The organism is Microvirga sp. RSM25, from assembly GCF_044784385.1.
GTDB classification, from domain to species: domain Bacteria; phylum Pseudomonadota; class Alphaproteobacteria; order Rhizobiales; family Beijerinckiaceae; genus Microvirga; species Microvirga tunisiensis.
Map to the genome: position 1 here is coordinate 2091752 of NZ_CP173039.1, position 229057 is coordinate 2320808.

Below are 229057 nucleotides of genomic sequence, written 5' to 3' on the forward strand. Positions count from 1 at the left end.
CAAATTCTCGGGCTGCAGCCCTTTCGTCTTCGCCCGTCTCGAGTCTGGGATAGCTCCGACGTTTGGAGCGCGAGAGACGGCCTCCAATTCATCGACAAACTTGATGTTTTCCGGGTAGTTGTCGCGCGCATACCCAACTCCGACCGCAAGAGCGATGGCTGCGAGGCTTCCGATGACAACCAGCAGGGACCGTGGAGGAAAGCTCCTGTTCGGTGGAATTCCGGCCTCAGCCACGACATACACGCTCGGAGCGACCGTATTGCGTTGCTGCGCTGCCGCTTTCAATCGACCGAGATATTCCTGATAGAGCTGCCGCGTCGTTGCGGCCTCCTGTTGAAGCCGGAAGAGCTGAACGGAGTTGTCGGTTGAGAGATCGGACTCTTGCACGACCTGCTTCAGCTCTTGTCGGAGGGTGGAGACCTGGCTGCCACTTGCCTCCGATTGCCGCCGAAGGTTTTCGACGTGCTTGCTGCTGATGGATCGCAGCTGGGAGTTGGTCAAGTCGATACGCTGCCGCAATCCCGATAGATCCGCTTCATCTTCGCTAGGACGTTGGACCCGCTGCTCGAGCGAGCGACGCTGCTCATCCAGAAGCACGATATCAGGAGCCTCAAGCAGCTTTCCCAGAGCTGCATAGTTTCCAGATGCAAGGAGACTATCAGCGTCTCTAAGTTTTGCCGCCTGAGAGCCGGCCTCGCGAATAGCAGCCGCAATGTTGGCCTGAAGCCGGTCAATGCCACGACGAGGGGCATCATCGCTGGATTGCGATCCTTGCATAAGTGCGAAGGCTTTGATCTGAGATTCCGAGCGGCGCAATTCCTCGCCGAGATCGGCAACGCGCCGCGAAAGCGCAGTTTCCGCATGCCCTGCTGCACCGAGCTTGGCATTGATCTGCTCACTGATATAGGTGTTGGCATAGGCATTCGCCAGCCGAGCGGCGTCCTTGGGATCATTGATAGTGATATCCAACGCGACCACGCTCGTCAGCCCGCGCCTGCGAACGTTTGTAATCTTCTGCAAGGCCACGGCCGCACGGGTAACCGCCGGATCGTCGTCGGCAGAAGTATCCTTTGTCTGCGTGGAACCCGGTGTGGTTGCTTCAGTCTGCTTGACGGACGGATCGCCTGGCGCTGGCATGAACTTTTTCAAATAATCCGAGATCCCGCCTGTCGGCGACGGCGAGGAGGACGGCTTTTCTACAAACCTCGAATCCTCGGTTAGATTAAGCCGCCTTACCACCTGCTGTGCGACTTTCATCGACTGCATGACTTCGACTTCGCCATCGACGTTCAGTGTGTATCCGGAAACACTAGGCCCTGGGGTACGCTCATCGCTCCCATCAACAGCCAGAAGCGCTGTTGCCGTGAACTGCGGCGGGAGCATCAGGACGATACCGACGGTCAGAACAGATAAAAGAACGCTCAGTATGGCGACGAGCCAAATCTGGCGACGAACAGCACCAAGCACCTTACGGATGATTTCAAGATTGCCTTTGGGCTTTTGCCGCTCGGCGGAACTATGCTCTCCGTGAGATTGAATCTCCTGAGCGCCATTTCCAGCACCTTCAGGCTCCAATTTCTCCACTGTCGGCTGAAATGTCTTGAATGCAGTCTGACGCGCTCCCCCGACCACGAACGGCGTCTGATAGGATTGCCCGTCCGTGCCGGCCGCATGCCCTGGAGGGGACGTCGTTGCGCCAAGATCAGGAATGACATTAGTCTCTTGATATTTCATGCCTGTCGGCCTGCCTGATCATGATGAGATTTGAGCGGATCGATGCCTTTAGTTGCTCGGGACCTTTGCCGAAATGCACGGCGATACCTCGCGATCCAAAGCCATGAAGTATTCGTCCAGCAGAGTGGCATCGAGAACGGTTCTCCCGTTCGAAAGCAAGTCGGCCTACATTGCCCCATCGCTGGGACCAATGCCATAATCAGGTTTGCACAACTCGGAGCTACAACGATAGTTAGGTAACGACTGTCCTGGAGTACCCCGAAATATCCGACAACTTATTCCAGACCCGGACAGCTCTTTGTAATCCGCAGATTGGATAGCTTCTGCGGAATTTTCGGCATTGCGTGACCCGGATGCGAGCAAATGTCCCATCGACCGTTTCGGAATGAGGACCGGCTTTCCAGCGCAGCAGCCAGACGATCGACGAAGCGCATTGACGCGGGCGGATTCAGGACGAGCTTCAGCTCCCCTTCAATACCAGTGCCAAAGTTGTCGTATTGCTTCCCCGCTGTGTCTGCCACGGCAATGCGCCCAGAGGCAGAACCTGTATAGCTGGCTTCTCTTTCCGAACTCTCGCGAGAGCACGGAATGGGGCCGCCTATGGCAGAGCCATTTGATCGGACGGGTTTTCCGTCAGGATAGAAATCGTGGAGGAGAATGGTGCCGTCTCTTTGGAGAAGCGGCAGCGCTAGGCTAAGCTCCTCATAGACGGCCCATGCATCATGATCGCCATCCAGGAAGATCAGATCGTAACGCTCCTGCGCCGCCTTCATATAATCCTGGCTCGACCCTCGACGAAACTCGATCTGCTCGGCGAAGCCGAGATCTTTCGCGCATCCTGTGGGACCTGTGGGAAGGCCCACTCGTTGCCAAGCCCCTTGCTTAGGATCATTGACGTCAAAAATGTCTATGGTTGTCAGCTTTCCACCCTGCTGCAGCCGCTTCAGCGCAGCCGCAATGTAAATCGCGGATGTTCCAATATGGGTTCCGATCTCGAGCACCCTTTGGGGACGTAAAGACATTACGAGGGAATAAATGGCGCGTCGGTCACCGGGATTGACGCCCATGTTGAGTTCCCCCTCTCGGTAGAGAGTGGAAATGGCCCTGTGATCTTCGTCCCAGGCCTTGGCGATTTCGGGGTCCGAGAAGCCGCGGGAGAGATCGACGGATGAAAACGATCGCAAGTTCCTCGCATCAAAAGTCCTTACGGGCACTTTCTGCAGACGGATCTTCCCTCTGAGTTCAAAGTACTGGTTCGTGATCGATTTCGGCAGAACCGCCTTGACTGTTTGCTTCAACATTATCTGCGTCCCCGAATTGACAGCTTTTAAATAAGATTTCATCAGCGTCAGGAGATCTCGGCTGAGGCAGGACTTAAGCGCTGCATTTTTTGAGCCTGGAGACCCGACGCTCTCTCGTTGCGTGGGTGTGTCGGAGAAGTGGAGCGGGTGGGACGGTGCTGCCCCGCCGCCGAGCGAGGTGGCTCCTCGTCGTCGCCTGCTTCACCCGCAATAGAGGCAGTTTAGTCGCGCGCCGCTATGGCGCTAGAGTGCTTTCAGGGGTAGCTCCATCGGAAGGGACGCGTTTCGCGCGCCCCATATCCGGTCCAATGCCACAGCTCACCTGATGTTCATGAAGGACATCGCCTCAGGGCTCTCTGCTTGGTCGATACCACGCTGCCGCCCTCTCCTGCACCGACCCCGCACCGACAAGGCCTAGCTCCAGCTCGTTACGGACAAGGTTGTTCAGGAGATCGCCGCGCACGAACGGAGAGACCTTACTCAAGGTAACCGAAACCTGCGTCAACGCCGGATGTTGTAAAGGCGGACCCGGTGTTGTAAAGGCACACTCGCGTCTTAAGTCGCGCGTTCCTCTTAATCTTGGAGCGCCTGCGCGAGGCGCTGGATCGATCCAGGCGACACATCCAGCAGGTCTGAGCGCGATGCCGCCGGATGTGCCAAGTGTTCCTGCCCTCGATCGACAGGTTTCCCGGCCAGAATTCGCATTGATGCGGCCTTAGGCGGGCGCCTCACGGATGTCAGTTTCGATTAGATAAGTGGATGTGGCGATGAATGCTCCCGCGCCGAAAGTCTCGTTCGTATCCCTGGGCTGCCCGAAGGCCCTGGTCGATTCCGAGCGTATCATCACCCAACTTCGCGCCCAAGGTTACCAGCTGACCAAGGAGCATGACGGGGCCGACGTGGTGATCGTCAACACCTGCGGCTTCCTCGACAGCGCCAAGGCCGAGTCCCTTGAGGCCATCGGCGAGGCCATGGCCGAGAACGGCAAGGTCATCGTCACCGGCTGCATGGGCGCCGAGCCCGAGCAGATCCGCGACCAGTTCCCGAACGTTCTGGCGATCACCGGCCCGCAGGCCTACGAATCCGTGGTCTCGGCCGTGCATCAGGCCGTGCCGCCGGCCCATGACCCCTTCGTGGACCTCGTGCCGCCTCAGGGCGTGAAGCTGACGCCGCGCCACTACGCTTACCTGAAGATTTCCGAGGGCTGCAACAACCGCTGCTCCTTCTGCATCATCCCGAAGCTGCGCGGCGATCTCGTCAGCCGTCCCATCGCCGACGTGCTGCGCGAGGCCGAGAAGCTCGCCAAGGCCGGGGTCAAGGAACTCCTGGTGATCTCGCAGGACACCAGCGCCTACGGCCTCGACATCAAGTACCAGCCGAGCCTCTGGAAGGACCGGGAGGTCCGCACCCGCTTCTTCGAGCTCGCCAAGGAGCTGGGCGATCTCGGCATGTGGGTGCGCATGCACTACGTCTACCCCTACCCGCACGTGGACGAGGTCATCCCTCTGATGGCCGAGGGCAAGATCCTTCCCTATCTCGACATTCCCTTCCAGCACGCCTCGCCGCGCGTGCTGAAATCCATGCGCCGCCCGGGCAACCAGGAAAAGACCCTGGAGCGCATCCGCAAGTGGCGCGAGATCTGCCCGGACCTCGCCATCCGCTCGACCTTCATCGTCGGCTTCCCCGGCGAGACGGAGGAGGACGTGGACTTCCTCATGCAGTGGCTGAAGGACGCCAAGATCGATCGCGCCGGCTGCTTCCAGTACGAGCCGGTGCAGGGCGCGCCTGCCAACGACATCGCCGGCGCCGTTACGCCGGAGGAGAAGGAAGAGCGCTGGCACCGCTTCATGCAGACCCAGCAGAAGGTCAGCGCCAGGATCCTCAAGAGCAAAGTCGGCAAGACCCTGCCGGTCATCATCGACGAGCAGGGCGCGACGGTCGCGACCGGCCGCACCAAGTACGACGCCCCCGAAATCGACGGCGTCGTCTATGTGGCCTCGCGCCAGGCGCTCAAGTCCGGCGAGATCGTGAACGTGAAGATCGAGGCTTCAGACGAGTACGACCTGCACGGGACGGTGGTTTAAGCAACCCGCAGGCCCTTTGAGACGCCCTCCCCGTCATCACCGGGCTTGTCCCGGTGATCCCGATGGCGTAAGGCGCTGCGCTCTTCCGATCGGGATGGCCAGCCTCGTGCCGGCCATGACGGCAGTGGGAGCGCTCAGGCGTCTGTGATCTGCGCACTCCTGATCACCCGAACGCCCGCGCCTTCCAGCTCCCGCCGCGCCTTCCCGAGCGACCCGTTCGTATCGATGGCCCTCGCGGCATCCTCGATCAGGTAAGTCTCGAATCCGGCTTCGGCCGCATCGAGCGCGGTCCAGGCGACGCAGAAATCCAGCGCGAGCCCGGCGCAGAAGACGCGGCGGAATCCGCGCTCCTTCAGATAGCCCTCAAGCCCCGTCGAGGTCCGCCGGTCCGCTTCCTTGAAGCCGGAATAGCTGTCGATCCCCGCATTGTAGCCTTTGCGGATGACGAGCTGCGCGTGCGGGATATCGATGTCACGCGAGATCTCGGCGCCTGAGGTTCCCTGCACGCAATGATCCGGCCAGAGCACCTGCGGACCGTAATGCAGGTCGGTCATCTCGAAAGGCTGCTTGGCGGGGTGACTTGAGGCGAAGGAGGCGTGCCCTTCCGGATGCCAGTCCTGCGTCAGCACCACATGGCGGAAGCGTTTGGCGAGCCGGTTGATCGGCGCGATCACCGCATCGCCATCGGGCACGGCCAGCGCGCCGCCCGGCAGGAAGTCGACCTGAACGTCCACGACGATGAGAACGTCGTTCTCACCCGGCTTGATGATCGCCCGCTCGGGCATTCCTGATCCTCTGAAATTCCAACGATGAATATAGAGATCGCAAAGCAAAGGGCAGCCGGTCGCCCGACTGCCCTCGTTTCAGTTCAAGCATATGAGAGCTTATTGCGGGATCTTGTCGTCGATGCCCTTCACGTAGAAGTTCATGCCGAGGACCTGCTCGTCGGAGAGCGCGCCGTTGCCCTTGCACTCGATCTCCTTGCCGTCTTGGCCGATGACCGGGCACTTGAACGGGTTGAGCTGGCCGGACTTGATGGCGGCTTCGGTGTCCTGAGCCATCTTCTTCACGTCGTCGGGCATGTTCTTGTAGGGCGACATCACGACCATGTGGGCGTTGATCCCGCCCCAGGTGTCTTCCGACTTCCAGGTGCCGTCGAGAACCGCCTTGGTGCGGGCGACGTAGTAGTCGGACCAGTTGTCGGTGATGGCGGTCAGCTGGGCCTTCGGGGCGAAGCGCTCCATGTCGGAGGCCTGGCCGAAGCCGAAACGGCCGCGCGCCTCGGCGGCCTGGATCGGCGCCGGGCTGTCGGTGTGCTGGGCCAGGATGTCCACGCCCTGGTCGAGCAGCGCCTTGGCGGCATCGCCTTCCTTTGCGGGATCGTACCAGGAGTTCGCCCAGACGACCTTGATCTTGACGTTCGGGTTCACCGACTGCGCACCCAGGAAGTAGGCGTTGATGCCGGAGATCACTTCCGGGATCGGGAAAGCGCCCACATAGCCGATGACATTGGACTTCGTCATCTTGCCGGCGATCACGCCGGTGACGTAGCGGCCCTCATGGAACTTCGCCGCGTAGGTCGAGAGGTTCGGGGAGCGCTTGAAGCCGGTGGCGTGCTCGAACTTGATGTTCGGGTACTTCTTGGCGACCTTCACGGTCGGCTCCATGAAGCCGAAGGAGGTCGTGAAGATCAGGTCGTGGCCGGTGCGGGCGAGCTGCTCGATGGCGCGCTCGGAATCGGCCTCCGGCACGCTCTCCACGAAGGTGGTCGTCACCTTGCCCGGAAAGGCCTTCTCGATGGCCTGACGGCCCTGATCGTGCTGATAGCTCCAGCCGAAGTCACCAACGGGACCTACATAGATGAAGCCGACCTTGATCTTGTCCTTCGCCTGCGCGAATGCGCCGGTCGCGGACAGAGCCAGGACCGCTGCCCCCGCAACAGCTCCGAAGAGTTTCCCTGAAAACATGCTCGTTCCCTCGAGTTTGGATTTCCAACATTCCGTCGCAGGTCTGAAGGCTTCTGGCAAGAATTCCTCTGCCTACACTTTGGTCAGATTAACACCAGTTTGCTCACCGGTCAGGCACGAACGGCACCCCTAAGGAACCGGGCGCTCCGATGGCCCTGCCACGGCGCAGGGACAGGAGCAGCAGGGCGATGATCGTTGCAAGATACGGCACCGCCGACAGGACCTGGGGCGGCACTCCGAACTGAGCGGCCTGGGCGTGGAGCTGCAGCACGGTCGCCGCCCCGAAGATATAGGCGCCAATCAGCAGCCAACCCGGCCGCCAGGCCGCGAAGACGACGAGCGCCAGGGCGATCCAGCCGCGCCCGGCCGTCATGCCGGGCGACCAGAACCGGGTATAGACGAGGGCGAGATAGGCCCCCGCCAGACCCGAGCAGGCGCCGCCGAAAAGGATGGCCCAGAGGCGCACGCGCCAGACCGGCAGGCCCAGGGCATTGGCCGAGGTGTGGTTCTCGCCGATCGAGCGGAGGGTCAGGCCGGAGCGGCTCCGGGTGAGATAGAGCGCAACCACAATGGTGAGCGCGATGGACGCGTAGACGAAGAGGTCCTGCTCAAAAAACAGGCGGCCGATCACCGGGATGTCGCTCAGGACCGGGATGTCGAGCGGGGCGACGGGATCGCGCCTCGCGCCGACGAAGGGGGCGCCGATCAGACCGGACAGGCCGAGGCCGAAGATCGTCACCGCCAGGCCCGATCCGACCTGGTTCGCGGCAAAGCCCAGCACCACGAGGGCGAACAGGGCCGCCATCAGGATCCCGGCGAGCATTCCGGCGGCGACGCCGAGCAGAGTCGAGTCGAAGGTGACGGCGGCGGCGAAGCTGCAGGCCGCCCCCATCGCCATCATGCCCTCGACACCGAGGTTGAGCACGCCGGAACGCTCCGTCACCAGTTCGCCCAAGGCCGCGATCAGCAGCGGCGTGGACGCCGTCACGATGGTGAGCAGGATGGCCTCGAAAGTAGTCATTTGCCCCCTCCCCGTGTGACGAAACGAATGCGGTAGCTCACCAGCGCATCGGCCGCCAGCACGCAGAGCAGCAGGATGCCCTGGAAGGCCTGCGTGAGATCGAGCGGCAGCTTCAGCATGATCTGCGCACTCTCGCCGCCGATGAAGGTCAGCGCGACGACGAGGGCTGCGACCAGGATGCCGATGGGGTTGAGGCGACCTAAAAAGGCAACCGTGATGGCGGTAAAGCCGTAGCCGGGCGAGATCGAGGGCTGGAGCTGGCCGATCTGGCCCGTGACTTCGGAGATGCCGGCAAGGCCGGCCAGGCCGCCCGAGATGGCAAAGACCGCCATCGTGGTCGCCTTCGAACTGAAGCCCGCAAACCGCGCCGCGCGGGGTGCGTCGCCGGTCAGCTTCAGCCGGTATCCGAACAGCGTCCGCCCGAGGATCACGGCCGTGAGCAGGACCGCAACAGCCGCAAACACGGCTCCGTAGTGGACGCGCCCGCCCTCGAGGATGGGATGAAGCGTCGCCGACGGGTCGAAGGTCACCGATTGCGGGAAGTTGAAGCCCTTCGGATCGCGCCAGGGGCCGCGGACCAGATAGTCGAGAATGAGCTGAGCCACATAGACCAGCATGAGGCTGGTCAGGATCTCGTTGACGCCGAACCGGGTCTTCAGGAAGGCAGGGATCAGCCCGTAGAGCGCGCCGCCGATGATCCCGAGCAGCAGCATGAGCGGCAGCACCCAGAAACCGGCCTCCGTGCCGTGGGTCTTGAGCGCAAGCCAGCTGCCGAGCACGGCGCCGATCACGTATTGGCCTTCCGCGCCAATGTTCCAGAGATTGGCGCGAAAGCAATAGGACAGGCCGATGGCGATGAGCGCCAGCGGCGTCGCCTTGACGAGAAGCTCCTGCAGCGCCCAGGGGTCGCTCAAGGGCTGGAGCACATAGACGTCGAAGGCCGCGATGGGCGAGCGCCCCATCAGCCAGATGACGAAGCCCGCGATGAGGAAGGCGGTGACGAAGGCGGCGACCGGAGCCAGCGCCCGCATGACCGGCGAAACGCTCGCACGAGGCGTCAGCTCAAAGCGCATGAGCGCCCCCTGGGGCTTGTGCAACGCCGAGCATTTCGAGGCCGACGGCTTCCTTGGTCCATTCGCCGACCGGCTTCAGCGGGCTCAAATGCCCCTGATGGATGACGGCCATCCGGTCCGCCACCTCGAACAACTCATCGAGATCCTGGCTGACGACGACGACGGCGCTGCCCGCCCGGGCGAGGTCGACCAGAGCCTGGCGGATCAGGCGCGCCGCGCCCGCATCGACACCCCAGGTCGGCTGGTCGACGATGATCAGCTTGGGCTTGCGGATGATCTCGCGGCCGATGACGAATTTTTGCAGGTTGCCGCCGGAGAGCTTGCGGGCCTGCGGATCGCCCTCGGGCGTGCGCACGTCGAAGCTCTGGACGATGGAGCGGGCGAGCCGCTTGGCGGCGTTGACCAGGATGAAGCCCGAACGGCTCACTTCCGCTGCTGCGTGGGAGATCAGGGTGTTCTCGCTCAGGCGATGACTCGGCGCTGCCGCGTGGCCCAGGCGCTCCTCCGGCACGAAGGCGGCGCCCAGGCGGCGCCTCGCGTCGATGCCGATCGTGCCCGACGGCTTCCCGGCGATGACGACGGCATCCGTCCGGTCCGCCAGCCGCTCGCCCGACAGGGCTGCGAACAATTCGCTCTGCCCGTTGCCCGCAACACCAGCGATGCCGACGACCTCGCCGGCGCGGGCCACGAGATCGATCTCGCGCAGAGCCTGCCCGTGCAGTCCGGCCGCCGGCATGGACAGGCGCGAGACCTTGAGCATCTCGCCTTGGACGTGATGCGGCGCATCGGTGCGAACCTCGCCAATCTCGTTGCCGACCATGAGGGCTGCAATTTCCCTGGCGCTCTTCGCGCGCGGATCAATGGTGGCGACGACGCGCCCGGCCCGCAGAATCGTGGCCCGGCGGCAGAGGCGGCGCACCTCCTCGAGCTTGTGGGAGATGTACAGGATGGAGCAGCCCTCGGCCGAGAGCCGGTCCAGGGTGGTGAAGAGATGTTCGGCTTCCTGCGGCGTGAGGACCGAAGTCGGCTCGTCCAGGATCAGCAGCCTCGGATTCTGAAGCAGGCAGCGGACGATCTCGATGCGCTGGCGCTCGCCGGCGGACAGGGTCCAGACCGCCCGGTCGGCATCCAGCGCCAGACCATAGGTCCGGCTGATCTCGCCAAGCTTGCTGCGAACGGTGGATAGGCTCCAGTCGCCGGACAGCGCCACGGCGATGTTCTCCGCGACCGTCAACTCGTCGAACAGCGAGAAGTGCTGGAACACCATGCCGAGGCCGAGATTGCGCGCCTCAACCGGAGAGCCGATCGAAACGGGCCGGCCCTCCCACCGGATTTCGCCGGCGCTCGGTTCGATGACGCCGTAGAGGATCTTGACCAGCGTCGACTTGCCCGCACCGTTCTCGCCCAGCAGGGCGTGGATCTCGCCCGGCTCGATGGCCAGATCGATTCCGTCATTGGCGAGAAGGTCGCCGTAGCGCTTGCTGATCCCTTGAAGTTCGACGAGGGGTGGCCCCGATGATGATACGTCTGCCTTCACACAAGCGACTCTGACTTAAGGGTTGCAGCCGGGTAGGAATTTGCACATGGATGGCCGCCCGCGCGGCTCTTGGCAAGGGCCGCGCGGGTGTGCGCTTCCGTTGTGGAACGATCATAGGGAAGCGGCGCGCCGGTCGGCAATGCCGAATCCGTGGTTTATTGTGAGTCCGCGAACCGTCCACAACCTAGAGCATTCTTCGGCTAAGCGGATGCGGTTCGCCATTGAAAATGTGGCACAACAAAAGAGAGATGCTTCCGCGCAGGTGGAAACAGATCTCGTGGTGAGAGAGCCCCGTGACCGAGAACACCTATGACATCGCCGTCGTCGGCGCCGGAGCCGTGGGCCTGAGCGCCGCGCTGGCCTTTGCTCGCGACGGCTACAGGACCGTTCTCATCGGTGGCCTGGACGTGCGCCGCGACGGACGAACCGTCGCCCTGCTCAACGGTTCGGTCCGGTTTCTGGAGGCGCTGGGCGTCTGGCCCGCGATCGCTTCCGTTTCCGCGCCGCTCGAAACCATGCGCATCATCGATGACACGGGCAGCCTGTTCCGTCCGCCGCCGGCCGCCTTCCGGGCCGGCGAGATCGGCCTCGACGCCTTCGGCTGGAACATCGAGAACGTGGCTCTCGTCGAGAAGCTCGCCGAGGCAGCCCGTACGTCCGAAAGCCTGACTCTCGTGCCGGATTTCGCGACCGGCTTCGCAACGGACGATGCGGGAGCCTCCATCATGCTGGCCGACGGCACCGCCATCCGGGCCGGTCTCGTGATCGCGGCGGATGGGCGGAATTCCAAGCTGCGCCAGATCGCCGGGATCGGCACCCAAACCTGGTCCTATCCGCAATCGGCCGTAACGGTGATCCTGGCCCATGACCGGGGGCACCGGGAAACCTCGACCGAGTTCCACACCCGCCACGGACCCTTCACCCTGGTGCCCCTGCCCGGCCGCCGCTCGAGTCTCGTCTGGGTCACGGGCAAGGACGACGCGGAGCGCCTGTCGACCCTCGACGACGCGGCCCTGGCTCTTGCCATCGAGCGGCAGGCGCAGTCGCATCTCGGCGCCATGCGCATCGACGGTCCGCGCGGGCTGGTGCCCATGAGCGGCCTGTCGGTCAATCGCTACTGGTCGCGAAACCTCGCGCTCGTCGGAGAAGCGGCACACGTTTTCCCGCCCATTGGAGCCCAAGGCCTCAATCTCGGCTTTCGCGATGTCGCCTACTTGAGAGACGCCGTCGTCGATGGAGGTGACGAGGGTCATCCCCCGGTTCTGACGAGACCCTGACCCGCTATCAGCGCGGCCGGGATCTCGATGTCCGCCTGCGCACGGCGGCGGTCGACGGTCTCAACCGGACGCTTCTCACCGGCATGATCCCGACCGACTTCCTGCGCGGCGCCGGCCTCCTGGCCTTGAGCAACATCGGCCCTCTGCGCCGGATCGTCATGCGCGAAAGCGTGCTCCCCCGCGTCGGCGTGCCCCGACTGATGCAGGGCGTGTCATCGGTCTAGGATTCCCCTTGTGAGCCATGCGGCCGCTGTCTAGACATCTCGCCGACTGCCACCTCGATGACTTTGCGCCAATTGTTGAAGGGCTTCAAAGTCACCACGGATCAGGGCCTCCTTCTTGGCTCGTGACCAGCCTTTGATCTGCCGCTCATATGCAATCGCATCGGTAATTTGATTGAAATGGGCGGAGTATACGAGCGCAACGGGCCGACGGTTGGCTGTGTACCCTCCAAAAGTCCCTTGATCGTGTTGGCTGATACGCGTCTCCAAGTCATCAGAACGGCTCGTTCCGACGTAGTAACTGCCGTCCGCACAACGAAGAATGTAAAACCAACAGCCGGCCATGATCGATGTGCCTCCAAGCTCTCACCGATGATGTCCATTATTATATTGAAATAACGTTGTTCAAAAACCTCTGCCTCGCAGACGCTCCCGATAGCCTCATCCTGAGGAGCGAAGCGTCTCGAAGGACGAGGCGTCTCCAGAGTGCAATGGATCCTCCTTCGAGACGCAGCCTAAGGGCTGCTCCTCAGGATGAGGGTGAACGGGTAGATGTTGCTCTCAACGGCGTCGGCTTGAACCCTCACGGAAACAGATCGTAGGGCAACGCCCCGGTTTTCGTGGTGAGATAGAGAACGCCCGTCAGCGTGAACATCGACACCAGCGTGCCGACGAGGACGCAGGCCGAGGCGCGCTCCACGCCCACATTGTACTGGGTCGAGATGACGAAGATGTTCAGGGCGGGCGGCAGCGCCGCCATGATCATGGCCGCGTAGGTCCAGGACGGGCCGAAATCGCCGATGGCGGAGAGCACCACCCAGACCAGAAGCGGGTGCAGGATCAGCTTGATGAACACCAGCGCTGGCACCTCGCCGGGCATCTTGCGCAGGGGTCTCAAGGCCACGGTCACGCCGAGGATGAACAGGGCGCAGGGCGCGGCGGCCCCAGAGAGCCAGGTGACCATCTGATCGGCGGGCCCCGGCAGCTGCAGATGCAGGTAGCTCGCGGTGATGCCGATGGCCGTGGCGACGTTGAAGGGGTGGGTCACCACGCGCCAGACGATCCGGCGGATCGTCGCCGGCAGGCTGAGCCTGTCCAGACCCGCCATCGACATCAGCAGCGGGACCACGGAGAACAGGAACAGGTTGTCGAAGACGAAGATCAGGACGACCGGGGCGCTGGCCGAAGCGCCAATCGCCGCGAGGATGAGCGGCGGTCCCATGTAGCCGATATTCGAATAGGACCCGGCAACGCCCTGCATGACCGATTGCGGGAGGTCCCTGGTGTAGCGCCAGCCCGTCGCGAACGAGAGAACGAAGGCGCAGAAGGTCGAGAAGGTGGTGGCGGCGATGAACGGCCAGTTCGCCAGTTCATCCAGAGGCTTGTCGGCGATGAGCCTGTAGAACAGGCAGGGCAGCGCCACGTAGATCAGGAAGAACTGCATCCAGGCGAGCCCGGCCTCAGGCTGCTTCACCACCTTGCCGCAGAAGAAGCCGAGCCCGATGAGGCCGAAGAAGGGGGCAAGGAGGTTGAACAGCCCGATCAGGTCGGACATCGGCGGCTCCGAATGGAAGGCAGGTGACAGCGATGGCAGGCCTGAGGTGAGAGCTTCTTCTGGCAAGGTTCCAACCTTGCGACAATCCCACCTTTCGGAAGGCCCGCAGTCCTGGAATGCAGGGCTCCGCCCTCCAAGGGCTGCGCTCTCTCGATTGTGACGAGCCGCCGATTTGGAGAATCCGGCCAGGATCTCTATATGAAGATCAAGGAGTTAAGACCATGAAAGCGAGTTCAGCAAAATTCGCGCTCGGCCAAGTGGTTCGGCACCGGGTCTTCGATTTCAGGGGGCTCATCTTCGACGTCGACCCAGAATTCGACAACACGGAGGACTGGTGGCTGTCGATCCCTGAGGAAGTCCGGCCCCACAAGGACCAGCCCTTCTACCACCTCTTCGCCGAGAACGCGGAAACCGAATACATCGCCTACGTTTCCGAGCAGAACCTCCTGCCCGATCATTCCGATGAGCCTCTGCGCAATCCGATGATTGCCGAGATGTTCACCCGGGATAAGAATGGCAGCTACAAGGCCCATCCGATCCTGGCCAACTGAGATCCTCGTCAAGCCGAACGAAAACGCCGGGCTGTTGAGCCCGGCGTTTTCGTTTGTTCGATGCCTCGAGTCTTACGGCTTGGGAGCAGCCGGAGCCGGAGCGCCCGGAGCGGCGGCAGCGCCCGGAGCAGCAGCACCGCCACTCTGGAGCATGCGCTGACGCATCTCTTCGCTCTTCTTCTGCAACTCTTCCTGGAGCTTCTTCTGCTGCTCTTCGAGCACCTTCGGGTCGATCGGAGGACCGTCGAAGGCCTTGCCGAAGCCTGCCGCCGGAACGGCGAAGGTGATCTCGCGGCCCATCTGGTTCTGGACGCTGACGTTCAGGTTGGCGCCCTTCTTGATGGCGGCGATGAAGTCGTCCTTCACCTGAGCCTCGGCGAAGCAGCCGTTGGGCAGGCACATCACATAGCGGCCGGGGGTCGCCTGACCCTGGTCGACGGCAAAGCGCAGGCCGGGCTGCAGGAGCAGGCCGAGCGGCATCACGAAGCGGACGACCTTCTGCGGCTGCTGGCCCTTCACGTCATAGACGGCGAGAGCGAGAACCGGCTGGCCCTGATCCGACACGAAGTCGCGGGTGGTGTAGCAGATCTCGGTGTTGGTGTTCTGGTCCTTGCCGCAGACCTTGGTCCATTCCGGCTGGGACGGCTCGGCCTTCACGGTCACGACCGTGGGGCCGGCATTCTGCTGCGGCTGGGCGCCTGGAGCCGGCTGCTGGGCCGGAGCGGCGGGACGGGCAGCCGGGGCGGCGGGCCTCGGAGCGGGAGCGGTCTGAGCCAGAACGGGTGCGCTCACCAGAAGGGCCAGAGCTGTTGCCAGGCCACGGGTCCCCCCCAGGCTCGCGAAGCGTGTCGCGAATGACATGTCGTTAGATCCTCTTCAGTCGAAAGATCGGCTTTCGAATAGGCCGTTTATCCGGCGTGTTCTTAACCTGCGATGACGGGGTCCAAATCCTTGCCTAATGTGGCGAAGACAAGACGTGTGGCGCTCCTTTAACCTTTCGTGTGCTAGGTTTCCAGTCACCTGAGGTAAATTTCTGTACAACATTGCCCAGGTAAGTGCCGTCTTGCACCGGGAGAGCCATGGGCCGCTGGCTTATACGGAATCTGCTGCTTGCTGTTGCGTTTCTCCTACCAGGCTTGGGGCTCGCCGCCGCCTCCGAGCAGGGGATGCTGCGTCATGGCATCGCGATGCATGGAGAGCCCGCGCTCGAGCCGGGTTTCGAGCACCTGCCATATGCCAACCCGCAGGCGCCGAGAGGCGGCCGAATCACGCTCGCCCTCCAGGGTACCTTCGACAGCCTCAATCCCCTGATCGTTCTGGGCGTCGCCCCGGACGTGGTGCCGCGCTACGTGCTCCAGAGCCTGATGATGCGCTCGACCGACGAGCCGTTCACGATCTACGGCCTCGTCGCACGCACCGTCGAGATGCCGGAGGACCGGAGCTTCATCACCTTCAACCTCGATCCCCGGGCCCGCTTTTCCGACGGCCATCCTCTGACGGCCGAGGATGTGCGCTTCTCGTTCGAGGCCCTGAAAAAGTACGGCAAACCCTTCCACCGCTCGAGCTTCGGGCAGGTCAGATCGGTCGAGATCCTGGACCCGCACCGCATCCGGTTCGATCTGTCCGGCTCGAACGACCGGGAATTGCCGCTGCTCATCGGCATGACCATGCCGATCTTTCCCGCCCATGCCACCAGGATTGAGACCTTCGACAAGACTTCTCTCACCCCGCCCATCGGCTCCGGCCCTTATGCTCTGACGGAGGTCAGGCCGGGCGAACGGGTCGTCCTGACCCGCCGCAACGATTACTGGGGCGAGGATCTGCCCATCACCCGCGGGCTCTACAACTTCGACGAGATCCGATACGATTTCTATCGCGATGCCAACAGCTTGTTCGAGGCTTTTAAGGCGGGACTTTACGATTTCAGAATCGAGGGCGACCCTGGCCAGTGGGCCACGGGCTACGACATTCCCGCCGTCAGGGAGGGCCGCATCGTCCGGGACACCATGTCGACCCGGCTGCCGAAGGGCATGAACGGCTTCGTCTTCAACACCCGAAAACCCCTGTTCGCCGATGTCAGGGTCCGGGAGGCCATCGGCTACCTGTTCGATTTCGACTGGGTGAACCGCAACCTGTTCTTCGGCCAGCTGACCCGCTCCGACAGCTATTTCTCCGGTTCCGACCTCGCCTCCACCGGCAGGCCCGCCGATGAAAAGGAGCGCGCCCTGCTGGCGGCGTTTCCCGGCGCCGTCCGCGATGACATCCTCGAAGGCCGGTGGGAGCCGCCCGCCGGCGACGGATCAGGCCGGGACCGGGACATGGCGCGGCGCGCCCTCGCCCTCCTGTCCGAGGCGGGCTGGGTTCTCGAGAACGACGTCCTGCGCAAGAAGGGCAGCGGAGAGCCCTTCGCCTTCGAAATGCTGGTCAATTCCCGCTCGCAGGAGCGGCTCGCTCTCAACTTCTCGCAATCCCTGAGCCGTATCGGCATTCAGGCGCGGGTGCGCCTCGTCGACGACGTGCAGTACTGGCGCCGTCTCGCCCGCTTCGACTTCGACATGGTGCAGTGGCTCTGGGCCGGGACGCCCTCCCCGGGCAACGAGCAGCGCAACCGCTGGGGCTCGACTGCGGCCGGGCGGAGCGGCTCGCACAACCACGCCGGGGTCGCCTCGCCTGCGATAGACCACCTCATCGACGCCCTGCTGGAGGCCAGAAGCCGGGAGGATTTCGTCTCCGCCGTTCGCGCCCTCGATCGGACGCTTCTATCAGGCTTCTATGTGGTTCCTCTTTTTTACCTGAAAGATCAATGGCTTGCCTATCGCAGCGACCTGAAACGGCCGGACAGGACGCCGCTCCTGGGGACCAGTATCGATACATGGTGGCGTCAGCTGCACTAACCCGAACGGGCAGTGCATACCCCTATTGTTGAGCTTCCATTCATGTAGATGATGAAACAAATGCTGCGCTTCGACGTTAGTTGAGCACCTCCAGTCTCATCCGTCGCGTCCAACCGCAGGGTATCGTCATGAACGCAATGCCGAAGGTCCTCGTCGTCGACAATGGCGAACGTGCTCCCGACGGCGCCCTGTCCGCAGAGTTGGCCGGCATGGGATATGCGAGCGTCACGACCCCCTTCGAGGCGGCTGACGACGTTCTGGCCCTGATCCCGAGCCCGGCTGCCGTGGTGCTTCAAATGCCGCGCCAGGCCGGATGGGCCGAGCGCCGCCGCTTCATGGAACTCGCCAGCCGCCTGCGCAAGAATCTGGCGGAGAGCGGGACGCCCGTCATCATCACGGGTGGCGTGAACGGGGCCGCCACGATGCTCCAGAACCAGCTCAGCATGCACGCCGTCGCGGCGCCGGATCTCTGACACACGCCCATCCCAATCAGGCTCAGGCGGCTCTCGGAAGCCGCCGCATTCCTCTGCTTGCTTCCTGCAGTTGTGGTCCTGAGAGTCTGGCTCTGGATGGAAATCCACCTCGATCGTCATTACCGGCCTTGTGCCGGTGATCCCGGCTCGAAAAGCGCCGCGCCTCATGGGATCGGGATGGCCAGCACGAGGCCGGCCATGACGGAGGGGTACGGTAAGAGGCAGACGCTCAGGATGGGGACTGAGATTGACGATCCAGCCTCTTATGCCGCCTTCTTCTCCGCGATGCGCACGAGGCTGCGCAGGATCGTGGTCGAGGCCTTGATGCGCTCGTCCGGGGTCTCGACGTCGCGGATGAATACGATCTTCATGTCGGGCCGCACCTTCGCGAACGAAGCCTGCTCGGTGACGTAGGAGATGAGGCCGCTCGGATTGGCGAAGGAATTGTCGCGGAACGAGATGATAATGCCCTTCGGCCCTCCATCCACCTTTTCCACGTTGGCGCGGCGGCAGAGCACCTTGATCGCCATGATCTTGAGAAGCTGGTCGACCTCGGACGGCACCGGGCCGAACCGGTCCACCAGCTCCGCCCGGAAGGCGTCGATTTCCTGATCGGTCTCGAAGGTCGAGAGGCGGCGGTAGAGGCCCAGCCGCAGCTGCAGATCGGCGATGTAGCTCTCGGGGATCATCACCGGCGAGCCGACCGCGATGGTGGGCGACCACTGATCCTCAGCCGGCTCCTCGATGCCGGCCTTGAGCTGCGCCACCGCCTCCTCCAGCATCTGCTGGTAGAGCTCGTAGCCGACCTCCTTGATGTGGCCGGACTGCTCCTCGCCCAAGAGGTTGCCCGCGCCGCGGATGTCGAGATCGTGCGAGGCGAGCTGGAAGCCGGCTCCCAGGGTATCGAGGGTCTGCAGCACCTTCAGGCGCCGCTCCGCCTGAACCGTCAGCGACTTGTTGGCCGGGACGGAGAACAGGGCATAGGCACGGGTCTTGGAGCGCCCGACCCGCCCGCGCAGCTGGTAGAGCTGCGACAGGCCGAACATGTCGGCGCGATGGACGATGAGCGTGTTGGCGGTCGGAATGTCGAGGCCCGATTCCACGATGGTGGTGGAGAGCAGGATGTCGTACTTGCCCTCGTAGAAGGCCGTCATGACGTCCTCCAGCTGACCGGCCGCCATCTGGCCGTGCGCCACCGCCACCTTCGCCTCCGGCACCTCCTTGTCGAGGAAGGCCTTCACGTCGCCGAGATCGTCGAGGCGTGGCACCACGTAGAACGCCTGCCCGCCCCTGTAGCGCTCGCGCAGGAGCGCCTCGCGGATGAGCAGCGGATCGAAGGGCGTGATGAAGGTGCGCACCGCCAGGCGGTCCACCGGCGGCGTCGTGATCAGCGACAGCTCGCGGACCCCCGTGAGAGCGAGCTGCAGGGTGCGCGGGATCGGCGTGGCCGAGAGGGTCAGCACGTGAACCTCGGCGCGCAGCTCCTTCAGGCGCTCCTTGTGCGACACTCCGAAATGCTGCTCCTCGTCGACGATGATGAGGCCGAGGTCCTTGAACTTGATCGTCTTGCCGAGCACGGCATGGGTGCCGATGACGATGTCGACCGATCCGTCGGCCAGCCCCTCCTTGGTCTTCTTCATCTCGGCGGCCGGCACGAAGCGGGACGCCTGGGCCACGTTGAGCGGCAGGCCCCTGAAGCGGTCGCAGAAAGTGCGGTAATGCTGGCGGGAGAGCAGCGTCGTCGGCACCACCACGGCCACCTGCTTGCCGCCCATGGCAGCCACGAAGGCGGCCCGCAGCGCCACCTCGGTCTTGCCGAAGCCGACGTCGCCGCAGACGAGACGATCCATCGGGCGGCCCGAGGCCATGTCGTCGAGCACGGCCTCGATGGCGTTGAGCTGGTCCTCGGTCTCGTCATAGGGGAAGCGGGAAGCGAACTCGTCGTAGAGCCCCTCCGGCGGCGTCAGGCGCGGAGCGTCCTTGAGGATGCGGGCGGCAGCGATCTTCATGAGCGCGCCCGCCATCTCCCGGATGCGCTGCTTCATGCGGGCCTTGCGTGCCTGCCAGGCCCCGCCGCCGAGCTTGTCGAGCTGGACCTCCGTCTCCTCGGAGCCGTAGCGGGTCAGAAGCTCGATGTTCTCCACCGGAAGGAACAGGCGGTCGCCGCCCGCATAATGCAGCTCGAGGCAGTCATGCGGCGCCCCCGCGGCCTCGATGGTCTTCAGCCCCTCGAAGCGCCCGATGCCATGATCCACGTGAACCACGAGATCGCCCGGCGTCAGCGCCGCGACTTCAGTGAGAAAATCCTGCGGCCGCTTGGACTTGCGCTTCTGGCGCACCAGACGATCGCCCAGGATGTCCTGCTCGCTGATGACGACGAGATCGGCCGTCTCGAAGCCCGATTCCAGAGGCCAGACACCGACCGGGATCTCGTTGCGCGGATAGGCCATCGCGTCCGAGAACCGCGCGATGGGCTTCGTCTGGCGCAGGTCGTGATCCTGCAACACGTGGCAGAGGCGCTCACGCGAGCCCTCCGTCCAGGCGCCGAGCATGACGCGCTTCCTGGCGGCCTGCAGGTCGCGGATGTGCTGGATGACGGCCTCGAACACGTTGGCGTTCTCGTCCGCGCGCTCGGCGATGAAGTTGCGGCCCTGGCGTGCCTCGCAGTCGATGACGAGACGACCGGCCGATTCCGGCAGCGCGAACGGCGTGAGCCGCGCGAGGGGAAGTCCCGCGGTGCGCTCGGACCATTCCTCGGGCTTGAAATAGAGCGCATCCGGCGGCAGCGGACGATAGGGCGCGACGCCGGACTGGTTCTGCCCCATGCCCTCGCGCCGTGCGTCGTAATAATCCTTCACCTGGGCCAGGCGCTCGGCGGCGGCATCGTCGGCCAGCGCATCGAACACGACCGGAATGCCCGGCAAATAGTCGAGCAGCGTGTCGAGATGGTCGTGGAACAGCGGCATCCAGTGTTCGAGACCGGGATAGCGCCGCCCCTCGCTGATCGCCTCGTAGAGCCGGTCGTCGCGGGTCGGTGCGCCGAAGGCCGCCACATAGGCCTGCCGGAAGCGCTTGATGCTCTCGGTGGTGAGCTGAACCTCGCTCATGGGCACGAGATCCAGGGAGCGCAGGGTCCCGACCGTGCGCTGCGTCTCCGGATCGAAGGCGCGGATCGATTCGAGCGCATCACCGAAGAAGTCGAGGCGAACCGGGTTGGGCAGCCCTGCCGGAAAGAGATCGATGATGCCGCCGCGCACCGCGTATTCGCCCGTGTCCCGAACGGTGCCCGTGCGCAGGAAGCCGTTGGCCTCGAGCCAGTTGATCAGCTGCGTCGTGTCGACCACGTTGCCGGGCGCCGCCGAGAAGGTCTCGGCCGCGATGCGGGATTTCGGGGGCACGCGCTGGACCAGGGCGTTCACGGTCGTCGAGAGGATGCGCGGCTTGTCCTCGGAGGTCTTGGAGCGGGCGAGCCGCGCGAGCGTCGTCATCCGCTGCGCGGTGATGGCGCTGTTGGGCGACACCCGGTCATAGGGCTGGCAGTCCCAGGCCGGGAACGTCAGGATCTCGATCTCGGGCGCGATGAAGGTGAGGCTGCTTGCGAAGTTCTGCTGCCGCTGCCCGTCGCGGGCGACATGGACCAGAACGGCCGGCCCCTCGACCTGCCCCGATAGGCCGCGCGCGAGATCGGCGACGGCAAGCGCGTCGAAGCCGTCCGGCACGCTGGACAGCGTCAGGCTTTGACCCTTCTTCAGGGCATCGAGGGCACGGGTTAGGGCTGGCTTCATGATGAGGTATCGGGTCTGAGATCAAGAAGAACGCGGGCGATTCCGCCCGGTTCGTCGAATGAGAGAAAAGAGGGATGGTGTAGTCCGACGCCGTGCTTCCTGTCATCCCTGTTGAGGTGTTTTGCTTCCTCTCACCGAGCATCGTCCTCCCACGTCATCACCGGCCTCGTGCCGGTGATCTCGATTGATTGAGGTTCAGCGTTCTTCCAATCGGGATGGCCGGGACAAGCCCGGCCATGACGGGGGAGCCTACATTCAAGTGCTCTTACTCTAAGTATCCAGCAAGGAATGAAGAGCCTTCGCGGGCAGGTCTTCAACTATGAATCGGCGAGGTGTGGGTGTGGAACGCCTTCAGCCGCTTGAACAGGGGCGTGTCGTAGTTCTGCGGGGTTTCGATTTCGCCCGTGATCCAGCCGAGAAGGTCCCGGTCGGTCACCTCGATCAGGCGCTCGAATTCGGCGAGGTCGTCTTCCGAGAGCTCGCCGATCTCCGCATCGGCGAACCGGCCCATGATCAGGTCCATCTCCCGCATGCCGCGGTGCCAGGAGCGATACAGGATCTGCCTGCGGCGGGTGTCGAGGCCGGCGCTGCTGCGTGTCGTTCCGCTCATGGCGTTGCTCCGATCTGATAAGATTGCGTCGCCTAAGGGCGGCTTGGCCGCTATATAACCATCTCCCTCCCCGTTGCCACCCGATTGAATGTCATTGCGTCCTTCCATTCTCGATCCGCTGTTCGCCCCGGCCAACACCCTGCCCGGCGTTGGGCCGAAGATCGCCCCCCTGCTGGACCGCCTCCTCGGCGAACCGGGCAAGCCGACCCGCGTCATGGATCTGCTGTTCCACGTGCCGACCAGCGGCATATCCCGCGAGATGAAGGGCTCGGTGGCCGACGCTCCCATCGGCGAGCCGGTAACGCTCTCCGTCACCGTCGTCGCGCACCGTCCCCCGCCGCCGGGACGCCGGGCGCCCTACCGGATCCTGGTCGAGGACGAGACCGGGGACGTGACGCTGATCTTCTTCAACGGCCAGAAAGCCCGTCTGGAAAAGCTGCTGCCCGTCGGCGAGCGCCGCTACGTCTCCGGCAAGATCGAGCTCTGGGAGGCAAGGCGCCAGATGGTCCACCCGGACCGGATCCTGGACGAGCGCGGCATCGAGAGCCTGCCGGCGGTCGAGGCCGTCTATGGCCTGACCGAGGGCCTCTCCTCCCGGATGGTCGGCCGCTACATCGGCGCCGCCCTCGAGAAGACCCCTCAGTTGCCCGAATGGCAGGATCAAGCCTGGCTCGACCGGAACGCGCTGCCCGATTTCCGGCAGGCGCTCTTGACCCTCCACAGGCCGGACAACGCCGCGCAGCTCTCCGAGGACGCCCTCGCCAAATCCGCCCCGCGCCGGCGCCTCGCCTATGACGAGCTGCTGGCCTCCCAGCTTGCGTTGGCTCTGGTTCGAAGCCGCATGCGGCGGCTGCCCGGCCGGGTGAATGCGGGCGACGGGCATCTGGTCGAGCGGTTGAAAGCCGCCCTGCCCTTCGGTCTCACGGGCTCCCAGGCGCAGGCCATCGAGGACATCCGGCACGATCTCGTGTCCGACAAGAAGATGCTGCGTCTGCTCCAGGGTGACGTCGGGTCCGGCAAGACCGTCGTGGGCCTGCTCACCATGGCGAGCGCCATCGAGGCCGGACGCCAGGCCGCCATGATGGCGCCGACCGAAATTCTCGCCCGCCAGCATTACGAGCGCCTGGCTCCCATGGCCGAACAGGCCGGGCTGACCCTTGCCCTCCTCACCGGACGCGAGAAGGGCGCGGCTCGCAAAGCCATTCTGGCGGGGCTCGCCGATGGCAGCATCCAGATCGCGGTCGGCACCCACGCCCTGTTCCAGGAAGGCGTCGCATTCCAGGATCTCGGCGTCGCCGTCGTGGACGAGCAGCATCGCTTCGGCGTGCACCAGCGCCTGGCGCTCGGCTCCAAGGGCGAAGCCGTCGACATTCTCGTCATGACCGCCACCCCGATCCCGCGCACCCTGGCGCTGACCTATTTCGGCGACATGGACGTGTCCGTGCTCAGCGAGAAGCCGGCGGGCCGCAAGCCGATCGCCACGAAACTGATTGCCATCGACCGACTCGACGAAGTGGTCGGCGGCATCGGGCGCGCCATCGCGAATGGCGATCAGGTCTACTGGGTCTGTCCCCTCGTGGGCGAATCCGAGTCCATCGATCTGGCCGCCGCCGAGGAGCGCTTCGAGATGCTGCAAAGCTTCTTCGGCGATCAGGTCGGCCTCGTTCACGGCAAGATGCCCGGCAAGGACAAGGACGCCGCCATGGAGCGCTTCTCCAGCGGCGAGACCAAGGTCCTCGTGTCCACCACCGTGATCGAGGTCGGCGTCGATGTGCCCAACGCCACGATCATGGTCATCGAGCACGCCGAGCGATTCGGCCTCGCCCAGCTCCACCAGCTGCGCGGACGCATCGGCCGTGGCTCGAAATCCTCCACCTGCCTGCTGGTCTACAAGGGCCCGCTGGGTCAGGTCGCCCAGGCCCGTCTCGAGATGATGCGCCAGACCGAGGACGGTTTCCGCATCGCCGAGGAGGACCTGCGCCTGCGCGGCGAAGGCGAGGTTCTGGGCACCCGCCAGTCCGGCACGCCCGGCTTCAGGCTCGCCCGCCTGGAGGTGGACGGCGACCTGCTCGGCGCCGCCCGGGACGACGCCCGCCTGATCGTCGATCGCGACCCCGATCTCGTCAGCGAGAGGGGGCAGGCTCTGCGGGTGCTGCTCTATCTGTTCGAGCGGGATTCCGCGATCCGGCTGCTGAGGGCCGGCTGATCGAGGCGGATCGCCATGATGCAGCGGCGGGCCGGGTCGTGCCCGGCCGCTGCCTCCTCCCGCAACTTCTCACGGTGCCCTGGACCGGCCTCACCGGGTTCGATCTCGGCGAAGCCCAACCGCGTGTAAAACGGTCCGTTCCATGTCAGGTCGCGGTAGGTCGTCAGCGTCATGGCACCGAATCCCAAGCGTCTCCCATGCTCGATGGCAGCCTCTACCAGTCGGGCACCAATGCCCCGACGCTGATGCGAGCCCCCGACAGACACCTCGGCGATGTAGAAGTGTCCATCCAGCTCATGCGCCGCGAGGAAACCGACCGGCTCGTCCCGCTCATCCACGGCAACCCACAATGTTCCGTCCTGACAAAGGGCCTCCAGGACCACGGGGTCCATCGTCCCGCCGTCAGCCAGCCAGGCCAGACCGACGCTCCTGAAGACCGATGCCGCCGAACGCTCGACGGCACCGAGTTTGCTCAGATCATCCGGCCGAGCGAGACGGATGGAGAACGTGGAAACGCTCACTCCACCGTCACGGATTTCGCGAGATTGCGCGGCTGATCCACGTCTTTGCCCATGAAAACGGCCGTGTGATAGGCGAGCAGCTGGATCGGTACGGCGTTGAGGATCGGGGCCACGATGGGGTGCACGGAGGGCATCACGATGGTCGCCATGGTGTCGATCCCGGCCTCGAGGGCACCGCGCTCATCCGTGATGAGGATGATGCGGCCGCCGCGGGCCGCCACTTCCTGCATGTTCGAGACCGTCTTCTCGAAGATGCTGTCGTGAGGCGCGATCACGATGACCGGCATCGTCTCGTCGATGAGCGCGATCGGACCGTGCTTGAGCTCGCCCGCCGCATAGCCTTCCGCGTGGATATAGGAGATTTCCTTGAGCTTCAGGGCCCCTTCCATGGCGAGCGGATAGGACGTGCCGCGCCCGAGATAGAGAACGTCCTTCGCCTTGGAGAGGTCGCGGGCCAGGATCTCGATCTGGTGCTCACGCTTCATCGCTTCGGTCATCTGGCCGGGAACGGCGACGAGTGCGTTCACCAGCTCCTTCTCCTCCTCCACAGTCAACGTGCCACGCGCCCGGCCGGCCGCGATGGCGAGCGAGAGGAGCACAGTGAGCTGGCAGGTGAAGGCCTTGGTCGAGGCCACGCCCACCTCCACGCCGGCGAGCGTCTGCGCGACGACGTTGCTCTCCCGCGCCATGGTCGAGGTCGGCACGTTCACCACGGACAGCGTGTGCTGCTTTTCGGCGGTGGCGTAACGGAGCGACGCGAGGGTGTCCGCCGTCTCGCCAGACTGGGAGACGAACAGCGCAAGCCCGCCCGGCTCAAGCGGGGCCTCCCGGTAGCGGAACTCGGAGGCCACGTCGATCTCGACCGGGATGCGTGCCAGACGCTCGAACCAGTATTTTGAAATCAACCCGGCGAGATAGGCCGTTCCGCAGGCCGAGATGGAGATACGCGTCAGATCCTTGAAGTCGAACGGTAATTCGATAGGCAGTTCAACCCTTTCTGCGGCGAAATTGACATAGTGGGCAAGCGTGCGGCCCACGACTTCCGCCTGTTCGTGGATCTCCTTCGCCATGAAGTGGCGGTAATTGCCCTTGTCGGCCAGGAAGGATCCGACGGGGATCTTGTGACGGACCCGCTGCACGGGCTTGCCCGTCTCGTCGCGGATGTCGGCCCCCCTGCGGGTCAGGATTGCCCAGTCGCCATCGTCCAGATAGGCCACTTCATCGGTAAACGGTGCCAGCGCCAGCGCGTCGGAGCCGAGATACATCTCACCATCGCCATAACCGATAGCGAGGGGAGCGCCGTGACGGGCACCGATCAGGAGATCCTCCTCGCCCGAGAATAGAAAACCGAGAGCGAAGGCACCGCGCAGGCGCGGCAGGGTCACGGCGACGGCCTCGATGGGCAGGCGGCCCTGGCGGATCTCGTAGGTCACGAGTTGGGCCACCACCTCGGTATCCGTCTCGGTCTCGAACCGGATGCCCTTCGCCTCGAGCCCGGTCTTCAGCTCACGGAAGTTCTCGATGATGCCGTTATGAACCACTGCTAGCTTGTCGGTGGCATGTGGGTGCGCGTTGGTCTCGTTGGGCTTGCCATGGGTCGCCCAGCGGGTATGGCCAATGCCGATCACGCCGGACAGAGGGGCCTGCGACAGCTTGGTCTCCAGGTTGCGCAGCTTGCCCTCGGCGCGCCGGCGGTCCAGCCGTCCCTCCTCCAGCGTTGCGACGCCCGCAGAATCGTAACCCCGATATTCAAGCCGCTTGAGAGCCTCCACGATCTGTGGCGCGACAGGCGTTTTCCCGACGATTCCGACGATTCCGCACATTCCCAGAAACTTCCTTATGCAATTCGACAGCGCTACGCTTGAGGCCTCTCTTTAAAGAGGCCTCGCCTCAGAACGGAATCAACTTGCGTAACCTATTGTGACAAGAGCGCTTATTTTTTAGCGCTTATTTTTCCTGGCGGCCTGGGCCTTATCCCGGAATTCGATGGCCCAGCCTTCCTTTACAATCTGACGTCCACGGCCAAGACCCAATGCGTTATCGGGGATATCGTCCGTAATAACCGAGCCGGAGCCAACGAATGCGCCCTTGCCGATGGTGATGGGAGCCACGAGCGAGGAATTCGACCCGATGAAGGCTCCCTCGCCGATTTCGGTCCGGTACTTGCCGAAACCGTCGTAATTGCACGTGATCGTGCCCGCGCCGATATTCGCCTCGGCACCGATGCTGGCGTCGCCAAGATAGGTCAGGTGGCTCACCTTGGCGCCGGCCCCGAGTTCCGTGTTCTTGATCTCGACGAAATTGCCGACCTTGGCCTTGGGGCCGATCTTAGCGCCGGGGCGTAAGCGCGCGAAGGGCCCGACACCCGCTCCCGATGCGATCCTCGTACCTTCCAGATGACTGAAGCTGTGAACGACCGCACTCTCCTCGACGACGACACCCGGGCCGAAGACCACATGGGGCTCCACCACCACATCCTGACCGAGCTGGGTATCATGGCTGAAGAAGACCGTTTCGGGAGCGATGAGGGTCACGCCGGATGCCATGGCCTCCTCGCGGAGACGGTCCTGGATCATGCGCTCGGCCGCTGCCAGTTGCGCCCGGTCGTTGACGCCGTGCACCTCCTCTTCAGGCACAATGGCGATGGCCGTCCGATGCCCGAGGTCTCGGGCGATCTCGACGATGTCCGTCAAATAATATTCGCCCTTGGCGTTATCGTTCCTGACCCGATCGAGCAGCATTAGCGCAAGGTCGCCGCGGATGGCCATCAGGCCGCCGTTGCAGAGGGTGATCTCCCGTTCGTCAACGCTGGCGTCCTTGTGCTCGCGGATGGCAAGAAGCTCTTCGCGCGACGTGATGAAACGGCCATAACCCGTGGGATCCTTTGCTTCGAAGCCCATGGCGACCACGCCGGCTCCCTGTGCCAACGGCGCCCGCAGCTTGGCGAAGGTCTCAGCCAGGACGAGCGGCGTGTCGCCGAAAGCGACGATCACATCGTCCGCTCCCAGTTCCAGAGCCTCGCGAGCACTCAGGACCGCATGGGCCGTGCCGAGCCGGTCCTTTTGAACGAAGATTCGCGCCTCGGGGAAACCCTTCTGAACCTCTTTAGCAACGTCCTCGCGATCCGGCCCGATGACCACCGCGACGCTCGTGGCGCCAGCCTTCGTGAGGGTCGCAAGCACATGCCCGACCATGGAACGGTTGGCGACCTGATGCAGGACCTTGGGCTTTCCGGATTTCATCCGAGTGCCCTCGCCCGCCGCCAGCACGACGGCGAGACAGCTCCGGGAAGAGGGCGTCTTAAAGGCATCAATCGAGGTCATACAGTTTCAATCCGGTGGCACTTTGCCGTGGAGCTAAATCAGAAGAGGTATTTCGGCAATCATTTCATGAGCAATGAGGTGGTTTCCGCCCCCGGCCTCGTTTACTTCATGCTCACGATTGACGATATGTATAGGGCATTCCAACTGTCTGGCTGAAGAGCCTCGTTCACACAAGAGTATCGCTGTGCCGGTTTCGCCAAGGGGTCCATCCCCTTTTCATCCTCGCCGGCGCGACATGCTGGCCTATATCGGCGTCTCCGTCGCCGGGCTTGCATACGCGCCAACCGCTCGAGCCCAAACACCCCAAGCGACGATTTCGGCAAGGATGGGCGAGAATCAGCGCTTCGATTCTGCGGTTGTGATCGATATTGCGCGACAGCTCTCCAAGAAGCCGTATGTGGCAGCCCCCAACGATCTGCCGGATGTCTTTGCCAACCTGAATCAGGAGCAGTACTCCGCCATCCGATACAACCAGCCGGCAATCTGGAGCACGGAAGCCCGTGGCATTTCCGTGGAGCCGCTCCATCGCGGCTTCGTCTTCAGGGACGCGGTCGATCTGTTCGTCGTGGAGGATGGTGCCGTCCGCCGGATCGGCTTTAGTCCTTCTCAATTCGATTATGGCCGCATCAACCTACCGAACAATATACCGGATATCGGCTATTCCGGCTTCAAGCTGATCGCGCAGCTCGGAAACGGCCGACCATTCGATTTCGCCTTCGTTCAGGGCGGCACCTTCTTTCGCGCTATCGCACGCGGCCAGACTTACGGCGCAATCGCGAGGGCTTTGACCTTGCGTCCGGCCGAATCGCGCGGCGAGGAGTTTCCGGTCTTCCGTGCTTTCTGGCTCGAGCGCCCCGCGGTGGGCAGCAACACCATCAGCGTACATGGCGTGCTCGATTCGGAATCGACCACGGGTGCGGTGCGCATGACGTTCCGCCCGGGCGACATGACCATCGTCGATGTGGAAACGACCCTCTTCCCACGCGTCAATCTGGAGCACGTAGGGCTGGGCGGCATTGCGTCGACTTACCTCTATGGACCGAACGATCTCCTGAACTCGGACGATATCAGACCAGCCGTCTACGAGTCCTCCGGTCTTCAGATGCTGAACGGCTCGGGAGAATGGCTGTGGCGTCCGCTGCACAATCCAGAAACGCTTCAGATCTCGGCTTTCGTCGACAGTTCTCCGCGCGGATTTGGCCTGCTGCAGCGGGAACGTTCCTATGATACATTCCAGGACGACGACCAGCACTTCGAGCGCCGTCCAAGCCTCTGGATCGAGCCTCTGGGCGATTGGGGCCAAGGCAGCGTTCAGCTGCTCGAGATCCCGACCGACGCCGAGATCAACGACAACATTCTCACCTACTGGCGTCCGAAGGCACCAATGACGGCCGGATCCGAGGTTGCCGTTGCGTATCGGCAGTACTGGGGATGGAACTCACCGGAGCGTCCGCCGCTAGCAACCGTATCGGCCACGCGCTCCGGCCGTGGCAGCGGGGGCCGGAGGCGGCGCTTCACAGTCGACTTTTCCGGAGATGCTCTAGGTGACAATTTGCCGGCGGACCTTAAATCGGTTCTAACCGTTGGCCCCGGGACGTTCCAAAACCTCAAACTTTTGCCATATCCGGAGCGAAAAACGGTACGAGTTGCGTTCGAGCTTGACCCGGGCAACGAAAACGCGTGTGAGATGCGCCTGATCCTCGAAGCAGGCGGGAAACCGATTAGCGAGACATGGCTTTATCGTTGGACACCGTAAGTCCCGACTCAAACCCGAATGTAGCCGCCCTGGAGCGGCCCGCATCCGCTATGCCCCCGAAAAGCGCCTCGACATGCCAACCCAGTCGCTTCGGCGCTGGTCGGAATCGGAGGAGCGCAAACCACTTCTGCGGCATCCCAAGCTGGGGACGCGGCTCGCCCGCCTCTTCGTTTTCGGAGGCGGATTGCTGCTGACGGCCTACGGCACCTACGAGATGTATCAGGTCGTGTCGGTGAGCCGTACGACTGCACTCCAGTGGGTGCTCGTTGCGCTGTTCACGGTCAACTTCTCCTGGATTGCGATCGCGTTCACCAGCGCACTTTTGGGCTTCTTCGCCCTGCTGAGGCGCCCCGGACATCGGGGACCTCTGCCTTCCTTGCTGCAGCAGCGCACCGCTATCGTCATGCCGGTCTACAACGAGCAAACGGACCGCACCTATGCCGCCCTGGAAGCGATCTATGAATCGGTTCAGGCGACGGGCCTTGGCGACCAGTTCGACTATTTCATTCTCTCCGATACCACGCACCCGGATGCCTGGGTGGCGGAAGAGCGTGCATTCCTTGCCTTAAGGGAGCGTCTGGGTCCTGGGGCGCGGTTCTATTATCGCCACCGGCAGAAGAACCATCACCGCAAGGCTGGCAACATCGCCGACTTCGTGTCGCGGTGGGGCGGGCATTACGAGCATATGCTCGTGCTCGACGCCGACAGCCTCATGACCGGCGAGTGCATCGTGCGCCTGGCCGCCGCCATGGAAGCAGATCCCGATGCCGGCATCATCCAGTCGCTGCCTCTCATCATCAACCGCAACACGCTCTTTGCCCGCGTCCAGCAATTTGCCGCCCGGGTCACCGGTCCGGTCATTGCCATGGGCCTCGCGGTCTGGATGGGACGCGACGGCAATTATTGGGGCCACAACGCGATCATTCGCACCAAGGCCTTCGCCGCCCATGGCGGCCTGCCCGATCTGAAGGGCAAGCCCCCGTTCGGTGGCCATATCCTGAGCCACGACTTCGTCGAGGCGGCGCTGCTGCGCCGCGCCGGCTGGTCGGTCTATATGCTGGCGGATCTGCAAGGGTCGTACGAGGAGAGCCCTCCCTCCCTCATCGATCTCTCGGCCCGAGACCGGCGCTGGTGCCAGGGCAATCTCCAGCACACGCGGGTCATTTCGGCCAAGGGCCTGAAGCTGCCGACCCGGCAGCACTTCGCCACCGGCATTATGTCCTACCTGGCCTCGCCGTTCTGGCTGTTCCAACTGATCGTCGGTATCGCGCTCGTCCTGCAGACCACTTACATCCGGCCGGAATATTTCGCCCGCGACTTCCGGCTCTACCCGATCTGGCCCCGGTTCGACCCCGAGCGAGCCTTGGCGCTCTTCGCACTGACCATGGGCATCCTGCTGGCACCGAAGGTTTTCGGTCTTCTGCTGATGCTCATTCGCGGCAACGACCGGCGCGCCTCGGGAGGCGGCATCCGGCTGATCATCTCGTCCACGATTGAGATCATCCTCTCTGCGCTCCTGGCGCCAATCCTGATGCTCATCCAGTCGGGCTCCGTGTTCCAGATCCTGCTCGGACGCGATACGGGCTGGCAGCCACAGCGTCGCGACGACGGGTCCATTCCTTTCAGGGACATCGTCCGCCGCCACCGGGCCCATACGGTTCTCGGCGCACTGGCGGGCATCTCCGCCTTCATGATCGCCACATCCCTGTTCCTGTGGATGTCTCCAACGATCATCGGCCTGCTGCTTGCCATTCCTCTCTCATGGCTCAGCGGCCAGCTCGGTGCCGGTCTTGCGCTGAAACGGCTCGGGCTTCTGCGAACCCCTGAGGAGTATCGGCCGCCGGCTATTGCGACACGCGCCAACGAGTTGCAGGCCCGCAACATCACCTTCGGCTTTGACGATGCCGACAGTATCCGGGCCATCTATGCGGATGCGAACCTGAGGGAGCGCCATATCGAAATGCTTCCGTCCGCCCAGCCTCGCAAACGCGGCGTCATCGAGACGGAACGGGCTCTAGCGGAAGCCAAACTCGTCGATGCAGAGACCATCGAGGATGCGGTCAGCTGGCTCCACAACAAGGAACGCATGGTCGTTCTCCACGACCGGGCGCTCATCGATATGCTCGTGCATCTGAAGGCCAAGCCCCCTGAGGCTCAGGCCGCAGAGTAACGATCTCTCAAAACCGGGGCTTCAGGTTCCGGTTTTCGTCTGGGCTGCGGGAAAGGTTCTTTCGCTGTCCCCTGCCACCTCACTCAACACCCAATCCCGGAAGGCCTCGATCTTGGCGGATCGCCTGCGAGCCTTTGGATAAACCAGCCAGTAGCTCCGATCCGTGGTGGCCAGCAGATCGAAAGGTTTCACGAGCCGCCCGGACGCCAAGTCGTCAGGGAAGAAGAAGGGGTTGATGAGCGCCACTCCCTGACCGGCGATGGCCGCCATGCCTTCGAACTGCTGCACCCCGAGCGAGTTGTCCGGACGCCGGGAGAGATCGACGTTCTTCACTCCTGCCGCAGCGAACCAATCCTGCCACCAAGGATCGCTCGGCGAGATGAGCGGAAGTTTGAGAATGTCGATAGGCTCCCGCACTTCGACGCCTTGGAGCAGCTCCGGGCTGCAAACGGGTATGAACTGGTTGGGAAACAGAACACGCGTCTCAAGACCCGGCCAATCGCCCGTGCCGCTCCGGATTCCCATGTCGAACTCGCTTTGAGAAAACTCCACGATCTCGGTCGAGACTGCGATCTGAACCGCAATGTTCGGATGCAGCTGCCGGAACCGTCCCAAACGTGGCACAAGCCAATTGGATGCAAAGGTCGAGAGGGTGGTAATCGACAGAACCGTCTGGACCATCTCCTCGACGCCTTCGAATGCGTTCCGCAAAGCCTCGAAAGCTTCGGTCACAGCCGGGGCGAGTTGGCGCCCTTTCGCCGTCAGCGTCACTTGGCGGGGCAAGCGGATGAAGAGCGGCGCCCCGACCCGATCCTCGAGGATCTTGATCTGGTAGCTCACGGCAGCCTGCGTCATGCCGAGTTCCTCGGCGGCGCGGGTAAAGCTCTGATGGCGTGCTGCCGCCTCGAAGACTCTGACGGCACTCATCGGGGGAAGTTTCGACGGCAGTTTAGACATAGCGACCCATAAGCCTGCCTTATGCCAGCCCATTGGCATTTGCTTTGTCAAGCTCCTCCTGCAGGCGCATCTTCAATCTCATCACCGAGGGCGCTGAAGCCCAGGCAAACAACCACGGTAGGCTGTCATGAGATACGAAGATGCCCGCCGCCTTCGCGGCGTCGAGAGCGCTTGGCTGCATGTGAAGCTCTGGCTCCGGCCCGTTTTCCAGAGAAAAAGGCCGATCATCTCCGACTTGAGCCAACTCTCTGATCATGAGAGACGCGACATCGGCCTCCCTGAACCGATCCGCTACATGGATTGGCGCGCCCTGAAGGACGAGAAATAGCCTGGCGGTCAGGACGTCAGGCGGCTTGGCTTGAGCTCTCCGCTCTGTTCGAGGAGCGAATGTCCGGTCGAGGCGATATGGGCCTCGATGCGTTTGAGATCGCGCACGATATCGAGCTGAAGCACGCTCGTGTCGCCCACCGTCCTGCCGGACCGAAGTTGTTCGAGATGTTTCTGGGCGACCGCGCGCTCAAGATCGCGGAACCGCTCCTTCTCGGATACAAGCCTGCGGGCGGAACCGAGGTCCTGGAACATGAGCACTGAGGCCGCAAGCTGCAGATGCTCCAGAAGCTTCGCATGCATGCTGGTGATGTCTTCCAGGCTGTCCTTCGGCAGGCGCAGGTGGTTCTTGATGCGCTTGGCGGCCAATTCCATCAGGTTCTTGTCGATAATGTCCCCCACATGTTCCAGGTTGATGGCGAAGGCGAGGATGTCGAGAGACGCTTCGCCTCCGTCTCGCTCAGGGACTCATGGTTAATCGAGCTCAGATAGCGGCGAATCGCGCTGAAAAGCCGGTCCAACACGTCGTCCGTGCGGCTCACCTGGTCGACCCGGCTGATATCGTCCTCGCGGAAGAGATCCTGGGAACTCCGTAACATGGATTCCACCGTGTCGACCATGCGCAGGACCTCGCGGGCCGCATTGGAGAGGGCAACGGACGGCGTATCGAGGGCATCCTTGTCGAGGTATTGCGGTGTGCCCGGATCAGAGGCGCGGAGCTTCTCCGGAAAGGCCTTGAGCAACAGCTGCGCGATCCAGGGCAGCGGCAGGATGAATATTGCAGCGACCATGACGTTGAACAGCGTGTGGAAATTCGCCGCCAGCCGGGCCGGGTGCGGGTCGAAAATCGACATTGCCGACAGGATCGGGTCGATCAGCGGCAATGCCACGAGGCAACCGATAACCCGCATGGCGAAATTACCGAATGGCACGCGCAGTTTGACGGGATCGCCACTGGTGCCTTCCAGCAAGGGGTTGAGAGAGCTGCCGAGATTGGCGCCCAGCACCATCACCAGAGCCGAATGAGCATCGATGACGCCGGCGCCTGCGAGCGACATGATGAACAGCAACGCGGCGACGCTGGAATGGGCAAGCCATGCAAAGATTGCTGACAGAAGCACCAGGATCAGCGGATCAGGCGCAATGACGGCCAGGAGGTCCTTGATAACCGTCGACGATTCGATAGGCCTAATCGTTTCACTCAGGAGATGAAGCGACAGCAACATCAGCCCGAGGCCGATGGTCACTCGTCCGAGATCCTTGATCCGGCTTGTTCTTCCTCTCCGGTAAGCCACGAAGCCGCCGAAGATCAGTGCCGGGAAAATCAGGGACACGTCGAACGAGAGCACCTGCACGATAAGCGTCGTGCCCACATTCGCGCCGAGCATCACGGCCAGGGCCGGAATGATGTCGACCGCCCCTCCGGCCGTAAAGGATGCCACCATCAAGGCCGTCGCCGTGCTGCTTTGCAGGACCGTCGTCACACCGACACCGGCGAGAAAGGCTTGCAGGCGCGTCCTCAGCGCCACCCCAAGGATCCAGCGCAGATCGCTGCCGAAAGCGCGTTGAACCCCGCTATTGACCATGTTGATGCCCCAGAGAAGCAGGGCAATCTCACCGAAAAGGTGGATCAAGACCGAGGTTGCAGACATTCAGTCCTCTGGATTCGAGAAATACGGCACAATCCTCTTGCTTACCCACCAATCGGCGCAACCGCAATAAGGTTGCCGGCTAATAATGACCATGTACCGGAGTAATCTCCAGAAAATCGCCTTGAATGCTCCCTCATGAAGATGCTGTAGCCGGGAAAACTCAACCTTGTCGCCATGGACGCCCCCGCATCCTGCCAGGCAGCGCAGCTTAGCCATTAGGGTTTCGGCATAAACTCAAAAACCGCAAAGCCTTAGCCGATACCAATTTGGCTACTCCTAACGCATGCCGTCATCCCCTTAAGGTCGTCTGCTCTTTTCTTCGTATAATCGGTACGCATGGAGTGTCCTACAAAGCTAAGTTCCAAGGCGGTTCGGGCGTTGATTGACGGTATCTCACTGGTTGGTGTGCGAGGGCGCGAGATGGGTTTGGACGATCCATTTCCAATTGAGAAATGCTCCGGACGCGTCCGGGGAGCCATTCTGGCGGAATTTCAAGGACGGTGTCCCACCATCCGCGAAGTTGCCAGCATTTCAGATGCCCAATGGCTGACCGTCCCCAATATCGGCCCGACGACATTGGAAGAGTTGCGCAGCATGACGCACCCTGTCCCCAACGGAGAATCCCGCCCGAATCCAACAGGGATGCCGGACGGAGAGTTGCTCTCGCGACTCAACCGCCTGCAACGGGAGCTGAACATCATCGTCGGAGAGATCCGGGCACGCTTCAGTGCCGGGATCTCTAAGAAAAATCAGCCGCGGTAAGCTTAGAATCCTGCACGTCTGAAAGATCGTGATCGAAGCGATGCCGAGTGCAGCATGGGAAGCAATCGCATGAGAGCCTCGGACCCACTTTTCGGTCCGAGGCTCAATTCCCAAAGTAGCGCATCGATGGCTGCGGAAAACCGGGTCAATTTTTCGCTGACGCGGATCTCTGGTTCCGCACGATGCGCTAGCCTTCCAAAACTGATCTTCGATCAGATTTAACGATCTAGATCGCGAAGGACAGGCTGGCCCGGGTCCCCATGTGGTTCTGATCGAACTCGATGGCCGATTGCAGGTTGGATGCCATGGCTTTCACGATCTTCGTGCCAAGGCCGCTTCCCTGCACCACCCCGGTGCCTTTCCACCCGATCCCGTCATCCTCGACAACAAGCACCGCATGCCCGCCTGCAGAAGACAGGGCAACACGGATATCCCCCGTCCTGCCGGCGGGATAAGCATATTTGAAAGCGTTCGTGACAAGTTCTGTTACGATCACGCCAACGGAGACCGCCTTGTCCGTCGGAATCGAAATCGTCTCAGCCAACAAGGTAATCGTGTGCTCGCGCCCCGCGGCACGCATGGCGCCCTCGAGTTCCTCGACAAGACCTTGCAGGTAGGTATCCATCTCGACGAACCGCACGTCGTTCGAGGTGTAAAGGCGCCGGTGGATCTGCGAGATGGCCGTGATGCGGCTTTGGGTTTCCCGCAACGTGTCTCTCGCGACGGTATCGCTGCCGAGCGCCCGCTGCTGCATGGCGACGAGGGACGCGACCAGCTGCAAACTGTTTGCAACGCGATGATTCACCTCGCGGAGCAGCATCTCTGCCCGCTCCCGCGCCTCGCGCATTTCCCTTTCGGCGGCCTCCTTCCCCTGGCGGAGCCTTTCGGCGGCGAGCGCCTGCTCGGCAGCCGTCCGAAGGAGATCGAGGAAAACCCCGCCGACATCCTTGATGACGTAGTCGGCCGCGCCCGCCTTCAGGGCGGCGACCGCAATCCTCCCCTCATCTGCTCCGGTCACGTAGACGACCGGAGGCGGATTGGAGAGGGTCCGGATTTCGGTGAGAACCTCGAGGCCTTCCTTGCCGGGCATGAAGTGATCGAGCGCGATCACGTCGAAATGCTCGGCGGCAAGATGGTTCAGACCCTCATCGCCGCTGAGGGCATGTCTGACATGAAAGCCGTGGCGTGACAGGGTGCGCTCGACGAGCCGGCCAAGGCCGTGATCGTCATCGATATACAGAAGCCGGATCGGTGGGGTTTCCGAGACGCCCTGGCTCATAGGGCTTCGGGAACCTGAATGACCGAAAGGAAGAGCCCAAGCTGGCGGATGGCCTGCGAGAAGGACTCGTATTCCACCGGCTTGGTGATGTAGACATTGGCACCGAGGTCGTAGCAGCGCTGCACTTCGCGCCGATCATCCGTAGTCGTGAGCACCACCACCGGAGCACGTTTCAGCTTCTCGTCGCTTTTGAGTTTGGCGAGAATGTCGACCCCGTTCATGTCCGGCAGGTTGAGATCGAGCAAAACCAGGAAGGGACCGGCATTGCGCACCGCTTCGCTGAACAGGTGCTCCAGGGCAGCCGTCCCACTGGTGAAGGTGCGAAGTTCGTTGTAGACGCCCGCCCGGCGGATGTTCTTCTCGATCAGGCGGGCATGTCCCTCATCGTCCTCGACCATGATGATGGTGACGGGCTGTTGGAGGGGCATCAGGCGGCTTCCGAACTCATGCTGATATAGCTTGGCAGGACGACGGTGAAGATCGAGCCCTCGCCCAGCCGCGACGATACGGAGATCGTACCGCCGAGCCTTCGCACAAGAGCGCGTACATGTGCAAGCCCGATTCCCTCGCCCTGCTGATCCTGGACTCCGGAGCGCCGGAACAGATCGAAGATCCTCTCGAAATCCTTCGGATCGATGCCCCGCCCGTTATCCTCGATCTCATAGATAACATTCGCCCCGAGATGCCGCCCCCGGACCGCAATCCGGCCAGGGCGGAGGGGTAAAGGTATTTTACCGCATTGTCGATGAGGTTTCCGAAGATCTGCTCGATGGCCAACCGGTCGCTGGTGAGATCGGGAAGGGGCTCGATCAGCAGTACCGCGCTCCGCTCGTGCAGCTGATGCGCAACGCTGTGGCGCTGGGCCTCGAGCAGTTGGGCCATATCGATGGGCTCGGGAGCCAGAACCCGCCTTCCCTCACGGGACAGTTTCAGGATCGCACGGATCAGCTTGTCCATCTTCACGGTCGAGGACCGGATGAATCCGATCGCCTCGGGCAGATCGGATTCGATAGCCGCGCGTATTTCCGGCGAGATCAGGTTGGAATCCGTTTGCCGAACATTCCGGTAGAACCGCTCGATCTCGGCCTGCGCCCCTTCGAGCTCGCTCGTGAAACCCATGACGTTGACGAGCGGAGCCCGCAGATCATGGCTGACGATATAAGCGAAGCGCTGAATCTCTTCGTTCGCGGCATCGAGTTCGGTCACCCGCTCCGCCAGGATCGATGCCAGTCGGCGGGTTTCCTCCTCGGTGCGCAGTGCACGCTCGCGGCTCTCTCGAAGCGCGTCTTGAGCCTGCCTGAGATCATGGATGTCGGTGCAGGTTCCGAACCAGCGTTTGATCCGCCCTTCCTCGTCACGAACCGCCTGGGCCCGTCCGAGCACCCATCGGTACTCACCGGAGCGATGCCGCAACCGGTATTCGATGTGGTACAGCTCGCCCGTCGCAAGGCAATGGCGCCAGACGCCCCACGCCCGCTCCTGATCATCCGGATGGAACATGCCATTCCAGGCCTCGCCATCGGTCGAGCCTTCTGGAACGCCCGTATACTCGTACCAGCGCTGGTTGTAGTAGTCGTGATGCCCGTCCGGCTGCGTCGCCCAGATCAGCTGGTCGATTGAATTGGCAATGGCGCGGAATCTCTCTTCGCTTTCGCGCAGGGCCTCCTCGCTGCGTTTCAGCTCAGTGACATCATGACCCTGCACGAAGATTCCGGACACCTGTCCATCGGGATCGAAGATCGGCTGATAAACGAAATCGAGAAAGCGCTCCTCCCGAACATCCCCGGAGGACTGCCTCAAGTGAACACGGATGCTTCGGCCAACGAAAGGCTGACCGCTGTGATAAACCCGGTCGAGAAGATCAATGAAGCCCTGCCCTACCACCTCCGGCAACGCGTCCCGGACGGGCTTCCCAACAATGTTCTCACGACCGATCAGCTGGAGATAGGCCGCATTGGCCATGGTGAAGACGTGATCGGGCCCGCCGAGGGCGGCCATGAAGCCGGGCGCCTGCTGGAACAATCCTCGCAGGTGCTGTCGCTCCTCACTCAGAGCTTGGTTGGCTTCCTGCACGGCCTGCGCGCGGCGGAACATATCCGTTTCGATCAGCGCGGAGGGACCGGACGGCAGGATTGTGGTTCTCGCCAGGTTCCGCAGCCGATGTAGTTCCGTAACATCGACCGTGTGCTGGAGAATGAAGGTCATCTCGCCGTTGTGGTTGAAGAGCGGCGTATGGGTCGCACTCCAGTAGCGCTCCTCGAATCCCTGGCCGCTCGGCAGCGGAATGGCGTACTCGATCAACGATAGATAATCCGCGGTCTTCTCCCGGACGACTTTCTCAAGGGAACCTCGCAGTTGCCGGTGGCTCGAAGAATCGGGATCGCTCGGAAATGCCTCGAACATGTTGCGTCCGAGCAGGTCCTCCCGCTTGCGCATGGTGACGTGGAGATAGGCGTCGTTCATCCCGACAATGGTGAGCGAGAGGTCCAGCAGCACGTAAGGGTTCGGAGACGCGCTGAAGAGCGCTTCGAAATTGATCGTCTTCAATCACTATGCTGGGCGGCCGCCAGCCCCCTCGTTGTTGCCTGACAGAGTTTGTCCGTATTTAGGCGGCTCACAGCCAAGTGCCATAGGGCGCGACAATCACCCTGTACCTGTGACCAATCCGACACTCAAAAGCCGCAGCGGCCATCCCGAGCGAGTGGCGTGAGTGCCCGCTCAGGGCTCGTATCCGATCTGGACCCGGCTAGCCGCCTGCCGCGCCCGCTCGCGCGCTTCCTCCACCGTACCGCCGGAGGCCAGAGCGACCCCCATGCGGCGGTGCTTGCGGGTGGTCGGCTTGCCGAAGATACGCACCTCCACGTCCGCGTCCGCCGAGCCCAAGACGAGGGCATTGCTCAGCCCTTGAATCGTAAACCGCTCGGCCTCCCGGTTGGCCAGGATCACGGCCGAGGCGGTGGGACCGTGCAGTCGAACCTGTGGGATCGGCAGACCCAGCACGGCGCGGGCATGAAGGTCAAACTCTGACAGGTTCTGGGAAAGAAGTGTCACGAGGCCCGTGTCATGAGGGCGGGGGAGAGCTCGGAGAAAACCACCTCGTCACGGGTCACGAAGAACTCGACGCCGAAGATCCCGTAGCCGCCGAGATTATCGACGACCTTCCGGGCCATTTCCTTGGCGTCGTCGAGCAGCTTCTCGGTCATGGGGGTCGGCTGCCAGGATTCCTGGTAATCGCCTCGCTCCTGCCGATGCCCGATGGGTTCGCAGAACGAGACGCCCTCACGCGAGCGGATCGTCAGCAGGGTGATCTCGTACTCGAAGGCGATGAACTCCTCGACGATCACCTTCTTCCGGTCCCCGCGCATGTTCGCCACGGCATCGTTCCAGGCCAGTTCCAACTGATCGGGCGTTCTCACCGTGCTCTGTCCTTTGCCGGAAGAGGACATAACCGGCTTGATCACACAGGGCAGACCCGTGTGCTCGGCACCTTCCCTCACCTCCTCCAGGCTTTCCGCATAGCGGTACTTTGACGTGCGCAGACCAAGTTCGGTTGCGGCAAGCTCCCGAATCCGGTCCCGGTTCATGGTCAGCGACGCGGCTCGGGCGGAGGGAACGACCGTAAATCCCTTGTCCTCGAAATCCTGCAGCACTTCCGTGCGGATCGCCTCGATCTCCGGAACGATGAAATCGGGCCGATGCTTCTCGATAGCGTTCCTGAGGGCACCCGCATCGAGCATGGAATACACCTCGGACTCGTCCGCCACCTGCATGGCGGGAGCGTTCGCATAGCTGTCACAGGCCACCACGTAGCAGCCATAGCGCTTGGTCGAGATCACGAACTCCTTGCCGAGCTCGCCCGATCCCAGGAGAAGAATCTTGGCTGTGAACACGGTAATGCCTTTCGTTCAGGACTTGGGCCGCTTTGCCTGGGTGACAACGCGCCAGACTTAATTCCCCTGGTACAGAAGAGCCAGCGCTTTGAAGCATCCATGGCTGAGACAGGCCGCAGGGTCGAGTCCCGGTTCTTTCAAACCGGCAACAGACGGTCCTTATTCACATAGGATAATCTCAGTCCTGGTTCCTCTTTGCTGATCCGTCTGAAACCCGCTGCTTTCGGCATTTTAACAGCACACCATGGATCAAGTTTCCCTTGCGTAGCGTTCAACAGCAGCGACAGGGTTTCGGCCTCGCTTGCACTGGATGCAGCCCTGCCGCCTCAATCGCGCATTACGCAATCCCAGGTTCAATGGGTTAAGGGGTCTGCGCAGGAGAAGCCCAATGCCAGCCAAGAAGAAATCATCCGAGAGCCGGAACCGGCGCGTGACCCGGGTCGAACCTCCCGTCCTCGAGGAGGCGGTTGTCGCGGCACAAGGGCTGACGGATAACATCGAAAGCCAGGTCGAGATCGCCGCACAGCTCATGGGACTGCCGGAGGATGAAGTGCGTCCCGTCGTGCTGAAGTCGGTGCCCCAGCCCCGCCGTTCCGAGCGCCTGCCCGAGCGTATGATCATGTCTGAGCGGAGCGAAGGCCCGAAGGTCGTGGTGGTCGAGCGCAAGCGCCCCCGCCTCGTCATGCCGAGATAGTTCCCTTATCCTCTCACCCCGTCCGGACGCGCCTGGCGCAACCGCTCGTCCCTGCGCATCCTCACCGCCGCCGTCCTGCGGGATTGTCCGACCATGGTCAAAGGTATTGTTCTTGCATTTCTTGCCTTTGCCGTCTTCGCCTGGGGCGACGCGTTGGTAAAGGAAATCGGGCACGGCCTCGATCCTTTCGAGGTGACCTTCTTCGGATATCTCATTCCCTTTCTCCTATCGCCTGTCTTCATGAAGCCTGGCGACAGGCTCGTCGATCTGGTGCTGTGGAATAAGCCCTGGCTCATGGGGCTACGGGTTTTCCTGATCGCCATTACGACGCCGCTCAGCGTCATGGCCTTCCGGAGCCTGCCCTTCGCGGAAGCCTTCGCCCTTATGTTCCTCATGCCCAGCCTGGTCACGATCCTCTCCATCTTCGTGCTGAAGGAGCATGTCCGATGGCGCCGTGGCCTTGCCGTCTGCGCGGCCTTCATCGGCGTGCTGATCATCGTGCGTCCGGGCTTCAAGGAGTTTCTGCCGGGCCACCTGGCGGCGCTCGCCACCGCCTTATGCTCGGCAGGCGGTGTCATTACGGGCAGGATGATCGGTCACTCCGAGAAACGTTTCACCTTGATCGGAACCGTCTTCCTGGCAACGACACTTCTGGCCGGAGTTCTGATGATTCCGGGCTTTGCCTGGCCGATGATGCATCAATGGATCCTGCTGCTCGCCTTCGCCGCAACCGCCTTCGTTGCGCAAGCCCTGTTTATCATCGCGACCTTGTACGCTCCGGCCGACCGGCTCGGAGCGGCTCAATACAGCCAGATCCTCTGGGCTCTGGCCATCGGGGCGCTGTTCTTCAACGAATGGCCCGATGCTCTTGCATTGGTCGGCATCTTCATCGTCGTTGCGGCCGGTCTGTTCATCTTCGCGCGGGAACAGACGCTCAAGCGGGGGCAGCCTCAGGGTGCGGCTCCAGCCGAGTCTGCCCAGCCCGAAACGGCGACCGCCCCGATACCCCACTGAAGCTTCTCGGGGTGCGACTTCTGCGTCAGCCTTCGTTTCCTCATCTCCAAGCCGCCCTATCTCCGCCTTTGTAGGGCTCTGATTGCTCGGTGTCCGGGCCAGGGCCAAGGTAGACAGGGTGGTTTCCTTGGCAGGCGCGTATATCAACCGGATCGGCACGGCCGTTCCGCAGCACGATGTCCACCAGACCTTCATCGGCTTCGTGGATCAGTTTCTGTCTGAGCGGAAGGACAAGCTGATCTTCAGGCGGATGGTCCAGCGGTCGGGGATCGAACACCGCTACTCGACCCTACCGCCGAGCGATAACCTTGAGGCAGCCGCTGACCGAGAAGGCTTTTTCCGACCTGGACAGTTTGTCGGGACCGGTGCCCGCATGCAGCGCTTCGAGACCCATGCCGTCGATCTCGCGCAGCAGGCCATCGAGGCTCTCGGCCTGCAAGAGGACCTGACATCCATCACCCACATGGTGGTCGCTTCCTGCACCGGATTTACAGCCCCGGGGCTCGATCAGCAGCTCATGGAGCGTTTAGGGCTCAATCCCTCCATCGAGCGCACCATGGTAGGGTTCATGGGCTGCGCCGCCGCCGTCAACGCTCTGAAGGTTTCTCATCACATCGTCCGGTCCGAGCCAAGCGCCAGGGTCCTGGTGGTCAATCTGGAACTCTGCACGCTCCATCTTCAGGAAACCTCCGACCTCGAGGTCATCCTCAGCGCCCTGCTGTTCGGCGACGGATGCGCGGCGAGCCTCGTCTCGGCCGAACCGAAAGGCATTGCGCTCAAGGATTTCCGCGTCGCGACGATCCGGATACCCGCGATCTCATCACCTGGCGTATCGGCGATGCGGGGTTCGAGATGAGCCTGTCCGGAGAGGTTCCCCAGCAGATTACGAAGGCCCTTCGCCACGAGGCCACCCGCAATGATGATGGCGGTATCCTGCGCGGCCAGCACAAGGACGATTTCGACCTCTGGGCAGTCCACGCCGGCGGGAGAACAATCCTTGATGCGGTCGAACAGGGTCTCGACCTCGGGCCTGAGGCGTTGCGCTGGTCGCGTAATGTGTTGCGAGACTTCGGCAACATGTCGTCCGCCACACTGATGTTCGTTCTCGGCCGGATCATGCAGGATGCCCCTCCGAGTTCAAACGGTTTCGGAATGGCATTCGGCCCGGGATTGGTGGCCGAAACCTTCCGCTTCACCCTTGCCGGATGAAGCCCCATGAGTCGGAGTTTTGCCGAGCGCAGCCCCGAGACGGAATGGATGGATACCGAGGCCGTCAGTCTCGACGACTACCGCTCCTGCCTGAAGGATCTGGCCACGGTCAATGTCGTGACCATGACCCATGGACCGATCCTGAAATGGCTCGACCGCGCCACCCGCCACCTGAACCCACAGGATCGGGTGACGATCCTCGATGTCGGATATGGATACGGTGACCTGCTGCGACGGATCCATGCCTGGAGCCGCCGTCGGAACCGGCCCGCCAGCCTGATCGGCGTCGATCTCAACCCCATGAGCGAGCTGATTGCCCGCGCTGCGACGCCTCCCGGTGTTGGCATCGATTACCGGACCGGCAACGTCTTCGATTTCCAGCCTGAACGCCCCATCGACTTCATCATCTGCTCGCAGACGACGCACCACATGTCGAATGAGGAGCTTGCAGGCTTTGTCCGCTGGATGGAGCGGGTCGCCACGCGCGGCTGGTACATCGCCGATCTCTACCGTCATCCCATCCCGTTCCATTTCTTCCGCGCCTTGTCCTGGGCGGCCGGATGGCATCGCTTCGTGCGGCATGATGGCCCGATCTCGATAGCCCGCAGCTTCCGCCGGAAGGATTGGGAGACAATTCTGGCTTCAGCCGGTCTTGAGCCCGGAACTGCTCAAATCCGCTGGTATCCGTCCTTCCGCCTCTGCGTGAGCCGATTGAAATGAGCGAGGGACGCGCAGAAGAGATCGTGATCGTCGGCGGCGGTCTCGCCGGCGCATCCGCGGCCAGCATTCTCGCCGGTGCCGGACGACCTGCGCTCCTGATCGAACGCGATGCGGAGCCGCGACACAAGGTCTGCGGCGAGTTTCTAAGCATCGAGGCTCAGACCTATTTGGCCCATCTCGGCATCGACCTCGACGCACTTGGAGCAAGCCGCATCTCGCACCTGCGCCTCATCCAGGGGCGGAGTATGACAAAAGTCCGCCTGCCCTTTGTCGCCAGAGGATTATCCCGCAGGATCCTGGACGAGGCTCTGCTGCAGCAGGCCCAATCCCGAGGAGCCCGGATCATCAGAGGCCAGGCTGTCAAGTCCATCTCTGTGGATCCTTCGAAGGTCCGCATCGATGTTGCGTCTAGCGGTCAAATCTCTGCGGCGACTGCTTTCCTGGCAACGGGCAAGCATGACGTCAGAGGGATGAAGCGAGTGCATGCCGGCGCCATGGACGACCTCATCGGCTTCAAGATGCATTATCATTTGGCAGAGGAGCAGCAGCAGGCGCTCGAGGGCGCTGTGGAAGTCACTCTCTTTTCAGGCGGTTATGCCGGGCTCCAGATGGTCGAGCAGTATGTTGCCAATCTCTGCCTCGTCGTTTCTCGGCAATGTTTTGAACAGGTCGGCAGAAGCTGGGATACCCTTCTCGATCGCATCATCGGTGGGTGTCCATATATCGCGGAACGCCTCCAAGGCGCGCGGGCGCTTTTCGAGCGCCCGCTGTCCATCTTCCAAATTCCCTACGGCTTTGTCCACGCGCCGGACCCAAACGAGCCGCAAGGCTTGTTCCGGCTGGGCGATCAGGTCGGCGTCATTCCATCCTTTACCGGCGAGGGCATGTCGATCGCTCTACACAGCGGATGTCTTGCCGCCTCAACTTTTCTTGCGCATGGCAGGGTGAGTTCGATCTACCATGGCCGGATCCGCTCCGATATCCACCGCTCGATCCGGCTCGCATCCATCCTGAACCGCGCCGTGCGACACGCGGCAGGACAGCGAGCGGTCTTTCATCTGTGCCGGATCTGGCCGGCTGCGATGCGGCATGTGACGACGCTGACCCGTGTGCAGGAGGCCTCCATGAGCAGAGCGCTTTCTGCATCATGATCGTCCCCAGAGAGCCTCAGTCATCCGCCGCTGTCGCGGAGCATTATGATGAGCTCGATCCGTTCTATCGCGAGATCTGGGGCGAGCACGTCCATCACGGTCTCTGGACGACGGGCCGGGAAGCACCGGAACAAGCTGTCGAGGCTCTGATCGCACATTTGGCCGACACATTGGCGCTAAGGCCCGGGCAGCAGGTTTGCGACATCGGCTGCGGCTATGGAGCGACGGCCGAATGGCTTGCCGAGCATCACGGTGTCCATGTCATGGGCGTCACCCTCTCATCCGCGCAGCTTCGGCAGGCAGAAAGACGAGCGGCCGGATCGCCCCTTCTCCAGTTCATGCGGCGGGATTGGCTCGCGAACACATTCGAAGATGGCGCCTTCGACCATGTGATCGCGATCGAGAGTTCCGAGCATATGGCGGACAAGCAGCGGTTCTTCGACGAAGCGTATCGAACCCTACGACCAGCTGGACGGCTTGCCATCTATGCTTGGCTCGCGCGCGATAAGGCCCGCCCCTGGGAGGAGCGCCTGCTCCTCGAGCCGATCTGTCGTGAAGGCCGCCTGCCTGGTATGGGCACCGAGGCGGAATACCGCGAATGGGCGGAAACGGCCGGCTTCGTCGTGGATGGATTCGAGGATCTCAGCCTGAAGGTGAGGCGCACCTGGGCTCTTTGCGCCGGACGGGTTGCGAAGAAGCTCCTGACCCATTCGCATTATCGGCGCTACCTGCTCGATGCGCGCTCCCAGAACCGTATCTTTGCCTTGAGCCTTCCGCGCATCTGGCTGGCCTATGCCACCGGATCGATGCGCTACGGACTTCTGACGGCCCATAGACCATCAAGTCCTGCCTGATCTCAGGAATTCGGTGCCGCCCTGGCAAGTTGCTCCGCTGTATCCACGGCGCCCATGGCGCCGGCAAGCGCTTCGGCGGTAAGGCCGCCCGCATCGCGTGCCTGGAGATCCGCTCCTCGCGCGAGAAGGGCCTCGGCGATCTCGGTGCGGTTGAACATGGCTGCGATCATGAGCGGGGTTTTTCCGCCCTCGCTGCGGCCGTTGGCATCCGCTCCACTGTCCAGCAGGCATTGGACCGTTGCCATGTCACCTTTGAAGGCCGCGCCCGCCAAGGGCGTCTGCCCGCGATCGTTGGCGAGTTCCGGATCCGCGCCATGCGCCAGGAGAACCCCCACGGCATCGACATGGCCGTGGTAGCTCGCCAGCATCAGGAGCGAGTCGCCTTTCTCGTTGCGCAGATTCGGCGGCAGCCCCATGCGCAACAATTCCTCGAGCTCCTGCGCCTGCCCTGCCCTGGCATGCTGGAAGACCCGCTGGGCGAAGGCGATCGTCTCCTCGTCCAGTTCCGGCTTGGGCGGTTCATTCTGCATCTTGCGCTCCAAACGACTCGTGAGACCATTCATGCCTCAGATAGCGGTCAATTTCGCGGCGAGTAGATCGAGAACGGCTGAACCATCGACGCTCATGGCGACTTGAACCAGCGTCCCTTTCTCCCCGATCGTCAACGCTCCCGCTTCCTCCGTGGAACCGGTGCTGACGGTCAAGCGCAAATCCTCCAGACGGAAGAGTTCCGGTGCCAGTGCGAACAGCATCACGCAAGGATCGTGGAGCGGACGGCTTTCCCGATGCGTCGTGGTCTCGAAATAGGACTCGAGGAGATCAGCGACCATGGCGGCCAGAGGCATCCCGGTCGCGGACAGGGCCTCCGCGAAATCCCGCGTGGCGCGCACCTGTCGGGTCACGTCCAGCGGCACGAGCACGAGGGGCAATCCCGAAGATACGACGACAGCCGCCGCTTCCGGATCGGCCCACAGATTGAACTCGGAGCGCGGACCGACATTGCCTGCCTCGTGAACCACGCCTCCCATGGCAATGATCCGGCCGATGCGATTGGCAGCTTCCGGCTTCTCGAGAATGAGGCGGGCGATGTTGGTCAGCGGTCCGAGAGCGAGCACATCGACTGTACCGGCCGACTCGTTGAGCAGAAGTTCCGTCAGCCATGCGACAGCAGGCTGGTTTTCCGGCTGCTTTGTGGGATCGGGCAGATCGGCACCGCCGATGCCATCTTTCCCATGCAGGTTCAGCGGCTCAGGTCCCGGCCGGGACAGAGGCGTAGCCGCACCTGCGAAAACCGGAATATCCTCCCGGCCGGCGAAAGCCAGCAGCCGGCCCGCGTTGCGTGTCGTCGTTTCAATGCCGATGTTCCCTGCAACCGTCGTCATGCCCGCAATGGTGAATTCAGGTGAGGCAAGGGCAAGCAGGATGCCAATGGCATCGTCGATGCCTGGATCCGTGTCGATGACGATCAGCCGGGGTTTTGCGTGAGGCATGATGAGGTTAGAAACCTTGCTGTGAGTCCGTTCGGCCGCTTATCCGACACCGGACGGAACTTGACCATAGTCACAGGTGCTCCGTGATCCATTCAGCCTCGCTTCCCGACGATCTCCTGGTGAATGCCGAGGATGAGGTGCGCATCCGCCAGGATCTCGTTCTGGTCGCCCTGGGCAAGCGGCCTGCCGATATGCTGTTGCGGGTCGGTCGCCTGCTCGATGTTCACACGCGCACGTGGGCCGAGGATCAGGAGATCGCCATCCGCGGCCGGCGCATCGCCTGGACCGGACCTTCAGGCACCTACCCCGGAACGGCTTCTGCGCACGCGGATCGCAGCGGTCTCGCCGCTGTCCCTGGATTCGGCGAGGTGCACAAGCATATTGAGAGCTCGCACATCACGCCCGAATACGAGGCAGCGCTCGTTCTGCCGCACGGCAACACCTGGACCTGCGAGGCAAGCCATGAATTCTCGAATGTGGATGGCCCCCACAATCTCGAATTCTGGCTCACTGCCCGGCGACACGGCTCGCCGATGAAGATCTTCCCGCTTCCGGGGTCGGCCGTGCCTCCCACAGCCTATGAATGGGGCGGTGGATATTACGGCTACGACGAGCAGGCGGGCTTTCTGAAAGAAAGCCTCATGGTCGCCGGCCTCGACGAGGTCATGGATTGGCCCGCCGTCTGGATCCCGGAGAACCCTTCGCACAAGCGGCTCTGGGGCATGATCCAGGCGACGTTCGAGAAGCGTGGTGTCGTGGAAGGTCACGGCGCGGGCTTGCGCGATCTGAACTCCATTAACGCCTTCGCCGCAGCGGGACTTGCCTCCGATCACGAGGGTTGGACGGCTGAGGAAGTCTGGGACAAGCTGCGCCACGGCATCTTCATCGAGATCAGGCCGCATTCGATGCCTGAGATCATCGGGGGACTGCTTCAGCGCGGTCTCTCGGACTGGTCGCAGGTAGCTTTCGCCACCGATGACCGCAGCGCGTCGGATACGCTGCGGATGGGCGCCACGGATCACAATGTCCGCTTGGCCGTTCAGTCGGGGCTCTCGCCTGAGATCGCGATCCAGTGCGTCACGATCAATCCAGCTCGACACATGCGGCTGACACCCTGGGTCGGCAGCATCGCGCCAGGACGCTTCGCGGATATCGTGCTTCTCGACGACGTGGAGACGCTCTCGATCGCTGAGGTCTGGGCGGACGGAAAGCCAGTGTCCAAGGGAACGGATTATCTGGGTCCTCTGCCCTCCATCGACTGGCCCGACTGGGCCACGAAGACAGTGAACATACGTCGTCGGGTCGAACCGAAGGACTTCGTCATCGCGGCCGAGCCAGGACGCGCCACGATGCACGCGGCTTTGCTGCGCCCGTTCCACTGGCACGACGACTTCATCACCATGGACCTCCCCGTCGAGAACGCTGAGGTTCAGCGTGACTCAGGGCGTAACGTCACGAAATTCGCCATCGTCGACCGCTTTTCAGGCGAGGCAAAGATCTCCCGCATGTTCTGGCTTGGCTGCGGCCCGAAAACGCCCGATACGGCGGTCGGCTGCACGGTCGCTCACGACAAGCACAATCTCTGGATCGTAGGATCGTCCGACGAAGCCATGGCGATGGTGGCCAACCGCGTTGCGGAAATCGGCGGCGGCTGGGTTCTCGTCAGCGGCGGAAAGGTGCTGGCCGAGGTGCGCTACGAGATCGGTGGGTTGATGACCCAGCGCCCGGCGGAAGACCTCGATGCCGAGATGCAGCAGCTGTACGCGGAAGCGGCAAAGATCGAATGGCTGTACGAGCCCACCTTCTCGCCGCGCTGGTTTCCGGGCTTTCCGGAGCGGCTCCAGTTCGCGACCCTCACCTGTGCGCCCTGGCGCTGGGTGCTGGTCGCGCCGTGCGAGGCCGCTCCACAAGGCTTCGTCAACGTAGCGACCGGACAGACGCACCCGGTCGTCTGGTAAGAATCAGCCCGCCGCGTCGATCCGCGCCATCTCGGCCTTGAACGTGGCAGCGATTTGGCCCGCATCGCGCAGGATCTTCTTGCGCTCCAGGCTCTGGACATTGCGGCCGCGCATGATCCAGCGGCCGCCGACCATCACGTCCTGCACATCAGCCGGCATCGCTGAAAACACCAGCGTGGCGTAGATGTCGTAGATCGGCTGCAGACGCGGCGCGGACAGGTCGATACGGATGAGATCCGCCTGCTTGCCGGGCTCCAGCGAGCCGATGCGGCTGTCTAGGCCGAGCACCTGCGCCCCTTCCAGCGTCGCCATGCGGATCACCTGGGCCGCCGGCATGGGCTTACGGCTGTGACCGAGCAGCTTCTGGAACATGGAAACCGGTCCGAACTGGCTGAACAGATCGAGGGTGTTGCCGCTCATCGGCCCATCGGTCGCGATGCCGACCTTGATGCCGGCCCCGCGCATCGCCTCGACAGGTGCAATGCCGCGCCCGGCCTTCGCATTCGAGCGGGCATTGTGGGCCACGCGCACATCCGCTTTGGCCATGCGCTCGATCTCGAAGGGGTCAATGTGCAGGCAATGGGCCGTGATCAGTCCGGGCAGCAGAAGCCCCGCCTTCTCGACTACCGCGACGGGCCGCAGGCCGTGGTTCTTGCGGCACCACTCCATCTCGCTGTCCATCTCGGCGAGATGGAGCTGTACCGGAACGTCGGGATGCTCCTGCGCATAGCCGGCGACGCGGGCCATCACTTCTATGTCGGTCGAATACGGCGCATGGGGAGCGATGGACGGAACGATCCGCTCGTGGCCCGAGAACTCGGCCACCAGCTCTTCGACAAGGGCAAACCCCTCGTCGATGGTCTTGTGATCGGGCGGATCGAAGGTCGCGAGGGTCTGGCCGACCACACCGCGCAGCCCGGCTTGATCGAGAGCCCGCCCGACCTCGGTCTCGTAATAATACATGTCGGCGATGGTGGTGACGCCTGCCTCGATGGATTCGAGCGCGCCGAGAAGCGTGCCGACACGCACCATCTCCGGCGTCACGAACTTGCGCTCCATCGGCAGCACATAACGGAACAGCCGGTCGTCCACGTCTTCGCCGAGGCCGCGGAAGAGCGTCATCGCCAGATGCGCGTGGGGATTGACCATGCCGGGCATGACCACATCGCCGTCGACGTCAATGATCTCGGCGCCTTCCACCTGAGGCGGCTCGCCGGACCCAAGCGCCCGGATCGTGCTGCCCTCGACATGGATCCATCCGCCGTCGATGACGCTCATGGTCGTATCGATAGGCAGAAGGCAGGCGTTCTTGATCAGAATCGCAGCCATCACTCGTCCTCCTCGGAGGCAAGGATGGTGGATTGCTCCGGCACCGGCACGAGCTTCACGCTCGTGCCTGCCTCCAACGGCGCCGTCAGGCTGCCGTTGCCAATCAGATGGCCTGCAGCCGTCTCACAGTGGTACTGATAGGCTCGGCCGAGATAGGTCCGCAGGCCCAATCGGGCGGGAAGCCCTTCAGCGGCCGAAGCGGTCGATACCATCAGGCCATCCGGCCGCGTGGCGAGCAGGAACGTATCCGGGATGGCGCCGAACAGGTTCTGAGACAGCCGCAGTCGCATTCCTGCTGTCTCAGCGGTCACGACATCGCCGTCGCGCGCAACCACCTTCAACGGAATGATGTTTTCGAAGCCGACGAAACGGGCCACGAAGGTATTGGCCGGACGGCGGTAGAGCACCTCAGGCCGATCAAACTGCATGAGGCGCCCGGCATCCATGATGGCGACGCGGTCGGAGATCGAGAACGCCTCCTCCTGGTCGTGCGTGACATAGACCGAGGTGGTGCCGTTGGCGCGCTGCAGTTGGCGGATCTCGACGCGCATCTCAACCCTGAGCTTGGCATCGAGATTGGAGAGTGGCTCGTCGAACATCAGGAGCGGCGGCTCGATAACGAGCGCCCGCGCCAAGGCGACACGCTGCTTCTGTCCGCCCGAGAGCGCGCCAGGCGCGCGGTCCGCGAGAGTTGCGAGGCCCACGCGCTCCAACATGGCCAAGGCCCGCTTGCGACGCTCGGCCGGGGCGAGGCCCCGCTGCTTGAGGCCGAAAGCGACGTTGTCGAGGACCGACAGGTGCGGGAACAGGGCGTAGTTCTGGAAGACCAGGCCGATATCGCGCTTATGTGTTGGCAACCGCGTCAAGTCGCGCCCGCCGAGCAGGATCGATCCGCTGGTGGGCGATAGAAAACCGGCGATGAGGCGCAGGGTCGTGGTCTTGCCGCAGCCGCTGGCACCGAGGAGGGACACGAGTTCTCCGGCCTGAACCGAGAGCGAGAGATCTTCGAGAACCTTGGTCGTCCCGTAATGGGCGGAAACGGCGTTGATATCGAGAGGCTGTGTCACGGAAAGCTACTTCGCAAGAAAGGTGAGGCCGAGGGTTCGCTCCACGATGGCCATCACGGCCACGGTGAGGAACATCAGAAGGACGGAGACGGAGGCGACCGTCGGGTCGAAGAACTGCTCCACATGCGCCAGGATCTGGATCGGCAGAGTGCTGATGCCCGGTCCTGTCAGGAAGAGCGACACCGACACGTCGTTGAGCGAGGTGATGAAGGCGAGGATGAACGCCGCGATAACCCCTGCCCTCACATTCGGCAGCACGATGGTGAAGAAGGTTTTCACCGGAGCGCTCCCTAAGCTGATCGCGGCCTCCTCGATGGAGAAATCGAAGGAGGCCAGGCTCGCGCTGATCACCCGCACCACATAGGGCAGCACGATCAGCGTGTGACCGATCAGAAGGGCCGCGAAGATCGGAAGGCCTGCCCCGACCGTCAACGACTTCAGAAGCGCGAAACCGAACACGATTTCGGGTACGAGGATCGGCAGCACGAACAGCGTTCCGAGCCAGCGCGGAAGCTCGACCCGGAATCGATTGAGGGCGTAGGCCGCCGGAACGCCGATCAGGAGCGCGATCAGCGTGCCCAAAAAGGCGATCTGGAGGCTGGTGACGATGGTCCGCCGGAAGGCGCTGATCTCGAAGATGTTTTCGAACCAGCGCATGGAAAGCCCCTGCGGCGGAAAGGTCAGGTAGGTCGTGTCGCTGAGTGCCGCGCCGACCACGATGACCAGCGGCACCATCAGGAAGAGATAGACCAGCGCCGCGACAGCGATGAGGATGGGATGAGGTCTGTCGGACATCACGTGGCCATGGGGTTGATGCGGCGGGCGATGTGGCTCATCGCAAGAACGATGGAGATGGTGATGACCGTCATGATGGTCGCAATCGTCGAGGCGCCGACCCAGTCGAACGAGACCATGGCGCGCTGCTGCAGAAGCGTCGCAAGCACGGTCTGGCGCTCACCGCCCAAAAGCTGCGGGGTCGCGTAAGCCGTGAAGCTGCCGGTGAAGACCAGCACGGCACCGACGATGAGGCCAGGCACCGCCAGGGGAAGCAGGACCTGCCAGAACGTCGCCATAGGCGAAGCCCCGAGCGACGAGGAGGCCTGCAGCACATCGCGAGGGATGTTCTCAAGCACACCGACCAGCGACAGAACCATGAGCGGCACGAAGAGATAGACCATGCCGATGATGACGGCGCCTTGCGTGTAGAGCATCTCGAGCGGCTCGTTGACGATGCCGAGCGCGAGAAGGGTTTGGTTCAGGATGCCGTTGCGGCCAAGAATGATGAGCCAGGCGAAGGCGCGGACCACGACGCCCGTCAGAAGCGGAAACACCGCCGCCACGATGAGCAGGCTCTTCAGTTTGCCCGGCGCACGCGACACCACATAGGCGGTCATGAAGCCGAAGATCAGGGAGATGATCGTCGTGAAGGCCGAAATCTGCAGCGTCCGAAACAGGACAGTCGTGCGAAAGCCGCTGTTGAAATAGGAGATGTAGGGGGCGAAAGCCCCGCGCGGATCCATGAAGGTTCCCGCGATCACCGCTCCGATCGGCACGATCAGGAACCCGATCACGGCGAGCGTGGCGGGCGCTGACAGCGCCCACCCGGTTGCGCCATCCCGGCGCCAGAAATGTCTTGATGTCATGATGTCAGGATTACTTCCCGAAGACCTCGCTCCAGGCATCGAGCCAGTCGCTCTTCGCCGCATTCAGCTTCTCGTAGTCGAGGCGCTTGAGCGACGAGATCATCTTCTGGCCGTAGGTCCAGCGGGAGGCCTGTTCGGGCGTCAGCTGCACGGCAGTCGACACAGGAGCATCGACGCCCCGCTCGGCCAGCGTCTGCTGGATCTTGGGATCGAGAATGAAGTTGATGAATTGGTGCGCCAGTTCAGGGTTCGCAGCGCCCTTGGCGATGTTCACCGTGTTGAGGGTGGCATAATCGCCCTCCTTCAGCTCGGCCCATCGCACCGTCGGCACCGCCGCCTGGATCTGGGCCAGAGTGAAGTCCTGCGCCATGGCGACGGAGACCTCGCCGGTCGAGAACAGGTTCACGAGTTCCGAGCCGGTGTTGTAGTTCTTGACCACGTTGGGCTTCAGCTGCTCGAGAGCCTTGAAGGCTGCACTCTCGTCCTTGTAGGGATCGACGCCCGCCTTATTGGCGGCAACGAGAACCGTCATCGGGCCGGCGGTGGTGGTGATGCCCGGGAGCGAGACACGGCGCTTGAGATCGTCGCGCCACAGGTCGTTCCAGGAGGTTATCGGCGCCGATACCTTGGCGCTGTCATAGATGACGCCCACGCGGCCGATGGTGTAGGCGGGACCGAACTTGCCTTGCGGCTCCTTGGCGAGATCGTAGATGCCGTTGACGTTGGGGATCTTCGAGCGGTCGGCCGGCTGGAACAGGCCTTCCTGGATGCCGATCTGGGAGTAGCTGTCGGTAAGATAGACGACATCCACCCCGCCGCCGCCGCGGATCTTGATCTTGTTCAGGCGGTCGGCATTGTTGCCCGTCTCGAAGACCAGCTCGCAGCCGCACTGGGCGCGAAACGGCTTGAGAATGATTTCTTCCAACTTGTCGCCGTTGAAGCCCCACCAGGAGATTGTGAGAGTCTTGTTCTGAGCCATGGCCGGAGCGGCAGTCAGCGCTCCGGCGACAAGAGCCATGCCCGCAATCGGTTTCCACCAACGCCCTACCATCTCAGGATCTCCTAGGTTCCATTAGTTCACAGCCGAGGAATGGGTGCCGATATCCTTCACAAGGGGATGACGGCCCTACAGGCTCCACGCATTAGCACAACCATGGCCTCGGGAAAGCCCCGCCCGCCAAGGACTCTGCCCACCTTACCGCCATTCTGCCCAAAAAACCTGCAAAACGAAGCTGATCTACTCGGGAGTCCATCCGCCCGTCACCCTCTTGAGGCGCGGCGTCCTCAGGACACTCACAACGCGTTCGGGCAACCCTGGGTCGGTGGCGGCAAGCTGCTCCCGCCATACATCCGTCTGCAACATCGCCGTTCCGATGGCGACGGGCCTGATCCCACAGGTTTCCAAAAGGCTCAAAGCTGCAACAACGGAGCGCCCGCTGCTGATGACGTCATCCACGAGCAGGAGGCGCCTGTTCTGGATCAGCGGCACCATGCGAGGGTCGAGATAGAGACGCTTAACCTGCTCCGGGCTGGTAATGGACGTCATTGGAACCGAGAGGTCTTCGCGGTACCAGAACTTGCGGGAGGTCCCGAGTGGGACATAGCGGCCGTGTCCCAGTTTCTTCGCCGTGCCACTTGCCAGGGTAAGCCCCAGCGTCGGAAGACCGACCACCACCTCGGGCTCGAAGTGCCGGACCTTTTCAGCAAGGCTGGCACACAAGGCCTCTTCGACGGCAAAACCGGCCTGGTTGATGATGAGGGATGCGAGAGCGTGCTCCCCATCCGCCAATTCCCGGATCGGAAGGCGCAACTGACGGCCATCCTCGAACTCCGCAGGAAAGAACCCGCGATGCCCTTCAGCCGGCAGCCGCTCGAAGGTGTGAGGCGAATGGATCTCCTGCCAGAAATCATGAGGCTGCATCGCTCGTATCTCTCATTGGTATGGCACTGAATGATTGTGACCCAGCCGGCATCGCGCTATCGAACGGGCTTGGCCAGCCCATCCAGGACGACAGCGCGATGCCCCTTCAGGACCTCATCAAGGCGGACCTACCATTCCTGCGCAGCCTCCGCCAAGACCTCCATGCTCATCCGGAGCTGGGGTTCGAGGAGGAGCGGACGAGCGGGATCGTCGCCTCACTTCTGGAAGAGGCCGGACTTCGGGTCCATCGCGGATTAGGGAAGACGGGCGTCGTCGGCACTCTGCAGGTGGGCAACAGCATGCGAACCATCGGCCTTCGCGCCGACATGGATGCACTGGCGATGCCGGAGCAGGCGGAGCGTCCCTACAAATCGAAGTTTGCCGGAAAGATGCATGCCTGCGGACATGACGGGCATACGACGCTGCTGCTCGGGGCTGCGCGCCATCTGGCAAAAACCCGGGATTTCTCCGGGACGGTGCATTTCATCTTCCAGCCGGCGGAGGAAGGCCGTGGCGGGGCAAAGAAGATGGTCGAAGATGGGCTCTTCGACATCTTTCCCTGCGATGCCGTCTATGGCCTGCACAACATGCCGGGTCTGAGCACCGACGAAATGGCGGTGACGGCCGGTCCTCAGCTTGCCTCGTCCGACACATGGTTCGTGACCTTCAAGGGGGTAGGCACCCATGGGGCCAAGCCTCATCTCGGCAAGGACCCGATCACCGCGAGCGGGCATTTCCTCTCCGCCCTGCAGACCATCGTAGGACGGGTGGTCAATCCCCTGCAGCCCGCCGTGGTGAGCGCCTGTTCTATCCAGGCCGGCGATCCGCGGGCGCTCAACGTCATTCCGGATATCGTCGAGATCGGCGGAACCGCGCGGGCCTATTCGGCCGAGGTGCGCGATCAGCTGGAAATGGAAATCGGGCGGTTGGGGCGGGGCGTCGCCGCCATGTTCGGCATCGAGGTTTCATACGAATTCCGCCGCCGCATTCCGCCGGTCATCAACCATGCAGATGCAACGGCTCGCGCACTCAAGGCGGCGCGGGCCGTCTGCGGCTCCAATGTCGTGACAGATTTCGAGCCCTCGACGGCTGGCGACGACTTCGCTTTCTTCGGCAATGCCGCGCCCGGAGCCTATGTCTGGCTCGGGAATGGACCCGCCGTCGATGGAGCGCTGCATCACAACGCAGCATATGACTTCAATGACGACGCGATTCCGACCGGCGTTGCCTTCTGGATTGCGCTCGTGGAGCAGGAGCTCGCAACCTGAAGCCTACTGCCCCCTGACGCGGGAGGGCTCGGTCTCACCGACATCGGCATCGATCCAACCGCGTCTGTTCTTTTTCTGGCGTTGGGTCTTCTTGCTTCTATCTCGGCGAGATTTCTCATCCGGCTTCCGGCGATGGGAGACGGAGGTCGCAACAAGCTTCTCCTCGATTTTGGCGTTGAGGCTTGCCCGCAAATCAACCACGGCTTCCACATCGTCGAAGACGTCCGGATAGCGCTGACCCAACCACAGCCAGCTGGTGGCGATCTTTACCCTGGCTTCGAGCTTCAGAAGATCCGTGTTCACGCCGAAGTCCGGCGCATGAACACGCCCATGCAGAGCATGCTGCCGAGCCCAATCGAGAAGGAGCTCGACAGCCAGCTGCTCACGCCCGTCGACCGGCGCTATCGCATAAGACAGGCGGTCGAGGATCGGCATGTCCACCGTATCCAGGAGCGTCGCCAGCTCGATCATCTCCTCCATATCAGCCATACGCAGATCCGGATGCCCGGCAACGAGGGTGTCGTTCAGGTGACGAAGAATGCGGCCGAGCCGGTCGGTCTGCAGCACTTCGCTCGCCGACAGCACCGTCTCGTGGTTCGGGCGGACATAGGCCTTGCCCCGCAGCTTCGCCGCATCGCCCTTGAGCGCACTGCCGATGACAGTCTCGACCTGGGCGTATGCGCCGGCGTCCGGCAGTGCCGTCACAAGGCCTTCGTCATGGTGGCCGAAGCGCCCTGCCCGGCCGGCGATTTGCTTGATCTCCATGGCCGTGAGCTGACGCTCGCGCACGCCGTCGAACTTGCGCAGAGTCGAAAAGACGACTCTCCTGAGCGGCCCGATATTGAGGCCCATTCCGATGGCATCCGTAGCGACGAGGATTTCCGCCTCGCCGTTGCGGAAGCGCGCCGCCTCCGCCCGGCGGACTTCAGGTCCCAGGGCACCATACACGGTCGCAACCGTGCGCCCGGCCGAGACCAGACGCGTGCGCAGATCGTGCACGTCGCGGCGGGTGAAGGCCACGACGGCATCGCCACGCGACAGCTTGTTGAGATTGGCCGGGACACCTTCCACGCGCAGCTTGCCCTTGCGCTTGAGGATCTTCACCTCAAGCGGCTCGCCGGTCATCGCGAGCAGATGCTCGACCAGAGGGATCGCTTCCGGTGCGCCGGTCAGGACCACGAGTTTTGCAGGCGCTCCGATCATGGCCTGAGTCCAAGCCCAGCCGCGGCTCGGATCTCCCAGCATCTGGACCTCGTCGATCACGCAGACGTCGACGACGCGGTGCAGATCCAAGGTTTCGATTGTGCGGGCAATATGGGTCGCGTCGTCCGGCAGAACGCGCTCCTCGCCCGTGACCATGCCGGCCGCGAGTCCCTCCTCGCTCATGCGCTCATAATGTTCAAGCGCAAGGAGCCGCAGGGGCGAGAGAATCTCGGCCGTTTCGGCCTCTCCGGCGAGTTTCAGAGCCTCGTAGGTCTTGCCCGAATTGGTCGGCCCTGCGAGGAACAGGAATCGGCGGTTCAGGGAGCGCGCGACCGGAAAGATGGCCGCATAGCGCTCATAGCCGGACGCCTCGCGGATCTGCGCCTCGCGAAGGTGCCGGAGTCGTCTGGCGGCGGCCTTGGAACGATAATCGTCGAGTTTCTGGCGCAGTTTACGCCCTGCGCCGCCTGGCCCACCCTTGTCTGAAGCGTGGATCCGGTCGAGCTTCTCGAGAGCAACCTGAATACCGCCGAGGATCGCCTGACGCTCGTCCGCATCTTCGTAAGCAGCCAGATAAGTCTCAAGCTCGTCGCGCCAGCTTGCCAGCTCCTGCTCGCAGGCCTCGAAGGTTGCGTCTCGCAGCTCAATGATCTTGGCTTCGAGAGCTTCTGACGCCGCAGCAAGCTCGGCGCGCTCCACGCGCGCCGGAGCTAACACGACCGCTGCCACTTCGAGAGGTTCGGTAAAGGCGAACTCGACGGCGATATCGATAGGGGGACTGTCCGGCAGAACCTGCATCGGCTTGCTGAACACCGCCCTGTAGCCCGCAAAGACGCGCTCCGGCTTCCACCGGCCGCTCTCGATCCTGCGGATGTCCTCGGCGACGTAGATGCCCGTATTTCGGCGGACGGGCGCAAGAACGCTCTGCCGGCGCCGATGGGCGGCATCGTCGAGAGGCTGATGATCGCCTCCGCCTCGGGGAGCATGGGGAGCGCTCTCAAGGATCTCGCCTCCCTGCTCCCGCCATGCCGGCACCTCGGCCGCCAGTTGCGCAACGACCTCCGGATCGAACATGGGAGCCTCGAAGGCGCGCCCACGCTTCTGGAATGTCCGACGCTCAGCCACTGGGATCAGCCCGGTCTCGATCCAGCGCTCGCACTCGGCTGCGCTGGCAAGGAGAATTCCCGGTAGGTGATTGAGGCTGACAAGGTTCTTAGACTTCTTGGACATTCACAGTTCCGCATGGCGGAGCGCGTTTGTCGCTGCTCCGGCCTCGTTCATGGGTGCACCTGCCGCTCTGGCATGAGCCAGGGTTAAACTCGCGGAAGGCTCAGATGTTTTCGGGGACCGCACTCGGAGATGCCGCCCGGCCCGTTCAGGTTTGGGCCAAGACCGGGAGGATCAGGCTTAAGGCCTTGATCCGCTAACTCTTTCCTTCGTTCCTATGTGTCTACGGCAGGGTGCAATATCAAGGGATCCACGGCTACAGACAGTCCTTATTTGCCATAGGTTATCCCCGGCTGAATGAGAGAACGCCTCAGACGTCCCCCTCGCCGGCGAGCGTCTTCCTGAGAAAAGCAAGCCCCAACGCCGTGAGAAATGCCGCCTGCTCCTTGTTGGCTGCCCCATGCCCGCCGTCATCGGGCTCGTAGAAGAATACCGGCTGCTTCATCGCGGCGAGCTTCGCCGCCATCTTACGTGCATGGCCAGGATGGACGCGGTCATCGCGCCGTGAGGTGACGAGCAGAACGGGAGGATAGGCCCGCCCTTCCTCAAGGTTCTGGTAGGCGGAGAATCCTGCCATATAGGCCCAGTCCTCCGGCCGTTCGGGATCGCCATATTCGGCCACCCAGCTAGGCCCCGCCAGCAGCCTCGTATAGCGACGCATGTCGAGAAGCGGCACCGTGCACCAGATCGCACCGAAAAGCTCCGGATAGCGAGTGAGCATGTTGCCGACGAGCAGGCCTCCGTTCGAGCCGCCATAGGCCGCAAGCCGCTCTTCCGTGGTGACGCCACGCTTCACAAGATCACGGGCGATGGCGGCAAAATCGTCGTGGGACAGGCGCTTGCCTTCGCGCATGCCCGCCTTGTGCCAGGCGGCCCCGAACTCGCCACCGCCACGGATGTTGGCCACGACCCAGACATTGCCGCGCTCCAGCCAGGTCTTGCCGATGCCACCGAGATAGCCCGGTGTCATGGAGACCGAGAATCCGCCATAGCCGTAGAGCACCGTCGGGCGCGGACCGCCCTGTTCTTTCGGACCGATCTGGTAATAGGGAATGCGTTCTCCATCCACGGAAACAGCCTCGTGCCGCGTCACCTCCAGGTTCGAAGCATCGAAAGCTGGCGGAGATTCCTTGAGCACCTCGATCCGCTTGTCCTCGGTCACGAGAGCCAGTTTCGTGGGCTCAATGAAGCTCGAGATCGACAGCAGGAATTCATCCGTACGTTCGAGCTGACCCGCATCGAGCGACATGGTGTGAACCGATGCGGTATCCGGCAGCCCCTCCAGACGTTCCAGGTGCCAGTCCGTACCTGGCGTGCCAAGCCAGATCTGGCTTGCCAGATTGTCGAGCACCGTCAGCACCAGCCGGGACTTGGTCCACCAGAACCCGGAGAGGACCCGTCTGGGACCAGGCTCGAACAACATCTCGAAGCTGCGGTCTCCTGCCACAAAACGGGAAAAGCTGATCGCCAGAAGCGCATCGGCCGGATAAATGCGCTCCGGCAGGGCCCAATCGCTCTTTAGTTTCACGATCAGCCAATCTTTCTCCACATCGAAGCGCGCGTCGAGCGGGAGGTCGATAAGTAAAGGATCACCCTGCTCCTGCGCGAGATAGCTGATCCCCTCCTCGAAGGTGATCTGCCGCCGGTAGAAGATTCGCTCATAGCCCGGCTCCAAGTCGACCGATGCGGAGATGTAGATATCGTTGAACTCGCCCTGAAAGAGCAGCGGAGCCTGCTGAAAATCCGAGCCACGCTGCCATAGGCGGACGCTGCGCGGATAACCCGAAGCGGTCGCTGCATTCGCGCCGAGCGTGGTCGATACCAGCAACTGATCCTTGTCGAGCCATGCGGCACCGCCCTTGGCCTCGGGCAGTGCGAAGCCATCATCGACGAAGCGCTTCTCGACGAGATCGAACTCGCGCATCACGACGGCGTCCGCCCCGCCGCGGGACAGGCTGACCAAGCCGTAGCGCTGTTCCGGCTGGAGCGTGCCGCAGCCTTTCCAGACCCAGTCCTCACGCTCGGCGTCGGCCAATGCATCGATGTCGAGCACCGTCTCCCAGGACGGTTCCGCCGTGCGGTATTCTTCCATCGAAGTGCGCCGCCACAGGCCGCGCACATGGGTGGCGTCCTGCCAGAAATTGTAGAGCTGGCCGCGCCTTCTGGTGATGAAGGGAATGTTGTCCGGTCGGGTCGAGATCTCGTAGAGCGTCCGCTTGTCGGCCTCGAAGGATGCGTCGCATAGGGCAGCTTTCGTAATCTCGTTGTGAGCACGCACCCAGGCGAGTGCCTCCTCGCCCTCCACATCCTCCAGCCTGAGATAGGGGTCGGGGCGCTCCTGCATCCGTTCGGCCATAATGGTGGATTCCGTTCAGGTTGGTGACATCAGGTGGGCGAGAATCGATGACAGGGATTATTGGTCGGCCCGAGCCATGGGCAACACTTTGAGCAGAACCGAACGGATCACCATCCGTTGACGATAAACCATTTGTAAGGGGCCGCCATGGATCCGTTTGTATCCGCACTCGAAGAGCTTGCCGAAGCCCTGACGGCCGGCGAAGATCCGGAACAGGCCCTGCCGGATATCGCTGGCGAGCATGACCTTCCGGTCCAGGCCTTGCGCAATCGGGCCCTGCGGGCGTTCGGACCGCTCGAAACCTATAAGCAGCGTCAGGTAGAGTTGAAGAAGGAGCGTGATCAGACCGCGAGACGTCGCGACCCGGTCTTTGCCGGCGCCTCCTTCCTGGCCGCCGTGGCAAGTCTCAGTCCCAAGCTCTCTGTGGAGGAGAGGCAAGCCGAGATCGGGCGTCTGGCGGAAGAGTACGATGTCGATCCCGCCGCCCATAAGGAAGCCATCGAGCGGCTGCGCAAACGCTGACAGCCCGAGCGTTATCGCCTGCCCCATTCCAACTCTAAACCTCTTTCGCAGGCGCAGTTTCAGGCATGACCGGCGCGGCTGCCTTGTCCGCCGGCTTCCGCTCGCGCGTCACCAAACGAAAGAACAGCGGGACGAAGAGAATGGCCAGGAAGGTCGCGGCCAGCATACCGCCGATGACGCCGGTACCAACCGAGTGACGGCTTGCCGAGCCTGCACCCGTCGAGACTGCAAGCGGCACGACACCGAGGATGAAGGCGAGAGAGGTCATCACGATGGGGCGGAACCGAAGACGAGCCGCATCCAAGGCCGCATCATAGACGGTTTCCCCTGCCCTGTAGCGCTCGGCCGCGAACTCAACGATCAGGATCGCATTCTTGGCTGCCAACCCGATGAGGGTGACAAGTCCGACCTGAAAATAGATATCGTTCTCGATCCCGCGGAGCCAGATGGCGAGGATGGCGCCGAAGACGGCGAAGGGCACGGCCGTGATGACGGCGAACGGCAGGGACCAGCGCTCGTATTGCGCGGCCAGGATCAGGAACACCATCACGAGACCTAGGAGGAAACCCTGCGACCCGGTTCCCGCCGATTGCAGCTCTTGATAGGCCGATCCCGTCCAGCCGATGGAGTAGTCGGAGGACAGGTTTTGCGACACCACCTGCTCGATTGCGGCAATCGCTTGCCCCGAGGAGTAGCCTGGAGCCGGATTGCCCTGGATCTTGGCCGCGGGGAACACATTGAATCGATCGACGACATCCGGCCCGACGATGCGGGAGGTGGACAGGAGAACATTGAGCGGAACCATGTTGCCTTTGTCAGAGCGGACGAACACGTGTTGCAGATCGTTGGGCGTCATTCGGAACTCGGGCTCGGAGGAGAGGCTCACCCGATAGGTCCGTCCGAACAGGCCGAAATCGTTGACGTAAAGGCTGCCGAACGTGCTCTGCATCGTGTCGAAGATGGCCGAGATCGGGACGCCGAGCGCCTTTGCCTTATCGCGGTCGACGTCGATCCGGTACTGCGGCACGTTCGTGTTGAAGGTCGTGGAGACGCCCGAGAGCTCCGGCCGCTGTCTTGCGGCCTGGATCACCTGCTGCGCCGCCTGGGAAAGGCTCTCGAGAGAACCGCCCGACCTGTCCTGCAGGTAGAACTCGAAGCCGCCGGTCGTGCTCATTCCCGTGATCGGTGGCGGGTTGAAGCCGAAGACGACTCCGTCACGGAAATAGACGTTGAGAGCCGCGAAAGCCGGAGCGAGATTGCGCACGTCGAGCCGCGGGTCCGTCCGCTTCGACCAATCCGTGAGGGTCACGAAAGACACCCCGGCACTGGTCTTCTGAGCGCCGGACAGGAGATCGAACCCGGCAATGGTCACCACGTCGGCGACGGCGGGATTGCGTTTGAGCTCCTCGCTCACCTTTGCGGTGATGTCGAGGGTGCGGTCGAGGGAGGCTGCAGGCGGCAGCGCCGTCACGACGAAGACGTTTCCCAGATCCTCCGCCGGCACGAGGCCGCCCGGCACCCGCTCGAACAGCAACCAGGTTACCCCGAGCATTCCGCCTATGAGAACAAGGGCTATCAAAGCGTGGCGCAGGAAAAAGGCGGTGCCGGAGGTAAAGGTGCGCGTCACCCAGTCGAAGCCGCGGTTGAAGATGCGAAACGGCAGCCACGGTTCGCTGTGTCCCTCCTTGAGGAGGAGCGCACACAGGGCGGGAGTCAACGTGAGCGCCACGATACCGGAAATCACCACCGATACCGCAATAGTCACGGCAAACTGGCGATAGAGTTCGCCGGCCAGACCGCCGAGGAAGGACACGGGGATGAACACGGCGCAGAGAACGAGTACGACGGCGATGACGGGACCGCTCACTTCCTGCATGGCCTGGATGGCGGCCCCCCGTGGCGGCTTATGCTCCGTCGACATGATGCGCTCGACATTTTCCAGCACGATGATGGCATCGTCGACCACGATCCCGATGGCCAGGATGAGGCCAAAGAGAGTGAGGAGGTTGACTGAGAATCCCAGCGCATACATGCCGGCAAAGGTGCCGACGATGGACACCGGCACGGCCAAAAGCGGGATCAAGGTCGCGCGCCAGTTCTGCAGGAAGAGAAAGACCACGATCACGACCAGCACGATGGCTTCGATGAAGGTCTTGACGACCTCCTCGATGGAGACCTGGATGAACTTCGTCGTGTTGTAGGGCACGTCGTAGCGCAGGCCGTCGGGGAAACGCTGGGCGAGCCGGCTCATCGCCGCATCGACGGCTCCCGAGACGTCGAGAGCGTTGGCGCCAGGCTGAAGATAGACCCCGATCGGCACCGTCGGGGCCCCGTTCAGGGTCGATATTGTGGAGTAGTTGAGAGACCCGAGTTCGACCCGCGCGACGTCCTTCAGCCGCAGCGCGCCGCCGTTCTCGTCGGAGCGCAGGACGATCTGTTCGAACTCGCGCGGGTCTGCGAACCGTCCCTGGGTCGTGACCGAATAGGTGAAGGCCTGCCGGCTTGGCGTCGGCTCTTCCGCAAAGCGCCCGGCCGCGAATTGCGCGTTCTGGTCGCGGATGGCGGCGGCAACGTCACCGGGCGTCAGATTGTACTGCGCGACCTTGTCGGGCCGGAGCCAGATGCGCATGGAATAGTCCGAGGCCCCGAAGAGCGACGCGTCGCCGACCCCGGGCGTGCGGCGCAGCTCGTCGATGATGTTGATGAGCGCGTAATTGGAAATGTAGATCGTGTCGTAACGCCGGTCGGGTGAGGACAGGGCTACGATCTGCAGGATCGAGGACGATCGCTTGGTTACCGTCACACCCTGCCGCCGCACCTCCTCGGGCAGAACGGCCGTCGCACGTTGGACACGGTTGTTGACGTTGATGGTTGCTTGGTCGGCGTTCGTCCCGGTCTGGAAGTACACCGACAGGCTCATGGTCCCCGAACCGGTGGAGGTCGATTGCATGTAGATCATGTCCTCGACCCCATTGACCTGCTGCTCCAAGGGAGCGGCGACGGTTTCGGCAATGGTCTCGGCGCTCGCTCCCGGATAGGTGGCCGACACCACGACCTGAGGCGGGACGATTTCGGGATATTGCGCAACGGGCAGAACCCGCATTGCGATCAGGCCGATGAGCACGATGGCGATGGAAAGGACCGACGCGAAGATCGGGCGGTCTATGAAGAACTTCGAGATCATGGCCGGGCCCCAGGTGCGGAGACGTTTGGGGTGCCTGTGGTCTGCGCGGCCTTGGGATCCATCGGCACCGGCCTGACGGGCTGGCCCGGACGGACGCGGATCACGCCGTCGACGACCACCCTGTCGCCACCCTTCAGCCCCTCACTTGCGACCCAGCCCGCCGCCAGTTCGGGTCCCAGGCGGATCGGGCGCGCCTGAGCGATGTCGTTCTCGCCGAGCACATAGACCAGTGGCCCCTGGGGCCCCTGGCTCACCGCTTGCTGTGGAACGACGATCGTATTAGGCAGGGTGATGCCGATGAGGCGCACTCTGACGAACTGGCCCGGCAGCAACAGGCCATCCGGATTCGGGAAGATCGCTCGCGCCTGAATCGTTCCGGTCTGCAGATCGACCCGCTGGGCGGCCGTATCGATCCTGCCGACCTGCGGGTACTTCGCCTGCCGGGCATATTGCAGCTCGACGGTCAGATCCTTTTCCGAGATCGGCTTCTCTCGCCGCTCGTTCAGGGCACGGAAGGCCCTGCCCTCCTCGTCGGTGAAGGAAAAGTTCACATAAGCCGGATCGATCTGCGAGATGGTTGTCAGAAGCGTCTGCTGCGCCTGGATGAGTGCGCCGATGGGCGGCGACTCCAAAGCCGTGATCCCGGTCCCGGGCGCCGTCACGGTCGTGTAGCTCAAGTTCAGCTTCGCGTTCTGAATCTCGGCCTCGGCGAGTTGGACGCCAGCCCGAGCCTGGTCCCGCTGGGAGCGCGCATCCTCGAGCTGTGCCTCTGTCGAGACGCCGCGGCGGACAAGCTGTTCGATCCGGTTGAAATTTTCCTCCGCCTGGCGAACGGCCGCTTGGGCCTGCAGCAACTGGGCTTCCACCCGACTCACCGCGACCTCGTAGGATGCCGGATCGATCCGGAAAAGCACCTGATCCTGCGTGACCCGCGCCCCCTCCTCAAATTCGCGCTTGAGCAGAAGGCCGCCGACGCGCGCGCGGACTTCAATATCGCGAAAGCCGGAGACGCGGCCGGCATACTCCACCGGATAGGGCACCTCGGCGGGTTGGACCACCATGATCCCGACCTGAGGCGTCGGCAGCGCGGAAGCCGCCGTCTGCCGCGTTGACGTCTCTCGGGGCGAACGGAACATGAAGAAGTAGACGCCTGCAGCGAGAACCAGACCGGCCACGGCGATGAGGAGGATGCGCTTGACCACTTTGCCCTCCGGATCCTTTGGGACGAACTGCCCCGTCGAAGGGGCTGGCCTTCATCGGCGCATCACGGGGGAACGGCAGGCCGCAGATCTCCACCCTTAGGGCATGAACATCTTGACCGTGCGCGGGTTCCGCGACGGACCGGGCTGCTTCCATGCCGCCTGCGGCAAATTAACTTGTGTTAACAAATTCTGCCGTTGTGTCGGGTTTCTGACAGACGAACAGCTGCGCTCCGGTATCATTCGCCCCAAACACAGAATGAACAAATCGCAGGGGGCACCATCATGGCCATCCGTACGCCGTCCGCTTCTTCATAGAAGGCAGCGGGCTGCGCCGGACCATGGAGTGCTTGATGAAGAGCAAGAAGAGAAGGCCCATTGCTTCTGAGCCTCGCCGGACAGCCAAGCTTGAGCGCGAGCTCAAAGCCATCGAAGCTCAAATTGCATTATTGGAAAAAGACACCAGCCTGGATCTCGCCGCTCAGGACCATTTCGTCCTGTGGAGACGGCCGAACCTCTTTGCGCCCTGGCCGTTAGGCCTTCAGCATTAGGCAGGATCCCTTCACCCTTCAGCGCCGGAACATCTTCGTTCGACGTTGAATCACGCCCTAACTGAACCCAGAGAGCGAACGATGACCACGCGAAAATTCAATCAGACGCCTCCCGACAAGGCGCGGGATCTCTTCGAGAAACTTCTTGCAACCTCTGATAGTGCCATCAAAACCCGTGAGCGTCTGTTCGCGGATCTGCAGGAGGAGTTGACGCTGCTGGCGACCCTTCAGGAGCAGCATCTCCTGCCGGTCCTTCGACGGCATGGGATGGAGGACCTTGTCCGGCAAGTCCTCGACGACAATGTGGAGACCACTGCGCTTCTGACCGATCTCGAGCGCATGCCGAAGAACAATGGTGAGTTTCTCGCCAAGGTGGCGGAACTGAGAAGAGTGTTCCAGCAGCATATTCGCGATGACAGGAAGGAACTCCTCCCGGCCGTGCTCAAGGTTCTAAGCGACGACGAAGCGGAAGCTGTTGTCGAGAAGGTGGAGGATGAAATGGCCGCGATCGACGAAACGAAACGGTTTGAGGCGCGCCGTGCCCGCGAGCAGATCGATACGGTCCAGCGGGTAGCCGACGATCTCGGCGAAACCGTGCGGGCAGGGACGGAGAACGCCCAAAACATTGCCCAATCGATGCAGCAGGTCGTGCAGAACAGCTTCGGCGTATTTTCTGAATTGGCCCGCCGCTCGACAGGTCAGGCCATGCAGATGTTCGGTCGCTCCGATGGAGAGGGCCGCGGGCTCACCGATCAAGCCTCGGAAAGCCTGAAGACCGTGGCTCAATCCAACACTGTCCTGGTGCGAGGCTTTCAGGACGTGTCGCGGGAATGGTTTGAGCTGAGCCAGAAGCGACTGCAGACAAATCTGGAAGGGTTGAACGCCCTCGCCCGCTGCCGGACCATGAACGACTTCGTTGCGGTTCAAAGCTCCCTCATCCGAGACAATCTGGAGCAGACCGTCGACAACAGCCGGCGCATGGCCGAACTCACAATGCAGCTGGCGGACGAAGCTGCCCGGACTGCGACAGTCGAGGTGAAACACCTCGCAGAGCGGGTCAGCCGAGCAGCTTAAATCCCAACCGACGTTGTGCCCCTGGCTTCCAGCCAGGGGCCCATGACGCCCCGTGGCGATCCGGTCAGTGCTGTTTCTCCGAACGATTCAGGGCGATTGTCCAGCGGTGCGGCCAGAAAGCCAGGACCGCCACGATGAACGTGAGCAGGAGGAGAGCCACCATCACCTGAGCCACTCCGAAGATCGGAGCGTCTTTGGCGACAAACCAACTCGTGACGACACCTGCTGCAAGCATCAATATCCGAACGATCCAGCTGATCATGAGCGCCTCCACGGCCCCTGCGCATAGTCCGAAGCTTCCTACAGATTAGCTGTCGAACCGGACGATCCTGTTGTAGGAATTCCATTCCATCGTTTGACCGGAGTCAATTTCGGTCCGGTCAGGTCCTTGAACAATTCTTTCAGAATTCGGGCAGTCCCTACCGATACAAGGCCAAGCTGCCCCATCCTTACCAAAGTGATGATCTTAACTTGTGTTAACCGCTCGAAGGAAGCTCACGCCGCCAGAATATCATCGGAGGACGCTATGGCCACACACGTCGAGCATTCCCGTCGCCAGAAGGCACCGAACAGAAATCGAGTCTACTCCCCGGACATTCTGCCTCTGCTCCAGACCGTTCTGGCCGATCTCGCCGATATCGATATCGCCTTCGAGAAGAGCCTCGAGACCATCAAGCACAGCCCGGCCGATGAAGAGCGCAAGAGCGAGATGATCGCAAGTCTTTGGCGCCAGCACCGGGAGCAGCGGGCGCCCTACATTCAGGAACTCGCAGCCCTGCGGGAGCGGATCGAGACGACATTCATCTGAGAAAGGCTACGACGCTGCTCCTGGGGGGCGCAAGTTTCTACCGGGCGAGCACACGTGCGGCGTTCTTCGTCGTATCAACGGCCAGGGACACCTTTCCGACTGCCGCCGATATGGTTCCGATATTGCCGGCAATGCGTGTCACGGCATGGGACGCATCCTGCATGTTGGAGGACATTTCCTGTGTGACAGCACTCTGCTGTTCGACGGCAGATGCCGCTCCCACTACGTGATTCCGCATGGTTTCAACGGAATTGCGGATTTTCGTGAGCGCCTCGACAACTCCGCTCGATACGCTACGAACGGCATCGATTTCCGTTGAGATTTGCTCGGTCGCTCGGGCCGCCTGCGACGCCAGGTTCTTCACTTCGCTTGCGACCACCGCGAACCCCCTGCCAGCCTCACCCGCTCGGGCGGATTCGATTGTCGCGTTCAGGGCCAAGAGGTTGATCTGCCCGGCGATGCTCTGAATGAGGCTGATGATGCCTCCCATCGCCTCTGCAGCAGAAGAGAGTTTGTCCGTGTATTCGTTCGCGCTTTTCGCCTCGGCGAAAGCAATATCGGTCGCCACGCGAGAGGTGGCCATGCTCTGCGCGATTTCTCTCACCGAGGCGGCCAACTCCTCGGCCGCAGATGCCATCATCTGAACATTGCTGGAAGTGGCGGTTGCTGCCTGGCTCGCGGAGCTCGCCTCCTGGGTGGATTGGCCGACAGCCGCATCGATCTCGCCAAAATTGGTCTCGATCATGCACCTGAGATTGATCAGAAGACCGACCTGCTGCGTCACATCGGTTGCATATTTCACGACCTTGTAGGGACGCCCGCTCGCATCGAGGATAGGATTGTAGCTGGCCCCGATCCAGATCTCGCGCCCGCCCTTGCCGATCCGCTTGTACTGGGCCGCCTGGAACTCGCCGTTCTTGAGCCGGCACCAGAACTCAAGATATTCCGGACTGGTCCGCATTCCTGGCTCGACGAACATGCTGTGATGCTTGCCCCGGATCTCCGGAAGGGAGTACCCGACCGCCGCAAGAAAATTCGCGTTCGCGTCGAAAATATTTCCGTCGAGATCGAATGAGATGACAGCCTGCGATTTTCCAATCGCCTCGACTTGTCCCTTCAGCTCCGCCTGTTCCTCCATCTGCGTGGTGATGTCCGTTGCGAACTTGACGATGTTGAACGGCTTGCCGTCGCGGCCGAGCAGAGGGTTGTAGCTCGCCTCAATTCAGACTTCCCTGCCACCCTTACCGAGGCGCTTGTAGCGAGCCGCCTGATACTCTCCAGTCTTCAGTCTTCTCCAGAACTCCGCATAGGCAGCCGTTTCGCGAAACGCTGACTCGACGAACATGCTGTGATGTTTGCCTTGAATTTCCGGAAGGGAGTAGCCCACTGTGCGGAGAAAGTTCTCATTCGCCGCTATGATTGATCCATCGAGATTAAATTCAATAACAGCTTGGGCCTTATCGAGTGCTTCAAGTTTAGCTTTGACTTCAAGCTGCGACTGAGACAATAAACCCAACATGGATCGACTCCGGCACCCAGGACGAGACGAAAATAACAACAAGGTTCCGCATATATTTCCACGTCATGGTGGAGCCAAAATCATAATAAGCTGTAAAGTGAACAACTAAGTATTTGTGCTTACCAGTTTTTGCATCTTCTACTGAAACGAAGACGCAATATATCGTTGTCGACCCGCCGCTTGCTCTGCTGAGACGGACTTATGAGATGATGACGAGAGTGCCTTGCGCTGCTGTTGGGACGCCAAGCCTCGTACCTTCAGCATGACCATTATGTGGACGAAATTGGAAACGATCCTTCGATCGAGCGCAACGCGCAAAGCGACGGTCTCTGTCAGATGTGGCAGTCCTCGTCTCTTGAATGAAATCCAAGGCCCGGGAGGTTGATATGCCGGCTCGTACATCCTCCACACCCAAGGGGAACCAAACCTCCAAGTCTCAACCGGCCATACTGCCGACTTTGACAGCCACTGCGGAAACAGCAACCGTTCCGATCTCAGCACCATCAGCTTCCCCGGCGCCTTGGGATGATGCCGAACTCCATCAGCTCCGAGATGCCCTCGATCACACCGCACACGCCGGCCTTGCTCGCCTCACCGCCGGCCTGTCGCCCGCGGCCATCGTCGATGCGTTCATGGACTGGGCTGTCCATCTGGCCATCTCTCCCGGCAAGCAGGTCGAACTCGCCACCAGGGGCGCGCGCAAATGGGCGCGGCTGACGCAATTCGCTTCCCGTTGTGCCCTTGTTGGCGGCACCGGTGATCCGTGCATCGAACCGCTTCCTCAGGACCGCCGCTTTGCGGAACGGGAGTGGTCGCAGTGGCCCTTCAACCTCGTCCAACAGAGCTTCCTGCTGCAGCAGCAATGGTGGGAAAACGCCACGACAGGCGTCGACGGCGTAACCAAGCAGCATCAGGCCGTCGTCGAGTTCATGACGCGCCAGATCGTCGACATGGCTTCCCCGTCGAACTTCATCGCCACGAACCCGGTTGTGCAGAGGCGCATTCTGGAAACGGGCGGGCAGAACCTCGTTCACGGGCTTCGCAATTTCCTGGACGATTGGGAGCGGATCGTCCGTTCGAAGCCTCCGGCCGGCACCGAGGCCTTCCGACCCGGCCGCAATGTGGCCGTGACGCCCGGCAAGGTGATCTATCACAATAACCTTATCGAACTGATCCAGTACAACCCAACGACCGAGGAGGTCCGACCAGAACCGATCCTGATCGTGCCAGCCTGGATCATGAAGTACTACATCCTGGATCTTTCCCCTGGTAACTCACTGGTTCGTTATCTCACCGACCAGGGTTTCACGGTGTTCATCATTTCCTGGAAGAATCCGACCGCCGAAGACCGGGAACTCGGTCTCGACGATTACCGGGAGCTCGGAGTGATGGCGGCGCTCGATGCGGTCAATGCCGTCTTGCCCGATCGAAAAGTCCATGCGGTCGGCTACTGCCTCGGCGGCACACTTCTCTCGATCGCGGCGGCCGCCATGGCGCGGGACGGCGACCAGCGCCTGACAACCCTGTCACTCCTGGCGGCACAGAATGATTTCCGCGAAGCCGGGGAGCTCTCTCTCTTCATCAACGAGAGCCAGCTTCACTTTCTCGAAGACCTGATGCGCAGCCAGGGCTATCTCGACACCCGGCAGATGGCCGGCGCCTTTCAGCTTCTGCGCTCGAATGACCTGATCTGGTCGCGCCTGATCCGGCACTACCTGATGGGTGAGCGCACGCCCTTGAACGATATCATGGCTTGGAATGCCGATGCGACACGCATGCCCTATCGCATGCATGCGGATTACCTGCGGCAGCTCTTTCTCAACAATGATCTGGCCGAAGGACGTTTCCAGGTCGACGGACGCCCCGTCGCCGTAAGCGACATTCGTGTCCCGATCTTCGCGGTCGGCACGGAGCGGGATCACGTGGCGCCGTGGCGCTCCACGTTCAAAATCCATTTACTGGCCGACACCGACGTGACATTCCTTCTCACGACCGGTGGTCACAATGCTGGCATTGTCGCCGATCCGAGCAGGGCTGGAGGAAGCTTTCAGGTGCTGACACGATCCGCGGTCGGTCATTACCTGGATCCCGACACCTGGATCAAGATCGCGCCGCGCTTCGAGGGCTCATGGTGGCCGGAATGGACGCGATGGCTGGTTTCGCATTCCGGCGAACTCACGAAACCACCGGCAGTGGGAGCACCGGCACGAGGCTATCCTGCCCTCTGCGACGCGCCCGGCACCTATGTGCTGCAAGCCTGATACGGCACTCCTTCTGAGCGCAATCGATGATCGCGATATGCTACCGGCGTTTTAGCTCTGCATCCGCCGGTATAGGGTGCTGCGGCTGACACCAAGCTGACGGGCTGCGAGCGAGACATTGCCCTTGGCGGCCCGAAGCGCATCCAGCATGGCCGTAGCCGTAATGGCTTCCAGGGTCGACAGCGCCCTTTCACGAGGAGACGGGTTCTTCTCAGCGATCGTGACGCCAAAGCGCACATCCGCCGGCAGCGCGTCGACCGTGAGCGTCTCACCCGGCTCGCAGAGTGCCAGCATCGCTCGAAGGCAGCCGACGAGCTGACGGAAATTGCCCGGCCATTCATAATTCACCAGTTGCGCGCGGCACTCTTGCGCCAGGGCAATTCGCTGTGTCCTTGCTCCAAGGGAATCCCACAGTTCGTCGACCAGTTGCGCGCGATCCGAGCGGTGGCGAAGTGGTGACAGCTCGAACGTATATTGCGCGATGCGGAAATAGAGATCCGAGCGGAATGTCCCCGCCTGGACGAGGTCCCACAGGTTCCGGTTCGTGGCACAGACCAGCATGAAATCGACGGGAATGGCCCGCCCACCACCCAGCGGGACGACCTCCCGCTCCTGCAAGGCGCGCAGGAGCTTCGTCTGCAGGGTGAGCGGCATGTCGCCGATCTCGTCGAGGAACAAAACGCCGCCAGCGGCCTCACGGAGATAGCCCTTCGATCCGCCGGGCCGAGCTCCTGTGAACGCACCGGCCTGATAGCCGAAAAGTTCGGCCTCCATCAGTGTTTCGGGCAGAGCCGCACAATTGACCGCGATCAACGGCTTGTCCGAGCGCGCGCTTCTCGCATGGACGGCGCGGGCGAAGATCTCTTTTCCGGTTCCCGTTTCGCCACGGATGAGAACCGGCACCGCTGCATCGAGCAGCCGGACGGCGCGCGCAATGGCTTGTGCCGTTTCAAGGTCGAAGATCGGTCTTGGGACTGCGGGCGGAACAGGTCGTGCAATCCGCTTGGCCGGTGCGGGAACTTTCCTGAACCCATCGAGGCGCCCCACAAGCTTGGTGCCGTTCTCCCGCTTGAGGCTGCCGCTATCGGCCAGGGCGGCAAGCCGGTCGCGGAACAGGTCCGTCCACGAGGCCTCGCCGATCGCATCGAACCGTCGTCCGATAAGCGCCAAGCCATGCCGGTTGGCCGCTTTGAGCCGCCCATCCTCGAACACCAGGATCCCTTCCCGCGAGGTCCCGAGCATGGCTGGATCCACATGGAGTCGCACAACGTCGGCGCCTTCAAAATCCTGTTCGAAGAGCCGATGCTCGATCTGTTCGGCCGCCATCTTCACGAGGCCGAGCGCATGCGCATGATGCGTCTCGGCCGGACCCGACAGGTCCAGGACGCCCAACACATTTCCCTGCGGGCCGATGATCGGAATGGCGGAGCAGCTCAGGATCCGGTTGCATTCGAGATAATGCTCCGCGCCGCGCACTTCGATGGGGCATCCCTCGGCAAGCGACGTTCCGATCGCATTCGTTCCCGCGAACTGCTCGCTCCAGGGGACGCCCGGCCGCAGGGCGACTCGAGCCGCCCGTTCCGCAAAATCGAGACTCCCGATGGTGTCCAGCACGAGGCCGGAGGCATTGGTGAGGATGACGATACTGTCCGTGGCTTGAGCATCCGCATAGAGCGCTTCGACCTCCGGCCGGCAGAGGCGCTTGAAAGCCTCCGCCTCGTCAGCCGTGAGCGCGAATTCGTAAGCCGTCAGGGGCTCCGGGAGCGAGTTGGCCCTGCCCTCGAGGCCGAGTGCCTGACAGCGGGTCCAGGATCGGAGAATGGATTGCGGAATGAGCCCGCCGGGAACGGCCTTCTGCGAGAAGAAATACTGACGGGCATGCTGGATTGCATCTGGCGACAAGGGCGTCCTCCCATCCCGGTGTCGCAAATTGCAACAGGTGTTGCAGATGCGTTTCTTTCCGCGACAGGCTCCATGATAGGCGAAGCTAAGGCAAAAAGAAGTCGTCGGAAGAACAAGAAGCAAAGCCACGGCTCGGCTCGTTCCTTTTCAAGAACTTACCGCACTGCAAAAGCAAAGGGTCCTGGCATAGCAACGGGATGGCACGAAAATTGCAGAAGCCCGCTTGTTCATCCAGGGAGGAAACCAATGAACAAGCCTGAATTTCTGAGCGTCTCGCATGCGCCGTTCAAGGACCGTTACGGCAATTTCATCGGCGGGCAGTGGGTCGAGCCGGTCAACGGCCGCTATTTCGAGAACACCTCTCCCATCACCGGGAAAGTTGTCTGCGAGATTGCCCGCTCCGACAAGGACGATGTCGAGAAGGCTCTCGACGCGGCGCATGACGCCAAGGACGCCTGGGGCAAGACCGCTCCGGCTGAGCGATCCCGCATCCTCAACGAGATCGCGAACCGGATGGAAGCGAATCTCGATACCCTCGCCTTGGCGGAAACCTGGGACAACGGCAAGCCGATCCGCGAGACGACGGCAGCCGACATACCACTCGCCATCGACCATTTCCGGTATTTCGCCGCCTGCATCAGGGCTCAGGAAGGCTCGGTCGCGGAGATCGATCACGATACCGTCGCCTATCACTTCCACGAGCCACTCGGCGTCGTCGGGCAGATCATTCCCTGGAACTTCCCGATCCTGATGGCGACGTGGAAGCTCGCACCCGCTCTCGCCGCCGGCAATTGCGTCGTCCTCAAGCCTGCCGAGCAGACGCCAGCCTCGATCCTGCTTTGGGCCGAACTGGTCGGAGATCTGCTGCCGCCCGGCGTCCTCAACATCGTCAATGGCTATGGCCTCGAAGCCGGCAAGCCGCTGGCCTCCAGCTCGCGCATCGCCAAGATCGCGTTCACTGGTGAGACCACCACCGGCCGCCTGATCATGCAATATGCGAGCCAGAACCTGATCCCGGTGACGCTCGAACTCGGTGGCAAGTCGCCCAACATCTTCTTCAGCGACGTGACGGCGGAGGATGACGATTACCTGGACAAGGCCATCGAAGGTTTCGTGATGTTCGCCCTGAACCAGGGCGAGGTCTGCACCTGCCCGAGCCGCGCACTCATCCAGGAATCGATCTACGACCGCTTCATGGAAAAGGCCATCAAGCGCGTCGAGGCGATCAAGCAGGGAAGCCCGCTCGACCCATCGACCATGATCGGCGCTCAGGCTTCCAGCGAACAGCTGGAAAAGATCCTCAGCTACATCGATATCGGCAAGCAGGAAGGCGCCGAGGTGCTGACGGGCGGTGAGCGCAACAACCTGCCGGGCGAACTGGCCGGCGGCTATTACGTGAAGCCCACCGTGTTCCGTGGTCACAACAAAATGCGCGTGTTCCAAGAGGAGATCTTCGGGCCGGTCGTCTCCGTCACGACCTTCAAGGACGAGGACGACGCCCTGTCGATTGCCAACGACACCCTCTATGGACTCGGCGCCGGCGTGTGGACCCGCAACGGCCATCGTGCCTACCGCTTCGGACGCGCCATCCAGGCGGGCCGCGTCTGGACGAACTGCTATCATGCCTATCCGGCCCATGCGGCCTTCGGCGGTTACAAGCAGTCGGGCATCGGTCGCGAGACGCACAAGATGATGCTCGATCACTATCAGCAGACCAAGAACCTGCTGGTCAGCTACAGCAGCAAGGCCCTCGGCTTCTTCTGATAACGCCGATGGACCGGAGTGCGATTGCCGTGCTCCGGTCTCCATTCTCCGGAGATGTCACATGAACGGCGATATTCTGCGCGTGACGGCGACGCCTGCCGCGCTCGATCTGATCGCGACCTTGCAGAGCGAGTATGGCCCGGTTCTGTTTCACCAATCCGGCGGCTGCTGCGATGGATCCTCGCCCATGTGCTATCCGCAGGGCGACTACATTCTCGGGGACGAGGACGTACTCCTCGGCACCATCGGCGGGGCGCCGTTCCATATGAGCCCGTCACAATACGAATACTGGAAGCACACCCAGCTGATCATCGACGTGGTGCCCGGCAAGGGCGGCATGTTCTCCCTCGAGAACGGCCGCGGCGTCCGTTTCCTGACCCGGTCACGCCTCTTCACGGACGAGGAGGCGGCAGCCCTCAACCTGAGGAGGTCACCAGTCTGAACATCAGCTCTTCGGGAGAATGGCGACTCCGGTAGGGCTCGAACCTACGACCTGCCGCTTAGAAGGCGGCTGCTCTATCCAGCTGAGCTACGGAGCCATCCGGCCGAGGGCCCCAGCCTAGTGGGTCCAGGGGCCGACGCGGTTGAACTTGAAATTGTCGGAGTAGGAAATCGTCCGCCGCTTGACCTCTTGCGGTTCCTCGACCCGGTAGGCGATGCGCTCGCGCTCGGCGTAGGCGATTGCCTCTTCCTTCGTGTCGAACCACAGGCGGAGCTGCTGACGGGTATCGCCCGAGCTCGTCCAGCCCATGAGGGCCTCGATCTCGCGGGGCTTGTCCTGCTCAAAAACGAGAAGCCACTGCTTGGTCCGGGCCATTCCGGACTGCATTGCGGACTTGGCGGGCTTGTAGATCCGTGCAGGCATTGGTTTTGGACTCTCTCCAAGACTCATCCGGTGAAGATGGTCGGGGCGGCAGGATTTGAACCCGCGACCCTCTGCTCCCAAAGCAGATGCGCTACCAGACTGCGCTACACCCCGTTATCCTCAACAGCTTGGTTTCTCTAGCGATTTGAGAACCGATACGCAAGGCCCCCGGTTCCGATTAGGGAACGAAAAGGAACCCATGGGACATTTGTGGAACCGAAAGTCCCAGGAAAAAGTCCCATGGATGTTCCAAATTTGTTCTAAGCATTTCAACTATGGCTCAAGATACCGTCGAACCGCGTCAACTCCTAATTTTGAAGCCGAATTCTGCCGCCTTCCAGAAGAAGGCCAGCAGAGAAGCGAACGCGAATATTAGATTCACCCCCCAGTGGAATTTGAGCAGGCGTCCGATCCAGCCGAATTTCTTGTCCTCACGCTGCTCGATATCGCGGAAGTACTCGTAAATTGGTCCAAACAATAGCATCAAACAAACCGAAAGAACGCCAATAAAGGTCGCCATTCTGGCATCAAGACTTTGCCATTTATCGATTCGATACATGATGAAAAGGACTACGCATAATCCTGCCGTCGGCAGAATGAGATACATGCGCTTTGCAATCGCTGCTTTAAGATCCAATATCGAGATTGATCGATCCGATCTTTTGACGTGTACGATAAACAACCTTTGTGTCTTTTGAGCTGCAACGGCCACGCCCACAAGAGCCGAAACAAGCAGAATGAAGTCAAAGGATAGGCTAAAGAATTTCGCCCATCCTTGGAGTGGTTCTATAGTCACAGCATACCCCCGTCGATTAGATTTGCGTCATAGGGGGTCTACGGAATGCGGCATCCTCTTCCTGTTGTTAAGGTTCACGCACCTATCGCGGGATTATAGTCAGTTATCGCGCATTCGAAATGTGGACCGTAAGCTGAGCGCAAACCTCCCTCATTGGTCTTCCTGAGGCGGATGAAGGATGTCCGCGTGGGCGTAGAGTGAGGACCGCAAACGAAACTAGATACGCGAGTTCCGGTCCTCACCTGGACAATCGGTCTAAGTGAGATTGGTACTCAGCTTGAGCATCCAGTCCGATAGTAAGGCCATTAGGAACAAGACACCGAGAGTAAATTGGACCAGGCGTTGGGATTGGCTCGTCATAGCCAAAAAGAACACTATAGTAGCAACGAGAATGTAGGAACCGTCGAAGACGGACTGCTGCCAAAGCAAAATGTATGCTCCGAGACTACAAATCGAAGCCCTTAGACTTCTTAGTGCAATTTGTCTTCGTGACGCGTATGCTTCTTTCAATTTCTCCCCCATTTCAGGCGAATTTATCGTCTACTTGCCTGCCGCTAGGGGAGCAAGGTGCGGCAGAGCAGAGTCTCGGGTCGTGGCATAACTGCAACTCCAAACAGGCCGTGCGGTGTCCCGTGTCTGCGGCCGCACTGTCCACTGTTTCCACAGCCGCCACTCGGCCCTTCCTCGCAGGATCAACTTCCCGAGCTCTGACATGACCCTAGAGCTTAGTTGCTCGCGGTGCGGCGCCCGGCAGATCAAGATGATGATCAACGTCTGTGAGCTCTACTCGAAAACTGACGGCGTCGTACTTCCTTGAGCCGGCCAAAGCAAAAAGCCCCGCCAGCCCTGAGGCCAGCGGGGGATCTAACGTTTGGTGATGAAAATCATCGCCGCGGGAGGCGCACCCTCCCCGTCAACCTTGGCGTCACAATGACGTTTGTAGTCATTCCTTCCGGATCTCGTCCCGGATCTTGAGCCCAAACTGGAACAGCAGCCACGCCACGCCGAGGATCGGAGCAACGGTGGCGCAAATCTACGAGACATCGGCCAGCCATGGCAGCCAGGCCGGGGTAGCCGCAGCGCCCAAGGCGCTGGCAGTCGTAATCTTCTCATGAACCGTTGTTGCCCCATAAGCTGGCCACCTCTGATGGGCGGCTCCGCTCGGTTGTGGTGTTGTTACTTCTGAGGAACCGCGAGGCCGAGCTCCTCGGCGGAGGCCTGCTCATCGTGATCCAGGAGCCGGAAGATCTTGAGGCGGATGCCCTCAGGACCGCCGAGCAAGCGGACCAGCCAGTGAGCCCTTTCCCTCACCGCGTACTCGACGGCCTGAGCCAGCACCTGGTTGCCGACATCGACTGCGAGGATCTTGCCCTTGGCCGCGCCTTCGATCGCGTTGAGAGCATAATCGCCGGCGTCGCGGATGGGTTGCTCGCCGAAGACAGCCGAGACCACCAGGCGCAAGGGCGCCGGCAGGAGGGCCACTGCTACCGGGAAGAGAGCGACCGCGAGGCTGCCGACCACTTGGGGGAGCTCGACGAGGTAGTCACCATACCGGATGACGACGGAGGTGCCTTCGGCCGCGCTCGCGAGCGCCGGCACGAAAAAGCCGCGCCGGCGAGCGCGGCCAAGCCGAGAAGTCTGAACATGTCTGGTCCTTTGGTTTTCAGGGATTCGCCGCCTTAGCCCCGGCGGCTGGGGATAGGTCAGGCCACTCGCTTGAGGAGCGATGTCGCCCGGGCAAGCAAGGTCGGCGGAGCGTCCGTCATGGACAGAGCGGCTGCGCGAACCTCGGACACCCGGCGGCTCGAGCCGTTCCTGTAGGTTGGCCAGTGCTTCAAGCTCTTCACGAGCTTCAGCCGCTCGTCGCAAAGCGCGTTCACGAGCTTGCGCGGGTTCGCCTTCTGGATGGCCGCCAGGGTCACTGGCCCGATCTTCCCGTCATCCGCCACGCCAAGGGCCCGCTGCAGGCCGACGATCGCGCGGAAGGGCCCGGAGTTGATGGCATAGTCGAACACGGCCCAGTCGATGCCGGCCGGGAATTCATCTCCCTTCACCTTGTCCCAGTACAGGTCCTTGTAGATCTTGCGGGCCTGGGCAGCGGTCAGGTTCTTGATGTCGAGGTTCGGGAAGGTGTTGGCGGCGATGCCGAACTTCGTCCCCTTCAGCACCCCTACCCCGACCTTGCCGTCGGTCCAATTGCCCGGGTCGCGCCGGTCGTTCGTGTAGCCGCCCTCATGGCCAAGCGCCCGGTCGAACAGCGCCGGGTAGTTCTCAGCAGTCATCTCTTGCTCCAAAGAAAAGGCCGCTCGGAAGCGGCCTTGGTGGGGATCTCAGTGGCGTGGACATCCGGCGGAGCAGCAGTTGCCAGCGCCAGGGCAGCAACAGCTGCACGGCTTACCGTCATGATGTCGTCGTAATGGGAATATGAAAAAGGCGCGCCGAAGCGAGGCAAGCGCCGCTTGATCTGGCAGGGATAGGTGATCTAGAAACCGTTATGACCTTGCACGTCTTCGGCGACGGCCATTCCAAGTTTCTGTTCGAACGATTTAAAGGTGCCCAAATTCATTGGTTGGGGCCGGTCACAATGCATCGCGTTGGCCGGGACGGGCTTCAATCTCTCGTCAAGGATGAGGTCACCCTGGGCCCGGATGATTGGGCGGTGTTCGTGTTCGGAGAGATCGACCTCCGGTGCCATCTGCTCAAGGTCGCAGATGAGCAAGGCTCCCCAAGAGAGAAAGTGATCGAGGATACAGCTTCCCGCTACATGGCTGCCATTTCAGCGTTCTGCCAAGGCCACGGCGTTCGGAACGCCGTCATTTGCGGCGTCGTGCCCCCGGCTGACCCTATCTGGAAGAATGCCGATTATCCCGTCTATGGCAGTCTCAAGGAACGCATCGCAGCCCGCCGCTTCTTCAACAAATCCCTTCGGTCTTCGAGCCGGGAACACGGAATGGCGTTCCTGAGCATCCCGAGACGATACGAGACTTGGCAGGGGGGCCTTAAGCGTTATCTGAGCGACGGAGGCTTGCACATCGCATCGGATTGCACCGGTGCTGTCTGCCGGCAGTTAGCCAAAGTGATTGGGCTCGCCTTGCAGTTCCGTGGTGAAAGCCCAACAACGGTCTTAAAGCGATATCTTCAACGGCGCTTCCTCAAGCCGGATGATCCCGCGGTTCTCTGGGATCTTGGAAAAACTCTCACGCCACTGGAATAAGACTTTGGCCTAGTAAACGGCATCAAGGGCATTGTACCAGAGAACAGCCGCCCCCTCGTTTCCTGCCGCGTTCCAGTGCTGATCATCGTAGCGATAAGACGCCCCAACGAATGATCCGGGCCTGTTCCCCTCCAATCGAATGTTACGGGTGCGCGGTCGATCGTTGAGGGCCGAAAGACAAGGGCCGCTGTTTGCAGCGGCCCTTGTCGTGCGATGTTCCGTGGTTGTGTGGACCGGGTCAGGCTGCTTTGACGCCGTGGAGGAAGGTTTCGACCTCGCGCCCGAGATCGTTGGAATGACGCGACAGCTCCTGCGCCGCGCCCAGCACCTGGCTCGCCGCCGCTCCGGTCTCGCCGGCGCCCTGCTGCACGTCGCCGATGCTGCCGGTCACCGCTTCCGTACCGCGCGCCGCCTCCTGCACGTTGCGGGCGATCTCGGCGGTCGCCGCGCCCTGCTCCTCCATGGCGGCGGCAATCGAGGTCGAGATCTGGCTCATCTCGGTGATCGTGCGGGCGATCTCCTGGATCGCCGAGACCGTCTGCTGCGTCGCCTGCTGCACCGAGCCGATCTGAGCCGAGATCTCCTCCGTCGCCTTGGCCGTCTGGCTCGCCAGCTCCTTGACCTCGGTGGCCACCACGGCAAAGCCCTTGCCGGCCTCGCCGGCGCGTGCCGCCTCGATGGTGGCGTTGAGCGCCAGCAGGTTGGTCTGGCCCGCGATGGTGTTGATCAGCTGCACCACGTCGCCGATCTTGGCCGCGGTCGCGGCCAGGTCCTGCACCGCCGCATCGGTACGCCGCGCGCCCTGCACGGCGCGGTCGGCGATCTGCGAGGACTGCGCCACCTGGGAGGCGATCTCACGGATCGAGATCGACAGCTCCTCGGTGGCGGCCGCTACCGTCTGCACGTTGGCCGAGGTCTGCTGGGCCGCCGACGAGACGGTGACCGATTGCTGGGTGGTCTGGCCGGCGATCGCCGTCATCGACTGCGCGGTGGCTTCCATCTCGGTGGCGGCCGAGGACAGCCCTTGCGTCAGGGCCGAGACGTTCAGCTCGAAGCGCTTCGTGAGCTGGTCCAGCACCTCGGCCCGGCGGGTTTTGGCGTCCGCCTCCAGGGCTGCGGCCTCATCGGCCTGCTTCTTGGCGATCATGGCGTCCTTGAACACCTGAACCGAGCCGGCCATCACGCCGATCTCGTCGCGGCGGGAGGTTCCCTCGATCGTCACGCCAAGATCGCCGCTGGCGAGCGCGCGCATGTTCGCCACGAGCTTCTGGATCGGCTTGGAGATGCTGCGTCCGAGACCAAAGGCGATCAGGAGCATGATCATGGCCGCGACAGCAACCATCTTGAGCAGAGTGTTGCGGTAATCCGCATTCATGGCATCCAGCTGATCGATGTAGACACCGGTCGCGATGACCCACTCCCACTGAGGAAAGACAGACGAATAGGTCATCTTGAGAGAAGGCTGGGTCTCGTTTGGCTTGGGCCAGAGATAACGGACGAACCCTCCACCCGATCTGGCGACTTGGACCTGCTGCTGAGTGAAGAGGTTGCCGGTCGAGTCTTTGGCGTCAGTCTGATCCTTTCCGATCATGACCGGATTGGGATGCGCCAGAATGACATGCTTATAGTCAAACGCGATATAGTAGTCAGAGCCGTTGTAACGCATGCTGCGCAGGGCATCCAAAGCACGCTTCTTGGCTTCCTCCGTCGATATCTCCCCCTTCCGGGCGCGAGTCTCCAGATCGGCAACGGTGCTGATTGCAACCTCGGTCAGGCTCTTCAGTTCTGCCTGCTTACGCTCCGTCAGAACCGTCGAAATCGTGACGGAGCCATAGATCGAGAGTGCGATGAGAGCGAGAATGCCGGCGATCATTCCCGCATAGAATCGACCCGCGACTCCCGAAAGAGCGTGCGCCAACTTCGGCGCGCCAGATGCATTTTCAGACATTTTGCTTCATTGGCCTGCCCACATGACCGTGAGAGGCGCGCGCCCCCTTGACGCGCAGGATCCAGGCCGCGGGGAAATACCGCGCCAAGCTTGCACGGGGCTGAAAAGAGTATGTGGGGCTCCCCCTCGTCACCTCATTCCCTTCACGAACTTCTCTGGGGGCGTCCGGGCGGACAGCGGCTATCCCAAATGCCTTATTCTTCCGAGATGCACCTACCTCTCATGACCATGAGCCAGATCCTTCCCTCCTCGACGGATCTGGCCATAATCCCAACCCCGATCCAGGTTTGCCCCTACGGATCGTCACTAAGCGCCAACCGTTGGGAGGCGCTTTTTTTTGGCGTCATCGGATCCGACCTGCCCGCTATTCATGGCATGCGAATGCGAAAAACATTTTCACGCCAGCTTCCCGCTATAGAAGGGCTTCTTCCTCAAAGGCAGGATCTCAAGGATGAGCCATCGGATACCCGAGCGTCGAGCAAGTCAGCGCCATCTTGCCCACCTGGAAGGACGGATTGCGAGCAAGACCGCTCAGGCCCCGATCGAATGCACGGTCTGGGACTTGTCGGAGGCCGGGGTGCGTCTGGTGGTGTCCCCACCTGCCGATGTTCCGCTGGAATTCGAGCTGCAGATTCCGTCGGAGGACGCGAAAGCGAATGTCCGACTGGTGTGGACCACCGGGATTCATTACGGGGCAAGGTTCACGGACTGAGAGCCGGCGTCATATTTCCCAATTTCGTCCTGCTTTTAGGGTAATCTTCCCAAGAAGAAGTGGTTCGCGTAGAAGACCACTTTCCGCTAGGGCGCATTCATTGCGTCCGGCAGCCGTGAGCAGGATGGGCAGCCCATGAGAATCTACCGTCTCTTCAACAAGCTGAGACGCCCCCGCAGCTATGCAGGTCGTGTTCTGCTGATCTGCTTTGTCGGCACCCACATTCCTCTCACCACGTTTGTGATCTGGGCGTTGGTCAAGAATCCGGCCTTCGGCCAGGAGAATTGGGCAGACCTCCTCGTGCTGCTGCTGGCAACGCTTGTCGGCACAGCGATCACTTTCCTACTCGTCCACGGGATGCTGGCCCCTGTCCGCGTCGTGTCCCAGGCTCTCGGAGACTATCGCCAAAACAAGCATTTGCCCGCCCTGCCCCGCGGGCTCTCCGATGAAGCGGGCTATATGCTCGATCAGGTTCAAGAGACCCTCGAGGAACTGGATCTCACGCTGAACAATCTGGCACGAGCGGCAGAGACCGACCCACTGACCGAGATCGGGAACCGGCGCTGGCTCGTCAGCCATGCGGAGGAGCAGATTGCCCGCGCGCAGAGGACACAAACCCCGCTTTGCGCCATTCTCTTCGATCTGGATCGCTTCAAGGCCATCAATGACCGTTATGGCCATGCCAAGGGCGATGCCGTTCTCGTCGGCGTCACTCGGTTCGTGAAAGGCGAACTGCGGTCATCCCACCTCTTTGCCCGGACAGGCGGGGAGGAATTCTGCATCATCCTGCCCAGAACGTCGCTCGACGAGGCCTTCGGCCTTGCTGAGAAGATGCAGAAAGGCCTTTCCGGTCAGTCGATCGCTCGGCTCGATCCTGGCGTGGTGACCGCAAGCTTCGGAGTCGTCGAGCGCGATCCCGATGAGAAGGATCTGTCGAGCCTCTTGAGGCGGGCCGACGATCTGCTGTACCAGGCGAAGAACGACGGACGGAACCAGGTGGCAACCTCGACGCTAGTGTAACCGGCGGACCTGTCAGACGCGGCTGACGATGCATTGCTGATTGATCGATATGACGTCGTCCGTGATCACCCAATGAACGATCTTCTCGTTTTCGTCGATCTCGAGGATCATCTCGAACACGGAAATTTCCGCATAGACGCCGAAGAACCCGTAGTGGCGCGCTCCCCAGGAAGGAATGCTGAAACGGTCGATCTCATGAGTCAGGGCCCGGCATCGGGTCAGGATCACGCGAAGCCTTTCGACAGGGTATTCTGCTTGCAATGCCGGAGCGAGAAGTCCGTGGAGAGCTGAAGCATCTTCAGCCTTGTAGGCGCGAAGCAGGTCTTGAGAGACGTTGATCACGGCGTGCGGACCAACCTCTGACATCGCCGGAACCGGCAGAACAGCCACAATCATGAAAGTGGCCAGACACCCCAACTTGCCGAGCATTCAGGCCGCGGCCTGCATCAACGCTTGAACATCGGGTGCTCCACCCGGTCGCCTGGCTTGATCCCAAGCCTGGCCGCTGTACCAGCATTCAACTCCAGGACAGAGAGAACCGGCTCGCCCGAGGGGATGGTTCGGGTGGACAGAGGCTCTGTATTAGGCGCAATGCGGGCAATTGTACCGTCAGCCCGAATGAACAGCATATCGAGGGGCAGATAAGTGTTCTGCATCCACATGGACACGGGCTCGACGCGGCCGAAATCGAACAGCATGCCCTGGTCGGCCGGCATGGATCGGCGGAACATCAGTCCCTGCGCCCGGTCGGCATCGTTGCGGGCCACTTCGACCCTGAAAGCCTGCCGCTGCCCGGCCTGTGTGGCGATGGACAGGGTCTCGAACGCCTGCGCGTAGACCGCGCCGGCGATCAGAACGAGAAAGCCTAAGGCCGAGAACGCCGGCCGGATACGCGACAGCACGGATAAGCTCATCAGTGGGAGTGCGGCAGGGCCATGTCGGCCAAGCGAACCTCGGCGGCCATGAGGCCTTTCGAGCCGTCGCCGAAGCGGACGAAGACGCGCTCGCCCGGCTTCAGCTCGGCAATACCGTAGCGGCGCAGGGTTTCCATATGGACGAAGATGTCCGGCTTACCCTCCCCCTGAGTCAGGAAGCCGAAGCCGCGCAGGCGGTTGAACCACTTCACGATCGCGGGCTCCAGACCGCTGGTCGGCACCACGTGGACATGCGTCCGGGGCAGCGGCAGCTCGGAGGGATGCAGCGCGGTGGATTCGTCCAGCGAGAGGATGCGGAAGGCCTGAAGGCCACGCGGCCGCTGGACCGCCTCGACGACGATGCGAGCACCTTCGTTGGCAGCCTGATAGCCATCCCGTCGCAGGCAGGTCACATGGAGCAGAACATCGGACATGCCATTGTCGGGAACGATGAAACCGAACCCCTTGGCAACGTCGAACCACTTGATCCGGCCGCTGACCTGGACGAGCTCAAGGGCGGCCTCCTCGGAGGTCGGGTGAGCGACCTCACGGTGGCCCTGATCAATAGAGGGATTCTCCTCGCGGAGACTGAAAGAATTGGAGCCGTAATCGCCAGTCATGAAATTACCCAAACTCGAATCATGAACCCGATTCTTAATAAGAGGATAACATCGTCCTGAATCAGGGGAAGCCAGAAACGCGCATCAGAGGGCGATGAAATTTTCGGCAGCCTGCATGTTCTTGAAGTTACGACACAAATACTGAAAAGACCGAGCCGATCTCCGCATGGATCACCAGATCAGCAGCCTCATCCAGGGGTGTCGGCTCCCGATTGACGATCGCGAGCCGCGCTCCGTTTTCCTTGGCGAAGGCCGGAAAAGCCGCCGCAGGATAGACGACCAGGGACGAGCCCGCGACCAGAAACAGGTCGCACGATGCTGTCAGCTTCTGGGCCCGGCGCATCGGCCCCTCCGGCATGGCCTGTCCGAAGGAGATGGTCGCCGCCTTGAGGATTCCCCCGCACATCCGGCAATCGGGTGGCTCGCCGTCAGCATCGAAACACCGTCTCACCCAGTCGAGCTCGTGGCGGCTGCCGCAGGCCAGACACTTGGCATAGGTGCCGTTTCCATGCAGCTCGATGACCTGATCCGGGTCGAGGCCGGATTCCTGATGAAGCCCATCGATATTCTGGGTTATGACGGCCGGCATTCGATCCGCCGCGACAAGGGATGCGAAGCCGAGGTGCCCCAAGCTTGGACGCGCGCCGCGATAGAGATCGTCCATGGCGAATTTTCGTCGCCATGCCTCCCGGCGTGCTTCCGCACTTTGCAGGAAAAGCTCGAAGGAAATCGGCTTGTGGCGCATCCAGGGACTGTCGGGAGAGCGGAAGTCGGGGATGCCGCTCTCGGTCGAGATCCCAGCCCCGGTGAAGCCCGCAACGACACGAGCGTCTTGAATCATGTCCTGTAATGTGGCGATTGATGCATCGAGGCTCTCGGTCATCTCACTCACATAAGGCTTACGGACTGGGAGGGAATGCCTTTACTCATGAGACAAACAGACTTGACCGCCATCTCCTCTCAAGCCCGAACCGCCGCATCCCAGCGCTGGGATGCCATCGATGTCGCCCGTGGCATCGCGATTGCCGCGATGATCGTCTACCATTTCAGTTGGGACCTGAGCTTCCTGCAGCTGATCGGGACGAACATCCTCCAGATCCCGGCCTGGCGCTGGTTTGCGCGCGGGATCGCTGGTTCGTTTCTGGTTCTTGCGGGTTTTGGACTGGCGTTGGCCCATGTCCAGGGCTTCCGGCGAATGCCGTTCCTGAAGCGCCTCATGAAGGTCGGCGGCGCGGCTCTGGCCGTGACCCTGGTGACCTACTTTGCCTTTCCCGAAAGCTATATCTTCTTCGGCATCCTCCATTGCATCGCCGTCTCGAGCGTTCTGGCTCTGCCTTTCCTACGACTGAACCCCGCTCTCACTATCGTCCTTGCCGTTTTCTGCCTGATCGCCCCCTGGCTCTTCACGAGTCCGGCCTTCGATGCGCCCTGGCTCGACTGGCTCGGTCTTGGCGCTTCCGATCCGGTGACGAACGATTATGTGCCGATCTTTCCGTGGTTCGGGCTCGTGCTGATCGGCGTGGTCACCGGGAAGCTGCTGTTGGCACAACGCGAGACGCTCAGCCTTGCGCGCTGGCGCGCGGACAACCCATTCTTCAAGCTGTTGGTATGGGCCGGGCGCAAGAGCCTGCCGATCTATCTCACCCACCAGATCATCTTGCTCGGACTCCTCTACGGCATCGCGCAGATCGTGGGCCCGAACCCATCGGCGGCCTGCCGACAGATCTGCCTGATGCAGAACGGCAACCCGGCGCTGTGCCCGTCCGTCTGCTCCTGCATTCTGCAGCAGGTCCCGGAGCGGGATCTCTGGCAAAGGCTCCTCGCCAACAAAGCCGCCGCCGAGGACAACACGCGGATTTCGCGCGCCGCGCAACAATGCATGCGCCAAAGCCCGCCATCGTGATTTGGTCCATCGCACTCCCCTCCCGTCATAGCCGGGCCTGTCCTGGCCATCCCGATTGGAAGAGCGCTGCGCCTCACCGAAACGGGATCACCGGCACAAGGTCGGTGATGACGAAGTGGATTGTTCGAACCGGCGATGCCGAGGGGGCGGTCTAGACCACGTTCAGCCGGGTCTCCTTCGAGGTGCGCTCCGCCCTCGCCTCCGCCAGCAGGCAGAGGAGTTCGAACGCGATGGAAGCCCCTACCAGCGCGGTGCCTCCGGATTGATCGAGCGGCGGCGACACTTCGACCATGTCGGCGCCCACGAGGTTCAGGTGCCGGAAGCCGCGAACGAGCTGCAGCGCCTCACGACTCGTGAAGCCGCCGATCTCCGGCGTTCCGGTGCCCGGAGCGAAGGCCGGATCGATGGAATCGATATCGAAGGTGAAATAGGTCGACTCCATGCCGACCACCCGGCGGGCCTCGGCGATCGCATAGGGAATGCCCTTCTCCGCCACCTCTTCCATGTCGATGATGCGGATGCCCTGGTCGAGCGCCCATTCGCGCTCGTCGGCGGAATACATGTGCCCCCGAATGCCGATCTGCACCATGCGCTTCGGATCGAGCACACCGTCTTCGATGGCCCGGCGGAACGGCGTGCCGTGCGTGAGCTTCTGGCCGCCGAAGTAGGTGTCGCCCGTATCGCTGTGCGCATCCACATGGATCATGCCCATGGGACCGCTCTTCGAGGCGAGCGCGCGCAGGATCGGATACGAAATGATGTGGTCGCCACCGATGGAGAGAGGCGTTACGCCGCCCTGGTAGAGATAGGTGACTTCGGCCTCGATGCGGCGGAGCGTGTCCTGCACATCGATGGGATTGACCGGCACGTCGCCCACATCGGCGCAGGCGCAGAGATCGTAAGGCGCTACCAGCGTCCCGTAATTGACCAGACGCATGAGCGATGAGGCGTCACGCACCTGGCGGCCCAAGGCGTGCTCCGGGACGGTTGGTGGTGGCTCCGTCGAAGGGAATGCCGAGGATGCCGATGTCGATCTCGCCCGGGGCGTGCGTCGGCGCGAGATAGGGCAGCCGCATGAAGGTCGAGATACCGGCAAAGCGCGGCACTACCATTCCGGACAAGGGCTGATAAGTCTCCAGGCGCTGCTCGCGGGTTGCAGGTTCCGTCTTTTTCTTAAGGTTCTGTGCCATCAATCTTCGTCCCTGTGCATCAATGAATGGCGCGGGCGAAAACCCGCTCGATCCGCTCCATCCCCCAGTCGATCTCATCGCGGGTGATGGTGAGAGGCGGCGCAAAGCGCAGCACCGTGCCGTGGGTGTCCTTCGAGAGGACGCCGTTCTGGAGCAGCGCATCGCAGACCGTTCGTGCGGAGACCACGTTGGCATCCACCTCGACACCGACCCACAGGCCGCGGCCGCGCACGTCCTTCACGATGTTGCTTCGCATGGCGCGCAAGCGATCCTGGAGGTAGCCGCCCATTTCCGCGCTGCGCTCGACGAGATGCTCCTCTTCGATCACGGCCAGCGCCTCCAGCCCTATCCTGGCCGCCAGGGCGTTGCCCCCGAAGGTCGAGCCGTGGGAACCGGGATTGAAGACGCTCATGACCTCGTGTGTGCCCACGAAGGCCGAGACCGGATAAACGCCACCCCCCAAGGCCTTTCCCAGGATCAGGCCATCCGGCTTGATGCCCTCATGCTGATAGGCGAACCAGCGGCCCGTGCGGCCGAGACCCGATTGGACCTCGTCGAACATCAGCAGAACGTTGTGCCTGTCGCAGATGGCACGCAGGTCTCTCAGGTAACCCTCCGGCGGCACCACGATGCCCGCCTCGCCCTGGATCGGCTCGATCAGGACGGCACAGGTGTTGCCGGTGATCGCCTGCTCGATCGCTCCTGCATCCCCGAAAGGCACCAGCTTGAAGCCGCCGGAGAAGGGGCCGAAACCCTCGCGATAGGACTCATCTGACGAAAATCCCACGATCGTGGTCGTGCGGCCGTGGAAATTATTGTTCGCGACGATGATTTCCGCCCGGTCCTGGGCGATCTTCTTCTTGGCATAACCCCAGCGCCGGGCTGCCTTGATGGCGGTCTCGACGGCCTCGGCGCCCGTGTTCATCGGCAACGCCATGTCGAGGCCGGTGATCTGGACGAGGCGCTCCAGGAAGGGCCCGAGAAGTTCCGTGTGATAGGCCCTGCTGGTGACGGCGAGCTTCGAGGCCTGCTCCATCATCGCCTTCAGGATGCGCGGGTGACCATGGCCGAGACTGACGGCCGAATAGGCGCTCATCATGTCCAGATAGCGCCTGCCTTCCGTATCAGTGGCCCAGACGCCCTTCGCCTCCCTCAGGACGACAGGCAGGGAATCGTAATTGGCGGCAGTAACGGATCGTTCGAGAGCAATGAAATCCATGGAAGTCCTCCATGGACAAGCTTACGAACATAGCGTTCCCGTTGGGGCTGAAATCTCGCTTGGCCGCAGCCGTATCTGTCGTTTAGCCACGCACGCGGGCTCAATCCCGGTTGTCGGCCACCGGATAACCCTCAAAATCTTTCAGGGTCTTTAGGACGAAGGTCGTGTGAACACGGCCGATTCCGAACCCGGGATCGGCGAGATACGCCTCGGTCAGGGTCTCGTAAGCAGCAAGGGTCGGTGCCACGATCCTGGCGATATAGTCGTACTCGCCGTTTACGACTTGCAGCTCGATCACAGCAGGATTGGCTGTCAAAGCACGCTCGAGCCGCTGCCGCGTACCGGTCGAAGGATCGCGCATGCTGATCCCCGCCAGGGCGATGATGTCATGTCCGAGGGCAGCCGGCTCGATCACGGCCATGTAGCCGCGGATCACGCCCTTCTGCTCCAGACGCCTGACCCGTTCGAGACAGGGACGCGCCGAAAGGCCGACCCGCTCGGACAGAGCCTGGTAGGTGATGCGCCCGTTGTCGCGGAGCGCGTCGAGGATCATTAGATCGATGCGATCGAGAGAGGGTTTGACGCTGCGGCTCAGCAGCTTCGAAGGCGGCTTCATGGTTCAGCCCGGTCGGGACCCAGAAACGAGACGGGTCCGGTGACAGATTGTCAGGTCTCTATCCTACGAGGCACGAGCCTTGCAATTCCACATAAGGGCTGAGACGGAGCCTTGACCGGTCGGTGCCTGGCCGAGAGCTTGCAGAACCAGGGCACGTCATAGAAAGATATTGTTACAAAATTGCAATGTAATTTCATGTTGTTGTACACAACTTTTATATCGTTTCATTATTGAAACGACGATCCCAGCCGATATGACTCAACGTCAACGGCAAAGGGGCAGCAACAGTGAGTTTTCTCTCGGAAGCGAATGTCGCTGAGAACGTCCTCGCGCTTTGCCGGTCGCTCAACGAAAATAGCGAGACAGCGATCGCGTTGGACACGTCACTGACGCATTCTCTCATCTTCGATTCCATGAAACTTGTGCAGTTCTTTGCCGGTGTCGAGGCGCTGTATCCGGGTGTTGCTCTCGAGGATTGGTTCATCGAGCACAGCCCGGATGGCCGGGACACCCTTCGCAGTGCCGTTTCCTACCTGATGCGATTTCTCGATCCCCAGGCCGCAAAAGGTTGAAACCGGCTCCCATCTTTGCCAACTAGTAGCGCCTATCGATAACGGGCTCGATGAGATGCTTCCCGTTTCACGACGGGATTGGAGGTGCTGCTGTGCTGCGGGATTATCTGACCGACCTTCCTCTGATCGCCATTCTGCGAGGCCTGAAGCCTGAGAACGCCGAGGCTGTAGGCCACACCCTGGTCGAAGCCGGCTTCCGGATCATCGAGGTCCCGCTGAACTCGCCGGAGCCGTTTCGCAGCATCGAGATTTTGTCGAAGACCATGCCGGATAATGTGCTTGTCGGCGCCGGAACCGTCCTTGACCCGGACCAGGTCATCGGCGTCCACGATGTGGGCGGCAAACTGATCGTCATGCCCCATGCGGATCTCGACGTCATCCGCTGCGCCAAGAAAAACCGCCTTGTTTGCACCCCTGGCGTGGCGACGCCTACGGAGGCATTTGCAGCCTTAAAGGCGGGAGCAGACGCCATCAAGATCTTCCCGGCCGAGGCCACTCCTCCCGCCGTCGTGAAAGCTTGGCGGGCCGTGCTGCCGAAGGACGCCCTGGTCCTTCCCGTCGGCGGCATCAAGCCGGACAACATGAAGCCCTACGTGGATGCGGGCGCCAACGGCTTCGGGCTCGGCTCCGCGCTCTTCACGCCTGCCATGTCGGTCGAAGAGATCGGCCGCAATGCCCGTGATTTCGCGGCAGCTTGGCAAGAGCTGCGCTCAGCCTGAGCCACGACCGGCAGCTCGTATGAACGACCTGAGCAGGAACCCCTTTGGGCGAAAGCCGTTCTCAGGAGGAAGATTGTTCATGGAGTTCACGATGAAGAAAACGGTACTGATTCTTGCGGCTTCGCTTCTCAGCACGGCCGCCTTCGCTCAGGACACCACCACGACCATCAAGAAGGAAGAAGGCATCCTGGGCAGCCAGACGACGATCGAGCGCAAGACGGAGCCGAGCACGACGTCTTCCACCTCGGTCACAACCAGCACGGGCTCCGTGGGCTGCACCACGGAAACCAAGCAGAAGACGGACGAGTTCGGCGATACGACGACCAAGAAGAAGACCGAGTGCTGATCAGGCTCGTGTCCTCACCAGACAAGGCCCGGCTTCACGCTGGGCCTTTCGTTTGCAACGGGTCTAACCGCGTCGGCCGCCCTGCCCCCTGCGGAAGAAAGGAACGGTGAGAAGCCGTCGTCCGGTCTCATCGGTGATTTCCAGTTCGATATTGCCCGCATCGGCCAGCTCGTCCCGAAGCTCCTCGACCGTGGCCAGGGCCTCGGCACGGGCCGCTTCGAGGTCGGGAAGCTCGATCCCCTCCTCATCTTCATCGACGTCGTAGCCGTCACGGATATTGAAGAAGTATCGCGGCATGGGAGTTCAGCTTCGATAGAGAGTTTGGCGGTAAGAACGCCCTTGCAGGCGGCAGGTTCAATCCGACGCCTGCCCTTCTCATATACACAGATTTTCCAGAAATGATGACGCCTATTGAGAGCCTGCCACGGATTGCGAAGGGCTTGAGGAACGCCTCGGAACGCTCTGAACCGGAGATGGTCGCTTCAGCGGATGGAGCTTTTTCAGGCAGAACGCGTTGATGGGCACGCCAAGGGTAATCGCGGGTCAACTGTCAGGGATATGTCATGATCCGTACCCCCTCGTTCCCTTCGCGATCCTTGGCGCGATCATCGCGCTTGGGAGCACACCAGCCAGCGCGCAATCCTCATGCGGCCCGCGCGAACAGCTCGTGAAGATGCTTGCCGATCAGTACAAGGAAGATCCGGTCGGCATGGGCCTCGCGCAGCCCGGACAGGTGATCGAAGTGTTCGCCTCCTCGAACGGATCATGGACGATGGTGATGACCATGCCGGACGGCAAAGCCTGCCTGATCGCCGCCGGCGACAACTGGGAAATGGTGACCAAGATCAAAGGCAACCCGATCTAATGGGTCGTCACGCGACTTGTCGTAGCGATCAAGCATCTATCGAACCTTCGACAGCGCTGCCGTGCCCGTTGATGGCGGATAAGCTGATTTTCAAGGATTGTGAAGTGGCGCGCCCTAGGGGAGTCGAACCCCTCTCTCCAGCGTGAAAGGCTGGCGTCCTAACCGATAGACGAAGGGCGCGGGTCATTCGGGGCGGTGCCGCCGAAGTGGGCGAACCTATAGATGGGTTCGTGATGCATCGCAAGCACCAGAATTGGATTATTCCGGCCTCGCGGCATCCATGATCCGGACCTCGACCTTTTCGTTTCCGCCCCAGCGATCGATGGAGAGCGTCCCGGCCACATGGAGCGGATTTCCGATGGCCTGCGACAGCGCATTTCCAAGCGGCTGACCGGCGGCACGGAAGGCGATTCCGCCAATGGAACTGCCGTCTCCGCCGCGAAGCTTCACGCGCATATGCCCACCGCTGCCGACCTCACGCGCCTCGATGAGGCGATGCTGCGGGAAGACGAAGACCGGTTCCGGCTGGCCCTGACCGAACGGCCCTGCCCGCTCCAGAGCCGTCACGACGGCAGGCTGGGCGCCGGCGGCCGTCAGGGTCGCGTCGACGGCGAAATTGTCCCCGAGGCGCATGGTGCTCACCGGCTCGGTGAGCTTTTCGGTGACGAAGGCGAGGAAGCGCTCCAGATCGACAGCCTGAATCGTCACGCCGGCCGCCATGGTGTGGCCGCCGCCTTTGATGGCGAGCCCCGCTTCGACGGCAGCGCGCACCGCATAGCCGAGATCCACGCCGGGCACGGAGCGGCCCGATCCGGTCGCCGTGCCGTTCTGGTTGAGGGTGAAGGCAAAGGCCGGGCGGCGGAACCGCTCCTTGGTGCGGGCGGAGATCAGGCCGACCACGCCGGGGTGCCACTCGGCCGAGGCGGTCACGAGAACCGGCAGATCCGGCATGCGCTCCAGCGCCATCATCGCCTGTGCCTCGGCTTCCGCAACGGCGATGACCTCGATGGCCTGACGCTCCCGGTTGAGCCGGTCGAGCTCAGTTGCCAGCTTCCCGGCCTGCACGGGATCCTCCGTCAGCAGAAGCCGCGATCCCAGAGCCGCATCGCCGATGCGACCGCCTGCGTTGATACGCGGTCCGACGAGATAGCCGAGATGCCAGCTCTCCGGGGCTTCGGCGAGGCCTGCGGTATCGAGAAGCGCCGCCAGCCCCACCCGGCGGCGGCTCTTCATGATGGCAAGGCCCTGGCGCACGAAGGCCCGGTTGAGGCCGATGAGAGGCACCACGTCGGCAACGGTCGCCAGGGCGACGAGATCGAGGCTGCCCATCAGGTCCGGCTCGGCTCGTCCCTGGAAGAAGCCGCGGGAGCGCAAGGTGCGGTTGAGAGCGACGAGGGACAGGAACACCACACCGGCCGCGCAGAGATGACCGAGCCCCGACAGGTCGTCCTGCCGGTTCGGGTTCACGATGGCGAGCGCCTCCGGGAGCTGCTCGGGCGCCTGGTGGTGGTCGAGAACGATGGGATCGAGGCCAAGGCGCTTGGCTTCGGCCAAGGGCTCGATGCTCGCGGTCCCGCAATCGACCGTGACGAGAATGTCCGCGCCCTGCTCCTTCAGTGCCCGGATGGCATCGACATTCGGGCCATAGCCCTCCGTGATCCGGTCGGGAATATGGATGGCGTAGTCCAATCCGCAGGCGCGAAGATACTCGGCGAGAAGCGCCGCGCTGCAGGCTCCGTCGACGTCGTAATCCCCGAAGATCGCCACCTTCTCGTTGCGCATCACCGCATCGGCCAGCCGGGAGGCCGCAGCCTCCATATCGGTGAGCCTATGCGGATCCGGCATGAGATCCCGCAGGCGCGGATTCAGGAAACCTTCGGTGTCATGGATGCCCACACCCCGCCCTGCGAGCACCCGGGACAGCACATCCGGCAGGCCGTGGGTCTGGGCGATGGCGAGCGCAATCGTCCCCTGGGCGGCATCGCAGCGCTCGACCCAGGTGCGCCCGAGGGCGGAATTGGTGACGCCCAGGAAGGGCTTGGGCAGGAGAAGAGGAGATGATTCGGTCACAGCGGGAGTCTTATCCGCGAATTGTGGTCAAAGCATCCTGGGATGTTGGTGAGCTACTTCGTCCTCGTCATGGCCGGGCTTGTCCCGGCCATCCCGATCCTGTGAAACGCCGCGTCTCTCGTGTCGGGATCACCGGCGCAAGGCCGGTGATGACGGAGGAGGGTGTCATTCCCGGCCCTTCGGCCGCCGGGGATGACCGGGGCATCAGCCGAACAGATGGCGATACTGAATGAAGCCGCTGCGGGCAGCGACCTTGTCGTACAGCGCCTGGGCCATCGTGTTGGTTTCGTGCGTCAGCCAATAGACCCGGCTCGCACCCTGAGCTTTCGCCCTCTCGTACACCGCCTCGATCAAGGCCCGCGCCACACCCCGCCCGCGCGCCTCCTCGGCCGTAAACAGATCCTGCAGGTAGCAGTAATCGGCCGTGCTCCAGGTGGAGCGGTGATAGATCGTATGGACGATGCCCACGATCCTGCCGTCGAGAACAGCCGCGAGACCGTACATGGGCTCCGCGGGATCGAGAAACCGACGCCACGTGGTCTCCGTGACCTCGGGCGGCACGGACGACTTGTAGAACGTCAGATAACCCTGCCAGAGAGGCTCCCAGGCCTTCCGGTCGTCTGCGGTGAAGGGGCGGATCTGAAGCATTGTGTTTTCCATTCCTACAGGCATCGGTCTCAGTGTCAGGCTGATAAAGCGCTGGCAACCCTCCTCCCCCTTGTGGGGAGGAGTTGGAGGTGGGGGTGTGAGCGATAGCCTATGCAGGTCAGGCGCCGGCACCCCCACCCTGGCCCTCCCCACAAGGGGAGGGAAACATGCGGCAGATCCGTTATCAGCCAGTCTCTTAGGATGCGTGCAGAGGCAGGCAAAATGCAAATGGCCGGGACGAGCCCGGCCATGACGCATGTGGATTGTACTCCGTCCCTGGACCGGCTTAGTCCAGGTGGAACTTCGCCAATTCCCGGTGCTCGCCGTAGATGCGGCGCACGGTGCCGGTGGCCGAGCGGTAGACCACCGTCTCGGTGGTGATCACCTCCTTGCCGAAGTGGACGCCTCGGGTGAGTGCGCTGTCGGTCACGCCGGTCGCCGCCACGATCACGTCGCCCCGGGCGAGGTCCGTCATGTCGTACTTCTTGCTGGGATCGGTAACGCCCATCTGGAGGGCACGGGAGCGCTTCTCCTCCGTGTCGAGGATCAGGCGGGCCTGCATCTGGCCACCGATGCAACGCAGCGCACCGGCCGCCAGCACGCCTTCAGGCGCGGCGCCGATGCCGAGATAGATGTCGATGCCGGTTTCCTCGGGCTTGGTCGTGAAGATCACGCCGGCCACGTCGCCGTCCGAGATCAGGCGGACACCTGCGCCGGTCTTGCGGATGGCCGCGATTAGGTCCGCGTGGCGCGGGCGGTCGAGCACGAGGGCGGTGAGTTCGTTCACCTTCACGCCCTTCGCCTTGGCGAGGCTATGCAGGTTTTCCTCCGGCGAGGCATCGAGGTCGACGACGCCGGCGGAATAGCCCGGCCCGACCGCGATCTTGTGCATGTAGACGTCGGGAGCCGCCAGCAGAGTTCCCGCCTCGGCCATGGCCATGACGGCGATGGAGCCCGGCATGTCCTTGGCGCAGAGCGTGGTGCCTTCAAGCGGATCGACGGCGATGTCGACCTTCGGGCCCTGCTTGTTGCCGACCCTCTCGCCGATGAAGAGCATGGGCGCCTCGTCGCGTTCGCCTTCGCCGATCACGACCGTGCCGTCGATGGGGAGCTTGTTCAGCTCACGACGCATGGCGTCCACGGCGGCCTGGTCGGCGGCCTTCTCATTGCCGCGGCCACGCAGCCTGGCGGAGGCCACCGCCGCGCGCTCGGTGACGCGGACGAGCTCCAGGGTCAGGATGCGCTCGATGATTTGGCCCGGTTGGACGGTAATGCCTTGCGACATGGACGTGTCGTCTCCCTCTTGTGATCGTCTGGGGCCCTGAAAGGCCCGGTCGTGGGTTTATTCGCGTTCGATGCGAATGACTTGGGGCGGCTCGGCGATAAGACCATCCCCTGAGATTTTTTCCAGAGCCGAGCGGATCGAGGCTTCGGTGGCCGCGTAGGTGATGAGCACCAGCGAGACCGGTGCGCCCGAACGCCCATGCGGGTCCTTGGTTGCCGCGATCTCCGAGCGCTTCTGCAGGATGCTCTCCAGTGAGATGTCGGCCTCGGCCATGCGGGTCGCCACGCCGGCGGCTACACCTGGACGGTCATGGACCGTCAGGCGAACGTAATAGCCGCCCTCGTGGCGCTGCATGGGCGCGCGAGGCGCCTTCTCGAGCCGGTCCGTCGGGGAGCCGAAGAGCGGCTGCACGGTGCCTATAGCGACGTCGGCGATATCGGCCACGACGGCGGAGGCCGTGGCATCGCCCCCTGCCCCAGGTCCGATGAGCGTCAGCTCCCGCACCGCATCGGCATCGATGGTGACGGCATTCGTGACACCCATGACCTGGGCGATGGACGATGTCCGGGGCACCATGGTCGGATGGACGCGCTGCTCGATGCCGGTCTTGGTGCGCTCGGCGACGCCCAGGAGCTTGATGCGGAAGCCCAGCTCCTTCGCCATGGCAAGGTCGAGCGGCGTGATGGAGGAGATACCCTCCACATAGATCGCCTCAGCGTCGATTTCGGTGCCGAAGGCAAGGCTGGTCAGGATGGCGAGCTTATGGGCCGTGTCGAAGCCCTCGACGTCGAAGGTCGGATCGGCCTCCGCATAGCCGAGGCGCTGGGCGTCCTTCAGGCATTCGGCGAAGGTCAGCCCCTCCAGCTCCATGCGGGAGAGGATGTAGTTGCAGGTGCCGTTGAGGATGCCGTAGAGGCGCGAGATCCGGTTGGCCGGCAGGGCCTCGCGCAGGGTCTTGATGATCGGGATGCCGCCGGCCACGGAGGCTTCGAAGGCCAGGGATACGCCCTTCTCCTCTGCCAGTTTCGCCAGTTCGAGACCGTGCTTGGCGAGCAGCGCCTTGTTGGCGGTGACCACGTGCTTGCCGAGCGAAAGGGCCGCCCGCACCGTGTCGAGAGCAGCCCCGTCGGCGCCGCCGACCAGCTCAACCACGCAATCCAGATCGGCGGCCTGTGACAATTCCACCGAATTGTCGAACCACGTGAACCGGGAGAGGTCGAAACCCCGGTCCTTCGTCCTGTCGCGGGCCGAGATGGCCACGACCTCAACCGGCCGCCCGCCGCGCTGGGCGACGGCCTCGTTCTGGCGGTCGAGAATGCGAATGACCGATGCGCCGACGGTGCCGAGGCCGGCAATGCCGACCCGAAGGGGACGTGTCACGAACAACAGCTCCTTGAAAATGTCGGGCTGCTTTTACGACCGCCAAGGTGTCCTGTCCATGCGGACGCGAAATCCCGATGTGGCGCCTTTCCTCTCCGGAGGTCAGCCCCGGCGAACCATAGGCACCACGTTGTGGAGCGTCTGGTCGGCATTGTCGAAGAACTTGCGGATGTTACGCGCGGCTTGGCGGATGCGCTGCTCGTTTTCCACAAGCGCGATGCGGACATAATCGTCGCCGTGCTCGCCGAAGCCGATGCCGGGAGCGACCGCCACGTCGGCCTTCTCCACCAGGAGCTTCGAGAATTCGAGGCTGCCCAGCGACCGGAACTTTTCCGGGATCTGGACCCAGGCGAACATGGAGGCGGTGGGCACCGGAACGGTCCAGCCGGCCTTGGCGAAGGAATCGACCATCACGTCGCGGCGGCGCTTATAGGTAGCGCGCATCTCACGGATGCACTCGTCCGGGCCGTTGAGGGCGGCGGTGGCCGCGACCTGCACCGGCGTGAAGGCGCCGTAATCGAGATAGGACTTCACGCGCGCCAAGGCCGCCAGCAGGCGCTCGTTGCCGACCGCGAAGCCGATGCGCCAGCCGGCCATGGAAAAGGTCTTGGACATGGAGGTGAATTCCACCGCCACGTCGATGGCGCCCGGCACCTGCAGGATGGAGGGCGGCGGGTTCGATTCGTCGAAATAGACCTCCGAATAGGCCAGATCCGACAACAGGATCAGCTCATGCTTCTTCGCGAAGGCTACGAGATCCCGGTAGAAGTCGAGGGAAGCCACATAGGCCGTCGGGTTCGACGGATAGCAGACGACGAGCGCCACGGGCTTGGGGATCGAGTGGGCGACGGCGCGCTCGGCCGCGACGAAGAACTCAGGGGTCGGCTCGGCCGGAACCGAGCGGATGACGCCGCCCGCCATCAGGAAGCCGAAGGCATGGATCGGGTAGCTCGGGTTCGGCACCAGAATCACGTCGCCCGGCTCGGTGATGGCCTGGGCCATGTTGGCGAACCCCTCCTTGGAGCCGAGCGTCGCCACCACCTGCGTATCGGGATTGAGCTTCACGCCGAAGCGGCGCTCGTAATAGCCGGCCTGGGCACGGCGCAGGCCGCCGATTCCCTTCGAGGCCGAATAGCGGTCGGTGCGCGGCTTGCCGACGGTCTCCACCAGCTTGTCGATGACGTGCTGGGGGGCCTGGAGGTCCGGATTGCCCATCCCGAGGTCGATGATGTCCGCTCCATTGGCGCGCGCGGCGGCCTTGATGCGGTTGACCTGCTCGAAGACGTAAGGCGGGAGGCGCTTAATCCGGTAAAAGTCAGGCATGGGTCTCGTCCTCGAGCGGAATCACATGATTCCGGTATAGGTTCTAAGGCGTTCTCTTGGAATTCGTCTTCTGACGCGTCTGCTGCGACGTGTTGGCCGGTAGCTTGACCGGCTCCGGTGGCGGCGTCTTGCCGAGTTCCGCGGCCGCGGCTCCCGCGGCCTCGTTCCGGGAGCGCAGGGCATCGAGTTCCGCCTCGGCCGCCTTGATCTCATCAGCCGTGCGCGCCGCGGTCGGGCGTTCCACGGCCGGCGTTCCGATCGGCATGTACTCCAGGTCGGCCGGACGGGAGCGCGCGACGAAGTCCGGGGTCGCAGCCATCTGCGGACCGGCCCCCACGGCCGTTGCCACATCCCGGACGGGATTGAAGCTCCCATTGCAGCCGGAAAGGCACGCGGCGGCAAGCATCGTCAGGCCAACGACCGAGATGCGGCGGATCGAAAGGGGCTTCGTACGCATTGTGATACCTAAGACCTGCAACATGGCTCTGGCATATCCGACAGCTCGAACGCTAAGATGTCGGAAATGCGGCTTGCGAGCAATGCTGCTGCGATAGAGGGAGATCGCCTTATGGACAAGCCATACGGTGAAGAGAAGACTCAAGGCCCGGTCCCGGACTTCGAGGAACTCTCCCGCAATACGGCCCGCTTCATCGAGGGAGCAGGCAAGGCGGCGGCCGCCTACCTCAAGCCCGTCCAAGAAGGCCAGCCCCCGGCTGCGGGAGACGTTTCGGAGGCGGTCAAATCGCTCGGTCGGGTGGCCGAAATCTGGATGAGTGATCCGCAGAAAAGCTTTGAGGCTCAGTCTCGCCTCGGAACCCAGTTCCTGTCTCTCTGGGCCTCGACCTTGAAACGTGCTCAGGGGGAGCTCACGGAACCGGTGGCCGAGCCGGAGCCAAAGGACAACCGCTTCAAGGATCCTGAATGGTCCGAGAACCCCATCTTCGACTTCCTGAAGCAGGCCTACCTCATTTCCTCCCGCTGGGCGGAGGATCTCGTGGAGAATGCGGAAGGCCTCGACGAGCGCACCCGGCATAAAGCTCAGTTCTACCTCAAGCAGCTCTCCAGCGCGCTTTCACCCTCCAACTTTCTCCTGACCAATCCGGAGCTGATACGCGAGACGCTGCGCGAGAACGGCGCCAATCTCGTACGCGGCATGACGATGCTGGCGGAGGATATCGAGGCCGGCGGCGGCGAACTGAAGATACGGCAATCCGATCCGAGCAATTTTAAGGTCGGCGTGAACATCGCCACCACGCCTGGCAAGGTCATCTTCCGCAACGATCTGATCGAGCTGATCCAATACACGCCTGTCACGGAGAAAGTGCTAAAGCGGCCGCTGCTGATCGTACCGCCCTGGATCAACAAGTTCTACATCCTCGATCTCAACCCGGAGAAGAGCTTCATCCGGTGGGCAGTCTCGCAGGGCCTGACCGTCTTCTGCATCTCCTGGGTCAATCCTGCGGAGCAGCATGCCGAAAAGGGCTTCGAGCATTACATGGTGGATGGCATCTTCGCCGCGCTGGATGCCATCGAACAGGCGACGGCCGAGAAGAAGGTGACGGCCATCGGCTACTGCGTCGGCGGCACGCTGCTGGCCACCACCCTCGCCTATATGGCGGCCAAGCGCGACAAGCGGATCGACAGCGCCACCTTCTTCACCGCACAGGTGGATTTCACCCATGCAGGCGACCTGAAGGTCTTCGCCGGCGAGGAGGAGGTCCGCAGCCTCGAGGCCACCATGAAGAAGCGCGGGTATCTCGAAGGCTCGCGCATGGCCAATGCCTTCAACATGCTGCGACCCACCGATCTGATCTGGCCCTATGTGGTCAATGTCTACATGAAGGGCCAATCGCCCCTCCCGTTCGACCTGCTCTACTGGAATGCCGATTCGACCCGCATGCCGGCGGCAAACCACGCCTTCTACCTGCGCAACTGCTACCTCGAGAACAAGCTCGCCAAGGGCGAGATGGAGCTTGCCGGCGTGAAGCTCGATCTGAAGAAGGTGAAGGTGCCGATCTTCAACCTCGCGACGAAGGAAGATCATATCGCCCCTGCCCGCTCCGTGTTCGTCGGATCGAAGGCCTTCGGCGGGCCGGTCGATTACGTGCTTGCCGGCTCCGGGCACATCGCCGGTGTCGTCAATTCTCCCAACAAGCCGAAATACCAGTTCTGGACCGGCGGTCCGGTCGTGGGAGAATTGGAAGACTGGGTGAAGCAGGCGACGGAGACGTCGGGCTCCTGGTGGCCCTATTGGTTCGAATGGATCAAGGCCCAGGCGCCCCGGACGGTAACCGCGCGAGAGCCTGGAAGCGGCAAGCTGGAACCGCTCTGCGACGCACCGGGAACCTACGTTCTGGCTAAATCATAAAGCTCCCATGAGGTACACGCTCGGTCGTCGTCATCTGCCGGGCACTGACACCCTCCACGTCATGGCCGGGCATGTCCCGGCCATTCCGATTGTTTGTGGTTCGGCGCCTTTCCGATCGGGATCACCGGCGCAAGGCCGATGATGACGTGAGAGCGTGTCACGGGCTCGGGTGACGTTCGGGGGACTGGTTCCGGCTCCGCCTTCGGCGGAACGGGAACGTCAAAAAGAAAGGCCGGCAGAATTGCCGGCCTTTGTGGTGTCGCTTCGCGAGCGCTCAGTACTTGCGGACGAGCGGAACCGCCGGGATCGCGACCTTCGGGTCGTCCCAACGATAGCGCAGACCCGCCGAGACGATATCCACCGCCGAGTCCACATCGGCCAGGTAAGGAAGACCTGCGTAGTCCTGATGGCCGGGAACGATCCGGATATCCGTCTCCTTCGAGAAGATATGCGTGTAGGCGACGTCGAAGGACAGCCTGTCATTCCACTGGTAGCTGGCGCCGACCGACGCCCAGATGCGGTCGTTGTCGGGCAGACGGGTCGAACAGATCTCTGTATCGATCGGCGATTCCTCGTAGGCCACACCGGCGCGCAGGGTCCACTGATCATTCAGCTTGTAGTCCGCACCGACGGAGTAGAAGAACCCGTCTTCGTAGTTGAGTGGAATATCAGTGACGGCGACGCCGCCGGGACCGATCACGAGAGGCGTCTTGAGAACGCTCCAGTTCGTCCACTCGAAGCCGGCATGAACCGTGATGGCGGGCGTAATCACCTGCGAAATGCCGACCGTGAGCTGATCGGGGGTCTTGAGCTTCGCGGTGATCGGAACCCGGGCGAAAGGACCGATGGAGCCGAAGGGAGCCGACAGATCGCCCTCGAGCTCGTGCTCGACCTGCGAACGGTAGCCGATACCGATCGTCGTCCCGGCGAACGGGGTGATCGTGACGCCGGCCGTGAAGCCGAAACCGACGTCGTCACCGTCGAGGATCGCGCTCGGAGCGCCGGGCAACGTCGCAGAGGCCGCCGGAGCGCCCGGGAACGGCACCGCCCTCTTGAGGCGGATGTCAAAGTACTGCAGCGACGGACCGACCGCGAACGAGAACCAATCGTTCACCTTGACGCCCAGGACCGGGTTCACGTTCACGGAGAAAATCCGAGACGAACGCGAATAGAGCTGGCCGGACCAGTTCTCGCGCGGATCGGTGACGAGGCCATAGGGCGAGGTGCTGGACACACCGACCCAGAACATGTCGTTGATCTGGTAGGAGCTGTATCCTGCCGGAACGACCGCGTCCTCGCCGATATCGCCGGAACTGCCCAGTGCGAAGGTCGGAACGGACGGGAGCGGGTTGATGTCGACCCGCGGAATGATCACCGAAGTATGCCACTCGCTCTGCCAGCCGGGCGCCATCGTGATGACGGCCGGGTTCCAGAACATCGAGGACAGGTAACCGGAGCCCGACGCGGCACCGGCGAAGGAGTAGCCTTGCGCCGTGGCGCTCTGCTCACGGAGCGCGAAGGCACCCGCCTGGGCGCTGCCCTGAGCGACGATGAGAGCTGCCAAGGAGACCGCGGTCAGCGACAAAGAACGAGAGAGAAGACCCATGGAGTTTTCCTGCCCTTGGTATTTTCTTGTACGGGAGAATCCCGTCATGAGTGCAATGTGCCAATGCTTAAATTTGGCCGCAATCTTTTCATGAGTCTCAAACAGCACGTTAAAATTTTCTAAAGTAAGCCTGCAATTACTAAATTCTACTTCAGAATGCTTTATTAACTTCGAGAAATTTTAAAGTACCGACGGATTGTTCATATGTAAACCGATGTATAGTCGGCTTTCATCTTGAATTCAGGTACCTCCGACGGATGAGTGGGAATTCCACACTTTGTGCGCGCTCGTGGCAAAACAGCAACATATTTGCGTCTAGAACGTGCATTGTAGCGGGGCGCATTCGCGCCAATTATGCCCATGCCGTAACAAGAGGAGCGCTTGATGAAGCTGGTGAGATTTGGGGATGCTGGACGGGAGAAACCGGGACTTATCGATTCCAGTGGGCAGATTCGCGATCTCTCAGGGCTCGTTCCCGATATTGCCGGAGCAACCCTGTCGACCGAGACCCTGGATCGCATCCGCAAGACCGATCCGAGCACCCTTCCCGTCGCCCCATCGGGCCAGCGCCTGGGCGCCTGCGTGGGACAGGTGCGCAACTTCATCGCCATCGGACTGAACTATGCCGATCATGCTGCTGAGACGGGAGCACCGATTCCGGCAGAACCGATCGTGTTCAACAAAGCCCCGTCCTGCATCGTCGGACCCAACGACGACGTGATCATCCCGCGCGGGTCCCAGAAGACCGACTGGGAAGTGGAACTCGCCATCGTAATCGGCGAGCGGGCCTCCTATATCGGGGCGAACGAGGCGTTCGACTTCGTCGCCGGCTACTGCGTCTGCAATGACGTGTCCGAGCGTGAATACCAGTTGGAGCGCGGCGGCACTTGGACCAAGGGCAAGGGCTGCCCGACTTTCGGCCCGCTCGGCCCGTGGCTCGTCACCAAGGACGAGATCCCCGATCCGCAAAACCTCTCCATGTGGCTCGACGTGAATGGCGAGCGCGCGCAGAACGGTTCGACCAAGACCATGATCTTCAACGTGGCGCAGATCGTCTCTTACGTCTCGCACTTCATGATCCTGGAGCCCGGCGACGTGATCACCACCGGCACCCCGCCCGGCGTCGGCATGGGCATGAAGCCACAGCGTTTCCTCAAGGCCGGGGATGTCGTGTCGCTCGGCATCGAGGGCCTCGGCGAACAGCGCCAGCGCTTCGTCGCCTTCGAGGGACATGCGGTGGATACCAGCAAGAGCTGGAAGGGGCACTGACGGACGGAACGCAACGGCTTACGTCATGGCCGGCCTTGTGCCGGCCATCTCGACCGGAAGAGTGCCGCGCTTCTCATGATCGGGATCACCGGCACAAGGCCGGTGATGACATGGGAGGTGGCATGTCCCACCTGCGGCAACCGGGGATCGGCCTTATATCAATCCCAGCATGAGCTGGATGTTCTGCACGGCTGCGCCCGAAGCGCCTTTGCCGAGATTGTCGAGCCTCGCCACCAGCACGGCATGGTTGTAGCTGTCGTGCTGGAAGACGAAGAGCTCCAGCCGGTCGGTGTCGTTCAGGGCCTCCGGCTCGATCCGCTCGATCTTCCTGCCGTCCCGGATGGTGGGCACGACGCTGACGAGGCCGCCGCCCCGATAGTGCTTCAGAAGCGCCGCCTCGAGATCCGCGGCTCTCGGCTTGCCGGGCAGCAGGTCGAGGTGAAGCGGCACGCTCACCAACATGCCCTGCCGGAAATTGCCGACGGAAGGGATGAAGATCGGCCGCCGGGTCAGGCCGGTGTATTTCTGCAGTTCGGGCACGTGCTTGTGCTCGAAGCCGAGGCCGTAGAGCTCGAAGGAAGGCGCGGTGCCGGCCTCGTAGGCCTCGATCATCGAGCGCCCGCCGCCGCTATAGCCGCTGACGGCGTTCACGCTGATCGGATAATCGGCCGGGATGAGGCCCGCGTCGACCAGAGGCCGGACAAGGGCGATCGCGCCGGTCGGGTAGCAGCCGGGATTGGCCACCCGCTCCGCCTCGGCAACCGCATCGCGCTGAGCAGGCTCAAGCTCGGCAAAGCCATAGACCCAGCCGGGGCTGACCCGGTGCGCAGTGCTCGCATCGAGGATCTTCGGCTTCCTGCCGCTCAAGTCATCGACGAGGGAAACCGTCTCGCGCGCCGCATCGTCGTGCAGGCAGAGCACCACGAGATCGACATCGGCCAGGATCTCGCGTTTGGCCGCCGGATCCTTGCGGCGCGCAGGATCGATGCTGCGGACGGCGACACCGGACACGTCCGTGAGGCGCTCACGGATGCCAAGACCGGTCGTACCTGCCTCTCCGTCGATGAAAACGGTTTTGGTCTTTTGATTGAGGCCTGATGATCTGTCGAGCGTCGCGGTCATGGTCGATCCAATCTGTCGTCGATGCTGGAGATAGGGCGAAACGCTTGCGCCCCACAAGGTTTCAGAAACAAAAAAGCCGCGCATCGGCGCGGCTTGCGGTCAGGCTTCAGACCGCCGTTATCGCGCTCGCGCCAGGGCAGCGTTCGATCGGCGTCGGAGGATCAGCGCGACGTTGTTCATGGAATTTGTATGGGGCAGGCGACCAATCCTGTCAACAAGCGCGACCGTTTCGTCGCGACGAGCCTGCGACCGTGGTGATGGGCAAATGCCCCCCAAAACAAAAAGGGCGGCGCGAGGCCGCCCTTTCCGAAATGTCTGCCTGATGAGGCCTTAGCGCTTCGAGAACTGGAAGCTGCGGCGGGCCTTCTTCCTGCCGTACTTCTTGCGCTCGACGACACGCGGATCGCGGGTCAGGAAGCCTTCCTTCTTGAGCGGGCCGCGAAGCTCCGGCTCATAGTAGGTCAGCGCCTTCGCGAGGCCGTGACGGACCGCGCCGGCCTGGCCGGAGAGACCGCCGCCGTCAACGTTGACGGTGATGTCGTACTGGCCTTCGCGCTGGGCGATCTGGAGCGGCTGAGCTAGGATCATGCGCAGCACGGGGCGGGCGAAGTAGACCTCGACCGTACGGCCGTTGATCACGATCTTGCCGGAGCCGGGCTTGATCCACACGCGGGCAACCGCGTCCTTACGCTTGCCGGTGGCATAGGCGCGGCCGAGCGAGTCGAGCTTCTGGACGTGCTTCGGAGCTTCCGGAGCGGCGGCCTGGGCATTGGTGCCGAGATCGGCGAGAGACTGGAGGGTCGCCATGATTATGCTCTCACGTTCTTGCTGTTGAGGGCACCAACATCCAGCGTTTCCGGCTGCTGAGCCGTATGCGGATGCTCAGCGCCGCCATAGACGCGCAGGTTGCCCAGGATCTGACGGAAGAGCGGACCGCGGGGGAGCATGCGCTCCACAGCCTTCTCGACCACCCGCTCGGGGAAGCGGCCGTCGAGAATGAACTTGGCGGTGCGTTCCTTGATGCCGCCCGGATAACCGGTGTGGTGGTAGTACACCTTCTGCTCGCGCTTGCGGCCGGTGAACACCACCTTGTCGGCGTTGATGACGATGACATTGTCGCCGCAGTCGACGTGGGGCGTGTAGTTCGCCTTGTGCTTGCCACGCAGGCGCATGGCAACGACCGAAGCGAGGCGGCCCACAACGAGGCCCTTCGCGTCGATCACAACCCACTTCTTCTCGACATCGGCGGGCTTCAGCGAAGTCGTAGTCTTCATTGCGCTGTATCCCGTTGGAGCCAAATGGCTCAGGTTCTGAAACGACAAACCGCCACGAGATGCGGCGGCGAGTGACAGCTGTTTAGTGGCACGGGACCTGGAAGTCAACATTATTCTCGGCTGCCCAAGACGCGTAAAACCCTTATAAAACAAGCCTTAGCGCACCTGTGGTATTTATATACCGCATTAGCGGTACTCTAATACCGTACTGATTTTTGGTTCTTCGCGAATAGCCGCTATGCTTGCCCGTGACGGCATATCCCGTTCTGCCGATTCCGAGAGGCTCCCGATGACCGACGAACTGATCTTCTTCACCAATCCCATGTCCCGTGGCCGCATCGTCCGCTGGATGCTCGAGGAAACGGGCTGCGCCTATCGAACGGAAATCCTCGCATTCGGCCCGGACATGAAGGCCCCCGGCTATCTGGCGGTCAATCCGATGGGAAAGGTGCCGGCGATCCTCCACAAGGGAAAGATCGTCACCGAGGGGGCCGCGGTCTGTGCCTATCTGGCCGATGCCTTTCCCGAGGCCGGCCTCGCTCCGCCGCCCCATGACAGAGCCGCCTATTACCGCTGGATGTTCTTTGCGGCCGGCCCTGTGGAAGCGGCCTTGAGCAACAAGGCTTTCGGCTTCGAGGTGCCGGCCGACCGGCAGCGGGCCATCGGCTACGGCAGCATCGAGAACGTCGTCGATACCCTGGTCTATGCCGTCACCCAATCCGAATACATAGCAGGCGACCGCTTCAGTGCGGCCGACGTCTATGTCGGCTCGCAGATCGGCTGGGGCATGATGTTCGGCACGCTGGAGAAACGGCCCGCCTTCGAGGCCTATTGGCAGCGGATCAGCACGCGTCCCGCGGCCCTTCGGGCAAGGGAAATCGACGATGCACTCGTGCCCCCGAAGACCTGAGCGTCGACACGTTCAACGACGATCCGGGATCGAATAGGTCCCGGTCGCATGGCAGACCATGTCGGGGCTGCCTTCGGAATAAATCGACACGTCGCCGACCGCGAGCCGCTTGCCCAGTTTGAGCAGGCGGCAATCGGCGATCAGGGCGCGGGGCTCGGGTTTCCTGAGGAAATTGAAGTTGAGGCTTGTGGTGACGGCGAGCGCCACGGGGCCGATATGAGCGAGAATCGCGGCGTAGAGCGCGAGGTCCGCCAGCGCCATCATGGCCGGGCCCGAGATCGTGCCGCCCGGGCGCAGGTGGCGCTCGTGGTATTCCATGCGCATCCGGGCCGAAAGAGGCCCGATCCCGTCCACGACATAGCTGCGCCCGCCCTCATGCATCTGCGGAAACTCCCGGTCGAGGAAGGCCGCGAGCTCGTCTCGGGTCATGATCGGATGGTGGGATGACATTAATATGCGATGCTCATTGAACTGCCCTGCCCTATCCCATACGTTCCCCCCATGAGCCACGACAATTACCCGAACGAATATATCCGCGGCATCCTCAACAGCGTGAAGACCATCGCGCTGGTCGGCGCGTCGTCAAACCCGGCGCGTCCGAGCTGGATCGTCACCAAGTACCTGCTGGAGCGAGGCTACGACGTGATCCCGATCAATCCGGGACTCGCCGGCGGCGAGCTTCTCGGCAAGCCCGTCTATGCCTCCCTGAAGGACGTGCCCTTCCCCATCGACATGGTCGAGATCTTCCGCAACTCGGAAGCCGCCGGCCCGCTCACCGACGAAGCCTTGGCCCTCGAACCGCTGCCCAAGGTCCTCTGGATGCAGCTCTCCGTTCGCAACGACGAAGCCGCCGCCAAGGCCGAGGCCAAGGGCCTGAAGGTCGTCATGGACCGCTGCCCGAAGATCGAGTTCGGACGCCTCTCCGGCGAGATTTCCTGGCAGGGCGTGAACTCACGGATGCTGAGCTCCAAAAAGCCGGTTCTTTCCGGCAAGGGCTTCCAGAAGCTCAGCCTCAACCGGCCTTGAGGGAAATCCGTAACGCGGAGGGTGTGAGTGGTTTCCCATCCTCTCGGCTGCATGTCCGTGCGGCAGTGGCTCGATCCTTGGTCGCACTCTCCCCGACCCGTATCCGCCTTCGTCATCGCCGGGCTTGCCCCGGCCATCCCGACGCTGTGAGGCGCGGTCGCTTCAGACCATCGGGATCATTGCCCTGGACACCCTCTCCCGTATGGCCGGCCCTGATATCGATACGGGGATCGGTCCCGGCCATCCGCTTTCAGATCCATCGCCCTCATCCTAAGGAGCAGCCGTGAGGCTGCGTCTCGAAGGAGTGTCCGGAGAGCACTGAACACCTCCTTCGAGACGCCGCTTGCAGAGGCTCCTCAGGATGAGGCCGAGCGAGACGATCGAGACCACGGCCCTCGACACCCTCTGCCGTCATGGCCGGGCCTGTCCCGGCCATCCTGATCCGGAAAAGCTCAGCGCTTCGATCTATCGAGATCACCGGCACAGGGCCGGTGATGACGCCGGAGAATGTCAGGGCCGAACGTAGTCCACCGATTCACGCCGTCAGTCTTACGGCCCTCATTCTGCGGAGAATGGTCTAAGCAATCCGTCTCGAAGGGCGTAGGAGAGCACAGAATAGAAGCCGGTCTTTCGGCATGAGGGTGGAGCGAGAGACGACAGCTCCACCCGCACAGGGCCGCGGTCGACACTGGGGCTGCCCAACACACTCCTTGACGGACGAACAATACGTTCTTTAAATAGAACGCATCCATTTCCTAGAGGAACGCCCCGATCATGACCGACCGTCTGCCAGGCTTCAACACGCTCGCCATTCACGCCGGAGCGGCTCCTGATGCTGCGACTGGTGCCCGCGCGACGCCGATCTATCAGACCACGTCCTTCGTGTTCGACGACGTGGACCATGCGGCTTCGCTCTTCGGCCTGCAGGCGTTCGGCAACATCTATTCCCGCATCGGCAACCCGACCTGCTCCGTCCTCGAGGAGCGCGTCGCGGCCCTGGAAGGCGGCACCGCGGCGCTGGCCGTCGCCTCGGGTCACGCGGCGCAATTCCTGGTGTTCCACACGCTGCTCCAGCCCGGCGACGAGTTCGTCGCCGCCAAGAAGCTCTATGGCGGCTCGATCAACCAGTTCAACCACGCCTACAAGAACTTCGCCTGGAACGTGGTCTGGGCCGATTCGGACGATCCGTCGTCCTTCGAGGCGGCCATCACCCCGAAGACCAAGGCGATCTTCGTCGAGTCCATCGCCAACCCGGGCGGCGTGATCGTCGATCTCCAGGCGATCGCGGCCATCGCCAAGAAGCACCGCATCCCCTTCATCGTCGACAACACGATGGCCTCGCCCTACCTGATCCGCCCCTTCGAGCACGGCGCGGACATCATCGTCCATTCGGCCACCAAGTTCCTCGGCGGCCATGGCAACTCGATCGGCGGCGTGATCGTCGATGGCGGTTCGTTCAACTTCGCCGGCGACGACCGCTATCCCATGCTGTCCAAGCCGCGTCCGGAATATGCCGGCATGGTGCTCGGTGAAACCTTCGGCAATTTCGGCTTCGCCATCGCCTGCCGCGTTCTCGGACTGCGGGACCTCGGCCCGGCGCTGTCGCCGTTCAACGCCTTCCTGATCCTCAACGGCATCGAGACCCTGCCGCTGCGCATGCAGCGCCACTCGGATAACGCCCTCACGGTCGCCGAGCATCTGGAGGGCCACAGCAAGATCTCCTGGGTCAGCTATCCAGGTCTGCGTTCGGACCGCTACCATAACCTCGCCAAGCAGTACTGCCCCAAGGGCGCCGGCGCGGTGTTCACCTTCGGCCTCAAGGGCGGCTATGAGGCCGGCGTGAAACTGGTCTCGAATCTCAAGCTGTTCTCGCATCTGGCCAATATCGGCGACACGCGCTCCCTGGTGATCCACCCGGCCTCGACCACTCACCGCCAGCTCACCGATGAGCAGAAGACGCAGGCGGGAGCAGGGCCGGAGGTGGTGCGTCTCTCCATCGGCCTCGAGGACACGCAGGATTTGATCGACGACCTCAACCAGGCTCTTGACGCTGCGTAGTCTCCATTCTCCCTTTCAAAGCCTCACCTCGTCATGGCCGTCCCGGACTTGATCCGGGGATCATCCCCGGCCATCCCGATGATGGGAAGCGTCACGCCTCTCGGATCGGGATCACCGGCACAAGGCCGGTGACGACGGGCGGGAAAGAGTCGTCCTACGATGATTTGGCAAACAAAAAGGGCGGCCCGAGAGCCGCCCTTTTTTCTGAGATGAAACTCGCCACTCACGCAGCGCGAGAAGTGCCGGCTTTCTTGTAGGTGTTGTGGATCGCGTTGAGCGAACGCTCGAGGGCCGTCCAAAGGCGCCCGATCTCGTCGGCTCCTTGGGAATTCGCATCGTATTCCCGCGCGCCCTCACCCGTTGCGAGGGAGAGCGTGAGTTCAGGGCGATGCGTGATCTGGCCGGCCCAGACCGGAACCTGGAGCGCGTTCAGGGCGCCGCGCGCATCGGCGACCACATGAGCCTCGGTATCTCCGTGCTTGGCAGGAGCGGCATTGATCACCGCGGCGTAAGGCTTGCGATGTTCGCGAGCGAGGGCGACCGTATCCTGCAGGGCGGCAATGTCGAACAGGCTCGCGCGCGCGGGAATGATTACGAGGGTGGCCTGCTTGATCGCTTCGGCAACGATCGAAGACTTGTTCGGCGGCGTATCGACGAGAACCCACTCGTAACCTTCGCGTTTCGCCTCCCTGAGGGCCTCGGCGATGTTGCGCACATTGTGCTTGAGGCCCAGGTATTCCTGATTGCGGATCTTGTGCCAGAGTGACAAGGAGCCCTGCGGATCGTTGTCGATCAGCAATGTGGGGCGCGAAGGGTTGGCGATATAACTCGCGAGGTGAGCAGCAAGCGTGCTCTTACCCGAGCCGCCTTTCCGCGAAGCAAAGACCAGCACATTCATGCCTGACTCCTCATAAGCCTGTTCCTACAGCCCTGAACCTAGGGGTTAAGCCTATCTTAATATTGTTCACCTGTAGCAGAGCAAGTACTGATTTCCTAATTCCTGCCGTATTCCCACTACGATTTTTCTCGCACGATGACTTCGATTGCTCAATCCGGAGCGATTTATCAACACCACGCTGGATTTGCGCAGTTTCATGAACGTAGTCGCCAAGTTCCCGACCTGAGTCGAGAAACGCCTCTTCAGAAAGCCGATCCTTAGAAAAACCGGGAGGGAGAGGGCCGGCCGGAATTACCGAGGTCAGTCCAAGATCGATTTTCCTTGCTCGACCCGCCGTTCAAGCTTTGCGATGGATTGATGTCCCCGAAGCTTGCCATGAATTCCTAAGCTGAAACACGTTTTCAGAGTCGGAACCACCCTCCTGCTTGGCCGTTAAGCTCCAGACTTCACCAGTCTAGGAGCTGACAAATGTCTAAGAAAATCTTGTTTGCAGGCGCTGTTCTTGTGGCCCTCGCGCCCGTTGGCGCCTTCGCTCAGTCCGGCGGCGCCGCTGCCGGTGCAACCACCGGCGCCGTGGGCGGCGCCATCGTTGGCGGCCCGATCGGCGCGGCGGTCGGCGGCGTGACGGGCGCGATCGTGGGCGGTCTCGCCGATCAGCAGCAGCCGCGTTTCCGCCAGTATGTGGTGACCCAGGGCGTTCCGTCCTACCGCTACACGGAAGAGGTTCGCGTCGGCGCGACTCTCCCGGCTTCCGGCGTGCAGTACTATGAAGTTCCGTCCGAGTATGGCGTGAGCAACTACCGCTACACCGTCGTGAACGACACTCCGGTTCTGGTCGAGCCCGGCACCCGCCGCATCGTCCAGATCGTCCGCTAAGCTACGGCGGAGACGAGTTTAGGGCGGCCTCGACGGCCGCCCTTTTCTTATGTCAGATCGTGCTCACGCGGGCATGGACGACCGCCATGGCGAGCACGGCCATGGCAAAAACCTGATGCGCCAATCCGGCCCATAGCGGCACCGCGAGCAGCAGAGTCACGATCCCGAGAGCCATCTGGGCCAGCGCCAAACCGGCCATGCCCGTCGCGCGACCGGCAGTCCTGGAAGACTTGGCCTGCCGGCGGATGGTCCAGGCATGCCACACGGCAAAAGCCACGATGGCATAGGCCACGAGGCGGTGGTTGAACTGAACCAGGATGACGTTGTCGACGAAATTCTCGATCCAGGGCTTGACCACTAACAGGGCAGAGGCCGGCGGAACGAGAGCGCCATCCATCAACGGCCAGGTGTTATAGGTCAGGCCGGCCTTCGACCCGGCCACGAGACCGCCCAGCGCGATCTGGAACAGGATCAGGCCGACGAGAATACGGGGTGCATAGCCTGCCGGTGCCTCTTGCCGCACGGCGTCGGAACGATCCTTCAGGCCCGCTGCCACCCAAACGAGGCAAGCCAGAATGATGCTGGCCACCGTCAGGTGCAACGCCAGCTTGATCGGCGCGACGGCGGTCATGCCCGGCTCGAGGCCGGATGCCACCATGATCCAGCCAATGGCGCCCTGAAGGCCTCCCAAGGCTCCGATGCCGAGAACGGTCAGTGCCAGTCTGCCTTTGATCACTCCCCTCGCCCAGAACCAGACCAGGGGCAGAAAAAAGACAAGGCCGATCAAACGGCCGAGCTGCCGGTGCCCCCACTCCCAGGCGTAGATGAATTTGAACTCCGACAGGGTCATGCCCTTGTTGACGAGTTCATACTGCGAAATCTGCCGGTATTTCTCGAACTCCGCCATCCAGGCCTGCTCGGTCAGCGGCGGAATGGCGCCGGTGACGGGCTTCCATTCCGTGATCGAGAGACCGGAGCCGGTCAGGCGCGTGGCACCGCCGACCGCGACCATCAGGACAACCAAGGCGGCGAGGCAGTAGATCCAGGTGCGAACGGCGGACAGGGATCGGCTTTGAGGCACGCGCGCCAAAGACACGCCCTCGGTGGAGGCTGCGACAGCCATGCTCACTCTCATCGTCGATTAGGGCTTGAACCCAGGATACGGACGTCACATAGAGGCTATGCGTCCAGGACGCAATTCATGCCGGTGACGCACCGTTACGGCGCGATGTTGATGATAAGGATTTCGGCCATGGGCATTCGCTTGCGCAAGCTGATCGGCACAGTGGTGATGCTCGCCTTCATCATCTTCTATGCGCTGTTCGCGATGGCCATTGCGGAAGGCCGGATCACGCAGGCGCCGAAGCTGCTTCAGACCGTCGCCTATATCGTGCTCGGCCTGATCTGGATCGTCCCGCTCATGCCGCTCGTCCGCTGGATGGCGAAGCTGGACAAGTCCTAGCGTATCGCGCGGAACCCGAGGTCCGCGTCAGCGAAAGGTGGACCGGGTTATTCGCTAAGGCAGCCCTTCGGGTCGCACCGAACGATGGCCCATTGAGGAACTGAGCATTGGACAGGTCCCAAAAGTGGCGCCACTTTCGGGTCCAATGCTCTAGGCGCCGCCGATTCCCTCGATGATCGTGCCCGTGCCGCCGCAGATCGGGCATGGCGTGACGCCGATGCGGCCGCTGCCCTTGCATTCGGGGCATACGTTCTCGCCCGCTCCAGGAGTTCCCGGCTCGGCCTGATCGCCGGGATTCAGCTTCGTCTGATCGGAACCGGCCTGATCTTTCGGTGTGCTGGTCATGGCTAAGCTCGCGTAAGGTTACATGCGATCAACGCGGAGGCGGAATCCGGGTTGCCTGACCGGAAAAGAAAAGGCCCGCCGGAAGCGGGCCATCTCGAAGCTGCAGCATCGGATCCAAAAGTGGATATGCCTTTTGGGATCCAACCGATGCTCCCCTTCTTGAAGAGCGCATCGTCGAAAGCGAAAAACCGGGTCCGCTTTTCGCCGGTGCGGACCTTCGGTTCTACACGATGCGCTAATGGCAAACCCTGCGGGACCGGTGCTCCCAGCCCCAGCCAGGTACCCATTCCCGATAACGCTCGGTCGTGCAGCGCTCCACATAAACTTCACGAACCGGGCGCTCGTAATAGACCGGCGCCTGTTCTTCGACGTAAACCGGCGGCGGGGGCGGAGGAGCCCGATAGACAACCGGAGGCTGAGGCTGGGCGACGGCCGCTCCAACTGCAGCACCGACGGCAAGACCTCCCAGAGCCCCGAGAGCCACGGCGGCACCGGGAGACAGGCGATCACGCGCTGCAGCCGGCTGAGCGGCAGCCAGGCCGGTGACCAGCGCCAGAGCCGCGGCAGTACCGGAAGCAAGACGGAAGATCTTCATGATCATCACCTACGACAGGAGGGAGGCTACCTGCCTTCCTCTTCATGTCATGAGATATACTGTTCAAAACCTCTCTGAAAGCTGAACAGAATGTGGCAAAGCTTGGACTGAAGCCAATCTTGCCGGAATGGTGATCAAGCTCTTAAAGCCCTTGCTCGTCCCTTAACGATTCCAGCCGACACCCGTCAGGTGCCGGCGCTGCGCAGCGGCACCGACAGCAGCACGCGGACCAGATCCGCCTGACGGTTGGTATCGGTCTTACGGAACAGGTTCTTAAGGTGGAAGACAACCGTGGTCTGGGCGATTTCGAGCTCTTCGGCAATCTGATCGAGGCGCTTGCCGTCGATCAGCATGAGGGCCACCCGCGTTTCGGAGGGCGTCAGGTTATAGAGCCGGACGAGCGTATCGCCGGAGACTTTGGCACGCTGCTCCGTGTCGATGACGAGCACAACGACGGCCTCCGGCCTATCCTCCACGGAGAAACGCTGTCCGGGGATCAGAACGAGGTACGGCCGACCGCCCGAGTTTCGCGGGAACGACACGATCTCGTCGAGGGACTCCTCTTCGAAGGCCTTCTCGATAGCCGAATAGAGCTTGCCGTTCTGCTTGGCCACCGACCCCTTCAAGATGCCTTGCGAGGCAACCAGGCCGTCGTCCTCGGCCAGAATGCGCTGCGCCTCCTTGTTCATCACGCGGATGGCACCGGTCTCGTCGACGATTACGACACCGACGAGAAAGCGGTCGAAGGCGAAGGTCGCCGTGTAGAGAGCATCGACCGTACGCCCCTTGGAGGATTTCAGGATTTCCTGCCAGGATTCCTCGGCCCTGTTGACGGCGCTCGTCTGAACGCGAGTGACCTGATCGAGACGGGCTGCGATAGGGCCAGCAGAATCTCGTAGTCGATCGGCTTGACGAGGTAATCGTCCGCTCCCGCCTGCTTGCCGCTGAGAACGTCATTTCTCTCGGCCAGGGCCGTCAGGAAGATGAAGGGGACATCGGCCATGGTGCCCTGCTCGCGCAATGCCTTGAGCACATCGTAGCCCCCAAGGCCCGGCATGGTGATGTCGCAGAGGACGAGATCGGGTCGATGCACTTCCAGGAGACCGAGCGCCTCGTCGCCGTCGGCAGCCTGGAGCACGCGGTAATTGGCCGCCTCCAGCTCTTCGGCGATATCGCCTCTCAGATCGTCTTCGTCTTCAACGCAAAGGATTGTTTTTTGATCATTCATTGGGGTCGGTCACTCATGCAGCCTGTTGCGCTTGATCGGCATTGGCTATGGGCAGATCGAAGGTGAACAAGGATCCAGCCGCCTCATAGCTCTCAACCTGAATGTCACCCCCATGCAAGTGCATGATTCTTTGGGCAAAATTCAATCCAATACCCGTGCCGGCAATACCTGTTGCCGTGCGAGCCCGGTAGAAACGATCGAAGATCTTCGATATCTCGTCCGCAGGAATTCCGATGCCCCAGTCACGGACGGAGCAGAAGGCGCGGGATCCGTCCATCCAGATCTTGATCTCGACGATTGGGGTATCGCCTGAATACTTGATGGCATTTGACAGGAGATTGACGACCACCTGCTCGATGAGCATGCCGTCGCAATAGACCCTGACAGGGACATCAGGGACATCGAAGCGGATATCGGCCTGCGAGCTGACCTCGCGCTGCCGTTCGCAAATGTCCATGACGAGATCGACCAGATTGTAGGAGGCCGGATTGACCTCGATCGTTCCGGCATCGAGTTTGGCCGCGTTCAGAACGCTTTCCACGAGACGCGTCAATCGAGTGCCGGCGTTTCGGATCTTCTGGATGCGCGTGACAAGCTCGTCCTGCGTCAGTTCTGCCCCGCGGCGCAGAATGCGCTGGGCGCTGGAGTCCAGGATGGCGAGCGGCGTCCGGAACTGGTGGGACACCATGGACACGAAGTTCCGGTAGGCGTTCGTGGTCTCGCGTTCGCGTTCGAGGGCCGATTCAAGGACCTTCGCAACCTGCTTGTAGCCCGAGATATCCGTCAGACGCACGAAGATCGTGGCCCCATCGGCTTTCGTTAGGGAAAGACGGGCCCAAGTATCCTTCTTCACCAGGAGATCCAACTCGATTTCCTCGAACGGAGACTTCGCGTTTACAAGCCGCGTGTCGGCGCCTTCGCACATGGCGAAGCACTGTAGGAAGTTGGAGAGTCCCATCTCCTCCTGGCACCATAGGGCCACGGGAGCGGCAGCCCAGATCTGTTCATTGGCGAAGAGAAGCTTTCCCGTCCAATCGAAAGCCGCGAATCCTTCCGATGCGGAATTGATCGCCGCAATCAGGCGTCGTTCCGCTTGGCGCAGGGCTGCGGTCCGCTGGAGCACCTTGATTTCGAGATCGAAGTTCTGGCGCTCCGCCTGCTTGCGAGCCAGCCACTGCTCGGTCACATCGCGCATGAAAGCGATTCCGAGCCTGCGCTCGGCCATATAGACGGGAAAGCAGTTGATCTCCAGGCAACGGTCCTGCCCATCGGGAGAGGATGTCTCGTTCTCGAAGATCGAGCTCATTCCTTCCGTTGCCCGCATGAGCGAGCCGATTGCATCCGCCTGAGCAAAGATCGGATCGAGATCCTGCATATGCTGTCCGACTGCCTGGTCAGGCTTTATGTTCAGCAGGTCCTCCATGCCCGGGTTCCAGAGCAAGCAACGAAGCTCGGCGTCGAACATGACGATGCCCTGATCGCTGATATTGTTGATGACTAGGTCGGAGAGCTCCTGCTCCTGCTTGAGAAGCTGCCTGGCCTGGGTTGTCTCCTGCATGCCCTTGAGTAGGCGGATCACAAGGAACGCCGCGCTGATCGCTATGCCGATAATGAATGCGAAGCTCTCGAAAACGTAGCGCAGGTACAGTGAGCGCTTTTCCGCCTTTTCCTCATGGCTTAGCAGCATGGCCTGATTGGCGATGCCTCTCAGCTGGTTGGCAAGATCGTGAACCTGTACCCTCAGCCTCGCGGCAGTCTGTGCATCGATCGCCTTCGTCAGAAGTGGCTCCGCGTCGGTCAGACGCCGATAGGTTTCTTGGAGGCTTTCGAGAGCCCCAACCCTAGCGATCAGATTTTTCTGCTCGCCCTCCAGGAGAACCGACAGCCGTCTGATCAAGATGGCCAGTCGAAAGCCAGGGGTCTCTTCGGGACTGGCAAAGCTTTCTCCCGTGGCGGTTCGGGCCAAAGCCTCGGCCACGACCGATGCTTCAAACTGCGTTTGGGAAATTTCCCATAGATTGCTGTAGCTATCGCCGGCTCGAGAATCCTCCCCGACCGCGAGCAATCGCCACACAGTAAACGTGAGCGAAATTGCCAGCACTCCAATCGCCGCAAGGGTGATCAAAGAAGCCTTGTAATTTCTCAGCTTGAGCTTCATGGCGGTACGATCTGCAGCCGGTTGAACGGCCCAACCGAGCGGGAGTCCTGGAAGTCATAGCGCAAAGTGCCGTGATCGTCCCGTGAATAGGAGATCCATAGGGGCCCCCTGTCCCGCCCCTTGAACAGATCCCCGTCCCCCTGGACGGCCCTCAGAGGAACACCCACAGTCAGACGCCTCTCTCCGATCATGGCTAAAGTTTCCCTGAAAGACCCTCGTGCCAGCCCGTCCGACAAGGTCCTGTCGAACACTTCCCGCCCCGGACCGTTCGTCTGCTCGATTTTTCCCGAAGCCGTCAGCAAGACAGCTCCTTTTGCAGGAGGCAATGGCTCCGCCGCATCGGAAGGCGCCCCGCCTTCGAGAAAGGCAATCACAGACACGAGGAACGTGAGGCGGAGCATGAGGTCCCAACCCGCGAGAGATTATAATAGAACGCTTACATCATTGGCGACATATTGCAAAAAATCCAGTGCCACGCTTGGGAAAGAACAGCCTTCTCCCCTTGGGGCGTTCCCTTGGAATAATAAGAATACTGGCATGATGACCTATCTACGTTCCAGTGGCAGTACATTTCTACACAATATCGGCCCTAAACTTTGAGCAATAACAGGTAGGAACCTTGAACAGCGGATGACTTACAGCACACAAGCGGCTTGTTTTGTCTCACATCTGCGACGAAACTACGGATACCAGCGAAATGATCAGCTTCATAACTCGGGCAAGATCGGGATTGTGCGAGCTTGGCCGGTAGCGCTATATTTCGCCCGACTTTCAGCAGACCCTCTGCCGGAGTTTTCGCAACCGAGGAATTTGATATGCGCAAATTCGTAACGGCCCTGGTCGGTGCAGCAGTGCTCGTGTCGGCATTGCCCGCCAGCGCCACCTCTCTCCAGACACGGCCCCTGCCCCAGATCGACAAGGCGTACCCGAACGAGAGCTACGCCCAGTATTATCGCCGCGGTTACCGCCCCTATTACCGTGACCGGTATTACTATCGTCGCGACAATGGCGCGGCTGTTGCCGCCGGCGTTGCAGGAATTGCGGCAGGCGCGCTGATCGCCGGCGCAATTGCTAACCAGGCGCAGGCGCAGCCTGCCGTCCCGGCACCTCCGGGCACGGTTGATCCGCAGGTCGCAGCCTATTGCGCACGCAAATACCGCTCCTACGATCCGGGAACGGGAACTTTCCTGGCGACGAACGGAATGCGCTACGTCTGCACCTATCCGTAAGCTCTGCAGTTTTACAGCATCCCGGCCCTGTCGCAGACATGCGGCGGGGCCTTCGTTTGGGCCTCGATCCAGTGCGGCGGTCGATCCTTTACCTTGCTCGCCCACGCGTTAGAACAATGCGGGATAATTCGCTGGCATGGCGGCGCGCCATGGCTGCGATGGCAACCTCCTGCGGCAACGCCGCATTCCTCCCACATGAAAGGCTTAGGATCAGCTCAATGGCTCAAGACTCTGACAGCACCGGTACCGTCCTTCCTCCCAACGAGGCCGCCATCCTGACTTCCGGCAACATGACGGAGCTCGAGCTGGTTCTTCCGGATCTGGGTGACGAGGACCTGCCTGAGATCGCGGTCTTTCTCGTGGCCTGCGCCATGCGCTTCCATAGCGATCCCGATTTCGTCCAGGAGCAGCTGGAATGGCTTGTCAGGGCACACGATGCCGAGACCGACGAGGGCCTGAGGCCCGATCAGCTGAACTCCGCCAACGACGACTGAGCCAAGATCTGGGCGAATGGTCTAATCGATGAACTCGACCGGCGTCCCCTTCTCGACCATTTTCGACAATTCCTCGACATCCCAGTTCGTCAGCCTCACGCAGCCCTGGGAATAGGCCTTGCCGACTTTCTCAGGCTCGGGCGTTCCATGGATGCCGAAGGACTCGACGGAGAGGTCAATCCAGGTACTCCCGACGGGGTTGTTCGGGCCTGGCTTGATCTCGAACTTCTCCTTGGCCTTGACGCCCTTGAAGGCATAATCCGGGTTGTAGGTATAGTTCGGGTTCGGCGCGATGGCGCGCACCTTGTGCGCCCCGCTGGGCGCGGGTTTTTCCTCGCTGCCGATGGAGGCCGGATAGACCGCGATCACGGTTTCGTCCTTTCCGAGCACCCGTAGGATGTGCTCGCTCTTGACGATCTCGATCTTCACGGCTTTGTCCGGTTTCTCGGACGCCGGCTTTGCCTCAACATTGGCGACGACGATGGAGGTACCGGACTTGTCGAAGGCCTTGCCGGGATTCAGGGCCTTGAGCAGATCCACATCCATATGAAACTTTTCAGCCAGAAGCTCCTCCGGGCTCGAGTAGCCAAGCCGATCGAGGTCAGCCTTCTCCTCCAACTTGTCCGGGATCGTGACGAAGGGGCCTTTCACGTCCTCATCCCGGATTGTGTATTCAACCAGAACCGGGTCCGACGACGCCTCATTGAGCTTTGCCCAAACGTCCCCATCGAGGGCCCCGTCCGGATTCAGGCCGCGCTCTTTCCTAAAAGCCTTGATGGCGTTCCGCAGGTTCTCGCCGTTGTGTCCGTCGATGACACCAGGTGAGAAATGAGCCCAGTCGAGCAGGATCTGTGTCTTGACAAGAGCCGGATCGATCTCCTTCCCCTTATCGCCCTTGGCCGACCACTCGGCCTTGTTCACCGTTTCCAGGTCCATTTTCCGGGGTGCGGCCAGAGCCGGATTCAGAAGTCCAACTACTACAAGGGCAACAGACGCAACGATTTTCATGAGACGGCTCCACCGGAATATCATGGACAAACAAAGCTCTGGCTGCGTCCCTGTTCCCCTGGATCTATTGGCAAATCCGGTAGTCGCCCTTGCGCTGACGCAGGTCGAGATGGAGGTGGTCGCCGTGGTCGGCATCCGAGCCCGGACCGAGCACCGTGTTGAAGACCGGACAGGCGGCCTTCCGGACCGCCTCTTGAAAGGTCGCTTCGGGAGAACCTTCCGTATGGCTGCCAATCGCCAGCGGCGACCGTTTGGCGAATTCAAATCCCATCACGTCGAGGCCGTTGCCGAAGGCATGCTCGCTCGGCTTTTGCCCATTGCGCTGATCGCGGCACTGGTAGGAGGTCCCGATGAGAAGTTTCGTCGGAGCGCTCTGGAACTGGCGCTGGGCTTCGGGAGCGACCGCTTCGCTCATCCAGCGCGTAATGCTCTCGGCCACGGGACAGGCCATCAACGACACCGGGATGACCGCGACGCCGTCAGGAAGGGCGGAGACGAGAACCGGATTCTCGATCCCGCAACTGTTCTCCTTCACCGGCGGACGGCTCTCGAAGCGCAGCCCGAGCTGCGCGAGGCGCTGGAGACAGGCATCCTTGGCATTGCTGCCAAGATCCGCTTTCTCGAGAGGGGTCTCGTTCCGCGGCACCTTTTCCGCCCGCCGCTCCGGCTGTGGCTCAGCGGGACGATCCGGCCTCGGCGGAGGCAGCGGCGGTGCAGGATCCTGAGCCAGCGCGGCAGAAGCAAGCATCAGCATCACACCGATGATGCTGCCCACATGTCCTCCAGTGCGGCGTCGAAGACCCATGTCGGCTCCTATTCTCAAGCTCGTCCTGTCTATAACCCTCATGCGCCAAGGTTGCGTTCCACCTCAATCTTCTGAGTGTCTTGCACTCGTAGCCGGACGCTCCAAAATCGATAGATCAGAGGAGGACCGTCATGAGGGCATTTCCGGTGACGGATATCGGTTCCGACACGAGCCTGTCGTTGGTCTCGTCGCTGAACCAGGAGCATGAGAGCCCCTGCACGAAGCGCGTCATGGAACTCGAAGCGCGCGTTGCCAGGCTTCGGACCGAGCTGCAGGAAGCCGAAGCGGCATTGGAGTTCGAAAGGGCACGCATGCCCATCCCCGGCGACTTCGTCCGCTGTCCTCTGACGCGCTTCTTCGGACGGGTCACCAAGATCACGCCGCGTCCCAATGGCAGGCCCTGGATCGAAATCGTGCCCTATCTAGGACCGAATCTTCCAGGCCACTCGTCCATGGATCTGTTCGACAGTTGGGAACTGATCGATCCGCCCTCGGACGCTCCCGAAGCGGGGGCAGATGGATCCGTCAAGATGCCCACCATCGCACCCTTCATGCCCGCGACCGGCGCCTTGCTCGGCTCGCATTCCGACGAGCACCAGGTCGAGATCGAAGCATCGCTCAGGCAGCTCTGGGCGCCGGCCAACCGGATCTCGTCTTAGCGCTCCTCCCAGCTCCTTGGAATCGCACCTGCAACAATTCCAGGCATGTGGCGTTGGCCCTGCGGTCTCGCGGCTCGCAGCAGCCTGCGAAACCCCGAACGCGTGGCACTCGGGAAGCCCTGAACCCTAAAGCCTCTTCCCCTCGCCTGCCATCGCATCAAAACGCTCGAACGATGGGAATACAGCAATGGCAGAGGATGGGCAGAGTGTACGCCTTCAGGTCGCGAACGCCCGGCCGGACGATTCGGGCCGTGGCATTGCGCGCATGAGCCGGCAGGCTCTTGCCGAAATTGGCGTTCAGGAAGGCCAGGCCATTGAGATCATCGGCAAGCGCCACACCACGGCCATCGCCGTCACGCCTTATCCTGAGGATGAAGGCCTGAACATCGTTCGCCTCGACGGTCTGCAACGCGTCAATGCGGGCGTTGGCAGCGGCGATCACGTGGAGGTGAAACGGGCCGAGGTCCGCCCCGCGACCCGGGTCGTGCTGGCCCCGGCGCAGAAGGGCTTGCGCCTGCAGGGCTCGGGAGATGCCCTGAAACGCACCTTCTATCATCGCCCGCTCACGGCTGGCGACGTGATTTCCACCTCGGTCTATTCGCAACGCTCGGCAGATCCACGGCTGCCGGAAGAGATGCGCGGCCTTCTCAACATTCCGGCTTACGGCCTGCAGGAAATCCGTCTCGTCGTGGTTTCGACCCAGCCGCGCGGCATCGTGCATGTGACGGCAGAGACCGAGATCGAACTGCGCCCGCAGTTCGAGGAGCCGCGCGAGGCCCGCCGTGCCGACGTGACCTACGATGATATCGGCGGCCTCGGCAGCACGGTCGACCAGGTCCGCGAGATGGTGGAGTTGCCTCTGCGCCATCCGGAACTGTTCCAGCGCCTCGGCATCGATCCGCCGAAGGGGGTGCTGCTCTATGGCCCTCCCGGCACAGGCAAGACCCGGCTGGCGCGGGCCGTCGCCAACGAGACGGAGGCACAGTTCTTCCATATCGCCGGCCCCGAGATCATGGGCCGCCACTACGGCGAGTCCGAGCAGCGGCTGCGACAGGTTTTCCAGGAAGCACAGCAGAACGCGCCCGCCATCATCTTCATCGACGAGATCGACAGCATCGCGCCAAAACGCGAGGAGGTCACGGGTGAGGTCGAGCGGCGCATCGTGGCCCAATTGCTCACTCTCATGGACGGCCTGGAGCCGCGCCAGAACATCGTAGTGATCGGCGCGACGAACCGGCGTGAGGCCATCGACGAGGCTCTTCGCCGTCCGGGCCGCTTCGACCGGGAGATCGTCATCGGCGTTCCGGACGAGCCCGGCCGCCGCGAGATCCTCGGCATACATACACGCGGCATGCCCTTGGCTGAGGATGTGAATCTCGACGAGGTCGCCCGCACCACCTACGGCTTTGTCGGCGCCGATCTCGCGGCTCTCTCCCGCGAGGCGGCCATGGATTCCCTGAGGCGCATTCTGCCGGGCATCAATCTCCGGGACGGCATTCCCTCCGATGTGCTCGAGAGCCTGCAGGTCACCCGGCAGGATTTCACCAATGCCATGAAGCGCGTTCAGCCCTCGGCCCTGCGCGAGATCATGATCCAGGTGCCCAACGTGACCTGGGACGATATCGGTGGCGTCGAAGAGGCACGCACCCGGTTGCGCGAGGGCGTGGAATTGCCCCTCAAGAGCCCGGAATCTTTCCGCCGCCTCGGCATCCGCCCGGCCAAGGGTTTCCTTCTGTTCGGTCCTCCCGGTACCGGAAAGACGCTCCTGGCGAAAGCCGTCGCTCGGGAAGCCCAGGCCAATTTCGTGGCGACGAAATCCTCCGATCTCCTCTCGAAATGGTACGGGGAATCCGAGCAGCAGGTATCCCGCCTCTTCGCCCGCGCCCGTCAAGTCGCTCCGACGGTGATCTTCATCGACGAGATCGACTCCCTTGCACCCATTCGCGGTGGCGGTCTTGGAGAGCCCGCGGTGACGGAGCGCGTCGTCAACACGATCCTGGCGGAAATGGACGGCCTCGAGGAACTGCAAGGCGTCGTTGTCATGGCGGCCACGAACAGGCCGAACCTCATCGACCCTGCCCTGCTCCGGCCCGGTCGCTTCGATGAACTGATCTACGTGTCGGTTCCCGACGCCAACGGGCGCCGCCACATTCTTGGCATCCATGCGAAGGACATGCCGCTTGGCCCGGATGTGGATCTCGACCTCATCGCCGAACGGACGAGCCGCTTCACCGGGGCGGACCTGGAAGACCTCACCCGCCGCGCTGGTCTCCTCGCTCTGAGGGAGTCGCTGCAGGCGGAGCACGTGACCATGGCTCACTTCGAACAGGCCCTGCGTGAAACCCGTCCCTCCGTCACGCCGGAGATGGAGCGGGAATACGAGGATATGGTCCGCACGCTGAAGCAGGAAGGACCGCAGCGCCAGTCCATCGGCTTCCTGCCCTTGAGACAGGCAGCCGAATAGGGCTCGTGATCACGACAATGAGAGCCCCATGACATGCCGATATGATGACATGCCGATATGCCGTGGGGCTTCTTCTTGGATGCGGCTTATACAAAAAGCGCGGGTCGTTAGGCCCGCGCCTTGTTGTCGAAGAAGGAGTGCTTACTGACCGCAGGCGATCGGAATGCGTGTGTCCCGGTTATTCGGGTCCAGGATCGTACGGCAAGGCACGCCATTGATGATACGAATCTCGTGCGGAGCTGCATAGGGATCAGGCGATCCCATCGGCACCGGAGCGCCCATCATGGGGCCAACCGCAGCGGGAGCGATGCTGCCGGTCGTCACGACGTCACCGGCCATGGGCGCCACAACGCCACTGACCTGACCGGCACAGGCGACCGGAATGCGTGTGTCGCGGTTATTCGGGTCCAGGATCGTGCGGCAGGGCACGCCATTGATGTAGCGAATCTCATGCGGAGCCGCCTCCGGAAAGAGAGATCCGGGCGTTCCAGAAACCATCGGGGAAGATTGCGCAAAAGCGGCGCCCATGCCGCCGAGAACCATGAATCCAGCGCCGGCGAAGACCGCAAGTTTCTTCATAAATGCCTCCTGTGCTTTTTGAACATGGCCGATTGCCACGCGTGACAGAGGCTAAACGCATTCAACGTTGATGGTTTCCAAACGTAATTTCAGCGCACAAAGTTGTGATTGTCGCAGCCGATTAAAGCAAAGCTTTAGAACTGATCAGCCTGAAATCCGTAGATTGCAAGGCATTCTGGTGGTTCTACTCACGACAATGCCTGCCGCTAAGCGAAGTACACTATACTCATTCTAAATTTGTGACCAATTTTTCATCATTGCTTCAACCCACGATCGCGTGCTGGGTCGAATGTTCCGATCATTTGAGAGCCGGCACCGTTCTGGTGGCAAGCCATAACCCGGCAACGACACCGGCGAGACCGAGCAGCACCCCAACCGTGAACGGTTCGCCAAGAAGCGCGACCCCAAGCAGAGCCGCCGTGATCGGGCTGAGCGAGAGAAAAACCGTCACCCGCGTCGGCGCCGCGTGCTTGAGCGCCCAGAGCCACAGAACATAACCAATCCCGCTCGACAGGCCGATGAACAGAACGGCCATCCAGCCCCTGGATCAAGCTGCGGCACCTCTGTGAAAAGCCCCTCCACGCCTGCTGGTGCGGCAAGGAATATGACCGATGCCAGCATGGCCCAAGCGCCGACGGGGAGTGTCGGATAGCGGGCCAGATACGGCCGGTACAGCACCGAGCATACGGCGCCGCACAATGCAGCGGCGAGCACCAGAAGGGCTCCTATCCATTCGCCGGCTGCCCTCTCCGTGATCAGCCGCTCGCCCAGAGCCACTCCGACACCGATGATGGTCAGAACGACCCCGGCAACTTTCGTCGGGCTCAGGCGCTCACGTCCGAGAAGTGCCGCGATGATCATGGTCATCAGCGGGAAGGTCGAGAACAGGAGAGCCGCGCGGGTGGACGAGATGAATTGGAGGCCGAGGTTCAGGAGCACGATGAGAACGCCGAACTGCACGATGCCGAGAGCCATGACGACCAGAAGGTCACGCAGGGCAAACCGCACCCGCACGCTCATCAGCACGGGCGGAACGAGACAGAGAACGGCAACGGCATAGCGCAGGAAAGCCAATGACGCCGGACCGATGTCATGGACCACGAAGCGCGTGGCCACCATGGCGGCGCCGACCTGGACGCCCGTTGCCGCAGCGGCCATGAGAGCAAGCGCCTCCTGACGCTTCACAGATCGAGATCCCAGGTCTGCCCGACGAGATCTTTTCCGAAGGAATGGTGCGCCTCCTCCTTCACAAGCCGGAAGCCGGTCGCCTGATAGATGTTGCGAGCCGCCACAAGCACGTCGTTGGTCCACAGGGTCAGCGTCTTGTAGCGCTTCGCCCTGGCGAAACCGATGCACTCATCGACAAGCCGACGCCCGAGTCCGAGCCCTCTGGCGGAAGGCTCCACATAGAGCAGCCGGAGTTTTGCGACCTCATCCGAGTGGCGCACGAGGAAAACGCTGCCGATCACCTCCCCGGCCCGCTCCGCGATCCAGCATCGCTCCCATTGCGGATCGAAGTTCCTGACGAACACCGCAGCGATCTCCGCCACAAGCGCTTCGAAGGTCTGGTCCCAGCCGTATTCCCGGGCATAGAGCAGGCCCTGCCGATGAGCGATCCAGCCGATATCTCCGGGCTGGTGAGAGCGCAGGATGTAAGGAAGATTGGGCTCGAAGCCACCGCCGACCAGACGCTCGACTGTGGTCATGGCCTGAACGAGCCGCTCCCGCTCGCTGACAGACAGGCCTGACAGCATGGCTGCAACCTGGATTGCAGAGGCTTGGTTCAGCGGTGCGAAGGCCGCAAGGCCTTTTTCGGTCAGAGACAGGAGAAACTGACGCCTGTCACCCTGTGACGGCGAGCGTTGGATCAAACCTTGGGCGTTGAACCTTTTCACGAGACGGCTGAGATAGCCCGCATCGAGACCGAGTTCGCGGCCCAGATCGGCTGCGGTCACGGGACCGCGATGAGCCATTTCGTAGAGCACACGGGCTTCAGTGAGCGAGAATGCGCTTTCGAGCAGCCCTTCGTTCAGAAGGCCGATATGCCGTGTATAGAAGCGGTTGAAGCTCCTGACCTTCTCGATCTGCTCGTCCATCGGCAACTTCGGCATGTGAGACATGGCCGCCTCCCCGCCGAGCAGGGTCTAGCATATCGTTGACTGAGTCAACTATATGCGTCCGGTGGATGCCCCTGCTTTTTAGGCCGCCGCATCGACAGCAAGACGCCCCTCATGGATCGCGTGGCAGGCCACACCTCCCAGCAGCGGCGGAATTTCCGTCCGGCACCGATCGTTGGCGAAGGGGCAGCGTGGGTTGAAGGTGCAGCCGGTCGGCGGGTTGATCGGATTCGGGATCTCGCCGCGCACCGGAATGCGCTGACGCCCGGTCATGCCCACATCCGGCACCGCATCGAGGAGCATGCGAGTATAGGGATGCTTCGGATGGGCGAAGAGTTCGCGGCCGTTGGAGATCTCGACGATGCGGCCGAGATACATCACGCCGATGCGGCTCGCCATGTGGCGCACAACGGCGAGGTTGTGGCTGATGAACAGGTAGGTCAGTCCCAGCCGATCCTGCAGGTCGCGCATGAGGTTCAGGATCTGCGCCTGCACGGACACGTCCAGAGCGGAGGTCGGCTCGTCGCAGACGATGAATTCCGCATTGGAGGCGAGCGCGCGGGCAATGGCGATGCGTTGACGCTGGCCGCCGGAGAATTCGTGCGGGTACTTCCGGCCATCCGCCGGGTGAAGGCCGACCAGAGACAAAAGCTCGCCGACCCGGTCGCCGATGTCCTTCTCGCTCTCGAGCAGCCGGAAGGCCCTGATCGGCTCCGCCACGATGCGGTCGACCTGCCAGCGGGGGTTGAGGCTGGCATAGGGATCCTGAAAGATCATCTGGATGCGCCGCCGCAGGCGCTGGCGCTCCGCCAGAGCCGCCCTGCTCGACATGGAGACGCCGTCGATCGCCACCTCCCCGCTCGTGGGTGGCAATAAGCCCACCACCATCCGCGCCACGGTCGACTTGCCGGAACCGGACTCGCCGACGAGGGCGAAGGTCTCGCCCTTGGCAATGCTGAAGGAGATGCCGTCGACTGCCTTCAGGTATTGCTTCTCGCCGCCCTCCAGGACCCGGTTGAGCCAGGGCTTGGAGACGTCGAACACGCGGCGCAGGTCTTTGACTTCGACGTAAGAGTTCTCGGTCACGCGACGGCCTCCGACCGGACGGAAGATTGATCGTAGAGATGGCAGGCGACGCGATGCTCGCTGTGCTGGACGGGCTCCGGCCGCTCGACCCGGCAGCGGTCGAACACATAGGGGCAGCGCGGATTGAAGGCGCATCCGGGCGGAATCGCCGAGAGGCGCGGCATGGAGCCGGGAATCTGCACGAGGCGCTCCGAGTCGCTCTCGAGGGACGGGATCGCGCCCATCAGCCCCTTGGCATAGGGATGCAACGGGTTCTGCACCACCTCACGCACAGGTCCGATCTCCGCGATGCGGCCGGCATACATCACGGCGACCCGATCCGCGGTTTCGGCGATCACGCCCATATCGTGCGTGACCAGCATGATGGCCGTGCCGTGCTCGCGCCCGAGCCGCTTCAGCAACGCGATGATCTGCGCCTGAACCGAGACGTCGAGAGCGGTCGTCGGTTCGTCGGCGATGATGAGTTCAGGCTCGGCACACAGCGCCAGGGCAATCACGACGCGCTGACGCATGCCGCCCGAGAACTCGTGCGGGTAGCTGTCGATCCGCCTGTCCGGGGCAGGAATGCCGACCTCCGCCAGAAGATCGATGGCACGCTTGCGCGCCGCCGAGGCGGAAAGATTCGTGTGGGTGCGGATGGTCTCGATCAGCTGCTCGCTGATCCGGTAGAGCGGATTGAGGCTGGTGAGCGGGTCCTGGAAGATCATGCCGATGCGCTTGCCGCGCACCCTGCGCATCTCCTCCGGCGGCAGGTTGTCGATACGCATGCCCGAGAGCAGGATCTCGCCTCCCGCAATCCGCCCCGGCGGATCGATGAGGCCGACGACGGCAGAACCCGTCACCGACTTGCCGGCACCGGACTCGCCCACGACGCCGAGCACCTCGCCCTTGCCGATGTCGAAGGAAATCCCGTCGATGGCTTTCAGAATGCCGCGCCGGGTGACGAACTCGACGCGCAGATCGCGGACGGAGAGGACGGGTTGCGCCATGGATGTTCCCTCTCTCATCGCAGCTTCGGATTGAGCGCATCGCGCAGCCAATCCCCTAAAAGATTGATGGCAAGGACGAGTAGCGCCAACGCGATGCCGGGAAAGGCCACGATCCACCACTCGCCGGAAAACAGGTAGTTGTTGCCGATGCGGATCAGGGTGCCCAGCGAGGGCATGGTTTCCGGCATGCCGGTACCGAGGAAGGACAGGGTCGCCTCCGTGATGATCGCGAGCGCGAGATTGATGGTGGCGATGACCAGCACCGGACCCAGCACATTGGGCAGGACGTGCCGGAACATGATCACCGGAGCCGGCAGGCCGATGAGCCGGGCGGCGGCGATGTAGTCCTTGTTCTTCTCCACCATCACCGAGCCGCGTACCGTCCGGGCATATTGCACCCAGAAGCTCAGGCCGATGGAGAAGACCAGCACGGACAGCGTCGTCATCTCATCAAGCTGACCGCCGAGGACGGATTTCACCACGCCGTCCACGAGTAGGGCGATCAGGATTGCCGGGAAGGTCAGTTGCACGTCGGCGATACGCATGATGATGGCATCCACCGTTCCACCGACGTAACCGGCAACGAGGCCCAGGGTGATCCCCAGCGTCGCGGAGAATGCGACACCCAGAATGCCGACCGCAAGCGAGATCCGCAGTCCGTAGAGGATGGCCGAAAAGATATCGCGGCCTTGTTCGTCCGTTCCCAGAATAAAGGGCATCAGCCCTTCCGCATCCCATATTGGCGGTAGCCGGCTGTTCATCAGGTCGAGCTGAGCGGGGTCGAAAGGATCCTGCGGAGATACGACGCCCGCAAGAACGGCAGCGGCCATGAAGACGAATGTCAGGAAGGCGGCCGCCATCGTCAGCTTGGAACGCTTGAAGCTCGCCCAGACATCGCTGTCGAAGAAGCGGCCGGCCCATGTCGTCGGTTGAGAGTGAGGCGTGGGCGCCACTTGCATTGCTTCCGCCATGATTGCCTCCTCAGGCCGGCTGCCGGATCGTCGTTCTCAGGCGAGGGTCGACGATGGTGTAGAGAATGTCGACAGCAAGGTTGATCGCAACGAAGATCAGCGCCACCAGCATGAGGTAGGCCGCCATGATCGGGATATCGACATTCTGCACGGCCTGGACGAACAGAAGTCCCATGCCCGGCCATTGGAAGACCGTTTCCGTGATGATCGCGAACGCGATTACGGAGCCGAATTGGAGGCCCACAATGGTGATGACCGGCACAAGAGTGTTCTTGAGCGCGTGCCCGAAATGAATGGCGCGGGTCGTGAGCCCCCTCGCCCGCGCGAACTTGATGTAGTCGGTCCGCAGAACTTCCAGCATCTCGGCGCGGACGATGCGCATGATCAGCGTCATCTGGAACAGGCCCAGCGTGATGGAGGGCATGATCAACGCCTTCAGGCCCGACAGCGTCAGAAGCCCCGTCGACCACCAGCCGAGACGGATGGTGTCGCCGCGCCCGAAGGACGGCAGCCATCCGAGGGTTACGGAGAAAAGATAAATTAGAAGAATCCCGATCAGGAAGGTCGGGAGCGAGATGCCGATCAGCGAGATCGTCTGGAACACCTTCGCCAGGAAGCTGTCCCGCTTCAATCCTGAATAGACGCCCATCAGAACACCGAATCCGGTGGCAAAGAGCGTGGCGCAGAAAGCCAGTTCAAGGGTCGCCGGCATACGCTCGGCCAGCAGATCCGCCACAGGCTGCCGGAACTGGTAGGAAACTCCGAAATCCCCCTGGGCAGCCTTGGCGAGATAGCGCACGAACTGCAAGGGCACGGGATCGTCGAGGCCAAGAGAACGGCGAACCTGCTCCCGCTCCGCGGCCGGTGTATCGAGCGATACGATCTGGTTCACCGGATCGCCCGCAAAGCGGAACATCGCGAATGAAATGATCCCGACGGCTAAAAGTACACCGATGGCCTGAAGGGCGCGTCGGACAATAAAAGCGAACATTTACAATCTCTTGATCGCATCGCCCCCGGCGACAGTATCACCTGAGGCTTTTCAATGATTTGTCCCGGGCAGCATGCTGCCCGGGACAAGCGATCAGGCGCGGACTACTCTTTCTTGGCCCAGTACAGCAGCACCGAGTTGTCGGCACGCTGGCTGAGCTTCACCTTGTTGGAGACACCCCAGGCCAGTGCCTGCTGGTGCAGCGGAATGTAGCCGTATTCGTCGAAGGTGATCTGGAAGGCTTCCTTGATCATCTGGTCGCGCTTCTCCTTGTTGCTCTCGACCAGGATCTTGTCTGTCAGCTCATCGTGCTGCTTGTTGCAGAAATTGCCGAGGTTCGACTCGCCACGGGACGATTGCGGGTTGTCGCGGCAGCCTTCGATATCGTGCAGTACGTTGTGGCTGTCGAAGGTGCCCGGCGTCCATCCGAGCAGGTAGAAGGAGGTGTTGTAATTGCCCGATTTCAGCACCTTGCCGAAGTACTGAGCCTTCGGCTGAGCCATCAGGTTCACCTTGACGCCCGCGCGGGCCAGCATGCTGACGACAGCCTGGCAGATCGCTTCGTCATTGACGTAGCGATCGTTCGGGCAGTCCATGCCGACTTCGAACCCACTCGGGTAGCCCGCATCTGCGAGCAACTTCTTGGCGCCTTCGAGATCGTATTTCGGACGCACGAAATCCTTCCCGTGCACGAAGAGTTCCGGCGCGATCATGAGGGCGGAGGGAGCCGACATGCCGCGCATGACGCGCGACTTGATGGTCTCGATGTCGATGGCCTTGAAGAATGCCTCACGGACGCGCTTGTCCTTGAATGGGTTCTTGCCCTTCACATTCGAGAACAGCAACTCGTCGCGAGTCTGATCCATGCCGAGAAAGATCGTACGCAGCTCGGGACCCGACTGCACCTTTGCATTCGCGCTGCTGTTGACCCGCTGGATGTCCTGGAGCGGAACCGGCTCGATCACGTCCACTTCGCCGGAGAGCAGAGCCGCAACGCGGGTAGCGTCGGAGCCGATCGGCGTGAAGACGATCTCGTCGAGGTTATGCTCGGCCTTGTCCCACCATTCCTTGTTGGTCTTGAAGACGGTCTTCACGCCCGGCTGGTGGCTTTCGATCTTGAACGGGCCCGTGCCATTGGCATTGAGGGACGCATAGCTCGGAGTGGTTGCTGCCGCCGGTGTAGGCGACGCTGCATTGTTCGCCTCGGCCCATTCCTTGTCCAGGATGTACCAGGTGTCCCACTGCGAGTTCAGGATCGGGTTGGGGGACTTGAGCTTCACGTCGATAGTGTGATCGTCGATCTTCACCCATTCCGAGGTTGTCGGCACGCGGGTCTGGAAGTTGGAGCCCTGCGCCCGCACCCGGTTCGCCGAGAAGATCACGTCATCGGCAGTAAAAGGATTGCCGTTGTGGAACTTGACGTTCTTGCGCAGGAAGAAACGCCAAGTCAGGCCATCCTCACTGATTTCCCAGCGCTCCGCGAGGCTGGGTTGGATAGCCAGATCCTTGCCGCGCCGCGTCAGGCCCTCATAGACATGGCCAAGATGGGCGTTGGTGGTCGTCTCATTCACCGTATACGGATCGAGCGATTTCAGATCGCCTTGGTTGGCATATCGCAGAGTCACGGCCATCGCCGGAACGGCTACGCCGGCCATGAGGGTCGCAACGGTCGCGACGAGCAACTTCGAACGGATTGTCATGTTGTGTCATTCTCCTCTGGATGTCCCGCGTCTTTGCGCGATGTTCTTCTTGTCGGAAGACCGGATTTCTCCATTGTGTCTTCCGCAAGGGAAGAAGTTAGGCAGGAAAGTGGCCGACGGTCTAGCCCCGACTTGGACCATCTTGCTCAGCATTTAGGCACAGAGATCTGCGATCAGACGGCGCAGGATCGCCTCCCCCGCCTGGAACTCGCTGATCTCGATGTATTCATCCGGCTGGTGGGCCTGAGCGATGTCACCGGGTCCGCACACCACGGTCGACCAGCCGACGCGCTGGAACAGTCCCGCCTCCGTGCCGTAGGACACGACGTGGGTGCCGTTGTCGCCGGTCAGGCGACGCATCAGGCGCTCTGCCGCGCCGTCCGTCTCAGGTTTCAGGCCCGGCACCTCGGCGATGAGCTCGACGGCAATGCCCGTATCGGGAGCAATAGCCTTCATCCGGGGCTCGACGACATCGCGAATATAAGCCTCGTAGCGGGCCAGGTAATCCATGGGGCTCTCCGTCGGGATCGCCCGAATGTCGCTGAAGAACCAGGCAGAGGACGAGACCACATTGGCGGCATTGCCGCCGGCCATCATGCCGCAATGCAGCGTCGTGTAGGGCGGTTCGAACGGATTCTCCGGATCGAGCCGGCGGCGATTCTCCTCCATCACGTCCTCATGCCAGGTGATCAGGCGCGCTGCGTTCATGACGGCGCTCACACCCTGGTCGATCCGGCTTGAGTGAACGGCATATCCCGTGACCTGGGTGCGCAGCTGCACGGAAGCCTTGTGCCCCGTCACCACTGCATGGAGTGTCGGCTCACCGACGATCACGGCCGAAGGCGCAGGGATGGACCGTGCCATCTCTTGCACCATCGACGGCGCACCCCGGCAGGCAATCTCCTCATCGTAGGACAGGGCGATGTGAACCGGCCGCTTGAGCGGCGCGCGCACCATCTCGGGCACAAGCGCCAGAACGAGGGCATCGAAGCCTTTCATGTCGGTCGCGCCACGTCCGTAGAGGCGACCGTTTCTCTCCGTGAGCGTCCACGGATCGGTCGACCAGTTCTGCCCTTCGACCGGCACCACATCGGTGTGGCCAGACAGGACGATCCCGCCTTCGACCTGCGGTCCGATGGTGGCATAGAGATTGGCCTTGTCACCCTCCGGGCTCATGACGACATGGCTTTCGACACCATGGCTGTTCAGCCAGTCCCGACAGAACCCGATGATGTCGAGGTTGCTGCTGGTCGAAACGCTCGGGAAGGCAACCAGACGCGCGAGCATTTCGCGGGGTGACAGGGGCATCGGGCACAGCTCCTTGGGTTAGATGTAAGCATCCGATCCTATCGAGCCTGCGGTCAAGCCGGTTTTATCGGCGTTCATTTCGCCCGGTGCCCGTTGACTAAGCAACGACGTCGCTCGCATGATCGCGCTGCCCGCCATGACCGATCAGCCGTTCACTCCTCAAGCGCGCCCTGCCCGACGGACACCTTCATGACCATTTTCGACGTGACGCTCCCCGACATCGAAGCCGCCCGTGGCCGGATTGCCGGGCGTGTCAGACGCACCCCTGCCTATGAGAGCACCGACGTGTCGGCCCGCCTCGGCCGCCGCACCGCCCTGAAGATGGAAGCGCTGCAGCTTGCCGGCTCCTTCAAGGTCAGAGGCGTCTTCAACAAGGTGCTGACTTTGAGCGACGAGGAGCGCCGACGCGGCCTCGTCACGGTCTCGGGCGGGAATCATGCCATCGCCGTCGCCAGGGTCGCTGGAACGCTTGGTCTCGATGCCCTCGTTCTGATGCCGAAGACGGCCGCGCGGTTCAACATCGACCTGACCACGAAATTCGGCGCTCGCGTGGAACTCTGCGACGATGCGGCGGAAGCCTTCGCCAAAGCCGAGGATTATCAGCGCCAGGGCCGGCTCTTCGTCCATCCCTATGACGATCCTGCCATCATCGCAGGCCACGGCACCCTCGGCCTCGAATTCCTCGAGGATATTCCGGACCTCACCCACGTCTTCGTCTCGATCGGCGGCGGCGGCTTCATGTCCGGCGTGGCGGCAGCCCTGAAAGCAAAACGGCCATCGCTCACCGTCTATGGTGTGGAACCGACAGGTGCGCAAACCATGACTGAGGCTCTCAAGGCCGATCAGCCGGTGACAATCCGCCCGACCTCCATCGCCCGAACCCTGGCCGCTCCCTTCGCCACGCACCGGACCATTGCGGCCGCCAAACTCTTCCTGAAGGAGATTTTGCTGGTGGAAGACCAGCCGGTCATCGCCGATGTGAGCTGGCTCCTCCAGACGGAAAAGCTGCTCTGCGAGCCAGCCGCGGCCTGCGTCTTGACCGCTGCCGAGACGGTCGTTTCATCCCTGCCGGATGACAGCGTCATCGGCCTCGTGCTCTGCGGCTCCAACCTGTCTTTGGACGACCTCGACGCCTGGCGCCGGTAGACCAACTCAATCGACGCCTTGGCGGCCCTCGAAGAGCTTGCCTCGATCCCCGTCGCAGGCCTATGGCTGGCGCGGAGACTACATCATGCCGGACCTCTCGACCTTTCTCACGTTCTATGCCGCCGTGCTGGCCCTGCAGCTCGCCCCCGGCCCCGATATGATTCTCCTGCTGAGCCGCGGCGTCGGACAGGGCCGGCGCACAGCCGTCCTGACCGCAATCGGCATGACCTTGCTGGCCGGCCTCATCCAGCTTCCTCTCTTGGCCCTGGGCGTCACCTCCCTGATAAAGGCCTCGCCACTTGCCTTCGAGCTGCTTCGATGGGGCGGCGCGGCCTACCTCGTGTGGCTCGGCGCCAAGCTTTTGATCGGTTCGTTCGGTCCCCATAGCCTTGTGCGCACAGCCCCGAAGCCGGTGTCGGACCTCGCGGCGCTACGCCAGGGCATGATCAACAACCTGACCAACCCGAAGGCCATGGTCTTCATGCTCGCCTTCCTTCCTCAGTTCGTGGATCCGAACAATGGGTGGCCCGTCACGGCGCAGCTGCTGTTTCTGGGAGGTGTTCAGAAGACTTCAGGATTTTTCATTCTCGGAGCTGTCGCGATCGGGACTGGAACGCTCGGCGAATGGCTTTCTCGTCGGCCGGGCCTGATCGCATGGCAGGAGAGATGCGCGGGTCTCATCATGGTCGGACTTGGCCTGCGTCTCGCCCTGTCGGGCGATGCTTCGGCATTCCGCCGCTGAACTGCGTCCGATTTACCTTCCATTAAGCCAATCCCGAAGGACTCCAGGCATTCATGGAGCCTCCTCAGGCAGGAATCGTTCTCCCTGCAGCCTGAGTTCTTTCGAGGATAGATTTCATGAATGGAAAAGCGTTCTGCCTCGCCGTCCTCTCGATTCTCCTGACGTCGGTGCGGCAGCCCGTCCAAGCGGCGAGCTTTGATTGCGCCAAGGCTGAGACGGCCGACGAGAAAACGGTCTGTGCGGACCGAGCTTTGAACGATCTAGATGTCGAGATGTCCGTCCTCTACACGCAGCTCAAGCCTCTTCTCGGCATGGGAGCGCGCGGTGACATGGAAGACGCGCAAGTTGCCTGGCTCAAGCGGCGCGAGGGCTGTGGCAGCGACCGCACCTGCCTAGGCAAAGCCTATGAGGATCGCCTGTTGCAGCTGAGGGGTGGTTTCGAGGCTCTTGCGAAACGCGGACCCTTCTGAAATCGCCAATAAAAAACCCCGCACGATGGCGGGGTGTGCAAAGACACAAAGTGGGGCAGCGGACATGAAACCACTGCCGAGAGCGCTGTGGCACTTGGGGGCGCCGTGGGCCGCTCTCACGGGAATTTGTATCCTGGCTCGGCGCCGTTACCTATCCTTCTTCTCGGAAATGGTTAAGCTTCCGTCTCGTTCAGACTCCGGTTCGGAGCTGACGTGTCTTAGCGCACACCTCTCTTGCCGTGGAAATGCCACCTTGGCTTCACTTCCCTAACGTCATCAGCGGAGCCACAACATGCGCGCTATTCTCGCTCTCCTTTGCCTGTTCTCAGGCCTGCCGGACGATGCATCGGCGGAAGGCTTCGATGCGACCCAGGAGAAGACCGAGAAGTACCGGGCACTCCTTTCGGAGCTCGCTGCCTCAGGGACAACACCAGACATCGAGACAGCGACCGATCTGCCCGAAGGTCTGAAGCAGGCCATCGAGGCCTGGACTGACCCCCGCTCCTAAGTCTCGCGCAGCTTGTCCGTTTCGTATCCCAAATCTCACGATCCTCGGCTCCGGGCAATCGGCAACGATGTCTTTCCCTGTCGCGCTTAATTTCAGGGGTTGCGCGAGCGCCCGTTAAAAGTTAGAGGAACCAAGCCTTTCGGCAGTCGGAGCGTAGCGCAGCCCGGTTAGCGCACTAGTCTGGGGGACTAGGGGTCGGAGGTTCAAATCCTCTCGCTCCGACCATTAAAATCCCAAATTTTAGAACGAGTTAGGCATGCAGGTTCGAGACCTCCGCCCGATGGAAGGGCGGCTTGGGGACGCACCGGGGACACGACCGCTGCTGCTCACGGCCCGAATCGCTGCAATGATGGGCTTCTTGTCGCGCCCTTGGTCAAGCTTATCGACGGCGATCATCTTGCTCACGATCGGAGTCTGTGCTGCCCGGTCTGCCGAGTTCGACGTCTTCAGCCCGCCCGGGATCGACGTGAGCATGGTTTTCGTGAAGGGGCCGATCAGGAGTGGGGATGCGGATCGGTTCGCAGGGATACTGGAAGGATTGCCGCGTCCCAAGGCCAGCATCGTGCTCATATCGCCAGGAGGACTCGTCAAGGAGGCACTGAACATGGGCGTGCAGATCCGGCAACGGAACTACGCAACCATGGTCCTGCCCGACCAGGAGTGCTACTCGGCCTGCGCGCTGATCTGGATATCGGCGAACCGGCGCTACATTTCCCCGCGATCCAAAATCGGATTCCACGCGGCGTACATCCGTGAGAACGGCGAAGTCCGCGAGACCGGCATGGGTAACGCCGACATCGGTTCCTACCTCACGCATCTCGGGCTGCGCCGCGAGGCGATCCAGTTCATCACGCAGTCCCCACCAGATGAGGTCTCGTTGCTCACACCGAACAAGGCACGCGAGCTTGGCATCGACATCTTCGAGCAGGACGGCACGACCGTCACCCCGCCAAGCTCGAAGCCCACCCTCGATGCCATGGTCAGGCTCGGGGCGGGCTACATCGAGCTGTCCGCGACCTGCTCCAACCTGTTCGGTCTCGATGCCGCTGAGATGAAGTCACTCGGGGAGCAGACGTTCAAGGAAGGGCACGATGCCTTCGGAGGAGAGAATTTCGGGCGCCTCCTTTCCTACGAGATGGAGGCGGTCAGCAACCTGAGGGACCGTAGCGGACTTCTCGCAAGCTGTGTCGAGGCCGTGCGCAAGGTGGCCGAGACGGGGAGAACAGTCGTTCGATCACCTTCCTTCGACTGTCGGAAGGCATCGACTGTGGCCGAGAACGCCGTTTGCGGGAGGCAGGACCTGTCCGCCAGCGATTTGGCCATGTCAGCACTCTACTCACATATCCTGAAGACCGCTCCCAAGTCCGTCGCTGACAAGACAAGGACGAGCCAGCGGAACTGGTATCGCATGCGGAACGCATGTGAGGATGACGCGGACTGCATTTCGTCCACCTATGAACTTCGACTGAAGCAACTTGAAAAGATCGCATTCCAATAGTTGGCGTCCGACTTGATCCGTGACGCTGCCAACGATTAGCGGCGGGTTGTCAGGCGCGCCGAATAGCTCAAACATGCGCCCCCGCTTGATCTTACGGTCCTGCTTCGCGGCTTGCTTAAGGTTGGGCCTTCCACAAAACATCTCGATCTGCCCAGCGAGTGGACATTCGTCTACTTCGGCTCCGTGCCAAGAGGATTCACTTTGAGCTCGCTCCCAATCTTGCGCCCAAAGCTATGCCGTCCTTCGGCCGCCAGCCACCCCCCCTCTTCTTCATTGCAAACTTCGAATGGCTTGCGGTGATTGCTTCAAAAAGGAGTCACATCCGGCCTCGAAGCCTCGTCAGGAATTTGAAGGTGGTCTGGCGCGATCGGGGCTATAACCCTGATCTCTTGGCCCGCAGAGCCTGCAAACTCCGCTTTCCTGTCATCCACCATCAGACGAACAGCGGCAGGTAGAGCACGCCGACCGTCACGATCAGCACGAGCACGGCGGTAGTGGCCGCCGCCGTGCCTCGTTCATTGTTGCGGTCCATGGCTTATTGTCCAGAGTTATGGTCGGATCCGGCGGGGCGTCCCAAACTGGATCACCGGTTAAAACCAGTCTGCGGCGGCCATATGTTGCGGGTTCTACTCGGCGTCTCCGCGGCGTGGCAGCTTCCAGCCGGGGCGGACGAAGTGGCAGGTGTAGCCATTCGGAAGCCGCTCGAGATAGTCCTGATGCTCCGGCTCCGCCTCCCAGAAGTCACCCGCAGGGGCGAGTTCCGTGACGACCTTGCCTGGCCACAAGCCCGAGGCATCGACATCGGCGATCGTGTCCTCGGCCACCCGCCGCTGCTCGTCCGAGGTGTAGAAGATCGCCGAGCGGTAGCTCAGGCCGAGGTCATTCCCCTGCCGGTTCTTCGTGCTCGGGTCGTGAATCTGGAAGAAGAACTCCAGCAGGTCGCGGAAGCTTGTCTTCTCCGGGTCGAAGATGATCTCGATCGCCTCGGCGTGCGTGCCGTGGTTGCGGTAGGTCGCGCTCGGCACGTCCCCGCCGGAGTACCCGACGCGGGTGGAGACGACACCGGGGAGGCGCCGGATGAGATCCTGCATGCCCCAGAAGCAGCCCCCGGCCAAGATGGCCCGCTCAGTTACACCAGTCATGTTCATTCTCCTTTTGCTACAAAGAGCCCGCGAAACTCGCCGTAGCCCTCGCTGTCCAGGTCATCGTGATGGATGAAACGTAGCGAGGCCGAGTTGATGCAGTAGCGCAATCCGCCAGCCTCAGATGGTCCATCGGAAAACACGTGTCCCAGATGGCTGTCGCCCTGGGCCGACCGCACCTCGGTTTGCACCATGCCGTAGCTCGTGTCGCGGCGCTCGACGATGTTTCCGGCATCGAGCGGTTTGACGAAGCTAGGCCAGCCGCTGCCGCTGTCGTACTTGTCGAACGAGGCAAACAGGGGCTCGCCCGACACGACGTCAACATACAGCCCGGGTTCCTTGTTGTCCCAGTACGCATTGCCGAAGGGCCGCTCGGTGCCGTCCTGCTGCGTCACCCGATACTGTTCCGGGGTCAGACAGGACACGGCCTCGGGGTTCTTGTGATAGGCTTTCATCGGCCGTTCTCCTTTAGTTGAGGGGGTAAAGTGTCAGATTAAATGTCCCGGCGGTTCCGGCTGGGCGCTCGGCCGCAACGGCAGTGCCCTCGCCGCCTCCAGCACGAGGTTGACTGCCGACGCCAGTTCGATCTCGCCGAATTCGAAGCACGCGTAGCTGTCGATGGATTCATGGCCTGCAACGGAGAAGACCTCCAACCAGAACGGCGGTATACCAGATGCGACGCTGTCCGGTAGAAGTTCGGTGAGCTGCACCTCAAGCGTTCCGAATCGCATCGCCATGACGGATCGGGAGCCGTCGGCATCGTACGGCCGGAACACAAGCTGGATGTAGGCCCGGATCATCCGTTGCTCAATTTCATCGGTACAGAGGTCCAACGAAAGGGAGTTCTCATCCCAGCGTGCGGCGCGTTGCGCCGCTCCTTGCTTAGATGTCACGTGCGTCTCCTAAAAATCGCCCTGCTTTGATGACCCATCCTCGGGTCATCCGTGTCAGTTGGCGCCTTCCCATGCGGCAAGGCTCTTCGGGTCGGCGCTAACGGGTTCGACCAGGCTTGGGGTTGCGCCGACACGGTGATATGGCGGACAGCGCCCAGTAGGACCGCCGCTGTCGGTTCCTTCAAGGCGATGTCTCCCTGCGCAGAGCAGCCAACCTCGCGCGCGCCGATGATCGCGGGCCGGTCCGGGTGGTTGTCGCGATGCTGGTCGGCAAGGATCCAGCCGTCGATCAGCCCTGGCAGGATGGCCTGGGTGTAGAGCCAGTCGATCGGGCGCCGCCAGTCGCGGAGAAGGCGAAACGCCTGTTCCCCTGTGGTGGCGGTCATCACCTTGAAGCCAGCCTCGCCGAGCACCAGGGCGAGGCTGCTTTGAAAGTCTGCATTGGTCGCGACGATCAGGATGCGCTCGCGCGGCGGGCTGCCTGCAGCCTCTCCCCCAAGGGTGGAGCTGCCGATATCAGGCTGGTACAGTCCGGTCAGTTGATCACGCGCATCCGCGAACTCACGATGGATTGCGGCATTGTTCATTGTGGGTTTCCCGTTTGTGCACTTGGCACCTCAAAAACCGCAGCGCGACACCGCACGGAAGCGCGAGCGCACTGGCATTCAGTTATTGTGGAAGGCCAAACCTTCAGGACGGCGGCTTGCAGCACCGCCTCAGGCGGACATCGCGGTCTTCCCGCCAGCGCCCACGATCATGAGGTGCTCACCTGTCTCCATCATCTCGGCGGCTTTTGCATACCCACCGCCCATTCCGTCGAGAAAATGCAGATGCGCATCCGGCCTGCCGGACGGCACAAGACAGGTCATGAGTGCATGAGACTGGCGGTGCAGTCCGAAGTTGATCTCGCCACGCGCCTTTGCCGCAACAAGTATGGCTTCAGCGGTGTCGATTTGTTCGGAGGTGCAGTCGAGCGTCAGACGCAAGGCATCGTCGTATTTGCGAAAGTCCGAGTTCGCGGCGACCCCTGACCAACTTTTCGGATCAAGATACGTCTCGGCGTTCTCAGGAATGGCCATGTCGACTGGAACAGGATGAGATTGGCGCGGCCCAGCGTCGAAAATGGCAAGCACACGCCTGCCAAGCGCAGCAAAGACTTCTGGGCTGGTATGATCATGAGGCTCGACCAGCAGCGATAGAATCTCGCCCTGCTGGCTTGGAATGGGGGTCCAGTCACAGGTAAGCCCAGTCAGGTCCGGCGTGGTCGTGTGCTGATCCGGCTCTACCAGATACCGCCCACTCTTCATTTGCTGCTCCGCCCATTTCAGCCCTCCCCCGGCGAACATCGCATAGGTTGCTTTTTCCGAGGCTGCATATCGGGCAATTCTCACGTCACGTCCCCGGGCACGTATCTCGCTCACAGGCAGCAGCCCAACTCGAAGAGCGAGACCAAGGTTGGTTGTTGCAAAGCTCGCAACCTGTCGGAGCACCGAGGTCGCGACCATGATGCCCTGTGGCGGCAACGCAAATGCAGCCCCATCGCCACGAAACACGAACGGGAAATCGAACGTACCCCACGCATTGCCAAGAGCGGCAATTACAGAGGCACCTGCGTAGTTGACGTCTCTATAGCGCCCCGCTCCGATGGCTAGGGTCGAGTCAATGACGTCCGTGATCCCGATGAGCCAATCATCGGGCAAGGGCTCATAGATGGAAGGGTCGAGCACCGACGAGAACTCACTATATGCTTGGGGAGGGTGTGCAGGGCTGTTGACCATTGAGGGTTCTCCAGATCAGCGTGCAACGGCAAACGTGGCGTCACGCCTTGCCGATGGGGTGCAGGTCTCCAATGCGCCTCGTCCGAGGGAGCCGGGCCAGCCGATAAGGCAGGCCCGGCCGATCCGGTTCAGAGAAGGTTGGTCTCGACATTGATGTTGCCGTGCGTCGCCTTCGAGTACGGGCAGATCTCGTGCGCTGCATCGACCAGCGTCTGCGCAACCTCGTGGTCGACACCCGGCAGGCTGACGTTGAGGCGTGCACGCAGGAAGTAGGAGCCGCTGTCGAGGACCAGGTCGATCTCGGCGTCAACCGCCGGTGCGGTCGGGAGGGTGATCTTCCTTTGAGCGGCGGCATGCTCGAGCGCGCCCATGTAGCAGGCCGACCAGGCGGCACCGAAGAGGTTTTCGGCGGCTGGGTGCGGCTGTGACAGCTTGAGGTCGAGGAGGCCGTCGCTGCTGCGCGTCCCGCCGTCGCGGCCGCTCGTGTTGTGGGTCTTTCCGGTGAACAGAACCTTGGCAGTCATGGCACTATCCTTTCTGAACAATTTAGATCGCATCCGATCAATTCGGATGCGATCTAAATAGGCTCAGGAAAGGGCTATGTCAAGCACTTCCGATTTAATCGGATACGATTTATATTGAGTGCAGCAACGTAACCCTCGGAGAAGCCCATGCCCCGCCAACCAAGACCGAAGACCACCGACATGCCCTCCAAGTCCCCGCAGGGCACGAGGGAAGGCAAGAAGCTTTCGAATTTCCTATGCTTCGCGATCTACTCGGCGAACTTGGCCTTTAATCGCGCGTACAAGCCAATCCTGGACAAGCTTGGCCTGACGTACACCCAGTACATCGCCCTAGTGGCGCTGTCCGAGGAGAACAACCAGACCGTCAGGGCACTGGGCGAGAAGATGTTCCTGGAATCCAACACGCTGACGCCCATCCTCAAGAAACTTGAGTCGATCGGCTACATCCGACGTCAACGTGACCCCGCCGACGAACGGCAGGTGCGGGTGAGCCTGACGCCCGGGGGCCGCCAACTGCTTGAAATGGATCCGGGCGCATCGCTGGTTGAAGCCACCGGACTTGGCGAGGACTTTCCCGCAGCGCAGAAAACTGTGGCAAGCATCCGTGACAACCTCCTGCGTGCCACGCGCGCTGAGCTGGATGCAAGCGAGTGAGCAACCTGCAACCAGCGGGTCATCCTCTGTGTAGCGCAGGCAAAGCCGACGATCCCAGTAAAAATATCTTTCGCCTTACTGTCGGCTCATAGCGGGCAGCGGCCGTTCGCGGTCTTGGGACCGACCACCATGGAGCACACCTCAGCATGGCCGGTTGCTCGCCGAACCACTGAGAAGTATCCTCTGCGCCCAATCAAAACGTCGGTACGTTAGTTATGAAAGAACAAAAAACCCGCCCAAGTGGGGCGGGTTTTTGCGTTTTAGTCGGCGCAGGCAAGGAAGCTGCATCTCTGATTGTCGCGAGCGATGCAGAGCTATTTGTGCATGTGCACTTGCCCCATCCCTGGTTCGCCAGTCATGGCAGGCACGGTGAACGTATGCGTCACCGATTGTCCATTTAAGATCCCGTGGTTAGCGTCGACCAAGTCGATCTTCACCTTGTGCTCGCCGGGCGGAAACCCGCCTACGTCGATTGTACCGTTGTCACTCGCATCCGCCCACGTCCAGGGCAGGTCGTCGACGGTGACGTGCAGATGCCCGATGCGTGGGGATACGGTGAGGGCGCCCGGGCCGAACGCCTGTACAATACGCACGTTCTCCACCCGGTACTGGGACAGGAATAGGCCCTGGGCCACCGCCTGGGGAAGCGGTGGGTCCATAATCAATTTGGCAGGGGGCTCGTTCTGGATGGGGACACCAAAGGAGGTCTCGAACGGTGAAGGGCCGCGGAACTCCCTTGCGCTCTGAGCGAAGGCGCTCGTAGCGAGCATAGTTCCAGCGGCCACAGCGGTAAGCGTCTTGATGAGTAGGGTCATGTCACGAACCTTGGCAGTCATAGCAAAATCCTTTCTGATTAGATTAGATCGTATCCGCTTAATTCGGATGCGATTGAAATACTCCTTGGAAAATCCTATGTCAAGCACTTCCGATTTAATCGGATGCGATTTATATAGAAGCCGAACAGCAAAGGCCTAGAAATACCCATGTCCAAGACACGAACAGCGAAGACCCCAGACCAGCCTGGATCCCGTTCCCCGAAGGCCAATGGAGAAGGCCAAAAGCTTGCGAATTATCTGTGCTTCGCGATCTATTCCGCGAATCTGGCCTTTGGCCGTGCGTACAAGCCGGTCCTGGATAAGCTTGGCCTGACGTACACCCAGTACATCGCCCTGGTGGCGCTCTCCGAGGAGGACAACCAGACCGTCGGGGCACTGGGCGAGAAGATGTTCCTGGAATCCAACACGCTGACGCCCATCCTCAAGAAACTTGAGTCGATCGGCTACATCCGACGTCAACGTGACCCCGCCGACGAACGGCAGGTGCGGGTGAGCCTGACGCCCGGGGGCCGCCAACTGCTTGAAATGGATCCGGGCGCATCGCTGGTTGAAGCCACCGGACTTGGCGAGGACTTTCCCGCAGCGCAGAAAACTGTGGCAAGCATCCGTGACAACCTCCTGCGTGCCACGCGCGCTGAGCTGGATGCAAGCGAGTGAGCAACCTGCAACCAGCGGGTCATCCTCTGTGTAGCGCAGGCAAAGCCGACGATCCCAGTAAAAATATCTTTCGCCTTACTGTCGGCTCATAGCGGGCAGCGGCCGTTCGCGGTCTTGGGACCGACCACCATGGAGCACACCTCAGCATGGCCGGTTGCTCGCCGAACCACTGAGAAGTATCCTCTGCGCCCAATCAAAACGTCGGTACGTTAGTTATGAAAGAACAAAAACCCGCCCAAGTGGGGCGGGTTTTTGCGTTTTAGTCGGCGCAGGCAAGGAAGCTGCATCTCTGATTGTCGCGAGCGATGCAGAGCTATTTGTGCATGTGCACTTGCCCCATCCCTGTTTTGGGCTTGGCAACCATGGGAGGCACGGTGAACGTATGCGTCACCGATTGTCCATTTAAGACCTCGTGGTTAGCGTCGACCAAGTCGATCTTCACCTTGTGCTCGCCGGGCGGAAAACCAGCTATGTCGACTGTATTGTTGTCGCTCGCATCCGCCCACAACCAAGGCAGGTCGTTGACGTTGATGTGCAGATGCCCGACGCGTGGGGACACGCTGAGGGCGCCCTGCCCGAACGCCTGTAAAAGACGCACGTTCTCCACCCGGTACTGGGACAGGAATTGGCCCTGGGCCAGCGCCGGGGGAAGCGGTGGGTCCATAATCAATTTGGCTGGGGGTTCGTTCTCGATGGTCTCGAACGGTGAAGCGCCGCGGACCTCCCTTGCGCTCTGGGCGAAGGCGCTCGTAGCGAGCATGGTTCCAGCGGCGACAGCGGCAAGCGTCTTGATTAGCAGGGTCATGGCACTCCTCCTTTAAAGCTCTGATTGAACTCATTGAAGGGTGTAGGTCGTACCATTGGAGTTGGCAGCGATAGGCATGCCAACGGCGCAAGCAGCGGTCGGATCGGCCGACCACCCGTCATGCTGATTACACTTCTCAGGCTTGGGATGCTTCTTTCGTCAACGCACAGACGTATTCTTTTGCTAGCGTTGATGATGCGCTCTTGGGTGAGCAGGGCGACCGCACTGTGTCTCGCGTGAGCGCACTGAGGCATTCTCGCAGAAGAATGATACTTGGTAGCTCTGTCAAAGTCAATAAGCGGGATCACTGCATTCGCAGAAATTGTAGCGCCCATCGCAACCATTTCGCTCCGCAAGGTGGCAAGCGCTGATCGCAACGTGGATACGTGCCCTAGCTGCTCCGATCCCAGGCTCCGAGCTTGTGACGTGAGCCGACGCCCGCGTGGGTCAACCCGAGATATAGAGTGGAGGTGTCTGACCGTCCGCTATCTGTCATCAATCAGACGCTTGAGCAATGCGAGCGTTTGTTCGTTAATTCAGATCAGATGCCCAGCAGGAACGGAGCTTTAGGACAGATCAAGGCGTCGCCGGAGTTCGGACAATCTCGCATCGGATGCGGTCTCTTGCGTCTGCGCCAGGACGTCCAGGACCGGCTCGATGCGGTTAGGCCACGCCGCCGTGTCCTCACCGAGCACAGCCCACAGCAGATCGAGCGTCGCGGACGGATGCGCGATGGCAGGATGCCCATCCGGCTCTAGGTCCTCTAGGCACAATCGGAGCGGCGCATCCCGTGTGGGCACGAGCCTAGGCAGGATCAGTTGAACAACGCTCGGCATGAGGTCGCCACTTGCCAGCGCAAAGTTCGCCAAATGTCCAGATATTTCCGGCGTGCGCAGGGCTCGCTGCTTAGGCCAGACATGGGCGAAAAAGGGTTCGACCCGGTTTCTCAAATTGCTGTCCGGCTCTGAACACCATTGCTCAAGTTTCCAGAGGAGCCGCTGGCGGAACTGATCATCAGCGTGGATCAGGACTTCTCTCAACTCTATATCACTGACCAGGGGCTCGTCCGATGGGGTTCTCAAAGCCCAACCGTGTAGGAGCAGTCCGGCGAGAACCGTGCTCTCCTCGCGTCGACGCCGTTGCCGAGCCGTAGCACGTTTAACCAGCGTGCCCTTCAAGGAAGGATAGAGCTTTCCTGAAACGCTCGGTGACCACATGATGCCATCCCAGATGGCATCGCCATCAGGTCCTTGGTCCGCCACATGCGCAAGCAGATGCTGCGCAGTCCAGTGGGGATCAACCGCGTACAGCAGATCCAATCGATGAGCCAGCATGACCAGCGCGTGCCGCCGCATGTCTCCTGGCAGAGCAAGTAAGTCCTCAACGCGATGGGCCCAGTCGCGAGGAAGGCCACCTCCCACCACTAGATTATTCTTGGCAAGACCCTTGCCCAGGAAGTCATATAACTTTCCAACCGGCGCATTCAGGGCGTCATTTGCCCAGGAGCGATCATCGCGGTGACGTGGCTCGGTCGCAGAGGCACGAAGCGCGGCCATCAAAGCTGCCCACAGACTCGGAAGCACGCCTGCCGCATCGCTGTAAAACCGGTCTGCAATCGCTTCCATCCATTCGGAAACCGGATAGGCAATGTCCTCAAGCTTGTCGGGGGGCAACCTGATCAGACGTTCGGCAATCGCCCTGATCATCCGAACTCGATCACGGGTTCGGCTTTCGGTGCGCAAAAACGCAGACCAAGCCCATCGTGGTGCATCGCCAGACCGTGCCGCGTGGGTTAGAGCCCCTAGAGCGAGTAATGGCTTGTGCTCAGCGAGGCCACGAAATGGATCACGTTCTGTTCGTGCGGCAGGATCAAAGCCCCCAAGGGCCTTCGCGAGACGGAGAATGTCCGGCCTTGGAGTCTCAACGAGCGGGCCCGGGCTGCTATCCGTCGGAACCGAGTAGACCTCCGACTCATGCCAATCGGCCGCCGTGTCACCGCTATCGGGCGTCCATTTCGGGGCGGCCGCGCCGAGTGCACGCAGGGTCTCACTGATGTCAAAGCTAAACGTCACACCATGGGACGACAACCAGTGCAGTCGGTCCAGCCGGGCGTGTGTTCTCGCTTCTTCACTTATTTTAACGTCCTCAGGACGAGGACGCGACCCTGTCAGGAGTCGGCGTTCTAACGCCGCGCGGTCTTCCGGGTTAAGTTCCAACCAGCGATCCTTCAGCGCGTACAGCAGGTCACGTTGGTGCGCGAAGCCCCAGAACGCCTGCTCAGAAAGTGTCAGAATCACCGCTCCAGCTTCGCGTGCATTCAGGAGTCCGGTGCCTGCTGCCCAGATCCGCAAGCGTGCGAAAACGAAATCGTCCTGCGTCGGCCACGAAAGAATCTGACTGAGAGCCGCCTCGCGGTTTACGCTCGCGAGGCGGGTCACGAGTTTCTGAAAACGGGCAACGAGACCTGTCAGGCCATAATCCGAGCCCGTCGTCTCGGAACTTCCCTCTGGCCCACGACTCGGCGAAAGGTAGACCCAATCGGAGCTGCCGATGTCACGCTCCAGTGCAAGCGCAAGATCGAGGTTGGCTCGAAAGCACTCTACCGCATAGGGCAAGAACTCATCCGGCACGGAGACGCCCTTGTGCGGTCGTGGATAGTCAATGTGGGCGTGAATGACGTCATCAGGCGGCCCCTCGCTTGCCCAGAGAAGAGGATGCGCGAGGCTAGAAGCAGGACCCACGATCAGCTTGGGACGGTACAGGTGGACAAGTTCACGGACGAGAAAGTAAGTCCAACCCTCCTGCTCGCCTCTTTGTTCGATGTCGTACCACCGCATCATCGGGTCGACACGTTGATCGCGCCACGCAGCAATAAGCAGTCGCCATCCGCGCAGGATTGCATCGGGGAAGCGTTGAGCTTCACGGAGCAAGCGCCATTCGATGTCCCGCGTGATCGCGGGGTGTAACCCAGGCTGCTGGGCGGCCCACCATAATGCGACAGGTTCGTGCGCTGTTTGGCGCACCCACGTTCCAAGAGCGAGCAAACGAGGCGGAAGGTCCGCGTCGAAGTGACTGGAAGATCCGCGTATCCCGTACCGAAAGCGATGGAGCCCCTGCTCTCGGTCTAGGAGGTTCGGCACCAGAACGTCGAGTGCCTCCGAAGGGACGTCTCGCTTCTTAAAGATGTCTTCAGGGTCGACAGGCTGAGGTGACGGATCGCTATCGAGGCCGAGAGCGTCAAACGGATCGAAGGATGTCAGATTTTCATCTTCCGAGCCGCGCCGCTCCGGGTTGGCGTATCTTTGGGCCGGATCGGCGACGAGTATCCATTCGGCGCGGAGCGGATGAGCCGCCGTCGTCAGGCGGCGAGCCCCTTCGGGGGTTGAAAAGATATGGGCGACCTGTCCGCGTTCGTGCGGCCTGAGGTGTTCTGGACCAACTGCCGCTCGGGAAAGCACCGCTTCATGCCATTGTCGGGGGTCTCGAGCCCGGTCTGCCCAAGCCGAGAGCGTATCCCACAGGAGCGTAAAGCCCTGGCTGGCGTCGAACGGGATGGCTTGAACGCCCCGATGCTCCCAGAGGGCGATGGCAGAACGTTGCTCACCGCTCTGGAAGGCGTAGAGTCTGTTGCGCGTACCAGCGGTGAGGTTCAGCCCCTCCAGAAGATACTGCACGGGCGGATCGTCAGCTGTGTAGCCAACGAAGAGAATCTGGTACCGCGACAGGAGCCTCTGGATGAAGCGCGTTGCCCAACCCACCGAGAGATAGGCCCGGCCGAAGTCGGCGCTTGAGACGACGAACTCTTCATCCTGCGCTGCTCGATAGTCAGCATCGACACGGCCATGCAGGTGCACGATGCCACGAAAGTCACGGTCACTGTGGGGATCGGGCAGGTTCGGCGGCCCGGCACTGGGCAAGGTAGGGTCGCAAGCCTCAAACAGAAGATCGAAATTTGTCGTGACCAAGCGGGTGACGCCGTGCGTGGTGGCCAGATTGAGCAACACTCGGTGGGTGTCGAACTTGGCGTCAGGCCCAGGCTCGATGGCTTCCGCAACGGCCGCCCGAACGTCTGCCACCTCGAATTCCTGCTCAAGAAGTCCGAACACCCGGTCGGTTGCGACGAGGCCGCCGACATCTGGCATTGGCTTGATCTCAGATGCTTTTTTCAGCAGGGCACGGGCGCGACTGTTCTGAGCCGCGCCCAGGCTTTGAATGACCCGGTCGGCCAACACGGGGAAATTCGGGAGTTTCGCGCTCTGCTGGCTGACACCGGCTCCGCAAAACAAGATGACGTCGCCAGCATCGCGAGCGACGAGAAGGTCATCGGGTATGTCTGGGCCGTTCGGGAAAAATTTCATGTCAGGACGGATCGAGGTTGCGGCTTGCTGAATGGCTGAGCATCGTTCTAACCCGCAACTGCGTCAGACGATATGAGCGAGGGCATCCTCATCCACAGTGTCACGCCGTCCCGACAGCTCTCCCCAATCGATTCGGTGCTATGCTCGCTCCCATCGCGACGTTCGTCCCGAGGAGGTGTTCATGCCCCGACGAGCCCTCACCGTCGTGTCCGGCGGCAACGGCCACGACCCGCACACGCCCACCGCCGAGAGTCGTCGCCTCGTTGTCTTGGGCACACTCAACAATCTTTCTCTCGACCGCATCGCCGCGCTCGTCGGCATCAGCCGCGCCGATCTGAAGCGCCATTACCGCAACGAAATCGACAACGGAACCGACCTCGCCCTGATCGAAGCCTCGAACAACATGTTGTGGTTGGCCCACCAGCGCGCCGACCTGGGCGTCAGCCTGAGAGCCAACCAGGCATTGCTCGGCCCTCGCGTCCGTTCCTGGCGCGAGGCGGCCCCGGCCCCGAGCACCAGCGAGTCCGACATCAACGACATGAATCTGGCCGAGATCGACGCCGAGATCGCCCGCCTGGAGCGCGACATGGCCGCCGCCAAGGGCACGGCCGGGGAGGCAGGCAACCAATGACCCTGTGCACACCTCTCCGCACCCGGCCCTACGACGGCCGCGAGCCGCTCGATCCCACCCTGCTCAAGATCGCGGCCACTGGCCTCGTGCCGCTCGATTTCGTTGCCCGCCGCCTCGGCATCGACGGCACCGAGCTTCTCGCCCGCCACGGCTACCTGCTGATTGAGGAGCGGGACCGGCTGAAGGGCGAGCTTCTCGGACGGTTCATCGACAATCCGCACGCCGATCCCATCACGCTCCTGGCCCTCACCGACGCAGACTGGGCCCTGTCAGGCCGCGAGCGCCTGCGCCGGGGCTCCCGGGCATGGTCGGCCTCGACCCTGCTGCAGCGCCTGCTGGCTCCCAGGAAGGCGAAGGGCGGGAGGAAGGCCGGTCCTAGCCCCGGCACGCGGATGACCTCCACCGGCACGGTGCTGCGCTCGATGCCGACAGAGCGGGACCGGACACCGGTTCCTGTCCCGGCTCCTGCCGTGAAGGCTGCTGGGGAATGTCCTTGGTCCCTCGCCGAGATCGACGCCTGCGCCCTGCTCATGCAGGTCACCGAGGCCGAATGGGCGGACGTGATCCGGCTCTCCGGCCGCGAGCCCTGCGAGACCTGCGGAGGTGACCTCCGGGCCTTCGTGCATGAGCGGGTGCTGGAGAACCTTCTCGCCGCCTTCCGGGGCCACAAGAGCCCGCGTGTGCGGTTGCTCGCGGGCCGCCTCTGGCTCCAGCACCAGGGGGAAGACGTCAGGCTCTGAGGAGGCTCTGAGCGTCGCTTTCCGAACAGGCGAGACAGCGAATCTCAGCCGCCGGGACTGTCGGGTGCGTCCTCGATGACCATGCTGTCCTGTTCGGGATCGACGTAGATCGGACGCGCTCGCGGTCGTGTGTGCATGGCCACCGCCGCCATCACGTGCACGTAAGCCGCCGGATCGGTCTCGGCGAGTTTCTCCAGGGCGGCCCTACCGTGCGTCTCCCAGACCGCGTGGGCATCGGCGAGAAAGCGGGCTGGGAACTTGTTGGGCGTGCCCTTCGGGCGTCCTGGCCCCGGCCGCTGACCGGGCAGGAACCGGCCGCCCGGCCCGCGCAGAATCAGGGCCTGCTGCTCACGGTCTGCCACCGGCTGTCTCTCCTCGTGTCCGCTGCTGATCGGTCACGATAACATGGGCCTGAAGGCCGTGCTGGAGAGCGTCAGCGCGATACGACTGTTAGGCCCGAGCGCCATGTCTGGGGCGAGCGCGCCTCTCTGATGAGGTCGGCGAGAAGGGCGCGCAGGGTGATGGGACCGTCGCCGTGCTTGAAAGCGATGACCTTGTCAGGGGCGACGCCACGGCTGTGGTGCAGCACGCTGGCGGCCTCCAGATGCGCCTGCCGCGAGGGCCAGGATAGAAGCTCGTCGCTGCCCCATGCGGCGAAGAAGAAGCCCCTGCGGCTTGGTCTCAGGGTGATGACGAGATCGGCTTCAGGGCTCATGAGGTAAGGTGTCCTCGTGCTATTCAAGTGTGAAAGGGACTGAAGGTGACGGCTCCAAGGTCCCATTCTGTCGCGGGGTTTTCAAGGCTTCCGGCCATCCGCCTCTGACCGGATGCGACGGGTCGGACCGGTCTGGAAATCGTCCCATGGCGCCGCTGCTGGTCCCGTCCGACCCCACCTGACACCCATGCGTCGAGGAGCTGACGCAGCCGCGGCAAGCAGGGCGGAGGGCCTGAGATCGGGCTTCGGATTAGGCCCTCGATCCGCGGCCAGAACAGGATCACGCCTTTCATGGCGAACCATGCCGTCCCGCCGGGTCTAACCAACATCGGAAGAGGCCGAGAGGGGTTCGATGCTCTCCGCAGAAGACCCAGCGCGACGATCAATCATCGCCCGGCTCCCGCTTCATCTCCGCGTTTTGCGGAAAAATCCAACCTCGCCTCCTCCGCGACCAACCTCCAGCCGCATGGTTGGTTGACGTACGCCAATGCAATCCCTCGACATTACCAACCTAACCAACGTAACCAACCTATATGTCGAAGACTTACGGGGCGCACAAATGCCCCTACAAGGGTGTGCCGGAGGGGCGCGAAAACACACACCTCCAAGGAAACGGATAGGTTGGTCGGCTAGGTGGGTTTAGAAGCTGAGCTGTTCACCTTCGGGCGGGATCGGCACGCGCCTGAAGTAGCCGCGCACCTGCTTAGGCTTGCCGGGGATCGCCATCTTGTTGTTGCGCGGCGGCCGCTCCCAGTTCAGAGTCTTCATGACTTCGGCGAGCCGCATGGCGTCGTTCCGGGTTTGCTGGCCGACTGGAATCTTCAACACATGGGCGAGGAGATCCTCGCTAGCGACCCTCTCCTGTCCGCCCACAACGTGGATGATCTGGACGTTTTCGTGTTGGTACAGTTCGGAATTCCACACGCTGGCCACCTTCGGAATGTTCGCCAGCGCGTCCTCCCACGGATCCTTGACCCGCCGCTCCTCCTGCGCCTCACCGGCCGCCGTCCACAGGTCTTCGTCCAGGACCAAGCTTTCCCCCTTGCTCTGCCAGTAGGCGGCCTCGCCCCAGAGCTGGAGACGATCCCGCTTCAGCTTGTCCAGGTCGATCCGCGCCAGGATCTTCAATGGCCAGAAGCGCCGGTTGCCGGTCTGCGACTGGAGGTAGGTGTCAGCGTTGGTGGTGCCCACCTCGACGGAGTGGCGCGGCTGGCTCTTCCAGTAATGGCCGTAGGCCGGTCGTGCCTCGTCGTACCGCTTGCTGGCAAAGTTCTTGACCTGCTCGACCTCGGCTTTCTTCATGCCGCCCAGCTCGGCATTCTCATGGATCCAGACGCTGGCCAAGTTCTCCTGCACCTCGCGGCTGTCTTTTCCGATTATGGCCGCGTCGGAGAAGTTGTCGTCGGACATGGCGAGCAGCCGCAGGGCTGTGCTTTTGCCGAGCCCCTCCTCCGATTCCAGGACGGGAATGGTGTCGAACTTGCAGCCGGGCTCGCGCACGCGGGCCACGGCAGCAATCATGAGCTTGCGCATGGCCGCCCGGTTGAAGGGCGTGTCCTCCGTGTTGAAGTAATCGACGGCCATGCGGTCGAGGCGTTCCTCGCCGTCCCAGGCGGCTTCGGCTTCGGCCAACATGTCAACGACCGGGTCATAGCAGTGCTCGAGCGCCAAGGATGTGACAGCGTCGCGGACATGCTTCTCGGTCAGGTCGAACCCGAACCGGTCCGACAGGATCGTCCGCAGGCGCACGATGCCGTGGTCGGAGATTTCGCCGATGAGCCGGTGAAGGGCGTGGTGGAAGGAGTCGCTCTGGTAGCCGAATAAGAGCTTGTTGTGAAAGAGGTCGTTGCGGCACGCGACTCCGATCGCCGTGATGGCGAGGCGGGCGTTGTGAAGCGAGGGCTTCGGATGTCGGCTCTTGTAACGCTCGCGCCAGTTCGGGACCGGGATGCTGTCGGGCTCGCTGGGGTTGGGTCCGTTCGATGACGTTGCCGTGCCCGGATGATCCGGGCCGTTCGGCTGCGGCTCGTCCCGGCGTGGGATGACCTTGTGCCGCTTGGCCAGCCTGGGATAATCGTCAGGATGCCTAGCGCGCGGCATGATCAATCCTCGTCGGCCCAATCCCCGTTGTCGGGGGCGATGTTGATGGTGACGTCGGCGAATGCCGCCCAGCGATCCGCGCAGGCCCTGGCCGCCGTCTCGCCTGCCGCGCCGGGATCGGCGAAGACGGTCAGGCTGCCGACCCCGGGCAGCACCGGAAAGGATTTCAGCGCACCCGCAGAGCCTGCCGCCCAGACCGGTTCCCAGCCCGATAGGCGCACGGCGAGTGCCGTTTCGAGCCCCTCCGTAAGGCCGCAGCTCTGCTCGACCCGCCAGTCCGGCGAGACCTTCATCACGAGCCCGGCGACCGGGCCGAGCATCATCTTGCCTATCTTCGAGCCATCCGGGTTCAGGCCGATCCGGTGAATAGCGGGCGGCGGCTCGCGCTCGTTGGGGTCTCCGCGCGGCCGCTGGAACGCGATCAGCAGGCAGGGCCGCCGGATCGTTAGGCCACCGTCGTCCTTGCCGAATGGACAGCTCGGATGAAAGCGCAACAGCCGCAGCCGCATGTCGTCGATGAGGATGAGCCTGCGCCCGGTGAGATACATCTCGCCCAGAGTGCCCTTGGGATCGACGCCTTCGCGCCACAAAGTTTGGGCGAAGGCCGAGGCGCAAGCACTGTCCCGGCGAGCAGCGCGCATGGTCTGCGGCGGCATTGGGCCGGGCCACGCGCGGGCTTGAACCGGCACGCCGTCTCGGCGCTGCAAGCCGAGATCCTTCGCGATCTCACATGCCGCCTCGATCTGCGACAGGCCGTGCAAGTAGGCGTGGAGGCTGATGAAGTCGCCGCCTCTGGCCTCCGACGCGAAGTCAGCCCAGCGTCCGGTGCGCAGGTTTACCTTGAACGAGCCCGGCCTGCGGTCATTCCGGCGCGGATTCCTCGCCACCCACTCATGCCCCTCGCGATGGCCGTCCGGCAGAGCCTGCCGCACGCGCGCCTCCAGTCCCGGCAGGCAGGCCCGGCCTAGGGCGGCGAAATCGTTGTCTTGGCTGGTCCTGATCGTCATGGGCTTCACCGAAGGTCTCGGGAAGCCGCAGGTGACGGATGGACGTTGCCGGGGTAGGATTGTTCCGTGAGACGATCCTTCCCCGTCGCGGCGCTGCCCATCAGCCTGCGGCGGGTTTTCTCGTTCAGAGGCTGTGGCCGTTGGGCTGCCTGGGCACGGTGTCCTCCCAGTGGCCGACTCGGCGCTGTCCGACCCGGACCGGCGGCGGCAGGTAGCCGCTCTCCTCAAGGCGCATGATGGTGCGCTCCGACACGCCGAGCCGCTCGGCGAGTTGCTTGCGGCTGACGAGCTTGCGGGGATTGCCGTTCTGGGCGGTTGGGCTTGCCGTCTTGGCGCTCATGCCCGCCTCCGCTCAGCCCAGCCGCTGTCAGCAAGATGCTCCACGAACGGTCGCTCCCGCAGCCATTCCACCACGTCCGACACGCGCCAGCCGTGAAGGTTCGGCGCGAGGCGCACGGGTGGCGGGAACGTACCCGCGTGAACCATTTCGACAAGGGTCGGCGCGGGCAGGCCGGTCGCCAAGCTCACCGTCTCCCGGTCGATGGCGCGGTCGGGAAATCCCGCGAGCAGCAGATTGATGACATCGCGAGGCAAGGGGATTTCCCGACCGGCCATGCTGTGCTTTGCACCTTTCCTGGTGTCGGTCATACGGGCCTCCGTTGATCGAAGACCTCACCCTGCCAGAACCGGAAACCCCTTTGACCGGCACAACCCGAAAGTCGTTTTGCCGGTCGGTCGCTAGCTGCGGTGATAGAACACCGCGAGAGTCCTGAAGTCGGGCGCGAGCATCTGCCAGAAATGCAGGTTGCGGTTGATGAGCGGGATCGCCCGGCAAACTGTTCGCTCATTAGGTGGATCGATGCCGAGCGCGCTGTGGACCGCGTCGACAAGGCCGACGAAGGGACTGTTTTCCGTGGCTGGGATACGATCCACGTCGATATGGAATCGGCACCACATCGCAGCGAGGATTGGCCACAGGCACGTCCGGCCCCAGGCCCACGGGCGGCCGGTGCGGGAGGGCGGCAGGGGTGTGCCCTCGCGGACGACCCGCATCTGTTGGATGGCGATGGCGGCGGGCAGGTCGAAGGCGTCTATGGCCCTGGCCTGGGCTTTGAGCGCCTGCTCGGCCTCGGCCAGAACCCTGTGCAGTGCCTTGCGCTCTTTGACGAACGCGGCTCCGGGGTTGCCATGCTCGGCGGCTGCGGCGTCCAGGATGATTCTGGCAAGGGCTGCGGCCTGGGCGGAACCGCAGCCGAGATAGGCGTCGAGCACGTCCGCCAAGCCCGCCAATCGCTTCGCCGTCGCCTTTTTCATAGCGTCTCATCCGGCTTTACGATCTCGCGGAGGCGTGCTTCCCAGGCTTCGAGCGCCGCGCGCTTTTCCTTAAGGCGCTCGTATCTGTCATAATGCGCTCCATGGATGTCGGAGGGCGCGTGCGCCGCCACGGCGAGACGGTCCTCGCGCGGGATACCCAGGCTGGCCAGCCCGGTCAGGCAGGTGCGGCGCAGATCGTGCGGAGTGTAGCTGAGCCCCTTGCGCCGCAGCGCCTGGGACAGGCTGTGGCGGGCGAGGGTGACCCGGCTAGCAAAGGCGCTGGCGAACACCGCTTCGGAGCCGAGGTTGCGGGCGAGGCCGACGTCGATAAGCCCTGCGGCTATCGGGGCCAGCGGCACGACGTGTGGCCTGCGTCCCTTCATCCGCTGTGCCGGAAGCTCGATGCGGGCATTGGTCGGATCATCGAGGTTGCGGATCTCGGAGTGCATCAGTCCGGCGATCTCGGCTGGCCGCTGACCACTCAGCAGGATGCAACGCAGGGCTGCCGCAACGTTCGGGTCCATGCCGCCTTCGGGTGCGGTCAGGTCCCAGAACGCCTCGATCTCGTCAGGTGTCAGCACGCGCTCGCGCGGGGCTTCTTTCGCCCTGGCTCTCACGCCGCTGGCAGGGCTGATCTCGACGAGTCCTGACTCCACGGCCCAGTTGAACAGGGTGACCAGCACGCTTCTCGTCCTGTTGGCAGAGACCGGCGCGGTGGTTCGGATCATCTCCAGAAGCGCCACCACGTCGGACCGGGTGATGCTCTCGGCCGTGCGACCCTTCCAGGCCGCTCTGGCGCGCCTGAGATAGCCTTCGTCGTTCTTCCAACTGGACTTGTTCGGCTTGGCGTACTCGCCGAGGTAGCGGTCGGCCATAGCCTCGAACGACAGGGCCCCGGAGGCGGCGCGGCGGATGGCCTGCGGGCTCTGTCCATCGGCGATCTCGCCGATGAGTCGTTTGGCGCGTTTGCGGGCTTCGTGGAGTGGAATGGCGGCTAGCGGGCCGATGGTCAGCCTCTCCGGCTTTCCGCCTTTAGGGCGGTAGCGCAGGCACCACGAAGCAGCACCGCTCGGTGTCACGCGCAGGGTCAGACCGGGCACCTTGGCGTCGGTCAGGTCTAGACGGCCTTCAGCGGGCGGCTTGAGCTTGGCGAGGACGGCTTCGGAGAGGGCAATCTTGGGCATAGGCGACCGACGGCAAGAGTGGCTGGGGACACGCTGGGGACACAAGATGATGTCCTTTGCTGTCGTCTCGTGTCGTCTTATGTCATGATAAACCCTTGCCACGCAATGGTTTCGTCATGTCGCGTCCATTCCCGTCATGTCGTATGGCATGTCTGGGGGACTAGGGGTCGGAGGTTCAAATCCTCTCGCTCCGACCATTAAACCCCTTGAAAAAAGAGAAATTTGCATCGGCGCCCATGTGGCGCCGTTCCTGTTTTGGCCGCAAAAGGCCGCGGAATCGCACGTTACGCCGCAGAAAGTCCCAAGGAAGTCCCAAGGATTTTGAGGCTGACGTTCCCCGGCTGTTAAGGCCAAGCTATGGTGTGAGCCAAGGACGTAGGGGAGTAGTGGAAGTGCCGGTCTACAGTTTGGCAGGCCCAGCAATCTCGCTTCTGGGCAAGGCGCTCGACTTGGCTCTCAAGGACCAGCCGAGCATGCAGCTTTGCCCGGAACGGTTCGGCGCGAACGTCTATATGCATGTAGCCGTCACAAACACGGCCGAGCACAAAGTCCACGTTCTCGGCATTGAGGCGACAACAGGCTTGTTCCAGGTTTGGAAGGACTCGTCGGTCGACTCGGCTGTCGATGCTTCGGTTGGTGTGGCCCCGGAGTTCATTCTGAACTCAGAGGAAACAAAGTACCTGCCGATCCTAGCCGTGGATCGGCGGCCCGAAAATCATGACCTACCGTCCTGGCTCATTCTGCTCTGGCGCTCGCTTCAGCACCCGAGTTGGCGACGCCTTCCCGTGAAGCTGAAACTCAGCCACGCCGAGTACGACCGAATCCAAGGTGCGGCCTAGCGCGGGTTCTCCGGCATGTACCCCATCCCGGCTTCCTTCAGCTTAAGTCGCAGACGGATGATCTCGCGCGCAGCATCGCCAGCCAGATCGTGGTAGTGGTCGGCCTGGGCTATGCTCCCACTGTGCGAGTTTCGCCGCCAGCGCCGGATCTCGTCGGCCCGCTCGGCCTCCTCCTGGCGCAAGCGGTAGAGAATGTCGTCGGAACCGACGCGCAGAATTTCGTCGAGATCGCTCATTTCAGGCGGCCGCTTTCATCTGCTTTGGCAGCGAGAATGGAGAATGCTGTTGCTGCCACTTGTGGAACTTGGACGTTCCCAGTGGCTCTAATTCTGTCCATCCAGTTGGCCAGCCCATGACCCGCTCGCAGAGCATAGGGTGTGGGTAAGCTTTTCCTGTCGATGCCTGCCCATCCCTCATAGCGACCAACTCCGCCAGCGTCCCGTACCTGGAGCCGTCTCCCGTGCTGCCCCTCCAATCGCTCGCTGTTGGAGTGGGCGACAAGCCAGATCCGCTCGCGAAGATGGGGAGCGCCAACGGCGGCGGCAGATATGACACCCCATTCCGCCTCGAACCCCATCTCGGCCAGTCACCGAGAACTCGTCCAAGCCTTCGAGAAGTGAGTACTGGGGAGTTTTCCACGAAGACGAAGCGCGGTCGTATCTCGCGAACGATCCCGGCCATGTGCGACCACAGCCCGCTCCGCTCTCCGGCCCGGCCGGCTCCCTTGCCGGCCTTGCTGATGTCCTGACAGGGGAAGCCGGCAGAAACGACGTCAACAACGCCGCGCCACGGTCTTCCGTCAAAACTCTCAACGTCAGACCAAATCGGGAAAGGCTGGAGGTATCCATCGTTTTGTCCTTGCGCTAGAACCGAAGCGGCGTAGGCATCACGTTCAACTGCGCAGACTGTTCGCCATCCAAGCAAGTGCCCGCCGAGTATTCCTCCACCAGAGCCTGCGAAAAGAGCCAGCTCATTCATATTCCTGATTATTCATTAGTTATTGGCCCCACTAGATGTCACATTCGGTGGCCGAGATAGTACAAACAATCTGCTCTCTTTCAAAAGTCGCGCAGGCAATTACTTTAACATGAGAAACCTACACTATGACTGCAGCAGCGCCATTGATTTTTACTACCAGAATTACTGTCACCGATTGCCGTGCAGACTCGTGGAGTGCCGCTTAGAGTCGACTAAGACCGTATAAGGCCGCGCAAGGCCGTATAAGGACTCCAAAAGTCCCAAGGTTGGCACTTTCGGGGTCACTTACATTGTGGAATCACAATGACTTAGCCCCTTTAGTATTTGAGTCTGGGGGACTAGGGGTCCCGAATTAAAATCTCGGCGCTCGGACGAAAAAAGTAATGAAATAAAGCACTTAGCTGATTTCGCCGCTCTCGAAAAGGGCCGGGTCGACACGGTCGACCCGGCCCTTTCTTATTTCTCGGCCAGCAATCCCTGAAGGCGTCCGATCCCTTGCGCCCGAGGACGTCGGTCGCATTTATCCGGGGTCCTCGGGGCTGTTCAGCCACCGCGCAAACGCTGTGCGGGTAAGGAAACCAGAAGGTTCTGCCTGTTCAGCTGGAATCCGACAGAAGCATGCGGTCTGAACAGTCCAAGCGGGCGTGATCGCACGCCACTTCGGCTTCGCAGGTTCGAGGGGCATGATGCCGGCAAGTCGGCTTCGGCGGGCGCTTCGCAACCCAACCCTGGTCGCCCTCGCCGTGGCGCTGTGCGGCCGGGCCGGTTGGGAGTGCTACTCTTCGTAGGCTTCTTCAGACCAATCCGGCTCCACATAGCCGAAATTGGCGGTGATTCTGGTCCGTTTCACTTCAGCATCCACGAGTTCGGGCAACGGATCGACGCTCCTTGTGACCGTGATCACCATCGGGAATTTGATGACCTCCGTCGTGCTCGCGGACGAGGATCCCAACGGTACATGATCCCGGTCGATGCCGTCCTTCCCGGAGAAGCTGAACTCCGCATCAAAGTCCACCGTGGCATCGATGTCGATTGAGAAGGTGACCGTCTCGTCGCCGGACGCGACCACAAGCGGCGAGAGATCGTCATCGAGGTTGATGGCTTACAGCACGGCAGCCTCCTGGGCCGGTGTCTCCACCCTCAACCGGCTGTTTCAGAGAAGGCGCGTGGATGGGGAGAACCTCGCCTGCGTGAAGGGGCACCTGAGCGAGTGGTTCAGCCCGGGCGACCCATGCATCCACTTCCGGAACGACTACAGCCTCGCCCTCTTCAACGGCAGCATGGGCCGGGTCGTCTCCGTCGACGAGCGCGCCCGCCGGGTCGTGGCTCGGTTCGATGAGCGGGAGATCACGTTCTCCGCGGAGGGAACTTCGGATGCGGCCGCGTCCGAGGGGAGCCTGATCGACATGGCGCTGGCCCACGCCGTCACCTGCCACAAGTGCCAAGGAAGCCAAGCGGGGCGCATCATCGTGCCGGTCTACAGGACGGCGCTTCTCAACCCGGCCTGGCTCTCTACGGCTATCACACGGGCGGAGAAGCAGGTCGTGCTGGTCGGGGATCCAGAGGCGGTCCAGATCGCCTTGACCCGTCCCTGGGCATCCGAAGCGCGTAAGGTGGGCTTCCGCTGGCCGTGGAGGCCGTCAGCCTAATCGTGCAAGGCATCTTGCAACAAGGCCACGGAACAAGCGGCGGGGCGTGGATGGCTCCCCATATTTCGGGAACAGGAGGGTGAACCCGGCCCGCACTCCAAGTCCCTCCGGACCCGCCTCCGGCGAGAGCGCGTAGTAGCGCGCGCCAACGAACACGCTCACCGGCTGTGTCCCCACCTTGATCAGCTTGGCGATCACGGCGTTGACCGGAACGGTCAGCTTGTCGTTTGCCCAGTCGTAGGTGGACTCGGTGTTGAGCGAGAAAGTCCAGGCATCGGCGGTCGTATAGGAGATGAAGGGCTGGAAATACGTCGAGTTGACGGGGTCGGTCCCGCTGCGGGTGCCGCCGCCGACCGACCAGATGTGGTTGGCCAGGGCGCCCACCGTCCACGGGCCGGACTGCTTGAGCACGACGGCGGTCGGGCCCGCGCCCCACCGGCCCTGGCCGAGCAGGTCGTCCGTCGCGGTGGGCAGGAGAGCGGCCGGGCCGACGCCCCAGATGAGGCCGCCCGGCCCCGGGTCCTGCGGCGACAGGAACAGGCTCTGAACGGTGTCCCCCAGGCCGAACTGACGGCCGAGGCCCGGCGCGAGGCCCCACTGTGAGATCACCGGCAGGATCGTCCGCGAGATGATGTTCCATTCGGGATTGATCGCGATGGGAATGACCGGCTGGATGTTCAGGGTCGCCCGCCCACCGTCGTTGGGGCCGATCCTGCCGTCGTAGTTGAACTGGAACGGCACGCTGATCAGGCTAGCGACTGGATTGCTGAGCTTCTTGGCAAGATCCGCATCCTGCGCCAACGCCGGCGCGAGGCCCGCCACCACCGGCAGGATGCCGCCCGCGACACCCCGGCCGAAACGGCCCAACGCCCACCGCATGAGTCCATTCATTGAAAGCTCTCCTCCGCAGTGCCGCCGCCCGCCCCTGCCAGGTGCGGAGCCATGTCAACCTATTTGCCCGCCGCTGTCCATTGCAGTTCCTCACTGGCCCGTCAGGGGGGTGTCGCGTCGGCGCGGACGATGCGGACGGGCAGCCTCATGGCATCCTCTGGCAGGCGTTAGCATCGGCGCGGGACCGGGGCCTTTTGCTTGGCCCGCGCGGGTCCTGCCACATCGGATTGCCGCCCTCGACCTCTCTTCGAGGTGTCTGGGGACATATCCCCGCCGGATCGGCACTATCGGGCGACCACTTCGATTTCGCTCGGCCGCCATTCCTTCGCGAAGAACGGCTCTCGCGGGCTGTACAGGCGCAGGATCGCGAACCAGCCCTTGCCGGGCATCGTCTGGATCCAGTTGCCCCGCGCGATGCCGGCTGGCTGGGTGGGGCCGAGATGGATTGTCGTGGAGCCGTCGGCATTCGGCTCGGTGGCGGGCGACGGATAGCTCTGGTTGCCGGCACGCGGGAAGCGCTGCGGCGTGTCGAGCATCGAGCGCGTCTGGTTGTCGTAGAGCGTCAACGACCAGAAGTTCGCCTCCGGAATGTCCTTGGGCAGCGTCACCTTGTAGGTCTTGCCGCCGTCGAAGTACTGCTTGTCGGCATCGAGCGTGGCGAAGAGATACTGCGAGCCGATGCCCGTCACACGCATGGCCATGGCCGGCGTGATGCCGGTGACGCCGTAGAAGTACCATCGACGCGCGTCCAGTTGCCGGTAGCCCGTCGCGGGGAAGGGCTTGGCACCCTCGCGCGTGATGTCCGGGATCGGCGTCTCGAACTCATAGCCGGACACGAAGAGCGGGTTCATCCAGGCGGAGCCGGGATAGTAGAACCAGCTCGGATCGCGCGGATGCATGAACAGGCTGCGCGAGATCGCGTTGGCCTGCGCCACCGCCTCGGTGAGAATCGTCTTCATGCGCTCGTCGGGGGCGAACGGCTTGCCCTTGACGATGCCGATGGCGGCAATCGGCCCCATCAGCTCGGGGTCGAGCGAGGTGGCCGGCTCCTGCTGCACGATCTCGTTGAGCATCTCGAAGTAGCTGAAGTCGTTCGGCGGAAGGGTGTTCATCGCCTTGCCGCTGGCCTCGTGGAATACGAGCGGCGGCGGCGGACTGATGCGCCCGAGCGGGGCCTTGCCTTCCAGGAACTCGGCGATGGGGGTACCGACACCGCCGGCCTCGTACGGGTAGACCTTGGTGAACTTCCGGATGGTGTCGGCCACCGGCTTGGGATCCTTGTGATCGGCCAGGAACGAGCGTGCGAACCAGAGGGCGACATTCGTCCGGGAGTGGGCGATCGAGAAACCGCCGTTCGGCAGCGGACCGGCGTAGCCCGGCGGCACGATCAGGTACTTTCCGCCCTCGCCGCGATCAGGCCCGGGCAGACCGACATCGATGATCCAGCGGAACCAATGGTCCTGGACGGCGCCGAGGAATCCCGGCGCAACCTCCAGCACCATGGGGCCCTTGGTGAGATCGAGCGCACCGACGGCGTAGATCGTGTCGGCATTGGTGGTCAGCCACAGCGACTTGGCGTCCATCAACTCGGAGAAGATGATGGCCTCGTTGTCCTTGACGCCGACGCTCTGCAAGCCCTTGTGGATCGCGTGCAGGCTTACGCCCTGGAGGGTGTCGGCGAACGCGCGCTGCGCGTTGGCAAAGTCGATGGCGTCATAGGCTTTCTCCAGGGTCGAAGCGCTCGGTGCGCCGTCCTTGAAATCGAGCGTGCCGATGCGGGTCTCGATCCTGTCCGGTGTGGTGACCGAGGGCGGGATGGCTGGCGCCGTCTAGGCGGCGGCCGGGCGGGGCAGGACCAGTGCGGCGCAGACCGCGGTTGCTGCCAGAAGTCCGATTGGCTTCATCCGTCGCCTCCGTTGAGTTCAGCCTGATGGGCGCGTTCCGATGGAAGTTCCCCGACCGAGTACGCCAGCGATCCAGTTCCGCTTGACCAAATCCGCATCAGCCATGGCATCCGTCCTTGAGAGGGCGTTCGCTGCCACGCTGACGCGCTGGCGGACACGATCAGGACCTTCCTGTCGGGACGCATCGTAACCCAGCCATCCGAGCTTGCTCGACCCCGCGGGACATCCACTTGACCGATGAGGACCGCAAGGGCGGTTGCTCCCGTCCTGGCCCATCGGCAGTGTCGGATCATCCGCGGCCCGGGTCTATGGGGGTTCGCCCTGAAACCGATTGGGGCAAACCCTGGTTTGTCCCTTCCGTTGGCATTGCTCGCCGGAACCCGCGACCGGCAGGTTCGGTCCAGTTGATCAATGCGCGGCGCCATGACGATCCCAGTCGACGGCGAAACGGTCCCGCGTCTGAGGTGTGTCACCGAACCGAGACGGGATCCCACGGCGATCCCGATCCCGTTGCGGTGCCCTTGCGGTCGGAGGCTGCCGGTATTCACGGCGCCTGAGCTTTCAGGTCGAATCTGTCCGGATCTCAGGGTTTCACCCGATACCTGACATCAGCAAGTCGCCTATCTTGAAAATGATTGAGCCGGGCACCGAGGCACACTGGTCTCCTTACATGCCGTGATCTGGCGAACGCTCCTGCTCGGGAGACAATTCGGAGGTCACGATGACACGGATCCTGTTCGCAATACCCGCCCTCGCAGCCATGGCCAGCCTCTCGGCCGTGGCACAAGGGCAGCCGCCATCGACGGCCTCAGATCTGGTCGACCGCACCATCGCGCGGCGAGCGGTCGAGGCCGTCAACTGGGGCATCCCGGCGGTCAACTATGACCGCATGGTCCAGGCGATGATCCGCGACGCCAAGGGCGACTTCAACCAGATCGTCTACTGGTCGGGGTTCCTCGATTCAAAGAACCAGACCCTGACACCCAATCCCGACACGACCTACTTCAAGCCGTTCTTCAACACCAAGGATGTCGGGCCCATCGTCCTGGAGATCCCCCCGGTCGACGATGGCTCGATCACGGGCACCATCATGGATTCCTGGCAGGCCGCGCTCGAAGACGTCGGCCCGGCGGGGGTCGACAAGGGCAAGGGCGGCAAGTACCTGATCCTGCCGCCCGACTACAAAGGCGACGTGCCGGCTGGCTACATCGCGCTGCCGTCCATGACGTATCAGGGCTACGCCTTGTTGCGGTCCATCGTGAAGAGCAGCAGCGACGCGGACGTCGCCAAGGCGGTTGCGTACGGCAGGCGGATCAAGCTCTACCCGCTGTCCCAGGCCGACAACCCGCCGGCGACGACGTTCATCGACGCGGCCGGCATCGTGTTCGATTCCACGATCCCCTACGACCTGCGCTTCTTCCAGTCGCTGGACCGCATGGTGCAGGCCGAGCCATGGCTGGAGCGCGACAAGGTGATGATCGACATGTTGAAGTCGATCGGCATCGAGAAGGGCAAGCCGTTCAATCCGGACGACAGGACGAAACTGCTGATCGAAGCCGCCGCCAAGGAGGCGCAAGCCTGGCTCAGCCTGCGCTTCGACACCGTCTTCGTGCCCTATTTCGAAGGCGCCCGATGGGCGCTTCCCGCCGCCCCCGGCCTGGTCGAGGCTTCGTCGACTTTCTACGAGACGCCCGACAGCTACCCCACCGATGCGCGCGGATTGACGGACTATTGGGCGTTCTCGACCGTCAAGCATCTCGGGGCAGGCCAGTTCTACCTGATGGGCAGCAAGGACCGGCAGGGGCAACCGCTCGAGGGCGGCAGCCATTACCGCCTCGCCGTCCCGGCGAATGTGCCGGCGTCCCAATACTGGTCGGCGGTGGTCTACAACCGTGAGACCCATACGCTGATCCGCGGCGCCTCTCGCCTGAGCCGCTCCTCGCAGGATCCTGCCTTGCAGAAGAATGCGGACGGGACCACCGATCTCTATTTCGGCCCCAGGCCTCCGGCAGGCAAGGACTCGAACTGGGTGGAGACCGATCCGGCCGGACGGTTCGAGGTGCTCGTCCGTTTCTACGGCCCCGGGAAGCCGCTGTTCGAGAAGACCTGGACGCTGCCGGACATCGAGAAGGTCGCGGCGCAATGATCGGAGACCATGTCATGCACAAATTGACCATCGCGACGATCGGGGCAACCTTCCTGCTGGCGATTCCAGTCATGTCGCAAGCCGTCCACGCCCAGACTTCGCCAAGCACCACGCTGTCCGCTGAACAGGCTCGCGAGGAGAATGCCTACGCGCTCGGCCTGCAAGCCTTCCTGTGGGGCTATCCGCTCCGCTACTACAGCCTCTCGACTCCGAAGGGCATCGTGGCCGGGGGCACCTACATCAACGACTTCCGTCGGTTCCCGGAACTCAAGACGGCCAAGGACAGGTTCGTCGTCACGCCCAACAACGTCACGGTCGATGCCTATGGGACGCTGGATCTCACGGCCGAACCGGTCGTGGTGTTCGTGCCCGCCCTGACGGAGCCGCGCTGGTATCTGGTCCAGATCGGCGACTCATTCGACGAGGTCGCCCGCAACATCGGCGGCATCAAGGGACCGCAGCCGGGCGTCTATGTCATCACCGGCCCGGACTTTGCCGGGGCCGTGCCCGGTGACATGACCGAGGTGAGACTGCGCACCAAGATCGGCGTGGCCGCAGTGCGTATCCTGGCTAAGGGCGCGGCCGATCTGCCCAAGGCCGTCGAGGCCCAGGAGGGTTTTCACCTGATGCCGCTGTCCGCTTACCTGAGGGATGGGCTGGCCCACAAGCCACCGGCCGAGCGGCCCCTGATGGCGACCAACGACAGCAAGGCCCCGCAGGACCTCCGCTTCTTCGACGAACTCGGGTATGCGATGAGCCAGAGGCTGCCGGCCTCGGCCGACTCCGATGACACCCTCGTCGCCTCATTCCGCCAGATCGGACTGAGCGTCGGCAAAGGGTTCGAGTGGCATACGCTGGATGAGCCGACCCGGCGCGGCCTGGCCCGCGCCGCGAAGGCAGGCGAGCAGATCGTCGACAGGAAGTGGGAGGCGGCGGGCGAGACCGCCAACGGCTGGAAGTACACCTTTTCCGGCGGACGCGCAGGCTATGATCCCGGCCTGCGTGCGGCGCTCATCAAGTACGAGCTTGGCGCCCAGCTCTCCGACCAGGTGCTCTACCCCAACACGGCCGTCGACGACAAAGGCGAGGGCCTGACGGGAGAACGGAAGTACGTCCTGCGCTTCGATGCCGGCAAGCTGCCGCCCGTCTCCGTGTTCTGGAACATGGCGATGTACGGCTCCGACATGCTGTTCGTGGAGAACGAGTTCGACCGCTACAGCATCGGCAGCACGACGGACGGGCTGAAGCCTGACGCTCATGGGTCGCTGACGATCCTCATCCAGAAGGACCGTCCCGCCGACACATCGAACTGGCTGCCTGCGCCGTCCGGCCCGTTCAATCTCACCATGCGCCTCTACGGGCCGGAGACGCCGGTGCTCGACGGATCGTATCGGCTGCCAGCAGTAAGGCGCATGCAGTAGTTCGCTGTGGACCGATCCGTGCGCCAGGAAAGTTCCATCGGACGTCCCGTCCGAGGTTGGGGTGAACTGAGCCTGATCCCCGGAGCCGCCGTCGCGGCGTCCCGCCACCGCTGACGCGCACAGCCTGCAAGGGCGTAGAGCGACGAAGGAGCGTCCCTTGCAGGCGACGGGCACTGGCACATTCATCCGGATTGATGAGGCCGTCCGCGCTGCGAGCCTCATCCCTGACGAAACGGATGGCGCGACAGCTGCGAAGGAGTTCTGTGACTTCTGGGAAGCCGCGAATAATGACCGGCGTCCGAACCCGGGTTGGTTTGCTAGATATGGCTCCGAACGGCATGACTACACAGTCGTCAGCAAGGCCGAGCAATTCCTGCGGATGATCCAGACCGTCATTCTCGCGGATGCAGCCAACCAGGCAACTTATGCACCCGAAAAGCCTGAGCACTATGAGTATCCGAGCGTCGCCCAGGCCATGTCTGATGCCGTTCAGGCATCGAAACTGATCCCTGCCGGGATGGATGTGACCGAAGCCGCCAGCGAGTTCTCCTCCTATTTCATCCTCGGAATGCGAGAGAAGCGGACGGCCCCAAAGTGGTGCCGTACAGATCAGAATACCGCAGCCTAAGGAGTATTTGAGAGCAGTGGGTGGGCTTAGCATCCAAGTCGGAATGACTGAAGCCGACGCTCACCCGCAGTACCTACAAACCGGCGAATGAACATACACACTGAACAGGTCGACCGCATATAAAGTTCAAATCCTCTCGCTCCGACCATTCGTTTCCATGAGTTGCTGAAGCTGAATTAGCCGGCCGCAGGGCTGGCTTTTTGCCGTGTGGGGCCGGGCGAGGCCTCAGAATACGCTCTCCTTTCAGTCCAGCTGAAACAAAGCAGCACTCATAGCGTTCGGCCCCTGACGGCGGCCCAGAGTCGAGCGCTTCTCCAGCGTGTCGCGGCCGAGCCGGGACTTTCAGCAGGAGAACAAGATGGATCGTCGTGCCCTACTCGGCGGCCTCGCCGCGCTTGTCGTTGCCCCAGCCCTGGCCCAGACGAGCGGCTCCTCCCCTGCCATGCCGTCAGGCTCATCCGGAACCATGCCGATGAACCAGACAGGTGGGCAGATGAGTCAAGCCGATATGCAGCACATGCAGCAGACGTTGCAGCTTGGCATGGTGGCCCTGGAATCGAGCCGCGTCGCCATGAACAAGGTACGCAGCGAAGATCTGAAGCGCTTTGCGAATTTCGAGGTCCAGGAGCAGACCACGCTCTCGGAGGTGCTGCACTCGATGATGGAGCCTGCCGCTACGGCGGCAACGGGATCGACTGGCAGCCAGTCTAATCCCTCCAGCATGAACGTGCCGCCCATGCAGATGGACGCGTCAGCCCACGACATGATGCAGAAGATGCAGAACCAGCAAGCCGGAGCTGAATTCGACAAGATGTACCTGCAGGCCCAGCTGCAAGGCCACCGCGACCTGCTCCAAGTGCAGGAGCGTTATCTGCAGTCGAACCCTCAGAACCGCGAGCACACGAATGTCGCCAAGATGGCCCGCGGGCATATCCGTGAGCATATCGCCATGCTCGAAGAGATGCAGAAGACCTTGCGATAAGGTGCGGTCGGCTTAACGACCTCAGATACGAAAAAGCCCGCCCCAGTCGAGGCTGGAGCGGGTGAGTCTCAGGAGCAATCCTTGGAGGGATCCTTCCCCAACCCAGTCCAAGCCGGAATGTTTCATGAGCCGAGGTGCGGCGTTCCAACCCATGGTAGATGCTCTCATCGACATGCGGCGAATCGTTGATGCGGCAACCAGGACCTGCATTTCGCTGACGCGGACCTCCCGTTCCGGATGCCGCGCCCGAAGCCTTCTGCTTGCACTCTCACGCCTGAACTCTTGCCAGAACCGGTCGTTCTTATTCGGCTAGGTGACGCTTGGAGAAGGACATCACCGTGACGAAAAGCAACGTGGAATATCGAGCAACCGCACGGCAGGACAGTCCGAGCGCCCCTCCAGCTCAGCCTCCCGGCTTCACCTCCGTTCTCGAGCGCAACATAGACGCCTTGCGGCGCAAGCGGCAGGACGAGGAGAAGAAGGCCAGTCTGCAGGATCGCATCGCGGAGGTCATTACCCGCTTTTCCGGCAGCATGGCCTTCGTTTACGTCCACCTGGGGCTGGTGGCAGGCTGGGTCGCGGCCAATCTCGGCCTCGTCCCCGGCGTGCCGGCCTTCGACCCGACCTTCGTCATCCTCGCGACCTTCGCCTCCGTCGAGGCGATCTTCCTCTCGACCTTCGTGCTGATCAGCCAGAATCGTGCTTCTGCAGAGGCTGATCGGCGCTCGGAACTGGATCTTCAGACCAATCTGCTCTCGGAGCATGAGATCACGCGCCTGCTGACGCTGACTCGTGCGATTGCCGAGCACCTCGGCATCCGAGAGGCGAACGATCCCACCTTGGAAGAATTGGAGCGGCACGTCGCGCCGGAGAAAGTGCTCGACAGACTGACCGAAGACGAAGACAGCCATTAGCCCTGAAGAGCCGGGCTCGATGAAGGCTGTTCATCCTGTGGGAGATGGTGGGCGGTGAGGGACTCGAACCCCCGACCTGCGGTGTGTAAAACCGAAGCTCTACCAACTGAGCTAACCGCCCGATGGGCCTGACATAAAAAGAGAAGGCCAACAACGCAAGCGTCGTCGGCCCTCTTAAAGCATCGGACCTGAAAGTGGAATGCACTTTCGGGATCAATCCGATGTTAACTCTCTTTAATGACGCATCGTACGGTGCAGAAGACCGGATCCGCTTTTCCGCGCGATACGCAGGCGAACACCGCTCAAATGCGATTACTTCGCGTTGACGGCATCCTTCAGGCCCGCGCCAGCACGGAACTTGGGGGTCTTGGAAGCGGGAACCTTGACCTTCTCGCCAGTGCGCGGGTTGCGCGCCTCACCGGCAGCGCGGTTTGTCACCACAAACGTGCCGAAACCGACGATCTTCACCTCGTCGCCCTTCTTCAGAGCGCCGGTGATCGCCTCGATGGCGGCGTCGATCGCGTCGCCAGCCTGGCCACGCGAAAGGCCCACCTTGTCGGCGATTGCCGCAACGAGCTCGCCTTTATTCATCGTCATATCCTCCAGTGATCACGGCGGTCGCAAAGGAAATGGTCCACCGTTTCAGGGACAACTCGTTTGGCGCAAAGCTTGTCCGTAAGCAAGCCCCGAAGTGGCTGAAATCAGCCGATTATTTGCAGTTTTCATCAAAAAAGAAGCCCCTGGACCGGGGTCCAGGGGCTTCTACCGTAACGTCATGCGTTTGGATTTAGTGGGCGATCACCCCGGCCGAGTCGTCCTCGACGCCCGGCTTGTGACCCTTGAGCTCCGAAGCCTCATCCCATTCGATGCGCTCCGGTATGCGCACAAGCGCATGCTGAAGAACCTGATCCATCATGGAGACCGGCACGATTTCCAGACCGTTCTTCACGCTGGCCGGGATGTCCGCCAGATCCTTGGCGTTCTCCTCCGGGATCAGCACCTTCTTCATGCCGCCGCGGAGAGCCGCCAGGAGCTTCTCCTTCAGGCCGCCGATCGGAAGCACCCTGCCCCGCAACGTCACCTCGCCCGTCATGGCGATATCGCGGCGAACCGGGATGCCGGTGATGACGGAGACGATAGCGGTCGCCATGGCGATGCCGGCCGATGGGCCGTCCTTGGGCGTCGCGCCTTCCGGCACGTGCACGTGGATGTCCCGACGGTCGAACAGGGGCGGCTCGACGCCGAAATCGAGAGCGCGGGAGCGGACGTAGGACGCCGCAGCCGAGATCGATTCCTTCATGACGTCACGCAGGTTGCCCGTGACGGTCATCTTGCCCTTGCCCGGCATCATGATGCCTTCGATGGTCAAAAGCTCGCCGCCGACCTCCGTCCAGGCCAGGCCCGTGACGGCGCCGACCATATCCTCAGTCTCGGCCTCGCCGTAGCGATAGCGCGGCGGTCCCAGGAACTCGGGCAGGTTGTCGGTCGTAACCTCGACGGCCTTGACCTTGGAGATCAGGATCTCCTTCACGGCCTTGCGGATGAGGTTGGCGAGCTCGCGCTCCAGGTTACGCACACCCGCCTCGCGGGTGTAGCGGCGGATCAGCATGAGCAGAGCCTCATCGCCGATCTTCCACTCCTTCTGCGCCAGACCGTGCTTCTGCATGGCCGAGGGGATCAGGTGGGTGCGGGCGATCTCGGCCTTTTCCTCCTCGGTGTAACCCGCGATGCGGATCACTTCCATACGGTCGAGGAGCGGGGCCGGGATGTTGAGCGTGTTGGCCGTCGTCACGAACATCACGTTGGAGAGGTCGTAATCGACTTCCAGGTAATGGTCGTTGAAGGTCGAGTTCTGCTCAGGGTCGAGAACCTCGAGCAGGGCCGCCGACGGGTCGCCGCGGAAGTCCATGCCCATCTTGTCGATTTCATCGAGCAGGATGAGAGGGTTGGACGTCTTGGCCTTGCGCATCGACTGGATGATCTTGCCGGGCATCGAGCCGATATAGGTCCGACGGTGACCGCGGATCTCCGACTCGTCACGGACGCCGCCGAGCGACATGCGCACGAATTCGCGGCCCGTGGCCTTGGCGATCGACTTGCCGAGCGAGGTCTTACCCACGCCGGGAGGACCGACGAGGCAGAGGATCGGGCCCGTGAGCTTGTTGGCGCGCTGCTGCACGGCCAAATACTCGACGATGCGCTCCTTGACCTTGTCGAGACCGTAGTGATCCGAATCGAGCAGATCCTGGGCGGCCTTGAGGTCCTTCTTCATCTTCGAGCGGCGGTTCCACGGAATGCCGAGCAGCCAGTCGAGATAGTTGCGCACGACGGTGGCTTCCGCCGACATGGGCGACATCTGGCGGAGCTTCTTCAGCTCACCCAGCGCCTTTTCACGGGCTTCCTTCGTGAACTTGGTCTTCTCGATCTTCTCTTCGAGCTCGGCCAGCTCGTCACGACCTTCGTCGTCGCCGAGCTCCTTCTGGATCGCCTTCATCTGCTCGTTGAGGTAGTACTCGCGCTGCGTCTTCTCCATCTGGCGCTTGACGCGGGTACGGATCCGCTTCTCGACCTGGAGAACGGAGATCTCGCTCTCCATCAGGCCGAGCACCTTTTCGAGGCGCTGGGCGACGGTAGCGGTTTCGAGAATCGCCTGCTTGTCGGCGATCTTGATGGCGAGATGCGAAGCGATCGTGTCGGCGAGCTTTGCGGGCTCGTCGATCTGGGTCACGGCGGTCACGACCTCCGGCGACACCTTCTTGTTGAGCTTCACGTAGTTTTCGAACTCGGACACGACGGAGCGGGCAAGAGCCTCGGCCTCCACCTGATCACCGAGTGCATCCGGAAGCGCTTCGGCTTCGGCCTCGTAATATTCATCCGTGCGGGTATAGGCATTCACCTGGGCGCGGCTCGCGCCTTCGACCAGCACCTTCACGGTGCCGTCGGGCAGCTTCAGCAGTTGCAGGACGTTGGCCAGGGTGCCGACTTTGTAGATCGCATCCGTTGACGGATCGTCATCTGTCGCATCGATCTGGGTGGCCAGAAGAATGTGACGGTCCCCCTTAACCACTTCCTCAAGCGCGCGGATCGACTTTTCACGGCCGACGAAGAGCGGCACGATCATATGTGGAAAGACAACAATGTCGCGCAGAGGCAGAACCGCATAGGTTCCGGTCGAGCCTGGAACGACAGGCTGACGTGGCTTCGATTGTGTCATGAGACGGTATCCTTTTGACTGCGTCCGGCGATCCCCTCGGATGAGCTGGATGTCAGACGAATAACCGGAATGCTCAGGCTCTTGTTATGGGCTGCATCCGGTACCCCGGGCTCTCCCTCGCAACATGAGCGAACAGCACCGGCGCAAGAGATAATGTGGCGTTGTGGGCTTACTGTTTCAAGAAGATTGCCCACAACACATCGGTTCATGAAGGGAGCCCCCTGGCTGCCCCTTAGGCGCTGGCGCTTGCCGCCTGATCGTTGCGCTCGCCATGGATGAAGAGCGGCTTGGCCTTGCCCTCGACCACCTCGGGACCGATCACCACCTGCTCGACGGAATCGAGACCCGGCAGGTCGTACATGGTCTCCAGCAGGATGCCTTCCATGATCGAACGTAGACCGCGGGCACCCGTCTTCCGCTCGATCGCCTTGCGGGCGATCATGGAGAGGGCCTCGTCCTGGAAGGTCAGGTTTACGTTCTCCATCTCGAAGAGACGCTGATACTGCTTCACCAGGGCATTCTTGGGCTCCTGCAGGATCTTCTTGAGGGCGTCCTCGTCGAGATCCTCGAGCGTCGCCAGAACCGGCAGACGGCCGACGAACTCGGGGATGAGGCCGAACTTCAGCAGATCCTCAGGCTCGACGGCGCGGAAGATCTCGCCCGTGCGGCGGTCGTCGGGGGACTGGACCGTCGCACCGAAGCCGATGGACGTACCCTTGCCGCGGCCGGAAATGATCCGCTCAAGCCCGGCGAAGGCGCCACCGCAGATGAACAGGATGTTCGTGGTGTCGACCTGCAGGAATTCCTGCTGCGGGTGCTTGCGGCCGCCCTGGGGAGGCACGGAGGCAACGGTGCCTTCCATGATCTTCAGGAGAGCCTGCTGCACGCCCTCGCCCGACACGTCGCGGGTGATGGACGGGTTGTCGGACTTGCGGGAGATCTTGTCGATCTCGTCGATATAGACGATGCCGCGCTGTGCCCGCTCGACATTGTAGTCGGAGGCCTGGAGCAGCTTGAGGATAATGTTCTCCACATCCTCGCCGACATAGCCCGCCTCGGTCAGGGTCGTCGCATCCGCCATGGTGAAGGGCACGTCCAGGATCCGGGCCAGGGTCTGCGCGAGCAGGGTCTTGCCCGAGCCGGTGGGCCCGATCAGCAGGATGTTCGACTTGGCCAGTTCGACGTCGTTGTGCTTCGTCGCATGGGCGAGGCGCTTGTAATGGTTGTGGACCGCCACCGAGAGCACCTTCTTGGCGTGCTCCTGGCCGATCACGTAGTCATCCAGAACGCGGCTGATTTCCTTCGGGGTCGGAACCCCGTCGCGGGACTTCACGAGAGACGATTTCGACTCCTCGCGGATGATGTCCATGCACAGCTCGACGCATTCATCGCAGATGAAAACCGTCGGGCCAGCGATCAGCTTGCGAACCTCATGCTGGCTCTTGCCGCAGAAGGAGCAGTACAGCGTACTCTTGGAGTCGTTGCCGCCAGCCTTGGTCATTATCACATCTCCAATCCGTGCCGGGACAGCTCCTGCCGACCCAACACTCTTAAGTTATAGGCGACGGACCTAATAAAATGTTCCGTCGCTAAGAGTTGAACGCCCAAATCGCCCTGTCTCCCGAATCCACATGCAATCACGCGGAGGCCGCGCGATCAATAGAAACGGGGTTACCCGGCAAAAAGACGCACCCGGTGGAATATTGTCCCCAGGTTTTAAGGGTTACGCCGGGGTGGCGGCCGGCTCGGGACGCTTCTCGATCACCTGGTCGATGAGGCCGAACTCCCTGGCCGCCTCGGCGGTCATGAAGTTGTCGCGCTCCAGCGCCCGATCGATCTCTTCGTAGTTACGGCCCGTATGGCCGACATAGATCTCGTTCAGACGGCGCTTGAGGGCCTCGCTCTCGCGGGCATGAATCATGATGTCCGTGACCTGGCCCTGATAGCCGCCGGAGGGCTGGTGGACCATGATGCGGGCGTTCGGGAGGGCAAAGCGCATTCCCTTCTCGCCGGCGGTCAGCAGAAGGGAGCCCATGGAGGCGGCCTGGCCAACGCAGAGGGTCGAGACCGGGCAGCGGATGAACTGCATCGTGTCGTAGATCGACAGGCCCGAGGTCACGACGCCGCCGGGCGAGTTGATATAGAAGGAGATTTCCTTCTTGGGGTTCTCGGCCTCGAGGAACAGAAGCTGTGCCACGATCAGCGAGGCCGAATAATCTTCGACAGGACCCGTGAGGAAGATAATCCGTTCGCGCAGGAGGCGCGAATAGATGTCGAATGCGCGCTCGCCGCGGTTCGACTGCTCAACCACCATCGGGACGAGCGTATTGTTAAAGAGCGCTACCGGATCTCTCATTGTCTCACTGCTCCAATTCGGCCGCGCGGGTGCGCGGCCGTGCAATTCATGCAAGCAGCGAGACGCTTAAAGGAGCGTTACTCGCCCTTGCCGGCTTTCTCTCCGTCCTCGTCCTCATCGCTGAAGAGCGCATCCTTGGAGACGGTCTCCTCATCCACCTTCACCTGGGACAGGATCTGGTCGACGACCTTCTCCTCGAACAGAGGAGCCCGGATTTCAGCGAGGGCCTGTGGGTTCTTCTGGTAGAACTCCCAAACCTGCCGCTCCTGGCCGGGGTACTGACGGACCCGTTCGATGAGGGCCTGAGTCACCTCATCGTCGGAGATCTTGATATCGGTCTTCTCGCCGATCTGTGCAAGGACCAAGCCGAGGCGAACACGACGCTCGGCGATCTTCCGGTACTCGGCCTTGGCCTCGTCTTCCGTGGTGCTCTCGTCCTCGAAGGTGCGGTTGTTCGACTTCATGTCGCCGACGACCTGCGACCACACGGCAGCGAACTCCTGCTCGACCAGGGTCGGAGGCAGCTCGAAGCTGTACTTGGCGTCGAGGAATCAAGGAGATCCTTCTTCACCTTGCGGCGGGACTGGGCGTCGAAATCGCGCTTGATGGCATCGCGAATCGCGTCCTTGAGCTTGTCCAGAGAGTCCATGCCGAAGCCCTTGGCCATCTCGTCGTCGATCTTCAGCTCGCCCGGAGCCTCGATTTCCTTCACGGTCACGTCGAACTCGGCATCCTTGCCGGCCAGATGGGCCGCCATGTAGTTCACCGGGAAGGTGACCTTCACGAGCTTGGTGTCGCCGGCCTTGAGGCCGAGGAGTTGGTCCTCGAAACCGGGGATGAAGGTGTTGGAGCCGAGCTCGACCCGGATGTCCTCGCCATTGCCGCCCTCGAACTCGGTGCCGTCGATACGGCCCACGAAATCCACGACCACCCGGTCGCCATCGACCGCAGCGCCTTCCTTCGGCTCGAAGGAGCGGTTCTGCTTGGCCATCCGCTCGAGCGATTCGGTGATCTCGGCATCGGTGACATCGGCCACCGGCTTCTTGACCGTCACGTCGGAGAGATCGGCAAGCTCGAAGACCGGCAGGACCTCGAGAGCGACGGTGAACGCCAGGTCGCCCTTGGCCTCCATGGCCTTCTCGACCTCTTCCTGGCTCTCGGGGAACTGGATCTGCGGCTCGTGGGCGAGCTTCAGATTGTTGTCCTCGACGATCTTGCGGTTGGCCTCGTTGACGGCATTCTGCAGCACGTCCGCCATGACGGAGCGACCATAGACCTTACGCAGATGTCCCACCGGCACCTTGCCGGGGCGGAATCCGTTGATCCGCACGCGATCCTTGAGGGTCGACAATTCGCTGTTCAGGCGCTCTTCCAACTCGGTGGCCGGGAGCACGACCTTGAACTCTCGCTTCAAGCCTTGGGACAGTGTTTCCGTCACCTGCATGGTTTTATTCGCCTTCATCCACTCGAAAAATTTCTGTCAGGCTCCGGCCGATGCGGCGTCATGCCGTCAACCAGGCCACTCGGAGCCTCCGGATAACCAACCCTGGCGGGATTGGTGCGGGCGGAGGGACTCGAACCCCCACAACTTTCGTCGCTGGAACCTAAATCCAGTGCGTCTACCAATTCCGCCACGCCCGCGCGGGAGCGGCGCGCGGGCGCACCCCTCTTCCGGGACGCGGCTCTATAGCATGGTTGACGAAGCGTGCATCAAAAAAGTTCGTGTGCGGCCAAATGGCAACCAATCTTGGCCGTTCACGTTCAACGCTGTACCGATGCCAGCATCTGCAAGCCTTGAGACGAGCCTGCCCTCATGATCACCCGCCGCGCCGTCACCGCCGGTCTCGCCACGACCCTGGTCGCCCTCTCCCGCGAGTCACGGGCCCAGATCCCGGACGGCCCCGAACAGGTCCTGACGGCAAAGCTTACGCCGAAGAAGCTCCGCCCGGATGCGGTCGCTGAGGCAGACATTTGGACTTTCAATGGGAGCCTGAGCTCCGCTCTGCGCATCAAGCACGGATCGGAACTCCGCCTGAAGCTGCAGAACGAGACCGCCCTGCCCCTGTCACTTCATTTCCAGGGCGTGCGAGGTCCGAATGCCATGGATGGGGTCGGTGGCCTGACCCAGGAGCCGGCTGCCCCCGGAAAAAGCCATGAGTACCGCTTCACTCCGCCCGATGCCGGCACCTTCCTGATCCGCCCCTGTGTTCTTGGCGGCAGCGCCGAGCCCGCGGAACGCGGCCTTTCGGGCTTCCTGATCGTGGAGGAGCCACATTCGCCGCAGGTCGATCAGGACCTCGCCCTGCTCGTCGACGACTGGCGCCTGAACGATGACGGGTCTCTCGCTCCCTTCGAGAAGCCAACGGAAGCCGCCCCCGCCGGGCGGCTTGGAAGCTGGCTCAGCGTCAACGGCAACGGGGCGCCGCAGCGGATCGAGGCGCTCCCTGGCGGGCGCCTGCGCCTGCGCCTCGCCAATGCCTGCAACGCCCGGACCATGCGCCTGCGCTTCGATGGCCTGAAAGCCTACGTCATCGCCATCGACGGCCAGCCGACAAGCACGTTCGAGCCACTCAAAGCCTCCCTGCCTTTCGCGCCCGGCACCCGCTACGACCTGCTGGTCGACCTCGCCCCCGAGGCGGGAACGGCCGGTGCCGTCATGGCCCTGATCGGAGACGGGATGCCGCTCGTCGAGATCATGACCGCTGGGGACAAGGGACCTGAACTGCCCGCCATCACCCCGCTGCCGCCCAATCCGAAGCTGCCCGAGGCCATCAAGCTTCAGAGCGCCACCCGCAAGGACGTGACAATCAAGGGAGATCCAAAGGCTCCCAATGGTTCCTGGACGATCAACGGCGCGGCGGGAAGCCCCTCGGGTCCACCCCTGGTCAAGGTGAAGCGGGGCGCCCCGGTGGTGCTGGCGCTCACGAACCAGACGGCCTTCGTCCAGCCCATGCACCTGCACGGCCATTCCTTCCGGTTGCTGCATCCCCTCGATGACGGTTGGGAGCCGTACTTCCTCGATACCGTGCAGGTGCCGGAGAACAAGACGATTCGGATCGCCTTCGTGGCCGACAATCCCGGCAAGTGGCTGATCGCCTCGACCGTCCTGGAACGGTTCGACGCGGGTCTGTGGACCTGGATCGAGGTTACTTGAGCAAGCTGCGCAGTACTCCTGGCACCAGTTCCGCCAAGTCCTCGGCGATCAGCCCCGGACCGAAGCTCGCTCCGGCCTCGGCGTGGATCCAGGTCCCGGCACAAGCCGCCTCGAAGGCAGATACATTCTGCGCCATCAATCCTGCAATGAGGCCGCAGAGCGTATCCCCCGAGCCGGCGGTCGCAAGGTACGGCGTGCCGTTCTCGTTGATGGCCGCCCTGCCATCGGGAGCGGCGATCACGGTGTCCGCCCCCTTCAGCAGCACCACGGCTCCGGTATAGGCGGCGGCACGGCGGGCCTTTTCGATTTTTGATTCCGGATCAAGCATGTCCGGGTGGCCTTTGAACAAGCGGTTGAACTCGCCATCATGGGGCGTGAGCACCGTCGGGGCGTGACGGAACGCCCCGTGGAACTCCGACGCCAAGCCTTCGAAGGAGGTCAGCGCATCGGCATCCAGGACGAGGCTCCGCCTCGCCTGGACGGCGACGGCGACCATGGCGCGTGTGCCCGCATGGACGCCTAGAGCCGGCCCGAGGACGAGGGCGTTGAGGCGCGCATCCTGAAGAATGGTGTGTAGCCCCTCGGGGCCGTCGCAGCCCTTAAGCATGATGGCGGTCAGGTGGGCGGCATTGACCCCGATCGCCTCCGGTGGCGAAGCCACCGTGACGAGGCCGGAGCCGATCCTGAGGGCCGCCCGAGCCGCCAGCCGCGCCGCGCCCGTCCGGGTCGCGCCGCCCGACGCGACGAGAGTGTGGCCGCGCTCATACTTATGGGAGGAGAGCCCCGGCTTCGGCAGCGCATGCAGCCAGAGAGCGAGGTTGTTGGCAAAGAGGCTCCCGCCCTTGGCTGCGAGAATCTCCCGTCCGATCCCGATATCCGCCACCTCGACGGGCCCGCTGAAGGCCCGTCCCGGCATCAGGAGGTGGCAAGGCTTGCGGGCGGCAAAGGTGACCGTGCAGGCAGCTTTCACCGCAATGCCCCGCGCCTCGCCGGTGTCGCCGTCGATGCCGGAGGGAAGGTCCACGGCCAGAATCGGGCGTTCCGAACCGTTCATGCGATCGACGGCATGCCGCGCCGCGCCATCGAGATTGCGGGACAAACCGGTGCCGAAGAGCGCATCGATGATGAGGTCTGCTTCCTGGAAAGGAGCATCCTCGGCTGGGCCGACCTCTCCCTTCCAGTCCCGCGCCGCTTCCGCTGCATCTCCCGTCAGGCGGTTCAAAGTCCCCAGGAAGCCGAGGCTCACCCGGTAGCCCCGTTCAACCAGAATGGCGGCTGCGACGAAGCCGTCGCCCCCGTTTTGCCCAGGCCCGGCGACAATGACGATCCGGGCTCCTCTGGAGACTAATTTTTCGGCAGAATCGGCGACGGCGCGCCCCGCCCGTCTCATGAGTTCGATGCCGGGAGTGCCCCTCCTGATGGCCTCCAGGTCGGCTTGCCTCATCTCGGATGGGGTCAGAACGAGTTCAGGGGCTGTCATGGGAGCAAAATGGGCCCGTTTTCGAGGATTTGGCGACGATTTTCGCAACTGCACAAACTTTGATCATAATATGCCTCTCAAGTCGGCAAAATGGGCTGCTTTGAATCGACGAACGCATGGAAGGCCCTTCTGGCTGGTGCTAAAAGCGGCAAAACCTCGAACGAAACGGTTGACCGGGATGAAGAAGATCGAAGCCATCATCAAGCCCTTCAAGCTCGATGAAGTCAAAGAAGCTCTCCAGGAAGTTGGCCTCCAGGGCATTACCGTGATCGAGGCGAAAGGTTTCGGCCGACAGAAAGGCCATACTGAGCTCTATCGCGGTGCGGAATACGTCGTGGACTTCCTGCCGAAGGTGAAGCTCGAAATCGTCCTGAATGACGAGATGGCCGAGAGCGCCATCGAGGCCATTCGCAAAGCCGCTCAGACCGGGCGCATCGGCGACGGCAAGATTTTCGTTTCGACGGTCGAAGAGGCCGTTCGCATCCGCACGGGCGAGACTGGATCCGACGCGATCTAAGCTCGCTTTCCCAAGCCGAGGCCTTTCGGGCCAAGGACAATCTCTAAGGGCAGAAGAGGACCAGACGATCATGCAGACCGCCAAGGATGTGCTCAAGGCGATCAAAGATAACGACGTCCAATACGTCGACTTCCGTTTCACCGACCCGCGCGGCAAGTGGCAGCATGTGACCTTCGACGTCTCGATGGTCGACGAGGACATGTTCGCCGACGGCATCATGTTCGACGGCTCGTCCATCGCCGGCTGGAAGGCGATCAACGAATCCGACATGACCCTCATGCCCGATCCGACGACGGCCCAGATGGACCCGTTCTTCTCGGCGTCCACCATGACGATCAACTGCGACATTCTCGAGCCGGCGACCGGCGAGCCCTATAACCGCGACCCGCGCGGCATCGCCAAGAAAGCCGAGGCCTATCTGCAGTCCACGGGAATCGCCGACACGGTCTATGTCGGCCCCGAGGCCGAGTTCTTCGTGTTCGACGACGTGAAGTTCATGGCCGACCCCTACAACACCGGCTTCAAGCTCGATTCCTCCGAGCTGCCCACCAACGGCGACACGTCTTACGAGGGCGGCAACCTCGGTCACCGCATCCCGACCAAGGGCGGCTACTTCCCGGTTCCGCCGCTGGATTCGGCTCAGGACATGCGCGGCGAGATGCTGGCTGCCATGAAGGCCATGGGCGTGACGGTCGAGAAGCACCACCACGAGGTGGCTTCCGCCCAGCATGAGCTCGGCACGAAGTTCAACACCCTCGTGCGCACTGCCGACGAGATGCAGATCTACAAGTACTGCATCCACAATGTCGCCCAGTCCTACGGCAAGACCGCTACGTTCATGCCGAAGCCGGTCTATGGCGATAACGGCTCGGGCATGCACGTGCACCAGTCGCTGTGGAAGGGCGGCAAGCCGCTCTTCGCCGGCAACAAGTATGCCGACCTGTCCCAGGAATGCCTGTGGTACATCGGCGGCATCATCAAGCACGCCAAGGCCCTGAACGCCTTCACCAACCCGTCGACGAACTCCTACAAGCGTCTCGTCCCAGGCTACGAGGCTCCGGTGCTGCTGGCCTACTCGGCCCGTAACCGCTCGGCCTCCTGCCGTATTCCGTGGACGACCTCGCCGAAGGCCAAGCGCGTCGAGGTTCGCTTCCCCGATCCGACCGCCAACCCGTACCTCGCCTTCGCGGCGATGCTGATGGCCGGTCTCGACGGCATCATCAACAAGATCGATCCCGGCCAGGCGATGGACAAGGATCTCTACGATCTTCCTCCGCGCGAGCTGAAGAAGATCCCGACCGTCTGCGGCTCGCTCCGCGAAGCTCTCGCCAGCCTCGACAAGGACCGCGCGTTCCTCAAGGCCGGCGGCGTCTTCAACGACGACTTCATCGACAGCTACATCGAGCTGAAGATGGCGGAGGTCGCTCGCTTCGAGATGACGCCGCACCCGGTCGAGTTCCAGATGTACTACTCCGTCTAACGGGAACAGACTTTCCTCCCGGTCGCTTCAACGGCGGCCTTCCTTCGCCGGAGCTCATCGAGCTCCGGCTTTTTTGTTGTCTGCGTCGGAGCAGGTCACAAGGCTTCGCTTTCCACGCAAAGTCAGGCCGGGAGAGTTCGCGACGCGCATTCCGATGAGGGAGCCTCGATGTATTTAGGACTGATCATCCCGACCACGGGGCTCCTGCCCTTGGCTTCCTGATCGGAAATGATTGGTGTTCTGGGCCGTGGGAGTTCGGCTCATGCTCGCCGGGCCGTTGCCAGATCTTCAATCCAGCCCTCACGGCCGAAGCGATCTTCAAACTTACCGATCCGGATGCGCGCAAGATCGTCATGGAGCTGCGCTTCGGCAATATCTCGATTGCGCTGCTGGCACTTCTCTCAACTTACTGGACCGATTCGATAATGCCTGCCGCGATTGTCGGCGCGGTTTTCTACGGTCTCACAGGCCTGCAGCACCGGCGCAACAGGGAGCGGACAGGCCTGGTGGAGAACATCGCCACGGCGTCCGACCTCTTTATCGCGTCCATCGCAATCTTTTATCTGGTCGCCATGTTGAGATGCCTCGGCTCAACAGCGAGCCTTCCGGCAATGGGTTCAGATTACGCGAACCCTTTCACCTTGAGCGAAATTCACCCGGCTTGAAAGCGCTTGAGTTCCCACGAGCCGGAGAGGGTTTCTTGCGCTTCGAAAATTCCCGCAGAGCCGATACTGTCTATTATCCGTGATGCGAGGCATCTTCACAGTGCAAAACGAAAAAGGCCCGGGTGTTGACCCGGGCCTTGTCTGTCTCCGAGGAGACGGATCTTAGTAGGTGCCGAAGCGGAAGTTCAGGCCGGCGCGAACCACACCGAACTCGGCGTCGCTGTCGATGCCCAGGAAGTTGTCGTCCTGGTCGAGGTTGACGTACAGGCCTTCGACCTTGGCCGACAGGTTGTTGGTGAAGGCGTACTCGAGACCACCACCGACGGTCCAGCCCGTGGCGTCGTCCGCGAAGGCGAAACCACCGGTGGCGTAGATCAGGGCGCGGTCGAAGGCCACACCGGCGCGAGCACGCACGGTGCCGAACCAGTCGCTGTTGTTGAAGTCGTCGTCAGCGATGCCGTCGCGATCGAAGTCGAAGCGGTCGTCGCCACCGAAGTCGGCGTACTGGATGTCGCCTTCGAGACCGACCACGAACGAGCCGATCTGGTAGTTGTAGCCAGCCTGAGCGCCGCCGACGAAGCCGCCTTCGTCGTCGAGGTCAAAGCGCACGCCGCCGACCGTGATGCTGTCATTGGCGTTCCAGCCGTAGCCGGCGTTCACACCGACGTAGAAGCCCGTCCAGGTGAAGACCGGAACAGCGGCAATGATCGGAGCCGGAGCGCGGCGGGAGGGAAGGTCAGCAGCCATGGCGCCAGAGGCGAGGCCGAGCAGAGCAACCGAGGAGAGGAGGATCTTTTTCATTTGTCTTCGTCCGTCTGTTAGAAGGATGTGATGCAGCTTGTAGCCTAGACTTGACCAAGCGTCTGTCACTTTCCTGCCACAGTTAAGGCGAGAAGCGCAGCTTTTCGCGTCCGCAACCGAAGATGGGCGGATCCTACTCCCGCACCGCGGGAGCGACAGCCCTCTCTTCCACGATCCTGAACTCGCGATATGCCTATCATTTCAAGAAGTTATTCGCGCCTCTGGACGAGTGCCCGGCGCCTGCCGGGACCGGTAACCAATCATTGACCATGTTTCTCGGGAGCTTCGCAAGCAGTGAGCAGATCGATGGTTAATTCTGGCCCAGCCACAATTGCAGGGCCTGGGTTACCCGTTCCGGCTGCTCGAGAGTCGACATGTGTCCGGCCTCGGGAACGACGACCAGGGAAGCCCATTCGATCATCTCGGCCGTCTCCCGGGCAATTTCCGGCGGTGTGATGGCATCGCTCTCCCCGACCAGCACCAGCGTCGGGATCTCGGTTCCCGGAAGCAAAGGGCGTGAGTCGGCGCGCGCCATGATCGCCCGCTGCTGCCGGATATAGGCCTCGGCACCGGTTGCCCGCATCATTCCGAACATAATATCCTGGAGAGCCTGGTCGTCCCGACGATCGGGATGGACGAGACGCGGCCAGAGCGCGGAATGGATCTCTTCGAAGCGGCCCGCTTCCGCCAGTGCAATCAGCCGCTTGCGGTCCTGGCTCGCCTCCGTGGTGTCGGGACGCGCGCTCGTGTCGAGCAAGGCAAGCCGCTCCACCCGTTCCGGCGCCTGCCGCATGACCTCCATGGCAATGTATCCGCCCATGGAGAGCCCCGCGAGGTCAAACCTGCCAGGCGCTTCGCGCAGAAGCCGCGCGGCGATGGCGGCAATCAGAATCATCCTGGGTATGATCCGCGACGACGATGGTGCGTCCTGCTGACAGGGCGGCGATCTGGGGCTCGAAAAGCCGCGCGGTGCAAGCCAATCCGGGAATCAGAACAAGTGTTTCAGCCATTCAATCCGTCCTTTGTCGTCTCTCGGCAAGTTTCCCTGGATTGACAAGCGCATAGCTTGTCCTATGGTCCCGCCACTCCTCAACTTGAGCAAGAGCCTCAGGTGAAACCAGTCTCGCGCCTGTTTGTTGCCGTAGAGCGCGGCCGGCACTTTAGAGCGCGCCTAGCCCTCAACGGTAATTAGCATTCATGTCGTTCGCCGAACTCGGACTTAGCGATAAAGTTCAACAGGCCGTCGCTGCCGCTGGATACACGGAGCCGACGCCGATCCAGGCCCAGGCCATTCCTCATGTCCTCTCACGCCGCGACGTGCTGGGCATCGCCCAGACCGGCACGGGCAAGACGGCGGCCTTCACGCTCCCGATGCTGACCCTGCTCGAATCCGGCCGGGCCCGTGCGCGCATGCCCCGCACACTGATTCTCGAGCCGACCCGCGAGCTGGCGGCTCAGGTCGAGGACAACTTCGACAAGTATGGGATCAACCATCGCCTTTCCGTCGCCCTGCTGATCGGCGGCATGTCCTTCGGAGATCAGGATGCCAAGATCACCCGGGGCGTCGACGTGCTGATCGCGACCCCCGGCCGCCTGCTCGACCATTTCGAGCGGGGGAAGCTCCTGCTCACCGGTGTCGAGCTGCTCGTGATCGACGAGGCGGACCGGATGCTCGACATGGGCTTCATTCCGGACATCGAGCGCATCGTGAAGCTCGTGCCCTTCACTCGCCAGACTCTGTTCTTCTCCGCGACCATGCCGCCGGAGATCCAGCGCCTGGCCGACGCCTTCCTTCACAATCCGGTGAAGGTGGAGGTCGCCCGCGCCGCTTCGACCGCTTCGACGATCACGCAGCGCCTCGTGGCGACAGGCCGCGAGGATTACGAGAAGCGCGAGACCCTGCGGGAGCTGATCCGGAACGCCACGGATCTCCAGAACGCCATCGTCTTCTGCAACCGCAAGCGCGACGTGGCCGTGCTCCACCGCTCCCTGCAGAACCACGGCTTTGCAGCGGTCGCTCTTCACGGCGACATGGACCAGCATGCCCGCATGGCGGCGCTCGATAGCTTCCGTACGGGAGAGATGCCCATCCTGGTGGCCAGCGACGTGGCGGCCCGCGGCCTGGACATTCCGGCCGTCAGCCATGTGTTCAATTACGATATTCCGCACCACGCCGAGGATTACGTGCACCGGATCGGCCGCACAGGCCGGGCGGGACGTTCGGGTCAGTCCTTCACACTCGTGAGCCCGGGCGAGGAGAAATCTCTGGCTGCCATTGAAAAGCTGATCGGCCAGCCGGTCGAGTGGCAGGGCCCGACTCTGGCCGAGCGTCCGCAATCAGAAGGCTCCTCCCGCCGTCGCAGCGGCCGGGGCGACGAGCGCTCGCGCGGGCGCAAGGTCAAGGTTCGGTCGTCGGACCGGAGCCGCGGACGTACGGAGGAGCCGCGGGAAGTGGCTCCTGTCGCACGCGCGGCCCAGCCTCCGCGCGAGGAGCGCCAGCCTCCGCGCGAGGAGCAACAGAGCCGCAGGCCCCGGCAAGAGCGCAATGAGCGTTCGTCGGACCGTGGCTATCAGGGACGCTCGCGTCGGGACGAGGACACGGATGAGCCGGTGATCGGTCTCGGCGATCACGTGCCGGCCTTCCTCATGCGACCTGTGACGGCCAAGAAGGCTAAGTAACGGGCTCGGACGCCTTTGTCCGAGCGCGCCGGCGCGGCGCGCCCTTGCCGCCTTTTCGCGGTTGGGCGGATTTCGCCCTCCGGGCTGCCGCCAGAGCCATGTTTGCAAGCTCGGCCGCCTCGTCGGGATCGTCGAGGGCCGATTCGGGCATGAGCCAATAGCTCATGACGCTTTTGCGGCGATCACGCGTCTCATAGGCGAAAGGGCGCGAGCCCAGGTCGCGGAAGAACCCGATGCTCTCGTCGTCGACCTTGAGGTAAAGCTCGTCGGAAGCGACCAAGGCGAACATCAGTTCGCCCTGGTAAACGCCCTGCCCGCCGAACATCCGGCGGATCTGAACGGGGCCGAGACCACGGAAGATATCACGAAGATCCTCGGCATCCACGGCTTAACCGGCCGATTGGAGTGCGCCAGGGGTAGCGGGCGTGATCGCCACCGATTCGCCGCAGCCGCAGGCCGAGGTCTGGTTGGGATTGTTGAAGACGAACTGGGACGACATCTTGGTCGTCTGGAAATCCATTTCCGTGCCGAGCAGGAACAACACGGCCTTGGGGTCGATGAGGACGGTCACGCCCTTGTCCTCGATCACCTCGTCGAGCGGACTGACGCTTTCCGCATATTCCATGGTGTAGGACATTCCAGCGCAGCCGCCGTTCTTGACGCCAACGCGGACGCCGACGATGGGACGGTCCGCCTTGCCGATGATGTCCTTGACGCGGTTCGCCGCCGCGTCGGTCACGGTGACGACCTTGAATCCGGGTAGTGCCATAAGCCTTCTCTCCTGACAGCCGGGTTCAAGGCCCGGGCAGAACGAGTTCGTTTCTCTATAGATAAGAGGTGAAAGGGCAAACGTCGAGACCGTTCCTGGTTGCCGCAACGGCCGAGGTCGACCATATCGGGAATATCCCGCCCCGAAATAACCTATCTAAAGGAGAGCAGATGCCGCATCACACGCCGCTGATATCAACCATTGTCGTCGGCTTGGTTCTGGCATTTGCTCTCGGCGCTGTCGCACATCGGTTCCGCCTTTCCCCGCTCATCGGCTACCTGCTGGCCGGCGTCCTCGCCGGGCCCTTCACCCCCGGCTATGTGGCGGATCAGGGGCTCGCCAACCAACTCGCCGAGATCGGCGTGATCCTGCTGATGTTCGGCGTCGGCCTCCATTTCTCGCTGAAGGATCTCCTCTCCGTTAAGGCCATCGCGATTCCCGGCGCGATGGTCCAGATCGCCAGCGCCACGGCACTCGGCATGGGGCTTGCCTGGCTGATGGGCTGGAGCATCGGCGGCGGCCTCGTCTTCGGCCTGGCGCTCTCCGTCGCCAGTACGGTCGTGCTGCTGCGGGCTCTCCAGGAACGCCGGCTCGTCGAAACCGAGCGCGGCCATATCGCCGTCGGATGGCTGATCGTCGAGGATCTGGCCATGGTCCTGACGCTGGTGCTGCTGCCCGCCTTCGCGGAGGCCACGTCCAGCGCCTCTGCCGATATCGAATCCATCGTGATCTCCCTCGGCATCACGCTCGGCAAGGTTGTTGCCTTCGTGGCGATCATGCTGATCGTCGGACGCCGGGTCATTCCATGGATTCTGCATTACGTCGCCCATACCGGCTCCCGTGAGCTTTTCCGCTTGGCGGTGCTCGCCATAGCTCTAGGCGCTGCCTTCGGGGCGGCGGAGCTGTTCGGTGTTTCCTTCGCCCTTGGCGCCTTCTTCGCCGGCATGGTCTTGAGCGAGTCCGAACTCAGCCATCAGGCGGCCTCCGAAACCCTGCCCTTGCGCGACGCCTTCGCGGTGCTGTTCTTCGTCTCGGTCGGCATGCTGTTCGACCCGATGATCCTGATCAATGAGTTCGGCCCGGTCCTTGCGACCTTCCTGATCATCGTCGTCGGGAAGTCGCTCGCCGCCTTCGCCATCGTCCGGCTCTTCCGCCACCCGAACTCCACGGCCCTCACGATCGCGGCGAGTCTGGCCCAGATCGGCGAGTTCTCCTTCATCCTCGCCGGCCTCGGCGTCGACCTTCAGCTTCTGCCGGAACAGGGCCGCGACCTGATCCTCGCGGGCGCCATCCTGTCGATCCTCGTCAATCCCTTCCTGTTCACCCTGCTGGACCGTTGGTTCATGAGACGGGAAACCGCGAAGGCCGAGGCCATCGCGGCCGAGAAAGAAGCGGCTGCCGCTGAGAAAGCGGCAGCCGCCGCCGCACGGGAGCCTCTTCCGGTCACGCCTCTGACCGATCACGTGATCCTCGTGGGACATGGCCGGGTCGGCAAGTTCATCAGCCGCAAGCTGGTTTCTTCAGGAACGCCGTTCCTGGTTATCGAAATGGACAAGAATCAGGTGTCCGATCTCCACATGGACGACCATTCGATCATTATCGGCAATGCCGCCGATCCGGAGATCGCCGCTGCCGCCAACGTCAAGGCAGCCCGGTGTCTCCTGGTCGCCATCCCGGACGCGTTCGAAAGCGGTCAGGTGGTGGAACAGGCCCGCGGGATCAGCCCGAACCTTCCGATCATCGTGCGCGTGCATTCCTCAGCGCAGGAAGAGCATGTCGAGAAGTACGGCGCGACGAAGGTCGTGATGGGAGAGCAGGAAATCGCCCGGGCGATGTTCGCCTCCGTGCCGGATGCCCCTCGCGATCCCGTGCTGTCCTCCGTCGCGGAGGCGGGCGAGATCGCTGACGATGATCAGGATGGGAGTGGATCGGAGCACGACTGTACTGAAGAGCCATCAACGCACGGGCTCCGGTCTGAAACCCGTTCCGATCAAACGGGCGCAAGCGCGCCGGAACAAGGGACATTGCACCAGCCTGCGAGCGAGCCAGGGCGCTGAGACGGGTCCCCTTCCGTTGTCAGGCACCCGGTTCCGAACCTGCAGGCGCTGACCCGGGCACGTCGGCCGCTCCGGTATCGCGTCGCTTTCATCACAGAAATCGGGCGCAGGAAACGGGTCGGAAGTGAAGGCGCGATTTGAGATCCCAATCCCGAGCACTGAGCTCATGAAGGAAGGGATTCACCGTGACCACGCTCATGAACAAGACCGCCATCGTGACGGGAGCAAGCTCCGGAATCGGCTATGCGACCGCCAGATTGTTTGCGCGGGAAGGTGCGAACGTCATCGTAACGGCACGGCGGTCCGATGCGCTGCACGCGCTCGTTGCCGAGATCGAAAGGGATGGCGGACGCGCCATTGCCGTTGCCGGAGACATCAGGGACGAGGCTCTGGCACAAACGCTCGTTGACACGGCGATCCGTCAATTCGGTGGGCTCGACATCGCCTTCAACAATGCGGGCACGAATGGCGAGATGGGGCCGACACCGGGCCTGTCGCTCTCCGGCTGGAACGAGACGCTCGCGATCAACCTCACGGCCGCCTTTCTGGGTGCGAAGCACCAGATTCCGGCCATGCTCGACCGCGGCGGGGGCTCCCTCATCTTCACCTCCACCTTCGTCGGCTACACGGCCGGAATGCCGGGCGTGGCAGCTTATGCGGCCAGCAAATCCGGGTTGATCGGACTCACGCAATCGCTTGCCAGCGAGTTCGGTCCCAAGGGCATCCGCGTCAACGCCCTGCTGCCCGGCGGCACGGATACGCCTCTGGCGGAAGCCTGGGTGAGCACACCCGAGGCGTTGGCCTTCGTCGAGGGCCTGCACGCCCTGAAGCGGCGGGCTCGTCCCGAGGAGATCGCCCGATCGGCGCTTTATCTCGCCTCAGATGCCTCCAGCTTCACGACGGGAACCGCTCTCCTGGTCGATGGAGGCGTTTCCATCAACCGGACGTGAGTGCCTACCCGTCCTTCCGGGGCGCACCTCCGGCGCGGCCCCGGAAGGCCCCCGGAAGGACAATGGTGCTCGAACGAAAAATGGCCGGGTCGAGCCCGGCCATGATGCGATGCGATTGAAAGGTGCAGCCTGTTAGGCTTACCACATGTCGAGCGCGACGCGGGCCTCGTCGGACATGCGGCTCTGATCCCACGGCGGATCGAAGACCATGTTCACCTGGACGCTCTGGACGCCCTGAACCGTGGACACGGCGTTCTCCACCCAGCCCGGCATCTCGCCAGCAACCGGGCAGCCGGGCGCGGTCAGGGTCATGTCGATGGTGACGTTGCGGTTGTCATCGATGTCGACCCGGTAGATCAGGCCGAGTTCATAGATGTCGGACGGGATTTCCGGATCGTAGACGGTCTTGAGCGCCGCGATGATGTCATCCGTCATGCGGTCGAGCTCTTCCGGCGGGATCGTGGAGCCCGGGGACACCTGCGGCGCGTTGGGCCCATCCTGGGTCGGGGTCATGTCATTCACAGGTCAATCCTCAAGCAAACAGGGCTTCCGCCTTCTGCAGGGCATCCGCCAGCTTATCGACTTCTTGCATCGTGTTGTAGAGACCAAATGAAGCGCGGCAGGTCGAGGTTGCGCCGAAGCGCTCGAGCAGCGGCATGGCGCAATGGGTGCCGGCCCGGACTGCCACGCCTTGCCGGTCGATGACGGTCGCCACGTCATGGGCATGCGCGTTCTTCATCTCGAAGGCCAGGATGGCGCCCTTGCCCTTGGCGCGGCCGATGATGCGCACCGAGTTCATGGCGCCGAGGCGCTCATGGGCATAGGCCGAGAGCGCCGCCTCGTGTGCCTGGATGTTCTCCCGCCCGAGCTGCATCATGAACCGCAGGGCCGCGTCGAGGCCGATAGCCTCGATGATCGGGGGCGTTCCCGCCTCGAACCTGTGCGGCGGGTCGTTGTAGGTGATCGCGTCCTGGCGCACCTCGCGGATCATCTCGCCGCCACCCGAATAGGGCGGCATCTTCGCGAGCCATTCGCGCTTGCCGTAGAGGACGCCAATGCCCGTGGGCCCATAGACCTTGTGTCCGGTGAAGACGTAGAAATCCGCATCGAGATCGCGCACGTCGACCTGGAGATGCACCGCGCCTTGGGCCCCGTCCACCAGAACGGGAACCCCGTGCGCGTGGGCAATGCGGATGATCTCCTTGATCGGCGTCACCGTGCCGAGCACGTTCGACATATGCGTGATGGCGACGATCTTGGTGCGAGGCGTGATGAGCTTCTCGAACTCATCGATGAGGAAGTTGCCCTCATCGTCTACCGGTGCCCATTTGATCACCGCACCCTTCCGCTCGCGCAGGAAATGCCAGGGCACGATGTTGGAATGGTGTTCCATGATGGAGAGGATGATTTCGTCGCCCTCCCCGATGGCCATGCGGCCGAAGGAATCGGCCACGAGGTTGTAGGCTTCCGTCGCCGACTTGGTGAAGACGATCTCGTCGATGGACTCGGCGTTGAGGAATTCTCGCACGGTTTCCCGCGCACGCTCGAAGCCCTCGGTCGCCACGTTCGCCATGTGATGCAGGCCGCGATGAACGTTGGCGTAGCCCGTCTGCATGGTGTTCACCATCGCGTCAATCACCGCGCGCGGCTTCTGGGCCGAGGCGGCATTGTCGAGATAGACGAGCGGCTTGCCATAGACCTGTTGCGTCAGGATCGGAAACTCCGCCCGGATCGCTTCGACGTCATATGGCTTCACAGGTGCGTTCATTGCGTGATGCTTCCCTCTCCATTGTCATCACCGGCCTCGTGCCGGTGATCCCGATCGGAGAGGCGTCGTGCCTTTCTGGTCGAGATGGCCGGGACAAGCCCGGCCATGACGAGATGAGTTTTACGAGCGAGCCTTCAGCCAGCTCTCGACCGTGCCGACGAGCGACTCGCGGACAGCCTCGTTCTCGACGAACTCCAGCGCCTCGCCGAGGAACGCCTGAACGAGGAGGCTCTCGGCCACATTCTTCGGCAGGCCGCGGGCCATGAGGTAGAACAGGAGATCCTCGTCGAGCTGACCGCAGGTGGCGCCGTGGGCGCACTGCACGTCGTCGGCGAAGATTTCGAGCTCCGGCTTGTTGTTCATGGAACCGCCCTCCGCGAGGAGGAGTGCCGCCGACATCATGCGACCGTCGGTCTTCTGGGCGTGATGCGGAACGATGATCTTGCCCTGGAAGACTCCGGTCGCCTCGTTGTCGATCACGGTCTTGAACAGCTCGCGGCTCTCGCAATGCGGAGCCGCATGCTCGACCACAAGCGTGGAATCGCCGTGCTGCGCGCCTTTCAGCATCGTCGCGCCGTTGACTCGCAGGTTCGTGTTCTCGCCATCGAGAATGGCGAAAACCTGATGCCGCGAGGTCGCGGATCCCGCCGTCACGTTGATGCTGTTGAACACGGCCTCTCCGCCGATCTTGGCGGCGAGCGTCGACAGAGCCAGACCCTTGTCGCCTTCAGCGTTCACACGCACGTGCTGCACATTCGTGCGGTCACCGGCGATCACTTCCATCACGTCGTTCGGCTGATGGTTGGCGCCATCGGTGCTCTCGTGCGTTTCGAGCAGGGTCACGGATGCGCCCTCCTCCACGACCACGAGAATGCGGGTCGCGGTGGCAACGGCGGAACTGGCCGCCGTAACGAAGCGCAGGTGGACCGGCACCTCAACGGGCCCAGCCACACGGATCATGACGCCATCGGCCATGAAGGACGTGTTGAGCTGGTAGACCGGATTGTCGTTCGCCCACGGCACAGGGCTTAAGCGCGACAGCCATTCGTGGCCATTCGCCAGAGCCTCGGCCAGAGGAACGATCTCGACGTTCTCCGGCAGATTGTGGAAGTCCACGGCCTCGCGCACGAAATGACCGTTCACGAACGGCACCTGAAGTGCCTCGATTCCTGCAAGGGCCTTTGCACTCGCCAGCGCCGCCTTGGCCTCGTCGGCCGAAGGCACGCCCGCAAAAGGCGCAACCTCGCGCAGCAAAGCCCGCAAGTCGGTGTATTTGAACTCCTCGACCCGGCGGTGCGGAAGGCCGCGCTGGGTGAATTGCTCGAAGGCCTGAGCACGCGACTCAGCCTCGCCGGGAAGCGCCGTCTTGGCGCTCTCGAACGCCTGCACCAGCGCGGTTTCCGCCGGCGTCTTCATGAGAGTGACGTCAGCCATTTCAAGCAGCCTCAGTTTCCCGGTAATCGGCGTAACCGGTCGCCTCGAGTTCCAGAGCCAGCGCCTTGCCACCCGTCTTCACGATGCGGCCGCCCGACATGACGTGCACGGTGTCGGGCACGATGTGGTTCAGGAGGCGCTGGTAGTGGGTGATAATGAGGAACGAGCGGTCGGGTGAGCGCAGGGCGTTGACGCCTTCGGACACGATACGAAGCGCGTCGATGTCGAGGCCGGAATCGGTCTCGTCCAAAATGCAGAAGGACGGCTGCATCAGCGCCATCTGCAGGATCTCCATGCGCTTCTTCTCACCGCCAGAGAAGCCGACATTGAGTGCGCGCTTGAGCATGTCCTTCGGAATCTCAAGCTGGGTGGCTGCGACGTTGACGCGCTTGATGAAGTCCGGCGTGGTCAGCTCCTCTTCGCCGCGCGCCTTGCGCTGGGCGTTGAGAGCGGCCTTCAGGAACGTCATCGACGCGACGCCAGGAATCTCCAGGGGATACTGAAAGGCCAGGAACACGCCGGCTGCGGCGCGCTGGTCCGCTTCCATCTCAAGCAGGTTCTCGCCGTCGAGCAGGATCTCGCCGTCGAGGACCTCATAATCCTCCTTGCCGGCGATCACATAGGACAGGGTCGACTTGCCCGATCCGTTCGGTCCCATGATGGCCGCCATCTCACCCTTGTTCACAGTGAGGTTGAGGCCGTTGAGTATGCGCTTGTCCTCGATCTGGACAACCAGGTTCTTGATTTCGAGCATTTTAAACTTCCAATGTTTGAGCGTGGGCGGCCGGATCAAGTCCGGCTATGACGGGCCTAGAAGATTTTCGCGTCATGCCCGGGCTTGTCCCGGGTACCCACGTCTTGTTTCCTGAATTAACCGACCGAGCCTTCGAGCGAGATCGAGATCAGCTTCTGCGCTTCGACCGCGAACTCCATGGGGAGGTGCTGCAGCACGTCCTTCACGAAGCCGTTCACGATGAGCGCCGTCGCCTCCTCCGCCGAGAGGCCGCGCTGCCGGCAGTAGAACATCTGATCATCGGAGATCTTGGATGTCGTCGCCTCGTGTTCGAACACGGCGGACGCGTTCTTCGACTCGATGTAAGGCACCGTGTGCGCACCGCATTGGTTGCCGATCAAGAGCGAGTCGCAGTTGGTGAAGTTGCGCGCGCCGGTCGCCTTGCGGTGCGCTGAAACGAGCCCGCGATAGGTGTTCTCGGACTTGCCCGCTGCGATGCCTTTCGAGATGATCCGGCTCTTGGTGTTCTTACCCAGATGGATCATCTTGGTGCCGGAATCGACCTGCTGCTTTCCGTTCGACACGGCAATCGAGTAGAACTCGCCGCGCGAGTTGTCGCCGCGCAGGATGCAGGAGGGATACTTCCAGGTGATGGCCGAGCCGGTCTCGACCTGGGTCCAGGTGATGACCGAGTTCTTGCCCCGGCAGTCGCCGCGCTTGGTCACGAAGTTGTAGATGCCGCCCCGGCCCTCGGCATCGCCCGGATACCAATTCTGGACCGTGGAATACTTGATCTCGGCATCGTCGAGCGCGATCAGCTCGACCACGGCGGCGTGAAGCTGGTTCTCGTCGCGCTTCGGAGCCGTGCAGCCCTCGAGATACGAGACGTAGGAGCCCTTGTCCGCGATGATCAGGGTGCGCTCGAACTGGCCCGTGTTCTTCTCGTTGATGCGGAAATACGTCGACAGCTCCATCGGGCAGCGCACGCCCGGCGGGATGTAGACGAACGAACCGTCAGTGAACACGGCCGAGTTCAGGGTGGCGAAGAAGTTGTCAGTCACCGGCACGACCGTGCCGAGATACTGGCGCACGAGGTCCGGATATTCCCGGATCGCCTCGGAGATCGGCATGAAGATCACGCCGGCCTTGGCGAGCTCCTCCTTGAAGGTCGTCGCGACCGAAACGGAATCGAACACCGCGTCCACGGCGACCCGGCGCGCGGGCTCGACACCGGCCAGGATCTCCTGCTCGCGCAGTGGAATGCCGAGCTTCTCATAGGTCTTGAGAATCTCCGGATCCACCTCGTCGAGAGACTTCGGCGCCGGGTTCTTCTTCGGCGCGGCATAGTAATAAATGTCGTTGTAATCGATCTTGTCGTACGACACGCGCGCCCAGTCCGGCTCCTTCATGGTGAGCCAGCGCTTGTAGGCATCGAGGCGCCACTGGAGCATCCACTCCGGCTCGCCCTTCTTGCCCGAGATGAAGCGGATCACATCCTCGGAGAGGCCCTTCGGCGCCTTCTCCATTTCGACCTCGGTCTCGAAGCCGTACTTGTACTGATCGACGTCGATCAAACGGACCTGATCGATCGTTTCCTGCACTGCAGGCATCTGTCTCTCCCACCGCTCACGGCTTCAAGGGCCGCGGGTTGATGACTTGGAAATGCGGGTGAGGCCTCTTTCAGGCCGCGCTCGCCTTCCGCTTATATAAGGTGTCGACCACCCTTTCGCACGCCTCCGCAAAGCGGATCACGTCCTCATGCGTGGTCGACCACCCTAAACTCACACGCAAAACGCCCTCAGCAAGGGCGGGCTCAACGCCCATGGCGTCGAGCACATGCGATCGCTTGACCTTTCCGGACGAGCAGGCCGAACCGGAGGACAGGGCCACCCCTGCCAGATCGAAGGCGATCAATGCCGTCTCGGCCTTGAGGCCGGGTATGGCAAAGGCGAAAGTATTAGGCAACCGCTCAGCTGCGGAAGCCACAACAAGTGTATCGGGCGCGATCCGGCGGACCTGCACCTCGGCCTCGGCCCTCAAGGCCCCAAGCCGCCCGGATTCCTGCTCAAGGCTCGCCAGCGCCAGCTCGGCCGCAGCACCGAAGCCTCCAATGGCCGCCACATTCTCGGTGCCGGCCCTGAAACCCTTCTCCTGGCCACCGCCCCGGATCAGCTTCTCGGCGATCTCGAACTGGTCGGAGGCCAGAATCACAGCCCCGATTCCCTTCGGCCCGCCGATCTTGTGGGCGGAGAGCGTCATCACGTCGACGCCGAGCCCGGCGATGTCGACCGGAATCTTGCCGGCCGCCTGAACCGCATCGGTGTGGATCAATCCGCCATACTCGTGAGCCAGTCGGGCGGCCTCGGCCACCGGCTGCAGCACGCCGGTCTCGTTGTTGGCGAGCTGGATGGAGACCAGAACCCGCTCATCCCCCGCCTTCTCCAAGTGGGCTTCGAGCCAGGCAAGATCAAGGATTCCACGGCTGTCGACAGGAATGATGTCGACAGTATCAGAGGAAAAGCGATGGCCGTTGAGGACACAAGGGTGCTCGGCGGCCCCGACCAGGAGTTTCGTCGCTCCCCCCTGCCCCAGGCGACGGAAGCCTGGCGCCAGAACGAGGTTGGCAGCCTCGGTCCCACCGCTGGTGAAGACGACGTTCTTCGCCCTGGCACCGACGAGACGGGCCACCTTTTCGCGGGCATACTCGATCTCGGCTCGCGCGGCGCGACCCTCGGCATGGACCGACGAGGCATTTCCAGGAAGCTGGAGAGCGCGCAGGACGACCTCGGCGACCTCGGGCCGCAGGGGCGAAGTCGCGTTATGATCGAGATATGTGCGCTGGCTGGACGCCATAGCTACTTGGAACCTCACGAAATTCTTGCAATCGACCCTGGTTGCCGTGCTAAAGCACCGCAACCACATCTGTCCGATGTTTCCCCGGTGGCCAAACAGCCAGGGAGAAATGAAACACTGGAACAATTTAGAATAGTTCTAAGGGTTCTTTTAGGAGAATTCGCGACCTGAAGTCAAGGTCGTTACGGGGTTTTCCCTCTCCCGATCGAGAGGTGAGCAAGAGGTTCGCGTATATGCCTGAAGTCATCTTCACAGGTCCTGCCGGTCGCATCGAGGGACGCTACCAGCCTGCCAAGGAAAAGGGCGCTCCCATCGCCATCATCCTGCACCCGCACCCGCAGTTCGGCGGGACGATGAACAACCAGATCGTCTACAACCTGTACTATGACTTCGTGAAGCGGGGCTTCTCGGTCCTGCGCTTCAACTTCCGTGGCGTCGGCCGCAGCCAGGGAGCCTTCGATCACGGCCAGGGCGAGCTCTCCGATGCCGCCGCAGCCCTCGACTGGGCCCAGGCCATGAATCCGGACGCCCGCGCCTGCTGGATTGCCGGGGTCTCCTTCGGTGCCTGGATCGGCATGCAGCTCCTCATGCGCCGCCCGGAGATCGAAGGCTTCATCTCGATCGCCGCCATGGCCAACCGCTACGATTTCTCCTTCCTCGCTCCCTGCCCCTCCTCCGGCCTCTTCGTGCACGGCTCGGAGGATCGCGTCGCCCCGGTCAGGGACGTGGTCAGCGTGATCGAGAAGGTGAAGACCCAGAAGGGCGTGAAGCTCGAACACGCCGTGATCGACGGCGCCAACCACTTCTTCGATGGTCGCGTCGACGAGCTGATGGTCGCCGTCGACGAGTACCTGAACAAGCGCCTGGGAACCACGGAAGAGGCGGCCTGATCAGCGCCGTTCGATCACGAAGGGCGGGTAAAAACGGCAACACCTCTCACGCGAAGGGCGCGGCGGTAGCCGCGCCCCATGTGGTTGTTGTCGAGCGGCAGGCGCGAGCCTGCAGCCTGATCGTTGTCTTACAGGATCTGGAAGCTGGCGGCGCTGAGCTGCGCATGGGTGGCGATCACGGCGAACTTGATCGCCGCCACGCCCCCCACTCCGTCGGCATCGTACGACAGATCGCCCGTGCTCTGGTTGTACACGATGCGATGCGCCGCCGTCGTCGCCGCTGTCCCGAGCGCAAAGGCCGCGCTCGCCAGAGCATCGTAGCCCGCCGCCGCAAACACCTGCCGGCTCAGCACGATCCGATCACCCTGGGAGACCCAGAAGTCCTGCACCGTGTCGACGTTGCCGGCCCCGAGCGCCGTCGAGAACCGGAACGTATCCGCCCCGATGCCGCCGTTGAGCACATCGCCGCCGAAGCCGCTGTCGAGCAGGTCGTTGCCGGCGCCGCCGAACAGGTAGTCGCCGCCGCCCTTCCCGAGCAGCGTGTCGTTGCCGCCCTCGCCGTAGATCTGCGCGCCTGAGCCGCCGCCACGGTCGAGGCTGGTCAGGGTATCGGCGAAGTTCGAGCCCTGCAGCACCTCGATGTTGGAGATCACGTCACCAGTGGCCGCGCCGCCATTGGCGTTGGTGGTCATGTCGACCACCACGCCGCTGGTGGCGCTCTGGTAGGAGAGCACGTCCCAGCCGGCGCCGCCGTCGAGGATGTCGCCGCCCGGCCCGCCGTCGAGCCAGTCGTTGCCGGCGCCGCCGAACAGGGCATCGCCGCCGGCCTTGCCGGTGAGCCCGTCGTCGCCGCCCTCGCCGTAGAGCTGCACGCCGCTGCCGTTGCCGCGGTCGATGCCGGTGAGCATGTCGGCGTAGTTGGAGCCCTGCAGCACTTCCATGTTGAGGATCGTGTCGCCGGAAGCCGCGCCGCTGTTCGCATTGCTGGTCAGATCGACAGTGATGCCGCCGGTGGCGCTCATATAGGAGGCCACGTCCCAGCCCTCGCCGCCGTCGAGCACGTCACCGCCCACGCCACCGTCGAGCCAGTCGTGGCCCGTGCCGCCGGACAGCATGTCGGCGCCTGCCGAACCGGTGAGACCGTCATTCCCGGCGCCACCGAATAAAGCTCCGCCGCCTGACAACGCGTCATTGCCCGCCGTACCGAAGCTGGTCGTTATGACAATATTTGAGCTGCCTTCTCCCGGGATAATAAGGACGCCCTTTTGATAACCGTTCCAGAGATCTTGCGACGGGGAACTCAAATCTGGCAGATCATCCGGCTGCTCCGGAACGAGCTCCGGAAACAGGTGATTGATCGTATGCCAAGCGAGCGAGCTGTCATTGTAGAAAAGGCGATAGGGTTCATAGGTGTCTGAATCATCCCAGATCGGAGTCTGCGGGTTGTCTAGGACGGTCCAGGTGCTTTCTTGTCCGTATTGCCAAATCGCATAGCTAGGGATCGGCTCATACGGGTCAATGAAGGTCATGTAGATGTATTCGCCATAGCCTACGGTCGGAACGTCTGTTCCCTCATCAGATTCACTTGGGCCGTTAGGGCCGTCGGGCACGCCGTCGCCGTTGGTGTCACCGTCGTTCGTCGTCCCTCCTGCGCCGCCTCCGCCATTGCCGGAACTTGAACCTCCGCCGGTAATCGGGCCAGAGACGACATAGGTACCGCCATACCCGGCGCCTCCGCCGCCACTGTTGTTGAAGAACGCCTCTAACGCCTGCTCAAGCGAGAATGTCATCGTGAACCCCCGTATGTGCGGATCCACCTCTGTCGAGGAGCGACCCGCCTTGCCACTGAAGCCGCGCATTCTCTGCGCGACCATTGTAATGTTGCATCATAACATCGCATCTTCAAAGTGCGCTGTGGCACATGCGGTTAGGTACGCTTCCTGATTGCAACCGCTCGGTTCGCGCGAACGAGAAAACCTATGAAAGAAAGCTACGTCTCATAAGATCGGCTGATCGCTTCCGAACCGCCGGATGCAACTTGAGATTGGACGGGACCGACCTGTGAGGCTCTGTTGCTTCCAAGAACACGGCATCGACCTATGCTGCCTCTGATCAACGATTCGCTCCGGTCGCAGGAACCTGATTTCTGTTGTCGGCGAGCCCCTTCGTGCTATGACGGCGCGGGCTCGGTCTGACGTCCACCGATACAGCCGTGCCACTTCCCATAGGTCACTCATAACGTCTGGATGCGATAGCCCGGCACCAAAGCCACTGTTTCCGCTATCTCACAAAGCAAGAGGCCCGCATGAACGCGCCACGTTCCGAATTCCTGAAGGTGCTCACCGAGCGAGGCTTCATCCACCAGACCTCCGACTTCGAGGGGATCGATGCCGCGGCCCTCGAGAACCGGCTGACGACCTATGTGGGCTACGACTGCACCGGGCCGTCCCTGCATGTGGGCCATCTGCTCTCGATCATGATGCTGCACTGGCTCCAGAAGACCGGGGCCGGCAAGCCGATCACGCTCATGGGCGGCGGCACGACCCGGGTGGGTGACCCTTCCGGCAAGGACGAGAGCCGCAAGCTGCTGACCGTCGATCAGATCGAAGCCAACAAGGAGAGCATCAGGACGGTCTTCTCGCGCTTCATCAGTTTCGGCGAAGGCAAGATCGATGCGATGATGGCCGACAATGCCGAGTGGCTGACCAGGCTCAACTACATCGAGTTCCTGCGCGATGTCGGCCGTCACTTCTCGGTCAACCGCATGTTGTCCTTCGACAGCGTGAAGCTGCGCCTCGAGCGCGAGCACGAACTGTCGTTCCTGGAATTCAACTACATGATCCTCCAGGCCTACGACTTCGTGGAGCTCAACAGGCGCTACGCCTGCGTGCTGCAGATGGGCGGCTCGGATCAATGGGGCAACATCGTCAACGGCATCGATCTCGGCCGCCGCCTCGGCACGCCGCAGCTCTATGCCGTCACCTGCCCTCTTTTGACCACCGCCTCCGGCGCCAAGATGGGCAAGACCGCATCCGGCGCGGTCTGGCTCAACGCCGACATGCTGAGCCCCTACGATTACTGGCAGTTCTGGCGCAACACCGAGGATGCGGATGTCGGCCGCTTCCTGAAGCTCTTCACCATCCTGCCGATGGACGAGATCGCGCGGCTCGAAGCGCTCCAGGGCGCGGATATCAACGAGGCGAAGAAGGTTCTCGCAACGGAAGCCACCGCCCTCCTCCACGGCCGCGAGGCTGCGGAGCTGGCCGCGGAAACCGCGCGCAAGACCTTCGAGCAGGGAGCGCTGGCGGAAAGCCTGCCGACGGTCGAGATCGCGACCGATGTCCTCGCGGGAGGCCTCGGCATCCTGGCGGCCTTCGGGCCCGATTACGCGAAGCTCGTGCCCTCGTCGAGCGAGGCGCGCCGGCAGGTGAAGAGCGGCGGCCTGAAGGTCAACGACCAGACCGTCTCGGACGAGCGTGGCACCTTGAGCCTTTCGGATATTACGGCAGAAGGCGTGATCAAGCTGTCCTTCGGCAAGAAGAAGCACGTTCTCCTGCGCGCCGTCTGACCGCTTAACGCTCCGGAACGGCCGGCAGCGATCCTGTCTGCGGTTCCACGCTCGCTCCCACACCGAAGAGCTTGCGCAGGAAGCCGGGAGCGACCGCCGAGAGCGGATTGACCGTCAGTGACGGCGAACTCGCCTGACCGTTCAGCCGGAAATTGACGGCGAACAGCCCCTCATACTGACTTCCGCCCAAGAGCGGCCCGAAGAGCGGCACCTGGGCGAACACATTGTTGAGCCCGTAGGCCGGCACGAAGGTGCCCGTGATGTCGAGCCGGTCGCGGGCGTAATCGATAAAGCCGCCCAGCGTGAATCCGATCTGGTTGCCCCAGATGGCGGCATCCTTGAAATCGAGCCGACCGGCATTGCGGGTGAATTCGAGACGGGCCTTGGTGAACTGCACCTCGTTCACATCCACGCGGACGGCCTGCGGATTGCCGGCCCGGTCCTGCCCGGCGACAATCTGAGTCTGGGTGGGGATGATCCGGCGAAGGGCCGGCTCGTTGACCAGAGCGAACGAGCGCAGGACGACATGACCGGCCTGCGGGCCGTCTCCGGTGGCGAGCTGGAGAACGAGATCGCCGCCGGACATCCGCCGGTAGACATCGGTGAAGCGTAAGAGAGCCCCGGCATCTTCCGCCTGCAGGATCACCACGGGAACGCCGGCGTCCGGCAGGGTCCGTCCGATAATGTCGGTCGCGCCGAGCCGCCCCTTCATATCGAGCTGACGAAGGTTGTCCTTGCGCACGGAGGCTTTGATCGCCGCGTTGGTGATCGCCTCCTCGTTGTAGCCCGTGAGGATGTTGAGGTTCAGGTCGAGATCGAAATCCTTGCCGTCCTTCTGCGCAGCCGCAGTCCGGCTGGGCGTGGCGGAGCCCGTCGCGCCACCTTTCACGAAGGGTCGGGCATCGCCCACATTGCCCCGGATCGCGACCTTGTAGACGTTGTTGGCGCGCTCGATCTGGGCGCGCATGTCGTCGCCGGGCGAGAGCTTGAAGGTCGAGAGTTCGGCCTTCTCCAGGCTTCCCTCGCTCGAGAGCGTCGCATTGCCCTTCAACTGCACGGTGCCACTGTCGAGCTGCAGGTCCCGGATCTCGTTGGTCGGCCCTTCGACCATGGTGAAGCTCAGCTTTCCGGGCCGTCCGACCGGCTTCACCCAGCCGGGGATCAGCTGATCCACACCGGCCTTGGCGAGATCCGCTTCGACGAGGATGTTCGTCGGGGCCGATGCGCCGAGAGGCAGGCTCGCCTTGAGCCCGATCGTTCCCGTGAGCTGGGAGCCGAAGGAGAGCCCCCGTCGGCTGCGCGCCGCCTCATCGAGGGAGAACGCAACGCTGGCCTGCCCGCCCTGCCTGTTCTTGTGCAGATCGATGGCAGCCGGGCTTCCGGCGAGCTTGCCGTCGCCTTTGACGGCGAGATCGCCCCGGTCGTAAGCAATCGTCAGGTCGGCGCCTTCCAGTCGGTCCTTGCCAAAGAACTTGTCGACGGCAAAATCATTGACCGTTCCGCTCACTTTGAGAGGCAGGTCGGCGAAGGCCGGGATGTTATGCACGGCAAGGCCCATGCCGACGCGCAGATCCGTCTTCCCCTTCATCGTGGCGGGATCGATGTTGAAACCGGCGATTTCCTTGATGCGTGGTTCAAGCAGCAGGGCGCCCAAACCGTCGGCTCCGCCGGTGAGGCGAAAGTCGATGCGGGCCGAAGCGTTGTCATCCCAGTAATTGTCCAGGATGAACGCCCCGTCGGAAGCTCCCAGGAAGCGGCTGTCCGCCATTTGGACCAGACCTGTCGACGCGCGCACGGCAACCTTCCTGCCTGTCACGTGACCGGTCACGTTCATCCCGGAGATTGGCGGAAGGCCGTCCGCCACCCGGAGAACACCATCGGAAATGGCGAAATCGATCTTCAGGGACTCATCGGGTGTCGGACCGCCCGTCACCGCCTTTGCGACGTCCGCGCCGGTCATCGCCACCTTGAGATCGATGGAGTCCAGCATGCCCGCCTTCAGGTTGGACACGAGGAACCTGCGGACCGGGGGAGCAACGGCCTCGGGCCACACGCGCAGGGCGGAGCGGATATTCGTCTTGTCCGCGCGCACATCCAGATTCAAGCCCTTCGGGTCCGCGGAGGCTCCGAGAAGGCCGCTGATGCGGGCCGACAGCTCGGGCCCCTTCAGCGTGACGCTGTTGATCGTGACGCCGTCCGGGCCGGACAGGTCGGCGGCGAACTCGCTGACCCGGAGAGGGCTGTCTCCCGCTGCCGCGCCGGACCACACGATATCGCGGCCACCGAGGGACAAACGCCAAGGCTTGTCCGCGACGGGAGTCGCGAGGCGTCCCTGGAGGCGCAGATTCGTGTCCCCGCCCTTCAAGCCGAGTTCCTGAAGCTCGAGAGCCTTCTCGGCCTCGTTCCATTGCGCCTCGATCGTTGCGCGTTCCACCGGGAAGGGCGACGTGTCCTTGTCCTCGATCTGGAACGTGCCGGTATTGCTCGCGAGCCGTGTCTTCAGTTCTGTGATGCGACCATCCGCATAGGCGATGTCGAAACGCCCGGAGAATTCGAGATCCGTGGCCGCCGGCAGATCGGAAGCCCCTCCGAGCAGAAGGATGTCCTTGATCGGCACTTCATTCGCGACCACGCCCGCCCGGTAGGCGCCGTTGCCTTCCACAACGGCATCGCCGTTGAGTTGCCAAGCCCCCTGATCCCCTTCGACCGTCGCGGCGAACTGCCGTCCGCCGTTCTCCGTCCAGTCGAAGACGGCATCCACGCGTTGGAACCTGGCGCGTTCGCGACCGTCCGCATCGACGAAGACGAGGCGCGCATTGGTCAGCTCGGCCTGCCCGAGCGAGTTGAGGATGCTTCCAGGGCCGACGATGAGTTCGAGCAGCGACCCGACGACGCCCGACACCGGCGAAGGCCCGTTGGCATCGAGAGCAAGCGACGCTGCAGCTTCCTTGGACGGCTCCGGCGCGACGGGCGGAGGCGAAGCACCCGACTCGGCCTCCACCGCCTGCACGGGCGAGAAGGCGAGCGAGCCGTCCCGGTTGACGAGGACCCGCACTTGCAGGTCGCGCACCTCGATAGCCTTGGGCTGAAGGTTGGCGGTCAGAAGCGAGGTGAGATCGACGCTGAAGATCGCGTAAGGGGCTCGCAGCACGAGATCGCCACCTGGAGCCCGGATATCGAGGCCGTTCGCCCGCAGGGCCGGCGAGCCCTCGTGCAGCTCGATGGCCGTATTCCGCAACGTCACATTCCAGCCGGGTCCGATGCGCGCCGCCAAGGCTTCGGCGACCCGCTCGGGCAGGCGTCCGAAGCTCATCGGGGCCGCGGAGAGACGCAGGTAAAGCAGACCGAGCGCAGCAGTCGCAAAAACGATAAGCCCAAGCTTCACATAGAGAGTACCACGAAGAACGCGCTTGAGGAGGCTCCGCTTGACCGGATCTCGCCGGGACAACGTGGTACGAAATGGCAGCTTCATTCTTGTGACGTTAGGTAATCCGGTTCTTGCGCTCGAGCGCTCATCAGGGAATCAGAGAAGAGACCTTAACTGTCCCGGGGGTCTCCCGCGACTGTCCCTTTCAATCGTGCACATGAGCGCATCGTGCGGAAAAATAGTCCTAATTTTCCGGCCCGAACGATACGCTGCTTCTAGATACGAGCATCGGGTCGATCCCAAAAGTGGAGACCACTTTTGCGTCCGATGCTGTAGAGGTTTCCAACCAGTACATTCCGCCAAAAGGAAGGCGACTCATGTCTCTTAGCATCGGAACCAAAGCTCCGGCCTTCTCCCTCCCTGCGACAGATGGTCGGGAGATCCGTCTCGACGACCTGAAAGGCCGCAAGGTCGTGCTGTATTTCTATCCCAAGGACAACACCAGCGGCTGCACTCTCGAAGCGCAGAACTTCCAGGCCCTCAGGAAGGATTTCGCGGCGGCCGATACGGAGATCGTCGGGGTCTCGCCGGACTCACTGAAGAGCCACGACAAGTTCCGCGCCAAATACGGCCTCGACTTCGCCCTCGCGTCGGACGAGGCAAGGACCATGCTGGAGGCCTACGGCGTCTGGACCCAGAAGAGCATGTTCGGCCACAAATACATGGGCGTGGAGCGAACGACGGTGCTGATCGACCGCGAGGGCAACGTCGCTCGGGTTTGGAACAAGGTGAAGGTGCCGGGCCATGCGGAGGAAGTGCTGGAGGCGGCAAAGGCCTTGGAATAGGACATGTCACTCCATTGCAATAAACTTGCATTAGTGTTTTATAGTTGCAAATCTAGGCCTCTTTCCCACCTCGTGTTGCAATGCCTGACTACAAAGCCATCCTCTCGGGTCAAAGCTGGAATGCCCTCTCCAGTCTTAAGGCCAACAAGAGGCCGGTCTTCCTGACCTATACCTTCAATGGTCCGCAGTGGGGCTCCACGAAATTCGGTAGTGCCGACAAGGCCCTGGCGCGCAAAACCCTGAAGATGTGGGGTGACGCTTCAGGTATCCGGTTCCTTGAGGTCAAGGGTGAAGATGCTGAGCTGAAGTTCCAATGGAAGTGGGAGTTTGGGGATTTTTCCGGCCGGGCCGAATTCCCGAAACTTGAGCGGGAGACTTTCAATGATGAAGGTGTCGTTCGGCACGAGGACGGCGGCAACATCTACCTCAACGCTCGCTACCGCTCGGAACTCAGGGCACATAAGTCCTTCGAATTATATGTTCTTCTCCATGAAATTGGCCATGCGCTCGGCCTCAAGCATCCTTTTCACAAGATGCCTTACAACAAGCAATTGTTGAGGTCGGACTTGGACCACGTGAAGCATACCGTAATGAGCTACACCGGGGCCGATTTGAACATGCAGTCCACCGGGCTTGGATCTCTGGACATACAGGCCATCCGTGCCCTTTACGGCAGTCCTTCGCAGGATGGGCGTCAGGTCGCGAAGTGGAGCTGGACCAAGTCCAAGCAGACCCTGACCCAGATCGGCAAGAGCAATGCGGATGTGATCTACGGTGTCGCCGTCAAGGATCTCATCAAGGGTGGTGGTGGCGATGACAGGATCTACAGCTTCCAGGGCGATGACACCCTATACGGGGAGACCGGCAACGACATCCTGAGCGGCGGGGACGATGACGACGTTCTGTTCGGAGGAACCGACGACGACACATTGAGCGGCGGCTATGGTGGCGACAACCTCTCTGGAGATTCGGGCAATGACATCCTGAGCGGCGGTTACGGTGAGGATACGCTGCAGGGAGGCACAGGCGCCGACTTCCTCAACGGCGGGGACGATGACGATGTTCTTTATGGAGACTTGGATAACGATGTCCTGAAGGGCGGGGATGAGAACGACACCTTGCAGGGCGCTATGGGCCACGACAGCTTGGATGGCGGGAATGGCAAGGATCTCCTGTACGGCGACGCTGACGGCGATATGCTGAGCGGCGGAGATGGCGACGATGCCTTGCACGGAGGTGAAGGCAACGACACCTTGGACGGGGGACTCGCCCAGGATAACCTGCAAGGAGACGCGGGCGACGATGTCCTGAGCGGCGGGGACGGCGCGGATGTCCTGAAGGGCGGAGACGGCAACGACAATTTGGACGGTGGCTCTGACAACGACGACCTTCAGGGAGGCGCGGGCGGCGATACCCTGAAAGGGGGCACGGGCCATGATCGATTCGTTTTCGATACTTCGTTCAATGGGATCGACGATGTCGATCAGATCGTGGACTTCGAAAACTGGAAGGACAAGATCGTTCTGTCCTCAACGATCTTCCGCACCCTTGAGAAAGGCGATTTGAGCCCGCGGGCGCTTGTCACAGGAACGGCTGCGATTGATGCGAACACTAGGATTGTGTTCAATCTAGAGAGCCAATTTCTCTCTTACGACCCGGACGGCTCTGGCCCTCTGGCCGCAGTGCGCTTTGCGAGCTTCCTGGGAACGCCGATGATCAACTTCTCCGATTTTCTGATCGTGTAGATGATTGCCTGCAGTCGAGTAGGCCCGCTCGATCGAGCGGGCCTTCTCGTCTTAATCAATATCCTCGACTTCCGCGTCGCCGCCATAGACGCGCTGGGCGAGCGAGGCTTCCATGAAGGGATCGAGGTCGCCGTCGAGCACGTCCTGCGGGCTCGTCGACTGGGCGCCGGTACGCAGATCCTTCACCATCTGGTAGGGCTGCAGCACGTAGGAGCGGATCTGGTGGCCCCAGCCGATTTCCGTCTTGGCGGCGGCTTCGGCACTGGCCTTCTCTTCGCGCTTCTTCAACTCGGCCTCGTAGAGGCGCGCGCGCAGCATGTTCCAGGCGGTGGCCCGGTTCTTGTGCTGCGAGCGCTCCTGCTGACAGGCGACGACGATGCCGCTCGGGATATGGGTGATGCGCACCGCCGAGTCGGTGGTGTTCACGTGCTGGCCGCCCGCGCCCGAGGAGCGGAACGTGTCGATGCGGCAGTCGGATTCCTTGATCTCGATGTTGATGCGGTCATCCACCACCGGATAGACCCACACCGAGGCGAAGCTCGTGTGACGACGGGCGTTCGAGTCATAGGGCGAGATGCGCACGAGCCGGTGCACGCCCGACTCGGTCTTGAGCCAGCCATAGGCGTTGAGGCCCTTGATCAGGAGCGTGGCGCTCTTGATGCCGGCCTCTTCACCGTCGGTGATTTCGAGAAGCTCGACCTTGTACTTCCGGCGCTCGGCCCAGCGGGCATACATGCGCTGGAGCATGTTGGCCCAGTCCTGGCTTTCCGTGCCGCCAGCGCCCGAATGCACCTCCACGTAGGTGTCGTTGGCATCCGCCTCGCCCGCGAGCAGGGTCTCGACCTGGCGGCGGGCCGCCTCGGCCTGAAGGTTGCGGATGATCTCCTCGCCTTCCTGGATCGTGGCTTCGTCCTCTTCGGCTTCGCCGAGCTCGATCAGGGTGACGGCGTCCTCGAGATCCTGCTCAAGGCGTTTCACGGCCGAGATCTGGTCCTCAAGCGACGTGCGCTCGCGCATGATCTTCTGCGCGGCGTCCGCATCGTTCCAGAGGTTGGGGTCCTCGGCCTGAGCGTTCAGTTCCGCGAGGCGTCGCTGGGCAGTATCCCAGTCAAAGATGCCTCCTCAGCAGCCCGACTGACTGCTTGGTTTCTTCTACGAGATGTTGGATTTCGGCGCGCATCGTTTCTTTGCTGTCCGTGCCTTGTGATGGCGGGGTCTTAAGGGGACCGTCGCCGGGTGTCAAAGGAACTCCGCCCCCAAGGCCACGGTTTGTCCCGCGACCAAAACTTCGGCCGAGAAGCAATCCGTTTCCGTTGTGTGGAGGGCGGATTCTATATGGGGGAGGAGCCGGTCAATACAATCCGCTGGGGCCCACGCCGACAGCCCGCTGAGGCGCTCCCGGAGGAGGAGCCGGCGAGTACTCGGCCTGCGGCGCTTCCTCTGGCTCCGGCGGCACGTATTCCGGCGGGGCCTGGCCGGGCTTGAAGGCTTCAAGGATCGTGCCACCGCCCTCCCCGCCCGTGCGGGTGCCGGTGGCGGAATTGACGCGGATCAGCTTGATGCCGGCGGGCACGCGGAACGGCGTCGCAGGCTTATCCTTGAGCGCCAGCTGCATGAAGTCGCGGAACACGGGCGCAGCATACTGGCCGGCCGTCGCCGCGTTGCCGAGAGACTTCGGCTGGTCGTAGCCGAGGAACACGCCGACGGCGAGATCGGGCGAGAAGCCGACGAACCACACGTCCTTGGCGTCGTTGGTGGTGCCCGTCTTTCCGGCGAGCGGTTTGCCCACGGCCTTGACCGTCTGGGCCGTGCCGCGCTGGACCACGCCTTCGAGGATCGAGGTCATCTGGTAGGCGGTCAGCGGATCGAGCACCTGCTCACGGGTCTCCGTCAGCTTGGGCGCGCCGCCGCCGTCCCACTTCTCCGCATTGCAGGTCGCGCATTTGCGGTCGTCGTGGCGGTAGATCGTCCGGCCGTTGCGGTCCTGGATCTGGTCGATCAGGGTCGGTTTGATGCGGCGGCCGCCGTTGGCGAACATGGAATAGGCGGCCGTCATGCGCATGACCGTGGTCTCGCCGGCGCCGAGCGACATGGAGAGCAGCGGCAGCAGGTCGTCATAGACGCCGAAGCGGCGGGCATATTCCGAGATGGTCGGCATGCCGACCTCGTTGGCAAGGCGCACCGTCATCAGATTCTTGGAATGCTCGACGCCGTAGCGCAGCGTCCGCAGGCCACCCGACTTGCCGTCGTAGTTCGAGGGCGCCCAGGCCGCCTGGCCGGGGCCCATATCGAGCACGAAGGGCGAGTCCATGATCTGGTTCGAGGGCGTGTAGCCGTTGTCGAGTGCCGTCGCATAGACGATAGGCTTGAACGAGGAGCCCGGCTGGCGCATGGCCTGGATCGCCCGATTGAACTCGCTCTGGTCATACGAGAACCCGCCCACCATGGCGTGGACACGCCCCGTATTGGGGTCCATGGCCACGATGGCGCCCGAGATCTCAGGGATCTGGCGCAGGCGGAACTGTCCAGGCCTGTCGGCCAGCGGCTCCACATAGACCACGTCGCCTACGGCAACGGCGCGCTCGACGGGCCGGCGGGTCCATTTCGCGCCATCGGCCGTCACGGTGCCCGTCTCGCGGTCCTTGACCATCTGACCGGACGCCTCACGCTTGGGCTGCAGGCCGATCTTGGCCCGTCCGCCGGCGACTTCCAGCACGACGGCCAGACGCCAGGGCTGTACGTCGCCCATCGCGGGCACTTCCCCCAGGGCCAAGCCCCATTCGCGGCCGGCGAGGTCGATCTTCTGGTGGGCGCCGCGCCATCCGCGCGCCTCGTCGAAGCGCACGAGGCCGTCGACCAGGGACTTGCGGGCCATGGCCTGCATCTTGGGGTCGAGGGTCGAACGGATGAGCAGGCCGCCCTCGTAGAGGGTCTCCTCGCCGTAGCGCTCGGCGATGTCGCGCCGCACGCCCTCGGCGAAATAGCCCGAGGCGATGCTGTTCGGGGAAACCACGCGTGGCTTGACGTTGAGCGGCTCCTTCTGGGCCGCCTCGGCTGCCTCCTCCGAGATATAGCCGTTGGCCGCCATGCGCTCGATCACCCAGTTCCGGCGCTCGACGGCGGCCTTGCGCTGGCGGAACGGATGGTAATTGTTCGGACCCTTGGGCAGCGCGGCGATGTAGGCCGCCTCGGCAATCGTCAGCTCGTGGATGGACTTGCCGAAATAGTCGAGCGCCGCAGCGGCGATGCCGTGCAGGTTGCGGCCCGGGGTCAGGGTGCCGAGGAAGATTTCGTTGAGGTAGAGCTCGAGGATCTTGTCCTTGGAGAAGGTCGATTCCATCCGCAGGGCGATCAGCGCCTCACGGATCTTGCGCTCATAGCTCCGCTCGTTGCCGACGAGGAAGTTCTTGGCCACCTGCTGGGTGATCGTCGAGGCACCCTGCTCTCGCGTTCCGCCGGAGCGGAGATTGACCACCACGGCGCGCACGAGGCCCTCGGGATCGATGCCGACATGCTTGTAGAAATTCTTGTCCTCGGCGGAGAGGAAAGCCCCGATCACAAGCTTGGGCACGGCCTGAATCGGCACGTAGAGCCGGCGCTCGCGGGCATATTCGGCGATGAGGCTGCCGTCGGCCGCATGGATGCGGGTCATCACCGGCGGCTCGTAGTTGGCGAGCTGGGCGTGATCCGGCAGATCCTTCGAGTAGAACCAGAATCCATAGGCGAGCCCGACAGCGCCGATCAGGAAGAAGATCGCTCCAACACTGAAGAGGAAGCCGAAAAATCGTAGGACGAAGCGCATCCGAAGGTGTTCCATGACGGCGCCCATGGCGCCTGTTTATGCAGATCTTGAAACGCGGACCCTCGTTACCCGATGAATCGCGCCCCCGCTACGGGTATCCACACTCTATCTATGGTAAAACTGCGGCAGTGCCCCTGCGGGCGAACCGCGCGGCGAAAAAGCGATCCACGGCGACCGACATGGCCGAGACCATTTTGACGCGCCATTCCTCGGACATCAACAGGTCCAGGTCCTTTTGGCTCGACAGATAGCCAAGTTCGACGAGAACGGAGGGCACGTCGTGCGCCCGCAGCACCTGGAAGCGTGCCTGCCGGTGGGGGTTCTTGTTGAGGCGGGCGACGGAATCGAACTCACCGACGAGACGGCTGGCGAAATTGTGGGAAAAGCCCCGCGTTTCTCTCAGGGTGAGTTCCATCAGGATGTCAGAGACGTCGTCCGGCATGTCGCCCGATTCGACGCCGGCCATCGCGTCCGCCTTGTTTTCACGATCGGCGAGGCGGGCGGAATCGGCGTCGGACGCCCGCTCGGACCCGGTATAGACCGTCAGTCCCCTCACGTCCTGGCCGCCCGAGATCGAGTCCGCATGGACGGAGATGAAGAGATCGGCCTGAGCCGCGCGGGCGGCGCGCACCCGGTCGCCGAGGGAGACGAACACATCCTGGTCGCGGGTCATGACGACCTTGTAGCGGCCCCCTTCTTCGAGCTTCTTCTTCAGCCTCTGGGCGAAGGAGAGAACGAGATCCTTCTCCACCACATTGCCCGACCCCGCCGCGCCTGGATCGATGCCGCCATGGCCGGCATCGATCATGATGACCGGCCGGGCATCCTTGGTGTCCTGTGCGACCGGCGCCGCCGAGGCCTCCTTCGTCGCGGCCGCGTTTTCGACAGCAACCCTGCGGAATTCCTCGCGCTCGGCGCGGGAGAGCTCGATGGTCAGGATCGTTGCCGCGCCCGTGGCATCGGGCACGGTCGTCATCCCGGAGACCATTGCCGGCTGGGTCAGCTCCATCACCACCCGGGACCGCCCCGGAGCGAAGAGACCGTAGCGGTAGGATGCGATGAGGCCTTCCTTGCTGCGCCCGGCCTCCTGGGGGAGATGGAACGCCACCTCCGGCAGGTCGATGATGACCCGGTCCGGGCGTTCCATCAGGGAAACCTGGGCCGTCACCGCCTTCGACAAAGTAACCTTAAAACGGGTTTTCGCCCCATCCGATTCGACCGTAACGGCGGCGGCGATGGCGGGAGAACCGGCCTTTGCGCCCTCTCCGGCAGCACGGGCGTGACCGGACCACGCGGCCACGAGGGCCGCCAGGAGGCACATGCTGACAAGGCGGATGACAGGGGAAAAGGGCATCGGTGATCGCTGACGGTTCTAGCGTCCTTCCTATACTGATAGACGGCCTTTGGTTAACGGAACCTCACGTCGCATGGCGGTTTAATGAGACTCTGTTGCATTCATGGCACAGTGACACGGGATCTTGCCAAATGCCCCAATCGCTCTGTAATGATCTTGATCCCGTCCGGCATGGCCGAATCTGACGGCGGATCCGGAGGAGACGGTTGTGTTGACCGATCCTTCAGGAGACCCGTCACCCTCGACAGGCTCACGGACAGGACCATATGGCGACGCTTGTCGCCACTCGCCGATGGCCGGCTTCCGGTCCATCGATATCTACGAAAGGGCCGTGTCGAATGGTTGCGCACGCGAAGTCAGCTTTGACCTTCGTTTCTGCACCGTTCGAATCGCGTGTTACATCCCGCGCACGCCCAAGCTCCACCCTTTCCGGCCAAGAGCCGGCCCAATTCAACCCAGAATGCGCCCGCACGCGGCGCACGATGGCGATCGACAGCACTCCTAACGCAATTTCAGCCCGCCGCCCTTACTTGCGGCGTGCCCATCCGCCCACAATGCGGCCCCTGCCTCAGGTCCTGCCCTCGATCGCCATGTCGAGAGTTCAACATGGCAAACAAGATGCTCATCGATGCCTCACACCCGGAAGAAACCCGGGTCGTGGTGGTACGCGGTCAGAAGGTCGAAGAATTCGACTTCGAATCCGCTAACCGGAAGCAGCTGCGCGGGAATATCTATCTCGCCAAGGTCACCCGGGTCGAACCGTCGCTCCAGGCGGCCTTCGTGGAATACGGCGGAAACCGCCATGGGTTCCTCGCGTTCAGCGAAATCCATCCCGATTATTATCAGATCCCGGTTGCCGACCGTCAGGCTCTGCTCGAGGCCGAGGCGGAAGCACAGCGCGAGGAGGAGCACGAGGAAGAGCGCCGCAGCCGCGGCGGCCGCCGCCGCCGTTCCTCGCAGCGGCGGACCGAGAACGACGAGACCGTGGTCTCGACCGAAGCCGAGGCCGGCACCGAAGACGGTGTGGAAGCGGCTCGTGAGGGCGATGCTTCCGACAGCCCCGAGAGCGTTGGCGAAGAGCGCGAGGCATCGACCTCTGACGCCATGGAGGCCTTCGCCACGGTGATGGCCGGGGATGCTGCTCCCGGCGAGAACGCAGGAGAGGCCGCCATCGAGGCGGTTGAAGCCTCGGCCCATGTCGAGACTGCCCAGGGCGACGAGGCTGCAGAAGCAGCCGAAGCCCGCTCGCCCGAAGGCGACACGGAAGCCGATGAAGACGAGGACGAAGACGAAGACGATCACGACGTGGAAGAGCACGAGATCGTCGAGCAGCTTGGCGGTGACGACGCGATCGAGGATCTTCCCCAGCGCCGGCGCACGCCCCGCAAGCAGTACAAGATCCAGGAAGTCATCAAGCGCCGCCAGGTTCTTCTCGTCCAGGTCGTCAAGGAAGAGCGCGGCAACAAGGGTGCAGCGCTGACCACCTATCTGTCGCTCGCCGGACGATATTCGGTGCTCATGCCCAACACGGGTCGGGGTGGCGGCATCTCCCGCAAGATCACCAATGCGGCCGACCGCAAGCGCCTGAAGGAAATCGCCCAGGAGCTGGAGGTGCCCGAGGGAATGGGCATCATCCTGCGCACGGCCGGCGCCTCGCGCACCAAGCCCGAGATCAAGCGCGACTACGAATACCTGATGCGCCTTTGGGAGAGCGTGCGCGAGCTGACCCTCAAGTCGGCGGCCCCCTCCCTGGTCTACGAGGAAGGCTCGCTCATCAAGCGCGCCATCCGCGACCTCTACAACAAGGACATCGACGACGTCCTCGTTTCCGGCGACGAAGGATATAGTGAGGCCAAGGACTTCATGCGAATGCTCATGCCGAGCCATTCGAAACTGGTCCAGCCCTACCGCGATCCGCAGCCTCTCTTCGCGAAGTTCGGCGTCGAGTCCCAGCTCGATGCCATGTTCTCGAACGTGGTGACCCTGAAATCGGGCGGCTATCTCGTCATCAACCCGACGGAAGCCCTCGTTTCCATCGACGTGAACTCCGGCCGTTCGACCCGCGAGCACAACATTGAGGACACGGCGCTGCGCACGAACCTCGAAGCGGCAGAGGAAATCGCCCGCCAGCTCCGCCTGCGCGATCTTGCCGGCCTCGTCGTGATCGACTTCATCGACATGGAGGAGAAGCGGAACAACCGCGCCGTCGAGAAGAAGCTCAACGAGTGCCTGAAGAACGACCGCGCCCGCATCCAGGTGGGACGCATCTCGCCCTTCGGCCTCCTCGAAATGTCGCGCCAGCGCATCCGCACCGGCGTGCTGGAATCCTCGTCGATCCCCTGCCCGCACTGCGCCGGCACCGGCTTCGTGCGCTCGACACCGTCCGTGGCCCTGCAGGTGCTGCGCTCGATCGAGGAAACCCTCATCAAGAATTCCGGCTACAACCTCGTCGTCCGCACGCGGACGGAGGCGGCGTTCTACATCCTGAACCAGAAGCGCATCCACCTGCGTGAGCTGGAGACCCGCTTCGGCGTCGCGATCTCCATCGTCGCCGACGACAGCCTCCACGGCACGACGACCTATGCCATCGAGCGGGGTGAGCCCGCCCTGAAGCTCGAGCACAAGTCGGCCGCGACCGGCATCCAGATCGACGCCATCATCCCTGTCGACGAACCCGATGAACCCGACGAGGACATCGAGGTCGAGGCGGAGGCCGAAGAGGAGACCGCCGAGGAAGCTCAGGGCGGCGAAGAGCGCGGCGAGGAAGCCGAGGGCGAAGGTGGCGGACGCCGTCGCCGCCGCCGCCGCCGCCGTCGCGGCCGCGACCGGGATGCCTTTGCGGGCGAAGCCCAGGGCGAGGAAGGCGAGGAATCCGGAGAGACTGAGGGCGAATCCGACGAGGAAGAGGCAGAAGTTGCGGCTTCGGGAACGGAAGCTGCAACGACCGAGGCAGGCGAATCCGAGGACGAGCGCGGCGGACGCCGCCGCCGTCGCGGTCGCCGCGGCGGTCGTGGACGCGGCCGTGACGAGGCGGTCGAGTTCGCCATGGAAGAAGGCTTCGTGGCTCCCGACGAGGCTCAGGCCGCCCCGGCTTCGGACAAGCCCATCCCGGCCGAGGCGAGGGCTGAGGCAGAAGCGGAAGAACCCAGGCCTGCAGCCGAAAGCGAGCATATCGTTGCTCCGTCCCGCCCTGTGGCCGAGGCTCCAGTGCCGCCGCCGGCTCCCGTCATTCCCGAGCCGGAACCGGTCGCCGTCGTGCTGACCCCGCCCGATCCGGAGCGCCCGAAGCGCGCCGGCTGGTGGTCCAAGGCCAAGTCGGTCCTGAGCGGGTCGTAAAGTTCAAAAGAAATGCCCGGCCTGAGGCCGGGCATTTTTCTTTCGGCTCTACCGTCATTCCGGGGCGGCTCCGACGAGCCGCCCCGGAATGACGGCGCAAGCGCCCTTACCTCAGCCACTCCTTCAGCCGCGCCACCGTCTCGCGACAGTCGTTCTCCGATCCGGCGAAGGAAAAGCGCATGTAGTGGGAGCCTTCGATGGGGTCGAAATCGAGGCCGGGCGTGGCGGCGACGCCCGCCTCCTCCAGCATGCGCCTGGAGAAGCCGATGGAATCGTTCGTGAAGCGGGCGATGTCGGCATAGATGTAGAAGGCCCCGTCGACCGGGTGCATCTCCGTGATGCCGACCTTGGGCAGCTCTTCGAGCAGGTACGCCCGGTTGCGGGCGTAGCCGGCCTTCACCGCTTCCAGCTCCTCCGCCGCGTCGAAGGCGGCGAGGGCCGCCACCTGCGAGAGATAGGGCGGCGAGATGTACAGGTTCTGCGCCAGCCGCTCGATGGGCCGCACCAGTCGGTCCGGCACCACGATCCAGCCGATGCGCCATCCGGTCATGCAATAGTACTTCGAGAACGAGTTGATCACGACCGCATCGTCGTCGGAGGCGAGCGCCGTGGACGCGACCTCGCCATAGGTCAGACCGTGATAGATCTCGTCGGACACGAACCACAGCCCCAGGCGACGGCAGGTCTCGCCCAATTCCGCCAGCACCTTGCGGCCGATCATGGTGCCGGAGGGGTTGGCCGGGCTCATGGCGAGGATGCCGTGCAGGGGCTTTTCCGCGTGGGCCTTCTCGATCGCCTGAGCCGTCATGATCCAACCATCGGCCTTGGCGAGCGGAATCGTCACCGGCTCGATGCCCAGCGCCTCCAGGATGTTGCGATAGGCCGGATATCCCGGCGCGGTGATCGCCACCCGCTGACCGGGGTCGAAGAGGCTCAGGAACGCCAGCACGAATCCGGCCGAGGAGCCGGTCGTCACCACGACCCGCTCCGGCGCGATGCTCACGCCGTAAGCTTCCCGGTAGTGCCGGGCGATCCGCTCCCGCAAGGCCGAGATGCCGAGCGCTTCCGTGTAGCCGATGCGGCCGAGATCGAGGGCGGCCTTGGCCGCCTCCCGAGCCGCGCGGGGCGCCGGCGCGGAAGGCTGGCCGACCTCCATGTGAATGACGCTGTCGCCGCGCCGCTCCTTGGCCGCAGCCGCGCTCAGCACGTCCATGGCGAGAAAGGAAGCGACGCGGTCCATGCGACGCGCGATGAGGGGCGAATGGAGATCGGCGGATGTCTTGGTCATGAAGAGGCTCGTAGCCGGTTGCAAGGGCGGTCTCAAGACGGTTCTTCATTGGGCGTCCTTCGCGGCTGGAGCGTCAGCGGGCAAAGGGAATCCATAGCGCTGTGCCTGATCGTGGATCCCCTTCTTGGCCTGCGGCCGCCGGGGATGACATCCACCGCGTCATGGCCGGGCTTGTCCCGGCCATCTCGATCCTGTGAAGCGGAGCGCTTCGATCCATCGGGATCACCGGCACGAGGCCGGTGATGACGTGGAGGGTATTAGTCTCACAATACGAAGCCGTGATTTGACGCCGCACTCCCCGAGCCGCTAACTCACGATAGAACAATGGGTCTCAACTCCGCCTCGAACCATCGTTAGAGGCTGGGTCGACAAAGACTTCCGCAAAAGGACCGAATATGCGCTTTTCGCTTCTCAGAATCGGCCGGACCGCAGCTCTGCTCGGCGCTCTGGCGATCGCTCCCGCCGCGATGGCGCAGGGCACGGCATTCAACGAGCAGCAGAAGCAGGCCATCGGCGAGATCGTGAAGGATTACCTCCTGAAGAACCCGGAGGTTCTAACCGAGGTGATCGCCGAGCTCGAGAAGCGTCAGGCGGACGCGCAGCAGGTCGCCCAGGCCGGTGCGGTGAAGGAGACGAAACAGTCGCTCCTGAATGCTTCCCACTCCTATGTGGTCGGCAACCCCTCGGGCGACATCACCCTGGTGGAGTTCTTCGACTACAATTGCGGCTACTGCAAGAAGGCACTCTCCGACGTCCAGACGCTCATGAAGAGCGACCCCAAGCTGCGCGTCGTCCTGAAGGATTTCCCGGTCCTCGGGCCCGATTCGGTCGAGGCCAGCCGCGTGGCGCTGGCGGTCAAGAACCAGCTCCAGGGCCAGAAGCTCTTCGACTACCACATCAAGGTCCTGGAGAGCCGCGGCCGGGTGAACGGCGAGCGCGCCATGGCGGTCGCCAAGGAGATGGGCGTCGACATGGCCCGTCTTCAGAAGGACATCGAGAGCCCTGAGGTCCGCAATGCCCTCCAGGAGAACATGGCTCTCGGCGACAAGCTCAGCCTGACCGGAACGCCGGCCTTCATCGTCGGCGAGACCGTGATCCCCGGCGCCGTCGGTCTCGATCCCCTGAAGCAGCTCGTGGACAATGTCCGCCAGTGCGGCAAGGCGAACTGCGGGTAAGCTCTATGACCCTGTCGTAGCGCCGCCTGCTCTCATCCCCTCCACGTCATCGCCGGCCTTGTGCCGGTGATCCCGATGGATCGAAGCGCAGCGCTTCACAGGATCGAGATGGCCGGGACAAGGCCCGGCCATGACGTAAAACAGGTCTTCTCACGCTACGGAAACCTCGCGTGGAGTGGGGTAGAGTGGGAAAGCCTTGGTTTTCCCCTTCCCCCCTGCTCGCCTTTTGGCTAAGAGGGCGTTTCTGCTCCGCCTGGCGGAGCTTCAAGGAACGCTCCTTTCGCGATGACCAACGTCTTCGTCCTCAACGGACCCAATCTCAATCTCCTCGGCCGCAGAGAGCCCCAGGTCTATGGCAGCACGACGCTGCAGGACATCGAGAAGCTCGTGCGCGAGAAGGCCGAGACCCTGGGGACGGCGATCACGTTCCGCCAGTCCAACCACGAGGGACAGCTGGTGGACTGGATCCAGGAAGCAGGAGTCCAAGGAGCCGGCGTGGTCATCAATGCTGGCGCCTATACCCACACCTCGATCGCTCTGCGCGATGCCATCTCCGGCAGCGGCGCTCCAACGGTCGAGATCCACATTTCGAATGTTCATGCTCGCGAGGGCTTTCGCCATCGCTCGCTCATAGCGCCCGTCTCCATCGGCGTGATCTGTGGTTTCGGGCCCATGAGCTACCTGCTCGGCCTGGAAGCGGTTCACCAGGTGATGGTCGAGCGGGCCCGTCAGGCGAAGCCCTCCCAGCATTAGTTCCTCAAGAAGTAGAGGTAAGCCCATGGCCAAGGATAACCCTTTCGATCCCGATCTCGTCCGTGAGCTGGCGAATTTGATCGCCGACACGGATCTCAGCGAGATCGAAGTGGAGAAGGGCGACCTTCGCATCCGCGTGGCGCGCATGGTCACCGCCGCCGTCACCGTTCCGGTCGCAGCTCCCGCCGCTCTAGCGCCCTCTCCCGTCATTGCACCGCCTCCGGCTGCAGCCCTGGCCGAGGCTGCAGCGAAGACCGGAGCCCCCCATCCGGGCGCTGTGCTCTCGCCCATGGTCGGCACCGCCTACCGCAAGCCCTCCCCGGACGCGAAGGACTTCGTCGAGGTCGGCTCCAAGGTCCAGGCCGGCGACAAGGTTCTGCTCGTCGAGGCGATGAAGACTTTCAACGAGATCGTGGCGCCCCGCGCCGGCACCGTGACCGCCATCTATGTCGAAGACGGAACCCCTGTTGAATACGGCGAACCCCTCCTCGTCATCGAGTAAGGCGCGATATGTTCGATAAGATCCTCATTGCCAATCGCGGCGAGATCGCCCTGCGCATCCTGCGCGCGGCGAAGGAGCTCGGCATCGCCACCGTCGCGGTGCATTCCACCGCCGACGCCGATGCCATGCATGTGCGCCTCGCCGACGAGAGCGTCTGCATCGGTCCTCCGGCCGCCCGGGACAGCTATCTCAACATCCCGGCCCTGATCGCCGCCTGCGAGATCACCGGCGCGGACGCCATCCATCCCGGCTACGGCTTCCTGTCGGAGAACGCGCGCTTCGCGGAGGTGCTGGAGCATCACCGCATCACCTTCATCGGCCCGAAGGCCGAACACATCCGCATCATGGGCGACAAGATCGAGGCCAAGCGCACCGCCAAGCGCCTCGGCATCCCCTGCGTGCCCGGATCGGAGGGTGGTATCAGCGACGAAGCCGAGGCCAGGAAGGTCACCAAGGACATCGGCTACCCGGTCATCATCAAGGCCGCCGCCGGCGGCGGCGGACGCGGCATGAAGGTGGCGCGCAACGAGAACGACCTCGTCCACGCCCTCCAGACCGCCAAGACCGAGGCCAAGGCCGCCTTCGGCGACGACGCGGTCTATATCGAGAAGTATCTCGAGAAGCCGCGCCACATCGAGATACAGGTTCTCGGCGACGGCAAGGGCAACGCCATCCACCTCGGCGAGCGCGACTGCTCCCTGCAGCGCCGCCACCAGAAGGTGTGGGAGGAAGGCCCCTCGCCGGCCCTGAACGTCGAGATGCGCGAGCGCATCGGCGGCGTCGTGGCCAGGGCCATGCAGGACCTCAAATATGCGGGCGCGGGCACCATCGAGTTCCTCTACGAAGACGGCGAGTTCTACTTCATCGAGATGAACACCCGTATCCAGGTGGAGCACCCCGTCACGGAGATGATCACCGGGATCGACCTGGTGAACGAGCAGATCCGCGTGGCGGCAGGCCATCCGCTGTCGGTGAAGCAAGAAGACATCAAGATCGAGGGCCACGCCATCGAGTGTCGCGTGAATGCCGAGCATCCGTCGACCTTCCGGCCCTCGCCCGGCACGATCAGCTACTTCCACCCGCCGGGCGGTTTGGGCGTGCGCGTCGATTCGGCGGCCTACCAGGGCTACCGCATCCCGCCGCACTACGACTCCCTCGTGGGCAAGCTCATCGTCCATGGCCGCACCCGCAACGAGTGCCTCATGCGCCTGCGCCGGGCTCTCGATGAATTCGTGGTCGACGGCATCGACACCACCCTGCCGCTCTTCCGCACCCTCGTGCGCAATCCTGAGATCCAGAACGGCCAATACGACATCCATTGGCTCGAGAATTTCCTGAAGACAGGCGGTCTAGGCGAAAACGAATAGAGTCGTTACAAAATATCACATCCTCTATTCTGGCGCTGTCGGAACAGAGGGCGTCGTTTTTGAAAGCGAGGCCATGAAAGACCATGCCTCGCTTTCTTCATGTCGGCTTTCGGACTTCGCCGCCCAAAACGGTATGATTTCATGGCGTCTCGCAACCAAGGCTGAGAAGACGGACGAAGAGATCCACCAACTCGGCAAAATCTACCTAAGACCAATCTGACTTCGCGTCTCAGTTATCCTATTCTATGAAGGATAACCCGAATGATCGGATAAGTGAGTGAATGACCCGGTCTCCCGACCACGCGATCGAGATTACCCCCGACATCCTGCTGAAAGCCTATGCGGCTGGCATCTTTCCCATGGCGGAAGATGCGGACGACCCCTCACTCTTCTGGGTCGAGCCGCGTGAGCGGGGGATCATTCCTCTCGACAATTTTCACATCTCCAAGCGCTTGGCCCGTACGGTCCGCTCGGACCAGTTTGAGATCCGGGTCGACCAGGATTTCGACGGGGTGGTCGCCGGCTGCGCCGCCCCCGGCGTGGACAGGGAGAAGACCTGGATCAGCCGGCGCATCCGCGAGCTCTACGGCGAACTCTTCGATGCCGGCTATTGTCATACGGTGGAGGTCTATCGGGACGATCGCCTCGTCGGCGGCCTCTATGGCGTGCGCCTCAACGGGGCTTTCTTCGGCGAGAGCATGTTCCACACCGAACGGGATGCTTCCAAGGTCGCCCTCGTTCACCTGGTGGCCCGGCTGCGCCGGGGCGGGTTCTCGCTTCTGGACACCCAGTTCGTGACCTCGCATCTGGCACAGTTCGGCGCCATGGAGGTGCCCAGGCGCAGCTACAAGCAGATGCTGCGCAATGCCATGGAGCATGCCGCGAACTGGAATTCCTGGCCGAGAGGCAAGAACGTCAGCGGTGAGGAAGCGCTCGCGGCCATCGCCACTTGACCTGGCGCATCGTGCGGAACCAAAGGTCCGCGTCAGCGAAAAGTGGGTCCGTACCCTAGCGATCCGTGTTGATGATCGGCGCCGCGGGACCTTGGCGCCGTGCCGGCTGGCGCAGAGGTGCAGTCTCGACGGCAGGCGGGCGCGGCGCCGTGGTGCCGGTGGGCGCCATGATGTCGCCCGGCCGTCCTGCATCGCTCGGCGCCCGAGCGGTATCCTGGATCGGCGGCAGTTCCTCGGGCGTCTCCTTCGGCTCGGCAATCACCTCCGTGCCGCCTTTGCAGTCGACGAGCCAGATGTCGTAGACCGGATGCTCCAGACCGTGCAGGCCCGGGCTTGCGGCGAACAGCCAGCCCGAGAAAACCCGCTTGGTCTTTCCGTCGGTGGCGGGCTCGTCGACCTCGATGAAGGAAGTCGTGTTCGGCGTTTCCGTCGGCGGCTTGGTGAAGCAGACCCGCGGGGTCATCTGCAGCGCGCCGAACTGCACGGTCTCGTCGATCCCGACCTCGAACGACACGATGCGCCCGGTGATCTTGTCGAGCCCCGAGAAGACGGCCGTGGGATTCTTGATCCGGTCCGCCTGAGCCGTACCGAGGCCGCCGATTACCGATGCGAGCACGAAAGTCGCCCGCGTCCATCCGAGTTTCATCATATGATCCAAGCCAAGTCCGATTTGGCGGTTCCTGTCCGGCCTGACCGGCCGCAACCCCTTGTCCCGGCAACGCGATAACACGCGAACCAAGATGGAAAAAGGGCAAGCCGGGAAAGAAGCCCCAGGAGATCCACGCGAATGTCGGGATCTCCCTCAGGAGAACGTCAGAGAAATTTCTGAACCCCACGCCCTGCCGCCTGTTAACGGGGCTGGATCAATGACGGAAAGCTGGACATGGACCAGAGTGACGGCAATTCGATTTCCCGGCGCGGGGTGATGGGTGGGGCAGCGGCCGGTCTCGCCTCGGCAGCAGCAGGCTCGGCCAGCGCCCAGACCGCAGGCACCCCCTCGGGCAGCGCAACGGCCAAGGACGACCCCACCACGAAATACCCGAAGCCGCCGTTCCGCTCGCAGTCGCAGCCATGGCCGGGCCTGGCCGGTCAGATGGAGCCGCGGCCCGATCACGGCGAGACGAGCTACAAGGGGTCGGGACGGCTGCAGGGCCGGAAGGCGCTGATCACCGGGGGCGATTCGGGCATGGGCCGGGCCGCCGCCATCGCCTTCGCCCGGGAGGGTGCCGATGTCGCCATCAGCTATCACCCGGACGAGGAGCTCGATGCGCGGGAGGTGATCGACCTGATCAAGAAGGAAGGCCGGATCGCCGTGGCGCTTCCCGGCGACATCCGCGACGAGGCCCTCTGCAACCGCATCGTGGCGGATGCGGTGCGGGAGCTCGGCGGGCTCGACATTCTCGTCAACAACGCCGCCCGCCAGCAGCAGCGGCAATCGCTCCTGGACATCACGTCGGAGGACTTCGACGCAACCTTCAAGACCAACATCTATGCCATGTTCTGGCTGACGAAGGCCGCCCTGCCGCACCTGACGCCGGGATCGGCCATCATCCAGACCACCTCCGAGCAGGCCTATGATCCGTCGGCCAATCTCGTCGACTACGCCATGACCAAGGCGGGGATGATGAACTTCACCAAGTCGCTGGCGAAGCAGCTCGGACCGAAGGGCATCCGCGTCAACGGCGTCGCACCTGGACCGATCTGGACGCCCCTCCAGGTCAGCGGCGGCGCGACACAGGAGAAGCTGCAGCAATTCGGGGGAGACACGCCCCTCGGTCGCCCCGGTCAGCCTGTCGAACTGGCCTCGATCTACGTCCAGCTCGCCGCGGCGGATGCGAGCTATGCGACCGGGCAGGTCTACGGCGCCGCCGGAGGCAGTGGCCAGCCATAGAGGGGATTGCCATCTGTGCCTGCGGACAAGGCTATGCGTCCCTGACCCCGTACAGCTAAGGTATCCGCTTCACCGGGCGACGGGAGCAAAGACACCATGCACGAGCCTCACAGGTCGGGCGACGCTGCCCGCGAGCGTTTTGGCTTCTTGTCCGAAGCGGAAACGATCGCTCTCTCCCGCCTCGGCGTCATGTTGCTGGATCCGGGCTCGGTGCTGGTCTCGGGCGATGTGCGGCTCGCGGAAGACGTGGTTCTCTGGCCCAACGTCAGTCTCCAGATTTCCGCTGGCGGCCGCATCACGATCGGCCCGGGAACCAACCTTTTTCCCGGAACCCGGATCGTCGCGTCGGGCGGATCGGTCACGGTCGGCGCCGGGACTGAGATCGGAGAGGAAGGCGGCTTCACCCTCAAGGCCGGCGCCGGCGAGACCATCGAAATCGGGGACGGGGCCAGGCTCCTGGGCGGAGGCTCTTTGACCCTGTCGAATCGAATCGGCCGGGGCGCTCAGATCCTCGGCCCCATCCGCTGCCAGAACTGCATCCTGGGCGATGGCGGGACCTATCGCGATCCCGAGCCGGATGAGCGTGGCGGTGTTCTGAAGGGTTCAGGCGTCGCGCGCGGGATCGAGGTACCGCAAGGCCATGTCATCCAGGCCTTCGGCCTCTTCGCCGAGGCCGTCATGCGGCGCCAGTCCTATTTTCATCCGAAGGGCTGAACCCGGTCAGGACCAATCCTGCTCCAGGGGATTCGAAGCGGGCTCCGTCATGGGGTCCCCCTCCTTCTCGCGCCGCTCGAAATGAGCGAGGGAGCAGGCATGGGAGCACAGAAGCCCGCGATCCGACCAGTAGGACGGGCCGTTCTCGGTTCGGCCGTAATGGTAGCTGAAATCGGGGTGGCCATAGGCGAGGCCACACTCGACGCAGGTACGGGCTTGAGTTCGTTTCAGCATGACATTTGTCGAAGCGAGGCTCTTTGGAGCCTCACTCCCCTGGCGTCCACGGCACGTAATCGCCGGTGGCAGCGGGACGTTTCCCGGCCGAGAGGCTCGAGCCCTGCGGACGATAGGCCTGGGTTGTGCCGGTCATGTTGGGCACGTAGGGCTTCTCCCAGGAATGCGGCTTGTAGGTCTCCTCGCTCGGAGGCACATCGCCATTATGGCAGAGCCAGGCGCGCCAGCCGGGCGGCACCTTCGAAGCATCGGCATAGCCGTTGTAGACCACCCAGCGGCGCTCGGCGCCCACATTCGAGTCGATCGCCTCAGCCTGGGTATAGCGGTAGTAGCGGTTGCCGAACTCGTCCTCACCCACGAACTGCCCCTTGCGCCACGTGAAGAATCGCGTGCCGATGGTCTGTCCGTTCCACCAGGTAAAGAACTGGGTCCAAAACTGTTTCATCGCTGCTGCTGCCGGTGGGGTCCATCAATTTTGGCGGAATATGGCTATAGCGCGCAGGGAAGTCCAGGGCAAAGATGCCCCGGCACCCCTGCCCGGCCCAGCGTTGAAGCGGCTCGGATACGATCCCCTCAACCGGCCCTACGCCGGGTTTGCGCCTGTCCGCAATCAAAGACAGGGCTCATCTCATGAGAAAGGCGTGGCCTCGTGAGCCACGCCGCGTCTTTGTCTGGGCCGCAGTCTTGGGATTGCGACTTGCCGGCTCCTGCCTTTAGGCCGGACGGCTCATACGACGAAGAAGTTCACGGCGCTGAGCGCCGTGCCTGCACTCACGGCGGCGAACTTGATCGCCGCGACGCCACCCGAGCCATCGATGTCGTAGAACAGCTCGCCGGTGCCTTGATCGTACAGGATGTGATGATCGAAGCTTGTGGCCGCGCCCAGGTTGAAATAGGCGCTCGAGAGCGCTCCCGTGCCCACATCCATGAACACGGCGCTGCCGAGCACGATCCGATCACCCTCGGCCACGGAGAAGTCCTGCACCGTGTCGACGTTGCCGGCCCCGAGACTGGACGAGAACCGGAAGGTATCCGCCCCCGCGCCGCCGTTGAGCACGTCGCTGCCGAAGCCGCTGTCGAGTGTGTCGTTGCCGGCCCCGCCGAAGAGATAATCGCCGCCGGCCCGGCCGAGCAGCGTGTCGTGGCCGCCCTCGCCGTAGAGCTGCGCGCCCGAGCCGCCGCCGCGGTCGAGGCTGGTCAGGGTATCGGCGAAGTTCGAGCCCTGCAGCACCTCGATGTTGGAGATCACGTCACCAGTGGCCGCGCCGCCGTTGGCGTTGCCGGTCATGTCGACCACCACCCCGCTGGTGGCGCTCTGGTACGACAGCACGTCCCAGCCGGCGCCGCCGTCGAGGATGTCGCCGCCCGGCCCGCCGTCGAGCCAGTCGTTGCCGGCGCCGCCGAACAGGGCATCGCCGCCGGCCTTGCCGGTGAGCCCGTCGTCGCCGCCCTCGCCGTAGAGCGGCACGCCATGGCCGTTGCCGCGGTCGATGCCGATGAGCAGGTCGTTGTGGTTCGTGCCCTGAAGCACCTCGACGTTGAGGATCTTGTCGCCGGCCGCCGCGCCGCCGTTGAGGTTGGTGGTGAGATCCACCGTCACGCCGCTCGTGGCGCTCCGATACGACACCACGTCCCAATCCGCACCGCCATCCATCAGGTCGGCGCCGGCGCCGCC

Annotated in this window: 205 protein-coding genes, 6 tRNA genes and 6 pseudogenes (2 of these 217 cut by a window edge); 81 read left to right on the plus strand and 136 right to left on the minus strand. The window is 62.5% G+C overall.

Going from position 1 to position 229057, the window contains the following annotated elements; genetic code table 11:
* Window positions 1-1734, minus strand: the 5' portion of a protein-coding gene (locus tag ACD578_RS09825; protein ID WP_404292652.1) for a GumC family protein. Its footprint begins 633 nt before the window's first position; the window shows 1734 of its 2367 coding nt (coding positions 1-1734); it begins with the start codon at window positions 1732-1734; the stop codon falls past the left edge of the window.
* 275 nt (window positions 1735-2009) lie between these two features.
* Window positions 2010-3035, minus strand: coding sequence for an O-methyltransferase (locus ACD578_RS09830; RefSeq protein WP_404292653.1), 1026 nt, complete (start codon window positions 3033-3035; stop codon window positions 2010-2012).
* Window positions 3036-3802: 767 nt separating this feature from the next.
* On the opposite strand from ACD578_RS09830, the gene rimO reads away from it, so the two are divergent.
* Window positions 3803-5119, plus strand: a complete 1317-nt coding sequence (rimO, locus tag ACD578_RS09835) for a 30S ribosomal protein S12 methylthiotransferase RimO (RefSeq protein ID WP_404292655.1) — start codon at window positions 3803-3805, stop codon at window positions 5117-5119.
* Between the two features lie 134 nt (window positions 5120-5253).
* Here rimO and pncA read toward each other — a convergent pair whose 3' ends face one another.
* From pncA to ACD578_RS09860, 5 genes are all read right to left on the minus strand, one after another.
* The gene (gene pncA / locus ACD578_RS09840; RefSeq protein ID WP_404292657.1) at window positions 5254-5904 is read right to left on the minus strand and encodes a bifunctional nicotinamidase/pyrazinamidase; all 651 of its coding nucleotides are present in this window, start codon (window positions 5902-5904) and stop codon (window positions 5254-5256) included.
* Between the two features lie 99 nt (window positions 5905-6003).
* Window positions 6004-7086, minus strand: a complete 1083-nt coding sequence (locus ACD578_RS09845; RefSeq protein ID WP_404292659.1) for a BMP family ABC transporter substrate-binding protein — start codon at window positions 7084-7086, stop codon at window positions 6004-6006.
* Between the two features lie 103 nt (window positions 7087-7189).
* Window positions 7190-8107, minus strand: coding sequence for an ABC transporter permease (locus tag ACD578_RS09850; protein WP_404292660.1), 918 nt, complete (start codon window positions 8105-8107; stop codon window positions 7190-7192).
* Window positions 8104-9180 (minus strand): ABC transporter permease, encoded by a 1077-nt coding sequence (locus ACD578_RS09855; protein WP_404292662.1) that lies wholly within the window; start codon window positions 9178-9180, stop codon window positions 8104-8106. The genes ACD578_RS09850 and ACD578_RS09855 overlap by 4 nt, the downstream gene beginning before the upstream one ends.
* Window positions 9170-10717, minus strand: coding sequence for an ABC transporter ATP-binding protein (locus ACD578_RS09860; protein ID WP_404292664.1), 1548 nt, complete (start codon window positions 10715-10717; stop codon window positions 9170-9172). Before ACD578_RS09860 ends, ACD578_RS09855 begins: the two co-directional genes overlap by 11 nt.
* A 293-nt stretch (window positions 10718-11010) precedes the next feature.
* On the opposite strand from ACD578_RS09860, the pseudogene ACD578_RS09865 reads away from it, so the two are divergent.
* Window positions 11011-12218: pseudogene (locus ACD578_RS09865) on the plus strand (UbiH/UbiF family hydroxylase).
* A gap of 30 nt (window positions 12219-12248) precedes the next feature.
* Here the strand turns inward: ACD578_RS09865 and ACD578_RS09870 are convergent.
* Together ACD578_RS09870 and ACD578_RS09875 are read right to left on the minus strand one after the other, a co-directional pair.
* Window positions 12249-12560, minus strand: a complete 312-nt coding sequence (locus ACD578_RS09870) for a GIY-YIG nuclease family protein (RefSeq protein ID WP_404292666.1) — start codon at window positions 12558-12560, stop codon at window positions 12249-12251.
* 238 nt (window positions 12561-12798) lie between these two features.
* A complete protein-coding gene (locus ACD578_RS09875) occupies window positions 12799-13770 on the minus strand; it encodes an AEC family transporter (RefSeq protein WP_404292667.1) in 972 nt (323 codons plus the stop codon).
* A gap of 221 nt (window positions 13771-13991) precedes the next feature.
* On the opposite strand from ACD578_RS09875, the gene hspQ reads away from it, so the two are divergent.
* Window positions 13992-14321, plus strand: coding sequence for a heat shock protein HspQ (gene hspQ / locus ACD578_RS09880; protein WP_404292669.1), 330 nt, complete (start codon window positions 13992-13994; stop codon window positions 14319-14321).
* Window positions 14322-14393: 72 nt separating this feature from the next.
* Here hspQ and ACD578_RS09885 read toward each other — a convergent pair whose 3' ends face one another.
* Window positions 14394-15182, minus strand: a complete 789-nt coding sequence (locus ACD578_RS09885) for an invasion associated locus B family protein (protein ID WP_404292671.1) — start codon at window positions 15180-15182, stop codon at window positions 14394-14396.
* A 218-nt stretch (window positions 15183-15400) separates the two neighbouring features.
* Here ACD578_RS09885 and ACD578_RS09890 point away from each other — a divergent pair, with 218 nt between their 5' ends.
* Both ACD578_RS09890 and ACD578_RS09895 read left to right on the plus strand, forming a co-directional pair.
* On the plus strand, window positions 15401-17215 hold the full coding sequence (locus ACD578_RS09890; RefSeq protein WP_404292673.1) for an extracellular solute-binding protein: 1815 nt from the start codon (window positions 15401-15403) through the stop codon (window positions 17213-17215).
* A 128-nt stretch (window positions 17216-17343) separates the two neighbouring features.
* A complete protein-coding gene (locus tag ACD578_RS09895; protein WP_404292675.1) occupies window positions 17344-17688 on the plus strand; it encodes a hypothetical protein in 345 nt (114 codons plus the stop codon).
* Window positions 17689-17951: 263 nt separating this feature from the next.
* Here the strand turns inward: ACD578_RS09895 and mfd are convergent, their stop codons facing one another.
* Entirely contained in the window at window positions 17952-21473 is a 3522-nt protein-coding gene (mfd, locus tag ACD578_RS09900) for a transcription-repair coupling factor (protein ID WP_404292677.1), read from the minus strand.
* Window positions 21474-21786: 313 nt separating this feature from the next.
* A complete protein-coding gene (locus tag ACD578_RS09905) occupies window positions 21787-22083 on the minus strand; it encodes a succinate dehydrogenase assembly factor 2 (protein ID WP_404292679.1) in 297 nt (98 codons plus the stop codon).
* An 88-nt stretch (window positions 22084-22171) separates the two neighbouring features.
* Between ACD578_RS09905 and recG the strand changes: the two genes are divergently transcribed.
* Window positions 22172-24289 (plus strand): ATP-dependent DNA helicase RecG, encoded by a 2118-nt coding sequence (recG, locus tag ACD578_RS09910; RefSeq protein ID WP_404292681.1) that lies wholly within the window; start codon window positions 22172-22174, stop codon window positions 24287-24289.
* Here the strand turns inward: recG and ACD578_RS09915 are convergent.
* The 3 genes from ACD578_RS09915 to glmU all read right to left on the minus strand — a co-directional run bounded on the left by ACD578_RS09915 (window position 24241) and on the right by glmU (window position 28133).
* Window positions 24241-24810, minus strand: a complete 570-nt coding sequence (locus ACD578_RS09915; RefSeq protein WP_404292682.1) for a GNAT family N-acetyltransferase — start codon at window positions 24808-24810, stop codon at window positions 24241-24243. The genes recG and ACD578_RS09915 overlap by 49 nt on opposite strands.
* On the minus strand, window positions 24807-26633 hold the full coding sequence (gene glmS, locus ACD578_RS09920) for a glutamine--fructose-6-phosphate transaminase (isomerizing) (protein WP_404292684.1): 1827 nt from the start codon (window positions 26631-26633) through the stop codon (window positions 24807-24809). The genes ACD578_RS09915 and glmS overlap by 4 nt, the downstream gene beginning before the upstream one ends.
* A gap of 117 nt (window positions 26634-26750) precedes the next feature.
* Window positions 26751-28133, minus strand: coding sequence for a bifunctional UDP-N-acetylglucosamine diphosphorylase/glucosamine-1-phosphate N-acetyltransferase GlmU (glmU, locus tag ACD578_RS09925; RefSeq protein WP_404292686.1), 1383 nt, complete (start codon window positions 28131-28133; stop codon window positions 26751-26753).
* Between the two features lie 325 nt (window positions 28134-28458).
* Between glmU and ACD578_RS09930 the strand changes: the two genes are divergently transcribed.
* The gene (locus ACD578_RS09930; protein WP_404292688.1) at window positions 28459-29889 is read left to right on the plus strand and encodes a glucan biosynthesis protein; all 1431 of its coding nucleotides are present in this window, start codon (window positions 28459-28461) and stop codon (window positions 29887-29889) included.
* A 73-nt stretch (window positions 29890-29962) separates the two neighbouring features.
* A complete protein-coding gene (gene mdoH, locus ACD578_RS09935) occupies window positions 29963-32059 on the plus strand; it encodes a glucans biosynthesis glucosyltransferase MdoH (protein ID WP_404292690.1) in 2097 nt (698 codons plus the stop codon).
* Window positions 32060-32080: 21 nt separating this feature from the next.
* Here mdoH and gcvA read toward each other — a convergent pair whose 3' ends face one another.
* A complete protein-coding gene (gcvA, locus tag ACD578_RS09940; protein ID WP_404292692.1) occupies window positions 32081-33016 on the minus strand; it encodes a transcriptional regulator GcvA in 936 nt (311 codons plus the stop codon).
* Window positions 33017-33143: 127 nt separating this feature from the next.
* Between gcvA and ACD578_RS09945 the strand changes: the two genes are divergently transcribed.
* Window positions 33144-33344 (plus strand): hypothetical protein, encoded by a 201-nt coding sequence (locus tag ACD578_RS09945; protein ID WP_404292694.1) that lies wholly within the window; start codon window positions 33144-33146, stop codon window positions 33342-33344.
* A gap of 8 nt (window positions 33345-33352) precedes the next feature.
* On the opposite strand, the gene ACD578_RS09950 is transcribed toward ACD578_RS09945, so the two are convergent.
* Both ACD578_RS09950 and ACD578_RS09955 read right to left on the minus strand, forming a co-directional pair.
* Window positions 33353-33718 (minus strand): PhoU domain-containing protein, encoded by a 366-nt coding sequence (locus ACD578_RS09950; RefSeq protein WP_404292696.1) that lies wholly within the window; start codon window positions 33716-33718, stop codon window positions 33353-33355.
* On the minus strand, window positions 33718-34995 hold the full coding sequence (locus tag ACD578_RS09955) for a Na/Pi cotransporter family protein (RefSeq protein ID WP_404292698.1): 1278 nt from the start codon (window positions 34993-34995) through the stop codon (window positions 33718-33720). The genes ACD578_RS09950 and ACD578_RS09955 overlap by 1 nt, the downstream gene beginning before the upstream one ends.
* Window positions 34996-35415: 420 nt before the next feature.
* On the opposite strand from ACD578_RS09955, the gene ACD578_RS09960 reads away from it, so the two are divergent.
* Window positions 35416-35757, plus strand: coding sequence for a hypothetical protein (locus ACD578_RS09960; protein ID WP_152712152.1), 342 nt, complete (start codon window positions 35416-35418; stop codon window positions 35755-35757).
* Window positions 35758-35983: 226 nt separating this feature from the next.
* Here the strand turns inward: ACD578_RS09960 and ACD578_RS09965 are convergent, their stop codons facing one another.
* The 6 genes and pseudogenes from ACD578_RS09965 to purT form a co-directional block, all read right to left on the minus strand.
* Entirely contained in the window at window positions 35984-37036 is a 1053-nt protein-coding gene (locus ACD578_RS09965; protein WP_404292700.1) for a histidine kinase dimerization/phosphoacceptor domain -containing protein, read from the minus strand.
* Window positions 37033-37464 carry a response regulator gene (locus ACD578_RS09970; protein ID WP_404292702.1) on the minus strand — a complete coding sequence of 144 codons (432 nt, stop codon included), beginning with the start codon at window positions 37462-37464 and terminating at the stop codon, window positions 37033-37035. Before ACD578_RS09970 ends, ACD578_RS09965 begins: the two co-directional genes overlap by 4 nt.
* A complete protein-coding gene (locus ACD578_RS09975; protein ID WP_404293774.1) occupies window positions 37464-37766 on the minus strand; it encodes an ATP-binding protein in 303 nt (100 codons plus the stop codon). Before ACD578_RS09975 ends, ACD578_RS09970 begins: the two co-directional genes overlap by 1 nt.
* Window positions 37767-38374: 608 nt before the next feature.
* A pseudogene (locus ACD578_RS09980) lies at window positions 38375-39583 on the minus strand (PAS domain-containing protein); the annotation flags it as partial.
* 171 nt (window positions 39584-39754) lie between these two features.
* The gene (locus ACD578_RS09985; RefSeq protein ID WP_404292704.1) at window positions 39755-40087 is read right to left on the minus strand and encodes a hypothetical protein; all 333 of its coding nucleotides are present in this window, start codon (window positions 40085-40087) and stop codon (window positions 39755-39757) included.
* The gene (purT, locus tag ACD578_RS09990; RefSeq protein WP_404292706.1) at window positions 40084-40926 is read right to left on the minus strand and encodes a formate-dependent phosphoribosylglycinamide formyltransferase; all 843 of its coding nucleotides are present in this window, start codon (window positions 40924-40926) and stop codon (window positions 40084-40086) included. Before purT ends, ACD578_RS09985 begins: the two co-directional genes overlap by 4 nt.
* A 388-nt stretch (window positions 40927-41314) precedes the next feature.
* On the opposite strand from purT, the gene ACD578_RS09995 reads away from it, so the two are divergent.
* The 7 genes from ACD578_RS09995 to ACD578_RS10025 all read left to right on the plus strand — a co-directional run bounded on the left by ACD578_RS09995 (window position 41315) and on the right by ACD578_RS10025 (window position 46568).
* On the plus strand, window positions 41315-41620 hold the full coding sequence (locus ACD578_RS09995) for a hypothetical protein (protein ID WP_404292708.1): 306 nt from the start codon (window positions 41315-41317) through the stop codon (window positions 41618-41620).
* 93 nt (window positions 41621-41713) lie between these two features.
* Window positions 41714-42634 (plus strand): DMT family transporter, encoded by a 921-nt coding sequence (locus tag ACD578_RS10000; RefSeq protein ID WP_404292710.1) that lies wholly within the window; start codon window positions 41714-41716, stop codon window positions 42632-42634.
* A gap of 127 nt (window positions 42635-42761) precedes the next feature.
* A complete protein-coding gene (locus tag ACD578_RS10005; RefSeq protein WP_404292712.1) occupies window positions 42762-43490 on the plus strand; it encodes a hypothetical protein in 729 nt (242 codons plus the stop codon).
* Window positions 43487-43843, plus strand: coding sequence for a hypothetical protein (locus ACD578_RS10010; protein ID WP_404292714.1), 357 nt, complete (start codon window positions 43487-43489; stop codon window positions 43841-43843). Before ACD578_RS10005 ends, ACD578_RS10010 begins: the two co-directional genes overlap by 4 nt.
* A 6-nt stretch (window positions 43844-43849) precedes the next feature.
* Entirely contained in the window at window positions 43850-44563 is a 714-nt protein-coding gene (locus ACD578_RS10015; RefSeq protein ID WP_404292716.1) for a methyltransferase domain-containing protein, read from the plus strand.
* Window positions 44560-45714 (plus strand): NAD(P)/FAD-dependent oxidoreductase, encoded by a 1155-nt coding sequence (locus ACD578_RS10020; RefSeq protein WP_404292717.1) that lies wholly within the window; start codon window positions 44560-44562, stop codon window positions 45712-45714. The genes ACD578_RS10015 and ACD578_RS10020 overlap by 4 nt, the downstream gene beginning before the upstream one ends.
* Window positions 45711-46568: an SAM-dependent methyltransferase gene (locus tag ACD578_RS10025; RefSeq protein WP_404292718.1), complete on the plus strand. Its 858-nt coding sequence runs from the start codon at window positions 45711-45713 to the stop codon at window positions 46566-46568. The genes ACD578_RS10020 and ACD578_RS10025 overlap by 4 nt, the downstream gene beginning before the upstream one ends.
* A gap of 2 nt (window positions 46569-46570) precedes the next feature.
* Here the strand turns inward: ACD578_RS10025 and ACD578_RS10030 are convergent, their stop codons facing one another.
* Together ACD578_RS10030 and ACD578_RS10035 are read right to left on the minus strand one after the other, a co-directional pair.
* On the minus strand, window positions 46571-47098 hold the full coding sequence (locus ACD578_RS10030; protein ID WP_404292720.1) for an ankyrin repeat domain-containing protein: 528 nt from the start codon (window positions 47096-47098) through the stop codon (window positions 46571-46573).
* 36 nt (window positions 47099-47134) lie between these two features.
* Window positions 47135-48058 carry a nucleoside hydrolase gene (locus tag ACD578_RS10035; RefSeq protein WP_404292722.1) on the minus strand — a complete coding sequence of 308 codons (924 nt, stop codon included), beginning with the start codon at window positions 48056-48058 and terminating at the stop codon, window positions 47135-47137.
* 83 nt (window positions 48059-48141) lie between these two features.
* Between ACD578_RS10035 and ACD578_RS10040 the strand changes: the two genes are divergently transcribed.
* Window positions 48142-50016 carry an adenine deaminase gene (locus tag ACD578_RS10040; protein ID WP_404292723.1) on the plus strand — a complete coding sequence of 625 codons (1875 nt, stop codon included), beginning with the start codon at window positions 48142-48144 and terminating at the stop codon, window positions 50014-50016.
* A gap of 3 nt (window positions 50017-50019) precedes the next feature.
* On the opposite strand, the gene ACD578_RS10045 is transcribed toward ACD578_RS10040, so the two are convergent.
* The 6 genes from ACD578_RS10045 to ACD578_RS10070 form a co-directional block, all read right to left on the minus strand.
* Complete coding sequence (locus ACD578_RS10045) at window positions 50020-51345, minus strand: amidohydrolase family protein (RefSeq protein ID WP_404292725.1); 1326 nt, start codon at window positions 51343-51345, stop codon at window positions 50020-50022.
* Window positions 51345-52412, minus strand: coding sequence for an ABC transporter ATP-binding protein (locus tag ACD578_RS10050; RefSeq protein ID WP_404292727.1), 1068 nt, complete (start codon window positions 52410-52412; stop codon window positions 51345-51347). The genes ACD578_RS10045 and ACD578_RS10050 overlap by 1 nt, the downstream gene beginning before the upstream one ends.
* A 6-nt stretch (window positions 52413-52418) precedes the next feature.
* On the minus strand, window positions 52419-53210 hold the full coding sequence (locus ACD578_RS10055; RefSeq protein WP_404292729.1) for an ABC transporter permease: 792 nt from the start codon (window positions 53208-53210) through the stop codon (window positions 52419-52421).
* Window positions 53207-54055 carry an ABC transporter permease gene (locus ACD578_RS10060; RefSeq protein ID WP_404292730.1) on the minus strand — a complete coding sequence of 283 codons (849 nt, stop codon included), beginning with the start codon at window positions 54053-54055 and terminating at the stop codon, window positions 53207-53209. The genes ACD578_RS10055 and ACD578_RS10060 overlap by 4 nt, the downstream gene beginning before the upstream one ends.
* A 10-nt stretch (window positions 54056-54065) precedes the next feature.
* Complete coding sequence (locus tag ACD578_RS10065) at window positions 54066-55106, minus strand: PotD/PotF family extracellular solute-binding protein (protein WP_404292731.1); 1041 nt, start codon at window positions 55104-55106, stop codon at window positions 54066-54068.
* A 186-nt stretch (window positions 55107-55292) separates the two neighbouring features.
* On the minus strand, window positions 55293-55976 hold the full coding sequence (locus tag ACD578_RS10070) for a phosphoribosyltransferase (protein WP_404292733.1): 684 nt from the start codon (window positions 55974-55976) through the stop codon (window positions 55293-55295).
* Window positions 55977-56074: 98 nt separating this feature from the next.
* Here ACD578_RS10070 and ACD578_RS10075 point away from each other — a divergent pair, with 98 nt between their 5' ends.
* Window positions 56075-57244, plus strand: a complete 1170-nt coding sequence (locus ACD578_RS10075; RefSeq protein WP_404292734.1) for a M20 aminoacylase family protein — start codon at window positions 56075-56077, stop codon at window positions 57242-57244.
* A gap of 3 nt (window positions 57245-57247) precedes the next feature.
* Here ACD578_RS10075 and ACD578_RS10080 read toward each other — a convergent pair whose 3' ends face one another.
* Together ACD578_RS10080 and ACD578_RS10085 are read right to left on the minus strand one after the other, a co-directional pair.
* Window positions 57248-59677 (minus strand): helicase-related protein, encoded by a 2430-nt coding sequence (locus tag ACD578_RS10080; RefSeq protein ID WP_404292736.1) that lies wholly within the window; start codon window positions 59675-59677, stop codon window positions 57248-57250.
* A gap of 307 nt (window positions 59678-59984) precedes the next feature.
* Window positions 59985-62030 (minus strand): prolyl oligopeptidase family protein, encoded by a 2046-nt coding sequence (locus ACD578_RS10085; protein WP_404292738.1) that lies wholly within the window; start codon window positions 62028-62030, stop codon window positions 59985-59987.
* A 147-nt stretch (window positions 62031-62177) separates the two neighbouring features.
* Here ACD578_RS10085 and ACD578_RS10090 point away from each other — a divergent pair, with 147 nt between their 5' ends.
* Window positions 62178-62552: a hypothetical protein gene (locus ACD578_RS10090; RefSeq protein WP_404292740.1), complete on the plus strand. Its 375-nt coding sequence runs from the start codon at window positions 62178-62180 to the stop codon at window positions 62550-62552.
* 34 nt (window positions 62553-62586) lie between these two features.
* On the opposite strand, the gene ACD578_RS10095 is transcribed toward ACD578_RS10090, so the two are convergent.
* Window positions 62587-65733 carry an efflux RND transporter permease subunit gene (locus ACD578_RS10095; protein WP_404293775.1) on the minus strand — a complete coding sequence of 1049 codons (3147 nt, stop codon included), beginning with the start codon at window positions 65731-65733 and terminating at the stop codon, window positions 62587-62589.
* Window positions 65733-66938, minus strand: coding sequence for an efflux RND transporter periplasmic adaptor subunit (locus ACD578_RS10100; RefSeq protein WP_404292741.1), 1206 nt, complete (start codon window positions 66936-66938; stop codon window positions 65733-65735). The genes ACD578_RS10095 and ACD578_RS10100 overlap by 1 nt, the downstream gene beginning before the upstream one ends.
* Window positions 66939-67288: 350 nt before the next feature.
* Here ACD578_RS10100 and ACD578_RS10105 point away from each other — a divergent pair, with 350 nt between their 5' ends.
* Window positions 67289-67486 carry a hypothetical protein gene (locus tag ACD578_RS10105; protein WP_404292743.1) on the plus strand — a complete coding sequence of 66 codons (198 nt, stop codon included), beginning with the start codon at window positions 67289-67291 and terminating at the stop codon, window positions 67484-67486.
* An 81-nt stretch (window positions 67487-67567) separates the two neighbouring features.
* Window positions 67568-68560, plus strand: a complete 993-nt coding sequence (locus tag ACD578_RS10110; protein WP_404292745.1) for a phasin family protein — start codon at window positions 67568-67570, stop codon at window positions 68558-68560.
* A gap of 64 nt (window positions 68561-68624) precedes the next feature.
* Here the strand turns inward: ACD578_RS10110 and ACD578_RS10115 are convergent, their stop codons facing one another.
* Window positions 68625-68822 (minus strand): hypothetical protein, encoded by a 198-nt coding sequence (locus ACD578_RS10115; RefSeq protein ID WP_404292747.1) that lies wholly within the window; start codon window positions 68820-68822, stop codon window positions 68625-68627.
* A 264-nt stretch (window positions 68823-69086) separates the two neighbouring features.
* Between ACD578_RS10115 and ACD578_RS10120 the strand changes: the two genes are divergently transcribed.
* Window positions 69087-69368, plus strand: coding sequence for a hypothetical protein (locus ACD578_RS10120; RefSeq protein WP_404292748.1), 282 nt, complete (start codon window positions 69087-69089; stop codon window positions 69366-69368).
* Window positions 69369-69405: 37 nt separating this feature from the next.
* Here ACD578_RS10120 and ACD578_RS10125 read toward each other — a convergent pair.
* Window positions 69406-70887 (minus strand): annotated as a pseudogene (locus ACD578_RS10125) (methyl-accepting chemotaxis protein).
* Between the two features lie 386 nt (window positions 70888-71273).
* Here ACD578_RS10125 and ACD578_RS10130 point away from each other — a divergent pair.
* On the plus strand, window positions 71274-73148 hold the full coding sequence (locus tag ACD578_RS10130) for a PHA/PHB synthase family protein (protein WP_404292749.1): 1875 nt from the start codon (window positions 71274-71276) through the stop codon (window positions 73146-73148).
* Window positions 73149-73199: 51 nt separating this feature from the next.
* Here ACD578_RS10130 and ACD578_RS10135 read toward each other — a convergent pair whose 3' ends face one another.
* Complete coding sequence (locus ACD578_RS10135; RefSeq protein ID WP_404292751.1) at window positions 73200-75050, minus strand: sigma-54-dependent Fis family transcriptional regulator; 1851 nt, start codon at window positions 75048-75050, stop codon at window positions 73200-73202.
* A gap of 246 nt (window positions 75051-75296) precedes the next feature.
* Between ACD578_RS10135 and adh the strand changes: the two genes are divergently transcribed.
* Both adh and ACD578_RS10145 read left to right on the plus strand, forming a co-directional pair.
* Window positions 75297-76814, plus strand: coding sequence for an aldehyde dehydrogenase (adh, locus tag ACD578_RS10140; protein ID WP_404292753.1), 1518 nt, complete (start codon window positions 75297-75299; stop codon window positions 76812-76814).
* Window positions 76815-76875: 61 nt separating this feature from the next.
* Window positions 76876-77256, plus strand: coding sequence for a DUF779 domain-containing protein (locus tag ACD578_RS10145; RefSeq protein WP_404292755.1), 381 nt, complete (start codon window positions 76876-76878; stop codon window positions 77254-77256).
* 20 nt (window positions 77257-77276) lie between these two features.
* Here the strand turns inward: ACD578_RS10145 and ACD578_RS10150 are convergent.
* The 6 genes from ACD578_RS10150 to ACD578_RS10175 all read right to left on the minus strand — a co-directional run bounded on the left by ACD578_RS10150 (window position 77277) and on the right by ACD578_RS10175 (window position 80757).
* Window positions 77277-77353: transfer RNA gene (locus tag ACD578_RS10150), tRNA-Arg, on the minus strand.
* A 20-nt stretch (window positions 77354-77373) separates the two neighbouring features.
* On the minus strand, window positions 77374-77679 hold the full coding sequence (locus ACD578_RS10155) for an ETC complex I subunit (protein WP_404292757.1): 306 nt from the start codon (window positions 77677-77679) through the stop codon (window positions 77374-77376).
* Between the two features lie 37 nt (window positions 77680-77716).
* Window positions 77717-77793: transfer RNA gene (locus ACD578_RS10160), tRNA-Pro, on the minus strand.
* Window positions 77794-77980: 187 nt separating this feature from the next.
* Window positions 77981-78475, minus strand: coding sequence for a hypothetical protein (locus ACD578_RS10165; RefSeq protein ID WP_404292759.1), 495 nt, complete (start codon window positions 78473-78475; stop codon window positions 77981-77983).
* Between the two features lie 1176 nt (window positions 78476-79651).
* Complete coding sequence (locus ACD578_RS10170; protein ID WP_404292760.1) at window positions 79652-80074, minus strand: hypothetical protein; 423 nt, start codon at window positions 80072-80074, stop codon at window positions 79652-79654.
* Window positions 80075-80178: 104 nt separating this feature from the next.
* Window positions 80179-80757 carry a glycoside hydrolase family 108 protein gene (locus ACD578_RS10175; RefSeq protein WP_404292761.1) on the minus strand — a complete coding sequence of 193 codons (579 nt, stop codon included), beginning with the start codon at window positions 80755-80757 and terminating at the stop codon, window positions 80179-80181.
* A 212-nt stretch (window positions 80758-80969) separates the two neighbouring features.
* Here ACD578_RS10175 and ACD578_RS10180 point away from each other — a divergent pair, with 212 nt between their 5' ends.
* Complete coding sequence (locus ACD578_RS10180; RefSeq protein WP_404292762.1) at window positions 80970-81689, plus strand: hypothetical protein; 720 nt, start codon at window positions 80970-80972, stop codon at window positions 81687-81689.
* 238 nt (window positions 81690-81927) lie between these two features.
* Here ACD578_RS10180 and ACD578_RS10185 read toward each other — a convergent pair whose 3' ends face one another.
* A complete protein-coding gene (locus ACD578_RS10185; protein WP_404292763.1) occupies window positions 81928-83607 on the minus strand; it encodes a methyl-accepting chemotaxis protein in 1680 nt (559 codons plus the stop codon).
* A gap of 481 nt (window positions 83608-84088) precedes the next feature.
* On the opposite strand from ACD578_RS10185, the gene ACD578_RS10190 reads away from it, so the two are divergent.
* Window positions 84089-84349: a PilZ domain-containing protein gene (locus ACD578_RS10190; protein ID WP_152718629.1), complete on the plus strand. Its 261-nt coding sequence runs from the start codon at window positions 84089-84091 to the stop codon at window positions 84347-84349.
* A 135-nt stretch (window positions 84350-84484) separates the two neighbouring features.
* Window positions 84485-85369 carry a GGDEF domain-containing protein gene (locus ACD578_RS10195; protein WP_404292764.1) on the plus strand — a complete coding sequence of 295 codons (885 nt, stop codon included), beginning with the start codon at window positions 84485-84487 and terminating at the stop codon, window positions 85367-85369.
* Between the two features lie 12 nt (window positions 85370-85381).
* Here the strand turns inward: ACD578_RS10195 and ACD578_RS10200 are convergent, their stop codons facing one another.
* From ACD578_RS10200 to ACD578_RS10215, 4 genes are all read right to left on the minus strand, one after another.
* The gene (locus tag ACD578_RS10200; protein ID WP_404292765.1) at window positions 85382-85798 is read right to left on the minus strand and encodes a hypothetical protein; all 417 of its coding nucleotides are present in this window, start codon (window positions 85796-85798) and stop codon (window positions 85382-85384) included.
* Window positions 85799-85815: 17 nt separating this feature from the next.
* The gene (locus ACD578_RS10205; protein WP_404292766.1) at window positions 85816-86283 is read right to left on the minus strand and encodes a DUF192 domain-containing protein; all 468 of its coding nucleotides are present in this window, start codon (window positions 86281-86283) and stop codon (window positions 85816-85818) included.
* The gene (locus ACD578_RS10210; RefSeq protein ID WP_404292767.1) at window positions 86283-86903 is read right to left on the minus strand and encodes a cold-shock protein; all 621 of its coding nucleotides are present in this window, start codon (window positions 86901-86903) and stop codon (window positions 86283-86285) included. The genes ACD578_RS10205 and ACD578_RS10210 overlap by 1 nt, the downstream gene beginning before the upstream one ends.
* A gap of 127 nt (window positions 86904-87030) precedes the next feature.
* Window positions 87031-87786 carry an SIR2 family NAD-dependent protein deacylase gene (locus ACD578_RS10215; RefSeq protein WP_404292768.1) on the minus strand — a complete coding sequence of 252 codons (756 nt, stop codon included), beginning with the start codon at window positions 87784-87786 and terminating at the stop codon, window positions 87031-87033.
* Window positions 87787-87831: 45 nt separating this feature from the next.
* Between ACD578_RS10215 and ACD578_RS10220 the strand changes: the two genes are divergently transcribed.
* Window positions 87832-88806: a DUF1624 domain-containing protein gene (locus ACD578_RS10220; protein ID WP_404292769.1), complete on the plus strand. Its 975-nt coding sequence runs from the start codon at window positions 87832-87834 to the stop codon at window positions 88804-88806.
* 151 nt (window positions 88807-88957) lie between these two features.
* Here the strand turns inward: ACD578_RS10220 and speB are convergent.
* The 3 genes and pseudogenes from speB to ACD578_RS10235 all read right to left on the minus strand — a co-directional run bounded on the left by speB (window position 88958) and on the right by ACD578_RS10235 (window position 91831).
* A pseudogene (speB, locus tag ACD578_RS10225) lies at window positions 88958-89996 on the minus strand (agmatinase).
* A 19-nt stretch (window positions 89997-90015) separates the two neighbouring features.
* Entirely contained in the window at window positions 90016-91215 is a 1200-nt protein-coding gene (gene rocD / locus ACD578_RS10230; protein WP_404292771.1) for an ornithine--oxo-acid transaminase, read from the minus strand.
* 100 nt (window positions 91216-91315) lie between these two features.
* Complete coding sequence (locus ACD578_RS10235; protein WP_404292772.1) at window positions 91316-91831, minus strand: Lrp/AsnC family transcriptional regulator; 516 nt, start codon at window positions 91829-91831, stop codon at window positions 91316-91318.
* Window positions 91832-92118: 287 nt separating this feature from the next.
* Between ACD578_RS10235 and ACD578_RS10240 the strand changes: the two genes are divergently transcribed.
* The 3 genes from ACD578_RS10240 (at window position 92119) to ACD578_RS10250 (ending at window position 93468) form a co-directional block, all read left to right on the plus strand.
* On the plus strand, window positions 92119-92403 hold the full coding sequence (locus ACD578_RS10240; protein ID WP_404292773.1) for a hypothetical protein: 285 nt from the start codon (window positions 92119-92121) through the stop codon (window positions 92401-92403).
* 92 nt (window positions 92404-92495) lie between these two features.
* Entirely contained in the window at window positions 92496-93122 is a 627-nt protein-coding gene (locus ACD578_RS10245; RefSeq protein ID WP_404292775.1) for a 2-dehydro-3-deoxy-6-phosphogalactonate aldolase, read from the plus strand.
* Between the two features lie 91 nt (window positions 93123-93213).
* Entirely contained in the window at window positions 93214-93468 is a 255-nt protein-coding gene (locus ACD578_RS10250) for a hypothetical protein (RefSeq protein ID WP_152715544.1), read from the plus strand.
* Between the two features lie 63 nt (window positions 93469-93531).
* Here ACD578_RS10250 and ACD578_RS10255 read toward each other — a convergent pair whose 3' ends face one another.
* Window positions 93532-93765, minus strand: coding sequence for a DUF6894 family protein (locus tag ACD578_RS10255; RefSeq protein ID WP_152715542.1), 234 nt, complete (start codon window positions 93763-93765; stop codon window positions 93532-93534).
* A gap of 370 nt (window positions 93766-94135) precedes the next feature.
* Here ACD578_RS10255 and ACD578_RS10260 point away from each other — a divergent pair, with 370 nt between their 5' ends.
* Complete coding sequence (locus tag ACD578_RS10260; protein WP_404292778.1) at window positions 94136-94333, plus strand: hypothetical protein; 198 nt, start codon at window positions 94136-94138, stop codon at window positions 94331-94333.
* 105 nt (window positions 94334-94438) lie between these two features.
* Here the strand turns inward: ACD578_RS10260 and ACD578_RS10265 are convergent.
* The 7 genes from ACD578_RS10265 to ACD578_RS10295 all read right to left on the minus strand — a co-directional run bounded on the left by ACD578_RS10265 (window position 94439) and on the right by ACD578_RS10295 (window position 101496).
* Window positions 94439-94513: transfer RNA gene (locus tag ACD578_RS10265), tRNA-Glu, on the minus strand.
* A 78-nt stretch (window positions 94514-94591) separates the two neighbouring features.
* Window positions 94592-96403: a single-stranded-DNA-specific exonuclease RecJ gene (gene recJ / locus ACD578_RS10270; protein ID WP_404292780.1), complete on the minus strand. Its 1812-nt coding sequence runs from the start codon at window positions 96401-96403 to the stop codon at window positions 94592-94594.
* 204 nt (window positions 96404-96607) lie between these two features.
* Window positions 96608-97051, minus strand: a complete 444-nt coding sequence (locus tag ACD578_RS10275) for a GNAT family N-acetyltransferase (protein ID WP_404292781.1) — start codon at window positions 97049-97051, stop codon at window positions 96608-96610.
* A gap of 286 nt (window positions 97052-97337) precedes the next feature.
* Entirely contained in the window at window positions 97338-98336 is a 999-nt protein-coding gene (gene glpX / locus ACD578_RS10280; RefSeq protein ID WP_152714419.1) for a class II fructose-bisphosphatase, read from the minus strand.
* Window positions 98337-98393: 57 nt separating this feature from the next.
* On the minus strand, window positions 98394-99716 hold the full coding sequence (locus ACD578_RS10285; RefSeq protein WP_404292782.1) for a homoserine dehydrogenase: 1323 nt from the start codon (window positions 99714-99716) through the stop codon (window positions 98394-98396).
* A gap of 102 nt (window positions 99717-99818) precedes the next feature.
* On the minus strand, window positions 99819-101039 hold the full coding sequence (locus ACD578_RS10290) for an LL-diaminopimelate aminotransferase (RefSeq protein ID WP_404292784.1): 1221 nt from the start codon (window positions 101037-101039) through the stop codon (window positions 99819-99821).
* Between the two features lie 43 nt (window positions 101040-101082).
* Window positions 101083-101496 (minus strand): hypothetical protein, encoded by a 414-nt coding sequence (locus ACD578_RS10295; RefSeq protein WP_404292785.1) that lies wholly within the window; start codon window positions 101494-101496, stop codon window positions 101083-101085.
* 111 nt (window positions 101497-101607) lie between these two features.
* Here ACD578_RS10295 and ACD578_RS10300 point away from each other — a divergent pair, with 111 nt between their 5' ends.
* Window positions 101608-103407 carry a PHA/PHB synthase family protein gene (locus ACD578_RS10300; RefSeq protein WP_404292787.1) on the plus strand — a complete coding sequence of 600 codons (1800 nt, stop codon included), beginning with the start codon at window positions 101608-101610 and terminating at the stop codon, window positions 103405-103407.
* Between the two features lie 274 nt (window positions 103408-103681).
* Here ACD578_RS10300 and ACD578_RS10305 read toward each other — a convergent pair whose 3' ends face one another.
* Entirely contained in the window at window positions 103682-105013 is a 1332-nt protein-coding gene (locus ACD578_RS10305; protein ID WP_404292789.1) for an OmpP1/FadL family transporter, read from the minus strand.
* A gap of 384 nt (window positions 105014-105397) precedes the next feature.
* Here ACD578_RS10305 and ACD578_RS10310 point away from each other — a divergent pair, with 384 nt between their 5' ends.
* A complete protein-coding gene (locus ACD578_RS10310; protein WP_404292791.1) occupies window positions 105398-106282 on the plus strand; it encodes a fumarylacetoacetate hydrolase family protein in 885 nt (294 codons plus the stop codon).
* 153 nt (window positions 106283-106435) lie between these two features.
* Here ACD578_RS10310 and argC read toward each other — a convergent pair whose 3' ends face one another.
* From argC to rplM, 3 genes are all read right to left on the minus strand, one after another.
* Window positions 106436-107404, minus strand: coding sequence for an N-acetyl-gamma-glutamyl-phosphate reductase (argC, locus tag ACD578_RS10315; protein WP_404292793.1), 969 nt, complete (start codon window positions 107402-107404; stop codon window positions 106436-106438).
* A gap of 330 nt (window positions 107405-107734) precedes the next feature.
* Window positions 107735-108211: a 30S ribosomal protein S9 gene (gene rpsI, locus ACD578_RS10320; RefSeq protein ID WP_152714427.1), complete on the minus strand. Its 477-nt coding sequence runs from the start codon at window positions 108209-108211 to the stop codon at window positions 107735-107737.
* A 2-nt stretch (window positions 108212-108213) separates the two neighbouring features.
* Window positions 108214-108678 (minus strand): 50S ribosomal protein L13, encoded by a 465-nt coding sequence (gene rplM, locus ACD578_RS10325; RefSeq protein ID WP_152714428.1) that lies wholly within the window; start codon window positions 108676-108678, stop codon window positions 108214-108216.
* A 289-nt stretch (window positions 108679-108967) separates the two neighbouring features.
* Here rplM and ACD578_RS10330 point away from each other — a divergent pair, with 289 nt between their 5' ends.
* Complete coding sequence (locus ACD578_RS10330; protein ID WP_404292795.1) at window positions 108968-109588, plus strand: glutathione S-transferase family protein; 621 nt, start codon at window positions 108968-108970, stop codon at window positions 109586-109588.
* Window positions 109589-109600: 12 nt separating this feature from the next.
* On the opposite strand, the gene ACD578_RS10335 is transcribed toward ACD578_RS10330, so the two are convergent.
* Entirely contained in the window at window positions 109601-110017 is a 417-nt protein-coding gene (locus ACD578_RS10335) for a PaaI family thioesterase (RefSeq protein ID WP_404292797.1), read from the minus strand.
* 72 nt (window positions 110018-110089) lie between these two features.
* Between ACD578_RS10335 and ACD578_RS10340 the strand changes: the two genes are divergently transcribed.
* Complete coding sequence (locus ACD578_RS10340; protein WP_404292799.1) at window positions 110090-110614, plus strand: CoA-binding protein; 525 nt, start codon at window positions 110090-110092, stop codon at window positions 110612-110614.
* 774 nt (window positions 110615-111388) lie between these two features.
* Window positions 111389-112672 (plus strand): O-acetylhomoserine aminocarboxypropyltransferase, encoded by a 1284-nt coding sequence (locus tag ACD578_RS10345; RefSeq protein ID WP_152714432.1) that lies wholly within the window; start codon window positions 111389-111391, stop codon window positions 112670-112672.
* Window positions 112673-112895: 223 nt separating this feature from the next.
* On the opposite strand, the gene ACD578_RS10350 is transcribed toward ACD578_RS10345, so the two are convergent.
* Complete coding sequence (locus ACD578_RS10350) at window positions 112896-113570, minus strand: AAA family ATPase (protein WP_404292801.1); 675 nt, start codon at window positions 113568-113570, stop codon at window positions 112896-112898.
* Between the two features lie 468 nt (window positions 113571-114038).
* On the opposite strand from ACD578_RS10350, the gene ACD578_RS10355 reads away from it, so the two are divergent.
* Window positions 114039-114446 (plus strand): DUF1236 domain-containing protein, encoded by a 408-nt coding sequence (locus tag ACD578_RS10355; protein WP_404292803.1) that lies wholly within the window; start codon window positions 114039-114041, stop codon window positions 114444-114446.
* A 52-nt stretch (window positions 114447-114498) separates the two neighbouring features.
* Here the strand turns inward: ACD578_RS10355 and ACD578_RS10360 are convergent, their stop codons facing one another.
* Window positions 114499-115569 carry a COX15/CtaA family protein gene (locus tag ACD578_RS10360; RefSeq protein WP_404292805.1) on the minus strand — a complete coding sequence of 357 codons (1071 nt, stop codon included), beginning with the start codon at window positions 115567-115569 and terminating at the stop codon, window positions 114499-114501.
* A gap of 129 nt (window positions 115570-115698) precedes the next feature.
* Here ACD578_RS10360 and ACD578_RS10365 point away from each other — a divergent pair, with 129 nt between their 5' ends.
* On the plus strand, window positions 115699-115908 hold the full coding sequence (locus ACD578_RS10365; protein ID WP_404292807.1) for a DUF2842 domain-containing protein: 210 nt from the start codon (window positions 115699-115701) through the stop codon (window positions 115906-115908).
* A 150-nt stretch (window positions 115909-116058) separates the two neighbouring features.
* Here the strand turns inward: ACD578_RS10365 and ACD578_RS10370 are convergent, their stop codons facing one another.
* The 5 genes from ACD578_RS10370 to ACD578_RS10390 form a co-directional block, all read right to left on the minus strand.
* Window positions 116059-116253, minus strand: a complete 195-nt coding sequence (locus ACD578_RS10370) for a hypothetical protein (RefSeq protein ID WP_152716709.1) — start codon at window positions 116251-116253, stop codon at window positions 116059-116061.
* Window positions 116254-116488: 235 nt separating this feature from the next.
* Window positions 116489-116848: a hypothetical protein gene (locus tag ACD578_RS10375; RefSeq protein WP_404292809.1), complete on the minus strand. Its 360-nt coding sequence runs from the start codon at window positions 116846-116848 to the stop codon at window positions 116489-116491.
* A gap of 185 nt (window positions 116849-117033) precedes the next feature.
* Complete coding sequence (locus ACD578_RS10380; protein WP_404293777.1) at window positions 117034-117537, minus strand: helix-turn-helix transcriptional regulator; 504 nt, start codon at window positions 117535-117537, stop codon at window positions 117034-117036.
* Window positions 117538-117644: 107 nt separating this feature from the next.
* Entirely contained in the window at window positions 117645-118076 is a 432-nt protein-coding gene (locus ACD578_RS10385) for a response regulator transcription factor (protein ID WP_404292811.1), read from the minus strand.
* Window positions 118077-118089: 13 nt separating this feature from the next.
* Window positions 118090-120054, minus strand: a complete 1965-nt coding sequence (locus ACD578_RS10390) for an ATP-binding protein (protein WP_404292813.1) — start codon at window positions 120052-120054, stop codon at window positions 118090-118092.
* Between the two features lie 995 nt (window positions 120055-121049).
* Between ACD578_RS10390 and ACD578_RS10395 the strand changes: the two genes are divergently transcribed.
* Both ACD578_RS10395 and ACD578_RS10400 read left to right on the plus strand, forming a co-directional pair.
* Window positions 121050-121463: a BA14K family protein gene (locus ACD578_RS10395; RefSeq protein WP_404292815.1), complete on the plus strand. Its 414-nt coding sequence runs from the start codon at window positions 121050-121052 to the stop codon at window positions 121461-121463.
* Between the two features lie 218 nt (window positions 121464-121681).
* On the plus strand, window positions 121682-121957 hold the full coding sequence (locus ACD578_RS10400) for a hypothetical protein (RefSeq protein WP_152714467.1): 276 nt from the start codon (window positions 121682-121684) through the stop codon (window positions 121955-121957).
* 21 nt (window positions 121958-121978) lie between these two features.
* On the opposite strand, the gene ACD578_RS10405 is transcribed toward ACD578_RS10400, so the two are convergent.
* Both ACD578_RS10405 and ACD578_RS10410 read right to left on the minus strand, forming a co-directional pair.
* Window positions 121979-122965: a L,D-transpeptidase family protein gene (locus ACD578_RS10405; protein ID WP_404292817.1), complete on the minus strand. Its 987-nt coding sequence runs from the start codon at window positions 122963-122965 to the stop codon at window positions 121979-121981.
* Between the two features lie 64 nt (window positions 122966-123029).
* A complete protein-coding gene (locus ACD578_RS10410; RefSeq protein WP_404292819.1) occupies window positions 123030-123770 on the minus strand; it encodes an extensin family protein in 741 nt (246 codons plus the stop codon).
* A gap of 131 nt (window positions 123771-123901) precedes the next feature.
* On the opposite strand from ACD578_RS10410, the gene ACD578_RS10415 reads away from it, so the two are divergent.
* Both ACD578_RS10415 and ACD578_RS10420 read left to right on the plus strand, forming a co-directional pair.
* On the plus strand, window positions 123902-124429 hold the full coding sequence (locus ACD578_RS10415) for a hypothetical protein (protein ID WP_404292821.1): 528 nt from the start codon (window positions 123902-123904) through the stop codon (window positions 124427-124429).
* Window positions 124430-124616: 187 nt separating this feature from the next.
* Window positions 124617-126893 carry a CDC48 family AAA ATPase gene (locus tag ACD578_RS10420; protein WP_404292823.1) on the plus strand — a complete coding sequence of 759 codons (2277 nt, stop codon included), beginning with the start codon at window positions 124617-124619 and terminating at the stop codon, window positions 126891-126893.
* 141 nt (window positions 126894-127034) lie between these two features.
* On the opposite strand, the gene ACD578_RS10425 is transcribed toward ACD578_RS10420, so the two are convergent.
* The 10 genes from ACD578_RS10425 to argE all read right to left on the minus strand — a co-directional run bounded on the left by ACD578_RS10425 (window position 127035) and on the right by argE (window position 136634).
* Window positions 127035-127472, minus strand: coding sequence for a hypothetical protein (locus ACD578_RS10425; RefSeq protein WP_404292825.1), 438 nt, complete (start codon window positions 127470-127472; stop codon window positions 127035-127037).
* A gap of 298 nt (window positions 127473-127770) precedes the next feature.
* A complete protein-coding gene (locus tag ACD578_RS10430) occupies window positions 127771-128007 on the minus strand; it encodes an EamA family transporter (RefSeq protein WP_404292827.1) in 237 nt (78 codons plus the stop codon).
* Window positions 127920-128630 (minus strand): DMT family transporter, encoded by a 711-nt coding sequence (locus ACD578_RS10435; protein WP_404292829.1) that lies wholly within the window; start codon window positions 128628-128630, stop codon window positions 127920-127922. Before ACD578_RS10435 ends, ACD578_RS10430 begins: the two co-directional genes overlap by 88 nt.
* A gap of 23 nt (window positions 128631-128653) precedes the next feature.
* Window positions 128654-129592 (minus strand): GNAT family N-acetyltransferase, encoded by a 939-nt coding sequence (locus tag ACD578_RS10440; RefSeq protein WP_404292831.1) that lies wholly within the window; start codon window positions 129590-129592, stop codon window positions 128654-128656.
* 78 nt (window positions 129593-129670) lie between these two features.
* Window positions 129671-130675: an ABC transporter ATP-binding protein gene (locus tag ACD578_RS10445; RefSeq protein ID WP_404292833.1), complete on the minus strand. Its 1005-nt coding sequence runs from the start codon at window positions 130673-130675 to the stop codon at window positions 129671-129673.
* Entirely contained in the window at window positions 130672-131664 is a 993-nt protein-coding gene (locus ACD578_RS10450) for an ABC transporter ATP-binding protein (RefSeq protein WP_404292835.1), read from the minus strand. The genes ACD578_RS10445 and ACD578_RS10450 overlap by 4 nt, the downstream gene beginning before the upstream one ends.
* A gap of 14 nt (window positions 131665-131678) precedes the next feature.
* Window positions 131679-132635, minus strand: coding sequence for an ABC transporter permease (locus ACD578_RS10455; protein ID WP_404292837.1), 957 nt, complete (start codon window positions 132633-132635; stop codon window positions 131679-131681).
* Window positions 132636-132645: 10 nt separating this feature from the next.
* The gene (locus tag ACD578_RS10460) at window positions 132646-133626 is read right to left on the minus strand and encodes an ABC transporter permease (protein ID WP_404292839.1); all 981 of its coding nucleotides are present in this window, start codon (window positions 133624-133626) and stop codon (window positions 132646-132648) included.
* Window positions 133627-133730: 104 nt separating this feature from the next.
* Window positions 133731-135326, minus strand: a complete 1596-nt coding sequence (locus ACD578_RS10465) for an ABC transporter substrate-binding protein (RefSeq protein ID WP_404292841.1) — start codon at window positions 135324-135326, stop codon at window positions 133731-133733.
* Between the two features lie 153 nt (window positions 135327-135479).
* Window positions 135480-136634 (minus strand): acetylornithine deacetylase, encoded by a 1155-nt coding sequence (gene argE, locus ACD578_RS10470; RefSeq protein WP_404292843.1) that lies wholly within the window; start codon window positions 136632-136634, stop codon window positions 135480-135482.
* Between the two features lie 189 nt (window positions 136635-136823).
* Between argE and ACD578_RS10475 the strand changes: the two genes are divergently transcribed.
* From ACD578_RS10475 to ACD578_RS10500, 6 genes are all read left to right on the plus strand, one after another.
* Window positions 136824-137780, plus strand: a complete 957-nt coding sequence (locus ACD578_RS10475) for a threonine/serine dehydratase (protein WP_404292844.1) — start codon at window positions 136824-136826, stop codon at window positions 137778-137780.
* Between the two features lie 85 nt (window positions 137781-137865).
* Complete coding sequence (locus ACD578_RS10480; protein ID WP_404292846.1) at window positions 137866-138522, plus strand: LysE family translocator; 657 nt, start codon at window positions 137866-137868, stop codon at window positions 138520-138522.
* A gap of 116 nt (window positions 138523-138638) precedes the next feature.
* The gene (locus ACD578_RS10485; protein WP_404292848.1) at window positions 138639-138992 is read left to right on the plus strand and encodes a lysozyme inhibitor LprI family protein; all 354 of its coding nucleotides are present in this window, start codon (window positions 138639-138641) and stop codon (window positions 138990-138992) included.
* A gap of 292 nt (window positions 138993-139284) precedes the next feature.
* Entirely contained in the window at window positions 139285-139500 is a 216-nt protein-coding gene (locus tag ACD578_RS10490; RefSeq protein WP_404292850.1) for a hypothetical protein, read from the plus strand.
* A 147-nt stretch (window positions 139501-139647) separates the two neighbouring features.
* A tRNA-Pro gene (locus tag ACD578_RS10495) sits at window positions 139648-139725 on the plus strand.
* A 172-nt stretch (window positions 139726-139897) separates the two neighbouring features.
* Entirely contained in the window at window positions 139898-140998 is a 1101-nt protein-coding gene (locus tag ACD578_RS10500; protein ID WP_404292852.1) for a hypothetical protein, read from the plus strand.
* A 626-nt stretch (window positions 140999-141624) separates the two neighbouring features.
* Here ACD578_RS10500 and msrA read toward each other — a convergent pair.
* The 6 genes from msrA to ACD578_RS10530 all read right to left on the minus strand — a co-directional run bounded on the left by msrA (window position 141625) and on the right by ACD578_RS10530 (window position 145335).
* The gene (gene msrA, locus ACD578_RS10505; RefSeq protein ID WP_404292853.1) at window positions 141625-142140 is read right to left on the minus strand and encodes a peptide-methionine (S)-S-oxide reductase MsrA; all 516 of its coding nucleotides are present in this window, start codon (window positions 142138-142140) and stop codon (window positions 141625-141627) included.
* 2 nt (window positions 142141-142142) lie between these two features.
* Window positions 142143-142595, minus strand: a complete 453-nt coding sequence (gene msrB / locus ACD578_RS10510; protein ID WP_404292855.1) for a peptide-methionine (R)-S-oxide reductase MsrB — start codon at window positions 142593-142595, stop codon at window positions 142143-142145.
* A 33-nt stretch (window positions 142596-142628) separates the two neighbouring features.
* Window positions 142629-143033, minus strand: a complete 405-nt coding sequence (locus ACD578_RS10515; protein ID WP_404292857.1) for a hypothetical protein — start codon at window positions 143031-143033, stop codon at window positions 142629-142631.
* Window positions 143030-143620 (minus strand): hypothetical protein, encoded by a 591-nt coding sequence (locus tag ACD578_RS10520; RefSeq protein WP_404292859.1) that lies wholly within the window; start codon window positions 143618-143620, stop codon window positions 143030-143032. The genes ACD578_RS10515 and ACD578_RS10520 overlap by 4 nt, the downstream gene beginning before the upstream one ends.
* Window positions 143621-143749: 129 nt before the next feature.
* Window positions 143750-144811, minus strand: coding sequence for a DUF3095 family protein (locus ACD578_RS10525; RefSeq protein ID WP_404292861.1), 1062 nt, complete (start codon window positions 144809-144811; stop codon window positions 143750-143752).
* 128 nt (window positions 144812-144939) lie between these two features.
* Window positions 144940-145335: an Ohr family peroxiredoxin gene (locus ACD578_RS10530; RefSeq protein ID WP_404292862.1), complete on the minus strand. Its 396-nt coding sequence runs from the start codon at window positions 145333-145335 to the stop codon at window positions 144940-144942.
* Between the two features lie 180 nt (window positions 145336-145515).
* Here ACD578_RS10530 and ACD578_RS10535 point away from each other — a divergent pair, with 180 nt between their 5' ends.
* Entirely contained in the window at window positions 145516-145989 is a 474-nt protein-coding gene (locus ACD578_RS10535) for a MarR family winged helix-turn-helix transcriptional regulator (RefSeq protein ID WP_404293779.1), read from the plus strand.
* A 314-nt stretch (window positions 145990-146303) separates the two neighbouring features.
* Here the strand turns inward: ACD578_RS10535 and ACD578_RS10540 are convergent, their stop codons facing one another.
* Window positions 146304-146825: a DUF6130 family protein gene (locus tag ACD578_RS10540; RefSeq protein ID WP_404292864.1), complete on the minus strand. Its 522-nt coding sequence runs from the start codon at window positions 146823-146825 to the stop codon at window positions 146304-146306.
* A gap of 147 nt (window positions 146826-146972) precedes the next feature.
* Between ACD578_RS10540 and ACD578_RS10545 the strand changes: the two genes are divergently transcribed.
* Window positions 146973-147482, plus strand: a complete 510-nt coding sequence (locus ACD578_RS10545; RefSeq protein ID WP_404292866.1) for a MarR family winged helix-turn-helix transcriptional regulator — start codon at window positions 146973-146975, stop codon at window positions 147480-147482.
* 313 nt (window positions 147483-147795) lie between these two features.
* Here the strand turns inward: ACD578_RS10545 and ACD578_RS10550 are convergent, their stop codons facing one another.
* Complete coding sequence (locus ACD578_RS10550; protein WP_404292868.1) at window positions 147796-148287, minus strand: DUF6130 family protein; 492 nt, start codon at window positions 148285-148287, stop codon at window positions 147796-147798.
* A gap of 566 nt (window positions 148288-148853) precedes the next feature.
* Window positions 148854-152645 carry an SIR2 family protein gene (locus tag ACD578_RS10555; RefSeq protein WP_404292870.1) on the minus strand — a complete coding sequence of 1264 codons (3792 nt, stop codon included), beginning with the start codon at window positions 152643-152645 and terminating at the stop codon, window positions 148854-148856.
* 181 nt (window positions 152646-152826) lie between these two features.
* Between ACD578_RS10555 and ACD578_RS10560 the strand changes: the two genes are divergently transcribed.
* Entirely contained in the window at window positions 152827-153276 is a 450-nt protein-coding gene (locus tag ACD578_RS10560; RefSeq protein WP_404292872.1) for a hypothetical protein, read from the plus strand.
* Window positions 153273-154016, plus strand: a complete 744-nt coding sequence (locus ACD578_RS10565; protein ID WP_404292874.1) for a hypothetical protein — start codon at window positions 153273-153275, stop codon at window positions 154014-154016. Before ACD578_RS10560 ends, ACD578_RS10565 begins: the two co-directional genes overlap by 4 nt.
* Window positions 154017-154060: 44 nt before the next feature.
* Here ACD578_RS10565 and ACD578_RS10570 read toward each other — a convergent pair whose 3' ends face one another.
* The 8 genes from ACD578_RS10570 to ACD578_RS10605 all read right to left on the minus strand — a co-directional run bounded on the left by ACD578_RS10570 (window position 154061) and on the right by ACD578_RS10605 (window position 160336).
* Window positions 154061-154378 carry a hypothetical protein gene (locus tag ACD578_RS10570; protein WP_404292876.1) on the minus strand — a complete coding sequence of 106 codons (318 nt, stop codon included), beginning with the start codon at window positions 154376-154378 and terminating at the stop codon, window positions 154061-154063.
* A 71-nt stretch (window positions 154379-154449) separates the two neighbouring features.
* A complete protein-coding gene (locus ACD578_RS10575; protein WP_404292878.1) occupies window positions 154450-154731 on the minus strand; it encodes a hypothetical protein in 282 nt (93 codons plus the stop codon).
* A 639-nt stretch (window positions 154732-155370) separates the two neighbouring features.
* Window positions 155371-156831 (minus strand): VapE domain-containing protein, encoded by a 1461-nt coding sequence (locus ACD578_RS10580; RefSeq protein ID WP_404292880.1) that lies wholly within the window; start codon window positions 156829-156831, stop codon window positions 155371-155373.
* Between the two features lie 2 nt (window positions 156832-156833).
* Entirely contained in the window at window positions 156834-157838 is a 1005-nt protein-coding gene (locus ACD578_RS10585; protein WP_404292881.1) for a toprim domain-containing protein, read from the minus strand.
* A 124-nt stretch (window positions 157839-157962) separates the two neighbouring features.
* Window positions 157963-158178, minus strand: a complete 216-nt coding sequence (locus tag ACD578_RS10590; RefSeq protein WP_404292883.1) for a helix-turn-helix transcriptional regulator — start codon at window positions 158176-158178, stop codon at window positions 157963-157965.
* Window positions 158175-158486 (minus strand): helix-turn-helix transcriptional regulator, encoded by a 312-nt coding sequence (locus ACD578_RS10595; protein WP_404292885.1) that lies wholly within the window; start codon window positions 158484-158486, stop codon window positions 158175-158177. Before ACD578_RS10595 ends, ACD578_RS10590 begins: the two co-directional genes overlap by 4 nt.
* A 90-nt stretch (window positions 158487-158576) precedes the next feature.
* Window positions 158577-159152 (minus strand): hypothetical protein, encoded by a 576-nt coding sequence (locus ACD578_RS10600; RefSeq protein ID WP_404292887.1) that lies wholly within the window; start codon window positions 159150-159152, stop codon window positions 158577-158579.
* Window positions 159149-160336: a tyrosine-type recombinase/integrase gene (locus ACD578_RS10605; protein ID WP_404292889.1), complete on the minus strand. Its 1188-nt coding sequence runs from the start codon at window positions 160334-160336 to the stop codon at window positions 159149-159151. Before ACD578_RS10605 ends, ACD578_RS10600 begins: the two co-directional genes overlap by 4 nt.
* 392 nt (window positions 160337-160728) lie before the next feature.
* Between ACD578_RS10605 and ACD578_RS10610 the strand changes: the two genes are divergently transcribed.
* Window positions 160729-161175: a hypothetical protein gene (locus tag ACD578_RS10610; protein WP_404292891.1), complete on the plus strand. Its 447-nt coding sequence runs from the start codon at window positions 160729-160731 to the stop codon at window positions 161173-161175.
* Here ACD578_RS10610 and ACD578_RS10615 read toward each other — a convergent pair.
* The 4 genes and pseudogenes from ACD578_RS10615 to ACD578_RS10630 all read right to left on the minus strand — a co-directional run bounded on the left by ACD578_RS10615 (window position 161172) and on the right by ACD578_RS10630 (window position 163222).
* Entirely contained in the window at window positions 161172-161411 is a 240-nt protein-coding gene (locus tag ACD578_RS10615; RefSeq protein WP_404292893.1) for a hypothetical protein, read from the minus strand. The two genes, ACD578_RS10610 and ACD578_RS10615, sit on opposite strands and share 4 nt — an antisense overlap.
* A complete protein-coding gene (locus tag ACD578_RS10620; protein WP_404292895.1) occupies window positions 161408-161752 on the minus strand; it encodes a hypothetical protein in 345 nt (114 codons plus the stop codon). The genes ACD578_RS10615 and ACD578_RS10620 overlap by 4 nt, the downstream gene beginning before the upstream one ends.
* Window positions 161753-161778: 26 nt before the next feature.
* A pseudogene (locus tag ACD578_RS10625) lies at window positions 161779-162153 on the minus strand (DNA cytosine methyltransferase); the annotation flags it as partial.
* A gap of 775 nt (window positions 162154-162928) precedes the next feature.
* Complete coding sequence (locus tag ACD578_RS10630) at window positions 162929-163222, minus strand: hypothetical protein (protein WP_404292896.1); 294 nt, start codon at window positions 163220-163222, stop codon at window positions 162929-162931.
* A 28-nt stretch (window positions 163223-163250) separates the two neighbouring features.
* Between ACD578_RS10630 and ACD578_RS10635 the strand changes: the two genes are divergently transcribed.
* Window positions 163251-163802: an ATP-binding domain-containing protein gene (locus tag ACD578_RS10635; protein ID WP_404292898.1), complete on the plus strand. Its 552-nt coding sequence runs from the start codon at window positions 163251-163253 to the stop codon at window positions 163800-163802.
* On the opposite strand, the gene ACD578_RS10640 is transcribed toward ACD578_RS10635, so the two are convergent.
* Together ACD578_RS10640 and ACD578_RS10645 are read right to left on the minus strand one after the other, a co-directional pair.
* A complete protein-coding gene (locus ACD578_RS10640; RefSeq protein WP_404292899.1) occupies window positions 163794-164693 on the minus strand; it encodes a transporter in 900 nt (299 codons plus the stop codon). The two genes, ACD578_RS10635 and ACD578_RS10640, sit on opposite strands and share 9 nt — an antisense overlap.
* A 284-nt stretch (window positions 164694-164977) precedes the next feature.
* Entirely contained in the window at window positions 164978-166327 is a 1350-nt protein-coding gene (locus ACD578_RS10645) for a DUF1254 domain-containing protein (protein ID WP_404292900.1), read from the minus strand.
* A 991-nt stretch (window positions 166328-167318) separates the two neighbouring features.
* On the opposite strand from ACD578_RS10645, the gene ACD578_RS10650 reads away from it, so the two are divergent.
* The 5 genes from ACD578_RS10650 to ACD578_RS10670 all read left to right on the plus strand — a co-directional run bounded on the left by ACD578_RS10650 (window position 167319) and on the right by ACD578_RS10670 (window position 172688).
* Complete coding sequence (locus ACD578_RS10650; RefSeq protein WP_404292902.1) at window positions 167319-168743, plus strand: DUF1254 domain-containing protein; 1425 nt, start codon at window positions 167319-167321, stop codon at window positions 168741-168743.
* A gap of 14 nt (window positions 168744-168757) precedes the next feature.
* Complete coding sequence (locus tag ACD578_RS10655; protein ID WP_404292904.1) at window positions 168758-170164, plus strand: DUF1254 domain-containing protein; 1407 nt, start codon at window positions 168758-168760, stop codon at window positions 170162-170164.
* 157 nt (window positions 170165-170321) lie between these two features.
* The gene (locus ACD578_RS10660; RefSeq protein ID WP_404292906.1) at window positions 170322-170792 is read left to right on the plus strand and encodes a hypothetical protein; all 471 of its coding nucleotides are present in this window, start codon (window positions 170322-170324) and stop codon (window positions 170790-170792) included.
* A 358-nt stretch (window positions 170793-171150) separates the two neighbouring features.
* Window positions 171151-171774, plus strand: coding sequence for a DUF4142 domain-containing protein (locus ACD578_RS10665; RefSeq protein ID WP_404292908.1), 624 nt, complete (start codon window positions 171151-171153; stop codon window positions 171772-171774).
* Between the two features lie 338 nt (window positions 171775-172112).
* The gene (locus tag ACD578_RS10670; protein WP_404292909.1) at window positions 172113-172688 is read left to right on the plus strand and encodes a DUF1003 domain-containing protein; all 576 of its coding nucleotides are present in this window, start codon (window positions 172113-172115) and stop codon (window positions 172686-172688) included.
* A 45-nt stretch (window positions 172689-172733) separates the two neighbouring features.
* Here the strand turns inward: ACD578_RS10670 and ACD578_RS10675 are convergent.
* The 7 genes and pseudogenes from ACD578_RS10675 to ACD578_RS10705 all read right to left on the minus strand — a co-directional run bounded on the left by ACD578_RS10675 (window position 172734) and on the right by ACD578_RS10705 (window position 179899).
* Window positions 172734-172809: transfer RNA gene (locus tag ACD578_RS10675), tRNA-Val, on the minus strand.
* 191 nt (window positions 172810-173000) lie between these two features.
* Window positions 173001-173279 carry an HU family DNA-binding protein gene (locus ACD578_RS10680; protein ID WP_152716198.1) on the minus strand — a complete coding sequence of 93 codons (279 nt, stop codon included), beginning with the start codon at window positions 173277-173279 and terminating at the stop codon, window positions 173001-173003.
* Window positions 173280-173475: 196 nt separating this feature from the next.
* Window positions 173476-175902, minus strand: a complete 2427-nt coding sequence (lon, locus tag ACD578_RS10685; RefSeq protein ID WP_152716196.1) for an endopeptidase La — start codon at window positions 175900-175902, stop codon at window positions 173476-173478.
* Window positions 175903-176134: 232 nt separating this feature from the next.
* Entirely contained in the window at window positions 176135-177403 is a 1269-nt protein-coding gene (clpX, locus tag ACD578_RS10690; protein ID WP_152716194.1) for an ATP-dependent Clp protease ATP-binding subunit ClpX, read from the minus strand.
* A gap of 222 nt (window positions 177404-177625) precedes the next feature.
* Window positions 177626-178258 (minus strand): ATP-dependent Clp protease proteolytic subunit, encoded by a 633-nt coding sequence (locus ACD578_RS10695; RefSeq protein ID WP_152716192.1) that lies wholly within the window; start codon window positions 178256-178258, stop codon window positions 177626-177628.
* Between the two features lie 77 nt (window positions 178259-178335).
* Window positions 178336-179702 (minus strand): annotated as a pseudogene (tig, locus tag ACD578_RS10700) (trigger factor).
* 112 nt (window positions 179703-179814) lie between these two features.
* Window positions 179815-179899, minus strand: a tRNA-Leu gene (locus tag ACD578_RS10705).
* Window positions 179900-180071: 172 nt separating this feature from the next.
* Between ACD578_RS10705 and ACD578_RS10710 the strand changes: the two genes are divergently transcribed.
* Window positions 180072-181412, plus strand: a complete 1341-nt coding sequence (locus tag ACD578_RS10710) for a multicopper oxidase family protein (RefSeq protein WP_404292912.1) — start codon at window positions 180072-180074, stop codon at window positions 181410-181412.
* Here ACD578_RS10710 and ACD578_RS10715 read toward each other — a convergent pair.
* On the minus strand, window positions 181405-182892 hold the full coding sequence (locus ACD578_RS10715; RefSeq protein WP_404292914.1) for an NAD(P)H-hydrate dehydratase: 1488 nt from the start codon (window positions 182890-182892) through the stop codon (window positions 181405-181407). The genes ACD578_RS10710 and ACD578_RS10715 overlap by 8 nt on opposite strands.
* 178 nt (window positions 182893-183070) lie before the next feature.
* Between ACD578_RS10715 and ACD578_RS10720 the strand changes: the two genes are divergently transcribed.
* The 3 genes from ACD578_RS10720 to ACD578_RS10730 all read left to right on the plus strand — a co-directional run bounded on the left by ACD578_RS10720 (window position 183071) and on the right by ACD578_RS10730 (window position 185554).
* Window positions 183071-183409, plus strand: coding sequence for a P-II family nitrogen regulator (locus tag ACD578_RS10720; RefSeq protein ID WP_036360409.1), 339 nt, complete (start codon window positions 183071-183073; stop codon window positions 183407-183409).
* 70 nt (window positions 183410-183479) lie between these two features.
* Window positions 183480-184889, plus strand: a complete 1410-nt coding sequence (gene glnA / locus ACD578_RS10725) for a type I glutamate--ammonia ligase (protein WP_404292916.1) — start codon at window positions 183480-183482, stop codon at window positions 184887-184889.
* Window positions 184890-185242: 353 nt separating this feature from the next.
* Window positions 185243-185554, plus strand: a complete 312-nt coding sequence (locus ACD578_RS10730) for a hypothetical protein (RefSeq protein ID WP_404292918.1) — start codon at window positions 185243-185245, stop codon at window positions 185552-185554.
* A 162-nt stretch (window positions 185555-185716) separates the two neighbouring features.
* Here the strand turns inward: ACD578_RS10730 and ACD578_RS10735 are convergent, their stop codons facing one another.
* Window positions 185717-186355, minus strand: coding sequence for an outer membrane protein (locus tag ACD578_RS10735; RefSeq protein ID WP_152712385.1), 639 nt, complete (start codon window positions 186353-186355; stop codon window positions 185717-185719).
* 310 nt (window positions 186356-186665) lie between these two features.
* On the minus strand, window positions 186666-187250 hold the full coding sequence (locus tag ACD578_RS10740; protein ID WP_404292920.1) for an alpha/beta fold hydrolase: 585 nt from the start codon (window positions 187248-187250) through the stop codon (window positions 186666-186668).
* 302 nt (window positions 187251-187552) lie between these two features.
* Between ACD578_RS10740 and ACD578_RS10745 the strand changes: the two genes are divergently transcribed.
* Window positions 187553-189034, plus strand: coding sequence for a DEAD/DEAH box helicase (locus tag ACD578_RS10745; RefSeq protein ID WP_404292922.1), 1482 nt, complete (start codon window positions 187553-187555; stop codon window positions 189032-189034).
* Here ACD578_RS10745 and ACD578_RS10750 read toward each other — a convergent pair.
* Window positions 189027-189419, minus strand: a complete 393-nt coding sequence (locus tag ACD578_RS10750) for a TfoX/Sxy family protein (RefSeq protein WP_404292924.1) — start codon at window positions 189417-189419, stop codon at window positions 189027-189029. The genes ACD578_RS10745 and ACD578_RS10750 overlap by 8 nt on opposite strands.
* 3 nt (window positions 189420-189422) lie before the next feature.
* Window positions 189423-189803, minus strand: coding sequence for a HesB/IscA family protein (locus tag ACD578_RS10755; protein ID WP_404292926.1), 381 nt, complete (start codon window positions 189801-189803; stop codon window positions 189423-189425).
* A gap of 170 nt (window positions 189804-189973) precedes the next feature.
* On the opposite strand from ACD578_RS10755, the gene ybaL reads away from it, so the two are divergent.
* Both ybaL and ACD578_RS10765 read left to right on the plus strand, forming a co-directional pair.
* On the plus strand, window positions 189974-191860 hold the full coding sequence (gene ybaL, locus ACD578_RS10760) for a YbaL family putative K(+) efflux transporter (RefSeq protein ID WP_404292928.1): 1887 nt from the start codon (window positions 189974-189976) through the stop codon (window positions 191858-191860).
* Between the two features lie 185 nt (window positions 191861-192045).
* Entirely contained in the window at window positions 192046-192810 is a 765-nt protein-coding gene (locus ACD578_RS10765) for an SDR family oxidoreductase (RefSeq protein ID WP_404292930.1), read from the plus strand.
* Window positions 192811-192948: 138 nt separating this feature from the next.
* On the opposite strand, the gene ACD578_RS10770 is transcribed toward ACD578_RS10765, so the two are convergent.
* From ACD578_RS10770 to ACD578_RS10795, 6 genes are all read right to left on the minus strand, one after another.
* Window positions 192949-193323 carry an SUF system Fe-S cluster assembly protein gene (locus ACD578_RS10770; protein WP_404293782.1) on the minus strand — a complete coding sequence of 125 codons (375 nt, stop codon included), beginning with the start codon at window positions 193321-193323 and terminating at the stop codon, window positions 192949-192951.
* A gap of 19 nt (window positions 193324-193342) precedes the next feature.
* Window positions 193343-194578 carry a cysteine desulfurase gene (locus ACD578_RS10775; protein ID WP_404292931.1) on the minus strand — a complete coding sequence of 412 codons (1236 nt, stop codon included), beginning with the start codon at window positions 194576-194578 and terminating at the stop codon, window positions 193343-193345.
* Between the two features lie 120 nt (window positions 194579-194698).
* Window positions 194699-196012, minus strand: coding sequence for a Fe-S cluster assembly protein SufD (sufD, locus tag ACD578_RS10780; RefSeq protein ID WP_404292933.1), 1314 nt, complete (start codon window positions 196010-196012; stop codon window positions 194699-194701).
* 1 nt (window position 196013) lies between these two features.
* Window positions 196014-196766 carry a Fe-S cluster assembly ATPase SufC gene (gene sufC / locus ACD578_RS10785; protein WP_404292935.1) on the minus strand — a complete coding sequence of 251 codons (753 nt, stop codon included), beginning with the start codon at window positions 196764-196766 and terminating at the stop codon, window positions 196014-196016.
* A 116-nt stretch (window positions 196767-196882) separates the two neighbouring features.
* Window positions 196883-198355, minus strand: coding sequence for a Fe-S cluster assembly protein SufB (sufB, locus tag ACD578_RS10790; RefSeq protein WP_404292937.1), 1473 nt, complete (start codon window positions 198353-198355; stop codon window positions 196883-196885).
* Window positions 198356-198425: 70 nt separating this feature from the next.
* The gene (locus ACD578_RS10795) at window positions 198426-199598 is read right to left on the minus strand and encodes a cysteine desulfurase family protein (RefSeq protein ID WP_404292939.1); all 1173 of its coding nucleotides are present in this window, start codon (window positions 199596-199598) and stop codon (window positions 198426-198428) included.
* Window positions 199599-199831: 233 nt separating this feature from the next.
* On the opposite strand from ACD578_RS10795, the gene ACD578_RS10800 reads away from it, so the two are divergent.
* Window positions 199832-200488: an alpha/beta hydrolase gene (locus ACD578_RS10800; protein ID WP_404292940.1), complete on the plus strand. Its 657-nt coding sequence runs from the start codon at window positions 199832-199834 to the stop codon at window positions 200486-200488.
* Between the two features lie 128 nt (window positions 200489-200616).
* Here the strand turns inward: ACD578_RS10800 and ACD578_RS10805 are convergent, their stop codons facing one another.
* Window positions 200617-202278, minus strand: a complete 1662-nt coding sequence (locus ACD578_RS10805; RefSeq protein WP_404292942.1) for a calcium-binding protein — start codon at window positions 202276-202278, stop codon at window positions 200617-200619.
* 515 nt (window positions 202279-202793) lie between these two features.
* Between ACD578_RS10805 and tyrS the strand changes: the two genes are divergently transcribed.
* Window positions 202794-204056, plus strand: coding sequence for a tyrosine--tRNA ligase (tyrS, locus tag ACD578_RS10810; protein WP_404292944.1), 1263 nt, complete (start codon window positions 202794-202796; stop codon window positions 204054-204056).
* A 4-nt stretch (window positions 204057-204060) separates the two neighbouring features.
* On the opposite strand, the gene ACD578_RS10815 is transcribed toward tyrS, so the two are convergent.
* On the minus strand, window positions 204061-207528 hold the full coding sequence (locus ACD578_RS10815) for a DUF3971 domain-containing protein (RefSeq protein ID WP_404292946.1): 3468 nt from the start codon (window positions 207526-207528) through the stop codon (window positions 204061-204063).
* Window positions 207529-207800: 272 nt separating this feature from the next.
* On the opposite strand from ACD578_RS10815, the gene ACD578_RS10820 reads away from it, so the two are divergent.
* Entirely contained in the window at window positions 207801-208268 is a 468-nt protein-coding gene (locus ACD578_RS10820; RefSeq protein ID WP_404292948.1) for a peroxiredoxin, read from the plus strand.
* An 80-nt stretch (window positions 208269-208348) separates the two neighbouring features.
* A complete protein-coding gene (locus tag ACD578_RS10825; protein ID WP_404292950.1) occupies window positions 208349-210013 on the plus strand; it encodes a matrixin family metalloprotease in 1665 nt (554 codons plus the stop codon).
* Between the two features lie 51 nt (window positions 210014-210064).
* Here the strand turns inward: ACD578_RS10825 and prfB are convergent.
* The 3 genes from prfB to ACD578_RS10840 all read right to left on the minus strand — a co-directional run bounded on the left by prfB (window position 210065) and on the right by ACD578_RS10840 (window position 215169).
* Window positions 210065-211193 (minus strand): peptide chain release factor 2 gene (gene prfB, locus ACD578_RS10830; protein WP_404292951.1). Its coding sequence is split into 2 segments (ribosomal slippage): window positions 210065-211123 and window positions 211125-211193, totalling 1128 coding nucleotides; the frame shifts between segments, so codons are not numbered across the junction.
* 171 nt (window positions 211194-211364) lie between these two features.
* Window positions 211365-213815: a penicillin-binding protein 1A gene (locus ACD578_RS10835; protein ID WP_404293784.1), complete on the minus strand. Its 2451-nt coding sequence runs from the start codon at window positions 213813-213815 to the stop codon at window positions 211365-211367.
* Between the two features lie 109 nt (window positions 213816-213924).
* A complete protein-coding gene (locus ACD578_RS10840) occupies window positions 213925-215169 on the minus strand; it encodes an N-acetylmuramoyl-L-alanine amidase (RefSeq protein ID WP_404292953.1) in 1245 nt (414 codons plus the stop codon).
* Between the two features lie 606 nt (window positions 215170-215775).
* Between ACD578_RS10840 and ACD578_RS10845 the strand changes: the two genes are divergently transcribed.
* Entirely contained in the window at window positions 215776-218505 is a 2730-nt protein-coding gene (locus tag ACD578_RS10845; RefSeq protein WP_404292955.1) for a ribonuclease E/G, read from the plus strand.
* 106 nt (window positions 218506-218611) lie between these two features.
* Here ACD578_RS10845 and ACD578_RS10850 read toward each other — a convergent pair whose 3' ends face one another.
* Window positions 218612-219793 carry a pyridoxal phosphate-dependent aminotransferase gene (locus ACD578_RS10850; protein ID WP_404292957.1) on the minus strand — a complete coding sequence of 394 codons (1182 nt, stop codon included), beginning with the start codon at window positions 219791-219793 and terminating at the stop codon, window positions 218612-218614.
* Window positions 219794-220188: 395 nt separating this feature from the next.
* Here ACD578_RS10850 and ACD578_RS10855 point away from each other — a divergent pair, with 395 nt between their 5' ends.
* The 5 genes from ACD578_RS10855 to aat all read left to right on the plus strand — a co-directional run bounded on the left by ACD578_RS10855 (window position 220189) and on the right by aat (window position 224543).
* The gene (locus ACD578_RS10855) at window positions 220189-220968 is read left to right on the plus strand and encodes a DsbA family protein (RefSeq protein WP_404292959.1); all 780 of its coding nucleotides are present in this window, start codon (window positions 220189-220191) and stop codon (window positions 220966-220968) included.
* 285 nt (window positions 220969-221253) lie between these two features.
* A complete protein-coding gene (gene aroQ, locus ACD578_RS10860; protein ID WP_404292960.1) occupies window positions 221254-221721 on the plus strand; it encodes a type II 3-dehydroquinate dehydratase in 468 nt (155 codons plus the stop codon).
* Window positions 221722-221746: 25 nt separating this feature from the next.
* Complete coding sequence (gene accB / locus ACD578_RS10865; protein ID WP_404292962.1) at window positions 221747-222223, plus strand: acetyl-CoA carboxylase biotin carboxyl carrier protein; 477 nt, start codon at window positions 221747-221749, stop codon at window positions 222221-222223.
* Between the two features lie 8 nt (window positions 222224-222231).
* Window positions 222232-223590, plus strand: coding sequence for an acetyl-CoA carboxylase biotin carboxylase subunit (accC, locus tag ACD578_RS10870; RefSeq protein WP_404292964.1), 1359 nt, complete (start codon window positions 222232-222234; stop codon window positions 223588-223590).
* A 281-nt stretch (window positions 223591-223871) separates the two neighbouring features.
* The gene (gene aat, locus ACD578_RS10875) at window positions 223872-224543 is read left to right on the plus strand and encodes a leucyl/phenylalanyl-tRNA--protein transferase (protein ID WP_404292966.1); all 672 of its coding nucleotides are present in this window, start codon (window positions 223872-223874) and stop codon (window positions 224541-224543) included.
* Window positions 224544-224598: 55 nt separating this feature from the next.
* On the opposite strand, the gene ACD578_RS10880 is transcribed toward aat, so the two are convergent.
* The gene (locus ACD578_RS10880; protein WP_404293787.1) at window positions 224599-225189 is read right to left on the minus strand and encodes a DUF2155 domain-containing protein; all 591 of its coding nucleotides are present in this window, start codon (window positions 225187-225189) and stop codon (window positions 224599-224601) included.
* A 237-nt stretch (window positions 225190-225426) separates the two neighbouring features.
* Between ACD578_RS10880 and ACD578_RS10885 the strand changes: the two genes are divergently transcribed.
* Window positions 225427-226434 (plus strand): SDR family oxidoreductase, encoded by a 1008-nt coding sequence (locus ACD578_RS10885; RefSeq protein ID WP_404292968.1) that lies wholly within the window; start codon window positions 225427-225429, stop codon window positions 226432-226434.
* A 96-nt stretch (window positions 226435-226530) separates the two neighbouring features.
* Window positions 226531-227148, plus strand: coding sequence for a hypothetical protein (locus ACD578_RS10890; protein WP_404292970.1), 618 nt, complete (start codon window positions 226531-226533; stop codon window positions 227146-227148).
* 6 nt (window positions 227149-227154) lie between these two features.
* Here ACD578_RS10890 and ACD578_RS10895 read toward each other — a convergent pair whose 3' ends face one another.
* The 3 genes from ACD578_RS10895 to ACD578_RS10905 form a co-directional block, all read right to left on the minus strand.
* Window positions 227155-227382: a hypothetical protein gene (locus tag ACD578_RS10895; RefSeq protein ID WP_152713039.1), complete on the minus strand. Its 228-nt coding sequence runs from the start codon at window positions 227380-227382 to the stop codon at window positions 227155-227157.
* 31 nt (window positions 227383-227413) lie between these two features.
* Entirely contained in the window at window positions 227414-227827 is a 414-nt protein-coding gene (locus ACD578_RS10900; protein WP_404292972.1) for an NADH:ubiquinone oxidoreductase subunit NDUFA12, read from the minus strand.
* Window positions 227828-228109: 282 nt separating this feature from the next.
* Window positions 228110-229057, minus strand: the 3' end of a protein-coding gene (locus ACD578_RS10905) for a M10 family metallopeptidase (protein ID WP_404292974.1). The gene runs 1101 nt beyond the window's last position; the window shows 948 of its 2049 coding nt (coding positions 1102-2049); its start codon lies beyond the right edge, outside the window — the gene reads right to left on this strand; its stop codon occupies window positions 228110-228112.

Coding starts and splice junctions, on each gene's coding strand:
- ACD578_RS10370 (WP_152716709.1), bottom strand. CDS start 116,253: ATGACCAGCACACCGAAAGATCAGGCCGGTTCCGATCAGACGAAGCTG.
- mdoH (WP_404292690.1), top strand. CDS start 29,963: ATGCCAACCCAGTCGCTTCGGCGCTGGTCGGAATCGGAGGAGCGCAAA.
- ACD578_RS10365 (WP_404292807.1), top strand. CDS start 115,699: ATGGGCATTCGCTTGCGCAAGCTGATCGGCACAGTGGTGATGCTCGCC.
- ACD578_RS09960 (WP_152712152.1), top strand. CDS start 35,416: ATGGGTTTGGACGATCCATTTCCAATTGAGAAATGCTCCGGACGCGTC.
- ACD578_RS09895 (WP_404292675.1), top strand. CDS start 17,344: ATGAACGCAATGCCGAAGGTCCTCGTCGTCGACAATGGCGAACGTGCT.
- sufB (WP_404292937.1), bottom strand. CDS start 198,355: ATGCCTGCAGTGCAGGAAACGATCGATCAGGTCCGTTTGATCGACGTC.
- ACD578_RS10455 (WP_404292837.1), bottom strand. CDS start 132,635: ATGGCGGAAGCAATGCAAGTGGCGCCCACGCCTCACTCTCAACCGACG.
- ACD578_RS10405 (WP_404292817.1), bottom strand. CDS start 122,965: ATGAAAATCGTTGCGTCTGTTGCCCTTGTAGTAGTTGGACTTCTGAAT.
- ACD578_RS09830 (WP_404292653.1), bottom strand. CDS start 3,035: ATGTTGAAGCAAACAGTCAAGGCGGTTCTGCCGAAATCGATCACGAAC.
- argE (WP_404292843.1), bottom strand. CDS start 136,634: ATGCCCCTGTCACCCCGCGAAATGCTCGCGCGTCTGGTTGCCTTCCCG.
- ACD578_RS10880 (WP_404293787.1), bottom strand. CDS start 225,189: ATGAAACTCGGATGGACGCGGGCGACTTTCGTGCTCGCATCGGTAATC.
- ACD578_RS10480 (WP_404292846.1), top strand. CDS start 137,866: ATGCCGGACCTCTCGACCTTTCTCACGTTCTATGCCGCCGTGCTGGCC.
- ACD578_RS10085 (WP_404292738.1), bottom strand. CDS start 62,030: ATGGCCGAACGGATGCAGGAGCGCCCCGACCCCTATCTCAGGCTGGAG.
- ACD578_RS10600 (WP_404292887.1), bottom strand. CDS start 159,152: ATGAAAAAGGCGACGGCGAAGCGATTGGCGGGCTTGGCGGACGTGCTC.
- ACD578_RS10090 (WP_404292740.1), top strand. CDS start 62,178: ATGGATCCGTTTGTATCCGCACTCGAAGAGCTTGCCGAAGCCCTGACG.
- ACD578_RS10755 (WP_404292926.1), bottom strand. CDS start 189,803: ATGGCACTACCCGGATTCAAGGTCGTCACCGTGACCGACGCGGCGGCG.
- ACD578_RS10340 (WP_404292799.1), top strand. CDS start 110,090: ATGAGCCACGACAATTACCCGAACGAATATATCCGCGGCATCCTCAAC.
- aroQ (WP_404292960.1), top strand. CDS start 221,254: ATGACCAACGTCTTCGTCCTCAACGGACCCAATCTCAATCTCCTCGGC.
- ACD578_RS10635 (WP_404292898.1), top strand. CDS start 163,251: ATGGCTTACAGCACGGCAGCCTCCTGGGCCGGTGTCTCCACCCTCAAC.
- ACD578_RS10435 (WP_404292829.1), bottom strand. CDS start 128,630: ATGGCCGCTGCGGCAACGGGCGTCCAGGTCGGCGCCGCCATGGTGGCC.
- ACD578_RS09870 (WP_404292666.1), bottom strand. CDS start 12,560: ATGGCCGGCTGTTGGTTTTACATTCTTCGTTGTGCGGACGGCAGTTAC.
- ACD578_RS10350 (WP_404292801.1), bottom strand. CDS start 113,570: ATGAATGTGCTGGTCTTTGCTTCGCGGAAAGGCGGCTCGGGTAAGAGC.
- ACD578_RS10855 (WP_404292959.1), top strand. CDS start 220,189: ATGCGCTTTTCGCTTCTCAGAATCGGCCGGACCGCAGCTCTGCTCGGC.
- ACD578_RS10490 (WP_404292850.1), top strand. CDS start 139,285: ATGCGCGCTATTCTCGCTCTCCTTTGCCTGTTCTCAGGCCTGCCGGAC.
- ACD578_RS10030 (WP_404292720.1), bottom strand. CDS start 47,098: ATGCAGAATGAACCGCCCAAGCCGGAACTGGACGAGGAGACGATCGCC.
- ACD578_RS10745 (WP_404292922.1), top strand. CDS start 187,553: ATGTCGTTCGCCGAACTCGGACTTAGCGATAAAGTTCAACAGGCCGTC.
- ACD578_RS10355 (WP_404292803.1), top strand. CDS start 114,039: ATGTCTAAGAAAATCTTGTTTGCAGGCGCTGTTCTTGTGGCCCTCGCG.
- ACD578_RS10800 (WP_404292940.1), top strand. CDS start 199,832: ATGCCTGAAGTCATCTTCACAGGTCCTGCCGGTCGCATCGAGGGACGC.
- ACD578_RS10640 (WP_404292899.1), bottom strand. CDS start 164,693: ATGAATGGACTCATGCGGTGGGCGTTGGGCCGTTTCGGCCGGGGTGTC.
- ybaL (WP_404292928.1), top strand. CDS start 189,974: ATGCCGCATCACACGCCGCTGATATCAACCATTGTCGTCGGCTTGGTT.
- ACD578_RS10425 (WP_404292825.1), bottom strand. CDS start 127,472: ATGAAGAAACTTGCGGTCTTCGCCGGCGCTGGATTCATGGTTCTCGGC.
- ACD578_RS10530 (WP_404292862.1), bottom strand. CDS start 145,335: ATGACTGCCAAGGTTCTGTTCACCGGAAAGACCCACAACACGAGCGGC.
- ACD578_RS10475 (WP_404292844.1), top strand. CDS start 136,824: ATGACCATTTTCGACGTGACGCTCCCCGACATCGAAGCCGCCCGTGGC.
- ACD578_RS10535 (WP_404293779.1), top strand. CDS start 145,516: ATGCCCTCCAAGTCCCCGCAGGGCACGAGGGAAGGCAAGAAGCTTTCG.
- ACD578_RS09945 (WP_404292694.1), top strand. CDS start 33,144: ATGAGATACGAAGATGCCCGCCGCCTTCGCGGCGTCGAGAGCGCTTGG.
- glmU (WP_404292686.1), bottom strand. CDS start 28,133: ATGACCTCGATTGATGCCTTTAAGACGCCCTCTTCCCGGAGCTGTCTC.
- ACD578_RS10300 (WP_404292787.1), top strand. CDS start 101,608: ATGGACAAGCCATACGGTGAAGAGAAGACTCAAGGCCCGGTCCCGGAC.
- argC (WP_404292793.1), bottom strand. CDS start 107,404: ATGACCGCGACGCTCGACAGATCATCAGGCCTCAATCAAAAGACCAAA.
- ACD578_RS10825 (WP_404292950.1), top strand. CDS start 208,349: ATGCCTGACTACAAAGCCATCCTCTCGGGTCAAAGCTGGAATGCCCTC.
- ACD578_RS10575 (WP_404292878.1), bottom strand. CDS start 154,731: ATGAGCCCTGAAGCCGATCTCGTCATCACCCTGAGACCAAGCCGCAGG.
- rplM (WP_152714428.1), bottom strand. CDS start 108,678: ATGAAGACTACGACTTCGCTGAAGCCCGCCGATGTCGAGAAGAAGTGG.
- hspQ (WP_404292669.1), top strand. CDS start 13,992: ATGAAAGCGAGTTCAGCAAAATTCGCGCTCGGCCAAGTGGTTCGGCAC.
- ACD578_RS10465 (WP_404292841.1), bottom strand. CDS start 135,326: ATGACAATCCGTTCGAAGTTGCTCGTCGCGACCGTTGCGACCCTCATG.
- ACD578_RS10730 (WP_404292918.1), top strand. CDS start 185,243: ATGGAGCTGCGCTTCGGCAATATCTCGATTGCGCTGCTGGCACTTCTC.
- ACD578_RS09885 (WP_404292671.1), bottom strand. CDS start 15,182: ATGTCATTCGCGACACGCTTCGCGAGCCTGGGGGGGACCCGTGGCCTG.
- ACD578_RS10305 (WP_404292789.1), bottom strand. CDS start 105,013: ATGGGTCTTCTCTCTCGTTCTTTGTCGCTGACCGCGGTCTCCTTGGCA.
- ACD578_RS10060 (WP_404292730.1), bottom strand. CDS start 54,055: ATGACATCAAGACATTTCTGGCGCCGGGATGGCGCAACCGGGTGGGCG.
- ACD578_RS10220 (WP_404292769.1), top strand. CDS start 87,832: ATGAGACAAACAGACTTGACCGCCATCTCCTCTCAAGCCCGAACCGCC.
- ACD578_RS10565 (WP_404292874.1), top strand. CDS start 153,273: ATGACCCTGTGCACACCTCTCCGCACCCGGCCCTACGACGGCCGCGAG.
- ACD578_RS10900 (WP_404292972.1), bottom strand. CDS start 227,827: ATGAAACAGTTTTGGACCCAGTTCTTTACCTGGTGGAACGGACAGACC.
- ACD578_RS10795 (WP_404292939.1), bottom strand. CDS start 199,598: ATGGCGTCCAGCCAGCGCACATATCTCGATCATAACGCGACTTCGCCC.
- ACD578_RS10560 (WP_404292872.1), top strand. CDS start 152,827: ATGCCCCGACGAGCCCTCACCGTCGTGTCCGGCGGCAACGGCCACGAC.
- pncA (WP_404292657.1), bottom strand. CDS start 5,904: ATGCCCGAGCGGGCGATCATCAAGCCGGGTGAGAACGACGTTCTCATC.
- ACD578_RS10805 (WP_404292942.1), bottom strand. CDS start 202,278: ATGACATTCTCGCTTGAGCAGGCGTTAGAGGCGTTCTTCAACAACAGT.
- ACD578_RS10665 (WP_404292908.1), top strand. CDS start 171,151: ATGGATCGTCGTGCCCTACTCGGCGGCCTCGCCGCGCTTGTCGTTGCC.
- ACD578_RS10105 (WP_404292743.1), top strand. CDS start 67,289: ATGAAGAGCAAGAAGAGAAGGCCCATTGCTTCTGAGCCTCGCCGGACA.
- ACD578_RS10335 (WP_404292797.1), bottom strand. CDS start 110,017: ATGACCCGAGACGAGCTCGCGGCCTTCCTCGACCGGGAGTTTCCGCAG.
- ACD578_RS09965 (WP_404292700.1), bottom strand. CDS start 37,036: ATGAGCCAGGGCGTCTCGGAAACCCCACCGATCCGGCTTCTGTATATC.
- ACD578_RS10010 (WP_404292714.1), top strand. CDS start 43,487: ATGAGCCTGTCCGGAGAGGTTCCCCAGCAGATTACGAAGGCCCTTCGC.
- ACD578_RS09930 (WP_404292688.1), top strand. CDS start 28,459: ATGGGCGAGAATCAGCGCTTCGATTCTGCGGTTGTGATCGATATTGCG.
- ACD578_RS10850 (WP_404292957.1), bottom strand. CDS start 219,793: ATGACCAAGACATCCGCCGATCTCCATTCGCCCCTCATCGCGCGTCGC.
- ACD578_RS10845 (WP_404292955.1), top strand. CDS start 215,776: ATGGCAAACAAGATGCTCATCGATGCCTCACACCCGGAAGAAACCCGG.
- ACD578_RS10655 (WP_404292904.1), top strand. CDS start 168,758: ATGCACAAATTGACCATCGCGACGATCGGGGCAACCTTCCTGCTGGCG.
- ACD578_RS10835 (WP_404293784.1), bottom strand. CDS start 213,815: ATGCGCTTCGTCCTACGATTTTTCGGCTTCCTCTTCAGTGTTGGAGCG.
- msrA (WP_404292853.1), bottom strand. CDS start 142,140: ATGACTGGTGTAACTGAGCGGGCCATCTTGGCCGGGGGCTGCTTCTGG.
- ACD578_RS10155 (WP_404292757.1), bottom strand. CDS start 77,679: ATGCCTGCACGGATCTACAAGCCCGCCAAGTCCGCAATGCAGTCCGGA.
- ACD578_RS10890 (WP_404292970.1), top strand. CDS start 226,531: ATGCACGAGCCTCACAGGTCGGGCGACGCTGCCCGCGAGCGTTTTGGC.
- tyrS (WP_404292944.1), top strand. CDS start 202,794: ATGAACGCGCCACGTTCCGAATTCCTGAAGGTGCTCACCGAGCGAGGC.
- ACD578_RS10130 (WP_404292749.1), top strand. CDS start 71,274: ATGCCGGCTCGTACATCCTCCACACCCAAGGGGAACCAAACCTCCAAG.
- ACD578_RS10145 (WP_404292755.1), top strand. CDS start 76,876: ATGAACGGCGATATTCTGCGCGTGACGGCGACGCCTGCCGCGCTCGAT.
- ACD578_RS10000 (WP_404292710.1), top strand. CDS start 41,714: ATGGTCAAAGGTATTGTTCTTGCATTTCTTGCCTTTGCCGTCTTCGCC.
- ACD578_RS09905 (WP_404292679.1), bottom strand. CDS start 22,083: ATGAGCGGAACGACACGCAGCAGCGCCGGCCTCGACACCCGCCGCAGG.
- ACD578_RS10020 (WP_404292717.1), top strand. CDS start 44,560: ATGAGCGAGGGACGCGCAGAAGAGATCGTGATCGTCGGCGGCGGTCTC.
- ACD578_RS10520 (WP_404292859.1), bottom strand. CDS start 143,620: ATGAACAATGCCGCAATCCATCGTGAGTTCGCGGATGCGCGTGATCAA.
- ACD578_RS10250 (WP_152715544.1), top strand. CDS start 93,214: ATGAAGAAAACGGTACTGATTCTTGCGGCTTCGCTTCTCAGCACGGCC.
- aat (WP_404292966.1), top strand. CDS start 223,872: ATGACCCGGTCTCCCGACCACGCGATCGAGATTACCCCCGACATCCTG.
- ACD578_RS10595 (WP_404292885.1), bottom strand. CDS start 158,486: ATGACCGACACCAGGAAAGGTGCAAAGCACAGCATGGCCGGTCGGGAA.
- ACD578_RS10015 (WP_404292716.1), top strand. CDS start 43,850: ATGAGTCGGAGTTTTGCCGAGCGCAGCCCCGAGACGGAATGGATGGAT.
- ACD578_RS10035 (WP_404292722.1), bottom strand. CDS start 48,058: ATGCCTCACGCAAAACCCCGGCTGATCGTCATCGACACGGATCCAGGC.
- ACD578_RS10545 (WP_404292866.1), top strand. CDS start 146,973: ATGTCCAAGACACGAACAGCGAAGACCCCAGACCAGCCTGGATCCCGT.
- ACD578_RS10275 (WP_404292781.1), bottom strand. CDS start 97,051: ATGCTTCAGATCCGCCCCTTCACCGCAGACGACCGGAAGGCCTGGGAG.
- mfd (WP_404292677.1), bottom strand. CDS start 21,473: ATGAAGCCAGCCCTAACCCGTGCCCTCGATGCCCTGAAGAAGGGTCAA.
- ACD578_RS10070 (WP_404292733.1), bottom strand. CDS start 55,976: ATGCAGCCTCATGATTTCTGGCAGGAGATCCATTCGCCTCACACCTTC.
- ACD578_RS10735 (WP_152712385.1), bottom strand. CDS start 186,355: ATGAAAAAGATCCTCCTCTCCTCGGTTGCTCTGCTCGGCCTCGCCTCT.
- ACD578_RS10110 (WP_404292745.1), top strand. CDS start 67,568: ATGACCACGCGAAAATTCAATCAGACGCCTCCCGACAAGGCGCGGGAT.
- ACD578_RS10310 (WP_404292791.1), top strand. CDS start 105,398: ATGAAGCTGGTGAGATTTGGGGATGCTGGACGGGAGAAACCGGGACTT.
- gcvA (WP_404292692.1), bottom strand. CDS start 33,016: ATGTCTAAACTGCCGTCGAAACTTCCCCCGATGAGTGCCGTCAGAGTC.
- ACD578_RS10650 (WP_404292902.1), top strand. CDS start 167,319: ATGACACGGATCCTGTTCGCAATACCCGCCCTCGCAGCCATGGCCAGC.
- ACD578_RS09875 (WP_404292667.1), bottom strand. CDS start 13,770: ATGTCCGACCTGATCGGGCTGTTCAACCTCCTTGCCCCCTTCTTCGGC.
- glpX (WP_152714419.1), bottom strand. CDS start 98,336: ATGTCGCAAGGCATTACCGTCCAACCGGGCCAAATCATCGAGCGCATC.
- ACD578_RS10385 (WP_404292811.1), bottom strand. CDS start 118,076: ATGAATGATCAAAAAACAATCCTTTGCGTTGAAGACGAAGACGATCTG.
- ACD578_RS10895 (WP_152713039.1), bottom strand. CDS start 227,382: ATGCTGAAACGAACTCAAGCCCGTACCTGCGTCGAGTGTGGCCTCGCC.
- rpsI (WP_152714427.1), bottom strand. CDS start 108,211: ATGGCGACCCTCCAGTCTCTCGCCGATCTCGGCACCAATGCCCAGGCC.
- ACD578_RS10680 (WP_152716198.1), bottom strand. CDS start 173,279: ATGAATAAAGGCGAGCTCGTTGCGGCAATCGCCGACAAGGTGGGCCTT.
- ACD578_RS10450 (WP_404292835.1), bottom strand. CDS start 131,664: ATGGCGCAACCCGTCCTCTCCGTCCGCGATCTGCGCGTCGAGTTCGTC.
- ACD578_RS10420 (WP_404292823.1), top strand. CDS start 124,617: ATGGCAGAGGATGGGCAGAGTGTACGCCTTCAGGTCGCGAACGCCCGG.
- sufC (WP_404292935.1), bottom strand. CDS start 196,766: ATGCTCGAAATCAAGAACCTGGTTGTCCAGATCGAGGACAAGCGCATA.
- ACD578_RS10740 (WP_404292920.1), bottom strand. CDS start 187,250: ATGATTCTGATTGCCGCCATCGCCGCGCGGCTTCTGCGCGAAGCGCCT.
- sufD (WP_404292933.1), bottom strand. CDS start 196,012: ATGGCTGACGTCACTCTCATGAAGACGCCGGCGGAAACCGCGCTGGTG.
- ACD578_RS10195 (WP_404292764.1), top strand. CDS start 84,485: ATGAGAATCTACCGTCTCTTCAACAAGCTGAGACGCCCCCGCAGCTAT.
- ACD578_RS10065 (WP_404292731.1), bottom strand. CDS start 55,106: ATGGTAGGGCGTTGGTGGAAACCGATTGCGGGCATGGCTCTTGTCGCC.
- ACD578_RS10710 (WP_404292912.1), top strand. CDS start 180,072: ATGATCACCCGCCGCGCCGTCACCGCCGGTCTCGCCACGACCCTGGTC.
- ACD578_RS10555 (WP_404292870.1), bottom strand. CDS start 152,645: ATGAAATTTTTCCCGAACGGCCCAGACATACCCGATGACCTTCTCGTC.
- ACD578_RS10215 (WP_404292768.1), bottom strand. CDS start 87,786: ATGACCGAGAGCCTCGATGCATCAATCGCCACATTACAGGACATGATT.
- ACD578_RS10330 (WP_404292795.1), top strand. CDS start 108,968: ATGACCGACGAACTGATCTTCTTCACCAATCCCATGTCCCGTGGCCGC.
- clpX (WP_152716194.1), bottom strand. CDS start 177,403: ATGACCAAGGCTGGCGGCAACGACTCCAAGAGTACGCTGTACTGCTCC.
- ACD578_RS10885 (WP_404292968.1), top strand. CDS start 225,427: ATGGACCAGAGTGACGGCAATTCGATTTCCCGGCGCGGGGTGATGGGT.
- ACD578_RS10720 (WP_036360409.1), top strand. CDS start 183,071: ATGAAGAAGATCGAAGCCATCATCAAGCCCTTCAAGCTCGATGAAGTC.
- ACD578_RS10080 (WP_404292736.1), bottom strand. CDS start 59,677: ATGTCCAAGAAGTCTAAGAACCTTGTCAGCCTCAATCACCTACCGGGA.
- ACD578_RS10415 (WP_404292821.1), top strand. CDS start 123,902: ATGAGGGCATTTCCGGTGACGGATATCGGTTCCGACACGAGCCTGTCG.
- ACD578_RS10045 (WP_404292725.1), bottom strand. CDS start 51,345: ATGGCTGCGATTCTGATCAAGAACGCCTGCCTTCTGCCTATCGATACG.
- ACD578_RS10210 (WP_404292767.1), bottom strand. CDS start 86,903: ATGACTGGCGATTACGGCTCCAATTCTTTCAGTCTCCGCGAGGAGAAT.
- ACD578_RS10440 (WP_404292831.1), bottom strand. CDS start 129,592: ATGTCTCACATGCCGAAGTTGCCGATGGACGAGCAGATCGAGAAGGTC.
- ACD578_RS09850 (WP_404292660.1), bottom strand. CDS start 8,107: ATGACTACTTTCGAGGCCATCCTGCTCACCATCGTGACGGCGTCCACG.
- ACD578_RS10190 (WP_152718629.1), top strand. CDS start 84,089: ATGAGCCATCGGATACCCGAGCGTCGAGCAAGTCAGCGCCATCTTGCC.
- adh (WP_404292753.1), top strand. CDS start 75,297: ATGAACAAGCCTGAATTTCTGAGCGTCTCGCATGCGCCGTTCAAGGAC.
- ACD578_RS10605 (WP_404292889.1), bottom strand. CDS start 160,336: ATGCCCAAGATTGCCCTCTCCGAAGCCGTCCTCGCCAAGCTCAAGCCG.
- ACD578_RS10620 (WP_404292895.1), bottom strand. CDS start 161,752: ATGGGGTTCGAGGCGGAATGGGGTGTCATATCTGCCGCCGCCGTTGGC.
- ACD578_RS09890 (WP_404292673.1), top strand. CDS start 15,401: ATGGGCCGCTGGCTTATACGGAATCTGCTGCTTGCTGTTGCGTTTCTC.
- ACD578_RS10205 (WP_404292766.1), bottom strand. CDS start 86,283: ATGAGCTTATCCGTGCTGTCGCGTATCCGGCCGGCGTTCTCGGCCTTA.
- ACD578_RS10180 (WP_404292762.1), top strand. CDS start 80,970: ATGACCTTGCACGTCTTCGGCGACGGCCATTCCAAGTTTCTGTTCGAA.
- ACD578_RS10410 (WP_404292819.1), bottom strand. CDS start 123,770: ATGGGTCTTCGACGCCGCACTGGAGGACATGTGGGCAGCATCATCGGT.
- ACD578_RS10395 (WP_404292815.1), top strand. CDS start 121,050: ATGCGCAAATTCGTAACGGCCCTGGTCGGTGCAGCAGTGCTCGTGTCG.
- ACD578_RS09955 (WP_404292698.1), bottom strand. CDS start 34,995: ATGTCTGCAACCTCGGTCTTGATCCACCTTTTCGGTGAGATTGCCCTG.
- ACD578_RS10430 (WP_404292827.1), bottom strand. CDS start 128,007: ATGGCCGTTCTGTTCATCGGCCTGTCGAGCGGGATTGGTTATGTTCTG.
- ACD578_RS10200 (WP_404292765.1), bottom strand. CDS start 85,798: ATGCTCGGCAAGTTGGGGTGTCTGGCCACTTTCATGATTGTGGCTGTT.
- ACD578_RS10540 (WP_404292864.1), bottom strand. CDS start 146,825: ATGACTGCCAAGGTTCGTGACATGACCCTACTCATCAAGACGCTTACC.
- ACD578_RS10075 (WP_404292734.1), top strand. CDS start 56,075: ATGCCCCTTCAGGACCTCATCAAGGCGGACCTACCATTCCTGCGCAGC.
- ACD578_RS10840 (WP_404292953.1), bottom strand. CDS start 215,169: ATGCCCTTTTCCCCTGTCATCCGCCTTGTCAGCATGTGCCTCCTGGCG.
- glmS (WP_404292684.1), bottom strand. CDS start 26,633: ATGTGCGGAATCGTCGGAATCGTCGGGAAAACGCCTGTCGCGCCACAG.
- ACD578_RS10025 (WP_404292718.1), top strand. CDS start 45,711: ATGATCGTCCCCAGAGAGCCTCAGTCATCCGCCGCTGTCGCGGAGCAT.
- ACD578_RS10815 (WP_404292946.1), bottom strand. CDS start 207,528: ATGAAGCTGCCATTTCGTACCACGTTGTCCCGGCGAGATCCGGTCAAG.
- ACD578_RS10695 (WP_152716192.1), bottom strand. CDS start 178,258: ATGAGAGATCCGGTAGCGCTCTTTAACAATACGCTCGTCCCGATGGTG.
- ACD578_RS10820 (WP_404292948.1), top strand. CDS start 207,801: ATGTCTCTTAGCATCGGAACCAAAGCTCCGGCCTTCTCCCTCCCTGCG.
- ACD578_RS10525 (WP_404292861.1), bottom strand. CDS start 144,811: ATGGTCAACAGCCCTGCACACCCTCCCCAAGCATATAGTGAGTTCTCG.
- accC (WP_404292964.1), top strand. CDS start 222,232: ATGTTCGATAAGATCCTCATTGCCAATCGCGGCGAGATCGCCCTGCGC.
- recG (WP_404292681.1), top strand. CDS start 22,172: ATGTCATTGCGTCCTTCCATTCTCGATCCGCTGTTCGCCCCGGCCAAC.
- ACD578_RS10345 (WP_152714432.1), top strand. CDS start 111,389: ATGACCGACCGTCTGCCAGGCTTCAACACGCTCGCCATTCACGCCGGA.
- ACD578_RS10580 (WP_404292880.1), bottom strand. CDS start 156,831: ATGCCGCGCGCTAGGCATCCTGACGATTATCCCAGGCTGGCCAAGCGG.
- ACD578_RS10460 (WP_404292839.1), bottom strand. CDS start 133,626: ATGTTCGCTTTTATTGTCCGACGCGCCCTTCAGGCCATCGGTGTACTT.
- ACD578_RS10375 (WP_404292809.1), bottom strand. CDS start 116,848: ATGAAGATCTTCCGTCTTGCTTCCGGTACTGCCGCGGCTCTGGCGCTG.
- ACD578_RS09845 (WP_404292659.1), bottom strand. CDS start 7,086: ATGTTTTCAGGGAAACTCTTCGGAGCTGTTGCGGGGGCAGCGGTCCTG.
- ACD578_RS10775 (WP_404292931.1), bottom strand. CDS start 194,578: ATGAACGCACCTGTGAAGCCATATGACGTCGAAGCGATCCGGGCGGAG.
- ACD578_RS10770 (WP_404293782.1), bottom strand. CDS start 193,323: ATGACCCCGACCCAGGATGGGCCCAACGCGCCGCAGGTGTCCCCGGGC.
- ACD578_RS10550 (WP_404292868.1), bottom strand. CDS start 148,287: ATGACCCTGCTAATCAAGACGCTTGCCGCTGTCGCCGCTGGAACCATG.
- ACD578_RS10115 (WP_404292747.1), bottom strand. CDS start 68,822: ATGATCAGCTGGATCGTTCGGATATTGATGCTTGCAGCAGGTGTCGTC.
- ACD578_RS09950 (WP_404292696.1), bottom strand. CDS start 33,718: ATGGAATTGGCCGCCAAGCGCATCAAGAACCACCTGCGCCTGCCGAAG.
- ACD578_RS10485 (WP_404292848.1), top strand. CDS start 138,639: ATGAATGGAAAAGCGTTCTGCCTCGCCGTCCTCTCGATTCTCCTGACG.
- rocD (WP_404292771.1), bottom strand. CDS start 91,215: ATGGATTTCATTGCTCTCGAACGATCCGTTACTGCCGCCAATTACGAT.
- ACD578_RS10290 (WP_404292784.1), bottom strand. CDS start 101,039: ATGCCTGACTTTTACCGGATTAAGCGCCTCCCGCCTTACGTCTTCGAG.
- msrB (WP_404292855.1), bottom strand. CDS start 142,595: ATGAAAGCCTATCACAAGAACCCCGAGGCCGTGTCCTGTCTGACCCCG.
- ACD578_RS10255 (WP_152715542.1), bottom strand. CDS start 93,765: ATGCCGCGATACTTCTTCAATATCCGTGACGGCTACGACGTCGATGAA.
- ACD578_RS10295 (WP_404292785.1), bottom strand. CDS start 101,496: ATGCGTACGAAGCCCCTTTCGATCCGCCGCATCTCGGTCGTTGGCCTG.
- ACD578_RS10585 (WP_404292881.1), bottom strand. CDS start 157,838: ATGACGATCAGGACCAGCCAAGACAACGATTTCGCCGCCCTAGGCCGG.
- ACD578_RS10590 (WP_404292883.1), bottom strand. CDS start 158,178: ATGAGCGCCAAGACGGCAAGCCCAACCGCCCAGAACGGCAATCCCCGC.
- rimO (WP_404292655.1), top strand. CDS start 3,803: ATGAATGCTCCCGCGCCGAAAGTCTCGTTCGTATCCCTGGGCTGCCCG.
- ACD578_RS10400 (WP_152714467.1), top strand. CDS start 121,682: ATGGCTCAAGACTCTGACAGCACCGGTACCGTCCTTCCTCCCAACGAG.
- ACD578_RS09995 (WP_404292708.1), top strand. CDS start 41,315: ATGCCAGCCAAGAAGAAATCATCCGAGAGCCGGAACCGGCGCGTGACC.
- ACD578_RS10175 (WP_404292761.1), bottom strand. CDS start 80,757: ATGACTGCTGAGAACTACCCGGCGCTGTTCGACCGGGCGCTTGGCCAT.
- ACD578_RS10235 (WP_404292772.1), bottom strand. CDS start 91,831: ATGAAGCCGCCTTCGAAGCTGCTGAGCCGCAGCGTCAAACCCTCTCTC.
- accB (WP_404292962.1), top strand. CDS start 221,747: ATGGCCAAGGATAACCCTTTCGATCCCGATCTCGTCCGTGAGCTGGCG.
- ACD578_RS10120 (WP_404292748.1), top strand. CDS start 69,087: ATGGCCACACACGTCGAGCATTCCCGTCGCCAGAAGGCACCGAACAGA.
- ACD578_RS10715 (WP_404292914.1), bottom strand. CDS start 182,892: ATGACAGCCCCTGAACTCGTTCTGACCCCATCCGAGATGAGGCAAGCC.
- lon (WP_152716196.1), bottom strand. CDS start 175,902: ATGACACAATCGAAGCCACGTCAGCCTGTCGTTCCAGGCTCGACCGGA.
- ACD578_RS10360 (WP_404292805.1), bottom strand. CDS start 115,569: ATGGCTGTCGCAGCCTCCACCGAGGGCGTGTCTTTGGCGCGCGTGCCT.
- glnA (WP_404292916.1), top strand. CDS start 183,480: ATGCAGACCGCCAAGGATGTGCTCAAGGCGATCAAAGATAACGACGTC.
- ACD578_RS09970 (WP_404292702.1), bottom strand. CDS start 37,464: ATGCCCCTCCAACAGCCCGTCACCATCATCATGGTCGAGGACGATGAG.
- ACD578_RS09855 (WP_404292662.1), bottom strand. CDS start 9,180: ATGCGCTTTGAGCTGACGCCTCGTGCGAGCGTTTCGCCGGTCATGCGG.
- ACD578_RS10380 (WP_404293777.1), bottom strand. CDS start 117,537: ATGAACAAGGAGGCGCAGCGCATTCTGGCCGAGGACGACGGCCTGGTT.
- ACD578_RS10615 (WP_404292893.1), bottom strand. CDS start 161,411: ATGAGCGATCTCGACGAAATTCTGCGCGTCGGTTCCGACGACATTCTC.